Source organism: Mameliella sp. CS4, assembly GCF_019392335.1.
In the GTDB taxonomy this organism is placed as follows: Bacteria; Pseudomonadota; Alphaproteobacteria; order Rhodobacterales; family Rhodobacteraceae; genus Antarctobacter.
The window spans coordinates 166,764-388,159 of the sequence record NZ_JAHXRQ010000002.1; the positions used below are offsets into that span (position 1 = coordinate 166,764).

Below are 221,396 nucleotides of genomic sequence, written 5' to 3' on the forward strand. Positions count from 1 at the left end.
TTGCCCAGGGGCCGCCGATCATCAGGATCAGTGCCAGCAGGTTGCCCTCCGGCGCCGCTGCCACGATGGCCAGTCCCATAAGCGCGACCGAGGCCACTAGGAACCGGCGCAACCATTTCGGCGTGTCGTCCCCGAACAGCCGTGCGGTGGATTTGACCCCGATCAGCGCATCGTCTTCCTTGTCCTGGTGGGCATAGATCGTGTCATAAAACAGCGTCCACGCCATTCCGGCGAGGTAGAGAAGCACCGCCGGCAGTTCCAACCGCCCGCTGTGGGCGGTCCAGGCCAGCAAGGCGCCCCAGTTGAAGGCGATGCCCAGGAAGATCTGTGGCCACCAGGTAAACCGCTTGGCAAAGGGGTAAACCGCGACCGGCGCCAGCGACAGAACCCCAAGTGCGATGGCCGCAGGCGGAAAAGTGATGAGGATCAGAAAGGCCACCAGCGACTGAAGGACCGCCCAGGCCAGCGCCTGTTTCGTCGTCACCTGGCCAGATGGAATCGGGCGCGAGGCCGTGCGCGCCACCGATCCGTCTATCCCGCGGTCGGTGATGTCGTTCCAGGTGCAGCCAGCTCCGCGCATCAGCACCGCCCCGATGCCGCAGCCCGCAAAGATCCACAGGTCGAACCAGTAGGCCTGCCCGTTGTTGACCATCGACAACAACAGCCCCCACCAGCAGGGCAACAGCAAGAGCCAGGTGCCGATGGGACGATCCGCGCGACTCAGCCGCAGGTAGGGGCGCGTCCACTGCGGCGCCCAGGTATCGACCCAGTTGCCGCTGACCGCGTCACGGACCTGTCCTTCGGCCTCTGGTCTCTGATGCGTCCCGGACATATGGTCCCCTCCATGACGGTGACACCGAAAATCCGGCTCTTTGTAGAGCACCCTTTGGCCGAGGAACAACAGGTGACCCTGTCGCGGGAGCAGGCGCATTACCTCTTTGGGGTGATGCGGCTGACCACTGGCGCGCAGGTGGCCCTGTTCAACGGGCAGGACGGCGAATTCCGCGCCGAAGTCGTCGAGGCCGGCAAGCGCGGCGGCATGCTGGTCTGTCTTGACCAGACCGCGCCGCAGTCGATGCCGCCCGACCTCTGGCTGATGTTCGCGCCGATCAAGAAGGCGCGCACCGATTTTATCGTCGAGAAATCGGTCGAGATGGGCGCGCGCCGGATCTTGCCCGTCCAGACCAAGTTCACGAATTCCGAACGCATCCGTCAGGACCGGCTGCAGGCGCATGCCACCGAGGCGGCTGAACAATGCGGCGCCACCTTCGTCCCCGAGGTCACGGATCTGCACCGGCTGGACCGGCTTCTGGCGGACTGGCCGGAGGGGCGTCAGCTGATGTTCTGCGATGAGGCGCAGGCCGGGGCACATAGGCGCCTGCCTGACACCGATGCCCCCTGGGCGATTCTCATCGGCCCCGAGGGCGGGTTTTCCGATGCCGAACGCGCCCGGCTGCAGGCGCTGCCCTTTGCGCATGCGGTGGCGCTGGGCCCGCGCATCCTGCGTGCGGACACCGCCGCCGTGGCGGCGCTGACCCTCTGGCAGACCACGCTGGGAGACTGGCAATGATCCGCAAGGCCACGCCCGCCGACATTGGCCCGATGGCGGCCTTTCTCGACGCCCACGTCGAAACCTCGATGTTCCTGCTCGGCAACCTCGAGGCGCATGGCACCGAGGACGCGACCCATCCGCACGGCACCGCCTTTTTCCTGCGCGAAACCGGCGACGGCATCACGGGGGTCTTTGGTTGTACCAACGGCGGCTTCCTGATGTGCCAGCTGCCCGGCCTCGGCGCGACAGAGGCGCAGACATACGCCCATCTTCTGAAGGGCTATACGCTGCAGGGCATGACCGGCGATGCGGATCAGGTGCAGGTGATCCTGGACGCGCTGCCCGTTCCCGAGGAGGCCTGGCGGCTGAACCGGGTCGAACCGCTTTACCGGATGGACATCGGCGGACTGGCTTCGGACAGGACCGTCCGGCCACCGGCCGAGGCGGATGTGCCGCGGCTGACCGAGTGGTTCGCGCAGTACATGACGGAAACCGGGACGGCCCCGCCGGGCGAGCTGCAAGAGGCCGCTCTGCGCCGGGCCGAGATGGCCGTGGGCGCGCCGCGTATCCGAATCCTGAAGCGTGACGGCAATCCCGTGGCGATGGCTGCGATCAACGCAAAGGCCGGACAGGCGGTGCAGGTCGGGGGTGTCTTCGTGCCCACGGCCCTCCGGGGTCAGGGGCTGGGCGGGCAGGTGGTACAGGCGCTCTTGGCCGAAATGGCGGGGCAGGGCGCCACGACCGCCATTCTATTTGCCGCGTCGCCGCGGGCGGCAAAGACCTATGAACGCATCGGCTTTGCCCGTGTCGGCGGCTATCGCATCGCCATGCTGGACAAGGCCATCCTGCTGGGAGACCCCCGGTGATCCGCCGCGAAGCCGCCCAGACCCTGCGCCAGTGGCAGGAGGCGCTGATCGGGCTCGCCACAATGGCGCTGGGGGCCTATTGGGGGTTCTTCACCGGCGGCGGGCTGCTGCACTGGATCGGTTACCTGGTGATCCTCCTTGGCGTGGCCCTGACAGTCACCGGCGTGCAGCGCGCGCGCTTTCGCCGGGGCGGCGGCGGCCCCGGCGTGGTGCAGGTGGTCGAACGTCGTGTCAGCTATTTCGGACCGCTGTCGGGCGGGATCGTCGATCTGGACGCGCTTGAGGCGCTCAGCCTCGATCCGACCTCGGACCCGCCGGTCTGGCTGCTGATGGCGCCGGGCCAGCCGCGCCTTGAAATTCCCCTGACCGCCAAGGGCGCCGACCAGCTTTTTGATGCCTTCGCTACCCTTCCCGGCATTCGCACGGAACACATGCTGCGGCAAATGCAAGAGCGCGCGGCGCATCAAGTTGTCATCTGGCGCGCGCCTTCTGTGCGCGACGCCGCCAGAAGGCTGCATTGACACTCTGGCCGATTGGCGACAACAGATTAGGTTCACAAGCGCGAGCAGACCGGGAGCCCCCACATGTCCATTCCCCAATCCGGCGGCGGGCCGATCACCTCTCATGACCAATTGGCAGAGTACCTGGCCTCGGGCTGCAAGCCGAAGGATCAATGGCGCATCGGCACCGAGCATGAGAAATTCGGCTATTGCAAGGACACTTTGAACCCCTTGCCCTACGACGGCGACCGCTCGATCCGCGCGGTGCTGGAGGGGCTGCGTGACCGCCACGGCTGGGACCCGGTCAGCGAGGGCGGGCATATCATCGGCCTGAGCAAGGACGGCGCCAACGTGTCGCTGGAGCCGGGTGGGGCGCTGGAGCTGTCGGGCGCGCCGCTGGAAACCATCCACCAGACCTGCGACGAGGTGAACGAACACCTGGCGCAAGTGAAGGACATCGCCGACGAGATCGGCGTGGGCTTCATCGGGCTGGGCGCGGCGCCGATCTGGACGCATGAGGAAATGCCGCTCATGCCCAAGGGCCGCTACAAGCTGATGGATGCCTACATGGACAAGGTGGGCACCACCGGCAAACAGATGATGCGCCGGACCTGCACCGTTCAGGTGAATCTCGATTTCGAGACCGAGGCGGACATGGTGCAGAAGATGCGCGTGGCGCTGGCATTGTCCCCCGTGGCCACGGCGCTCTTTGCCAATTCGCCCTTCTTCGAGGGCAAGCCGGTGGGTGTGAAATCCAAGCGGATGCAGATCTGGGAGACGCTGGACGACTCGCGCACCGGCATGCTGCCCTTCGTCTTCGAGGACGGTTTCGGGTTCGAAGCATGGGTGGACTACGCGCTGGATGTGCCGATGTACTTTGTCTATCGCGACGGGGTCTACGTCGATGCGCTGGGTATGTCCTTCCGCGATTTCCTGGACGGCAAGCTGCCCGCCCTGCCGGGCGAGGTGCCGACGCTGTCTGACTGGGCTGACCACCTGACCACCGCTTTCCCCGACGCGCGGATGAAGAAATACATCGAGATGCGCGGCGCCGATGGCGGGCCGTGGCGGCGTCTGTGTGCGCTGCCCGCCTTCTGGGTCGGGCTGATGTACGACCAGACCGCGCTGGATGCCGCATGGGACCTGGCCAAGGGCTGGGACGCGGAAACGCGCGAGGCGCTGCGGCTGGCGGCAACGCGCGACGGATTGCAGGCCCAGGTCGGCAATATCCGGATGCACGATCTGGCGCATGAGGTGCTGAACATCGCCGAGGCGGGGCTCGTGGCGCGGGCGCGCCCCGGGGCCGGCGGCCTTGTCCCGAACGAGACTCATTTCCTGAACGCGCTCAAGGACAGTGTCGAGAGCGGCAAGGTGCCCTCAGACGAGCTGCTGGAGCATTACCACGGCGATTGGAACGGGGATCTGTCGAAGATCTACGGCGCGTATTCCTACTGAATCCTGCCGTCTGCGCGGCGACGGTGTCGCGAGCGCAACATGACTTGGCCGGGCGCTCTGCCCGGCCATTTCGCGTTGGGGAGCGCGCTTACTCTGCCGGGACCTCGGCCAGTTTCAGGACGTTGCGGCGGTAGTCGTCGCTGAGCTCTGCCTTGCGCTTTTCGACAACGGCGGGGGGCGGCGGCGCGTCGCTGTTCAGCAGGATGCCGTAGCTGTCCCACGCGGTGCTTTTCTTCGGCGCGCGCGCGGCTGGCCTTGGATTACACGACCTGCGCATCCGCGTTGCCCAGTTCCGGCGCGTCCGGTTCGCGCAGGGGGCGCATTGGCTCGCCAGGGGGCGGACCCCACTTGTTGCCGTCGTCCGACGGCTGGACCAACAGGTAAAGCATGATGAAGGAACCGACCAGCGGGACCAGCGCCATCAGCAGCCACACCCCGGATTTTCCGGTGTCGTGCAGGCGGCGGACCTGCGCAGACAACTGTCCGGCGATCCACGCCATCAGAACACCCAGAACGATGAACCCCGCGACGGGAATACCGCCGGTCGCTTCTGTCGGGGCGATCTGGGAAAGCGGTACAACGGCGAAAAAGAGCGCGACGGGCACCAGCAACTGGCCCCACCAGAATTCCGACCGGCTGGACCGTCCGCCAAAGTCGAACAGGCGGGTGAAAAAGCGCGCAAAGGCGATATGAGGCAAAACCATGCGATCTCTCCGTAGATGACACGTAATGGTTGCGTGTCATCCGGGGCGAGAATACGGCGCCGTTAAGAAATCTAAACGGCTTTTGGAGACATCAGTAACCGATCGCGCAACCGTCCTTGCGCGGGTCCGACGCCCCTTCGAGCACGCCGTTCTGATGGATGCGGATCGCCTGTGCGCCGCCAATCGGGGCGTTGGGTACCTCGATCTCGTGCCCCATCTCTGCCAGCTTGGCAAAGACCGCCTCGTCATGGCCACGCTCCAGCCGCAGCTTGCTGCCGTCCGCAAAGCTGCGTGGCGCGTCCAGGGCCGCCTGTGGATCCATGCCGAAATCGATCATGTTGGTCAGTACGCGCGCATGGCCGTTGGGCTGGTACTGACCGCCCATGACGCCAAAGGGCATGGCCACACGGCCCTCTTCGACCAGCATCCCGGGGATGATCGTGTGCATCGGCCGTTTGCCACCGGCCATTTCGTTCGGGTGCCCCTCGGCCAGGGTAAAGCCCGCGCCACGGTTCTGGAACAGGATGCCGAATTTGTCGGACGCGATCCCCGAGCCGAAGCTGTTGAAGATCGAGTAGATCAGCGAGACGGCCATGCGGTCGCGGTCGACGACGGTGATATAGATCGTCTCGCGGTGGACCTCTTCGGACAGGGTCGCGGCTGAGACCATCGCGCGCTTCGGGTCGATCAGCGCCGCCAGCCGGGCCGCTGTCTCGGGGCTTTTCAGGTGGTCCAGCCGGGTCATGTGATCGGCATCGGCCAGGAAACGGTTGCGCGCGTCATAGGCCAGCTTGGCGGCCTCCGCCTCGATGTGGATGCGTTCGGCGCCGAAGGGATCCATCGCGGCCAGATCGAAATGCGACAGGATGTTGAGCAGCAGGTGCGCGGTCACACCCTGGCCGTTGGGCGGATGCTCCAGCAGCTCGCGGCCCTTGTACGTCCCCGAGATCGGGTCGCCGATGGTGCAGGCGGCGGCCGCGAAATCCTCTAGGCTGTGGACCCCACCGGCGGCGTTCAGCGCGGCGCACATGTCCTCGGCGACCTCGCCGCTGTAGAACCCGTCGCGCCCTTCGACCGCGATTCGCCGCAGGACCTCGGCATTGCCGGGCAGGCGAAAGACCCCGCCGGTCACGGGCAGCGCGCCGCCATCCAGGTAGTGCTGGCGCGCTGCGCCCTGCAGCCGGTCCTGCGCCTCTTCCCAGTCGAAGGCGACGCGCGGCGCCACTGGCACGCCGTCGTCCATTGCCCGGATCGCAGGCGCCAGGCTGTCCGCCAGGCCCAGCCGCCCCCAACGGTCGGACATGGTGCAGAAGGCATCGACCGCGCCGGGGATCGTGACCGCATGTGCGCTGGCGACCGGCACTGCCTGGTGCCCTTCGGCGCGCAGGGCGGCGGCACTTGCCGCCTCGGGTGCGCGGCCCGATCCGTTGATCGCGACGACCTCGTCCCCGCCTGCCGGCGAGACCAGCGCGAAACAGTCGCCGCCCAGCCCGGTCATCGCCGGTTCCGCCACGCCCAGCAGGGTCGCACCGGCGATCGCCGCGTCCATCGCGTTGCCGCCCCGTTGCAGGATGTCGACCGCTGCCTGCGCGGCCAGCGGGTGCGAGGTCGCGCACAGCCCGTTCAGGGCCAGCACGGGGGATCGTCCGGGTCTATGGAAATCGCGCATCTGCCTCACTGCTCCCTTGTTGCCGGGCAGAGCATACGGCGGCGTCTTGCGGCGTCAATCAGGAGGAGGGAACCTCGGCGCCACGCACTGGGTGGGGGCTGAAAACGCGTGACGCCGAGGGAAGCCATATGCAGCTACAAGGTCAACCTGCGCGTCAATGCGGGCGGAAGTATGGTCCGGTCCGGGTAATGTCGTGGCACCGTGCAGGCACTGGCATCAACCCGCTTTCCGCGCGCGGATTGATCGCGGCGGGCGGCGGCGAATGTGTGATTTTCGGGGGAGAAAGTCCTCGACGCCGCGCACTGGGTGGGGGCTGAAAACGCGCGGCGCCGAGCGAAGCCATATGCAGCTTACAAAAACCAGGATGGCGGCGAATCCGGGCCGCATTTGGGCGGCAGCGGGGCAATACGGCGGCGTTTGGCCGCAGATCCTGTCAGCCCAGCGGGATGGAAAGGGTCAGCCGGTTACGGTCCCCGTCATGGTGATAATCCAGGTTCTCGGCGAGCGAGCGGATCAGGAACCAGCCAAATCCGCCTTCCGGCAGATCCTGTTCCGAAACATCCAGATTGACCGGCGCCCCAAAGGGAAGCGTGCCGCAGGGCATGGGCCGGCCGAAATCGGTGAACTCCACCGCCAGCCTGTCGGCCGCGAAAACCAATCGCAGCAGGATGTCGCCGCCGGCGCGGTCCTCATAGGCGTGTTCGACGATGTTGTTGAGGACTTCGGCGACCACCAGTTCCCAGTTGTTGTCCGGCGGCGGTGCCATCTCTTGGTCCTGCAATAGCGCGTGGATGTCGGTCAGGGTCGCGCGCACATCCTCTGCGGTGCTGTCCATTCGGCAGCAAACCTGGAATGCGCCGTCCTCGAGCCGCTCGGCCTGCATGGTCTGTCGCTCCGGCCCGGGATCAAGCGCTGGCAGCGGCTTCGGCAGAGGGATGGATGGCAAAAATCGAATCCATGCGCGTCATGCGGAATACCTTGTCCACAGCGGGTCGCAGCCCGGCCAGTTCCAGTTTGCCCCCGCGGGGCATCAATTTCATCGCCGCGACGATCGCGCCCAGGCCACTGGAATCGATGAAATCCACCTGGCTCAGGTCAAGCACGTAGCGGGGTTTCTCGTTTCCCAGGATCTCGCGCATGCGGTCCTTGAACTGAATCGCCACAGCGGCATCGATTCGGGCTGCGTCGACCGTGATGATGTCCACGCCGTCGCGGTGATCTGTGGTAAGTCTCATGCCGTTCCCCAAGTCATGGATCGGGAGAACCCTAGACGGCAATCCTTACCTTTCTGTATGCACATCCGGGTAAAGGGAGGCATTCGCATGGAAACTGTCGTGATCACCGGGGCGTCGCGGACGCCGATGGGGGGCTTTCAGGGGGTTTTTGCCGAACAGGCGGCCAGCACGCTGGGCGGCGCGGCGATCCGCGCGGCGCTGTCGCAGGCAGGCGGCACGGCGGTCGACGAGGTGCTGATGGGCTGCGTGCTGCCGGCAGGGCAGGGGCAGGCCCCCGCACGTCAGGCGGGATTCGCGGCGGGCTTGGGCGAAGAGGTGCCGGCCACCACGTTGAACAAGATGTGCGGCTCGGGCATGAAAGCGGCCATGATGGCCTGGGACCGGCTGGCGCTGGGACAGGCCGCGACCATCGTCGCGGGCGGCATGGAGTCGATGACCCAGGCGCCTTACATTCTGCCCAAGATGCGGAGTGGCGCCCGCATCGGTCACGGTCAGGTAATCGACCACATGTTCCTCGACGGGCTGGAGGATGCCTATGACAAGGGCCGCCTCATGGGCACCTTTGCCGAGGATTGCGCCGAGGCCTTCCAGTTCACCCGCGAGGCGCAGGACCAGTATGCGCTGGCCTCTTTGTCCAACGCGCTGGACGCGGAACGGACTGGCGCCTTCGACGATGAGATCACCCCGGTCACCCTGCACATGCGACACGGTGAGGAAATCATCACCCGTGACGAACAGCCCGGCAAGGCGCGGCCAGAAAAGATCCCGATGCTGAAACCGGCTTTCCGAAAGGACGGGACGGTGACGGCGGCCAATTCCTCTTCGATCTCGGACGGGGCAGCGGCGCTGGTGCTTTCGACGCTGGATGCCGCCGTCGCAGCCGGGGCCACACCCCGCGCCAAGGTCCTTGGCCATGCCTCGCACGCGCAGGCCCCGTCCCTGTTCCCCACCGCGCCGGTTCCGGCGGCACGCAAACTGCTGGAGCGTATCGGATGGAAGATCGGCGATGTTGACCTCTGGGAAGTCAACGAGGCCTTTGCCGTTGTGCCGATGGCCTTCATGCATGAAATGGGCCTGCCGCGCGACGTGGTGAACGTGAACGGCGGCGCCTGTGCGCTGGGCCACCCGATCGGCGCCTCGGGTGCGCGGATCATCGTGACATTGCTGAACGCGCTGGAAAAGCGCGGGGCGAAACGCGGGGTTGCGGCGATCTGCATCGGCGGCGGAGAGGGCACGGCCATCGCCATCGAGCGGATCTGATCCGGAGAGGGCGCAAAGACCCCCGCTTGCGAAATACCCGCCGGGATCATCGTCTCGCTCGCCGAGGGCGAGACGATGAAGGCCCTCCCTGTGGCGATCTTGCGCGACGCATCGCGTGGTTCGTGAAAAAATGCTTTGAGATTTCACGCGACTCTGGCACCGTGAAATCCAAGCCTGTTTTTTCACGGACCTCACGATGTCGCATCCCTCCCCGCTTCCCAAGACTCTTGGCGCCGATCTGCGCGCGCTCAGGCGCACACGCGGGTTGACGCTGCAGCAGCTGGCCGACCGGCTTGGCCGCTCTGTCGGCTGGCTGAGCCAGGTGGAACGTGATCTTTCCGACCCGTCGATCACCGACCTGCGGCACCTGGCCGAGGCGCTTGAGGTTTCGGTTTCGATGCTGGCGAGGCACGAGGCCGCTGCCGGGCCCGAGACGGGCCGGATCGTCCGGCAGGGCAGCCGTCGGCCCATCGGGTCGCGCACGTCCGGGTTGGTCGAGGAACTGCTCTCTCCCGACCTGACAGACGACTTCGAGATGGTGCATTCCACGTTCCAGCCGCATTCCGAGATCGGTGAGACGGTGACGCGGCCCACCCAGGAACTGGGGTACCTGGTGTCCGGAAAGCTGGTGATGACCATCGGGGACGCGCGTTTCACAATCCATCCCGGCGACAGCTTTCGCATCCGTGGCGAGCCGTTCCGCTGGGAAAACCCCTTTGACGAGGCTGCGGTGGCGATCTGGGTGATCGCGCCGCCGGTTTACTGATGCCTTGTGCCCGTGGCGATGCCGGATGCCTCCGGCGGGAGTATTTTTTGAGAGAAGAAGCAGCAGGTCCCGCGCCTGCCCGAAACCGGAGTTGACATCATGACCAGGGGCCAATGCCTTTGTGGCGCCATCACTTTTGAAACCGACGCCGCGCCGCAGGGGGTCAGCGTCTGCCATTGCGGGCAGTGCCGGCGCCAGTCGGGACATCTCTGGGCCTCTGCCTATGTCCCGCGTGCGACGCTGCGGATCACCGGGGCGGTGCGCTGGTACGACAGTTCGGCCGATGCACGGCGCGGGTTCTGCCCCAACTGCGGCAGCTTCCTGTTCTGGCACGCCCATGACGAGGACACGATGAGCTTTGCCCTGGGCGCGCTGGATACACCGACCGGGGTGCGCCTGGAAAAGCATATCTTCACCGCCGACAAGGGCGATTACTACCAGATCGCGGACGGCGTTCCGCAGAAATGAGCGAGGGGATCATGTCCGAGTTTCCGACACAGGCCCGCGTGGTCATCATCGGCGGCGGCGCGGTCGGCGCCTCTTGCGCCTATCACATTGCCAAGGCCGGGTGGGACTGCGTCCTGCTGGAAAAGAACGAGCTGACCGCCGGGTCGACCTGGCACGCGGCGGGCAACTGTCCCTCGTTCAGCACCTCCTGGGCGGTGATGAACATGCAGCGCTACTCGCTGGACCTGTACCGCCGCCTTGCGGAGGAGGTCGATTACCCGATGAACTACCATGTCACGGGGTCGATCCGCCTTGGCCATTCGCGCGAGCGCATGATGGAATTCGAACGCGCCCGCGCGATGGGACAATACCAGGGGATGGCGCTGGAGATGCTGGCGGTTTCGGATCTCAAGCACCGCTACCCGTTTCTTGAGACGCATGACCTGGCCGGCGCGCTCTACGATCCCGATGATGGTGACATCGACCCAGCGCAGCTGACCCAGGCCCTGGCCAAGGGCGCGCGTCTCGCCGGGGCGCGGATCGAACGGTTCTGCCCCGCCACCGGTGTCAGCCGCGATAACGGCGACTGGATCGTGCACACCCACAAGGGCGACATCCGCTGCGAGAAGGTGGTGAATGCCGCCGGGTACTATGCGCAGCGCGTCGGCGAATGGTTCAAGCCTTTCGGTGGCCGTACCGTGCCGATGGCGGTCATGAGCCACCAATTCTTTCTGACCGAGGAGATCCCGGCGCTCAAGGAGTGGTCGCAGGACAACGGCAAGCTGCCCCTGCTGCGCGATGTCGACAGCAGCTATTACCTGCGGCAAGAGAAATTCGGGCTGAACCTGGGCCCTTACGAACGCAACTGCAAGGCGCACTGGATCACGCCCGACGACCCCATGCCCGAAGATTTCTCGTTCCAGCTCTATCCCGATGATCTGGAGCGGCTGGAGTGGCACATCGAGGACGCGATGGCCCGCGTGCCGCTGTTGGGCGAGGGTGGCGTGGGGCGCAATATCAACGGTCCCATCCCCTATGCGCCGGACGGTCTGCCCTTGCTGGGCCCGATGCCCGGCGTGCCCGATGCCTATGAGGCCTGCGTCTTTACCTTTGGCATCACCCAGGCGGGCGGCGCGGGCAAGGTGCTGGCCGAGTGGGTCACCGAAGGCCAGACCGAATGGGACATGTGGGCCACCGACCCGCGCCGGTTTACCGACTATACCGACCCGCAGTACTGCGTGGACAAGGCGATGGAGGTCTACGGCCACGAATACGCCATGCATTTCCCGCATCATTCCTGGCCCGCCGCGCGGGATCGCAAGACCTCGCCGGTGCATGACCGGGTCAAGGCGCTGGGCGGGGTCATGGGGGTCTCCAACGGTTGGGAGCGGGCCAACTGGTTTGCCCAGCCGGGCGATGACACCTCCGAGGCCGCGACACAGACCTGGGATCGCGCCGGGCCGTGGGAGGCCCGCGTGCGCGAGGAATGCGAAGCGGTGCGCGACGGCGTGGGCGTTCTGGATCTGCCCGGCTTTTCGCGGTTCGATGTGCAGGGGCCGGGGGCGGCGGGCTGGTTGCTGTCGCGGATTGCCGGAACTCTGCCGGCGCCGGGCCGGATGAACCTGGCCTATTTCCCGGATGCGCGGGGCCGTATCCTGACCGAGATGAGCGTCATGGCGCATGGCCCCGATCACTTCATGCTGATCACCGCCGCTGCCGCGCAATGGCATGATCGCGATCTCTTGCTGGCGGACAAGCCTGCGGGGATCACCGTGAGTGACCGCACGCGCGATTTTTCCACCCTGATCGTCACCGGCCCCAAGGCCCGCGACCTGTTCGGGGCACTCGGGACCGAGGCGGACCTGACGCTGCCTTGGCTGTCGGTCCAGCAGGCGGTTGTCGGTGACATTGCCTGCGGGCTGGCGCGGGTGTCCTTCGCCGGGGAGTTGGGCTGGGAAATCCACGCGGCCACGGCCGAGATCCCGGCCCTCTATGAGGCGGTGCTGGGGGCCGGGGCCAGACCGTTCGGCATGTTCGCCCTCGACAGTTTGCGCATCGAAAAGGGCTATCGTGCCTGGAAAGGCGATCTTTCCACCGACTATTCCCTTTTTGAGGCCGGGCTGGACCGCTTCGTCAGGCTCGACAAGCCGCAGGATTTTCCCGGCAAGGACGCGCTGACCGCCGAAGCGGTGGCGGGCCCAAAGAAACGCTTTGTCACGCTGGTGGTCGAAACCGGTGAGGCGGACGCCCCCTATATGTCGACCCTCTGGCAGGGCGATGAAATTGTCGGAGAGACCACCTCTGGCGCCTGGGGATACCGCGTCGGCGCCTCCATCGCGCTGGGCATGGTGCGGGCAGACCTGGCCGTGCCGGGCACCGAACTGGCGATCGATATCTTTGGCCAAAGGCGCCGTGCCACGGTTCAGCCGGACGGGCCGCTTTGGGATCCACAAAACGAGAGGTTGAAAGCATGAGCCGAATAACCCTGCTGGACGGTGGCATGGGGCAGGAACTGGTCCGCCGCAGCGGCGCCCCGGTCAGCCCGCTCTGGGCCACGCAGGTCATGTTGGATCGTCCCGGTCTGGTCGCGGAGGTGCACCGCGACTATGCCCAAGCCGGGGCCAGTGTGGCCACGACGAACACCTACGCCATCCATCGCGACAGGCTGCGGGGCGGGGCGTCCAATCACTATGCCGCCGACGGCACCGAACTGCCGGATCTCGAAGCGAGGTTCGTGGATCTGCATCGTGCCGCCCTGGAAGAGGTGGCCGCGGTCCGCGACAGCGGTCGCGTTGCAGGCTCCATCGGGCCGCTGGGCGCAAGCTATCGCGCCGACCTGCATCCGGACGAGACGGAGGCCGTCCCGCTCTACGCCGAGGTGGCAAAGCTGTTGGCGCCCTCCGTCGACCTGCTGCTGTTCGAGACCATCCCCTCGCTCGCCGCGGCCCGCGCCTGCCTTGCGGCGGGCCGACAGACCGATCGCCCGGTCTGGCTGGCCTTTACCGTCGATGACGAGGACGGCAGCCGCCTGCGCTCGGGAGAGGCCCTGTCCGGAGCGGCAGACATCGCGGCTGAGGCCGACGCGGTGCTTGCGAATTGCTCTGCGCCAGAGGCGATGCCGGCGGCGCTCGACGCCATGTCCCTCTCCGGTACGCCCTTCGGCGCCTATGCCAATGCCTTCACCACATTGACCAAGGACTACGTTGCGGGCGGCACCACGGCCGCCGCCCTCTCGGCCCGCCGCGACATGGGGCCAGAGGCCTACGCGGACCACGTCATGGGCTGGGTCGACCAGGGCGCCACCATCGTCGGGGGCTGTTGCGAAACGAACCCCGCCCATATCGCGGAAATTGCGCGCCGCCTGCGCGCCGCAGGGCATGAGATCGTCTGATGTTTCTTCTTGGCAAAAATACCCCAAATCGCGCCCGAAGGGCGCGCCGGTCGGACGCGCAAGCGTCCGAAACTCTGATGAGGTCCTGACATGCCCCTTCCCACCAAGGCCCGCGCCGTCATCATCGGCGGCGGTGTCATCGGCTGTTCGCTCGCTTATCACCTGACCAAACTGGGCTGGACCGACGTGGTCCTTCTGGAACGCAAGCAGCTGACCTCCGGCACCACATGGCACGCCGCCGGCCTCATCGCCCAGCTGCGCGCCAGTGCCAACATGACCCGGTTGGCGAAATACAGCCAGGAACTCTACGGCAGGCTCGAAGAGGAAACCGGCATCGCCACAGGCTTCCGTCGGGTTGGGTCCATCACCGCCGCCCTGACCACGGAACGGCACGAGGAATTGCGCCGCTCCGCCGCGATGGCCCGCGCCTTCGGGGTCGAGATCGACGAGGTCGATACGGCTGAGATCGCCGGCAAGTATCCTCATCTCAATACCGATGACGTGCTGGGCGGGGTCTATCTGCCCAAGGACGGGCAGGGCGATCCGGGCAATATCGCTCTGGCGCTTGCCAAGGGCGCCCGCCAGCGCGGCGCCTTGATCGCCGAGCGTACCAAGGCCACCGGCGTGACCGCCGACCGGGACCGCATCACGCAGGTTCACTGGCAGGCAGAGGATGGCACTTCGGGCAGTATCGAGGCGGATCATGTGGTCAACTGCGCCGGCATGTGGGGGCGCGAGGTGGGCGCGATGCTGGGCACCGATGTGCCCCTGCAGGCCTGCGAGCATTTCTATATCGTTTCCGAACCCATCGCGGGCCTGACCCAGCTTCCCGTCCTGCGCGTTCCCGACGAATGCGCCTATTACAAGGAGGACGCGGGCAAGCTGATGTTGGGCGCCTTTGAACCCGGCGCCAAACCCTGGGCGCTGCAGGGCATCCCGGGGGATTTCGAATTCGACCAGTTGCCCGAGGATTTCGACCATTTCGAACCGATCCTTGAAAAGGCGGTCAACCGGATGCCCATTCTGGGCAGCGCAGGCATCCATACCTTCTTCAACGGCCCTGAATCCTTTACCCCCGACAATGCCTATTACATGGGGCTCTGTCCCGGGCGCGCGAATGTCTGGGTCGCTGCGGGCTTCAATTCCATCGGAATCCAGTCGGCGGGCGGCGCGGGCATGGCGCTGGCGCAGTGGATGCATGACGGTGAAAAGCCGTTTGACCTCGGCGATGTGGATATCGCCCGCGCGCAGGGGTTCCAGACCAACCGCAGCTACCTTGCCGCCCGCGTGTCGGAAACGCTGGGTCTGCTCTACGCCGATCACTTTCCCTATCGGCAAAAGGAAACCGCGCGCGGTCTTCGCCGCTCGCCGTTCCATGACCGGCTGGCGGAACGTGGCGCCGTCTTTGGCGAGCTGGCAGGCTGGGAGCGGGCCAACTGGTACGCGCGGCCCGGACAGGAGCACAGCTATACCTACAGCTGGCGACGCCAGAACTGGTTCGACAATGCCGCCGCCGAACACCGCGCCATCCGCGAGAATGTCGCGATGTACGACATGTCCTCTTTCGGCAAGCTGCGGGTCGAAGGGCGCGACGCAGAGGGCTTTCTCAATTTTGTCTGCGGCGCCGATATGACCGTACCCGTGGGTAAGGTCGTTTATTCACAGTTCCTTAACGGTCGCGGCGGGATCGAGGCGGATGTCACCGTCACCCGTCTGTCCGAAACCGCTTACCTGGTTGTTACCCCTGCTGCCACGCGCCGGGCCGACGAGACATGGCTGCGCCGCCATGTCGGAGAGCGAAACGTGGTGATAACCGACGTGACCTCGGCAGAGGGCGTGCTGGCCGTCATGGGGCCGAAGGCCCGGGATGTGATGCAGGCCGTCTCGCCCGATGATTTCTCGAACGCGGCCAACCCTTTCGGCACCGCCCAACGGATCGAGATCGGCATGGGCGAGGCGCGGGTTCACCGTGTCTCTTACGTCGGCGAACTGGGGTGGGAGGTCTATGTCCGCGCCGATATGGCCACCCATGTGTTCGACACGCTCTGGCAGGCGGGGCAGGATTTCGGGCTGCAACTTGCGGGGATGCACGTCATGGACACATGCCGCGCCGAAAAGGGGTTTCGCCACTTCGGCCATGACATCACCTGCGAGGATCACGTCCTGGAGGCCGGTCTGGGATTTGCGGTCAAGACCGCCAAGCCCGAGTTCATCGGTCGCGACGCGGTAATGGCAAAGCGCGATGCCGGGCTGGACAAGCGACTGGTCCAGTTTCTGCTGAACGATCCCGAACCGCTGCTTTACCATAATGAGCCTGTCCTTCGGGACGGTCAGATCGTCGGCCACCTGAGCTCTGGCGCCTATGGCCACACGCTGGGCGGGGCGGTGGGGCTGGGCTATGTCCCTTGCAAGGGCGAAACAACCGATCAGCTCTTGTCCTCGACCTATGAAATCGACGTCGCCGGCACGCGGGTGCCTGCGCGGGCCTCGCTCAAACCGCTCTACGATCCGAAATCCGAACGGGTCCGCGCCTGACGGATTGATCGTGGTCAAACCGCCACTGTTCTCCCTGTGTTAGTTTGGTGACGGCGCATAGGCAGAGGAGGTCCGGGCAAATGGCCATCGTCTATCAATCCACCGACACCAGCACCGCGGTTTTCGTGGCGAACGGCGATCAGCTGGTCGTCGAAGACGGCGTCCGCATCTCGGCGTCGGGAACGGCAGTGGTCCTGTCGACGGGGGCCGTCGAAGGCCGCATCTTCAACTACGGCCATATCACCGGCCCGTCGCCCATCAACCTCGGTACGGAACAATCCCGGATCGTCAATCACGGCACGATCACCGCGACCGACGGGAGCGCCTTCTACGTGACGGCGCCCGGGTCGACCAGCAGCGCCCAGACCATCGTCAATTACGGCGCGATCGACACGACATGGGACCTGATCGATTTCGGCCCCACCTCCGGCACCTTCGGCCTGGCCTTCATCAATTACGGCACGTTCAAGGCCTGGGGCTACACCAGTTGGTCCTACATCGATCTCAACGCGTCCTACACCAACCACGGCCAGATGAACGTTCACATCCTGCAAGGGAACTACGTCCTGAACACTGGCCTGCTCGAGGCGAATTACGTCTACGTGGGCCGGTACGACAGCGACACGTACGGCGGGACGCTCGTCAATCACGGCATCATGACGAACCTCGGACCTGCCGGCGTGCAAATCGACGGCTACCCAAGCCCCGACCGGGCGGTGAACTCCGGCGAGATCTTCGGCTCGGTCGATCTCGGCGGCGGCGCCGACCGCTACGAAGGCCTGGCCGGCGGTTTCGTGACCGAAGGCATCCGCGGCGGCGACGGCAACGATACGCTGGCCGGCGGCAGCAACGGCGACCTTCTGGAGGGCGAGGCGGACCAGGACTTGCTGGTGGGCCGCGACGGCGAGGATACCTTGCTGGGCGGCCCCGGCTTCGACACGCTCTTTGGGGGTGAAGGCAATGACCTGCTCGACGGCGGCACCAACAACGACACGCTGAACGCTCATGGCGGGAACGACACGGTCAGGGGCGACTACGGTGCCGACATCCTTGTGGGCATGGACGGGGCCGACCTGCTCGACGGCGGGCTAGGCAACGACACCATCGACGGCGGTCCTGGAAATGACACGCTCGAAGGTGGCGACGACGACGACGTGCTGCGCGGTCGCCTGGGCGAGGATGACCTCGCCGGCGGGCTGGGGCGCGATTTCCTGACCGGTGGGCCGGGGGCGGACAATTTCGTCTTTCGTACGCCCGCGCAAGCCGGGATCGGCGCCGCCCGCGACCAGATCCTCGACTTCGTGCCTGGCGAGGACATCATAAACGTGGTCTCGATGAGCGCGGGCGTCTTTTCCTTCATCGGCACCGCGCCCTTTTCCGGCATCAACCAGATCCGGGTGATCGAAACCACGACCGGCTCCAGCATCGTCCAGTTCAACACCGATACCGACCTCGACCCCGAGGCAGAGATCCGCGTGGCCAACGTGACCGGGCTGGGGGCGGAGGATTTCGCGCTCTGACGGTCAGGTCTTGAGCCGCGGCGCATCCTCTGCCAGAGGGGGCCCATGTCCAGCTACGATCCTCCACAAGGCGAGATCCCGGTCCTTTACGAGGACGCCGACCTGCTGGTCGTCGACAAGCCCGCTGGGCTGTTGTCGGTCCCCGGCAAGGGTGAGGACCTGCAGGATTGCCTGCTGAGCCGCTTGGAAAGGGCTTTTCCCACTGTTCGGCTGGTGCATCGGCTGGACCGGGATACATCGGGCGTTATGATCTTTGCCCTGACCCCCCATGCGCAGCGTCACCTGGGCAACCAGTTTGAAACCCGCAAGACGAAAAAGACCTATCTGGCCCGCCTGCATGGTCACCTGGAGCCCGCAACCGGCGAGGTCGATCTGCCGCTGATCGTCGACTGGCCCAACCGGCCCCGGCAAATGGTCTGCCATGAGACGGGCAAACCCGCGCTGACCGGCTGGAAGGTGCTGAAGAGCGGGGAGGGTGAGACCCGCGTGCGCCTGTTTCCGCACACCGGGCGCAGCCATCAGTTGCGTGTGCATACGCTGGCGCTGGGCCATCCGATCCTGGGCGATACGCTCTATGCACCGGAGACGGCAGACCAATACCCGCGCATGATGCTGCACGCCGAGGAACTGCGCGTGAACCATCCCGAAAGCGGCAAGGGCATGAAATTCCGCGCGCCCGCGCCGTTCTGAAGGGGTGGGGTGAGCCCGAATTGCCCGAAGCCGCGTATCGCACGAACGTCAATTTTTCACGTTGGACAGGCGGACGATGAGCGCAACGTCTTGAGCAGCCAGTCTCGACTGGCGTGAGCCGTCGCGATAGGATGCACGGAAATCCCGTTGACTGCAGACCTTGGTCGGTTGGTGGTCAAATCTCGTTCGTTGAGACGCCGATGTTCAATTTGCATAGAAAATTGCTCGTCTGCCTTCTGCCTTGGCTTGCCGGTCCGGTCATGGCCGAACGCGAGGTCCATGTCGTGTCGGTCGGCGATGGATACCAGACCGACGACTACTATGCCTTGCCCGAGGCCCGGCTATTGGTAGACCGCCCGGGCCAGGAAATCGGCCTTGTGTTGCTGGACGACGGCGAATTGCACTGGAAGATTGAAGCAACGGCCGGAACCATTATCGGCGAAATCATCAGGAGTGGCCCTGGCCCAATAGACAGCAAGGTCACTCTCTACGGGATTCCGATGGCTGGCGTCCAGGTTTCTGGGTTGCCCCTGGTGTTTCACCCATTGGGACGTGAGTTCCGAGCGCTGGTCGACAGCTTGTCGGACAGTATGGATACACAGCGCCTCAGCAGCTTCCAGGGGATACACAAGGCAACCGAGGTGCCGGTGAGGGTGGATCACGTCGACATCAGCACCGCCGGTCTCGCGCGCGAATACCTTTCGCAGCGCGTGGGGGAAACCGACGATCTGCCGCTGAAGATCCGCGACTGGGTCGAGAACAGGGGGGGCAACACAGACTTCACCTTGGCTTTCGATGAGACCGGGATCTCCCTTTCCGGCCCGACTGACACGCGACGGTTTCCGGTGACACCCGATGTCCCGGATGTCCTCTTACCGGCAGCGGCGGTGTACGACCCGGGCACGCAGATGATCTATTGCGTCACTTATGGCGACGAAGGCTACCTATACTCTGTCGATGTGCGGACCAGCGCATGGGCGGTCGTGACCAGCTTGGACGAGTATGACGCTGCGGGGTTGCTCTATGATCCGCATAGCCGCTTGCTGATAACCACCGGCGCATTTTCCCGACCGGGCGAGATCAAGGTTTTCGGATTGGACGGACGTCGGTCTTCGATCTTCATCCTGACCACGGCCTTTCCCGGATTGACCGACCTGTTCGACTACGGCAACGAACACGGGCTTCCGCTGATCCCCCAGGTTTTCAGCAAGGGATGGCTCATTCTCGAGGCTGTCGCGCGCCGCGACAACACCAATCCGGTCGCCGGGGCATATCGTATCTATGCCGTCCAGGTTGAGACCGGCGAAGTGCGTCTTCTGGACTATGGCAATGACTGAGGCTGAAAGCTTCGTTTGCGACCAGCAATGAAAGTCGGCGAGTGTTTCAGAGTCCTCTCACTCAATGGAGGTCTGTGACTCCGGAGCGGTCACCGGGACAAGATCGTCGAAGGGCCGCTCAGTCCCGCAGTGCTGACCTGCGCGCCGCAGGCTATGACATGGCATTTCCGGCGCATTCCTGAAACGGTTGACCGAAACGAAAAACGGGCCTCGGAAGAGGCCCGTATCTGAATGGAATGCGTTTTGCCGCTGTCACCCGCATGAAGGTATCGCGTCGTCGACCAATCGACATGCGCGCAGTCCTTCAGGCGACAGCGGGCGTCACTCGGCCGCCCAGCCGGACACGGCCTTGACCTCGACGAAGTCATGGATGCCCCAGCTGCCGCCCTCGCGGCCATTGCCGGACATCTTCATGCCGCCGAAGGGCGCGCCCGCGCCCCGGCTTTCGCCGTTCATCTCGACCATGCCCGACCGCAGCGCGCGGGCCATCCGCGCCCGCCGCGCGCCGTCCTGGCTCTGGACGTAGTTGGTCAGCCCGTAGGGCGTGTCGTTGGCGATCTGCACCGCCTCTTCCTCATCCTCGAACTTGAGGATCGACAGCACCGGGCCAAAGATTTCCTCCTGCGCGATGGTCATGTCGTTGGTCACGTCGGCAAAGACCGTGGGGCGGACGTAAAAGCCCTTGTTGAACCCCTCGGGACGGCCCGGGCCGCCCGCGACCACGCGCGCGCCTTCGGCGATGCCTTTCTCGATCAGGCCCTGGATCTTGTCCCATTGGCTGGCGTTCACCACCGGCCCGATGTGGCGTCCTTCCTCGGACGCGGGGCCGACGGTGATCTTGGAGGCAACAGCCGCCGCCTCTTCGACCACACGGTCATAGACCGAGGCCTCGACCAGCATCCGGCTGGGCGCGTTGCAGCTTTGCCCGGTGTTGTTCATCATGTGCAGCACGCCGCGCTTGACCGCCTTTTCGTCCGCATCGGCAAAGATCAGGTTCGCCCCTTTGCCGCCCAGTTCCAGGTGCACGCGCTTCAGCGTCTCGGCGGCGGCGATCGAGATCAGCCGCCCCGCGCGGGTCGAGCCGGTAAAGCTGACCATGTCCACGTCCGGGTGGCTGGAGAGTTGCGCGCCCACCCCCGCACCATCGCCGTTGACCAGGTTGAACACGCCCGGCGGCAGGTCGGCGGCCTGCATGATCTCGGCAAAGACCATCGCGTCCAGCGGGCTTTCCTCGGAGGGTTTCAGAACCATCGTGTTGCCCGCCACCAGGGCCGCGCCCACCTTGAGCGTGATCTGGTTCATCGGCCAGTTCCACGGCGTGATCAGCGCGCAGACGCCCACCGCCTCGTGGATGATGCGGTCATTCGGGGCGTGATCGCCCAGGGGGCGTTCCCAGGGAAAGTCCCTGGCCGCCTGGATGAAGGTCTTGAGGTGCCGGATGCCGGCGCCGACCTGCAGCGTCTTGGCCATGTCGATGGGGGCACCCATTTCCATGCTGATCGCGGTGCCCAGATCCTCGGCCCGTGCCTTGTAGGCTGCATAAACCCGCTCCAGCGCCGCGATCCGGTCCTCGACGGGGGTGGCCATCCAGCCGGGCAGGGCGGCCTTGGCGGCCGCGACGGCGGCATTGGTGTCCGCCTCACCGCCCAGGGAAATCACCGCGCAGGCCTCTTCGGTCGATGGGTCGATCACTTCGTGAGCGGTGCCCGCCAGAGGCTCGACCCAGGCGCCATTGATGTAGAACTGACGTTTCTCGATCATCTCATTACTCCTGCGTAGAAACACCGGCGCCCGCCGTTCCGGAAGGGTCCGAAGCGGCCGGGCGCCGGTTTTGCGGCACCTTGTCACCCCCTCTGCAGAGGCGCAAGACAGGGCTTTACATCCGCTATTTAGAATGTATCTAAACAGGCATAATCAATCCCGAGCATTTCGGACAGGAAAGGACTTCTGATCATGGCCCTGCGTATCAACGACGAACTCCCCAACCTCACCGTGACTACCGACCTGGGCGAGGTCACCCTGCACGACTGGATCGGCGACAGCTGGGCGATCCTCTTCTCGCACCCCAAGGATTTCACCCCCGTCTGCACCACCGAATTCGGCGCCGTGGCACAGCTGGCCGCCGAATGGGAAAAGCGCGGCACCAAGGTGATGGGCATTTCCGTCGACGGTGTCGAAGAGCACAAGCAGTGGAAAGGCGACATCGAGAAGACCGCCGGCGCGCCCGCGTCCTTCCCGATCATCGCCGACGAGGACATGGCCGTCTCCAAGGCGCTGGACATGCTGCCCGCTGAGGCCTACCTGCCCGACGGTCGTACCGCGGCGGACAGCGCTTCGGTGCGCTCGGTCTTCATCGTCGCGCCGAACAAGAAGGTGCAGCTGATGATGACCTATCCGATGTCGGTGGGCCGCAACTTTGCCGAAGTGCTGCGCGCGCTGGACGCCCTTCAGGCGACCTATGAAACCCCGATCGCAACCCCGGCCAACTGGACCGTGGGCCAGGACGTGATCGTGGCGCTGTCGCTGAACGACGAGCAGGCCAAGGAAAAGTTCGGCGAAGTCAACGCCGTGCTGCCCTATCTGCGCACCACCAAGATGCCGGTGTAATCCGGACCTGGAACCGGAAGACTGGCGGGCGTCCCATGCGGGACGCCCGTTTTCGTTGGGTGCAGGCGCTTGCACGCCGGGCCGCCTCGGCCTAATCGGGATGGAACAGGAGGCCTGACCATGCGGGACCCGTTCATTCTTGGCGACCAGAGCGTCGCGCCCGGCACGCGGCAGACGGTGGAGCTGCCGGTGTCCGTTTTGTCCGACCATACGCCGGTGACGCTGTCGGCACATGTCATTCACGGCAAACGGCCCGGCCCGGTCATGTTCGTGTCCGCCGCTATCCACGGCGATGAGGTCATCGGGGTCGAGGTGGTGCGGCGCCTTTTGAGGGCGGCGCCGGTTGCGCGGCTTTCCGGGACGCTGGTGGCGGTGCCGATCGTCAACACCTTCGGGTTTATCAACCGGTCCAGGTATCTGCCTGACCGGCGCGACCTGAACCGCAGCTTTCCGGGCTCTCCCCAGGGATCGCTGGCGGCCCGTCTTGCCCATCTCTTCCTGACCGAGATCGTGACGCGCTGCGATGTGGGGATCGACCTGCATTCGGCTGCCGTGGGCCGGACCAACCTGCCGCAAATTCGCCTGACCGCAGGCAACGCCCGGCTGCGGGCGCTGGGGGCGGCCTTTGCCGCGCCGGTGACGATGATGTCGAAGACCCGCGAAGGATCGCTGCGGCTGGTGGCGGAAAACGCGGGCGTCGACCTGCTGCTGTACGAAGCGGGCGAGGGGCTGCGGTTCGACGAACACGCGGCGCGCGCCGGGGTGGCGGGCATCCTGCGAGTGATGGAACGACTGGGCATGATCTCGGGGCGGGGCGTGCCGCGCGCAAGGGGCAACTCGGTGATCTGCGAGCGGTCGTCCTGGGTGCGCGCCTCGTCCGGGGGGCTGCTGCGCACGCTGAAACGGCGGGGCGACTACGTCGAGGCAGGCCAGGTGCTGGGCGTCGTGTCCGACCCGTTCGGAGAGCGCGAGGCCGAGGTGATCGCGGATGTGACCGGCATCCTTGTCGGTCGGTCCGACCTGCCGGTGGTGAACGAGGGTGATGCGCTCTTCCACATCGCCGAACCGCTGGAACCCGAAAAGGCCGAAGCCGCGGCGGAACGGTTCGACGCCGATCTCGAAGCGCCGCCCTTGTTCGATGAGGACGAGATCATCTGATTGATCTCAAACGACTTATTCCAAAAATCCCGGCCTGACGAAACCCGGTTGCGCAGGCCGCCCGGGCTTGGCAGTCTCGCCGGGCCTGAAACCCGGAGACGCTCATGCCCTTTACGCTTGCCACCTGGAACATCAACTCGGTCCGGCTGCGGGCGGGGCTGGTCGAGAAGCTCTTGACCGAGGAGGCGCCGGACGTGCTGTGCCTGCAGGAATGCAAGTCGCCGGTGGAGAAGATCCCGTACGAGACCTTTGCCGCGCTGGGCTATACCCACATGGTTGCCCGGGGTGAGAAGGGCTATAACGGGGTGGCGATCCTGTCGAAACGGCCGATCGAGGACGCGGGCGATCAGGATTTCGCCAACCTGGGACACGCGCGGCATGTCGCGGCGCGCATGGACAACGGTCTGATAATTCACAACTTCTACGTTCCCGCCGGCGGCGATGTGCCGGACCGCGAAAAGAACGTGAAGTTCGGGCAAAAGCTGGATTACGTCGCCGAAATGCGCGACTGGTTCGCTGCCGAGACCCCGCAAAAGGCGATCCTGGTGGGCGATCTGAACATCGCCCCGCTGGAGGATGACGTCTGGGATCACAAGAAGATGCTCAAGGTCATCTCGCACACGCCGGTCGAGGTCGAGGCGCTGGGTGACGCACAGGATGCCGGGGGCTGGGTGGACGTGACCCGCAAGGATTTGCCGGTGGGCAAGCTTTACAGCTGGTGGTCCTACCGGGCCAAGGACTGGGATGCCGCCGACAAGGGTCGGCGGCTGGACCACGTCTGGGCGACGTCTGACATTGCCAGTGCGGCGCATGGCAGCCGTATCCTGCGCGACGCGCGCGGCTGGGAAAAACCCTCGGACCACGCGCCTGTCTTTGCGAGTTTCGACCTCTGAGCCCTGCCAGATGCCACCATGTTTTGCGCCTGAGATCCTGTGACGATCAGATCTCAGGAGCCTGCGGCAAGGCAGGGATCTGTAGCGGGGCCGGCCCTGTGTGACAGGCACCCAAGGCCGATATCAATCGGCGTCGGCGATCCAGTCCCCGTTGGCGTCAATGTCCATACCCGGACAGTAGGTATAGGGCGCATCACGCAGACCCATCTTGTCCATCAAGGCGGCGCTGCCGTCGAGAAAGTTCTGAGGCGTGGCTGCGAACCAAAAACTGCGGATGCAGCTATTGGTATTGCAGGACCCACCGTAGGTCACAAAGTCTTCGCCCGTGACGATGTCGCATTTGCAGATCGCCCTGAGCGGATTCTTGGGATCGACCGTGCAGGGCTGGTCAAGGCAGTCGGTCCACGGGCTGTCGCCCGAACAGGAAATCACCGGATGTGGTGGGGCCTGCGCAAAGCTGTATTCCGAAAGCATCATTTTCACACCATTGGCATGGGTGCGCGGCGCACGGTCGCCACACAAGGATGTTCCGTAATTATCGCCCTCGATCACTTCGCAGTCGCAGATCGCCGCGCCGGAGGGATCGGTCGGGTCGGGCACGCAGGGCGCCGATGTGCACAGCGCGTATTGCGAGGTGCACACCACCGGCGTGTCTGTGGCATAGGGCGACTCGGCCCGGCACGTGACCGCGAAAACGATGAGAAAAGCCGAGAAGGCAGCGCGTGACGCGAATTGGGTATTGTCAGTCCCTTTGAAAATTGAGATCGGCATAAACGTGTTTATTGCGGCAGTATGCATCTTTTGGTTGTGTCGAGGCAATGGTTTCCTGCCCGTGACGGCCAAGCCGCCCCTTGCATGCCACCCTCTGCTGCGCCATCTACGGTCCATCACATATTCAACCGCGTGAGGGCGACATGCTGGAACTGGGCGGCGGCCAACCGGCTGCGGACAACCTGATCAAAGACATCTCCGAAGCGGAGTTCATGGCGGAAGTCGTGGACGGTTCTGCCGAGGTTCCCGTCATCGTCGACTTCTGGGCGCCTTGGTGCGGCCCGTGCAAGACGCTTGGCCCGATGCTCGAAGATGCGGTCAAGGCGGCCAAGGGCGCCGTCAAGATGGTCAAGGTCAACGTGGACGAGGCCCAGCAGATTGCCGGGCAATTGCGCATCCAGTCGATCCCGACGGTCTATGCCTTTTTCAAGGGCCAGCCGGTCGACGGGTTCCAGGGCGCGGTGCCGCAATCCGAGCTGCAGGCCTTTGTCGAACGCGTCGTTCAGGCGGCGGGCGGCGATGCTTCTGGCGGGCTGGACGATGCCGTGGCCGCGGCCGAAGAGATGCTGGACCAAGGCGCGGCGGTGGATGCCGCCCAGACATTTGCCGCGATCCTGGAAGAGGACCCGGCCCATGCCGGTGCCTACGCGGGTCTGGTGCGGGCTCATATCGCGATGGACGACCTGGAGCAGGCCGAGGCGATCCTGAACGGCGCCCCGGTGGAGATTTCCAAGGCGCCGGAACTGGAAGCGGCCCATGCGGCGCTGGAACTGGCGAAACAGGCGGCGGACGCGGGTCCCGTGGCGGACCTGACCGCCAAGGTCGAGGCCGACCCCGAGGACAAGCAGGCGCGGTTCGACCTGGCGCAGGCGATGTATGCCAATGGCGATGCCGAAGGTGCAGTGGACCAGCTGCTTGAGATTTTCCGCCGCGACCGCGAGTGGAACGACGGCGCCGCCAAGGCGCAGCTATTCACTATCTTCGAGGCGCTGAAGCCCAATGATCCCGTGGCCCTGAACGGACGGCGGAAATTGAGCTCGATGATATTTGCCTGACCGGCGGCGCAGTCTACCTTGTCGGGCATGACACGGCTCAAAGATCTGCCGGGCAAGATCCCGGTTTTCCCCCTGCCGGGGGCGCTTCTGTTACCACGGGCGCGCCTCCCGCTTCATATCTTCGAGCCGCGGTACCTCGCGATGCTGGATGATTGTCTGAAAACAGAGACGCGGCTGATCGGGATGATCCAGCCGCACCAGGTGCCGGGCCGCGAGGAACGGGGCCTGCACCGGATCGGCTGCGCGGGTCGGGTGACGCAGTTTTCGGAAACCGAGGACGGGCGCTACATGATCACGCTGACCGGCATTTCTCGTTTTCGCATCACGCGCGAGGTCGAGGGGTTCACGCCCTACCGCTGCTGCGAGGTCAACTGGGACGGGTTCGAGCGCGACCAGCAAGGCGCCGAGACGGACGATTGTTTCGAACGGGTGCGGTTTCTGGACCTGCTTGACCGTTATTTCGCGGCCAGGGACCTGTCGGCGGACTGGGACACGCTGCAGCAGGCGGATGATGAATTGCTGGTGAATTCGCTGTCGATGCTGCTGGACTTCAACCCCGAGGACAAGCAGGCGCTGCTGGAGGCGCCCTCGCTGAGCACACGGCGCGAGACGCTGGTGACACTGATCGAATATTCGCTGCGCGGCGGCGAGGAGGACCTGATTCAATGAGCGTTGAATTCGACCGGCGGATGCTGGAGGCGTTGATCTGCCCGGTGACACAGACGGGCCTGCGCTACGACGTGGACCGGCAGGAACTGATCAGCACGGCGGCCGGGCTGGCCTATCCGATCCGTGACGGTATCCCGGTCATGCTTCAGGACGAGGCGCGGCGGCTGGACTGAGCCGGATCAGTCCTGATCCGCGGGTTTGAGAACGCTTGAGCTGTCCAGGATGCGGCGCATCGGGATCGCGTGTTGGACGCCGGTCCTGAATCCGCCGAAATGCATGCCGATCACCCGGTTTTCCTGCGTATCGACAAGCGGCGAGCCTTGGTTTCCGGGCAGGTTATCGCAGGAGTGCCGCAGATTCCCGTCCAGCAGGGCAGGGGTGGCAGACCAGCAGTCTTCGCGGGCGACATGCTGGGGAAAGCCGAAAGGGTGCCCCAAAAGCCAGAGAGGCTCGAAATCAAGGGGGGCACGCCGGGCGAGAGCGAGGGTGCCATAGAGGTCGCCCGGTTTGCCCGACGAGATCCGAAGAACCGCGTAGTGCAGGGTCTCGTCGATTTCGACCGGGGTTGTATCGGCATCGAAGACCTCTGCACTCTCGGGATCGGACTTATCCAGATAGCCCAGGGTGAACCGAATGGCTTGGACATCCGGGCCGTCACTGGTCGCGCGCACCTTGCCCTGGGCGCAGAGCGCGGTGGTCAGCAGCAGGTCCGCGCTGACCAGAAAACCGGTGCACGACATGACGCCGGTGCCGGTGGCGACATCCAGCCGGCCGACCGGACGCCCGGCCCGTGCGATTGCCGAGGTCTTGCCGAAACGGGTGACCGCCGTGAGTTTGGGTTCTCCGTAAGGGTTGTAGCCCTCGTTCTGTTCGCTCTGCAGCCAGAGCGGGAGCGGCAGGACGATGTCCCCGAAACTGTCGCGCGGAAAAACGTTGTCGGACTCGGACATGGCCGGGCCGGCCAGAAGGCAGCCTGCCGCAAGGGCTGTGAGCAAGGAGCGGATCATCGGGCTTGGGGACTGTTTTCGCATTGACTGACCCTCCTATAGCGGCGGGTTACAGGGCGCAAGGCAGGGGTGATACCGGGCGGGCGTCAGGGCAGCAAGCTCCGCATCGCCTCGCGCGTACGCGGGCCGATGCGCCCGTCTGTCGCCCCCTGGTAGACGCCCGCGCGGGCCAGCGCCTCTTGCAGGGCGCGGGCCGTGTCGCGCGGCCACTCGGCGGTGTCGCGGGTTGCGGGCCAGTCATTGCCGGCGCGCAGGGCTTCGACATAGAGCCGCGCCGCCTCTGCCGGGTCTGCTGAGACACCGCGTCCCTGTTCCGTTATCCAGGCGAGGCCGGCGAGCGAGAGCGCATTGCCCTGCGCCGCCGCCTTGCGATACCACTCGGCCGCCTTGGTGTCGGACGCCGGGACGCCGGTGCCGTTGAGGTAGAGCGTGCCGAGGGCTTGCTGGGCCTCTGCGTGGTCCTGTTCGGCGGCGGCGGCGTACCAGCGGGCGGCTGTTGTCATGGACTTGTCAACGCCGCGACCGTTCTCGTACAGGAGCGCGAGGTTGAATTGCGCCGCGGCATTGCCCTGATCGGCGGCCTTGGCGAACCAGAAGGCGGCGGTTTTGTCCGACTGCTCGACGATGGTCCCGGCCAGGTAGAGATCGCCCATCTGGTCCTGTGCGCCGTGATAGCCGGCCTCTGCCCCCTCGCGGTAGAGCGTCAGGGCGCGCTCGGGATCGGCGGGGACGCCCTGGCCGTGTTGATAGATCACGCCCAGTCCGGTCTTGGCGATGGGGTGGCCCCGGGCTGCGGATTTCTCGAACATGTCGCGGGCCTTGGCCGCGTCCCTTTCGGTGCCCAGTCCCCAGAGATAGGCGACACCCAAGCCCGCCTGGCCGATGGCATCGCCGGCCCGGGCAGAGGTATTGTAGGCGGCAAAGGCCTCGTCATAGCGTTCCGCCGCGCTCAGCGCTTCGCCCAGGAAGGCGGTCATGCGGGGATGGTCGGGAAAGCTGTCCAGCGCCCGCTTGCAGGCGGCGATGGCAGCCTCGGCGTCCATTGCTTCGAAGACCGTGCCATCGCTGCGCATCAGCCCCGCGGCGCGGTCGGGGTGGAAACGGTCCCCGGCGAGGCGGTCACAGTCCTGCACGTCGGCGCTTGCGGCCATGCGTTCGGCCAGAGTGGGCGGCGGTGGCGGGGCCGGTTGCAAGGCTGCCAGCAGCCGCGAGGCGGTGCGCGCGGCAGAGGTGGCGGGGGCCTCTGCCACCAGCGTTTCCAGCGCGATGCGGCGGTCGCCGTCGTTGTCGATCAGCAGCGCGTCTGACAGGCGAGTGAGGGCGCGGCCCTCGGCGTCATCCGGTCCCTCGCCGCCGGTGGCGGGCTTTAGCAGGTTCGAGGCGGCAAGGATCGCCGCCATCGGAATGGCGTAGTTGACGCTGTTGTTGGCCGATCCGGCGTGGTGCAGCCCGACCACCTGCCGCGTGCCCGCGTCGATCACCGGAGAGCCGGAGTTCCCCGGCATCGTGTCGCAGGTGTGCAGCAGCTTGCTGTCGGACAGCGCGGGCGCATTGGCGCGGCATTTCTCACGGCTGATTCGCTGGGCCTCGCCCATCGGGTGGCCGATGATCCAGTAGGGATCGTTGTCATGTGGCGTCACGGCGGCCAGTTCCAGCGTGCCGAAGTCGCGTCCCGGCGTGTCGCCCAGAATACGCAGCAGGGTGTAGTCCAGCGGTTTCGACGTCTCGACCGGAACCGGGTCCACGAGGAAGGTACTGGTGCCCTCCGTCACGCCTTCCTGCGTGTAGCCCATGACGAACCGCACGCCGACGATGGATTTCGCCTCTGTCCGGCTGTCGTCCAGGATGCCGGGCACGCAATGGTGGTTGGTCATCAGGATGTCGTCATCGACCAGGAAGGCGGTGCAGGGAAAGACACCCTTGTCCGTCGCCACGTCCAGCCGCCCGACCGAGCGTCCGATGCGGGCAAAGACCGACTGGCTGGAATAGGCCGAGATGAATTCGTTGTTGTAGGCGCCGTAGGCGGCCTCGGGGATGACGTCGCTGCCGAACTGCTTGCGCGAGAGGACGGTCTTGCCGAAGCTGTCGAGGTCGAAGCCAAGCAGGCGGTCCTGCTGCGCGGCCAGAGGCGTGGCAAGCAGGAGAGCAGCGGCAAGGGGCAGGCGGCGAAACATGGGTTTCTCCCATCGGGTGGGTCAGGCCTGCAGTATAGCACGTTGACGCCACGTCGGGAGCGGGGTTTTCCAGACCTCAGGATTGGGCGTCCGCGCTCAGACTTTCAGCGCGAGGGCCAGGGTGGCCGGATCCAGGTTGCCGCCGGAAATCGTGCAGATCACCGCATCGCCCTCCAGCTCGTCACCGTGAAAGAGCGCCGCCGCGAGGGCGACCGCGCCGCCGGGTTCGGCGACCAGTTTCAGGTGTCGCAGCGCCAGCGACATGGCGCGCAGCACCTCCTGTTCCGTCACCACCACGCCGGGGCCGCAGAGCCGGGCGTTGATCGGAAAGGTGAGCTCGCCGGGCATGGGCGTCAGGATCGCATCACACAACCCGCCGGCCTCCTGGGTGTTTTTCTCTCGCGTGCCTGCGCGCAAGGACCGTGCGGTGTCGTCGTAGCCTTCCGGTTCGGCGGGGCGCACGCGCAGGCCGGGCGCGCGGGCCTCAAGCGCCAGGGCGATCCCGGCGGTCAGCCCCCCGCCGCCGCAACAGACCAGCACATCGGCCCGTGTCACACCCTCTTCGGCGGCCTGCTCGGCGATCTCCAGCCCGCAGGTGCCCTGACCGGCGATGACCTGGGGTTCGTCGTAGGGTTTGACCAGCGTCAGCCCGCGTTCGGCGGCAATCGCGGCGCCGATCTCTTCGCGGCTTTCGCGGGCGCGGTCATAGAGCACGACCTCGGCGCCATAGCTACGGGTGCCTTCGATCTTGGCGGCGGGCGCGTCCGAGGGCATCAGGATCACCGCCGGAACGCCAAGCTTTTGCGCGGCCAGGGCCACGCCCTGCGCGTGGTTGCCCGAGGAATAGGCGATCACGCCCTTTGCGCGCTGGTCCTCCGGCAGGGCGGTCAGGGCCGACCAGGCGCCACGGAACTTGAAGCTGCCTGTGTGCTGCAGGCACTCGGGCTTGACCAGGACGCGGCGCCCGGCGATGGCGTCCAGCGCCGCCGAAGACAGCAGGGGCGTGCGGCGGGTGATGCCGTGCGCCCGGGTGGCGGCGGCCTCGATCATCTGGATGTTCATAGGGTGCTCCGTGACTGTGGCGGCAGGGGGCCGCAGGCACGTGGGAATGTCAATCGCTCTTGAACCCCGGAGGCGCGCGGGGCAGCTTGCGGCCATGATCGAAAGGCACGCGGAAAAGGATGGAGAGCGCAGCACGGCCTGGTATTCGCCTTGCGAGCGTTATCGTTACGGTTTGCGCCGGGTCTGGGACCCGGGCGCGGGAGAGGTGCTGTTCGTGATGCTCAACCCCTCGACCGCAAGCGAGTTGGCAAACGACCCGACCATCGAGCGCTGCCAGCGGCGGACGCGGGCGCTGGGCTATGGGGCGATGCGGATCGCCAACCTGTTTGCCTTTCGCGCCACCCGGCCACAGGACCTGCGCCGCGCCGGGGACCCGGAGGGGCCGGAAAATGCCGCGCTGTTGCGGGACTGGTCGGGGGCGGCGGACCTGACGCTGGCCGCCTGGGGTGTCCACGGTGCCTTGCAGGGGGCCGGGCCACGGGCGGCGCCGATGTTGCGAGGCGATGTGCGCCACCTGGGCCTGACAAAGGCGGGCCACCCGCGCCATCCGCTCTATGTGTCGTATGCGGTCCACCCCGAACCCTGGCCGATGGAGAAGCGCTATGCCGCCTGAAACAGAGACCGATGCCCTGCGGCAGGAAGTGGCGCGGCTGGCCGACGAGGTCACGCGCCTGAACGAGCATCGTTTCGTCCGAATCCACAACAACCTGGCCCGGCTGATGGCCTTTCAGTTCCTTCGCGGCATGATGCTGGGCCTGGGGACGGCGCTGGGCGCGACGGCGCTGGTCTCTGCCGTGGTCCTGCTGCTGAGCCAGATCGAATTCATCCCGATCCTGGGCGATTTGGCAACTGCGCTGATCGAGGAAATCAAGATCGACGAGGCCGAGTAAGCCTTGCTTTACCCCGTGGTGCCATAGTCGCGGCCTGAACCGGATCGGTGCGGCATGCTGCGCGTCGGCGCCGGCCAAGCGGACAACGGGGCTGCAACGATGTTTCTACTGGCCGGTCTCATGGGACTGATGGCGCTAGGGTCGGTGGCGATTGTCAGCATCGGCGACGATGGGGACGATGCGGTTGCCGACGGCGATGAGGGCGCCGATGGTCTGCCGCCGTCGCCCCTGTCCCCGGCCTCGTTGGAGGTGTTCCAGTTCTTTCCGCAACCGGTTGAGGCTGGCGGCAGCGTGTCGAACGATGCCGCGCTTGAGGAAGGGCGGTCACTGTTCGCGCGCATGGGGTTGATCCACCTGCCCGGGCCGGACCCTTTCGAGGAAGGTGTGCCGGGGGAAACCGGGGCAGGGGCGTTGCGGCTGGATGTCTTCCGGGTCGATGAGCCGGACGCCCCGGCGGAGCTTGCCGGGGCAGAGCCGCTGGATTATGACGCAGAGGAAGATCAGCTGGTGATCGTCTATGACGACAGCGCCGGCGGACCGGAGCCCGAGCTGGAGATCTCCGCCCGCAAGGATGATCCGGACACCACGGACATTCGCCTGGGCGGGGCGGTGCTGGCCAGTCTGCCCACCGCCGAGGCGCCGCCCTTGTCCTCGATCGTGCTGGTGGGAGAAAGCGATGCCGCCGCGCTGGACCTGACGGGCTGAGCGCGTCGGACCGGGCCGGGCTTGCCAAGCTGACAGGAATCGCGTACCTGCGCGCATCCGCTTAGGCGGACCTCTCCACGGGCTTTGCTGGACGACATCCCGGCTTGTGCCATAACCCTTTGATCCGAAAGGAGACCCCGATGTCGATTACTGCGGAAGAAAAAACCCGCCTGATGAAGGAATACGCCACCAAGGAAGGCGACACTGGTTCGCCCGAAGTGCAGGTGGCCATCCTGACCTCGCGTATTTCGACCCTGACCGAACACTTCAAGACCCACAAGAAGGACAACCACTCGCGTCGTGGCCTTCTGATGATGGTCGCCCAGCGCCGCAAGCTGCTGGACTACCTCAAGGGCAAGGATGAGGCACGTTACCGTGACCTGATCAAGCGACTGGGCATCCGCCGCTAAGGCACCGCACCAGCGCTGGACGGATTGACCGCGTTTCCCCGGGGAAACGCGGTTTTTCTTTGCGAGGTCGGGATTGGGTCTGGCTGAGACTGTTATGTTATACTATTACATATTCCTGTTTCTTTCCGAATAGGGAGTTTGACCATGCCCGACACCGATCCCCGCCTTCCCGTCACCGTGCTTTCCGGATTCCTGGGGGCGGGAAAGACAACTCTGCTCAACCGGGTGCTGAACAACCGCGAGGGGCGGCGCGTCGCCGTGATCGTGAACGACATGTCCGAGGTGAACATCGACGCCGACCTTGTGCGCGCGGGCGGCGCCAACCTCAGCCAGACCGACGAGACGCTGGTGGAAATGTCCAACGGTTGCATCTGCTGCACCCTGCGCGAGGACCTGCTGGTCGAGGTGCGACGGCTGGCCGAGGAGGGGCGCTTTGACACGCTGCTGATCGAATCGACCGGCATCGCCGAGCCGCTGCCGGTGGCGGCCAGCTTTGCCTTCCGCGACGACGCCGGGCAAAGCCTGTCGGACGTGGCGCGGCTGGACACGATGGTGACGGTGGTGGATGCCTGCAACCTGCTGGAGGATTTTTCCAGCCATGATTTCCTGGCGGACCGGGGCGAAAGCCTGGGCGAGGAGGATGAGCGCACCCTGGTCGACCTGCTGACCGACCAGATCGAGTTTGCCGATGTCGTCGTGCTGAACAAGGTCAGCGATGCGGGCGGGGTCAAGGTGGACGCGGCGCAAAAGATCATCCGCAGCCTGAACGCCGATGCGCGCATCATCTGCACCGATCAGGGCGAGGTGGCGACCGCCGAGATCCTGGAAACCGGGCTGTTCGATTTCGACAAGGCGCATGAACACGCCGCCTGGGCGAAAGAGCTGTACGGCTTTGCCGATCACGTTCCCGAGACCGAGGAATACGGCATTGCCAGCTATGTTTTCCGGGCGCGCGAGCCTTTTGACCCCGGGCGTATTCACGCGCTGCTGAACGGGAGCCTGCCGGGCGTGATCCGCGCCAAGGGGCATTTCTGGCTGTCGACGCGCCCCGACTGGGTGGCCGAGTTCTCGCTTGCCGGTGCCATGTCCAGCGTGACGCCGCTGGGCAAATGGTGGGCCACCGTCCCCAAGGAGAACTGGCCCAAGGATGCCCGCGCGCAGGAGTATTTCCTGGCGCACTGGGCCGAGCCCTTTGGCGACCGGCGGCAGGAACTGGTCTTTATCGGTGCGGACATAGACTGGGCCGACCTGAAGGCGCGGCTGGAGGCCTGCCTGGTGCCCGAGGTGACGGGCGCCGACGCCCCGGACCCTTTCCCCCGCTGGCGCGACGCGCGCGAGATGGCCTGATGCCAGGCCGCCGCAATCGCAACCGCGGCGCCGTGGCGATCCGGCCACGCCGCCGCAAGGGCGACGCCATGCGCGCCTTTGACGGCCTGCCGGCCCCGCTGCGGCGCTGGATGGCCGGGGCGGTCCTGCCCTGGTCGCCGGGGTCCTGTCTGGCGATCTGGAAACGGGCCTCGGACCCGCAAGATGCCGTCGCGCGGCTGAACCGGGCAGAGCGCGCGACGCTGGAAAAGGCGGGACAGTGACTCCGACCAGGACTCAGACCAGATCGGGCTCACGCCCGACCCGGTTGGCCAGTTTGCCGATGGTCAGCCCCTGCACGATGATCGAGAAGACCACGATGACGTAGGTGACGGTCAGGATCAGCGGCTTCCACTCGCTATCGGGCAGCGACAGGGCGAGGGCGACAGAGATGCCGCCCTTGAGCCCGCCCCAGGTCATGATCGGCATGACGCCGGGGGCGAAGGTCCGAAAGGGCCGCAGCATCAGGATCGGGACAACCACCGCGCAGAGGCGCCCGAACAGCGCCAGCGCGATGGCGATCACGCCCGTCACCAGCATGTTGGACTCCAGCTGCACGGCAAAGATCTCGACCCCGATCAGCATGAAGAGGACGGCGTTCAGGATCTCGTCCACCAGCACCCAGAATTTCTCGACATATTCGCGGGTTTCCTCGGACATACCGTGTTTGGCGCCGATGTCGCCGATCAGCAGGCCCGCGCAGACCGCCGCGATGGGCGCCGAGACATGAAGCGCGATGGCCAGTTCATAGCCGCCAAAGGCCAGCGCAAGGGTCATCAGCACCTCGAGCGCGTAATCGTCGATGTGGCGCATGATCCGAAAAGTCAGCCAGCCCAGCACAAGACCCAGCACCGCACCGCCAAGCGCCTCTTGCGCAAAGAGCTTGACCGCGTCCCATGCGGGACTTGCCTGGGTGGCATCGCCGTGACCTTGCGACAGCGCCGGAAAGGCCAGGCCGACCAGCACCAGGAAGACCACATAGCCCACGCCGTCGTTGAACAGGCTTTCGCCCGCGACTTGCGTTTCCAGTGACTTGCGCAGCTTGGCCTCTTTCAGAACACCCATGACCGCGACCGGATCTGTGGGCGAGATCAGCGCGCCAAAGACCAGCGCGATCAGCAGCGGCGCGCCAGTCAGCCAGTGAAAGCCAAACCCGATCACGGCGGTCGAGAGCGCAACGCCGATGGTGGCCATCAACAGGACCGTGGGCCAGACCGAGCGCAGGTCCGAAAGCTTGACGTGCAGGGCGCCGGCAAAGAGCAGGAGGCCCAGCATCCCCTCCAGCAGCGCGTCGGAGAAGTCGATGCCGGTGACGATGGCGCGCAGATCCTCGGCAATGGTCAGCGAAGGCACCAGGGTGTCCAGCCCGAGCGCGGCCATCGAGGTCAGCAGGGCGACGACCAGGATGCCGATGGCCGAGGGCAGGCGCAGCACGAAGTAGTTGATCGTACCGAAAACGGCGGCAAGGACGATGAGAAGAGAGGCAATTTGAAGGATGTTCATGGACTTGCTTCGATTGAAATGGTCGAAACGGCCTTAGCATGCCGCGGTGATCCGGCAAACGGCCATGATGGAAACAGGCGTGCCCGGACCAGGGACCTGCCCGGCCGGGAAAAACTGCTTGCGGGGCCGGGCGGCATGGTACGCAACGGCTTCACAAAAGGCGCGCGCTGCTGTATGGCGCCAATCATCTGAGACGTGACGCCCGGACCCCGGCGCATGGGATGATGAAGGGGTCGGCGGCAATGGGGCCGCCATTTGGATCGGAGGACCGGCAGGGGCCGGAGCGCCTCCAAGAGGATACATGATGTTCAAAGAAGTGAAAAAGTCGATGCAGTGGGGCGAGGAAACGCTCTCACTGGAAACCGGCAAGGTCGCCCGTCAGGCCGACGGCAGCGTCATCGCCACCCTGGGCGAGACCAGCGTCATGGCCAACGTGACCTTTGCGAAGCAGGCGAAAGAAGGACAGGACTTCTTTCCGCTGACCGTCCATTACCAGGAAAAATACTATGCCGCCGGCAAGGTGCCCGGTGGCTTCTTCAAGCGCGAGGCCCGTCCGACCGAGAAGGAAACGCTGACCGCGCGCCTGATCGACCGCCCGATCCGCCCGCTGTTCGTCCCCGGCTTCAAGAACGAAGTTCTGGTGATGTGCACCGTTCTGTCGCACGACCTGGTCAATGACCCGGACATCGTTGCGATGATCGCCGCCTCGGCCGCGCTGACCATTTCCGGCGCGCCCTTCATGGGCCCGATCGCCGGTGCGCGCGTCGGTTTCGAGGATGGCGAATACGTCCTGAACCCGACCGTCGAGGACATGGACCAGCTGCGCAACAATCCCGAGCAGCGCCTGGACCTGATCGTCGCGGGCACCAAGGACGCGGTCATGATGGTCGAGTCCGAGGCCTACGAGCTGACCGAGGACGAGATGCTGGGCGCGGTTCTGTTCGCACATGAGCAGATCCAGCCTGTCATCGACCTGATCATCGGCCTCGCCGAAGAGGCCGCCAAGGAGCCCTTCGACTTCCAGCCGCCGGATTACTCGGCGCTGTTCGACGTGGTCAAGGCTGCGGGCGAGGACAAGATGCGCGCCGCCTACGCGATCACCGACAAGCAGGAGCGCACCGCCGCTGTCGCTGCCGTCAAGGAAGAGATCAAGGCCGGCCTCACCGAGGAACAGCTGGAAGATCCGAACCTCGGCTCGGCGATCAAGAAGCTGGAATCGATGGTGCTGCGCGGTGACGTGGTCAAGAATGGCCGCCGCATCGACGGTCGTGCGCTGGATCAGGTGCGCCCCATCGTGTCCGAAACCGGCCTTCTGCCGCGGACCCACGGCTCGGCCCTGTTCACCCGTGGAGAAACCCAGGCGCTGGTCGTGACCACGCTGGGCACCGGCGACGATGAACAGATCATCGACGCGCTGCACGGCAACTATCGGTCCAACTTCCTGCTGCACTACAACTTCCCGCCCTATTCGGTCGGCGAAGCGGGCCGCGTCGGCCCTCCGGGACGGCGTGAGATCGGCCACGGCAAGCTGGCCTGGCGTGCGTTGCAGGCGGTCCTGCCGGCGGCGACCGACTTCCCCTACACGATCCGCCTCGTCTCCGAGATCACGGAATCGAACGGCTCGTCCTCGATGGCCTCGGTCTGTGGTGGCTCGCTGTCGATGATGGACGCGGGTGTGCCGCTGAAATCCGCCGTTGCCGGTGTGGCCATGGGCCTCGTGCTGGAAGAGGACGGCTCTTACGGCATCCTGACCGACATCCTGGGCGACGAGGATCACCTCGGCGACATGGATTTCAAGGTTGCGGGCACCGAAAACGGCATCACCTCTCTGCAGATGGACATCAAGGTCGCGGGCATCACCCCCGAGATCATGAAGACCGCCCTGGCCCAGGCCAAGGAAGGCCGGATGCACATCCTGGGTGAGATGTCCAAGGCGCTGTCGTCGGCCGGTGAGTTCAGCGTTCACGCGCCGCGCATCGAGACCATGCAGATCCCGACCGACAAGATCCGTGAAGTGATCGGCTCGGGCGGCAAGGTGATCCGCGAGATTGTCGAAGTGTCGGGCGCCAAGGTCGACATCAACGACGAAGGCATCATCAAGATCGCCTCGCCGGACGGCGAGTCCATCCAGAAGGCCTATGACATGATCTATTCGATCGTGGCAGAGCCGGAAGAGGGCAAGGTCTACAAGGGCAAGGTCGTGAAGATCGTCGATTTCGGCGCCTTCGTGAACTTCTTTGGCAAGCGCGACGGCCTGGTGCACGTCAGCCAGATCGAGAACCGTCGCCTGAACCATCCTTCGGACGTGCTGAAGGAAGGCCAGGAAGTCTACGTCAAGCTGCTGGGCTTCGACGACCGCGGCAAGGTGCGCCTGGCGATGAAGATGGTCGACCAGGAGACCGGCGAAGAGATCACCAAGCAAAAGGAAGAAGCGGAGGAGTGATCCCCGCTGTCCGCCGGCGGCAAGCGCCGTCGGCAGTTTCCCGGACGGGCGGCCTTTGGGCCGCCCGTTTGCACTTTGATAGGTTACGACGACAGGACCCCATGCATCATATCGGCCGGGCCATACAGCATCCCCCGACAGAGCTTCCCGTCTTGGAATGGTGGGCGCGCGATTACGACCATGTCTTTGCGGTCTATAATCCATTTTTTACCGTGCCCGGGCATCATCCCGACACGACCAATTACGGGCCCGCGCGCATCAACGTGGCCTCCGCCGAAGAGCTGAGCGCCCTGGCAGAGGCCCCGCCCATGCCCGAAAACCCGGCGCCGGAGGAGTTTCCCGACCTCATCAAGCAAAGCGGCAGCCCGCTGCGCTGGGAAGCGGTGCGGCAGGCGATCGGGGCCGGGGACCGGGCGCTGTTCGACCGGACCGTCTGGCTCTGGGCGCTGAACATCGAGCGCGACGATACCGACGACGAGATGCGCGCGGCGCTGACCCGCTATTGTACGGCGCATGGCATCTATCCGCCCGAGGAAGACTGCCTGCCCGCGATCATGGAACCGATGCTGGGTGACTACCTGGAGGCGCTTGGGATCGACGAGGTCATGCTGTGGGACGAATACCGCGAAAACGCCCTGCCGGCCCCACGCGAGGCGCTGGAGCGGGACGAGGTCGCGGTCTGGTTGGACGGGGCGACCGGCAATTCGGTGCGCGCGGTCAGTGCGCCGGGGTTCCTGATCAGCTGGGCCTTCGACGACGTGCATGGCGTGCTGGCCCTGACCGACGACCTGTACCGACGCTGCGCGCCGAACCGTTTCCTGGAATGCCGGGCCTACGGTGTCGGAGGTTACGTGGATGTCTTCAATCCGACGGAATTCCTGGACCGGCTGCCACGCACCGGGACCCATTGAGGCCCCCGTGCTGGTTCTGGAAAATATCATCACCGACAGAGGGTCTCGCTACGCGGTGTCCGGCGGGCCGTGCCGCAGTGCCGATGAGGCGGCGGCGTTCCTCAAAGAGCTGAAGCGGCGCAAGAAATTCGCCAAGGCCACGCATAACACCTGGGCCTGCCTGACAGAGGACGGCCCTCTGAAAAACGACGACGGCGAAAGCGGGGCAGGCATGGTCATCCTGCGAATGCTGGAGCGCGAGGACCTGCGCGACACCATCGTCGTGGTGACGCGGTGGTACGGTGGCAAGCACCTGGGCGGCGACCGCTTTCGCCATGTGCAGGAAGCGGTGCGCCAGTTCATTGAGGCGCAGGGCTGCTGAGCGCGCCCCGCGAAACGGGGTCAGACGACTTCGGTCTCGACCTGGATGTTTCCCTTGGTCGCGTGCGAATAGGGGCAGATGAAGTGACCGCGCTCGGCGATCTTCTCGGCCACGTCACGTTCGACGCCGGGCATCGAGACGGCCAGTTTCACCTTGATGCCGAACCCGCCTTCATCGCGCGGCCCGATGCCGACATGGGCCGTGACCTTGGCGTCTTCCGGCACGGTGCCCAGCTTTTCGTTCTGGGCGGCAAAGCGCATGGCGCCGAGGTAGCAGGCGGCGTACCCGGAGGCGAAGAGCTCTTCGGGATTGTGGCCTTTGCCCGAACCACCCAGTTCCGTCGGGCTGGTCATGGTGAAGGTTAGCTTGCCGTCGCTCAACCCTGCGGTCCCGTTGCGACCGCCGCCGGTGGCCCAGGCCTCGGTCCAGTACTTTGTATCGACACTCATGATGTTCTCCTTTCGCGCAGGAATTAATCGTGTGCGAAACATCTGTGCCGCCGGCGGATTTGTCAATGCTTGCGATTTATTCCTGCACGATCTATTCCTGTGTCATGTCAAATTCGCTCTCCCCTTCGGAAATGCTCTGCTTTGCGCTGTATTCGGCGGGGCACGCCATGCAGCAGGCGTACAAGCCGCTGCTTGACCCGCTTGGTTTGACCTATCCGCAATATCTGGTGCTGACGGCACTGTGGTCGGCGGATGACCGGTCGCTGGGATCCCTGGCGGTGCAGATGCAACTGGCGTCCAACACGCTGACGCCGCTGGTCAAACGGCTGGAGGCCAAGGGCCTCGTGACCCGCCGCCGCGACCCGGGGGACGAACGCCAGGTACGCATCCGGCTGACCGAAGAGGGGCGCGCCCTGCAGGTCCAAAGTGCGGATATCGCGCGCTGTTTCCTGGAACGGTCGGGGCTGACCATGAGCGATGCGGCACGGTTGCGCGACGAGGTGATGACCCTGCGTGACAACCTGCGCGACGAGGCGGAACTGGACCCGGTGCGCAACGATCCCGCCGCCTAGGGCGCGCGGGACGCAATTTCCGGGCCTGACGGCAACGCCGGGTTCACCCCGCCGCAGAGCGTCCCGGGATCCCTTTGACGGGCCTGAACAAAAAAAGGCCGGGCAAAGTGCCCGGCCAGGTCCAACAGGGAGGTGCATGCGATAACCCGCACATGCAACGGGAACTCTTAGGCAGTTATTAAAACATGACCGAGTCATGAAACTATGATCTGGGTCAAATCCGCCCGAAACAAAACTTAGCCGTGTATCTTTGTTCCGTGCAATGCGACCTAAGTGTGTGCCGCTCAGCTTACAAGGCGGTAGCCGCCAGATTCTGTCACCAGCAAGCGCGCGTTCGACGGATCGGGTTCGATCTTTTGCCGCAGGCGATAGATATGGGTTTCCAGCGTATGGGTCGTCACCCCCGCATTGTAACCCCAGACCTCGTGCAGCAGCGTGTCGCGTGGCACCACGCCCTCTGTCGAGCGGTAGAGGAACTTGAGGATGTTGGTCTCTTTCTCGGTCAGGCGGATCTTTTTTTCGTCTTCCGTGACCAGCATCTTCATCGAGGGTTTGAAGGTATAGGGGCCAACGGTGAACACCGCGTCTTCGGACTGTTCGTGCTGGCGCAGCTGGGCGCGGATGCGTGCCAGCAGGACCGGGAACTTGAACGGTTTGGTCACATAGTCGTTGGCGCCCGCGTCGAGGCCGAGGATCGTGTCGGCGTCGCTGTCGTGGCCGGTCAGCATGATGATCGGGGATTTCACGCCCTGTTTGCGCATCAGGCGACAGAGTTCCCGCCCGTCGGTATCGGGCAGGCCGACGTCCAGAATGACCAGGTCATAGATCTGTTCCTTGACCCGGGCCATCGCGCTGGCGCCTGCGTCCGCCTCGAAAACTTCGAAGTCCTCGGTCATGACCAGTTGCTCGGCCAGGGCCTCGCGCAGGTCCTCTTCATCGTCGACCAGCAGGATGTTTCGCAGTTGCGCCATAGTGCGGCCCTCCGTGTTGCCTTTTACCGCAGATGTGGACAGAGTGCGCCTCCGGCAAGCTTTGCTGCAAGACATTCACGTCCTCGTGTGCTGAGGGCGGAAATGTTACAGGATGCCGGGGAGTTGGCCAGCCGGAGGGTGAAGAGTTGGGACTGGGGCCGGACCTGAATGAAACATTGGCGCGGGCCCGGGCGGACCTGCGCATGGGGGTTCCCGTGGGGCTGCGCGCAGAGGGCGCGCATGTGCTTGTCGCCGCCGCAGAGACCCTATCGGAGGCGCGGCTTTGCGCCATGCGCGCGCTGGGACCGCTGGACCTGGCCCTGACCGACCGGCGGGCGGCCACGTTGAAGGCGCGGGCCTATGATGGTGACGTGGCGCGGGTGATCGTGCCCGAGGATGCACGCCTGTCCTGGGTGCAGGACCTTGCCGATCCCGCCGACGACCTGGCCAACCCGATGAAGGGCCCGTTGCAGACCCGGCGCGAAGGCGCGGTCATGCTGCACCGGCTGGGACTGCAGCTGTGCAAGGGGGCTCGTCTGTTGCCGGCGGCCCTTGTCGTGCCGGTGGACCCGGGGACCGCCGCGGCGCGGGGCCTGCTGGAGATCGATGGCGCAGAGGCGGCCCCTCTGCTGGAGGCGCTGCCGGAACTGGAGCATGTGGTTTCGGCCCGCGTGCCCCTGCGCGCGGCCGAGAACGCGCGGCTGCACATCTATCGCCCCGCTGACGGGTCCGAAGAGCATTACGCGATCGAGATCGGCCGTCCCGACCGCGCGCAGCCGGTGCTGGCGCGTCTGCATTCGGCCTGTTTCACCGGCGACCTGCTGGGGTCGCTGAAATGCGACTGTGGTCCGCAGTTGAACGCGGCCCTGATGCAGATGGGGCAGGAAGGCGCGGGCGTCCTTCTGTACCTGCAACAGGAAGGGCGCGGGATCGGGCTGGCCAACAAGATGCGCGCCTATGCCTTGCAGGACCAGGGGTTCGACACGGTCGAGGCCAACCACCGGCTGGGGTTCGAGGATGATGAGCGCGATTTCCGGCTGGGCGCGCAGATCCTTGAAAAGATGGGGTTCTCTGCGGTCCGGTTGATGACCAACAACCCGGCCAAGATGCGGATGATGGAAAGCTGCGGCATCGGGGTGGCCGAGCGCGTGCCTCTGAAGGTGGGCGAGACGGCGCACAATACGCATTACCTTGCGGTGAAGGCGGCGAAGTCAGGACACCTGCTGTAACCGGCTGGCTTTCCGGGCGGCGGGCCTTGTGCCCGCCCGTGGCATGCTTAGCTTCGGTGCAAAGGAGAGATCCGCATGCATTATTCCCTGCTAGACCTGTCACCCGTGCCCGAGGGGTTCACCGCCGCCGACGCGCTGAGCAACACCGGTGACCTTGCCCAAAATGCCGAAACCTGGGGCTATCACCGCTACTGGATGGCGGAACATCACAATATGCCCGGCATTGCCTCGGCGGCGACGGCGGTTCTGATCGGATATGTCGCCGGGCTGACCAGCCGGATGCGCGTCGGGGCAGGGGGCATCATGCTGCCCAACCACGCGCCTCTGGCCGTGGCCGAGGCCTTTGGCACGCTGGCGACGCTCTACCCAGACCGGATCGACCTTGGCCTTGGTCGCGCGCCGGGGGGCGACGGCATGGTGATGCGGGCACTGGGGGTGCATCCAGAACGGGCCGAGCAGTTCCACGCCGAGGTGGGCGAACTGCGCGAGCTCTTGGGACCGCCGCAGGAGGGCCGCCCGGTGCGCGCGCTGCCGGGCGAGGGGACCGAGGTTCCGCTGTGGGTCCTGGGCTCTTCGTTGCATGGCGCACAGGTGGCGGCGCTCTTGGGGCTGCCCTATGCCTTTGCCTCGCATTTCGCGCCGCAGATGCTGGAACAGGCGCTGGAGGTTTACCGGCGCCATTTCCGGCCCTCGGCCTCGCTGGACCGGCCATATGCGATGGTGGCGATCAACGTCTTTGCCGCCGATACAGGCGCCGAGGCGCGCAGGCTGCGCACGACAATGCAGCAGGCCTTTTACCGGTTGCGGACCGGGAAGCCGGGCAAGCTGCCGGCCCCGGTCGATGACCTCTCCTCGGTGGTGCCGGCGGGCGCGATGCCGGCGCTGGACGAGGCACTGCGGATCAGCGCGGTGGGCGACGCGGCGCAGGTTGAATCGCAACTGCGCGGCTTCATTGACAAGTTTGCGCCGGACGAGGTGATCCTGACCGGGCAGATCCACGATCATGCGGCGCGTCTGCGGTCCTTCGAGATCGCGGCGCAGGCGATGCAGCGCCTGCGCCGCGCCGAAGCGGCCTGACCCGTGCCGCAGCCCTGGACATACCGCCACGCAAGCCAAGAGTACCGCGCCTTTCTGGACGACGTGAAGGCGCGGATGGATCTCGAGTCCGACAACATGGCCTACACGGCGCTGGACGGGGTCTTTCATGTCTTTCGGCGGCGGGTGACGGCGGAACAGGGGCTGCGCTTTGCCAGCGTGCTGCCCAGCGTGCCCAGGGCAATCTTTGTCGCCGGCTGGCAGCCCGAGGTGCCGCCCGCCTCCTGGGCGCCACGCGACGCCCTGACGCGAGAGGCGCAGGCACTGCGCCCGGATCACAACCTGACCCCGGACAATTGCATCGAGGCGGTGGCCTGGGCCTTGCGCCGTGCCATCCGGGGGCCGGACTGGGACAGGGCGCTGGCCGCTCTGCCCCCTGAGGCGCGTGATTTCTGGCGTGTCGAGGTCGACGACCCGCGCGACCTGGAACCCGGGATACGATGAGCGCCCGCGACATGATCCTGACGCCGCGGGGCCTGCGCTTCGCGGGGCGGCTCTGGCCCTGTTCGGTGGGGCGGGGCGGCGTGACAACGGACAAGCGCGAGGGGGACGGCGCCACCCCGGCGGGGGTGCACCGCATCACCGGCATGCTCTATCGTCCCGACCGGATCGCGCGCCCGGCCGAGTGGGCGGTGCCGATCGGGCCGGGCGATCTGTGGTCGGACGATCCCGCGCACGAGGATTACAATCTCATGGTGCGTGCGCCCTACGGGTGGAGCCATGAGCGCCTGCGTCGGGCCGATCGGCTTTACGATCTCGTTTTGCTGACCGACTGGAACTGGCCCCGGGCCGAGCGGGGCAGGGGGTCTGCCATCTTTCTGCACCGTTGGCGCCGACCGGGGTTTCCGACCGAAGGCTGCATCGCGTTCCGGCCTGACCACCTGCGGCAGATCGCGGGCCGGATCATGCCCGGGACACGGGTGATCGTGCCCGCACCCCTGGCGCGGACTCTGCCCAAACGGACAGGCTGACCCGGCGTCCGGGGCTGCCTTGCCGAGCGGGTGTGGCCAAAGTCGCTGTCAAGGGCGCAGGCATATTGCCCGAATCGGTTCAAATGGCCTGCCATTCGCCCGGCCAGGCGCCGTTTTTGTAGCCGGAAGAGCCGTATTTGCCTGCCGGATACGCAGATTTCAGCGATTTGCTTGCATGTCCAAACGTCACGCGCTTTAGTCTGAGCACAATACAGCGGAGAAACATCCGCGAAATAACAGACAGGGAGTCTGACGTGGCTGATGGAGCTAGTGGCGACGCATTTGTCGCCTTTGAGCGCGTGCAAAAGAGCTATGATGGCGAAACACTCGTCGTCAAAGACCTGAACCTCAGCATGCCGAAAGGCGAGTTTCTGACGATGCTCGGACCGTCGGGGTCGGGCAAGACCACTTGCCTGATGATGCTGGCCGGGTTCGAAACCGCCACGCACGGTGAAATCATGCTGGACGGCGTCAGCATCAACAACATCCCGCCGCACAAGCGCGGCATCGGCATGGTGTTCCAGAACTACGCTCTGTTCCCGCATATGACCGTGGCGGAGAACCTCAGCTTTCCGCTGGAAGTGCGCAAGATCGGCAAGGCCGACCGGGAAAAGAAGGTCAAGCACGCGCTGGACATGGTGCAGATGGGGGCCTTTGGCGGCCGTCGCCCGGCACAGCTTTCGGGTGGTCAGCAGCAGCGGATCGCGCTGGCCCGCGCACTGGTCTTCGAGCCCGAGCTGGTCCTGATGGACGAACCGCTGGGCGCGCTGGACAAGCAGCTGCGCGAACACATGCAGTTCGAGATCACCAACCTGGCGCACCAGCTGGGCATCACCGTGGTCTATGTGACCCACGACCAGACCGAGGCGCTGACCATGTCGGACCGCGTCGCCGTCTTCAACGACGGGCGAATCCAACAGTTGGCGCCACCGGACGAGCTGTACGAAAAACCGCAGAACAGCTTCGTGGCCCAGTTCATCGGTGAGAACAACACGCTGGAAGGCGTGGTGCAGGAAATCAAGGGTGATACCTGCGTGGTGAAGCTCGACAGCGGCGAGGTGCTGGACGCCACGCCGGTCAACGTGTCCGAGGTCGGAGAGCGCACGCGCGTCTCGATCCGGCCCGAGCGGGTGGAATTCAACAAGGAGCGTCTCAAGGAAGGCGTCCATACTTTGAAAGCCGAAGTAGTGGAATTCATCTACATGGGCGATATCTTTCGTACGAGGCTCCGTGTCGCGGGCAATGACGACTTCGTCATCAAGACCCGTAACGCACCTGACCAGGTGCGGCTGGAGCCCGGCAGCCAGATCGAGATCGGCTGGCTGCCCGAAGATTGCCGGGCGCTGGACGCCGGGTAATCCGAATGCCGTCGCCTGCGCCGTCTGCACGTGCGTGGGGACGAGACCTTGGGGCGAGGTTCGTACCCGTAACATCGCCTCAACCAAGATAACGGGTGAACTAGGGAGTTATTTGATGAAACTCACAAAGACACTGCTGGCGTCCACGGCCTTGACCGTGGCAGCGGCGGGCGTTTCGGCTCAGGAAATGTCCAAAGACATGACCATCGTGAGCTGGGGCGGTGCCTACCAGAACTCGCAGCTGAAGGCCTATGTCGAGCCCTATCTGGAAATGCACCCGGATGTGTCGGTCGCTTGGGACGAAAGCTCTGCCGAGGCAGTGGCCAAGCTGCGCGCGATGAACGAAGCAGGCAACATCACCTGGGACCTCGTGGACGTGACCGCCGCATCGGCGATCCGCCTCTGCGACGAAGGCCTGGCGATGGAAATCGACTTTGACGACACCCTGGCCGAGGCCCCCGATGGCACCGGTGCAGAGGACGACTTCGGCGACCTGATCGTTTCCGACTGCTTCATCCCGCAGATCGTCTATTCGACCACGTTCGGCTATCGTTCCGACATGGTGCCGGAAGGCGTCGAACCGCCGTCCGATGTCTGCGCCGTTTTCGACCTGGAAACCTATCCGGGCAAGCGCGCGCTGGAAAAGCGCCCGCTGAACAACATGGAATGGGCGCTGTACTGTGACGGCGTGGCCAAGGACGAGATCTACGACGTTCTGGAAACCGACGAAGGCCAGGATCGCGCGCTTGCGAAACTGGACACCATCAAGGACCAGGTTGTCTGGTGGTCGGCCGGCGCCGACACGCCGCAGCTGCTGGCCGATGGCGAGGTCTTCATGGGCTCGACCTACAACGGCCGTCTCTTCTCGGTCATCGAGGAGCAGGACCAGCCGGTCGCGATGCTCTGGGACATGCAGGTGTTCGACCTGGACGGCTGGATCGTGCCCGAGGGCCTGTCCGACGAGGCTCTGGCGCGTGTGAAGGACTTCCTCTATTTCGCGACCGACACCCAGCGTCTGGCCGATCAGGCCAAGTACATCTCCTACGGTCCGGCCCGCGAAAGCTCGGCCCCGATGGTGTCGCAGCACGCAGAACTGGGCATCGACATGGCGCCGCACATGCCGACCGATCCGGCGAACGCGGGCAACACCCTGCTCTACAACTACGAGTTCTGGGCTGACTACCGCGACGACATCGACGCGAAATTCCAGTCCTGGCTCGCCCAGAACTGATCTCGCGCCGTGGCGGGGATGGTCCCCGCCCCGTGAGACCAAGATCGTTCGTGGCGGGCGCTACCGCCCGCCACGGACCAAAATAAACGACGGGGACACCACATGCCGAAGGGCTATATCATCGGCCACATCACGGTGACCGATCCCGAACCGTACAAAGAGTACGTTGCCCGGGATACGCCGATCCTGCTGAGCCACGGTGCCAGACCCCTGGTACGCGGCGGGCAGGCCGAAGTTGTCGAGGGAACGGCCAACGAGAGGCACGTCGTCTTCGAGTTCGACAGCTACGATACAGCACTGAAGGCCTATCACGACCCCGACTATCAGGACGTTGCCAAGATCCGCAGGGCCAATGCGACCAGCGCGATCATGGTTGCCGAAGGCAATGACGAGGATCTGCCCGAACCGGCTGGCGACGCGCCGCTGGGCTACCTGATCGCCCATGTGACGGTCAAGGATCCCGAGGCCTACAAGCCTTATGTCGACGGCAACACCCCGATCATGCGCGGCTACGGTGCGCGGTACATCGTGCGCGGCGGAAGGGCCGAAGTGCTCGAGGGCGAACTGGGCGCGCGCCACGTGGTGATCGCCTATCCCAGTTACGACGCGGCCAAGGCCGCTTATCACGATCCGGCCTATCAGGATCTCGTGAAAATCAGACAAGCCCATTCCGAGGGCACACTCATTCTAGTGGAGGGCGCGGCATGAGCACGCTGAAGGGATCCGGACCGCAGACGTCCGACGCACCGACGCCAGAGGATGCCTTTCACGAGGCAGCCGCACTGGACGCCCGGGAAGGCGAACCGCCGCACGGTTCCGGCAATGACGGGCCGGTTCTGGCCGCCGACGGCACCCCTCTGAAACGCAGCCTGGCACGGGCGCTGCGGGCGCAGAAGATGCGCGCCCTGGCGCTGATCGCGCCGCTGCTGATCTTTGTCCTGCTGACATTCATCGCGCCCATCGCGGACATGCTGTTCCGCTCCGTGGAAAACCAGATCGTGCGCGACACGCTGCCCCGCACCGTCGAGGCGCTGGCCGACTGGGATGACACCAGCGGCGAACTGCCCGACAACGCCGTCTTTGACGCAGCATACACCGATATTTTCCTGGCTGCGGAATACAAGATCCACACACGGCTTGGCTCGCGCCTGAACTACGAGCTGACCGGCGTTTCCTCGCTTTTCCGCAAGTCGGGCCGCGGCCTGGACGACATCGGCGAGGTCTACCTGGACCAACTCGAGGACCTTGACGAAAACTGGGACGAGGCACTGCCCTGGGCGGAACTGATGGGCACCGCCGACAGTGTGGCTGCCTACAAGGCTTGGGTCGAGGCCGAGGACAAGGCGAGGGAAAACGACGAGGATTTCAACGATCCCATTCCCGCATTCGAGATGCGCGACGGCATCGCCGATGTCCTGCCCCGGACGGCGGAAATGTATAGCCGATTTGCAGAGTTCGTGCGCGTCGAAGACGAGGACAGCCCCTTCGAGGAGGAACCCTGGACCATTGTCTTGACACGTCTTTACGAAGACCTGCGCGATGGCGACGTTTCCTCCTATGACGGCCCCCGCGCCGAAATGCTCAAGGCGGCGGATGAGCTGGTCGACAGTCCGGATTTCCAGACCGCCGACCTGAAATCCACGTTCGAAGAGATCGACGAGGATTGGATGGATCTGGCTGTTTGGCGGACCATCAAGACCTATAGCCCTGCCTATACCAGCGGGTATTTCCTGAACGCCGTGGACATGCAGAAGACGCCGGATGGCCCGGCTCTGCGGGACGAGGACGAACGCATCTACGGCTTGCTGTTCAAGCGCACGATGTTCATGAGCCTCGTCATCACCTTCAGCTGTATCGCGCTGGCCTACCCGGTGGCCTACCTGCTGTCGACGCTGCCGATGCGCACCGCCAACCTGCTGATGATCCTTGTGCTTCTGCCCTTCTGGACTTCGCTTCTGGTGCGCACCTCGGCCTGGAAGGTCATGCTGCAGCAACAGGGGGTCATCAACGACGTGCTGGTCTGGCTGGGACTGGTGGATGATGCGGCGCGCCTTGTGATGATCAACAACCAGCTGGGCACGATCATCGCCATGACCCACATCCTGCTGCCCTTCATGATCCTGCCGATGTATTCGGTCATGTCCACGATCCCGCCCACCTACGTCCGTGCGGCGAAATCGCTGGGCGCGACGAACTGGACAGCCTTCTGGCGGGTCTATTTCCCGCAGTCCGTGCCGGGGATCGGCGCAGGCAGCATCCTGGTCTTCATCCTGTCGATCGGTTACTACATCACGCCCGAGATCGTTGGCGGCACCACCGGTACCTTCATCTCGAACCGGATCGCCTATCACATCTCGTCGTCGCTCAACTGGGGCCTCGCGGCTGCGCTGGGGACCATCCTGCTGGCGGTCGTGCTGATCCTCTACTGGGCCTACGACCGGATCGTCGGCATCGACAACGTGAAGCTCGGGGGCTGATGATGGCCACGCTGCAAGGCGCACCCGGCGACCCGATGTGGGAAGCGCTCTGGGCCAGGGGCCGCTACGAACACGCCCTCCTGTGGATGGTGGGCGGCCTGGCCGCGGGGTTCATCCTGTCGCTCGTGATGCACGACAAGGATGCCCTGCTGCTGGGGGCCAAGGCCACGGCCTTGGGACTTGGCCTTCTGGCGCTTGCCATGCCGCTGTTGTCCTTCACCGGCTGGGCGCGTGAGCGGATGGTCCCGGGGACGGTCCTGGCCACGCTCTGCATGGCTGTCGGATCTTACGTGACGACGCAAAAGGTCTGGGTCACGCTGGTGTCGACCGGCCTGGCCCTGGCCGGGACGCTGCGGGGCTACCGCATCTACCACAACACCGAATTCCGACCGCACATGATGCAGGCGGCAATCGAAAAGGCGCGTGCCGAGGCCGCGCCGAAGACGCAGGAGAGCTGAGCAATGGCCGTCGAGACACAAGCCGTCAAACAGCCGATCCAGTTTTCCGCTCCGGTCGTCGGAGCGGCAGGGGGATTTGCGGGGATCTTCGTCGGAGCCGCCAATGGATCGGTTCTGATGGGGCTGCTGCTGGGGTTCGTGATTTTGGCCGCGCTGGCCTTTGTCGCGCTGGCAGTGCTGGATCCGAAACTGGAAAAGACCTTCAAGCTGGTGCTGGTCGCCGTGATGGCGGTGGCGGGCTACCTGCTGGGGGGCCTGCCGGGCCTGGTGGTCGGCGCGATCTTTGGCTGGTTCTTCGGCTGGTTCATCTACTGGATCGGCATGGGCCGTCACCGCGTCCCGCTGCCGCCCTACCTGACCTCCGGCCAGGTGCTGTGGGAATACAGCTTTCGGGTGATCGCCGGTGCGATCTTCGTCTTCCTGATCACGCCTATCCTGGTGGTCATGCCGCTGTCGTTCAACGCCGAGGATTTCTTTACCTTCACGCCGGAAATGCTGCGGTTCGACCCAGAGGGCTACAGCCTCAAGCACTACCGTGACTTCTTTACCTCGTCGGAATGGCAGCAAGCGTTGCGCAACTCGCTGATCATCGCGCCGCTGGCGACCTTCCTGTCGGTCAGCTTTGGGACGCTGGCGGCCATCGGCCTCAGCTCGGAGCACGTCCCGTTCCGCCGCGCCATCATGGCGATCCTGATTTCACCGATGATCGTGCCGCTGATCATCTCGGCCGCCGGCATGTACTTCTTCTACTCGCGGATCGGTCTGCAGGGGACGCTGATGGGCGTTGTCCTGGCGCACGCGGCGCTTGGCATTCCCTTCGTCATCATCACCGTGACGGCGACGCTGGTGGGCTTTGACCGCTCGCTGACGCGGGCGGCGGCCAACATGGGCGCGGATCCGGTCACGACCTTCTTCCGCGTGCAGATGCCGTTGATCCTGCCGGGCGTGATTTCGGGCGGGCTGTTTGCCTTCATCACCTCCTTTGACGAGGTCGTGGTGGTGATCTTCGTCGGCTCTGCGCAGCAGCAGACCTTGCCGTGGCAGATGTTCACGGGCCTCCGGGAACAGATCAGCCCGACGATCCTGGCAGTCGCGACAATCCTCGTGGCGATCTCGATCATGCTGCTGACCACGGTCGAACTGCTGCGCCGCCGGTCGGAGAAGATGCGCGGCATGAGCCCGGGTTAAGGATCAAATCCAATCGAAATCAGACGCGCGGCACCCCGGTGCCGCGCGTTTGCGTTCAGGATTCGAAAAGGGTTTGCGCTTTAGGGTCGCCCCGAAGCAGGAGGCGCGCCCATGTCCGAACTCGATCCCGCATTCCCGTCCGGGGTGTCCAAGTCCGAAGCCACGTTCCAGGTGAATGAGGCCTTCTATTCCCGCACTGACAAGCGGGCGATGATCAAGGCGGGCAACGAGGTGTTTCAGCGGGTCGCAGGACACGAATGGCCGGAGCTGCTTGGCGCCCCTCACAAGCTGATCCGGCATCCGGACATGCCGAAGGGCGTGTTTCACATGCTCTGGGAACGGTTGAAGGCGGGCCAACCCACCGGCGCCTATGTCAAGAACCGGCGCATTTGCGGGCGGTTCTACTGGGTCTACGCGCTCGTGGCGCCGACCGAGGATGGCTATATCTCGACCCGGATCAAACCCGTCTCGCCGCTGCGGGCCGAGGTCGAGGCGCTGTATGCCGCAATGCTGAAGCACGAGCAGGACGGTATGAGTCCGGCGGACAGCGCAGGGACCCTGCAGCAGTGGATCCGCGACCAGGGCTTTGCCACCTATGACAATTTCCAGAGCCATGCGCTTGCCACGGAATTCGAGGCCCGCTCACGCCAGATGGGGCGGTCGCTTGATCCGATGCTGCAGCGTTTCGTCGACATGTCCCGCGCCATTGCCGAGGTCTGGGACGAGGCTGACAAGATGACCGAGGCCTTCAAGGCGATCCGGACCGTGCCCATGAACATGCGGATCATCGCCTCTCGGCTGGAGAATGTCGGCGGGCCGATCAGCGCGATTTCCGTCAACTACAGCCAGATGCTCGAAGAGATGTCGACCTGGGTCAAGGCCTTCGTCGAGGGGGACGATTGCGTCTTTGCCCATATCCGCAGCGCCATCTACATGGGCCAGTTCCTCTGTTTCGCATCGGCGGTCGAACGCGAGATGATCGCCGGGTTCGGGACCAGTCAGGATGCCTACCCGGACACGATCGACATCGACCGCGAAATTACAGAGCTGACGGAACATGAACAGCGGTTCATGCAGCAGACAATCGACAGGCTGTCGTCGGTGGAACGCGAGGCGCGGCGCTTTGCTCATAGTGTTCTGGACATGAAACGTTATGTCACCGGGCTCAGTTCGACCCGGATGATGTGCAAGATCGAAAGCGCAAGCCTGTCCGAATCCGGCAGCTCTTTGGCCGGGATCGTCGAACAGCTGGACAGTTGCCAACAGGAAATCGAGGACCGCCTGGCCAGGGTGATGGAACTCAACGCCATCATTCAGAACAACACCGCGCTGCTGCGGTCGATGATCTAGAGCTGACGCGCCGGGACAGTTGTCTTTGTCCCGTCTTCAATGGCACCGCGCCGGCGTACATTCCGACGCATCCTTGCTTCAGGATTGACACATGACGGAACACACCCCCCGCTTTACCGCAGAGAGCGGCTTTGCCGCCACCGAGGCATCGTTTCACCTGACGGAACTGTTCTATTCCCGGACCGATGGCCGGGGTATCATCAAGGCGGGGAACTGCGTCTTCCAACGCGTCGCCGCCTACCCCTGGGAGGAGATGCTTGGGGCGCCGCACAAGCTGATCCGCCACCCGGACATGCCCAAGGGGGTCTTTCACCTGCTCTGGGACCGGATCAAGGCGGGCAAGCCAACCGGCGCCTACGTCAAGAACCGCAGCAAGAGCGGCAAGTACTACTGGGTCTTCGCGCTCGTCTGTCCGGCGGAGGGCGGGTATATCTCGACGCGGCTGAAGCCGAGTTCCGATCTCTTTGGTACGGTGTCCGCCCTGTATTCCGATCTGCTGCGCCGGGAAAAGGAAGAGGGGCTGGCCCCGAGGGACAGCGCCGAAGCGCTGCTTGCCGCCATCAGGGCGCAGGGGTTTTCCAACTATAATACCTTCCAGAGCCAGGCCCTGGCGATCGAGTTCGAGGCGCGCGCCACTGCGACAGGACAGGCCATCGAGCCGTTGCAGCGCCGGTTCCTGGAAATGTCGCGGGCGATTGCGCAGGTCGGCGTGGAAACCGCCGACCTGACAGAGTCGTTCAAGGTGATCCGCACGGTGCCGATGAACATGCGCATCATCGCCTCACGTCTGGAAAATGCCGGTGCCGCGATCAGCGCGATCTCGGTCAACTACAGCCAGATGCTCGAAGAGATGTCGACCTGGGTAAAGACCTTTGTCGATGGTGATGCCTGTGTCTTTGCCCGGATGCGAGATGCGATCCTGTGTGGCCAGTTCCTTGGCTTTGCCTCCGCGCTGGAACACGAAATGATGGAGTGCTTCGAAACCGACGCGGCGCTTTATCCCGACAGCATGGATGCCAGGTCCGAGATGGCGGAGCTTGCAGCCCACCGCCAGAAGTTTCTCGATGAAACGGTGGCGTCTCTGGTGCGGGTGGAGGCCGAGGCCAAGCGCTTTGCCCGCAGCGTTCTGGACATGAAGCGCTATGTCACCGGTCTCAGTTCGACCCGAATGATGTGCAAGATCGAAAGCGCAAGTCTCAAGCAGTCACGCAAGGAGCTGGAGGGGATCGTCGAGCAACTGGATGCCTGCCAGAAGGGCATCGAGCAACGTCTTGCCCGTATGACCGAACTGAATGCGGTGATCCAGAACAATACGGCCATGCTGCGCGCGATGTTGTAACACCGCGCCTCGGGCCCCGTCCCTGATCGTCAGGCCCGCTTGTCCAGGACCGCGGCGCCAAGCGTGTCCAGAACCTTTGCCTCGATATCCTCGGCGTTCAATCTGGCGACCGCGTACATGTCGCGCGGGCTGGCCTGGTCGATAAAGATGTCGGGCAGGACCATCGAACGGTACTTGAGCCCGGTGTCAAAGACACCTTCCTCTGCCAGCAGCTGCGCAACATGGCTGCCAAAGCCGCCAATGGCGCCTTCCTCGATGGTGATCAGTGCGTCATGGTCCCGCGCCAGGCCCAGGATCAAGTCCCTGTCCAGCGGCTTGGCAAAGCGCGCATCCGCCACGGTGGGAGAAACTCCGCGCGCCTCCAGTGCTTCGCAGGCCTCCAGCACCTCTTTCAGCCGGGTGCCAAAGGACAGGATCGCCACGCCCTTGCCTTTGCGGATCATCCGGCCCTTGCCGATTTCCAGCACCTCGCCGCGCTCCGGCATCTCGACGCCCATGCCTTCACCGCGCGGATAGCGGAAGGCGATGGGACCGCTGTCATGCGCCGCGGCCGTGGCGACCATGTGTTTCAGTTCGGCCTCGTCCGCCGCCGCCATGACGACAAAGCCCGGCAGGTTAGCCAGGTAGGCCACGTCATAGCTGCCCGCATGTGTTGCCCCGTCGGCCCCGACCAAGCCCGCACGATCGATGGCAAAGCGCACCGGCAGCCGCTGGATCGCGACGTCGTGCACCACCTGGTCATACCCCCGCTGCAGGAAGGTCGAATAGATCGCGCAGAAGGGCCGCATGCCCCCCGCCGCCAGTCCGGCGGAGAAAGTCACGCCATGCTGTTCCGCGATGCCCACGTCAAAGCAGCGCGAGGGATAGCGTTCGGCGAAAAGATCCAGCCCGGTGCCATCGGGCATCGCCGCCGTCACCGCACAGATGCGCGGGTCCTCGGCGGCTTGCTGCAACAGCGCTTCGGCAAAAACCTTGGTGTAGGAGGGCGCGTTTGACGGCGCCTTTTTCTGCTTGCCCGTGACCACGTCGAACTTGGCCCGGGCGTGGCCCTTGTCGGGGGCATGTTCGGCGTGGGAATAGCCCTTGCCCTTCTTGGTCAGCACATGCAGCAGGATCGGCCCGGTCGCCCGCTGGCGCACGGTGCGCAGCACCGGCAGCAGCTGGTGCAGGTCGTGCCCGTCCAGCGGCCCAAGGTAAGAAAACCCCAACTCCTCAAACAGGGTGCCGCCCACGGTCATGCCCTTGAGCATCTCCTTGGCGCGCTTGGCCCCCTCGCGGAAGGGTTCCGGAAGCATCGACACCGCGCCCTTGGCGGCGGCCTTGAGGTCCTGGAACGGGGCCTCGGCATAGAGGCGGCTGAGATAGGATGACAGTGCGCCGGTCGGCGGCGCGATGCTCATCTCGTTGTCGTTCAGGATCACGATCAGCCGCTTGCCCAGATGCCCGGCGTTGTTCATCGCCTCGAAGGCCATGCCGGCGCTCATGGCGCCATCGCCGATCACCGCGATCGCGTCGCCGTGGCCAGTGTCGCAGACGCCGCCCAGATCGCGCGCCACGGCAAAGCCGAGTGCCGCGGAAATCGAGGTCGAGCTATGGGCCGCGCCGAAGGGATCGTAGGGCGACTCGGACCGCTTGGTGAAGCCCGACAGCCCATCCTTCTGGCGCAGAGTGGACATCCGCTCGCGCCGCCCGGTCAGGATCTTGTGCGGGTAACACTGGTGACTGACGTCCCAGATGATCTTGTCCCGGGGCGTGTCGAATATCGCGTGCAACGCCACCGTCAGTTCGATCACGCCCAGGCCCGCGCCCAGGTGGCCGCCGGTCTCAGAGACGGCCGCGATCGTCTCGGCCCGCAGTTCTTCGGCCAGCTGTTCCAGCTCGGCATCGGAGAAATGCTTGAGATCGGCCGGGCCTTGGACGCGGTCGAGCAATGGGGTCTGGGGCCGGTCGCTCATGGCGCCCTCCGTCTGGTCAGGTCCGGCGCGAGATAACGAAGCGCGCGGCGTCCTGCAAGTTTCCAGCTTCGCTGCCATACACAGATAGGCAGTCGCAGGCCTCTGTCACAAGGGATTCGGCGCGGCGTTTCGCCCCGTCCATCCCCAGAAGGCTGACAAAAGTGGCCTTGCCGCGACCCGCGTCCTTGCCGACGGCCTTGCCCATCTGGGCGGCGTCGCCCTCGACGTCCAGGATGTCGTCGGCGATCTGGAAGGCCAGTCCAAGCGCCCGGGCATAGCTGGTCAGGGGCGCGATGTCGGCCCGCGCCATTCGCGCGCCGGCCTCTGCCGACCAGCCGAACAGTGCGCCGGTCTTGCCCGCCTGCAGCGCGGTGATCTGGTCCAGGTCCAGAGGCGTGTCCGCCTGTTCCGCCGCCATGTCCAGCGCCTGGCCCAGCACCATGCCGCGTGCCCCCGCCGCACGGGCCAGGCTGAGCGAGAGGTCGGCGCGCACCACGGCGTCCGGATGGCAGTCCTCACGGGCCACCAGTTCGAACCCAAGGCTCTGCAGCGCATCCCCCGCCAGCACGGCGGTCGCCTCGTCCCACTTGCGATGAACCGTCGGCATCCCGCGCCGCAGGTCGTCGTCATCCATGCAGGGCAGGTCGTCATGCACCAGGCTGTAGGCATGGATCGCCTCGATGGCGCAGGCGGGCCAGATCGACCGCGCGGGCGCGATGCCATGAATGCGCGCGCCTTCCAGCACCAGGTAGCCGCGCAGGCGCTTGCCGCCCGAGGCCGCATAGCTCATTGCCCGGATCACCGGCAGGTCGCCCGACTCCGACAGGACGTGCCGCAGATGATCCTCGATTGTCCGGGCCGCCTCTGCCAGCCCGTCCGGAAACCCCATCAGAGCCCCTCGACCGGCTTCGTCCCCACAGGGTTGCCGTCGCCGTCCAGCGTGATGGCCGCCACCTTTTCCTCGGCGTCCTTCAGCTTGTCCTCGCAGCGTTTCTTCAATTGCGCGCCGCGCTCGTACAGCGAAATGGACTCTTCCAGCGCCACGTCGCCGCGTTCCAGCAGGCCCACGACCTTTTCCAGCTCGGCCATTGCCTGTTCGAAACTCATTTCCTCGACCGGGGTCTCGCTCATCTGCCCGCCTCCATCAGTATCTCCACATGCGCCTTGCCGCTGTCGCTGAGCGCGCCAAGGTCATAGCCCCCTTCGAGGCAGGACACCACGCGTCCGCCACATTCATCCGCCGCCAGCGCGCACAATTCGCGCGTGATCCAGCGGAAATCCTCGACCGTCCATTCCAACTGCGCCAGCGGATCGTCCCGATGCGCGTCGAATCCGGCAGAGATGATCAACAGCTCGGGCCGGAAGGCGCGCAGCCGCGACAATGCAGGGGCCCAGGCCGCGCGCATCTCGGCGCCACCCGACCCCGGCGGCAGCGGCAGGTTCTGCACGTTGTCATGGGCGCCGCGTTCCTCCGCGCTGCCCGTCCCGGGCCAGAGCGGCATCTGGTGCGAGCCGATGAACAGCGTGCGCGCCTCGTCCCACAGCAGGTCCTGAGTGCCGTTGCCATGGTGCACGTCGAAATCCACGACGGCAACCCGGCTCAACCCATGCGCCTCCAGCGCGTGTTTGGCCGCAATCGCCACGTTGCCGAAGAAGCAAAACCCCATCGGGGTCTCGCGCTCGGCGTGGTGGCCCGGCGGTCGCATGGCGCAAAAGGCATTGTCCACCTCGCCGCCCAGCACCGCGTCCACCGCCGCAACAGCGGCCCCGGCCGCCCGCGAAGCAGCGCGGAAGGACCCCGGCGACATCCAGGTGTCGGCGTCCAGCTGGTTGCGCCCGCTGTCCGGCACGCCGCCGCGAATCCGGTCGATGTAACGCTGCGGGTGGCACAGCCGCAGCTGCGCCTCCTCCACTTCGGGCGCGGCGCGGCGATCCAGGTCCAGCCCGGCCAGAGCGTGCAGCAGGTGTTCGATCCGCGCCACCCGTTCCGGGTGCCCCTCGGGCGTCACGTGATCCAGCGCATCCGCATGGGTGAAAAGTGCCGTCGCCATCGCGCGCCCCCTGTTTCTTCTCTCTAAAAATACTCAGAAACGCGCCCAGAGGGCGCGACTCCGCCCGACCAAACCGCGAAACGCCCGGGGCCGCAACCCGTCAGTCGGGCGCCAGCATGTATCCCGCGCCGCGCACCGTCTGCAGGTAGCGCGGCTGTTTCGGATCGGCCTCCAGCTTGCGCCGCAGCCGCGTGATCTGCACGTCGACCGCGCGTTCCTGCGCCTGGCCCTTGTCGCGGCCCAGTTCCTCGACCAGTTTCGCGCGGCTCAGCGCCTCGCCCGGACGGGCCGAAAAGATCCGCATCAGCTGGCTTTCGGTCGCGGTCAGGCGCACCATCTCCTCGCCCTGCCACATCTCGCCGCGCTCGATGTCATAGCGGAAATCGCCCAGCGTCAGCAGCTTGGGCGCGCTGTCCTCGGCGCTAGGTTCGGGCATCCGCCGCAGGATCGCATTGATCCGCAGGAGCAGTTCCTTGGGCTCGAAGGGCTTGGCGAGGTAGTCGTCGGCCCCGGCCTCCAGCCCCTTGATGCGATCCTCGGTTTCCGACCGGGCGGTCAGCAGCAGGATCGGCGTCTGCGAGGTTTCGCGGATACTCTGTGTCAGGCTGACGCCGTCTTCGCCGGGCATCATCACATCCAGGATGATCATGTCGAAATCCAGTCCCGACAGCAGCCGCCGGGCGTGCGCCGCATCGCGGGCCGCCGTCACCAGAAACCCGTTGCGCACCAGGAACTTCTGCAACAGCCCCCGGATGCGTTCGTCGTCGTCCACGATGAGCAGATGCGCGTCGTTCTCGGTCATCCCCGGCCTCCCCTCAGCTTGTGATACTGCCGCCGCATCTCGGGGTCCATCATTGCCTCCAGCACGCGGCGAAAGCCCGCGACGGCCTCGGGGCCGGCATCGCGAAAGGCGGCGCGCATCCGGGTCCGCTGGGCGTCCGACAGCTCGCGTTCCAGCGCCTCGCCGGCTTCGGTCAGGTACAGGTGACGTTCCCGTTTGTCGGTACGACCGACCTGGCTTTCGACAAGGCCATCCTCGATCAGGGTGCGCAAGACACGGTTCAGCGATTGTTTCGTCACGCCCAGGATGGTCAAGAGGTTGTTCACCGTCGTGCCGGGCGCGGTATGGATGAAATGCAGCGCCCGGTGATGCGCGCGGCCATAGCTGAGCCCGTCCAGAATCCGGTCGGGATCGGCGGTAAAGCCCCTGTAGGCAAAGAACATCGCCTCCGCACCCTGTCGCAACTGCTCGTCGGTAAGGAAAAGCAGGGTCTCACCCTGCGGGCTGCGCCCCTCTGACATGATTTCTGCCCCTCCTGGTTTTTGGGCATTTTAAGTCAGCCTTGTTGACATTCCAAGAGTCAACTGGTAGCGAGTCGCAGATTTAGCGCAACTTTATGTCCACTCCGGACGCTTTTCGCGCAACAATCGAAAATTTTGGCCCGCTGCACATGAGGAGAGAGAAGATGGCAGATGGAGCATATGACGATCGCGACGGCAAGATCTGGCTGGATGGTCAGATGGTGGACTGGCGGGCGGCAAATGTGCACGTACTGACCCACGGGCTGCACTATGCCAGCTCTGTCTTCGAGGGCGAGCGCTGCTACAACGGCAAGATCTTCCTGTCCCGCAAGCATTCGGAGCGGTTGCATTTCTCGGCCCGCGAGCTGGACTTTGAAATCCCCTACACCGTCGATGAGATCGAGGCGGCCAAGGTGGCCGTCCTGGCGGCCAACGGGCTGACCGACGCCTACGTCCGGGCGGTGGCCTGGCGTGGCGCGGGGCCGGACATGGGGGTCGCGTCGGCGCGCAACCCGGTTCGCCTGGCCATCGCAGCCTGGTCCTGGGGCAACTACTATGGCGACGCCAAGATGAAGGGTGCCAAGCTCGACATCTCCAAGTGGAAGCGGCCTTCGCCCGAGACGATCCCGGTGCATGCCAAGGCCGCCGGTCTTTACATGATCTGCACCACGTCGAAACACGCGGCCGAGGCCAAGGGCTGTTCCGACGCGCTGTTCATGGATTACCGCGGCTACGTGGCCGAGGCGACCGGCGCCAACATCTTCTTCGTCAAGGACGGAGAGGTGCACACGCCCAAGCCCGACTGCTTCCTCAACGGTCTGACCCGTCAAACCGTCATCAGCATGTTGCAGGATCGCCAGATCAAGGTGCATGAACGCCACATCATGCCCGAAGAGATGGAAGGCTTTGAGCAGTGCTGGCTGACCGGCACCGCCGCCGAGGTCACGCCCGTGGGCCAGATCGGCGATTTCAACTTCGAGGTGGGCGCCATGACGCGCGAGATCTCGGAAAGCTATGAGAAGCTGGTGCGCAGCTGAGCTGCGCCAGGCAGTTCGGACATGAATTTGCGGCGCCCCGAAGGGGGCGCCGTTTTCATATCAGGCCCGACCAGATCGAGGCGAGGATCAGTACCAGCACGCCCGCCTGCACATAGCCGGCCAGCAGGTAGATCCCGTCGCGGGTCATCACCCCGAACATCATCATCGATACGGCCCCGGCAAAGAAAGAGGTCACGAAGGGCAAGAGTTCCAGGATCGGCCAGGAGATCGCGATCAGGGTCACGGCGGCAAAGGTAAAGGGCCGCAGGGCGCGCGAACTCAGCAGCCGCAGCCGCCCGCTGCTGTGCCGGTCCATCCAGCCCGCAGGCCGGCTGAGCCAGTTGATCGCGCGGTTCATCTTTCGCGCGCTGATGCTGCGGCGGCGGAGGAACTTCGGCAGCCAGAGATGACGCCGCCCCAACAGCGCCTGTACCGAAACCAGGATGGTGATCAGCGCCCCCAAGGTGGGCGTCCCGGGAATGCCCGAAATGGGCGAGACAAGCACGATAGCCACCACGAGGATAACCGCCACAAAGGACTGGTCGCCGACGCGGCTGAGGACCGTCTCGACAGAGATCCGCTCGGCGCCGTCTTCGGGGCGCATCGCCTCAAGCAGGTCGCCCAAGCTTTGCGGATTGCGCACCGTTTCGGGGTCCGGCGCCTCTTGGGCGTCCTTCATCCTCCGGACGCCTGTTCGGCGGCAAGAATGGCCGCCAGCGCGCTCCGGTAATCGGGATAGCGCAGGGTCACGCCCAGTTCCTCCTTGATGCGTGCGTTACAGACGCGCTTGCTTTCGCCGTAGAAACTGCGTGCCATCGGGCTGAGGTCCGCTTCTTCAAAGGGGACTTCGGGCGGGATCGGCATCCCCAGCATCTCGGCGGCGCAGGCGATCACATCCTGCGGGGGGGCCGGGGCATTGTCGCACAGGTTGTAGGCCGCGCCGGGATTGGGCCGCGCGATGGAGGTCCGCAGGACCTGCGCGATGTCCTCGACATGGATGCGCGAAAAGACCTGGTTCGGCTTGATGATGCGGCGCGCGGTGCCCTTGCGCAGCTTGGCAAAGGGGCCGCGACCGGGGCCATAGATTCCGGCAAGACGGAAGATATGCAGCGGCAGGCCGGGCACGGCGGCCCAGGCGGTCTCTGCCTCGACCCGCAATTGCCCGCGCCGCGTGGCCGGGTCGAGCGGCGTGTCCTCTGTCACCCATCCGCCCCGATGGTCGCCGTAGACCCCGGTTGTCGACAGGTAGCCGGCCCATTCGATGTCAGGCGCGCGCGCCGCGATGGCGGGGCCCGCCAGCCGCAGCGCCGGGTCGCCCTCGGCGTCGGGGGCGGCGGACATCAACAGGTGCGTCGCGCGGTCCAGCGCCTCTGACACGCTGTCCTCCTGCCAGAGGATCGGTGTCACGCCCGTGGCGCGCATGGCCTCCAGCTTGGCCGGATCGCGAGTCGTGCCGATCACCTCCCAGCCTTCGGACAGGAGAAGCGGCGCCAGCGCCCGCGCGGAATATCCGTGGCCAAGAGAGAGCAGGGTCTTTGTCATGCGCCCTAGGTGGCGCCGCGCGCGTCAAGATGCAAGTCTTGACGCGATGTCGCGGACGGTGGGGCGGTTGGCGCAGGGCTGCCGATCTGCTGTACCATGGCGGGCTTTTGCCGACGCCGCGCCAGCGGACTCGCGCAGGGCCTGACAGCGCGCTAGGACAGCGCGCACCTTTCGGAGATACTCGCATGCTGGCCCGTCGTCTGTTTCTCTTGTCGGCTCTTGCCGCAGTCGCCGCCTGTTCCACCGGGCGGCGCGAACCCGCCGAGGCCGGTCCCGCACAGGGCGCCATCCCCCTGCATCCGAACGAAACGCCGCAGTTGCGCGCCAAGATCAACCGCTGGGCCGATCACTACGAGCTGCCCCGGGGGCTGGTGCATCGGCTGGCCATCCGTGAAAGCACCCACAATCCCGCCGCGCGGGCCGGACCCTATTGGGGCCTCTTGCAGATCCTGCCCCAGACCGCCCGCTCGATGGGGTTCCAGGGCAAGAACAGCGATCTTCTGGATGCGGACACCAACCTGAAATACGGCCTGAAGTACCTCAAGGGCGCTTATATCGTGGCGGATGGGGACTGGGACAACTCGATCAAGTGGTACGCGCGGGGCTATTACTACGAGGCCAAGCGCAAGGGCCTGCTGTATGAAACCGGGTTGCGGACGCGCTGAACCGCCCGGCACTGGACAGCGTGGGGGTGGCGCGACTAGGCTCTGACCCCATGCAGGACGATCCCGATCTGGAAGCGGCCTACGCGCTGCAAACCCCCGACGACAACCGCAGGCTCTACGCCGAGTGGGCTACGACCTATGACGACGAATTCGCCGTGGACATGGATTACATGCTGCCGCTGCACGTGGCAGAGGCCTTTGCCTCTGTGGGCGGGCAGGGGCCTGTGATCGACCTGGGCGCCGGAACCGGCCTCTTGGGCGCGGCGCTGAAAACCTGCGGTATCGGCCCGGTGGACGCCACCGACCTCTCGCAAGAGATGCTGGATGTCGCCGGGGCAAAGGGGCTCTATGCGCGGCTGTTCGCCGGCAACCTGCTGGAGCGTCTGCCGGTGGATGACGGGGCCTATGCAGGTGCGGCCAGTTCGGGCACCTTTACCCACGGCCACGTCGGGCCCGACGCGCTGGAAGAGGTGCTGCGCGTCGTGCGCCCGGGCGGTGTCGTGGCGCTGTCGATCAACGCCGAACACTGGGAGGCCAAGGGCTATGACGCCCGCCTTGCGGAACTGGGTCCGCGGATTGCCGATCTCGCGGTGCGCGAGGTCCGCATCTACGGGCCGGAAGCCTCCGGCCCGCATGCGCGGGATCTCAGCCGGGTGGTGACCTTCACCCGGGCCTGAACAGCCGGATCTGACAATCAGGTCGCGTAGTCCGAGCCTTCCTCGTCGAGGATCGCCTTGAGTTCGTCCAGGTGGCGATGGTCGCCACCGGGGTATTCCTCGATCTCGCGGGCGGTCTTTTCGGCCACCTCGTCCGACAGGATGTCCAGCGTCTGCCCGGTCTGCAGCGCGGTGATGTAGATCTGCGCCGCGCGTTCAAAGAGGTACATCCGGTTAAAGGTCTCGGCCACCGTGTCACCGATCACCATGATGCCGTGGTTGCCCATCACCAGCGTCTTGACCTTGGGGTCGGCCATCAGTTCGGCGCACCGTTTTCCCTCTTCCTCGAAGGCCAGCCCGCCGTATTGGTCATCCACCGCCTGCCGGTTGAAGAACATCGCCGCATTCTGGTCCAGCGGCGGCAGGCGCTTGTCCTTGAGGCAGGCCAGCACCGTGGCGTGGATGGAGTGGACGTGCATCGCGCAGCGTGCGTGCCGGCAGGCGCGGTGCAACCCGCCGTGCAGGCCCCATGCGGTCGGGTCCGGTGCACCGGGACGGTTCAGCGTTTCGGGATCATTGGCATCCACCACCAGCATGTCCGAGGCCTTGATGCGCGAGAAATGCTTGCGGTCCGGGTTCATCAGGAACTTTGTGCCGTCCTCGTTGATGGACAGGCTGAAGTGATTGGCCACGGCCTCGTGCATGTTCAGACGGACGGTCCAGCGGAAGGCGGCGGCCAGATCCACGCGCTCCTGCCAATGGTCGATATTGGCGATGTTCTGCGGTGCGTTCATGAGGGTCCCCTGGTTAACGTTACCGCGCGATCCTATCAGCGCCCGCAGCTTGCGCGCAACGTGTCGTAGGCCCGCTGCGCGTCCCGGGTTTCCCAGCGGCCTTTCAGGACATCCATATCGCCCGCATCCGCGAGGTGGACCTCGAAGCCGACCTCGGTGCTTTCAAGGATGGTTTCGACCAGGCGTTCGGGGGAATCGCGATAGGTCCAGGCCCATTCCCCGCGCGAGCGGAACAGCACCTTGCGCGAGCCCAGGAACAGCGCGTGATCGGCCGTGTCGTCGAAAACCGAGCCATCGGCGAAATCGATGAACATCAACACGCTTTCCTGCAGGTCGATGGTCAGCATAAGGCGGTCGCTGCCGGGCAGGCGCGTGTTGGTGGCCATCCAGCAATATCCCCGGTCCTCGAAAAGCGACCAGTTCGCGATCCGGTCATGGCGCGTTATCTCGTCCTGCGCCAGGGCGGGCAGGGCAACAAGGATCACGCCCATCAGCACAATGAGAATACGGCGAAACATCTTGCGATACCCCCTTTGGGACAATGCGCGGGTGTGGATTGATCCTAACGGCGGGACCTGCCCGCGCAAAGCCTCAGAGCGGACGCGACGGCACCCAGGCGTAGCCGTCTGGGCAGACGAGGTAGGTCTCGCGCAGGCCGTGGGGTTTGTCCGTGGGCGGCTGCAGGATCAGCATTCCATTGGCCTCTGCGCGGGCGGCGGCCTGGTCGGGGTCGCTGTCGTACAGGCGCAGTTCCGCCCCGGCCCCCCGCGGCCCCGCCTCCGGCAAGAAGGACAGGTAGGGATTGGCGGAATAGGTGCCGTCCGCGTGCAGCTGGAACACCGTCGCGCCATAACGAATAATGGCGAAATCGGCGGTGACGCGATGCGCTGTCATGCCAAAGACGGCCTTCAGCATGGCGCAATGGTGCGGCACGTCGCGCACCAGCAGGTTCATTCCCAGCCCGCGCAGGGATGCGCCGAAAACCTCGGGCGAAACGGTCTCGTAATCCATGTCAGCACCTCTGACCTTTTCGCCAACTTGAACCCCGTGCGCTTACCTGTCAACCTCCGGCCAAAATCAGGGGGTGGTGATGCAGGACACGGCAGAAAATCTAGAGATCGTCACGCCCGATGTACCGGGACAGGAAAGCTACGAAGACGCGGACCAGGCGGTCGAGCGGTTGTGCGAATTGTACGATGCGGCGGCGGTTTTCCTGCGGGACGGGTTCCTGAAAGCAATGGCTGAGGGCCACCCGGGCGTGCGCCTGCGCGCCTACTATCCCGAGATCCGGCTGACCACGACGCGGTTCGACAAGATCGACAGCCGGCTCAGCTTTGGTCACGTGACGCAGCCGGGCACCTATGCCACCACGGTCACGCGCCCGCACCTCTTCCGCAACTACCTGTCGCAGCAGATCGGCCTGTTGTTGGGCAACCACGGGGTCAAGATCCGCATCGGGCTGTCGGCCACGCCCATGCCGGTGCATTTCGCGGTGGCCAATTTCCCCGATGTGAATGTCCCGCAGGAAGGCGCGGCCAATTTCGCGCTGCGCGACGTCTTTGACGTGCCCGATCTGACCACCACCAATGATGACATCGTCAACGGCCAGGCCCAGCCCGCCGCAGATGGCACGCTGCCTTTGGCGCCTTTCACCGCGCAGCGGGTGGACTACTCGCTGGCGCGTCTGGCGCATTACACCGCGACCGCCCCCGAGCATTTTCAGAACCACGTCCTGTTCACCAACTACCAGTTCTACGTCGATGAATTCGAGGCCTACGCCCGGGCCATGCTGGCCGATCCCGACAGCGGCTATACCAGTTTCGTGAGCACCGGGAACGTCGAGATCACCGACCCTGAAGCGCCGCTGCTGTCGCCAGAACGCATGCCGCAGATGCCCACTTATCACCTGAAACGGGGCAAGCAGGCGGGGATCACGCTGGTCAACATCGGGGTGGGGCCGTCGAACGCCAAGACCGCGACCGACCACATCGCGGTGCTGCGCCCGCATGCCTGGCTGATGGTGGGGCACTGTGCGGGTCTGCGCAACTCGCAATCGCTGGGCGACTACGTGCTGGCCCATGCCTACCTGCGCGAAGACAAGGTGCTGGACGATGACCTGCCGGTCTGGGTGCCGATCCCGGCCCTGGCCGAAATCCAGATCGCACTGGAAGACGCGGTCGAGGTCGAGACCGAGCTGAGCGGTTTCGACCTCAAGCGCGTGATGCGTACGGGGACGGTTGCCTCTCTGGACAACCGCAACTGGGAGTTGCGCGAGCATGCAGGTCCGGTGAAACGGCTCAGCCAGTCGCGGGCTATCGCGCTGGACATGGAAAGCGCCACGATCGCGGCCAACGGCTTCCGGTTCCGGGTGCCCTATGGCACCTTGCTCTGCGTGTCTGACCGGCCCCTGCACGGCGAGCTGAAACTGCCCGGCATGGCCTCGGATTTCTATAGAACACAGGTCAGCCGGCACCTGCGGATCGGGATTCGGGCAATGGAAGCCTTGCGCGACATGCCGCTGGAACGTATCCACAGTCGGAAACTGCGCAGTTTCGAAGAAACTGCTTTCTTGTGACGTAGCGGAAACGGGCACAAAATGCATAATATAAGGGCTCAAAGCGCCCCTAATAGTTGTGTTTTACCCCCATATCCGGTTTTATGTCGGATCAGAGGCCCAAAATTAGAGACGGGCGGTGAAGGAGACCATGAAATGGCGAAACCGATGACCAAGACCCAGCTGGTGGCAGCACTGGCGGAAAAGATGGACGCGGACAAGAAGACGGCCGGTGCGGCGCTGGACGCGATCAGCGAAATCATCACGGCCGAAGTGGCCGGCGGCGGTGCCGTGACCCTGCCCGGCGTGGGCAAGGTCTATTGCCGTGAGCGCCCCGAGCGCATGGTGCGCAACCCCGCGACGGGCGAGCAGTTCAAGAAAGAAGCCGACAAGCAGGTCAAAGTGACCATTGCCAAGGCTCTCAAGGACAGCGTGAACGCCTGATCCAGGTGTGCCCCTTCGGCGCGCCGTCCGGGCCTCGGTCCCGGTAGAAATCTTCAAAGGGTCGCCTTGGCGGCCCTTTGTCTTTTTGGACTGCCTGTGAGGTGGTGAGCCTGCGATCTGTCGGCCTATCGGATTATCGGTCTGGCCCGTGTCAGGGTGTGGTCGGCGTATCGGCTTGTGGCGCCCAGTCGTATTTTTGACCGCCCGACTCCTCCATCGGGATATCCAGCATGGTGGCGCGTTCGTAGACGACCTGTGTCGGCACGTTCAGCGTGTCGGCGACCAGGTTTGCCCGCCCCTCGTACCACAGGCTGCAGAATTCCTCGCGCGGCATAAGCAGCATCCGGGCAAAGCGCATCGCCTCTTTCTGGGCGGAGCGGTCGGCGGGGCGATGCAGGGCCTGTATTCCGCAGCAAGGATGTGCCTCGCGCGTGGTGGGGACATGTATGAGCCAATGGCCGACGCCCATCGCCGCGATGAACCTGTCCTGGCGCGGCTTGCTTTTCTTGGGCAGCCAGATGCAGGCCTTGCGGTCAAGGGGGACGTCCAGCAGGATCTCATGCGGGGGGCTGGAGTATTCGAGGTCGACGTTCAGTGCCCGGCACAATGGGTCCAGCGGCCCGCCGTCGCGCAGGGTCAGACCGGGCGTCTGGGACATCATGTCGTTTATGAGATCCTCGATCTCGGCATCGGTGACGCCGGTCGCCATCGGCTCGACATAGGGATAGGACGGGTATCTGGACGGCATGTCAGCCTCCGCTATGGCAAAACGCCGGGGTTTTCGGCCAGGTTGCGGAGTTCTGTCACGCTAAGGGTTTCCAAATCCTCAAGACGGGCGCAGACCTATAAGATTGCTTCTTCTTTCCGGGGGTCAGCCCTTGGCGCAGGCGCTCAGTGACTGCAGCTGGCGCCCTTCGGCATCGAAATTTGCAGGGGCCAACCACGTCTCGAAGGCAGCGCGCCGCGCGGGCCATTCGCTGTCGATCACCGAATACCAAGCGGTGTCGCGGTTTCGGCCCTTGTAGACCAGCGCCTGGCGAAAGATGCTCTCGAAGGCAAAGCCCAATCGCAAGGCGGCGCGCCGCGATGGCGCGTTCAGAGCGTCACATTTCCATTCGTAGCGGCGATAGCCCAGGTCTTCAAAGACATGGCGCATCAGCAGGTATTGCACCTCTGTCGCCGCGCGTGTGCCCTGCAAGCTGGGCGAGAAATGGATAAAGCCCACCTCGATGGAGGCCGCCTGCGGGTTGATCCGCATCAGTGACAGGAACCCGACGGGCCGCTCAGCGACCTGTACCGTGTAAAACAGGGGATCGCGGCTGGCGGCCTTGGCGGCGGTCCAGGTGCGGGCCGCGTCGCGGTCGCCAAAGGGGGATTCCTCGCCCAGGTAGGTCCAGCCCGCGGGATCGGTGAAGACGTCGAAGAAGCTGTCGGCGTGATCCTCCGACAATGGCACAAGCGTCGCAACATTCCCCCGCAGCGGCGACTGCGGGGGCAGGGGGCGGGGCAGGGGCAGGTCGACGGGCAGCCCGATGGGTTGCCCGTATCTGTTCAGGCGATGGACCATTCAACCAAAGACGCGGCCAAGCGCCCCGTCCACCGCCGAGACGATCTGGTCGATATCGTCCTTGGTGGCGATCAGCGCGGGCGAGAAACACAGCGTGTTGTTGCGCCCCGGGACAGACCGGTTGGTGGCGCCGATGATGACGCCCTGGCCCATGCAGTCGCCCACAACCGCCTGCACCTGCGGCTCTGGCACCGGCTCTTTGGTCTGACGGTCGGTGACCAGCTCGGCGCCCAGGAACAGCCCCTTGCCGCGCACGTCGCCGATCACCGCATGGCGGTCGGCGAGGGCGTTCAGCTGGTCGGTCATGTAGTCGCCCATCGCCGTGGTGTTTTCCAGCAGGCCTTCGTCCTCGATGATCGCCATGTTCTCGATCGCCGCGGCAGGTCCGGCGGTGCAGCCGCCAAAGGTGGAAATGTCGCGGAAATAGTTCATCGGATCGTCGGCATTGTCCTTGAACATGTCAAAGACACGTTCCGAGGTGACGCAGCAGGCAATGGCCGCATAGCCAGAGGCCACGCCCTTGGCCATCGTCACGAAATCCGGTTCGATCCCGTAGTGCTGATAGCCGAACCAGGTGCCGGTGCGACCGACGCCGCAGACCACCTCGTCGATGTGCAGAAGAATGTCGTACTTGCGGCAGATCTCCTGCACTTTCTGCCAATAGCCCTCGGGCGCGGGGATCACGCCGCCGCCCGCCGTCACGGGTTCAAGGCACAGCCCGCCGATGGTGTCCGGCCCTTCGGCCAGGATCACCTGTTCGATCTGGTCCGCCGCCCATTCGCCGTAGTTCTCGGCGGGGGCGCCATCCTGTTCGTGCTTGCGGTATTCCAGGCAGTGCGGCACGCGCACGAATCCGGGCGTAAACGGGCCGTATTGCGCGTTGCGCTCGTCCTGGCCGCCCGCGCTGAGGCAGGCGATGGTGGTGCCGTGATAGTCGCGGTCCCGGTACAGGATCTTGTGCTTCTTGCCGCCATAGCGCTTGTGCGCGATCTGGCGGATCATCTTAAAGGCCTTCTCGTTCGCCTCGGAGCCGGAGTTCGTATAGTAGACGCGGGTCAGTCCCGGCATCTTTTCGATCAGCTTCTCGGCGAAGAGCGCGCCGGGCACCGATCCGGCGGCCCCGGCAAAGTAGTTGACCCGCATCAGCTGGTCATAGACGGCCTTGGCGATGCGTTCGCGCCCGTAGCCGACGTTGACCGTCCAGACACCGCCTGAGACCGCGTCGAGGTGCTCCTTGCCCGCCTGGTTCCAGACGCGCATGCCCTTGCCCTCGACGATGATGTTCGGGTCCTTGCTGTCAAAACCCTTGTGCTGAACGAGGTGGTGCCAGACATGCGCCTTGTCGGCCTCGACAACATGGCTGAGGTCGTTCTGGGAATAGGTTCCGTCCATTCTCTTGCCCTCCTTGGGTCATCTTGCCGGTCTTGCGCGGAATGCTAGCACATGAGCCAGATTAATGGGCAGCCGTTAGGGCCAGATGCGGCGTGCATATAGGGCCAGTTGTGGCGCAAAACGAATGTCCCGAGACCGCGTTTACAGGGTTTTGTACGACTTTCCAGTGGGTTGAATTGATTTGCTTTTCCGAAATGAGTGGGCTGTTGGCACCAAATCGGGCAGGCATTGGGGAAAAACCGTTGATCCGTTGCCCATTTTCCGGTCCGAATTGACCAGAGCGCCCGGCACGAGGCGCTGCCGAGCGCACGATTGCGTGCGTGAAGACGCCCCGCCCAAGCGGCGGCGAGACAACACGGGAGAAGCGAAATGACATTGAAGACCACCCTCAAGGGCGCTGCGGCGGCGCTGGCCGTCATGGCAGGCACCACGGCCGTTTCCGCCGAGGAAATCACCGTGGGCTATTTCCTGGAGTGGCCGATGCCGTTCCAGTACGCCAAGGCCGAGGGCATGTACGATGAAGCGATGGGCGTGACCGTCAACTGGGTCAGCTTTGACACCGGCACCGCGATGTCCGCGGCAATGGCTTCGGGCGACGTGCAGATGAGCGTCAGCCAGGGCGTGCCGCCCTTCGTGGTCGCCGTCTCCGCCGGGCAGGACCTGCAGATCCTCGACGTGGCGGTCAGCTATTCGGACAACGACAACTGCGTCGTCCTCGAGGCGCTTGAGATCGACAAGGACTCGGCCATCGAGCTGGAAGGCAAGAAGGTCGCCGTGCCGCTGGGCACCGCCGCGCACTACGGCTTTCTCAAGCAGATGGACCATTTCGGCGTCGATATCTCGACCATGGAAGTGGTCGACATGGCGCCGCCGGACGGCGCCGCCGCGCTGGCGCAGGGGGCGGTCGACATGGCCTGCGGCTGGGGCGGCAGCCTGCGCCGCATGAAGGAGCACGGCAACGTCCTGCTGACCGGCGCCGAAAAGGAAGACCTGGGCATCCTGGTCTTTGACGTCACGTCCGGCCCGGCGGGCTGGGTCGCCGAGAACTCGGACCTCGTGGCCGATTTCCTGAAGGTGACGGCAGAGGCCAACGCCATGTGGGCGGACCCGGCGAACCACGCCAAGATGCTGCCGATCATCGCCAAGGATGCCGGCATGGACGTGGACGCGACAGAGGCGACCATCTCGACCTTTGTCTTTCCGCCGGTGGATGAGCAGCTGACGGCCAAGTGGCTGGGTGGCGGCGCGCAGGACTTCATGAAAGGCGTGGCGGATGTCTTTGTCGAGGCAGGCTCCATCGACGCGGCGCTGGACAGCTATGATGCCAACGTCAACACCGGCCCGCTGAACACGGCCGCGGGCGGCATGTAAGATCCGGCTTCGGGGGGCGGCATCGGTCGCCCCCCGGGCACGCGCTCACCCCAGAGATTTTGCACGGCGGGCACGCCCTGGCGGTCCCGCAGCCGGATCCAACCGGAAGGCCCCACCATGAGCGGACTCTCCATCGACAACCTGTCCATGCGCTTTGACCTGCCCAATGGCACCTCGGTCCAGGCGCTCAAGGACGTTTCCCTGAAACTGGCCGAAGGCGAACTGATGAGCGTGCTGGGCCCGTCGGGCTGCGGCAAGACCACGCTTTTGAACATCGTGGCGGGATTCCTGGCCCCGACAGAGGGGCAGATCACGCTGAACGGCCACCTGGTCAAGGGGCCGGACGCGGAACGCGGCATGGTGTTCCAGCAAGGCGCGCTGTTTGAATGGATGGACGTGCGCGACAACGTCAGTTTCGGTCCGCGCATGGCGGGCAAACGGGAACGGGACTGGGGACAGCATGTGGATCACCTGCTGGACGTGGTCGGCCTGCGCGACTTCAAGGAAAAGGCGGTCTACGAACTGTCAGGGGGGATGCAGCAGCGGGTCGCCCTGGCGCGTTGCCTTGCCAATGACCCGGACGTGATCCTGATGGACGAACCGCTGGGCGCGCTGGACGCGCTGACGCGGGAAAAGATGCAGGGCCTGGTGCTGAAGCTCTGGAAAGAGACGGGCAAGACCATCATCCTCATCACCCACTCGGTCGAAGAGGCGCTGCTGCTGGGCGAACGCCTGCTGGTCATGGCGCCGCGCCCGGGCCGCATCCACCGCGAATACCGGCTGCCCTTTGCCGACATGGGCGTGAACGCCGACCTGCGAGAGGTCAAAAAGCACCCTGATTTCGGCGAAAAACGCGAAGAGATCCTGGGCATGATCTGGGACATGGAGGAGGAAATCATGGGACGGGCGGAGGAAAGCGCATGATCCGGGCGGAGCAGCTACAATGATCGTATTCGCCATCTATATCGCGATCTTCGTCGTCTCCTTCGTGGTGGTGAAATTCGTCGTCCACAAGACGGTGACGGATTATACCTCGCTCAAGACGGTGACCTTTGGCGACGAAAGCGCCGTGACCCCGAACCGCATCGCCAGCGTCATATCCGTGTTGTCGATCTTCCTGCTCTGGGGGGCCTTTACCGGCTCATCCTATGTGCCGGGCTTCCTGCACGCGCCGGGGCCCTTCATCGGCGACGCGGCCTTCACCTATACCGCCGAGGCCGAGGGGCAGGCGCCCGACGACGCCACCGTGACGGTGCGCGTCTTCGAGGTGGGTACGGACGTGGACGACCCCGAGGTCGCGCCGGGCGAGGGCTGGGCCAAGAACGATGTCGATACCGTGGGCGCCTGGCGGTCGGGCCTGATCCGGGTGGACCGCAACGACGAATTCGGCCGCGACGAGGGCCACACGGTTGTCGCCGTCAACGGCGAAGCCATCGCCCCCGGCCAGTCTGTCCAGACAGAGTTTGGCCGGGTGGGCATGTCGCCCAAGGGCACGCTGAATTTCGAACCCGCGAAGGGTTGGCAGATGGAGCCGATCTGGCTGCCGCCCCCCGAGGCCGTGCTGGCCCGCCTGGGCGAGATCGCCAGCGAGGGCTATCGCGACTCGACGCTCTGGGAGCATCTTGGGTACTCGTTGTTCCGCGTGATCGTCGGGTTTTTCTTTGGCGCGCTGGTGGGCATCCCGCTGGGCTACGCAATGGGCCTATCCAACTGGTTCCGCGGCTGGTTCGACCCGATCGTGGAATTCATGCGCCCGGTGCCGCCGCTGGCACTGATCCCGCTGGTCATCATCTGGGCGGGCATCGGCGAGGTGGGCAAGATCATCCTGCTATTCCTCGCCGCCCTATGGATCATGGCCATCGCGGCGCGCGCGGGTGTGTCCGGCGTGGCGATTGCCAAGGTGCATGCGGCCTATTCGCTGGGCGCGTCGAAGTTCCAGATCATGCGGCATGTCATCGTGCCGAATTCCCTGCCCGAGATATTTACCGGCGCGCGGGTGGCGATGGGGGTCTGCTGGGGCACCGTCGTGGCTGCCGAGCTTGTGGCGGCGGAAAAGGGCGCGGGCATGATGATCATGGTGGCGTCCAAGTTCCAGCTCACCGACATCGTCATCATGGGGATTATCCTGATCGGCGTGATCGGCTTCGGCATCGATATCCTGATGCGTATGGCCGAAAAGGCGCTGGTGCCCTGGAAAGGGCGGGTCTGAGCTTTGGGCGCGGCGGCGTCCGGCGCTTGTCGGGGCCTTTGGCCCCAACGTCGCCCCGCCCGCCGTCCCGCTATCGGCGCCCAAGGCGCCGCAGGACCCACCAATGAGCAGGCGCTTCGGGACTGATGTCAGTCGCCCGCGGGGGGATCGGCGGGATCAGCCGCCTCGGAACTCATCTGGTCAAGCTGCTGCATCAGGGCCGTGACCCGGGCATCCAGCCATGTCCGGCCCTTGTTGACCGTTTCGACATAGCTTTGCAGGTAAGGGGCGATCTGAGGGAACTGGGCCGAGAGGCGCGGTGTGGCAACGTAGAGACCCACGCCAAGCGCGGCCACCATCACCACCAGCATGAAACCACGGGCAAAGGGACTGCCGGTCTGGCGGGACGTGGTCTTTGACGGGCGGCCGGTGTCGCGGTCGACCACGCGGGGTTCCGAAGCAGAGCGCAGGGTCTGGTTGATCTCTTCGACATCCGGCAGCATGTCGCGCCGCGAGGCGGCAGCCGCCGCCGCTGCGGCGGCGTGTAGTTCGGCATCGCCCTTTTCCGGCTCAGGCTCCGGTTGGGACTGGGGATCGGGGCGCTTGGGCGCTTCTGAGATGTCCTCGCCCTTGAGCCGTGCCATGCGTTCGCGGCTTTCACGGGCGCGGCGGGACTTTTCGGATTCCGCGGGCGGTTCCAACCCGAGATCGGGTTGGGTTTCCAGCCCGGAGGCAGCGCGTTGGCGCGCTTCGAACTCGCGTTCCTCGCGGAACAGCTCGGCCATTTCCGGGTCGATGCTGCTGCGCGGTGCGGTATCCGCCGGGATCGGTGCACTGTGGGTGTCTTCGTCAGGGGCGAGGTCAGGGTCGTCCTCAGACAGGGGCGCCGGTTCGGAGGCCAGTTCGGGGGCCGGTTCCGGCGCGGGCTTGGGCGCACGTTCGGGGCGGGCGGCGGGCGGTTGTGTCACGCGCTTCTGGAACCAGGTGTGCCCGCAGTTCGAACACTGCACGTCGCGGCCTGCCTCGGGGATCACCTCGAGGGGCACGTCGTATTGAGCGCCGCAATTTGGGCAAACCAGCCGCATTCCGCCTTATCCCCGTCTTTTCCGTCCCTTGGGGCATTGCCGCCCCCCGTGAACCTTAAGCTGCCCGTATCGGCGGGAAAAGTCCAATTCTGCGCGGCTTGCGTTGCAACGGCCCGGTGGCTCGGGCAAAACTGCCCGCGAAACAGATAAGGCAGAGGCAGAACCGCCCGTGATCGAGCTGGACAACGTGGCCTATTCCTACAGCGGCGCGGCGATCCTCTCCGGGGTCAGCCTTGAGCTTGCTCCGGGGTCGTTCCATTTTCTGACCGGGCCTTCGGGCTCGGGCAAGACAACCTTCCTGAAACTCTGCTACGGCGCGCTGCGTCCGACCGAAGGGCAGGTGTCCATCTTTGGCGAGGATCTGGCGGCGATGGACCGCGACGCGGTGGCGATGGCCCGGCGTCGCATCGGTGTCGTGCACCAGGATTGCCAGTTTCTCGATCACCTGCCGCTGGCCGAGAACGTGGCCCTGCCGCTGACCGTCTCGGGGCAGGCCTCTCCGGAACAGGCCGACAACCTGCGCGAGTTGATGACATGGGTTGGCCTGACCGAGAAATACGAGGCGCTGCCGCCGGAACTTTCGGGGGGCGAACGTCAGCGCGCGGCGCTGGCCCGGGCGCTGATCCTCAGCCCCGACGTGATCCTGGCGGATGAACCCACCGGCAACGTCGACTGGGAGATGTCGCAGCGTCTGCTGCGCCTGTTGGTGGAACTCAACCGGATGGGCAAGACCGTGATGATCGCCACCCATGACCTGATGCTGATCCGCGCGGCCAAGAGCCTTGTGAACGCGCGCAACCTGCGCATCGCGGGCGGCACCTTGCAGGCGGCGGGGGCGGACCTATGAACACGCTGGACCGGATCAAGACCCTGGCCGCCCGGGACGCGGGCGCCGACCGGGTGGTGCCGCCGGCGGGCTTTACGGTGCGCCTGACGCTGTTCACCGCTGCCGCGATGGCTTTTCTGACCGTCTTTGCCCTGGCCCTTTCAATGGCGGCCGGGCGGCTGGCGACGAGCTGGGGCGAGGAACTGGCCCGCGCGTCAACCATCCGCATCTCGGCGCCCGAGGTGCAACTGGCGGCGCAGACCGCCGCTGTCCTGCGGGTGCTGGAACAGACGCCCGGCGTCGCCTCGGCGCGGGCGCTCTCGCCCGAGGAACAGAGGGCGCTGCTGGAACCCTGGTTCGGCCCCGACCTGCCGGTCGAAAGCCTGCCCATGCCGCAACTGGTCGAACTGCAGGAAACCGGCGACGGCTATGATGCCGACGGGCTGCGCCTGCGACTGCAGGCAGAGGCGCCGGGTGCCGTTCTGGACGAACACAGCCGCTGGCGGCGTCCGCTGGTGACGGCGGCGGGGCGGCTGCGCCTGCTGGGCTGGGCGGCGATCGTGCTGATCGGCGCGGCCACCGGGGCGATGGTGACGCTGGCGGCCAATGCCGCGCTGGCGGCCAATGCGCAGGTGATTGCCGTGCTGCGGCTGGTCGGGGCGACGGATGGCTATATCGCGGGCGCCTTTGTGCGCCGCTTTACCCTGCGCACGCTGGCCGGGGCAGCCGCGGGCACCCTGATCGGCCTGCTGGCCTTGCTGATCGTGCCTGCGGGTGGAGATACGGGGGGCATCCTGACCGGGCTGCGCTTTGCCGGTCTGCAATGGCTTTGGCCGCTGCTGGTGCCGCCGCTGGCCGCCGTGGTCGCCTTTTTCGCAACCGAACTGGCCGCGCGCCGTGTCCTGGGAGGGCTGGCCTGATGCGCTGGGTGATGTCGTTTCTCTTCGTGATCCAGATGTACGCCATGATGGCGATCATGGGGATCGTCTTTCTGCCCTGGGCGCTGGTGTCGCGCCACGGGGCGCGCACCGCCTGCCGCACCTATTGCCGCTGGGTCCGTCTGACCGCGCGGCTGATGGTGGGGCTGCGCACAGAGGTGCGCGGTGAGGTCCCGCAGGGCGAGGTGCTGATCGCCTCCAAGCACCAGAGCTTTCTGGACATCATCCTGATCTTCGGCGCGGTCCCGGCGGGCAAGTTCATCATGAAGCGCGAGCTGATGTGGGCGCCGGTGATCGGGCAATACGCGCTGCGCATCGGCTGTGTTCCCGTCGAGCGCGGCAAGCGCGGGCAGGCCATCGCGCGCATGGTCAAGGACGTGGCGCGCGGGGCTGCCGTTCCCGGCCAGCTGATCATCTACCCGCAGGGCACCCGCATTGCGCCGGGGGTCAAGGCGCCCTTCAAGGTCGGCACCGCGATCCTCTACGAACAGACGGGCCAGCCCTGCGTGCCGGCGGCCACGAATGTCGGCCTGTTCTGGCCGCGCACGGGGATTTACCGCAAGCCGGGGCTGGCGGTGGTGGAATTCCTGCCGGTGATCCAGCCGGGGCTTGAGAAATACGCCTTTCTCCAAAAGCTGGAGACCGAGGTGGAAACCGCCTCGAATGCGCTCATGAAGGAGGCAGGTTTCGATGCCGAAAATCACAACACTTGAAGAGTTGCACGCCCACTACGAGGCGCCTGTTCCGTCTTCTCTGAAGAAGGTCGCGCAGCGCCTGACCCCGCTTTACCGCCGCTGGATCGAAGGTGCGCGCTTTGCCGTCCTGTCGACGGCAGGGCCGGAGGGCGTGCATGGTTCGCCGCGCGGCGATGACGGGCCGGTGGTGCGCGTGGCGGACGAGACCACCCTGATGATGCCGGACTGGTGGGGGAACAACCGGCTCGATTGCCTGCGCGACATCGTACAGGACGGACGCGCGGCGCTGCTGTTCCTGATCCCCGGAACCAATACCACCGTGCGCGTCAATGGCCGCGCTTTCCTGACAGATGACGAAGACCTGCGGCGCAGCTTTGCCAAGGGGGACCGCCTGCCCGCCACCGTGATCGTGTTGGAGGTGGCAGAGGTCTATACCCAATGTGCCAAGGCGCTGATGCGGTCGCGGCTCTGGACCTCGGGCGACCTATCGCAGGGGCTGCCCTCCACCGGAGAGATCCTGGCCGACATGTCGGATGGGGAACACGGCGGCAAGGACTATGATCGGAACTACCCGGAGTATGCCAAACCGCGGCTGTGGTAATTGACTTGTCCTAGCCCGGCGTCTTTGGCGCCAAGACGGTTAGGAAGCTGAAAGACCCTTCGCCCCTGTCCGGAGCGGCGAACAGAAAGACCCCCCGGCGGTCCGGCGAAAAGGAGGCTCCTGCGGCCCAGCCCCGCGAAATTGTATCGTCTCCCATAGATGCGCGCGGGTCGAAGTCCAATTCGGGAAAGCGCGTTTGGACAAGGTCTTCGACGATAAGCGCCAGAGCCTCTGCTTCCTCCCGGTCGAGCGCGTTCGGGTCGAATGTCTCGACGGAGCAGCTCTTGCCCTCAACCCTCAGGAAACTGGCCGAGGTTGCATCCACCCAGAGGGTGCGTGCCGGAAGGGCCGTGACCTGAACCAATCCAAGAGACGCGGCGGAGTCCGATGCCGGGGTTTCGGTCCGGTTCAGGCAGATTTCTTCGAACAGGGTGGCGATTCTTTGGTCCCTGGATGGAGGCGCCCAAATCAAACCGCCGATACCGTACCCCAAAAGACCGCCACCGATCAGGATCAATCCCAAAATGCGCTTGTTCACGGGACCCTCGAAACCAGACAACGACGGAAAAAAGGCGCGAGCAGTACCATTGCCGCGCCTTCAATTTGTTTCTCTCGATAAAACGCCAAAAGACGCCAGGCGACAAGGCGTCCCTTAGCGGCGGGGCGCGTCGTTGCTGTTTGCCAGGGCCTTCTCCGCATCGGCCAGCATGGACCGGGCCCGGTCTAGGGCGGAACTGGCCGTGTCCATGATGGCCTGACCCGCTTCCAGGTTGCCCTCTGCCTGTTTCGAAACCGCCAGCGACATGGCGGTCTCACTCAGCACCTGCATCCGGCGCAGATGCGCCACGGCGTCCTGCAAGGCAAGGCTGCGTGCAAGGGCGCGGGCCTCTTCCTCGGCGCTCTTGGCCAGGGCCGTAGCCTCGGCCGGGGCCATCTGGCGCAGCTTGGAGACGGTATCGGCAATCTGGCTGTTGACCTCGGTCCCGCCAAGCTCTGCGGTGTCGGACTTAGTCGGCATTTGCGCCCCCCGTTTCCGAAGTCTGGCCCATGCGTTTCAGGGCTGCGGCCAGCGCTGCGTCGGCCAGGATCTGGGTCGCCTCCTGTTGCGCGGCGGCGGCCTGTGCACTGCTGGCAAGGGCGGCCACAAAGCCCTGGGCCAACAGGGCCTGTGCCACCGATCCGGCGGCCCCCAGCGTCATCAGCGCGGTCTGGCTGACCGTATCGGTGACCTGGCTGTTTGCCATGTTCGGCATGTTTATCCCCCCTTACGGTGCCAGTCCGGCAGCGGCCCGGACGACGACGGCCTGCCGCAGCAGGCTCATGTTGGTCGAGCTGCTCTGGAGCGCGGCCACCCGCAGGCCTCCCGCATGGGACGAGGCCTGAAGGCTGGTAGCGACGGCCTGGGCCGCCGCCTGGCCCAGGACGGACAGGTTGCTCTGGCTGACCGCATCGGTGATCTGGGGATTCCCGGTTTCAGGCATGGTCAGGACCCTCCCGAGGCGGGCTTGGCCTTGGGCGGTGCCGCCGCGTCCACGGCCTCCTGCAGGCTGTGGTTCCCGGCCTTGAGGCTGTAGATCTGCATGACGCCCTGGTTCGCCGCCGCCTGCGCAAGGATCTGAGCCTGCTGCTGGGCGTTCACGGCGTTCTCGAACAGGATGCCGGTGCTGTGGGCCAGTGTCTGGTACAGCGTTGCCATTGCCATGGCGGGCGCTTCGCTCACGACCTTGACGTTGGATTGGGTCACCGCATCGGTGACTTGCGGATTGACGGTTTCGGCCATGATGGCATTCCTTTCCAATCTTTTTCGGGGTTCAGAATCTTCGCGATGGCCTCTGCCGTTTCCTGCAAATGGGCCTGCTGCCGCGCCTGTTGGGCCTCGACCGCCTCGAACATCATCCGAGAGATGTTTTCAGCGGTACGCAAACCGGCCAGGGCCACGGCCTCGGCAGAGTCGAGATCATTTTCGGACATATACTTTCCCTCGCGTTCTTGAACGTTAAGGGAGAGTCTATTCTTCGGAAAGTACTATTTCGGTTGTATTGGCCGGTCAGCGGCCCCTGCCCACAGAAAAACCCGCGACCATATGGACGCGGGCCTGATGATTGGACGCCCCCCGCGGGGGGCGATCCGTATCGCTGTCTCGATCACATGTGGATCGGGCCGTCGCCGCAGGCCAGTGCCGCTTCGCGCACCGCCTCCGAGAAGGTCGGGTGCGCGTGGCATGTCAGGGCCACGTCCTCGGCAGAGGCGCCGAATTCCATCGCCACGCAGATCTCGTGGATCAGGTCGCCGGCACCCGGCCCGATGATGTGACAGCCCAACACGCGGTCGGTTTCCTTGTCCGCCAGCAGCTTGACGAAACCGTCCCCCTGGAACACCGCCTTGGCGCGGGCATTGCCCATGAAAGAGAACTTGCCGACCTTGTAGGCGCGGCCCTCGTCCTTCAGCTCCTGCTCGGTCTTGCCAACGCTGGCGACCTCGGGCGCGGTGTAGATCACGCCGGGGATCACGCCATAATTGACGTGACCGTGCTTGCCCGCGATCACCTCGGCGCAGGCCATGCCTTCGTCCTCGGCCTTGTGGGCCAGCATCGGGCCGTCGATCACGTCGCCGATGGCATAGACGCCGGGCACATTGGTGCGCCACTGGGTGTCGGTCTTGATCTGGCCGCGCTCGCTGATCTCGACGCCCAGCTTGTCCAGCCCCAGCCCGTCGACGAAGGGCCGGCGCCCGGTGGCGCAGAGCACGATGTCCGCGTCCACGGTTTCCTCGCTGTCGTCCTTGCGCAGCTTGTAGGTCACCTTGGCCTTGGTCTTGGTCGCCTCGACCTTTTGGACCGCCGCGCCCATGACAAAGCTGATCCCCTGCTTTTCAAGGATCTTCTTGAACTGGCGCTGCACCTCTGTGTCCATACCGGGCGTGATGGCGTCGAGGAACTCGATCACCTGCACCTCGGTCCCCAGCCGGGCATAGACCGATCCCATCTCCAGCCCGATCACCCCGGCGCCGATGACGATCATCTTTTTCGGCACCTTGCCCAGCTCCAACGCGCCGGTGGAGGTCACGACGACCTTTTCATCCACGGTCACATCCGCGCCGGGCACTGGTGACGCCTCGGAGCCCGACGCGACGATGATGTTCTTGGCCTCGTGGACCTCGTCACCGACCTTGACCTTGCCCGCCTCGGGGATCGCCCCCCAGCCCTTGAGCCAGTCGATCTTGTTCTTCTTGAACAGGAATTCGATGCCTTTGGTGTTCTGGCCGATGACGTCGTCCTTGTAGGCCAGCATCTGTTTCCAGTCGACGGATGGCGATTTGCCCTTGAGGCCCATCTTGGCGAAATTATGCTCTGCCTCGTGCAGCTGGTGGCTGGCGTGCAGCAGGGCCTTGGACGGGATGCAGCCCACGTTCAGGCAGGTGCCGCCCAGGGTCTCGCGCCCTTCGACGCAGGCGGTTTTCAGCCCCAGCTGTGCGCAGCGGATCGCGGCCACGTAGCCGCCAGGGCCCGCGCCGATCACGATGACGTCGTATTGTGCCATTTCGTTTTCCTTTCACTGTCGTTGGTCAGGGGAGGCGATGGCGCATGACGCCCCGGCTGCCGGCGGCAGGCTCCCCAGGATGACTTTTTTCCCAAAGAAGGGCTGGGCCTGTGCTTTGTCCATAGCGGATATGTCCGATCTGGAAGTGTCACAGCAACGCCAGCAGCAACATCAGGACGGTGGCGCCGAAGCCCGCGAACCAGATCAGCGACCGCCAGGGCGCCCAGCCGAAGTAGTAGGCCGGCACGTAGAGGATACGCGCCAGCAGGTAGAGGCCCGAAAGCGCCGCCGTGATCCCGTTGCCCTGGTCCGACCATGTGGTGACGAAGACCGCGATGGCGAAAAGGATCAGTCCCTCGAAATGGTTGTCGAGCGCGCGTTTCAGCCGGGCGGTTTTCACCGACAACTGGTCCTCCAGCGACCCGCCCAGCCTGTCGCGGTCGCGCGGGCTCATGGTCTTGCCCATGCCCAGTTCGATGTTGGCGGGCACGGCCATCAGCACGTATTGCACCACCTGCAACAGCGCGGCGAGGGTGAGGGCTGTGAGCTCGGGGGTCATCGCGGACCCCAGTCCCGGGCTTGCCCCGGGACCTCCGATTGGCGGGCCGTTTCGGGCATCCCTAGGTCTTTCCGCGTGCCCCGATTGTTGATGTCGAGGCGCCCCTCGTGAAAGCCAAGCGCATGGTGATGCGCCAGCCATTCCAGCACGAAGATGCCTTCGTTACGCATGCAGGCGGCGAGGGCGAAAGCTGATGTTTGGGTCAAGACAGGTACCGCGATTGTTCAATCATTCCGTCAGACTAATCTTCGACTTCTTCGATGGATGTGATGCGCTTTTCCACAATCGCTTCTAGGATGCCATCTGGACCGGAAGTTTGTAGCAAGTCACGCATCTTAGGGTATTGTTCCAAGAGTTGAGCCGCTTCGCTTATCAATCGAAGCTTCTCGGTTTGGAGTCTGACTCGTTTTTCCTCAACTTCGATTTCGGATATGTTTCTTCGCTCAGACCTTTCGAGCAGGAATTGAACGAAGAGCCTGACTTGTTCAACGATCTTGCCCAAACCGGTGAAGTCGGTAGCGCCCGGCGACTGAAACACAATCGCACTCACAGATAGAGTTGGGTCACCAATGTTCACCACCAAAGGTTGGTCGTCGTTTACAAGAATGACACTGCCATCATCGTCTACCAAGTAGTCCGTTGAGAACCAGTTCGCCAAGGATTGCATTCCCGCAAAGAACTCGGAGAACTGGTCCGCAGTCCACGTTCCGTTTATCGAAACGCGAATTTTCATCACAGATCCATCAGCAACCGGCGCGGGTCTTCCAGCGCTTCCTTGACTCGGACAAGGAAGGTCACAGCACCCTTGCCGTCGACGATGCGGTGATCGTAGCTCAGCGCTAGGTACATCATCGGGCGGATCTTGATTTCGCCGTTGATGACCATCGGGCGGTCCTGGATCTTGTGCATCCCCAGAATACCCGATTGCGGCGGGTTCAGGATCGGCGAGGACATCAGCGAACCGTAGACGCCACCGTTCGAGATGGTGAAGGTGCCGCCCTGCATTTCCGACATCGACAGCTTGCCGTCACGGGCGCGTTTGCCCTTTTCGCCGATCGCCTTTTCGATCTCGGCAAAGCTCATCCGGTCAGCGTCGCGGATGACCGGCACGACCAGGCCCTGAGGCGTGCCCGCCGCGATGCCCATATGCACGAAGTTCTTGTAGACGATCTCGTTGCCGTCGATCTCTGCGTTGACCTCGGGCACTTCTTTCAGCGCGTGGCAGCAGGCCTTGGTGAAGAAGGACATGAAGCCAAGCTTGACGCCGTGCTTCTTCTCGAAGAGTTCCTTGTATTCCTTCCGCAGGGCCATCGTCTCCGTCATGTCCACCTCGTTGTAGGTGGTCAGGATCGCGGCGCTGTTCTGCGCGTCCTTGAGGCGGCGGGCGATGGTCTGGCGCAGCCGGGTCATCTTGACCCGTTCCTCGCGGCCAGCGTCCTCGGCCGGAACCGGCGCGCGTGGCGCGGAGGCGGGGGCCGATGCGGCGGGCACGGCCGAGGCCGCGGCCACGGCGGCTGCAACGTCGGATTTGGTGGCGCGGCCGTCACGGCCGGTGCCCTGTACCTGCTCGCGCTTGATGCCGGCCTCTGCGATGGCCTTCTCGGCGGCGGGACCGTCCTTGATGTCCTTGCCCGGACCGGCGTCGCCGGCGGGCGGGGTCTGGTACTGCTTGCCCTGCGCGGCCTCGTCCGGCGCCGGGGCAACGGCCACGGCAGCGCCGCCAGAGGAGAGGACCGCCAGCTTGGCATCCGCCTGCACGGTGGTGCCTTCCTCGGCGACGATCTCTGTCAGCGTGCCTGCGGCAGGGGCGGGCACCTCGACCGAGACCTTGTCGGTTTCCAGTTCACACAGCATCTCGTCCTGCGCCACCGTGTCGCCGACCTTCTTGAACCAGGTCGAGACGGTTGCCTCGGACACGCTTTCGCCCAGCGTCGGCACCATGACGTCGACGCTCTCGCCGCCGCCGGAGCTTTCCTTGGCCTCGGCTGCCGGTTCGGGCTTGGCTGTCGGCGCGCTTTCGGCACCGCCGGCCCCTTCCGAAATGTTGGCCAAGAGGGCATCGACCCCTACGGTTTCACCTTCGGCGGCGACGATGTCGCTCAGCGTCCCGGCGACGGGCGAGGGCACCTCGACCGTGACCTTGTCGGTTTCAAGCTCGCAGAGCATTTCGTCCACCGCCACGGCGTCGCCGGGCTTCTTGAACCAGGTTGCGACCGTTGCTTCGGTCACCGATTCCCCAAGCGTGGGAACACGCACTTCGGTCATGGTCTTATTTTCCTTCCACTGTCAGCGCTTCGTCAACAAGCGCCTCTTGCTGTGCTTTGTGCTGGCTGGCCAGGCCCGTGGCGGGGCTGGCCGATGTGGCGCGGCCCACGTAGCGCGGGCGCGGATGCGTGGCGCCGATCCGGCCCAGCACCCATTCGATATTGGGTTCGATGAAGTTCCAGGCGCCCTGGTTCTTGGGCTCTTCCTGGCACCAGAGCATCTCGGCCCCCTTGAAGCGTTCCAGTTCCTTGACCAGCGAAATCGCCGGGAAAGGGTAGAACTGTTCGATCCGCAGCAGATAAACATCGTCGATGCCGCGCGCATCGCGTTCCTCAAGCAGGTCGTAGTAGACCTTGCCCGAGCACATCACCACGCGCTTGATCTTGTCGTCGGCTTGCAGCTTGGTGTCACTCTCGCCCGATTCCGCGTTGTCCCAGAGAACCCGGTGGAACGAGGAGTTCGTGGTGAACATATCGGCGCTCGACACGCAGAGCTTGTGCCGCAGCAGCGATTTCGGCGTCATCAGGATCAACGGCTTGCGGAAGGTCCGGTGCAGCTGTCGGCGCAGGATGTGGAAGTAGTTAGCGGGCGTCGAACAGTTCGCCACGATCCAGTTGTCCTGTCCGCATTGCTGCAGGAACCGTTCCAGGCGCGCCGAGGAGTGCTCCGGCCCCTGGCCCTCGAAGCCATGCGGCAACAGGCAGACAAGGCCCGACATCCGCAGCCATTTCGATTCACCGGAACTTACGAACTGGTCGAACATGATCTGCGCGCCGTTGGCAAAGTCGCCGAACTGCGCCTCCCAGAGGGTCAGCGCGTTGGGCTCGGCCAGCGAATAGCCGTATTCAAAGCCCAGCACTGCGTATTCCGACAGGGCGCTGTCGATCACCTCGAACCGGGCCTGTCCCTCGCGGATGTTGTTGAGCGGGTAGTACCGTTCCTCGGTCTCCTGGTTCACGATGCCCGAATGGCGCTGCGAGAAGGTCCCGCGCGTACTGTCCTGCCCGGCAAGGCGCACCGGGTAGCCTTCGAGCTGCAACGAGCCGAAGGCCAGCGCCTCGGCGGTGGCCCAGTCAAAGCCCTCGCCGGTCTCGAACATCTTGGCGCGGCTTTCCAGTAGGCGGCCCACCGTGCGGTGCACGGGGAAACCGTCGGGCAGTTGGGTCAGCGCCTTTCCGATGTCGGCCAGAGATTCCTTGGAAATCGAGGTCTTGCCGCGCTGGTACTTGCCCTCTTTCTGCTTGTCGAGGTGGCTCCACCGGCCATCCAGCCAGTCCGCCTTGTTCGGACGATAGACCTTGCCGGCCTCGAATTCCTCGTTCAGCAGCGCCTGGAAGGCGGCCTTCATGTCCTCGATCTCGCCCTCGGGGATCAGGCCGTCCTTGACCAGCCGTTCGGTATAAAGCGTCAGCGTGGTCTTCTGCTTCTTGATCTTGTTGTACATGATCGGGTTGGTGAACATGGGCTCGTCGCCCTCGTTGTGACCGAACCGGCGATAGCAGAAGATGTCGATGACCACGTCCTTGCCGAACTTCTGGCGGAACTCGGTCGCGACCTTGGCGGCGTGAACCACGGCCTCGGGGTCGTCGCCGTTGACGTGGAAAATCGGGGCCTCGACCACCAACGCGTTGTCCGTGGGATAGGGCGAGGACCGCGAAAAGTGCGGCGCCGTGGTGAAGCCGATCTGGTTGTTCACGACGATGTGGATGGTGCCGCCGGTGCGGTGGCCGCGCAGGCCCGACAGGGCGAAACATTCCGCCACGACGCCCTGGCCGGCAAAGGCCGCATCGCCATGCAGCAGGATCGGCATGACCTGGATCCGGTCACTGTCCTTGTACTGGTCCTGCTTGGCGCGGACCTTGCCCAGGACAACCGGGTTCACCGCTTCGAGGTGGCTGGGGTTGGCGGTCAGCGACAGGTGCACCGGATGGCCGTCGAAGGTGCGGTCCGATGAGGCGCCGAGGTGGTATTTCACGTCGCCCGACCCGTCCACGTCCTCGGGCTTGAAGCTGCCGCCCTGGAACTCGTTGAAGATTGCCTTGTAGGGCTTGTTCATCACGTTCGCCAGCACCGACAGGCGCCCGCGGTGCGGCATCCCGATGACGATTTCCTTGACGCCCAGGTTGCCGCCGCGCTTGATGATCTGCTCCATCGCGGGGATCAGGCTTTCGCCGCCGTCGAGGCCGAACCGCTTGGTGCCCATGTATTTGACGTGCAGGAACTTCTCGAAGCCCTCGGCCTCGACCATCTTGTTCAGGATCGCCTTTCGCCCTTCACGGGTGAACTTGACCTCCTTGCCAAAGCCCTCGATCCGCTCTTTCAGCCAGCTCGCCTGCTCGGGGTCCGAGATGTGCATGTACTGCAGGGCGAAGGTGCCGCAATAGGTGCGCTTGATGATCGATAGGATCTCGCGCAGGGACGCGATCTGAAGGCCCAGCACGTTGTCGATGAAGATCGGGCGATCCATGTCGGCTTCGGTAAAGCCATAGGATTTCGGGTCCAGCTCGGGGTGGTTCGAGGTGTCGCGCAGGCCCAGCGGGTCAAGATCGGCGGCCAGGTGGCCCCGGATCCGGTAGGCCCGGATGATCATCAGGGCGCGGATGCTGTCCAGCACGGCGCGCTGCACCTGGTCGTCCGTGACCTTGAGGCCCTTTTCCTCGGCCTTGTCCTTGATCTTCTTGCCGGCGCCCTTGGCCTCGGCCGGAACGGCGGGCATGGGCCATTCGCCGGTCAGCGCCCCGGTCAGGTCATCCTCGGGCGCGGGCGGCCAGTCGGTCCGGGCCCAGCTGGGGCCGCTGGCCTCCTTGCGCACATCCGCCTCTGCATCGCCCAATGCGCGAAAGAACTCGGCCCAGGCATCGTCGACCGCGTTCGGATCGGCGGCGTAGCGGGCATACATCTGTTCGAGGTACTCCGCGTTGTGCCCCTGCATGAAGCTGGAGGCATGGAAGAGGTCGTTGGGGCTTTGGTCGGTCATTTTTTAGGCCTTTCCCTATGGGCGGAATGGGCTGTTACTCGGAGGAATCGCGAAATTCTGTGAAGTGGATGTGGTAGGCTTGGGCCGGAAGTTCCAGCCCGGTGTCCGGGGCAAAGATACTGATCAGCCCGCGCAGGTCAGCCGTCTTCAAGCCGTCAGTCGGATTGCGTCGGGCGAGCGGTGCGGGACGCTTGCCAAAGAAGCTTGAGAACAACCCGATGTCGGTCTGCTTGGATTTCGGATGTTCGGAGAATTTCAGCAAGCCGGTCTTGCCGCCGTAGTCTTTTGGCACAACGATCAGGCAGGAGCGCACCACCATGTCGATCTTGCCTTTCAGGAAAGGACCGGAACTGTAATCAACCTCGATCATCGCTCCGCTCGGATGACCAAGACGCACAACATCGCGTGTGTACCCGGGTATCGGGTCCCATTGTCCTGAAAACTCTCCGGCCTCCAGCACCTTCGCGTAGTCCGTATTCTTCCAATTCGAGCCATTCACGGCGAAGGCCGCCTGCGATGCGAGTTCCAACTGCCGGGAAGGCGCATCTAGCGGTAGAAATCCGGCTTTGTTTAGCGCACGCATCTGCGCCGCGTGCGGCTTGCCGATGTCCGAGCAGATGTCGAAGGCCTGAACGATTTGCGCATGTCCGACAGCAGGTAAGATCACGGAGGCCGCCATGATCACCAGTCGGGCAAGAACGTTGCGCATTGCATGGTCTCCTTGTGGCAGAAGCGGCCTGCATGATGCGGGCCGCTTGCCGTGTCTTTTTCAAGGCGCGGGTTCAGCCGATCGCCTTCAGCACGGCCTCGCCCAGGGTCGCGGGGCTGTCGGCCACCACGATGCCTGCGGCATTCATCGCCTCGATCTTGTCGTCGGCGCCGCCCTTGCCGCCAGCGACAATCGCGCCCGCGTGGCCCATGCGGCGGCCCGGAGGTGCCGTGCGGCCGGCGATGAATCCGGCGGTGGGTTTCCAGCGGCCTTTCTTCTTTTCGTCGGCCAGGAACTGTGCCGCTTCTTCCTCGGCCGAGCCGCCGATCTCGCCGATCATGATGATCGCCTCGGTCTCGTCATCCGCAAGGAACCATTCCAGCACGTCGATATGCTCGGTGCCCTTGATCGGGTCGCCGCCGATGCCGACGCAGGTCGACTGGCCCAGGCCCACGTCGGTGGTCTGCTTGACCGCCTCGTAGGTCAGCGTGCCCGAGCGCGACACGACGCCCACCTTGCCGCGCTTGTGGATGTGACCCGGCATGATGCCGATCTTGCAGGCGTCCGGCGTGATGACACCGGGGCAGTTCGGACCGATCAGGACGGACTGCGAGGTCTCCAGCGCGCGCTTGACCTTCATCATGTCCAGCACCGGGATACCCTCGGTGATGCAGACGATCAGTTCCATCTCTGCGTCGATGGCTTCGAGGATCGAATCCGCGGCGAAGGGCGGCGGCACGTAGATCACCGAGGCATTGGCCTCGGTCACGTGCTTGGCCTCGTGGACCGAGTTGAAGACCGGCAGGTCCAGGTGGGTCTGGCCGCCTTTGCCCGGGGTCACGCCGCCGACCATCTTGGTGCCGTAGGCGATCGCCTGCTCGGTGTGGAAGGTGCCTTGCGAGCCGGTGAGGCCCTGGCAGATCACTTTGGTGTTTTCATCGATGAGGACGGCCATGTGCTTTCCTGTCTTTGGGTGATGATCAAGCAGCGCGGCTGCGCGGCGTCGGGTTGAGCCTGCAAGCAGGCGATGAAAGGGGCCGCTGGTCAGAAGGTCTCAATGTGATCGACCTCCTGTCTCGCGGCGGCTTCGGTGCGTTTCGCCACCGTCATTTCGTCCCACCAGTCCAGCAGGACCTCGATGGCGACACGGGCGACGGCATCGGCTTCGTCGTCCGCCTCCTGCGCCTGGGGCGCGGGCAGCGGGCGCTCGGGGAAAAGTGTCTCGCGCTCGGGGAAATAGGTTTCCAGGATCGCCTTTTCGTGCGGCGCATTGCGGCGGCGGATCTCCTGCGCCTGGTCCGGCGTCAGGCGCAGTTTCTCGCGGCCCGCGGCGGCCCCGTCCACCGCCTGCACCAGGCGGGCGCGAAAGCCGGCGGGCAGGCGGTCTTCCAGTTCCGGCAGCAACTGGTTCATCCGGACAAGGAAGGGCACGGCCTCGGGCCAGTAGGCCTCGTTGCTGCGTTCCGAGATCGACAGCTCTGACGGATCCACCCCGAAGAGGCCGAAGAAATCCTGCATCAGGTCGCCACCGGTCAGGGTGCTGCGGTCGAACAGGCGCACATGCAGGCGGTCGCGCCCGATATGGGCGGCCCAGCGGTCCAACACCGTGCGGGTGTCGTACAGCGCGGGGTTCGTCATGAACGCGTCCATCGTGTGCGACACGCCTCCGCGCAGGGTCTGGGAATAACGGCTGAGGATGCGGTCTTCCTGGCGGCGGATGTAGACAAGGTAGGTCACCTCGTCGAACCGCGGTTCGATCAGCTCGCGCAGGATGCGGAACTGCTCGTCCGTGCGCACGCTCAGCGACAGGTCCTCGCAGGACAACAGCACCGTGCCGGGGCCTTGCAGGTTGGCAACCTCGTTGATCGCGTTATGCAGCCGGGCCGGGAAGCCCTGGACGAAGGACGCGCGCTTTTCCGGCGTGTCCAGCGGCAGGCGGCGGGCGATATACTGCGGCAGGTCTTCGCCCGAGGCGAGTTGCACATAGGCCGACAGCGAAATCTGCGCGTAGCGCTCGCCGTAGAGGTTGGGAAAGAACAGCCCGCGCGTCTTGAGCAGGGCCCAGTTGGCATGCAGCACAGACTGGATCGCCGTCGTGCCCGTCTTGGACAGGCCGATATGCACGACACAGCGCCGCGACCCGTCGGAACGGGGGGCGAAGGGGCTATGTGCGGCGGTCTCGGTCATCTTGCTGGCGGGCTCTTTTCTGTGTCGTGTCGGTGTATCGGGTCTAGTCTGCGACCCAGTTTCGGAACTCGGCGCGGCGGTCGGCAAAGAAACGGCCTTCGATCCACTGCATCGCCTCGGCATTGCGCGCGGCTATGGCGTTGCGGGTCTCGGCGGGCAGGCTGGGGCGTTTCGGGCTTCGGGCCAGCGGCATCAGCCCGCGCAGCCCGTCCCGGAAAGAGGTGTTGAGCCGCTTGGCTCGCGTCTCGACGGCGCCGGTCGGCAAGCCCAGGACGGTCGAGAAATCCTCGACCAGGCCGCTGTCGCGCAGCCAATGTTCGTGGAACAGCCGGACGTCCAGTGCTTCAGGGGCGACGGTCTGTTGCCACATGCCCAGCAGCCGGGCGAAGGGTGTCTGGCCGACGCGCTGCGCGAATTCCGACAGGGACTCCTGCTTGCCGGTACGGCGCTGGTGATGGCCGTAAAGGCTTACCAGCCAGGGTTCGGGGCGGCGGATATAGGCGACGTAGCGGACGCGCCCGAAAAGCGAGGTCAGCCAGTCCGTCAGGGCCTGTGTCGCATCGGGCGTCATGTTGCGTCCAACCAGAGATTCGCTTGATCCGACCCAGGTGTCGAAACCGCCCTTGGCCACCCTTGCCTCGAAGTCGCGGCGAAAGTCCTCTGCCACGCGGTCCTGGCTGGTGCGATCGGTGATGCCCAGAACGGCGTTCATCGGACGCGCGGGCACATCCTCGCCTGCCAGCGTGCAGGCCAGGACCTGCAACTGCGGATTGGTGCAGACAACGTCGGCGCGTGGGTCCATCCGGCGATACCAGATGCCATGATCGGCCAATGCATCCGCCTGATCGCCCAGCCATTGCTGCAGGGCGGTCGAGCCGCATTTGTTGAAGCCGATATGAAGGATGGCGTCGGGGCGGGACATGGGGTCGGATCTACGAATTGGGACCGGGGGACATCCCCCATGTCCGGGTTGCGCTGTTGACGTTCCAGAGGACGGCCATTGCGGCGGTCTCCTTGCTCAGGTCCGGCAGGGCGTCCTGCCGTGTGTTCGGGTGCTGCGGGCCGGTGATCCCCGCCCGCAGCCAGTGTCAAGCGGCCCGCTGCCGGGCCTTGTTCGCGTAGTCGAGCACCTCGTTGCCAAAGTCCTCAAGCGAGGTGTCCACCATGTTCTTGGTATAGCCGATCCCGGCGTCCGGCCTGGCCGTCACCATCCTTGTGAAAAAGCGCACCCCGGCCGCCTTGTAGGCGTCCGGCGAGACCTTCAGCAGGACAGCATCCCAGCGCCCGTTGTTGGACTTGCCGATGCTGACGTCCTGCAGGGCGGACCACGGAATCTCGTTGCGAAACATCCGGGCATCCCGAAATCCGGTCGGCGTCAGGTGCAGGCCCTTCGGCCCGGCCAGGAACAGGCGCAGCCCCATCAGGAACGGAACCGCGCCGGCAAACATAAAGATCAGCCCCACGATCTGCAGGGCCTCCCGGTCGCTTCTGCCGCGCAGGCTCAGGATGTTCAGGGCCAGGCCCAGACCGACAGCCACGACAACAAGCCCGAACAGCAGTACATGGATGCCGATCCCGGAGGTCTTGAGAACTTTGGTTTCCATGATCGGAGGATCAGCCCTTGACCGCTTTCACGATCTTCTCGGCGCCGTCCTTGAGGTCGTCCGCGGCGATCACGTCGAGGCCGGAGTTCGAGATGATCTCCTTGCCCTTCGAGACGTTGGTGCCTTCCAGGCGCACGACCAGCGGAACCTGCAGGCCCACTTCCTTCACCGCGGCGATCACGCCCTCGGCGATGACGTCGCAACGCATGATGCCGCCGAAGATGTTGACCAGGATGCCCTTCACGTTCGGGTCGGAGGTGATGATCTTGAACGCCTCGGTCACTTTCTCCTTGGTCGCGCCGCCACCGACGTCGAGGAAGTTGGCAGGCTCCGCGCCATACAGCTTGATGATGTCCATCGTGGCCATCGCCAGGCCCGCGCCGTTGACCATGCAGCCGATCTCGCCGTCCAGCGCGATGTAGTTCAGGTCGTACTTGGAGGCCTCCAGTTCCTTGGAGTCTTCCTCGGTGGTGTCGCGCAGCTCGGCGATGTCGGGGTGGCGGTAGACCGCGTTGCCGTCAAAGCCCATCTTGGCGTCGAGGCATTTCAGATCACCCGAGTCGGTCACGATCAGCGGGTTGATCTCCAGCATCTCCATGTCCTTCTCGATGAACAGCTTGTAGAGCGTGCCCATCAGCGCCACGCACTGCTTCACCTGCTTGCCGGTCAGGCCCAGGTTGAAGGCGATGCGGCGACCGTGGAACGCCTGATAGCCGGTGGCCGGGTCGACGGAGAACGACAGGATCTTTTCCGGGGTGCTTTCGGCCACTTCCTCGATGTCCATACCGCCCTCGGTCGAGGCGACAAATGACACGCGGCTGGTCTGCCGGTCGACGAGCAGGGCCAGGTACATCTCTGTTTCGATGCCCGAGCCGTCTTCGATGTAGATGCGGTTGACCTGCTTGCCGGCGTCGCCGGTCTGCTTGGTCACCAGGGTGCGGCCAAGCATCCGCTTGGTCTCCATTTCCGCCTCTTCCACGGATTTGGCCAGGCGTACGCCGCCCTTCTCGCCGGCGTCAGCTTCCTTGAAGGAGCCCTTGCCGCGGCCACCCGCGTGGATCTGTGCCTTGACGACCCAGAGCGGACCGTCCAGCGCGCCTGCGGCGGTCTTGGCTTCTTCGGCTTTCAGGACAACGCGGCCATCCGAGACAGGCGCCCCGTAGCTGCGGAGGAGGGCCTTGGCCTGGTATTCGTGGATATTCATGGGTCGTCTGTCCCCGTGTTGCTGCGGATTTTCCCTACCTAGGCAGTCTCGGGGGGCGGTTAGAACCGATAATTTGCCGCATCAGCGAGATTGGGCCGGTTTTCCGACATTTGTGATCACAGCCCGGAAAGGTGTGATCACATATTCGCAAACCCTTATCGGACAGGTGATTCGCAGCGAGCGCTATCAGTTCAGCCAGACCACGAACAACAGAGCGTCGCCTCCGAACATGCGCTGAAAATCGCTCCAGTTGGTTGCATCCACGACCGGCCCGCTTTCCAGGTAGTCCGAAAGACCAAGCCCCTGCACCCAGGTCACCAGGTCCACCGGCGCCGGGTTCTCCAACAGTTTCGCGACATTCACGCCCCCGGCGCCGTCCAGCCGCCAGTGCCCGACCAGTTGCTTGCCGGTCAGCACATCCTTGGCATCGTCAAGCACCGCCAGCCAGCGCTGTGAGGTGTCCTGGGGCATTTCGATGCCCAGCGCCGAGATCTGCCCCTTGCCAGGTATCCACTCGCGATCATTGTCGGTCTCCAGCGCCACCATGTCCCAGAACCGCCGGTTCGCGTCGATCATGGCCAACAGGTTGTCGCGCATCGCATGCACATGCGGTACATCCGGCGTTCGATTCACCGCCCCGTAGAGCACCGCGATGGTGTCCACCGCCTCCTCCTCGCCTTGGAACAGCCAGACGTTTTCGCGGAATTCGCTGCCGCGGATCTCTGCCATGAGTGCGACGCTGGCGTTTACCTCCTCGATCACCTCGGTCGGGTCGAAGGCCAGGATCAAGTGGCCAAACCCTTCGAGCAAATGCGTATAGGCCTCAAGCCAGGCGGCATCCGCGCCATCGAAACGCACGGTCAATTGGTTCAGCGCGCCATCGGGCGCACCGCGCCCCAGGGCCGCGCCCGCGGCGGCCATCAGGCTTTCGCCCGTGTCCTGCCGGCCGTTTTCGTTGATGTCGAACCAGACCCGCGTCAGATCCACGGTCACGCCAAACTCGCCCCGCGCGGTGGACAAGGTGCTGCGCGCCTCCTGCATGTCCGTCACGACGCCTTTGAACAGGTCCGAAACAAGCGCGGAATAAAACGGTGCGCTGTCGGGGTTGTAAGGCAAGGGCAGCCGGAGAACCGGAAAGGGCAGGTCGCCGAAATCTGCATTGTGGCGATAGCGCATCTGCAGGGTCTTCTCGACCCCGCGCAGGAACTGCGCGCCGCCCAGGGCAAAATCGCGCGCCGGGCCGGGCGGGTCTGCCTGCAAAGCGGTGATGGTGTCGGCCAGACCCAGAGAAGATAACAGCGGGGTCAGGTCCAGGTCGCGCTCCGCCTCTTGGGCAGAGGCGGCGGAGGCCAGGCAAAGCAAGGCGAAAATTGATTGACGGATCATGAAAAAAGAATGCGCGCCCGAAGGCGCGCAATCAAGAACTTCCGCTGTGACGCGGGTTTCAGGCCAGCGAACTGTCGATGCCCTTGCAGGCCTCGACGAGGCCCTGAACCGCTTTCACGGAGGTGTCGAACATTTCCTGCTCTTCCTTGTTGAGCTTGATGTTCACGATCCGCTCGATCCCGCCGGCACCGATCACGGTGGGCACGCCAACATACATGCCCTTCAGGCCGAATTCGCCGTCGCAATAGGCCGCGCAGGGCAGCAGGCGCTTCTGGTCTTTCAGGTAGGCTTCGGCCATTTCGATGGCCGAGGTGGCCGGCGCGTAGAAAGCCGAGCCGGTCTTCAGAAGGCCGACGATCTCGGCGCCGCCGTCACGGGTGCGCTGCACGATGGCGTCGAGCTTGTCCTTGGTGGTCCAGCCCATCTCGATCAGGTCGGGCAGCGGGATGCCGGCAACGGTCGAATACCGGACCGAGGGCACCATCGTGTCGCCGTGGCCGCCCAGGACGAAGGCGGTGACGTCTTTCATCGAGACGTTGAATTCCAGGCTCAGGAAGTGGCGGAAGCGGGCCGAGTCCAGCACGCCGGCCATGCCGCAGACCTTGTTCGCGGGCAGGCCCGAGAATTGCTGCAGGGCCCAGACCATCGCGTCCAGCGGGTTGGTGATGCAGATGACGAATGCGTTCGGGGCGTGTTCGCCGATGCCTTCGCCCACGGACTTCATGACCTTGAGGTTGATGCCCAGCAGGTCGTCACGGCTCATGCCCGGCTTGCGCGGCACGCCGGCGGTCACGATGCAGACGTCCGCGCCCGCGATGTCGGCGTAATCCTGCGTGCCTTTCAGCGAGGCGTCGAAGCCTTCCGAGGGGCCGGACTCGGCGATGTCGAGCGCCTTGCCCTCGGGCGTGCCCTCGGCGATGTCGAACAGGACGACGTCGCCCAGTTCCTTCATTGCTGCGAGGTGGGCAAGCGTGCCACCGATCTGTCCCGCGCCGATCAGGGCAATCTTGGGTCTGGCCATGAATTCATCTCCGCCTTGCGTGAATTTGGCGCTTTGCGTACGCGCAGACGCGGCGCTTCGCAAGGGTGCTGCGCTGCGGCGCTTGGTCCGAAGTCCTTGAAGATAGCGCTAAAGCGACGTTAAAGACCTGTCACGAGGGAGAATTTCGCGGAGCCAGGCATGGACCTCTTCACGCTACCCGTCTTCGCGGTGACGATCCCGGCGGTCATCTTCGCGGGCATTTCAAAGGGCGGTTTCGGTTCTGGCGTGGCCTTTGCCAGCGCCTCGATTCTGGCCATCGCGCTGGACCCGGGCATCGCCCTGGGGCTGATGCTGCCGCTCTTGATGCTGATCGACGTGGCCAGCCTGCCTGCCTATTGGCGCAAGTGGGACTGGGCTGCTGCGCGGGTCCTGCTGATCGGCTCTATCCCCGGTACGATCCTTGGCGCGCTCTTCTATGCCTGGACCGATCCCGATGCGATCCGCCTGCTGATCGGGCTGGTGGCGTTGCTTTTCGTGGCCTGGCAGGTGGCGCAGGCCACCGGGTTGGTCCGCCTGGGCGAAACGAAATTCGGATCCGGGGTAGGGCTGACAATGGGGGTCTTGCTGGGCTTCACAAGTTTCGTCAGCCACGCGGGCGGGCCGGCGGCCTCGGTTTACCTGCTGGGGCAAAAACTGGGCAAGACCGCCTTCCAGTCGACGACCGTTCTGATCTTCTGGGCGGTGAACCTGTCGAAATCCGGCATCTATGCCGGCATGGGCATCTTCACATGGGAAACGCTGAAGCTGGACCTCGTCCTGATCCCCTTTGCCCTGCTCGGCACATGGCTGGGGGTCAAGGCGCATCACAGGGTGCCCGAACGGGTGTTTTTCGGAATTGCCTATGTCGCGCTGACCCTGACCGGTACGAAACTGGTCTTCGACGCGCTGACCTGACCGGTCATGGAACCGGTATGCCCTGCGGGCCCCCGGTTCCCTGTTGCGTCACGCATCGTCCCCCTCGGGCGGCAGCGCCTCGGCAAGTTCCTCAAAGGACTGTCCACTGGCGACCAGGCAGGTGATGCCGTTGGCCATCGTCACCGTGATCGTCCACGAGCCGGATTCGATCGAGGCAAAGACCTCCATCACCGCGTTGTTGGCACCCAGCCCCATGCTCTGGCGGGTTTCGCCGTATTTCGTGGCCAAGCGGTCGATCACCTGGTCGCGCGGGGCGCAGTGGCGCAGGTCCTGCGCCTCGACGTAAGAGGCCGCGCCCAGCACAAGACCCGCCGAGAGCATCGCGCGCTTGATGTATTTCTCAGTCATAGTGTCACCTTTCGGCTGCGCGCCGGGCGGATGATGACGCGGCTTTGCCGCGCGCCCGGCACAGGGTAGGTCCCCTCGATCCCGGCGTGCCGTCCCTGTGGCCCGGAGCGCCTTGCCGCTTCGACGGCATGGGAACATCGTCTCCCCGGACCCGCTATAATCTGGTTAACACAGCGTGCGTTGCGTCGATTCCGACCCGGCATTGGCGCCATTGTGCACCAAGATATACTGAAATGCTGCGATGCGGCGACTTTGGTCTTGAACTAATCTGAGAAAAATGCGCTAAACCGCGCAACAATATTTCAAGAGGAGACTCAGATGGACCTGCGCGCACGCCCCTACCGTTCCGTCCTGTACATCCCCGGCTCCAAGGAGCGGGCGTTGGAAAAGGCCCGTGCCATGCCCATCGACGCCATTATCTTTGATCTGGAAGATGCCGTCGCCCCGTCCGAGAAACCCGCGGCACGCGCGATCCTGGCCGAGGCCCTGACCCGCTCCTATGGCAACCGCACGCGGATTGTGCGCATCAACGGGTTCGACACCGAATGGGGCAAGGCCGACGCCAAGGCTGCCGCCGCGATGGACTGTGACGCCATCCTTCTGCCCAAGGTCGAATCCACCGCCCAGCTGGACGCGCTGGCCGAGCTGACGGACAAGCCGCTCTGGGCGATGATGGAAACGCCTGCCGGCATGCTGGCCGCGAACGAGATTGCCGCGCATCCCCGCCTGCAGGGCATGGTGATGGGCACAAACGACCTCGCCAAGGAGCTGAACTCGCGCTTTCGCGCCGACCGCCTGCCGATGCTCTCCGGCCTTGGCCTTTGTGTGCTGGCCGCCAAGGCGCACGGCAAGGTGATCGTCGATGGCGTCTACAACGCCTTCAAGGACGACGCCGGGCTGCAGGCCGAATGCGCCCAGGGGCGTGACATGGGCATGGACGGCAAGACGCTGATCCACCCGGCCCAGGTCGATATCGCCAACGCCGCCTTCGCCCCCGGGACAGAGGAAATCGACCTGGCCCGCCGCCAGATCGACGCCTACGAGGAGGCCGAGAAGGCGGGGCAGGGGGTTGCCGTGGTCGACGGCAAGATCGTCGAGAACCTGCACGTCGAAACCGCCCGCAAGACCCTCGCCAAGGCCGAGGCCATTGCGGCCCTGGCCGATTAACAGCAGGGTCCCGGCGAACAGCTAGGGAGACCAGCCATGCTACTTTTGATTCTCGGTGTCGCGCTCTGGTGGGCGGCGCATCTCTTCAAGCGGATTGCCCCCGGTGTCCGCGAGCCGATGGGCGACAAGGGCAAGGGCCTGGTTGCCCTTGCGCTGCTTGTCAGCGTTGTCCTGATGATCTTCGGCTACCGGATGGCCGATGGCGCCTTTTTCTGGGGCCGTCACCCGGCGACCGTGGGCATCAATAACCTGCTGATCCTGGTGGCCATCTACATGATGAGCCCGGCGCCCAAAAAGGGCCGCCTCTTGGCGGGGATGCGCCACCCGATGCTGACGGGCTTCTTTCTCTGGGCCGTTGCGCACATCCTGGTGAACGGCGACGTGCCCAGCCTTGTCCTGTTCGGCGGTCTCGCGGTCTGGGCCATTGTCGAGATGATCGTCATCAACCGCGCCGTGCCGAACTGGACGCCGCCCACGCCGGGGCCGATCAAGAAAGACATCATCTTCTTCGTCGCTTCGATCGTCCTCCTTGTGGTGATCGGCTACATCCACAAGTGGCTTGGCTACAACCCCTTCGGATAAGCTCATGAAACTCTATCGCTTTCTCTCCGAGGATGACACCTCGGCCTTTTGCCACAAGGTCACCGCAGCCCTGAACAAGGGCTGGGAACTTCACGGTGCGCCGACCTATGCCTTTGACGCCGCCAACGGCGTCATGCGCTGCGGTCAGGCGGTCGTGAAGGAGGTCGACGGCACCTACACCCCTGACACCAAGCTGGGAGATCACTGAGCCATGGCCAAGACCAATCCGGGCCGCTTCTTCGAAGACTATACCGTGGGCGAGGTCATCGACCACGCCGTGCCGCGCACCGTGTCCGGGGGCGAGCGGGCGCTCTACCACGCGCTCTACCCGATGCGCCACGCGCTCTATTCCTCGGATGAATTTGCGCGGTCCTGCGGTCTGGCGGCGGCGCCGATCGACGACCTTGCCGCCTTTCACATCGTTTTCGGCAAGACGGTCCCGGATGTTTCCCTGAACGCCGTGGCGAACCTCGGCTATGCCGAGGGCCGCTGGCTGAAGCCGGTCTGGCCCGGCGATACCATTCGTTCGCAGTCAGAGGTGATCGGCCTCAAGCAGAACTCGAACGGGCGCACCGGCGTGGTCTATGTCCGCTCGCGCGGGCTGAACCAGTACGGCGAGACGGTCATGGAATATGCCCGCTGGGTCATGCTGCGCAAACGCAACCTCGACGCACCCGCGCCTGAAACGGTGATCCCCGACCTCAAGAAAAGCCTTGCGCCAGAGGATCTTGTGATCCCCGAGGGGCTGGATTTCGCCAATTACGATTTCACGCTTGCGGGCGAAAAGCACCGTCTGTCGGACTACGAGATCGGCGAGACCATCGACCATGTCGACGGTGTCACCATCGAAGAAGCCGAGCACATGATGGCCACGCGCCTCTGGCAGAACACGTCCAAGGTGCATTTCGACGTCACCGCACGGCCCGATCAGCGCCTGATCTACGGCGGGCATGTCATCTCGATGGCGCGGGCGCTCTCCTTCAACGGGCTGGCCAATGCGCAGGTCATCGCCGGTCTGAATGGTGGCGCCCATGCCAACCCCTGCCTTGCGGGCAACACCGTCAAGGCATGGTCCGAGGTGCTGGACAAGGCGGAAACCTCTGCTCCCGGCGTCGGCGCGATCCGCCTTCGACTGGTGGCAACCAAGGGCGGCGCGCCGTTCGAACTGAAAGGCCCGGACGGCAAGTATTTGCCCGACGTTCTGCTCGACCTCGACTATTGGGCGCTGATGCCTGTCTGAGTCGGCCCCCCCCCGGCCACGCCGATGACCGGGGGGGCCATATGGACCAAAGGCCAATGGCAGGAAATGTGACACCTGGAATAAAGCTTTGGAGATTGCGGCCCCGCGCCGCCCGATCCGGAGAGTCTTGATCATGCCGTCATTCAAACTGCCCGAAGCCTCGCGCGATTTGCTTGAGATCCCGCAGCAGGACATTCCGGCGGTCGTGTATGGTCTGATCGGGAGCCGCAGCTTTTCGGCGCTTGTCCGCACCATTCATGGCGAACTTGCATCGCAAGACCCCGGCCTGCGGCGGCAGGCGCGTCAGGCCCTCGACCGCCTGGGGTTCCCCGAGTAACCCGTGTTCTTCTCTGCCGTCTTGGCAGGGCGACCGGCCGAGGGTTCACCCTGACGTGTCTTGCGTGCCGATGCGGCCGGGTCTCTCATGGCGGGCATGCGTCTTTCGATGATCCTTGCCGTGCTGTTGCTGCCCTGCCGCCTTCTGGCCTGCAAGGTGGCATTGGTCCTGGCCGTGGATGTCTCCGGCTCGGACGACGCCAAGGATACCGGACACAGATGCAGGGCCTGGCTCATGCGCTCCGCGACGGTGCCGCTATGAAAACGTCATCTCCGGGCCGGGGACTTTCGTCACCGGTGCCGCCAGCTATGCCGACTATCCCGACCGAATCCGTCAAAAACTCTTGCGGGGACTGACCAAACAGACCGCGGGAGATGAAGCGTTACGTTAGCGCAAATATGTGATCACACCCCGCGATTGCGTGATCACAAATCGTGCAAATCCACCCGATTGCGCCAAAAAACCGCAGAAATCGCGCGCAGGGCCTCGTGACACGGGCCTTGAAAGCAGTAAACAGAGAGCGACGGAACCGAAAGGACATCATTCATGGCCGACGTGAACCGGGGCAATCGCCCGCTCTCACCGCACCTGCAGGTCTACCGCCCCCAGCTGACTTCGATAAGTTCGATCCTCACGCGCATCACCGGCAATGCCCTGTTGCTTGGCGCGCTGCTGGTGGTCTGGTGGTTCCTGGCCGCCGCCACTTCCGAAGCCTACTTTGCCACCGCCAACGCGGTCCTGACCTCCTGGTTCGGCGACCTCGTCATGCTCGGCTCTGTCTGGGCCATCTGGTATCACACGCTGGCCGGCGTGCGGCACCTGATCTGGGACGAGGCCAAGATGCTTGAACTGGACCGGGCGGAAATGCTGGGCTGGGCCGTCATCATCGGCTCTGTCGTCCTGACCCTTTTCACCATCATCGTCGTCTGAGGAGGCCCGCAAAATGGCATTTCTGACCGACCGCAAACGCGCCGTTGGCTGGGGCGCGGCCAAGTCCGGCACAGCGCATCACTGGGCGATGAAGAAAAGCTCTGTCGCGCTGCTGATCCTGGTGCCGCTCTTCGTCTTCACCTTCGGTGGCGCCCTGGGCGGCACCTACGAAGAGGTGACCGCCTATTTCGCGCGTCCTTTCCCGGCGATCATCGCGGCGCTGACCATCCTGGTGGGCTTTCACCACTTCAACATGGGTGTGCAGGTGCTGATCGAGGACTATGTTCATGGCGCGATGGAAAAGATCCTGATCCTCGTCATGACCTGCCTCAGCTACGGCGCCGCCGCCGTTGGCGTCTTCGCCATCGCGCGCCTCGCGCTCTGAGGCGCCCGCAGACCCCTATCGCCAGAGACGGCGCTCTTGCAGGATCGCCGTCCCCCGCACAGATGAACAGGTAAACACCAATGGCAGCATACGAATACGAGACGCATGATTATGACGTCGTGGTTGTCGGGGCTGGCGGCGCGGGTCTCCGCGCCACGCTCGGCATGGCCGAACAGGGCCTGCGCACCGCCTGCGTGACCAAGGTTTTCCCGACCCGCTCACACACCGTCGCAGCCCAGGGCGGCATCGCCGCCTCGCTGTCGAACATGGGGCCCGACAATTGGCAGTGGCACATGTACGACACCGTCAAGGGCTCGGACTGGCTGGGCGACACCGACGCGATGGAATACCTCGCCCGCGAGGCGCCCAAGGCGGTTTACGAGCTGGAACATTACGGCGTTCCGTTCAGCCGCACCGAAGAGGGCAAGATCTACCAGCGTCCCTTTGGCGGCCACACCACCGAATTCGGTGAAGGCCCGCCCGTGCAGCGCACCTGCGCCGCCGCGGACCGCACCGGCCACGCCATCCTGCACACGCTTTACGGCCAGTCGCTCAAGAACAACGCCGAGTTCTATATCGAGTATTTCGCCATCGACCTGCTGATGGAAAACGGCGAGTGCAAGGGCGTGCTCTGCTGGAAGCTCGACGACGGCACCTTCCACGTCTTCAACGCCAAGATGGTCGTTCTGGCCACGGGCGGTTATGGCCGTGCCTATTTCTCGGCCACTTCGGCCCACACCTGCACCGGCGACGGCGGCGGCATGGTGGCCCGTGCGGGCCTGCCGCTTCAGGACATGGAATTCGTCCAGTTCCACCCGACCGGCATCTATGGTTCCGGCTGCCTCATCACCGAGGGCGCCCGGGGTGAGGGCGGCTACCTGACGAACTCCGAGGGCGAGCGTTTCATGGAACGCTACGCGCCGACCTACAAGGACCTCGCACCGCGCGACTATGTCAGTCGCTCGATGACCATGGAAATCCGCGAAGGCCGGGGCGTGGGCGCCGAGGGCGACCACATTCACTTGAACCTGTCGCACCTGCCCGCCGAAGCGCTGGCAGAGCGCCTGCCGGGCATCTCGGAGTCGGCCAAGATTTTTGCCGGTGTCGATGTCACCAAGGAGCCGATCCCGGTCCTGCCGACCGTGCATTACAACATGGGCGGTATCCCGACCAACTACTGGGGCGAGGTGCTGAACCCGTCCGAGGATGATCCCACCGCCACCGTCCCGGGCCTCATGGCCGTGGGCGAAGCGGGCTGTGCCTCGGTCCACGGGGCCAACCGTCTCGGCTCGAACTCGCTGATCGACCTCGTGGTTTTTGGCCGCGCCGCCGCGATCCGCGCCGGCAAGGTCGTGGATCCCGAAACCGCCGTGCCCTCTGCGCCGGTGTCCGAGATCGACAAGGCCTTCGACCGGTTCGACGGCATCCGCAACGCCAGCGGCACGGTGCCCACCGCCGACCTGCGGCTTGAGATGCAAAAGACCATGCAGCGCGACGCTGCCGTCTTCCGCACCGCCAAGACGATGGCCGAAGGTGTCGAGGCGATGACCGGTATTGCCGCCAAGATGGACGACATCAAGGTGACCGACCGCAGCCTGGTCTGGAACTCTGACCTGATGGAAACGCTGGAACTGACCAACCTGATGCCCAACGCGCTGGCGACCATTTTCGGCGCCGAGGCGCGCAAGGAAAGCCGGGGCGCCCACGCGCACGAGGACTTCTCCGAACGCGACGACGACAACTGGCGCGTGCACACCGTCGCGCGGGTCGAGGGCAACAGTGTCGACCTCAGCTATCGCCCGGTCATCGTCGATCCGCTGTCGACCGAAGAGGAAGGCGGCATCAGCCTGAAAAAGATCGCGCCCAAGGCGCGGACGTTCTGATGCGGGGGTGGCTGCCAATTCTCCCTGTCATCGCGGGCGTCGCCCTGGGATCGGCTGCTGCGGCCAACCAGGCAGAGGCCTACAGACTCTGCAAGCCAGAGGCGCAACGCATCGCGGCGCAGGGCGGGCACTACGGGTACAACACGCGCTATGACATGGCGCTGGATGCCTGCATGACCGCCTACCGGCCCAGCCATCAACAGGCCGGGCTGCCGGGCATCGGCACGCTGGCGCCCGTTGCGCCGGTGGGCTGTTACCCCGGCGCGCCGACGATCTACCGGGGCACACTCTATTGCCTCGACTGAGCGGGCATACCGCCGCCCTGGCCGTGGCCGGGCTGCTGGCCGCCTGCTCGCCGCAGGCCCAGGACGAGATTGCGCGCAGTGCCGCGCGCTCGGCCCTGACACCGGTGGTTGCCGACACGTTCCCCGGCGTGCCGCTGGAACCCACGCTGGACTGCCTCATCGACAACGCCAACGCGCAGCAAATCCGCGCGCTGGCCGCGGACGCGGTGATCGGCCCGACCGAAAGCACCGTCCAGATCGCACAGGACATCGCGTCCAAACCCGAAACCCTCCGCTGCCTGGCCCTGAACGGCCTGCCAGCCCTGCTTCGCTAAGGAGAGAGAGATGGTCCAATTCACGCTCCCCAAGAACTCGCAGATCAAGACCGGCAAGACCTGGCCCAAGCCGGAGGGCGCCAAGAACGTCCGCAAGTTCCAGATCTACCGCTGGAACCCCGATGACGGGAAGAACCCGCAGGTCGATACCTATTTCCTCGACATGGATACCTGCGGCCCGATGATCCTGGACGCGCTTATCAAGATCAAGAACGAGATCGACCCCACGCTGACCTTCCGCCGGTCCTGCCGTGAGGGGATCTGTGGCTCCTGCGCGATGAACATCGACGGGATCAACACGCTGGCCTGCATCTACGGGCTGGACGAGGTCGAGGGCGACGTAAAGATCTACCCGCTGCCGCATATGCCGGTGGTCAAGGACCTGATTCCCGACCTGACGCATTTCTACGCCCAGCACGCCAGCATCATGCCCTGGCTGGAAACCAAGACGAACCGCCCGGCAAAAGAGTGGAAACAGTCGATCGAGGACCGCAAGAAACTCGACGGGCTCTATGAATGCGTGATGTGCGCTTCCTGCTCGACGGCCTGCCCGTCCTATTGGTGGAACGGCGACCGCTACCTTGGACCGGCAGCCCTGCTGCACGCCTACCGCTGGATCATCGACAGCCGCGACGAGGCGACGGGCGAGCGCCTGGATCAGCTTGAGGACCCCTTCAAGCTCTACCGCTGCCACACCATCATGAACTGCGCCAAGACCTGCCCCAAGGGGTTGAACCCGGCGCTGGCGATTGCCGAGATCAAGAAGATGATGGTCGACCGCGCGGTCTGATGACCATCCTGCCGCCGAAATTCGACAGCCCCGAGGAACTGGCAGAGTTTCTCGGGGCTTTTTCGTCCCGTCTCCACTACCTGAACCGTGTCGCGCTGGGCGAAAGCAAATATGCTTGGTGGTACGCAGAACTCCTGCGCGCCGCCGCCCGCCTTGCACCGCTCTTGCGGGACGAGGCCATCCGTGCGGACTTTGGCGACGGCTGGACAAAAGGCTCGGAGCAAGACCCAAAGGCCCGTCTGCTGGACCTGCTCGCCCGGGAAATCCGGGACAGGTGACGTGGCTTCCCTTGCAGGGAATGCATCCCAACCTTGCGACCTTGGGTGAGGTCAAGGTGATCCAACGGGATTATCTAGGCGTCAGGGAGGGGATTTGTCGAACCCGAAAGGCAACCCCATGCAAGAGCAGCAGAAAAACAACGCCCAACGCGCCCTCGAAGCCCTCGACCAGGCTTGGGCCTACTTCACGCCCGAACAGCGCGTCGAGAGCAAGGCCCCGGTCTACGAGGACCTGCCCCTGGCCGCGTGACCCCGTGTGAGAGGGGATCGACCCATCACCCCGGTTGACCAAACGCCCGACCGCCAGGCCGGGCGTTTCGCGTTTCGGGGGCCTCTGTCATTGCGGACAAAAGAAAAACGCCCGGCCAGATGACCGGGCGTCCTGCGATTTGCCGTAGGGCGGGGGGACCCGCCCCCGCCTCAGATCACCACCACGTCCAGCGGCGGGAAGCCGTTAAAGCCGATCGACGCATAGGTCGAGGTGTAGGCACCGCAGCAGCGGATCACGATCCGGTCACCCGCGGCCAGGCCAACGGGCAGCTGCACGGGTTGCTTTTCATACAGCACGTCGGCGCTGTCGCAGCTTGGGCCCGCCAGGATGCACGACCCGGTCGGCTCGAAATCCTTGTCGGTCACGAACTGATAGCGGATCGCCTCGTCCATCGTCTCGGCCAGGCCCGAGAACTTGCCGATGTCCAGGTAGACCCAGCGGTGCAGGTCGTTCTCGGTCTTGCGCGAGACCAGCAGCACCTCGGCGGCAATCGCGCCGCATTCCGCCACCAGCCCACGGCCCGGCTCTGCCATGATCCGCTCGACATTGCCGAAACGCTCGCGCACCAGGCTCATGACTTCGCCGGCATAGGCTTCGGGGCCCTGCACCGACTGGCCGTAGTAGGCCGGGAAACCGCCGCCGATGTTCAGCAGGTCCAGCTCGAAACCGGCCTCCTGCGCGGCGTTCCAGACCTTGGCAACCTCGTCCAGGACCGGCGCCCACATGGCGGCGCGACGGGTCTGCGACCCGACGTGGAAGGAGACACCGACCGGACGCAGGCCCAGCATGCGGGCACGGCCCATCAGCTCCAGCGCCATTTCCGGTGCGCAGCCGAACTTCCGCGACAACGGCCAGTCGGCCTCTGTCGCCATGACGAGTAGGCGGATGTAGACCTGCGCGCCGGGGGCATTGCGCGCGATCTTGACCAGCTCTTCCTCGGCATCCGCGGCGAACAGATCGACGCCAGCCTCAAAGGCCCAGGCGATATCCGACGGGCGCTTCACGGTGTTGCCAAAGCTGATCTCATGCGGCTGCGCACCGGCGGCAAGGCACATCTCGATCTCGGGGCGGCTGGCGGCGTCGAAACGCGACCCGGCGGCGACGAGCGTCGACAGGATTTCCGGCGCCGGGTTTGCCTTGACGGCGTAATGGATGCGCGCGCGGCCCAGGCCCTGGGCCAGGGCGGCGTACTGACGGGCGACCACGTCGGTGTCCAGCACCAGCGTCGGACGGTCGAAACGATGTGTAAGGATGTGGCGCTCGGCACGGGACAGGGTATCGCGGGCAGAAAGCCCGGCGGCAAAAGCGTTCATGGTCATCTCCATTCAGACCCGGCCATTCCGGTTTCCCGGCGCAGACCGCTCAGTTCCAAGGGAGACGTTACCGTCGCTACTTAACCGCGTGGGTGCTTTTGCCCACCTCGACAGAGGCGCGTGCGTTGGCGTCTATGGCCGCGCATATGGGCCAGAGCATTGAGTCGATCAAGGAAAAAATTCGTCCTGGACTCGTTTTTTTCGGGCAGGCGGCACAGCGGGCCGTGCGGCGCCTGTTCCGGTCCTTCGGGTGTTGCCTCGGCGCCGGTGCACAGCAGGGCAGGGGGCAGGGTTTTCGCCCGCCTGTCATGGCGTTAAACCGGGGCATGTTCGTCGTCATCGGCCTCATCGTCGCCTTCATCCTGATCGCGGTCTTTTCCAACCGTGCCACGCGCTATTGCCGCTGGCGCGAACGCCGCGGCGACGGGGACAGCACCTGGACCTGCATCCATTGCGGCGCCACGGTTCGGGGCGCGCGCGGCCAACCCCCGTCAGACTGCTACAGGGATCGCCCCCCGCCCTTGGGGTGAGCGCCCTTGCCAATCCGGCCACCCGGGTCTTCACTCCACCCCGAAAGGAGCCACACGATGACAATGCCCCCCGCCGACGCCGAAGCCCGCCGCGCCATCCCCCCGGTGATCTGCTATCCCACAGAGACCTTGCCGAAGCCCGACCTGGCGCTCTACCGGGCGGCGCTGTCCGGGGCAGAGGTCACGGCAACCACCCTGGCCCCGCCCCGCGACGCTTGCAGCTTTACCGTCCCCGCAGGGCATTTCTTTCGCATCACCTCGGTCGACGGTCCGCAGGTGGGGGATCTGAACCTCTGGAACGCCCATGACCTGTCCGAGCGTTTCTACTCTGGCAAGACCCGCGCCCTGCACGGAACCCATGTCACCACCGGCGACCGGCTGTGGTCCAGCTTTCCCACGCTGCGCCCGCTTGCCACCGTGGTCGAGGACACTCTTGACTGGTACGGCATCGACGCCTTCGGCGGCTCCGTCCACGACGTGATCGGCACGCGCTGCGATCCCTATACGGGCAACCTGCTGTCGGGCAGCCAGTACCACCATTGCTGCCACTCGAACCTCATCCGTGCCCTGTCTGCCGCCTGCGACCTGCCACTGGCCGAGGCAGAGCGCCACGTCCACGATGTGCTCAATGTCTTCATGTGCACGGGGTTCACCCGCGACACCGGGCAATATTTCATGAAGGCAAGCCCGGTCCGTCCCGGCGACCACCTTACCTTCCTTGCAGAGATCGACCTGCTGGGCGCGCTCAGTGCCTGTCCGGGCGGGGATTGCTCATCAGAGCACAGCTCCGACACGGCCGCCTGCTTTCCGCTGCAGGTCGAGGTGCTGGCCCCGGTGACAGGGGCTCTCGACGGCTGGCAGAGGCCGCCGCCCAACGGCTATGACCGCACACACGGCGTGACGTGACCGCGCCGGCTTTTCTTTGGGCTAAAAATACTCCGGGGAGCGCGAGGGGCTGGCCCCTCGCATCCTTCAGTATGGCCCCTTGGCGCGATTGGACCGCTCTTGCCGACAAGCGGCACCGGGGGCAAGTGCGTAGGGCGGGGTTTACCCCGCCACGCAGTCACGCAAAACCGGCTTCCAGCGCGATTTCCACCATCTCGCCGAAAGAGCTTTCGCGCTCGTCCGAGGACAGGGCGGCACCCGTCGGCAGGTGGTCGGACACCGTCAGGACAGCCAGTGCTCGCGCGCCGAACCTTGCGGCCACCGTGTAAAGCTCCGCCGCCTCCATCTCGACCGCCAGGACGCCGTGGCGCACCATCTGGTCGTTCAGGTCCGGGCGTTCATCGTAAAACACGTCCGAGGAATAGATACCGCCGACATGAGTCGTGACCCCATGTTCACGCGCCGCCGCAACGGCGCGTTCCAGCAATCCGAAATCCGCGCAGGGCGCGTAATTCAATTCCCGGAAAAACCCGCTGGACGGAGTCGAAAGCGTCGTGGCGGTCATGGCGATCACAATATCCCGCAGCCCGACATGATCCTGCATACCGCCGCATGATCCGATGCGGATCAGCGTTTTCGCGCCGTAGTCGCGGAGCAGTTCATTGGCATAGATCGACAGGCTGGGCATTCCCATCCCCGACCCCTGTATCGACACCCGATGTCCTTTCCAGGTTCCGGTGAATCCCGACATGCCGCGCACATCGTTGATACAGGTCACATTATCCAGGAACTTTTCCGCCGCCCATTTCGCGCGGCGCGGGTCTCCGGGCATCAGCACCGTTTCCGCGATTTCACCGGGCGCGGCTCCGATATGGATCGTCATCTCAGAGCGCGAGATCGTCGAGCGACTTGCCTTCCTCGAGTGCTGCAATCACCCAGTTGGGCTTGCGGCCGCGGCCCGTCCAGGTTTGCGAGGGATCGGCCGGGTTTGCATATTTCGGCGCGCCCTTGCTGCCTTTCGGGCCAGCGTCCAGAACCTCGTCCAGCGAGAATCCGAATTCCTTGGCAGCCTTTTCCGCTGCGCGCTTTGCTTCTGCCCGGCGACGCGCATCGACCGATTTCAGAGCCTTTTGAGCATCGGAAATCAATTGTTGGAGTTCGTCGTGCGAAAGCTTTTCCAGATCGATATCCATGTCTTTTCTCCGTTTTCTTGATCGGCGGGTTCTCCCCCCGATCTTGTCGGTGTTCAACGTCTATTTTGTGTCACGAAATAGTGCAGCAAGAATCTGCCGCAACGTCACACTATTCCGAAATGACAAAGACTCGCTTTTTCACCATTCCGAATGTTGCAAAACTGGTCTGACGCGAAATAGCGCCAGTGTAAAGAAAAAGGCCCGGCGTGTCGCGCCGGGCCTTTTGGAATGCGTCATCTCGCAATTCAGGAATGTCTACTCCGCGGCCACAGAGGCCGGATCGACCAGGGTCACGATATCGCGCATGATCGTGTTCAGCTCGAAATCCTTGGGCGTATAGACCTGTGCCACGCCCATGCCTTTCAGGCGCCGGGCATCCTCGTCCGGGATGATGCCACCAACGATCACGGGCACATGGCCCAATCCCTCGGCTCGCATCCGGTTCATCAGGTCCTCGACCAGCGGGATATGGCTGCCCGACAAGATCGACAGGCCAACCACATGCGCCCCCTCCTTGGCGGCCTCGACGATTTGATCCGGGGTCAGGCGGATGCCCTCATAGTCGATCTCCATGCCGCAGTCGCGGGCGCGAAAGGCGATCTGCTCGGCGCCATTGGAATGGCCGTCCAGCCCCGGTTTGCCCACGAGGAAGCGCAGCCGCTTGCCCAGCTTGTCGCTGACCGCGTCCACCGCCTCGCGCAAGTCGTCCAGCCCCTCGGTCTTGTTGGAAACAGAGCGCGACACGCCCGTGGGGCCGCGGTATTCGCCGAAGACGCTGCGCATCTGCGCCGCCCATTCGCCGGTGGTGACGCCCGCCTTTGCGCAGGTGATCGAGGCCGGCATGACATTCTCGCCCGCCGCCGCCGCTGCGCGCAGGTCGGCAAGGGCTGTCTTGACCGCCGTCTCGTCGCGTTCGGCCCGCCAGGCGTTCAGGCGGTCGATCTGATCCTGTTCCACCGCCGGGTCGACCGTCATGATGCCGCCGTCCTCGTCCATCAGCGGGCTGGGTTCGCCGTGCTGGAACTTGTTGACGCCCACCACGGTGGTCTCGCCGCGCTCGATCCGGTTCAGCCGCTCGGCGTTGCTGTCGACCAGACGGCCCTTCATGTATTCGATGGCCTCGACGGCGCCGCCCATGCCGTCGATCAGGGACAGTTCGTGCCGCGCGCCCTCTTTCAGGGCCTCGACCTTGGCATCCACCGCCGGGTTGCCGTCAAAGAGGTCGTCGAATTCCAGCAGGTCGGTTTCATAGGCCATGATCTGCTGCATTCGCATCGACCATTGCTGATCCCAGGGGCGGGGCAGGCCAAGTGCCTCGTTCCACGCGGGCAGCTGCACGGCGCGGGCGCGGGCCTTTTTCGACAAGGTGACGGCCAGCATCTCGATCAGGATACGGTAGACGTTGTTTTCCGGCTGCTGTTCGGTCAGGCCAAGGCTGTTGACCTGCACGCCATAGCGGAAACGGCGATACTTGGGATCCTCGACGCCGTAGCGGGTGGCGCAGATTTCGTCCCAGAGGTCGACAAAGGCGCGCATCTTGCACATCTCGGTCACGAACCGGATGCCCGCATTGACGAAAAAGCTGATCCGCCCGACCAGCCGGGGGAAATCTTCTGCCGGAACGCGGGTCTTCAGCTCGTCCAGAACGGCTGTGGCCGTGGCCAGCGCAAAGGCCAGTTCCTGTTCCGGTGTCGCGCCCGCCTCTTGCAGGTGGTAGGAACAGACGTTCATCGGGTTCCACTTGGGCACATTGGTGTAGCAATACTCGGCCACGTCCCCGATCAGCTTGAGCGAGGGTTTCGGGGGACAGATATAGGTGCCGCGGCTCAGGTATTCCTTGATGAGGTCGTTCTGTACCGTGCCCTGCAGCTTGGCGACATCGGCCCCCTGTTCCTCGGCCACCGCGATATAGAGCGACAGCAGCCAGGGCGCCGTGGCATTGATGGTCATCGAGGTGTTCATCTGCTCCAGCGGGATCTCGTCAAAGAGTGACCGCATGTCGCCCAGATGGCAGACCGGCACGCCGACCTTGCCCACCTCGCCCTTTGCCAGGATATGATCGCTGTCATAGCCCGTCTGCGTGGGCAGGTCGAAAGCCACGGAAAGCCCGGTCTGCCCCTTGGCAAGATTGTTGCGGTAAAGCGCGTTCGAGGCCTTGGCCGTGGAGTGGCCCGCATAGGTGCGGATCAGCCAGGGCTTGTCGCGGGGCGGCATCTGGGTCTCGGTCATCGGGGCCTCCGTGGCGTGAATCATTGTTCGCAATCTTGTTGCGTCCGGATTGGGATACGCGAAAGATTATGTCGCTGTCAATTCGCCGCATCGCAGCGCGAGCAGATGCAGCATAGGCGAGGTGCCAAGGCGCGGCAAAGCGCGTTGCGCGGGCCGGGCCTGCCTAGCCGCAGGTCAAAAGGGGCGGGCTGACGGGTTTTGTACAAAATGCTGGAAACGGCGTACGTTTTGTACAAAACGTACAAAACTTCGGCCGGGCTTGTCGCTGGCCTCACAGCCTGCAAAAGTCCTGCAGAATGACCGCGCCCGTGACCCTTCCGCTCTGGCTGTTCGCCCTGATCTTCGCCTTTGCCGCGGTGAGTTTCGCGACGCATTTCCTGTTTCCCTCCGTGCGTTGGTTCCTGCGCAGGCGCCTGGAAAAGGCCGTGGCCCGGCTGAATGAAAGGCTGGAACGGCCGATCGAACCTTTCCGCCTGTTGCGCCGCTATGACCTGATCCAGCGCCTGCTTTATCACCCCGAGGTGATGCAGGCGATTGTCGAGTACGCCGCCAAGAACGGCGTGCGCGAAGATGTGGCCTTTGAAAAGGCCCGCCGCTATGCCCGTGAAATCGTGCCGTCTTTCTCGGCTTTCGCCTATTTCGGGCTGGGCCTGCGCGGGGCGCGCTGGCTGTCGAACACGCTGTACCGCGTGCGCCTCGGCCACCACGAGGCCAGCGCGCTCAGCGCCATCGACCCCGAGGCGACGGTGATTTTCGTCATGAATCACCGGTCGAACATGGACTATGTGCTGGTCACGCACCTGGCGGCCAACCGGTCGGCCCTGTCCTATGCGGTGGGCGAGTGGGCGCAGGTCTGGCCATTGTCACAGCTGATCCGCGCGATGGGGGCCTATTTCATCCGGCGCAAATCGCGCGACGCGCTCTATCGCAAGGTCTTGCGGCGCTATGTGCAGATGGCCACAAGCGGTGGGGTCACGCAGGCCATTTTCCCCGAAGGCGGGTTGAGCCTGGACGGCGCCCTGGCAGAGCCGAAGGTCGGGTTGCTCACCTATATTCTCGACGATCTGGACCTGTCCGCGCGTGATGTCGTCTTTGTTCCGGTGGGTCTGAACTATGACCGCGTGCTCGAGGACAAGGTCCTGACGAAGGCCGGGCAAAGCGGCACGCGGCGCTTCGATGCCTCTGTCAGCCGGGTGATCCGGGGTCTTTTCCGCCAAGTATGGCTGAGGGTGACGGGGCGGTTCCATCGTTTCGGCTATGCGGCGGTCAGCTTTGGCGCTCCCCTGTCGCTGAAGGCCAACGCCTCCCTGGTCGGGGATGCGCCGGGGCTGGCCCAGGAACTGATGTCCCGGATCGCCGGTATTGTCCCGGTGCTGCCGGTGCCGCTTGTCGCCTACCTTCTTATGCGCGGCCCGCAAAGCCGCGCCGACCTTGAAACCGCCTGTTCTGCCGCGCTCGACAAGCTCCCGGATGCGCATGTCCACCTGCCCCGCAAAAGCAGAGACTATGCCGTCGAGGTGGGCCTGCGCGCCCTTGTCGAACGTGGCATCGTGCAGGAGGTGGATGGCAGCTTTGCCGTCGTGCCCGACCAGGCCGTGCTGGCCAGCTACTACGCGCGTTCCATCGAACACCTGTTCTGATCCGGCCCCGCGCCGCGATCCCGTGCCGCGCAGGCCCTGGCCTGCGGGCTCTGCAGGCGTGCAATGCTGCGCGCGCACCAGAATTTCTGCACCTGCGGGGTCATAAAATTACAAAATCGGACGGAATGATGTTGCAATGTTGCGCGACGGCGAATATTCCAAGGGTCAGCCCCGCGATTCTGCGCCGCAGAACCGGTCCGAACATCAACACTGGCTCAACAGGAGGCCGTCATGGCTCTGGACACGCAAACAGGCATCGCCCAGTACGATGCACCGGAAAAGGACCTCTACGAAGTCGGCGAAATGCCCCCGATGGGCTACGTCCCCAAGAAGATGTACGCTTGGGCGATCCGCCGCGACCGTCATGGCGATCCGGAGCAGAGCTTTCAGCAGGAAGTGGTCGACGTCTGGGACATCGACAGCCACGAAGTGCTGGTTCTCGTCATGGCCGCCGGCGTCAACTACAACGGCGTCTGGGCCGGCAAGGGCGTTCCGATCTCTCCCTTCGACGTTCACGGCCAGGAGTTCCACGTTGCGGGCTCCGACGCCGCGGGCATCGTCTGGAAAGTCGGCGACAAGGTGAAAAACTGGAAGGTCGGCGACGAGGTTGTCATCCACTGTAACCAGGACGACGGCGACGACGAGGAATGCAACGGCGGCGACCCGATGTTTTCGCCCTCGCAGCGGATCTGGGGCTACGAGACCGGCGACGGCTCTTTCGCGCAGTTCACCAAGGTGCAGGCCCAGCAGCTGATGCCGCGACCCAAGCACCTGACCTGGGAAGAAAGCGCCTGCTACACGCTGACCCTGGCAACCGCCTACCGGATGCTTTTCGGCCACCACCCGCATGAGCTCAAGCCCGGCCAGAATGTCCTGGTCTGGGGCGCCTCGGGCGGCCTTGGGTCCTACGCGATCCAGCTGGCGAACACTGCGGGCGCGAATGCAATCGGCGTGATCTCGGACGAGAGCAAGCGCCAGTTCGTGATGGATCAGGGCGCCAAAGGGGTCATCAACCGCAAGGACTTCAACTGCTGGGGCCAGATGCCCACGGTCAACACGCCGGAATACAATGCCTGGCTGAAAGAAGCGCGCAAGTTCGGCAAGGCGATCTGGGAGATCACCGGCAAGGGCGTGAGCGTCGACATGGTCTTTGAACACCCCGGCGAGGCGACCTTCCCGGTCTCCACCCTGGTGGTCAAGAAGGGCGGTATCGTGGTGATCTGTGCCGGCACCTCCGGTTACAACTGCACCTTCGACGTGCGTTACATGTGGATGCACCAGAAGCGCCTGCAGGGATCCCACTTTGCCAACCTCAAGCAGGCTGCCTCGGCCAACCGGCTGATGATCGAGCGCCGTCTTGACCCCTGCATGTCCGAGGTGTTCCCCTGGAACGAGATCCCGGCCGCGCACACCAAGATGATGAACAACGAGCACAAGCCCGGCAACATGTCGGTTCTGGTGCAGGCGCCCAAGACCGGGCTGCGCACGCTTGAGGATTGCCTGGACGCGCGCAAGTAAGATTCTCTTCGGCCTGACAGGCCTTCCGACGCCCGCGAATCGCCCCCCGGCATCGCGGGCGTTTTACGTTTCCGACTGGTCCTCAACGCTTTCAGTCACTTGGCGCGAGGCCCCCTCGCTATTTCTGGGGAGTTAGATTCCGTGAATTTTGCGCCCCGTCGGCGCATGCTAGAGTTGTCTTAATGAAGCGTTAACCATCTATGCACGAGGCTGATCATGGGACATGACTGGATTTTGGACGTTCTCACCGACCTGAAAACATTCGCTCGGGCCAACGGCATGCCGTCGCTGGCCGCACAACTGGATGACGCCGCATTCGTGGCGCAGGCGGAGATCGCGTCCCAGGCCGAGGGTAATGGCATTGGGCTTTTTGTCGGGAAACGCACCGCGACTGGACGGGCTGATCGAGCGGCTCGAATCCGCTGAGGGACTCGAGGATCTGCAGATCCTCATCGAGGAACTGCGGGACAGATACGGGGTCGATCACATTGTCTATCATTGGGTCAACAGCAATGGCGAACAATATGGGTGCGGGACATATGACCTGGAATGGGTCAACCGTTACCTCGAAAAGGGCTATCTGCGTGTCGATCCGGTGGTGGCGGGGTGCTATCAAAGGTTCCATCCCGTCGACTGGAAGCGACTGGACTGGTCCAGCAAGGCGGCGCGCGCCCTCATGCAGGATGCCATCGCCTATGGCATTGGCAACCAGGGCTATTCGATTCCGCTGCGCGGGCCGAACGGCCAGTTCGCCCTGTTTTCTCTCTCGCACAATTGCAGCGACGAAGAATGGGAGGATTTCACTGTAACCAGCCGGCGCGACCTGATCCTGGTGGCGCATTACTTCAACCAGAAGGCACTGGAATTCGAACCGGGACGCACGCCTGACCCGGCACAGCCCTTGTCCCCGCGCGAGATCGAAGCCATGACCCTCCTCGCCGTGGGCTATAGTCGGGCGCAAGCCGCTGATACCCTTTCGATTTCCGAACATACCCTTCGGGTCTACGTCGAAAGCGCCCGCCACAAACTGGGCGCGTTGAACACCACCCATGCGGTCGCCCGGGCCCTCAGTCGGGGGGTGATCGTGGTCTAAGGACGCGCTTTGGTAAAGCGTGCGTTGTAGCAGCGCGCGCTCAGGTTGAATCCCGTTAACCATTCCAGCGGCAGTCTTTCCCCATCGAATTCACATTCCGAGGGGAAACGACATGATCCGCTACATCTACGGCACCGACCTGCACAAGTTCCCGAAGCTGGCCGAAACCATGTTCCGCGACCGCGCGGACCAGTTCAAGACGCGCCTGGGCTGGGAAGTCACCGTCGATGAGGAAACCGGCTTCGAGCGTGACGAATACGACGACGAGAACCCGCTCTACGTCATCTGGGAAAACGCCGACGGCACGCACGGCGGTTCCATGCGCCTGCTGCCCACGACAGGCCGCACGATGGTGAACGATCACTTCGTCCACCTGACCGACGGCGTGCGCATCCAGTCGCCGTTGATCTGGGAATGCACCCGGTTCTGCCTGGCCCGCGGCGCGACACCCGGTGTCGCGGCGGCCCTGATGCTGGCCGGCGGCGAGGTCATGCAGGAATTTGGCGTCGAACACTATGTCGGTGTCTTCGATGCCCGCATGGTGCGGATCTACCGCCGTATCGGGTCCTCCCCCGACGTGCTGGGCAGCCAGGGGAAGGGCCGCGAACAAATCAGCGTCGGCCTGTGGGAGTTCACCCCCGAAGGCCAGGCACAGGTGTCGAAGAGCGCGGGCATCACGCCGGAGATGTCCAAGCGCTGGTTCGCGCTGTCCTTTGGCCAGATCGTCCAGCCCAAGGAACTCGTGGCCGCCTGAGAGGCACCGGTCATCGCCGCGTCCGTCCGGCGCGCGTGGGCTACGGCCCGCGCGCGTTTTTTCTTGTCTGCAGAGCAGGGGCGGGTGGCACCTGCGGTGACGGGAATTTTCCACGGGAAGATCTGGCAAAGGGTTCTGGTGGCCGCGCTTGGCGCGGGATAGGGTGTGCCGCATGACAGTTCCCGCCCTTGTATTCTCCGACGACCAGGCCGCCGCCTATGACAGCGTGACCGAGCTTTTGCGCGGCGCGGGGGTCGACCTGGACGAAGGCCTGTGCCTGCCCGCGCAGGAAGGCCGCTCGCGCGTCATGGCCCTGATGGGCAAGGCGGGCAGCGGCAAGACATTGCTTCTGGCCGAGTTGGTCAAGGCGCTGGACGCGGTGGGTGTCGAGACCGTATCGGGCGACTACGAAAGCCGCCGCGCGCGCGAAAAGCGGACCCTGGCGGTGCTTGCGCCGACCAACAAGGCGGCCAGCGTGTTGCGGATGCGCGGCGTGCCCGCGACCACCATTCACCGCATCATCTATACCCCGGTCTATGACCCTGAATACGAGCGCGTTGCAGAATGGCTGATGGGCAACGAGGACGAGCGCCCCGAGATCGAGGGCCTGGCCGATATCGCGCTGGACCGGGCACTGGCGGTCTATGAACAGCACAAGTCGATTCCGGCGGCACTTGCGGCGGCGGGATTGCGCGGCAGCGATTTCATCACCGGCTGGAAGCGGCGGGAAGAGCCGCTGGACATCGGATTTGTCGACGAATCCTCGATGCTGGACGAACGGCAGTTCGACGACCTTTGCGAGATCTTTCCCAATCTCGTCCTTTTTGGCGACCCCGCGCAGCTGGCTCCGGTGAACCAGTCTGGCAAGATGGTCTTTGACGGGATGAAGGACAGCCAGAAACGCGAGCTGCACCGCATCCATCGCCAAGAAGCAGACAACCCGATCCTGGACCTCGCTCATGCGCTGGCGGACCCGGCGCTGGGCTTCGAGGATTTCGAGCGCATGGTCGAAGAGGCCGCGCGCAAAGATGATCGGGTGGTCTACGCCAACCGGGTCGAGGTGGACCTGATGGCGCGTTCGCCGGTGCTGGTCTGGCGCAATGCCACGCGAATCCGGTTGATCAATGCCTTTCGTCGCGTGCACGAGGCGCCCGAGGACAGTCTTCTGCCGGGGGAACCGCTGATCTGTGACGGGATTGAGCTGCCCCTCAAGCATCGGCGCAAGCGGCTGGACCTTGAGGCGCGAGGGCTGATCAAGGGCGCGCAGGTGATCTATCTTGGCCCGGGCAAGAAGCCCGGGTTTTCACGGCTGCACGTCGTGGGGGCGATAGAGCCGCAGGTCTCGGCGGCCTCGATCGTGAAGATCGAGAAACCCGAGGAGGAAGAACCCTTCATTCCCTTCGCGGCACGGATGGGGGCCACCTTCCTGCATGGGGCGGCGGTGACGATCCACAAGGCGCAGGGGTCGCAGTGGGAGGAGGTGCAGGTCTTTGCGCCCGACCTTTACGCGGCGGCCAGGGCCGGGCGGAACGAGGCCGGGCAACCGCTGTGGAAACGGCTGGCTTATGTGGCGATCACCCGGGCGCAATCGCGGCTTTACTGGGTTGTTCGCAACAGGTTGTCACGGCCGTCGGGCGCGTTGCGGATCGATGACCTGAGTGCGCCGGCGGCGCCGTTGGAACTGACGGCGGAAGACCCGGCGCTCTGAGGTTGTGGAAATGTTCGGCGTCGCCGGGACGGGACTGTTTGCGGCTTTGCCGCAAAGGCGCCCGCCCGCCGACCCTTTGAAACAGGCTGCGCCTGTTTTTCGCTTCGGGAGTCACCAGCGAACAGGCCTCGCCTGATCCCCTGACCCCTCCCTCGCTTTTTGCGCGCCTGAGCCAGCGCACGGGGCGACGCAAGGGCAAGCCGCGCTTTGCGCGGGCCTGCGGCCCCTTGCATCGCCCCGCGCCCCGGCTCTGATCGGCCTCAAGCGACGGAGGGCTCCGGGGAACAGGCTGAGGGCCGGTCCGCGCGTCAGGCCAGTTGCACGATCTGTTTGCCGGTATTGCCGCCTGTCAGCATCGAGATGAAGGCGGCGGGCGCGTTTTCCAGCCCCTGTGCCACGTCCTCGAGAAAGCTGATCTCTCCGGCGGCGACCCTGGGGGTCATTTCTGCCAAGAACGCCGGGTAGCCGTCCCAGTGATCGAAGATGATGAACCCGTTGACCGAGAGGCGCTTGACCAGGATGGACCGCCAGACCTTTGGCAGCCGATCTTCTGTCCCGTCGGTGCCGCCGTACCAGGCGATGGTGCCGCAGATCGGGATACGGCCATGCGTGTTCATCAGGGGCATGACGGCCTCCAGGACCTTGCCGCCGGTGTTTTCCCAGTAGATGTCGATTCCATCCGGGGCCTCGGCGGCGATGGCCTCGCTGAGGGCGCTGGCGCCGACGCAGGCGCGGTGATCGATGGCGGCGTCGAAGCCGAAGCGTTCCGTCGCCAGCTGGCATTTCTCTGACCCGCCCGCGATGGCGACGGTACGCAGGCCTGCGGCCTTGGCCAGCTGGCCGACCAGTGAGCCGACCGGCCCGGTTGCGGCGGCGACGGCCAGGGTTTCGCCAGACTTGGGACGACCGAATTCCCGCAGGCCCGTCCAGGCGGTGAAGCCCGGCATTCCCAGAACGCCCAGTGCCGTGGTGGGCGGCAGGCGGTCGTCGAGCTTGCGCAGCCCCTGCGCGGGAAGGACCGCGTGGCTGGCCCAGCCGGTCATGCCCGTGACGAGATCGCCTTCGGCAAATGCATCGGCCCGCGAGGCCAGGACACGGCCAACGCCCTGACCCACCATCGTCCCGCCGAGGTCGACCGAGGCGGCATAGCTGCCCGCGTCGTCCATCCGTCCCCGCATGTAGGGATCAAGCGACAGGTGCGTGACCTCGACAAGGACCTCACCGGTGTCAGGTGTCGGCACCGGCGCCTCTTTCAGCGCAAAATCTTCGGGCACCGGGAGGCCGGAGGGGCGGCGGGCGAGGGCGATGCGGCGCATCTGGCTGGACATGGGCACTCCTTGCGTCACTTTCAGGAAAAACGGTTGCGCGGCGGCAATGGTCGCGCGCAGTCTAACCGGACGCAGGCAGACGGCAAGGGAGGGCCAGATGCAAGGCATGATGATGCATATGCCGCTGAGGATCATCGAGATTCTCGACTACGCAGCACAGGCGCACCCCGGAGGTGAGATCGTCTCTGTGCGCACGGAAGGTGATATTCACCGCGAAACCTATGCCGAAGCCTATGCCCGCGCCGGGCAGCTGGCACATGGGCTGGCCGGGCTTGGCGTGGGGCAGGGCGACCGCGTGGCGACACTGGCCTGGAACGGCTACCGCCACTTCGAGCTATATTATGCGATCAGTGGAATGGGGGCGGTCTGTCACACGATCAATCCGCGCCTCTCTGCCGAGCAGATGCTTTACATCATCTCACATGCCTCGGACCGGGTGCTTTGCGTCGATCTGACATTTGTGCCCATCGTCGAGGCGCTGGCCGAGCATTTGCCCGAAGGGCTGAGGTTGGTGGCGATGACGGACCGGGCACATATGCCCGACAGCAAGCTGGACTGGCTGTGTTACGAGGATGTGTTGCAGGGGCAGCCCGAGACCTATGACTGGCCGGTCATGCCAGAGGACAGCGCGGCGGGGCTTTGCTATACCTCGGGCACCACGGGGAATCCCAAGGGCGCGCTTTATTCGCACCGGTCCACGGTGCTGCATGCGCTTTACCTGGCGGTGACGGTGCCTCGGTCGTTGCACGAGGGCGCGCGTATCCTGCCGGTGGTGCCGATGTTCCATGTCAATTCCTGGGGCCTGCCCTATGCGGCGCCGCTGGTCGGGGCCTCGCTGATCATGCCGGGGGCCAAGCTGGACGGTGCCTCTGTCTTTGAGTTGATGGAAGAGGAAAAGGTGACGGCCTCCTGGGGTGTGCCCACCGTCTGGCTGGGTCTACGGGCAGAGGTCGAGAAGCGGGATGCGGTGCCCTCGGCGCTGGACCAGTTGGTGATCGGCGGGTCTGCGGCGCCGCGCGCGATGATCGAGTTCTTCGAGAAACGCGGGGTGGATGTCTGCCACGCCTGGGGCATGACCGAGATGAGCCCGGTGGGCACACATGGGCAATTGTCCAAACCGATGCATGACTTGCCCTTTGAGCAACGGATGGCGTTGAAGGCAAAACAGGGGCGGCGGGTCTTCGGTGTCGAGCTGCGGATCGACGGCGAGGACGGCAAGCCTTTGCCTCATGACGGCAAGTCCTCGGGTGAGTTGCATGTGCGGGGGAACACGATCATTTCCGGCTATTTTGGGGATGAGGCCGCGACGGAAGACGCTTTTGATGCCAACGGCTGGTTCGGCACGGGTGATGTGGCGGTGATCGACGAGCGCGGTTTCCTGGCAATCCAGGATCGGTCCAAGGATCTGATCAAGTCGGGCGGCGAGTGGATCAGCTCCTTGGACCTGGAGAACATTGCGATGGGGCATCCGAAGGTCGCCAGCTGCGCGGTGATCGCGGTGTCGCATCCCAAGTGGGAAGAACGCCCCTTGCTGGTGGTGGTCCCGCGCGAGGCTGGCGATCCGCCGGCCTTGGCCGAAATTCATGACATGATGCTGGAGCACCTGGCGAAATGGCAATTGCCGGACGCGATGGAATGCGTCGAAGACCTGCCGCTGACAGCGACGGGCAAAGTGTCGAAACTGACCCTGCGCAAGCGGTTTGCGGACTACGTGCTGCCCGATGCTGGCTGACGATCTGAGGGACATGGCGCCGCGCGCGAGCGGCTGGGTGACGCTGGACGCGGCACGGGTCAAGCTGTTCGCCGATGCCACGGAGGACTGGCAGTTCATCCACCTGGACGAGGAACGCTCCGCGGCGGAAACGCCCTTTGGCGGGTGTGTCGCGCATGGGTTTCTGACGCTGTCGATGCTGTCCAAGATGTCCTACGAGGTCTTGGAGAGGCTCGAGGGCGTCAGGTCCAGCGTGAACTATGGCTTTGACCGCATCCGGTTCGTTTCGCCGGTGCGGGTGGGGCGCCGGATTCGGGGGCGGTTTATCGTCGCGAGTGTCGACGAGCGCCAGGGCTGTCTGGACGTGCATTGGGACGTGGAAGTCGAGATCGAGGGGGCCGAACGGCCGGCCCTGGCCGCCAACTGGATCACGCGTCTGTACCTGGACGGGTAGCGCCGCCCGCGCGCCGATCGCCGCGGCGCCCACCCACCCGCCCCGTCCGCGCCGATCCACGCGCGGGCGGCGCGGGGCTGTCGAGAGGAGAAGACATGGACCTGGGGATGACGGAGCGGGTGCGCCCGCTGGTGATGCAGGTGCGGCGCATGATCGAGGAAGAGATCGCGCCGCTGGACGCGGAGTTTCACACGCTGGTTGGCACGCATCCCTCGGGCAATCGCTTTGCCCTGGTGCCGCGACAACTGGAGATCCTGGATGGGTTGAAGTCCGAGGCGAAGGCGCGCGGCTTGTGGAATTTCTGGCTGACCGGGTCCGGGCGGGGCTATGGGCTGACGACGGTGGAATATGCCTACCTGGCCGAGGAGATGGGAAAGGTCGGGCTGGCGGCGGAGGTTTTTAACTGCAGCGCACCGGACACCGGCAACATGGAGGTGCTGGAGCGTTACGGCGCGGACTGGATGAAGGACCGCTGGCTGGTGCCGCTGCTGGAAGGGGAGATCCGCTCCGCCTATGTGATGACGGAACCGGAGGTCGCCTCTTCGGATGCGGCGCAGCTGGTCTTCGAGGCGCGGCGGGACGGCGACGATTATGTGCTGAACGGCGAAAAATGGTGGATCAGCGGGGCAGGCGATCCGCGGTGCGGGCTGTATATCCTGATGGCCTGCACCGATCCCGGGGCGGCACGGCACGCCCGGCATACGATGTTTGTCATGGATCCGGAGATGCCCGGGATCGAGGTGCTGCGGCCGATGACCGTTTTTGGCCAGGATGATGCCCCTCATGGGCACATGCATCTGCGGTTCACCGATGTCCGCCTGCCAGCCCGGAATGTCGTGCTGGGTGAGGGCCGCGGGTTCGAGGTGGCGCAGGGGCGGCTGGGTCCGGGACGCATCCATCATTGCATGCGGGCCATCGGCCAGGCGGAAAAGGCCTTGGAAATGATGTGCCGCCGTGGCCTGTCGCGTGAGGCCTTCGGCAAGTCGCTCGCCGAGCTGGGCGCCAATCACGACATCATCGCCAATGCGCGGATGGAGATCGAGATGGCGCGTTTGCTGTGCCTCAAGGCCGCCTGGATGATGGATACGCAGGGGGTGCGCGCGGCGCAGCCCTGGATTTCCAAGATCAAGGTGGTCGCCCCGCTGATGGCCGCCAAGGTGGTGGATGAGGCAATGCAGATGCACGGGGCGGGCGGGATAAGCCAGGATCATGACCTGGCCTCGATGTGGACACATATCCGCACGCTGCGTTTTGCCGACGGGCCGGATGCCGTTCACCGGCGACAGGTGGCGCGGGCGGAATTGCGCAAATATGCCAACGAGACGCTCTGACGGGATCTGTTGCAGGTGAGTATTTGAAGAGAGAAGAAACAGGAGGCGGGATGCAGGCGGCTGAGCTGGCGCGCGTGGCGGACTGGATGGAGACCCATGTGCCGGGATTTCACGGGCCAGTGCGGGCCGAGAAGTTCGACCAGGGCCAGTCGAATCCCACCTTCGCATTGGGGAGTCCTTCTGGCCGCTACGTGTTGCGGCGCAAGCCGTCGGGCCAACTGCTGAAATCCGCCCATGCGGTGGATCGCGAGTTTCGTGTCCAGTCTGCGCTGGCCGGGACGGATGTGCCGGTGCCGAAGATGCTGGCGCTCTGCGAGGACGACGAGGTGCTGGGCACCATGTTTTATGTCATGGAGCATGTTGCGGGCCGCACCCTTGTGGAACCCGATCTGCCCGAGGAAACCCCGGCGGGACGGGCGGCGATCATGGACGAGATGAACCGTGTTCTGGCCGCGATCCATTCCCTGGACCCGGTGCGCCTGGGCCTGTCGGACTATGGAGCACCGGGAAACTACTATGAACGGCAGCTGGCGCGTTGGACGAGGCAGTACCGCGCCTCTGAAACCGAACGGCAGCCCGACATGGAGGCATTGATTGCCTGGCTGGAAAGGGCCTTGCCCGAGGATGATGGGCAGCGGAGCCTCGTGCATGGTGATTTCCGCCTCGATAACCTGCTGTTCGCATCCGAAGGGACGGCGTGCCGGGCGGTGCTGGACTGGGAACTGTCCACGCTGGGCCATCCCCATGCGGACCTTGCGGGGGTGTTGATGCAGTGGCAGCTGCCGCCGGGGCCGGTTGCGCGCGGACTGGCCGGGGTGGACCGTGCCGCGCTGGGCCTGCCATCGGACGAGGACTTTGTCGCCGCCTATTGCGCACGACGGGGCATCGACGGGATCGAGGGGTTGGGTTTTTGTGTCGCCTTTGCCTTTTTCCGCATGGCGGCGATCCTGCAGGGGGTCAGGAAACGTGCCCTTGACGGCACTGCCGCGAACCCGGAAAAGGGTTTGAAACTGGGCGCTTATGTGCCGAAATTTGCATCATTGGGGCTGGAGGCCCGGCACGGATATGGATGAGGCTTTCCGAGAGGCACCCTATGCCTACTCCCGCCACATCGGGATGCAGATGAGCGAATGGCGTGAAGGCTATGCCGCCTTCGACCTGCCGCTGGAAGATTTCCTGATGAACCGCCACGGCAATCCGCACGGGGGTGTCCATGCCTCCTTGCTGGATACGGTCATGGGGTACGCGGGCTGCTGGACCGGCGATCCCGAGCGCAGGCAGCTTTGCCTGACGCTGAGCCTGAACGTGCAGTATCTGTCGCGCCCCAAGGGCGTGTTGCTGAAAGGTGAAGGTTGGAAGACCGGGGGCGGGCGGTCGTCTTTCTTTGCTGAAGCGCAGATTGCCGATGAAACCGGTGAGTTGATTGCCAAGGGCACGGGCGTGTTCAAGTACCGCTCATGACGGTGCGGCGGGGTGAACCACGCCCTACGCCAGGTCCGCCACCAGCGCGGGTAGATTGGCGTGATGCGCGAAACGGGCAGCGTGCGGCAGGTCCCCGACCGGGGTCTTGCGATAGCCCTCGGTGAACAGCAGGAAAGGGATGCCCGCGTTCTGGGCGGTTTCCACGTCCGTTTCGCTGTCGCCCACGTATAACGCGCGAGAGGCGCCCTCCAGCGCGGCGTGCAGCATGGCCGGGTCGGGCTTGCGCGTGGGCAGGCTGTCGCCGCCGATGACGATCTCGAAGAAGGGCGCCAGCCCGGTGTCGCGCAAGGCAGAGAGCGTGGCCTCATACGGTTTGTTGGTACAGAGCGTCAGCCGGTGGCCCGCCGCCTGCAGAGTGGTTAGCGCCTCCTGCGCACCGGGATAGACAGAGGCCGGGTCGCTGGGCGTGTTGACATAGTGATGCATCGTGCGGCGCGTCAGTTCGGCATGATGGTCCTGCGGGGCGCCGATGTGATCCAGCACCCGTTCCAGCAGGATCGGCAAGCCGCGCCCGACAAAGCCCTGGGTCGTGTCACGGTCGATCCCGGGCAAGTCCATTTCCGCCAGTGCCGAGGCAACGCTGCGGTGGATATGCGGCACGCTGTCGATCAGCGTGCCGTCCAGGTCGAAGGCGATGGTCAGGCTCATGCCGCGAGCGTGGTGGCCGCGGTTCGGATCGCGCGAATGTTCTCGCCGTAGGGGGCAGGGTTTTCGACCGAACCGCCGCGGAAGACGGCAGAGCCCGCAACCAGGACGTCGGCGCCCGCATCAACCACAAGCGGAGCGGTGGTCGGATCGACGCCGCCGTCGATCTCGATATGTACCGGGCGGTCGCCGATCATCTGGCGCAGGGTGCGGACCTTGCTGGTCATGTCGATGAACTTCTGACCGCCGAACCCGGGGTTCACGGTCATGACGCAGACCAGGTCGGTCAGGTCCAGCAGGTGTTCGATGGCCTGCGCCGGGGTGCCCGGGTTCAGCGCCACGCCCGCCTTCATGCCGGCGGCGCGGATCGCCTGCAGCGTCCGATGGGTATGCGCCCCGGCCTCGACATGGGCGGTCAGGATGTCGGCGCCCGCTTCGGCATAGGCCTCGATATAGGGATCGACGGGGGCGATCATCAGGTGCACGTCCATGACCGTTTTGACATGCTTGCGGAAGGCTTTGACCGCGGGCGGGCCAAAGGTGAGGTTCGGCACGAAATGGCCGTCCATCACGTCGACATGAATCCAGTCTGCCCCCTGGTCCTCGACGGCGCGGATCTCGCGCCCGAAGTCGGCGAAATCGGCGGACAGGATGGAGGGGGCGATCTTGACGGTGCGGTCGAAGGGCATGGGATTTCCTGAGAGCAAGGCGGTTGGACAGGGATTTGGCCGCTGAATCGCCCGGGGTCAAGCCCGCGACGGGCTCAGTACCCGGCGGCGCGGTCAACCAGGTGCAACAAGGGCTCTCCTGCCTCGCCTCTGCGGATGTTTTCGGCGATCACGCGGGCCGCCGTCCCGGGGCGGGTGGTCGAGGCGATATGCGGGGTGACGGTGACGCGGGGGTGGGCCCAGAACGGATGATCATCGGGCAGCGGTTCGACGCGGAAGACGTCAAGCGTGGCATGGGCAATCTGGCCCGACTCCAGCGCCTCGATCAGCGCGGCATCGTCGATGAGTGGCCCGCGCCCCGGGTTGATGAGGAAGGCGCCGCGCGCGGGCAGGGCCAGCGTCTCGGCGTCGATCAGGTTGTGGGTGGCGGGCGTGTCCGGCAAGAGCAGGATAACGATCTGCGCATCGCTCAGCGCCCGACGCAATCCCTCGTCCCCCGCATGGCAGGTGACACCGGGAAGCTCCTTTTGGGTGCGGCTCCACCCTGTTACCGGGAAACCAAGCGCGGTCAGCGCCTTGGCGCAGGCTTGCCCCAGCGCGCCCATCCCCAGGATCGTGACGGGACGGTCCGCCGACAGGGGCGGCGGTGTCGCGTCCCAGTCGCGGTTCGGGTTCACGATATGCGCGTCCATGCCAAGGTGGTGGCGCAGCGTATGGCCCGTTACCCATTCCACCATGCCCTGGGTGAGACCTTCGTCATCGACCATGCGGGTCAGCGGCACGGTCAGGGTCTCGTTCCCGGTGATGTCCTCGACCCCGGCCCAGAGGTTCAGCACGGCCTTGAGCCGGGTGAAGGGCGTGAAATCCTGTACGTCCGAATTGGGCGCGTAGACGATGTAGTCGACCTCCTCCGGCGGCAAGTCGGTGCCCAGCCTGTAGTCCAGCCCCGTAGCGTCAAGCCCGGCGCGCAGAGGCGCCTCGTAGTCTTCCCATTTCTCGGAGCGGGCGGCGAAGAGGATATTGGTCATGGTCGAAGCTCCGGTCTGCTTTTCGCCCCTTAGACCACGGGCACCGGCAGAGGGAAAGCCGGTGCCTCCGTGTCCGGGCCAGGGCTGGTCCGGCTCATCTCGGGCGGTGAATATGCGCGCTCTGCACGAGGCCAAAGGCCAACATCAGCACCAGCATGGCCGAGCCGCCGTAGCTGACCATCGGCAGTGGTACGCCCACGACCGGCGCCAGCCCCATGACCATCGACATGTTCACGGCGAAGAACAGGAAGAAGGTCAGCCCCACCCCAAGGATCAGAAGCGAGGAGAACCGGTCGCGGTTCTGCAAGGCCGCCACGACGCAGAACAGCAGGATCAGGACGTAGAGTGCCAGCAAGGACACGCCGCCGACAAAGCCGAATTCCTCGGCCAACGTGTTGAAGATGAAGTCGGTGTGCTTTTCAGGCAGGAAGTTCAGCCGTGATTGCGTGCCCTGCATGAAACCGCGCCCCGTCCAGCCGCCCGAACCCATCGCGATCTTGGCCTGGGTGATGTGATAGCCCGCGCCCAGCGGATCCGAGGAGGGGTCAAGGAAGGTGTCGATGCGGCGGAACTGGTAATCGGCCAGCAGTTGCCAATCGGTCCCGCGGCTCTGGAGCACGGCCCAGATGCCGCCGATGCCGGCGCTGATCACGGTGGCGAAGTAAAGCCAGTGCACACCGGCCAGAAACATCATCAGCCCGCCTGCCGTCATCAACAGGATCGCCGTGCCAAGGTCCGGCTGGGTCAGCACAAGGCCGGTGGGCACCAGGATGATGAGTATGGGGACCAGTACCCAGAGCGGACGCGAGGTTCGCGACAGCGGCAGCCAGTCATAGTAGGCGGCCAGCAGCATGACCATCGCGATCTTCATCACCTCGGAGGGCTGCAATCGCATGAAACCCAGGTCGATCCAGCGCTGGGCACCCATGCCGACGGCGCCGAACAACTCGACCATGACCAGTAGGCCCAGCGAGCCGAAATAGGCGACCAGCGCCATGTTGCGCCAGAACCAGATCGGCACCATCGCCACAATGAACATCAGCGCCAGGCCAAGGCCAAAGCGTTTCATCTGGGGTTCCGCCCAGGGGCTGAACGACCCGCCCGCAACCGAGTAGAGCATCAGGAACCCGATGCCCGACACGGCGGTCAGCAACACGATCAGCGGCCAGTTCAGGTGCAGGATCTTGCGCCAGCCGCTGGGGACCGTCTTGACGTTGTATTCAAGATACGTCACGCGCTGTCGCTCCCCTGCGCGCGCCGCTCGGCGCGCTCGCGCGCCAGCCGTTCCTGTTGGGCCTTGATGCGGCGACGGTCCGCAGAGGGATAGGCCTCAAGCGGGGGGTCGCCCTTGTAGAGCGCCTGCAGCGTCACGTCGCGGGCGATCGGCGCCGCCGCCGTGCTGCCGCCGCCGCCGTGTTCGACCACCACCGCGACGGCGATCTGCGGCGCTTCGGCCGGGGCGAAATCCACGAACAGAGCGTGGTCACGCCGTTCCCAGGGCAGGTCGTCGTTCGAAGTGACGCCGCGCGCGCGCTCGGCCGCGGTGATGTTGCGGACCTGGCTGGTGCCCGTTTTTCCGGCCATGCGCATTTCGGCCGCGGCGATGCGGGACCGATAGGCGGTGCCGTGGCGGTGGTTCGACACGGCGAACATGCCGCGGCGGATCTGGCGCAGGTGGTTGGGGTTGATCCCCAGGTCCGCGCCTTCCAAATGCACCGTCTCGACGCCGTCAATGCTTTTGACCAGACGCGGTGTCACCGCCTTGCCGGTGGCGATCCGCGCCGTCATCACCGCCAGTTGCAGCGGCGAGGACAGCACGAAGCCCTGACCGATGGAGGCGTTGACCGAATCCCCGATCACCCATTCCGCGCCGCGGTTGCGCCGTTTCCAGTCCTTGTCCGGGATCAGGCCGCTGGTGACGGCGGACATCGGGATGTCGTGCGACTCGCCCATGCCCAGACGCCGCGCCATGTCGGCGATGCGTTCGATGCCCACCTTCAGCGCCATCTCGTAGAAATAGACGTCGCAGCTTTCGCGCAGGCTCTGTTCCAGGGTCATGTGACCGTGGCCGACGCGTTTCCAGCAGTGGAACTTGCGGCCGCCGACTTCCAGGTAGCCGGGGCACCAGACCGTGTCTTCGGGCGTCATCAGGCCCGCGTCCAACGCCGCCAGGGCCGTGACCATCTTGAAGGTCGAGCCGGGCGGATAGGCGTCCTGTACCGTCTTCGAGGCCAGGGGCCGGTGATCGTTGTCGCGCAGCTCGCCGTAGTCCGCCACGGAAATGCCGCGCACGAACTTGTTGGGATCGTAGGACGGCGCCGAGGCGATGGCCAGCAGGTCGCCCCGGTTGACGTCCATCACCACGACAGAGGCGCTTTCCTGTCCCAGGCGCGCCTGGACGTATTCCTGAAGCGCCGTATCGACGGTCAGTTGCAGGTCGGCGCCAGCCTCGCCCTCGCGCCGGTCCAGCTCGCGCATGACGCGGCCCACGGCATTGACCTCGACGCGTTTGGCACCGGCGTTTCCGCGCAGCTGTTCCTCGTATTTGGCCTCGACCCCGACCTTGCCGATCTGGAACCGGGGGATGCGCAGGACGGGGGGCGGATCCTCATAGCGCTTGAGGTCGCGTTCCGAGACCGGTCCGACATATCCCGCCACATGGGCATAGAGCTCGCGGCTGGGATAAGTGCGGCTGAGGCCCACCTCGGGGGTGACACCGGGCAGGGCAGGGGCATTGACCGCGACCCGGCTGATGTCCTCCCAGCGGACGCGGTCGGCGATGGTGACGGGAAAGAAGGGCGCGGTGCGCTCCATCTCGGCCAGGGCGCGGTTCAGGTCGTCCTCGTCCAGTTCCACCAGCTGGCCCAGGCGCCGGATCACCGTGGTCACGTCGCCCGCGTCCTCGCGCGTCAGGGTGATGCGGTAGGTCTGTTCGTTCTCGGCGATCACCCGGCCCTCGCGGTCGAAAATGCGACCGCGCGCTGGGGGAATCAGGCGGATGTTGATGCGGTTTTCTTCGGCCAGGAGGCGGAATTCATCCGCCTGGTCGACCTGCATGTGGCGCATCCGCAGGGCCAGGACGCCGGCAAAACCCAGTTGCAGCCCGCCCAGGATCAGCCCGCGACGCGTGATGCGGCGGGCGCTGTCGGCGGTTTCGCGTGGGCTTCGTCTCATAGCGGGCGTCCCGTGTGATCGTATTCGCCGGGCGTGCTGCGCCGCACGCCAAGGGCAAGGTAGCTGACCGCCGCCACCAGGGGGTAGACCGCGACCGTCATACCATATTGCATCACCCATAGAGAAAGCATTCCCGGCGTCACGATCAAGAGTGCGAGAGTGACGCGGTAGATCAGGGTAATGACCAGAAGGCTGGTCGCGGCGGTCAACCATTCGGCGGCAAATGTGTTCTCGCGCACGTGGCGGCCCCGCACCTTGAGCCATTCCGAGGTCAGGAGCACCAGCAGCGCCCAAAGACCGGGCGGGCGGTGAAAGAGGAAATCCGCCAGCAACATGACCCCGGCAATGGACAGCATCGGCACGTAGTCGGGCCGTCGCAGCGCCCAGGCAAAGGTCAGCGCGGTCAGGACATCCGGCCCCGCGATGCGCGAGGGCATGATCTGCAGCGGCAGCAGGTGGACGAAAAAGATCGCCAGCGCCAGCGCCACATAGGTGGCCCGCATCGTCCAGAGCCGCGCCGGGCTGTTCTCAGCCATCGCCGGGGGTTCCAGGCGCGGCAGGGGCCGGCGGCGCGCCCGCGTCGGGCAGCGCCTCGGGCAGGATCAGCGAGGACGGTGCCTCGACCCGGCGCGCACCGTGATCGCGCAAGACACGCAGGAATTCCAGCTGCTCGTAGTCGGCGGCCAATCGCACGCGCAGCCGCCCGCCCGGGTCTTGCGCCACCTGGCCGATCAGCAGTCCGGGGGGGAAGACCTCGCCGTCGCCGGTGGTCACGATCCGGTCGCCGGGGCGGACAAGATCCGGGTTTTCCAGAAAGTCGATGGGCGGGGCAGAGGTGTTGTCACCCGCGATGATCGCGCGCTGGCCAGAGGGCTGGATTTCCGCCGGGATGCGCGAGGTCGAATCGGTCAGCAGGATCACGCGGCTGGTATTGGCACCGACGCCGGACACCCGGCCCACGAGGCCGATGCCATCCATCGTCGCCCAACCGTCCACGATGCCATCGCGACCGCCCACGTTGATCAGCACCGACTGCCGGAACGGCGACCCGGAGTCCGCCAGCACCACAGCGGTGATATAGGTCAGCCTCGGGTCCAGCCGCACGTTGTTGAGATCGCGCAGGCGGGCGTTTTCCTGTTCCAGCTGCAATGCCGCCTCTTTCCAGGCGGTCATCTTGCGCAGCTCGCGGCGCAGCTCCTCGTTCTGCTCGTAGAGTTGCTGGTAGCTCTGGAAATCGCGTACCAGCCGGACGGTGGCCGTCACCGGCGCCATGGCCCAGTCCATGCGCGGCACCACGCTGTCCACCACTTGCGCGCGGAACCGTTCCACGCGCGGGCTGTCGATCCGCCACAGCAGGAAGATCCCGAAGAGCACCAGCGCAAGGACGACAAGCAACAGCCGCTTGAGCGGGCCGGTGAAGTCGTCGGATGCATTGCGGTCGCTGGCCAAGTGTCTCTCACGTCAGGTTTGGCGGATGATACAGCGACCCGGCGTTCCGGTACAGCGGGCGCTGGCCAACCGGCGTTGCACCCGCCCCGCGCGCCGTCAGCTGTCGTAGTCTATGGCGTGGCGCAGCTGCTTTTCGTATTCCAGCGCCTTTCCGGTGCCCAGGGCCACGCAGTTGAGCGACTCGTCGGCGATGGACACGGCCAGTCCCGTCTGCTCGCGCAGCGCAAGATCCAGATCGCCCAGCAGTGCGCCGCCGCCGGTCAGCATCACGCCACGGTCGACGATGTCGGCGGCGAGGTCCGGCGGCGTCGCCTCCAGCGCGGTCATCACCGCCTCGCAGATGGCTTGCACCGGTTCCGACAGGGCCTCGGCCACCTGGGCCTGGCTGATTTCGGTTTCCTTGGGCACGCCGTTCAAAAGGTCGCGGCCCCGGATCTGCATCGAACTGCCGCGCCCGTCATCGGGCATCCGTGCCGTGCCGATGCTGGTCTTGATCCGCTCGGCGGTGGATTCGCCCACCAGCAGGTTTTGCTGGCGGCGCAGGTAGTTGATGATGGCCTCGTCCATGCGGTCACCACCGACACGCACCGACCGGGCGTAAACGATGTCGCCCAGCGACAGGACGGCGACCTCGGTGGTGCCGCCGCCGATGTCCACGACCATGTTGCCGGTGGGATCGGTGATCGGCATGCCGGCACCGATGGCCGCCGCGATGGGTTCGGCGATCAGCCCGGCCTTGCGCGCGCCCGCCGACAGAACCGACTGGCGGATGGCGCGTTTTTCGACCGGCGTGGCGCCATGCGGGACGCAGACGATGATCTTGGGTTTCGAGAAGGTCGAGCGGCGGTGAACCTTGCGGATGAACTCCTTGATCATCGCCTCGGCGGTGTCGAAGTCCGCGATCACGCCTTCACGCATCGGGCGGATCGCCTCGATGCTGCCCGGGGTCCGGCCCAGCATCAGCTTGGCGTCCTCCCCGACGGCGAGCACTTTTTTCTGACCGTCCTTGATGTGATAGGCGACGACGGACGGCTCGGACAGGACGACGCCCTTGCCCTTGACGTAGACCAGGGTGTTCGCCGTCCCCAGGTCGATGGCCATGTCCGAAGAAAACAGGCCCAGGATGCCATCCATGCCAAACATATTGCTCTTGCCCCATTGCCTCATTGGCCCGCGACTCTGCCAGTCCGGGCCAGCGCCGTTATAGGGCTGAGCCACTGGATGCGGAAGGGGGGCAGGGGGGCAAATCAGCGGGGAATCGCCGTATGCCGCCTTGTCAGGCGGGCGCGATCAGTCCAACGGGCGGTTTAGCCGAACCTGAGCCGCTTCTGTCGCGGGCGGGACAGGGGGACTGTCCCGGATTTTCTCCGAGTCAGGCCCGACAGGGCGCCCCGCCCGCGCCGCAAGCGCGCGCAGATCGCCAAGATCGACGGTATCCAGAAAGCGCGAGATCATCGCGTCCGGCGCGCGCGTGGTCAGGCGCAGCTCGATGGCGCCGATTCGGGCGGCAAAGCCGCGCAGCCGGTGCGGGCGCCGCCCATCGTCCGCGATCTGGACCGGCCCCAGCACCTCGAACCAGGTCAGGTCTTGCGCGCTGCTGTGCTCGATCAGCGTGTCTATGCGGGCGAAATGCGAGTCGATGGCGCGGATATGCGCCTGCCAGACCGGGTACGGGATGCTGTGGTCCGGGTCCTCGACCGACAGGAGGATCAGGCCGTTGTCGGTGCGATAGGCGCGCGTGGTGTCCTCGCGGTAGCGGTCAAAGGCGGAGACCTCACGGCGGGTCATCTCGTTGACGGAGGGCAGGCCGAACGTGGCGCGGCCCAACTCCCGGTTGCGGGCCGTCGCCTGAGCCGGGCTGAAGAGATGGGCGTCCTGTCCGGTTGCGCGGGGGGCCACCGTCCAGCCCGGAGGGGCCGGCGGCAAGGCCGCGTCGACAAGCGACGACCGGCGCAGCACCTGGCCCATGATACCGCCTCGGTCGCCGAAACGCTCGATCAGCGTGGTCATGTACTGCGCCCTGCCAAAGTCAGACCCGGCGCGCGACCACTGAACGGCATAGTCGGCACCAACGGGGCCAAGACCGGCCAGCCCGGCAAAGACCAGTATGCCGAAGGTCCTGACGCGTGGCATTTCCAACTCCATTGCAACCGACACGGGATCACCTGACCGCCAATCGGGGCACGAGTTTGACGTGGCCGGGTCGAAAGAGGGAAAATCGATAGGACGAAAAGGTTTGACAGGTTCCAAAGCATGGGCGGAAACTGTGTTTACCAAGCGTCAACGCGAAAGGCTTTTCAATGAAGCGACTGATTTCCATGATCCTTGCCTGCCTGGTGGCCAGCCCGGCGGTTGCTGATTCCTGCTGGGATCACAATGGGTCCATCATGCGTCTGACCGCGCAGGGCAACAACCGCTGGTTCTGGTACGAAACCACGCCACACAGCTGGCAATACCCGGCGGGCGTGACGCCTGGCGTCCTGCTGTTCAACGGCTGGAAGAACGGGGAATGGTACAGCGGCACGGCGCGGCGGTTTTCCAAGTATTGCCCCGGCACGCCGCTGGAATACCATGTCGAGGGGCCGGTCCTGCAGAACCCGCTGCGCGTTCAGGTCACGGGACAGTACCAGGTGCAGCAGAACTGCCAGCCAACCGGCCAGTGGCGGACGGATACCTTGGTCTTTACCTACCGTTACCAGTGCTGACCTGACCCCTGGGGACGCCTCCGGCGGGGTTATTTTAACCAAGAAGAAGCCGCAGCGCCATGTTGCGGCTTTCTCGTGTGCCGCGCGATCTTCTTACGCGTCGTTTTCCCCGCATGACGTGTCGGGCGCGCGCGGCGCCGGGATACGCGGCGCGGTATTGAGGGGAAAATGAACCCGGAGAGTCGCGTCATGAAAACCCAAGTCAAAGCCCTGGTCGTCGGCGGTGGCGCCGTCGGCACATCGATTGCCTATCACCTGGCCAAGGCAGGCTGGGACGATGTCATGCTCATCGAGCGGGACGAGCTGACCTCCGGCTCGACCTGGCACGCAGCGGGCCTGCTGCCGCTGTTCAACATGTCCTTTGCCACCACGCATATCCACAAATACTCGGTGGATTTCTACAAGTCGCTCGAGGCGGAAACCGGCCTCAACGCGGGCTTTGCGGTCGTGGGCAACCTGCGCATGGCGCAGACCGACGCGCGCATGGACGAATACAAGCTCTATGCCACCACCGCCGAGACCTGCGGCGTGCCCTACGTCTGGCTGACCCCGGACGAGATCAAGGAACGCTGGCCGCTGATCAACACCGAGGATCTGAAGGGCGCGCTCTATCACCACACCGACGGTTACATCAATCCGGCCGACGTGACCCAGGCAATGGCCAAGGGCGCCCGTCAGCGCGGCGTCGAGATCGTGCGCAAGCTGCAGGCCGACAGCTACAACTGGACCGGCACCCATTGGGAAGTGACCTGCACCAAGATGGTGGAAAAAGGCGGCAACCTGGTTGAGAGCGACGAGACCGTCACCATCACCGCCGAGCATGTCGTGACCGCCTCTGGCAACCACGCACAGCGCACCGCGAAACAACTGGGCATCAAGATCCCGGCGATCCCGGTCGAACACCAGTTTATCGTCACCGACGTGGACCCCGCGCTGCAAGCCTGGCGCAAGGACGGCAATCCCGAGCATCCGGTGATCCGGGACGCCGACGCCCAGTCCTATGTCCGCGAAGAGCGCGGCGGCTGGATCCTCGGCGTCTACGAGAAGAACGCGCCGGCCTGCTTTGAATACGGTGTGCCGGACAGCTTTCGGGCCGATCTCTTCCCGCTCGACCTCGAGCGGATCGAGGACCAGTACATGGCGATGATCCACCGGATGCCCTCTTGCGAGGAATCCGGCCTCAAGGACGATTTCAACGGTCCGATCTGTTACACCCCTGACGGCAACCCGCTGGTCGGCCCGGCGCCGGGTCTGCGCAACATGTGGCTGGCCGAAGGTTTTTCCTTTGGCATCACCGCCGCAGGCGGCACCGGCTATTACCTTGCCCAGATGATGGTGGACGGCGAGGCCGAGATCGACATGGCCTCGCTTGACCCGAAACGCTATGGCTCGGACTGGATGACGACCGAGTTCGCGGCGCGCAAAAACGAAGAGTGCTACGACCACGTCTACATCCTGCACCACCCGGACGAGGAACGCCCCGCCTGCCGTCCGCTGCGCACCGCGCCCGCCTATGACCGGCAAAAGGCCAAAGGCGCGCAGTTCGGGTTCGTGAACGGCTGGGAGCGTCCCAACTACTACGGCCCGCTGGATGCACCGGAAAACTTCGACCACGACGCGCGCAGCTTCCGCCGCGGCGGCTGGTGGCAATATGCCGTGGACGAGGCCAAGGCCGTGCGCGAAGGCGTCGGTCTGATCGATGCGACCGCCTTTACCAAGCATATCGTCGAAGGCCCCGGCGCGACGCAGTTCCTGGACTGGTTCACCTGCAACAAACTGCCCAAGGTCGGCCGCATCAACCTGACCTACGCGCTGACCAGCCACGGCACCACCCGCACCGAATACACCATCGTGCGCCTGGGGGAGGACAAGTACTACTTGGTCTCCGCCGGGGCCTGGACGTCCTATGACAGCGACTACCTGCGCAAGGCGATCGAGGACAAGCGCGAGGAGTTCGGATGGATCTCCTGCCATGACGTGACCACCCAGTGGGGCGTCTTTGCCATCGCCGGTCCGAAATCGCGCGACGTGCTGAAAGAGATCGTCAAGGACGCCGACCCGGCAACCGTGCTGGGCAACAAGCGGTTCCCCTGGCTGACCATGCGCAACATCGAACTGGGCATGGTGCCGGTCATGGCGATCCGCGTGGCCTATACCGGCGAACTGGGCTGGGAACTGCACCACCCGATCGAGATGCAGAACAACCTATGGGACCAACTGACCACTGCCGGCGAAAAGCACGGCATGAAGCTGGTCGGCGCCCGCGCCCAGAACTGGCTGCGGCAGGAGAAATCCTACCGCGCCTTCGGCAACGAACTGGGCCGCGACGCGACCCCGCTGGAGGCCGACCTGCCGCGCTTTGTCGACCTCTCCAAGGAGTTTCACGGCAAGGCCAAGCTGGAGGAAACCGGGGTGCGGTCGAAATGCGTCACCCTGTTGATCGACGGGCCGGCGGATGCCGATCCCTGGGGCCGCGAGGCGCTTTACGCCGAGGATGGCACCCGCGTCGGGCGCCTGACCTCGGGCGGTTATTCGGTCGCCTTCGGCAAGTCCATCGGCATGGGCTACGTCAAGCCCGACCTGGCGGTCGAAGGCACCCGGCTGAAGGTCAAGATGCTGGACCAGATCTGGGATGCGACGATCACCCAGGACAGCCCCTATGACCCGAAAAACGAGGTTATCCGCAAGGACGGCTGATCCTTGGGCTAGATCACGACGGGGGCTCTGACGGGGTCCCCGTCTGTTTTCCGGTCATCGGGGCCGGCGCACTACAGCAACCAGCGAAACGCGCGGCGCAGTTCTGCTGTGCCGTCGCGATCGTACCAGTGGCCATGCGCGATGATAACCTTGTCCGGGGCCCAGTCCAGCAGGCGCTGCAGAGAGGCGCGCGCCGCGCGCCGCCGCCCGAGATAGGTCAGCCGCAGATCAAGCGGCAACTGTCCGTTTGGATGCGTCACACCAGCGATCCGCATCAGGAACCGGGTCCAGGCAGACTGGATGCGCCCGGGTTCGAAATTCTCGATCAGGTCGGCAAGGATCAGCGTTCGGCTGGCGCGGTGCAGGAACACCACCTCCTCCAGCAGGCGCGAGCCGCGAAAGATGGTCTGGTTCAGCGTCTCGGCCCAGGCAGCGGGCGGAGTCTCGTCCAGGTCATCGGTGAAACGCACTTCGATCCCCTGTGACTTTGCCCGTTCCCGCACCTTGGGAGAGGCCCAGACCCGCGCATTGGGAAACCGGACCGACCAACCCGGAATATAGGCATAGTGGATCGCATTGGGGGAGACGATGTGCCCGACCTCCCCCAGGGCAGCGACCGCATCCATCAGGGCGGCATCGGCGGCGATCGGCGACCAGAGCCAGAGCGTGCCGTCGGCCAGCCGACAGATGACCATGCGTGTCGTGAAGGGCAGCGTCGACGGACCGTAGGACATGTGGATCACCTCGCCATCGACGATCCAGAGGTCCGGGGCGACGGGTTTGAGGGTGTTCAGCGGGGCATAGGGGAGCAGAGGGTCTGACATGGCGGCGCCTTGCGTTGCGGGCTTTGAGGGCTATGGTGACCCGAAATTGCATGGATGCAGGGAGTGCGCACAATGGGACTGAACGTCTATCTCTCGGGGGAAATTCACACCGACTGGCGTGATCAGATCATCGACGGCGCGCAGGGGCTGGACATCACCTTTAACGCGCCGGTGACGGACCATGCCGCCAGCGACGATTGCGGGGTCGAGATCCTGGGCGCCGAGGACAACAAGTACTGGCACGACCACAAGGGTGCGATGGTCAATGCCATCCGCACCCGCAAGGGGATTGCCGATGCGGATGTGGTCGTGGTGCGCTTTGGCGACAAGTACAAGCAGTGGAACGCGGCTTTCGACGCGGGCTATGCCAGCGCGCTGGGCAAGTCGCTGATCATCCTGCAGCCGCCCGAGCACGATCACGCCCTGAAAGAGGTCGACGCCGCTGCCTTGGCGGTGGCGCGCACGCCGGCCCAGGTGGTCGAAGTGCTGCGCTACACGCTGACCGGCGCGCTGCCCGTCTGAACGGCGGGGCCGGGGATTCCCGGCCCGGCGCTTTCACCCCTCGCGCGGTGGAATGTTCATGCCGCGCTGCACGGCGGGGCGGTTCATGAAACGCTCCAGGTAGGCCACGGCCCTGGGATGGTCGGCCCAGCCGACCACGTCGCGCGCGCCGTAGAAATCGAGGATATTCAGCCAAGGCGCGATCGCGATGTCGGCGATGGAATACTCGCCGGCGATCCATTCCTTGTCCGCCAGTTGGCCTTCGATCACGGTCAACAGGCGCTTGGCCTCGTTTATATAGCGCTCACGCGGGCGCGGGTCCTCGATCTCGGAGCCCCCGAACTTGTGGAAGAAACCGAGCTGGCCGAACATCGGGCCGACGCCTCCCATCTGGAACATCAGCCATTGGGTGATCTGGTGCTTTTCACCCGCGGAACGGCCAAGCAGCTTGCCGCTCTTCTCTCCCAGATACAGCAGGATCGCGCCGGATTCGAACAGTGCCAGCGGCGCGCCGTCCGGCCCGTCAGGGTCGATGATCGCAGGGATCTTGTTGTTGGGGTTGAGGCTCAGGAAGGCCTCGCTCTTGACGTCCGCATCCGAGAGCGTGACCCGGTGTGCCTCGTAGGGCAGGCCGGTTTCCTCCAGCATGATCGAGGCCTTGACCCCGTTTGGCGTGGGAAGGGAATAAAGCTGGAGGCGCTCGGGATGCTGCGCGGGCCAGCGAGAACTGACGGGGTGGGTGACAAGATCGAACATTTGCTTGGCCTTTTTCCGGTTTGGGGGAAAGCTAGGGATGTTTTTCCCGGTTTCACAGGGGCCGGGCTGTGCAATGGCGCAGAACGCATGTGAACAGGCGGTTACGCCGGAACAGGGACGATGGGAATGTTTCAGGAATTCAGGAATTTCGTCGCCAAGGGCAATGTCATGGACATGGCCGTGGGTATCATCGTGGGCGCGGCCTTTACCGCCATTGTGACCTCGCTGGTCGGCGACATCATCAACCCCGTCATCGCGCTCTTTACCGGCGGCATCGACTTCTCCGGCTGGTTCTACGCGATGGACGGCAATGACTATGCCTCGCTCGATGCCGCGACAGAGGCGGGCGCGCCGGTCTTTGCCATCGGCAAGTTCGTCATGGCCATCATCAACTTCCTGATCATCGCCTTCGTGGTCTTCCTGCTGGTCAAGATGGTCAATCGCATCAAGGAGGCCGCCGAAAAGGAGGAAGAGCCCGTCGCCGTAGCACCCAAGGGCCCGACCGAACTGGAGGTCCTGCTGGAGATCCGCGACGCGTTGAAGCGGGACTGACCGACGTCTCCGGGTTGCGCGGCCTGAGGGGCTTGGCTATCAGGCCGTTGCGACGCGCCTGCCAGGAGATCTCATGCCAAGAGCCGTGAAAATCGCCGCGGGCAGCATCGCGGTCGGAGGCGCCGTGCTGGCGATCAAGCTGCTGGCCTGGTGGCTGACCGGCTCTGTCGCGCTGCTGTCCGACGCGCTGGAAAGCATCGTCAACGTGGCCACGGCCATTGCCGCCTTCGTCGCGGTGCGGATCGCGGTGCAGCCGGCGGACGCGGACCATCCCTTTGGCCATCACAAGGCCGAGTATTTCAGCGCCGTCATGGAAGGCGTGATGATCGTCGTGGCGGCGATCCTCATCCTGAACGAGGCCTGGGGCGCCTGGAACGCCCCGCGCGACATCGACGCGCCCTTTACAGGCCTGTTGCTGATCGGCCTGGCCAGCGTCGTGAACGGGATCTGGGCCATTGTGCTGATGCGCGAGGGGCGCAGCCTGCGGTCACCTGCGCTCGAGGCGGACGGGCGGCACCTGATGACCGATGTCGTTTCCTCTGCCGGGGTCGCCATCGGCGTGGTGGCGGCCGTTCTGACCGGGGCGCTCTGGCTGGACGCGCTCTTGGCGGCCCTGGTGGCGATCAATATCCTGTGGTCGGGCTGGCAGGTGTTGCGCGGCTCTGTCGGCGGGCTGATGGATGAAAGCGTGCCAGAGGACGATCTGGAGACCATGCGCGAGCTGATCTCGGCCAATGCCGACGGCGCGGTCGAGGCGCATGACCTGCGCGCCCGCCATGCGGGGCAGGCGACCTTTGTCGAGTTTCACCTGGTTGTGCCGGGGGAAATGTCGGTCGAAGCGGCGCATGACATCTGCGACCGGATCGAGGCGGCCATGATGGCCGCCTTCGACGGGTGCCGCGTCACGATCCACGTCGAGCCCGAGCACAAGGCCAAGCACAGCGGGATCGTGGTTCTCTAGACTCGCCTGAGTCTCAGCCCTTGATGACCAGTTGCGGAGAGGTGACGTCGATCCCCTGCGCCTGGCCGACCGCGAAATAGGTCAGCTTGCCCGCGTGCACGTTCAGCCCGTTCATCAGATGGGGGTCGTCGGCGCAGGCCTGTTTCCACCCCTTGTCCGCAAGGGCCAGCATGAACGGCATCGTGGCATTGCCAAGTGCGATGGTCGAGGTGCGGGCCACGGCGCCGGGCATGTTGGCGACGCAATAGTGCATGATGCCGTCGATCTCGTAGACCGGATCGGCATGGGTGGTCGCCTTCGATGTCTCGAAACATCCGCCCTGGTCGATCGCCACGTCCACCAGTGCCGCGCCCGGTTTCATCGAGGCGAAATCGGCGCGTTTCACCAGCTTGGGCGCCTCGGCGCCGGGGATCAGCACCGCGCCGATCACCATGTCCGCCTGTTCCAGATGCTCGGCCAGGAGGCCCGCGCTGGAATAGCCGGTGCCGAATGTGCCACCGAAGACGTCGTCGAGATAGCGCAACCGGGGCAGTGAGCGGTCCAGAACCGTCACATCCGCGCCCATCCCGGCGGCGATGCGCGCGGCGTGGGTGCCGACGACGCCGCCACCGATCACCAGCACGCGCGCCGGGCCGACGCCGGGCACGCCGCCCATCAGCACACCGCGCCCGCCGTTGGCCTTTTGCAGGGTCCAGGCGCCCACCTGCGGCGCCAGGCGCCCGGCGACCTCTGACATGGGGGCCAGCAGGGGCAGCCCGCCACGGTCGTCGGTGACCGTCTCATAGGCGATGGCGGTACAGCCCGAGGCCAGCAGGTCCTGCGTTTGGGCCGGATCGGGGGCCAGGTGGAGATAGGTGAACAGCAACTGTCCCTCGCGCAGCATGGCGCGTTCGACGGCCTGCGGTTCCTTGACCTTCACGATCATCTCGGCCTCGGCAAAGATCTCGGCTGCGGTCTCTGCCAGTCTTGCGCCTGCGGCCGTGTAATCCTCGTCGGTGAATCCCGCGCCGGTGCCGGCGCCTTTCTGCACGATGACCTCGTGACCATGTCCCACCGCCTCGCGGGCGGCATTCGGGGTCAGGCCGACGCGGAATTCCTGGGGCTTGATCTCGGTGGGGCAACCGATCTTCATGTGTTCTCCTCCTCGGATGTGCACGGCAGTATGCCAGCGAAGCCTTGCAAAGGGGTCGCAAGTTCGCGCATCCTGACAGGAGATGGCGCACGAATTTTCGATGAATGACCGTTTGGGGTGGAGGATCTTGCGTATATGACGCTGGACGAGACAGACAGGCGCATTCTGCGCGTTTTGCAGCGCAGGGGGCGCATTTCGAACGCCGATCTCTCCGAAGAGGTGCACCTGTCGGCCTCGGCCTGTCACCGCAGGGTCCAGCGCCTGGAAACCGAAGGCTATGTGCGCGACTACGTGGCGCTGCTGGACGCGCGGCGCATGGGCTTTCCCTCGACCGTTTTTGTGGAGATCACCCTGACGGCCCAGGCGGACGAGGTGCTGGAAGCCTTTGAAAAAGCGGTGTCACGGGTGCCGGCGATCCTGGAATGTCACCTGATGGCGGGCACGGCGGATTACATCCTCAAGGTCGTGGCCGAGGACACAGAGGATTTCGCCCGTATCCACCGCCAATACCTGAGCCGCCTGCCGGGCGTGGCGCAGATGCAAAGCTCTTTCGCCCTTCGCACGGTGTTCCGGACGACGGCCCTGCCGGTGTGAAAGCCCGCGCGATCAGTCCTGCTTGGGGTGGTCGTCGTATTGGCCCGAGAGGATGCGTTGCGCGTCTCCCTCGGGGTCGTCGTACTGGTTCGACCGCAGGGTAAAGACGAAAAAGGCCAGCCCCGCGCCCCCCAGCACCAGCGAGATCGGAATCAGGTAGGTCAGGATATTCATGACAAGCTTCCTATCTCAGTCGCAGCGCGTTCAGCGACACGGTAATCGAGCTGGCCGACATGGCCAATGCGGCAATCAGCGGCGAGCAGAGACCCGCCACCGCCAGCGGCACGGCGATCACGTTGTACCAAGTCGCCACGGTAAAGTTCTCGCGGATGCGACGGGTGGCCTTGCGGGCGGTTTGGACCGCCTCGGGGATCGGTGCCAGCGAGCCGCCCAGCAGGACGATGTCCGAGGCCACGCGCGCGGCGTCCAGCGCCGAGGCCGGAGAGATCGAGGCATGGGCGGCGGTCAGCGCCGCGGTGTCGTTCAGCCCGTCGCCCACCATCAGCACATGCGCGCCGTCGCGGCTCATCATCTCGATGCGGGTGGATTTGTCCTGCGGCAGGGCCTCGGCCATCCACTGCGTGATGCCCAGCCGTTTGGCCAGCGACTCGACCGCCGGAGTGGTGTCGCCGGAAATCAGGATGACCTTGAGACCGGCCGCTTTCAGGGCGGTGACGGCCTCTTCGGCGCCCTCGCGCAGGCGGTCGGTGAAGAGAAAGGCCTGGGCCGGTCCGTCCCCCACCCGCAGCCAGGCGGCGGTGCGGTCGGTCTGGCCGCCGCCGACCCAGGTCGCGCGGCCCAGCCGCACGTCCTGACCGCGCCAGATGCCCGTTGTCCCGTGTCCCGGGATCTCGGTTACGTCGGTCAGGGTTTCGGGCTTGATCCCGGCCTCGCGCGCGGCGGCGGCCAGGGATTGCGACAGCGGGTGGCTGGAGCCCTGTGCCAGGGCCAGAGCGATTTCCAGGTCGCGGCGGGTGAAATCGCCGAGGTTGGTCAGTTCCGGCGTCCCGGAGGTCAGCGTGCCCGTCTTGTCAAAGACGACCGTGTCGACCTGAGCGAGCCGTTCCAGCGCCGTGGAATCCTTGATCAGCAGCCCGCGCTTGAACAAGCGGCCAGAGGCCGCCGTGGTGACGGCAGGCACGGCAAGCCCGAGAGCGCAGGGACAGGTGATGATCAGAACAGCGGCGGCGATGTTCAGGGCCACGCGCAAATCGCCCGCGTAGATCAGCCAGCCGACGAAGGCGAGGGCAGAAAGGATATGCACGCCGGGGGCATAGAGTTTCGCGGCCCGGTCGGCCAGCGAGGTATAGCGCGAGCGGCCTGACTCGGCGACGGCGACCAGGTCCGCCATGCGGTGCAAAGAGGTGTCACGCCCAACGGCGCTGGCGCGGATCGTCAGCGGGCCGGTCAGGTTGACCTCGCCCGCGCTGACACTGCGGCCCGGTTCCGCGAAGACGGGCAGGGTCTCACCCGTCAGCAGCGACCGGTCCAGTTCAGAAGTGCCGGAGACGATTTCGCCATCCACGGGCATCCGACCACCGGGGCGCACGCTGACAAGATCGCCAACCGCCAGTTCGCCCACCGGGACCTGCGTTTCGCCCTCGTCGGTGACGCGCCAGGCGCGGGGCACCTCCAGCGCGGCCAGTTCCTCGGCCGCAGACCGGGCCACCGACCGCGTGCGGTGATCAAGATAACGGCCGGTCAGCAGGAAAAAGGTCAACGCGATGGCGGCATCGAAATAGGCGTGTTCCCCGGAGAGGCTGGTTTCCCAAAGCGAGGTGCCCACCGCCAGCAGGATTGCCAGCGAGATCGGCACATCCATGTTCAGGCTGCGGGCCGACAGCGCCGTCCAGGCGTTGCGAAAGAAGGGCATGGCGGAAAAACCGACCGCCGGCAGGACAATCGCCGCCGAAATCCAGTGGAACAGGTCGCGCGTTGGCCCCTCTGCCCCGGACCAGACCGCGATCGACAGAAGCATGACGTTCATGGCCGCGAAGCCGGCGACCGCGAGCCGCATCAGCAGGTCGCGCCCGGCCTTGTCGGTGGCCGTTGCCGAAAGCGCCGTGTTGTCAAGCTCATGCGCCTCATAGCCCGCACCCTGGACCACCGGGATCACATCGGCGGCGGTCAGCTCTGGCTCGGCCTCGATGCTGACCCGTTTCAGGGTCAGGTTGACACGGGCCGAACGGACCTCGGGCACCTTGTCCAGCGCCCGTTCGACGGCAGACATGCAGGCCGCGCAGTGGATCGTCGGCAGGGACAGGACGATATGTGCCTCGCGCGGCGTCTCTTGTTCAGCAAGCGCCTGTGCCGCCGGGGCGGCGGCGCAGGCCGGGCAGGCCGAAGCGGGTGGGCGCAGGGTGGCGGTCATCTCAGTTGGTCACCGTCATTTCCAGCCGCTGTTCGAACGGGGTGCCGTCGAGCGCGGTGGCCGTCAACCAGACGTCCCAGTTTCCGGGGCGCAGGTCTTCGTAGGCGACATAGGCATGGCCGTTGAAGGCGAACTCGGGCACGCGGTCCTCGCTGACGTTGGTCGGACGACCGACCGTGGCCGACAGTTTTCCGGCCTGTACCGGACGCCCGTCCTCGTCGGTGATCGAGAGGATCAGCATGTCTTCTTCCAACCGAGCCTCGACGGTCCAGCCCAGAGCCTCCTGCGCGGCGCGGCGCTTGTCGAAGGTCTGGCTGGCGACGTAGGAGTTTGCCACCTCGAGCCCGGGGAAGGTGCTGACGGCATTGACCGCCAGGGCGATGTTCACCCCGATGATCACGCCGAAGGCGCCGCCGAAGATGCCCAGCACATGCCAGCCCGTCAGCTTGAAGTCTTTCCTGGCCATCAGTTCGCCGCTCCATTGAAGATCGTGTCGCTATAGGCCCGGTCGCCGTTGGTCAGATCCTCGACCCAGAACCGGAACTCGGTGCGCTCTGCCTCTGCCGGACCGGAATCGGGCGGCGCGATGACATAGACCTTTTGCAGGTAGGTCTCGTTGGCGGGCACGTCCACGGTTTCATAGGGGGTGCCTTCCAGTTGCACGCGCAGGAACTCGTTGCCCTTGACGGTGATCCGGAAGGGCCGGTCCTCGCCGTGCTTGTTCAGCAGCCGGACGTCATAGGTGTTGCGGATCGACCCGTCCGAGAGGGTCACGAAGGTCGGGTTGCGCACCGGGGCCACCGTCATCTCGATCTCGGGGCGGATGAAGAGGGCAAAGACCAGGCCGATGCCGACCAGCGACCACAGGGCCGTGTACATCATCGTGCGGAGGCGGAAGACGTGCTGCCAGACCGGGCGCGGCGTGTTGCCTTCACGCTCGCGCGGTTCGTCCGACAGGGCAAGGTAGTCGATCAACCCGCGCGGCTTGCCGATCTTGGCCATCATGTCGTCGCAGGCGTCGATACACAGCGCACAGGTGATGCATTCCAGCTGTTGCCCATCGCGGATGTCGATCCCCATCGGGCAGACGTTGACGCAGGCCATGCAGTCGATGCAATCGCCCAGGTTCTCGGCGCCTTCGGCCTTGCGGTGCTTGCCGCGCGGTTCCCCCCGCCATTCGCGATAGCCCACGGTCAGCGTGTCTTCGTCCATCATGGCGGCCTGGATACGCGGCCAGGGGCAGGCATAGATGCAGATCTGTTCGCGTGCGAAGCCACCAAAGAAGAAGGTGGTCGCCGTCAGGATCAGCATGGTTGTGTAGGCCGCCGGATGGGCCTGCCCGGTCACGAGATCGGTCAGCAGCGTCGGCGCATCGGCAAAGTAGAAGATCCAGGCGCCGCCGGTGGCCAGGCCGATCAGGAACCAGACCGCCCATTTCGTCAGGCGCAGCCGCATCTTGCGAAAGTCCATCTTTTCCTGCCGGTGCAGCCGCAGACGGGCGTTGCGGTCGCCTTCGATCCAGCGTTCCACGAGGATATAGAGATCGGTCCAGACGGTCTGCGGGCAGGCATAGCCGCACCAGACCCGGCCCAGTGCCGAGGTGAACAGGAACAGCCCCAGCCCGGCCATGATCAGCAGGCCCGCGACAAAGTAGAACTCGTGCGGCCAGATCTCGATCCAGAAGAAGAAGAAGCGGCGGTTGGCAAGGTCGATCAGCACGGCCTGGTCGGGCAATTGCGGGCCGCGGTCCCAACGCAGCCAGGGCGTGATATAGTAGATGCCCAGCGTGATGATCATGATCACCCACTTGAGGTTGCGGAACTTGCCGCTCACCCGTCTGGGGAAGATCGGTTCGCGCGCTGCGTAGAGGGACGGGGGGGGGCTGTCGGACACGGGGAATCGCTCCGTTGGACTCGGGTTCGAGAGCGGTTTACCCAGTGCAGTGGGACAGGAGCTTTGACCTGCATCAATTTTTGAATTTGTGACTCAGCTTTTGCCGGCCTCGCGGCGCAGCCAGGTCAGAAAGGCCTTGAGCGGGGGACGCGGCACGCCGGGGCGCGTGACGATGTGATACCCCTTTTTCCGCTTGTCCTCGAAGAGCTTGCGCAGGCGCCCGGCACGGACGTCGTTTTCCACGAAAACCCCTGCAACGATGGCGATACCCTGTCCGGCGCGGGCGGCCTCCAGCATGTGGTTGCCGGGCAGGGCGGTGAAACCGCGCCCGGCGTCGCGGTCGACACCATGCAGTGCGAACCATTCTGTCGCTTCGTTGGTGCCCAGCTCCTGCAGCCAGTGATAGTCTCTCAGGTCGGCGGGTGACGTGATGTCGCGGCTGCCGACAAGATCGGGCGCGGCGACCACCACGATGGACGAGCTGATCAGCAGATCGGACTCCAGCCCGGGCCAGTTGCCGTCGCCATAGCGCAACGCCATGTCGATGCCGCCCGGTTCCAGTGGTTGCACCAGCGCCGAAGGGTCGATCATCAGGTTGATATCGGGGTGCTTTTCCCGAAACCCGTTCAGCCGGGGCATCAGCCATGCGGCGGCAAAGGTCGGCGTGACCGAGATTTGTAGGGGCCGCGAGGCATCGGCGCCGGTCAGCGCCTCGACAGTCTGGGTGATCGACCCGAAGGCCTCGATCAGGTTGCGGCCTAGGGTCTCTCCTTCGTGGGTCAGGGCCAGCTTGCGCCCGGACCGGTCCAGTAGAGCGACGCCCAGATGGCTTTCCAGCGCGCGCATCTGCTGGCTGATGGCAGCGTGGCTAACATTCAGTACCCCCCCGGCCGCGTTGACAGATCGCGTTTCCGTGTAGGCCGCGAAGGCGCGCAGGGCTGCAAGCGGGGGCAGGGAAGACCAGTTCATATGTAAGCCAGGATTACACTGTGGATTTATTCCTGAGTCGCATGGAAGCGCCGGAAACGTCAAGTTGAGGACAGAACAGGACATGCAAAGGAGACCGAAATGTTCGGAATTTTCGCCAAGAGCTTTCTCACCGCCACCCGCAACGAGCCGCGGGCACCGCATCGCAGCGCGCAGGATATGCCCAAGCTGGGCTGGCTCGACGAGGACCTGCCGTTCCGCAACCACGCCGGACGCCGGAGCGGGCGCGATGATTGACCCGATCGTCTATCGACCCGACCTCTGGCGTATGGTCAACCTGCCGACCGGATGCGCCGCGCCGCGCCCGGATCGCGGAAACCCCGCAGGGACCTTGCCGATGGATCGTCGGTGAGGGGAAAGAGAAGGGCGCTGGTGTCCCAGGAAACGCGCGAACAGGACAGGACACCAGCGCCATGCCCGACCTTTTCAGGCCGGGAAGTCTGCATCGGGATGTTGTTCCCGACGACCTTGGCCCGATAATAGCAGGCCGTCGCGTGGCAGCCTTGACTTGCATCAAACCGCCGGATTTCCGTGCGGTTTTTTTTGATGTTCAGACGCGGTTTTGCCCCCTTGGGCGTCAGGGCGGAAACCTAGGCCCGTGCATGAAAAATCCCCCCGCCTTTCGGCGAGGGGATCGCTTTGTGCCGCCTTGTGCGGGCTGTCACTCTTCCGAGGCTTCGCCCCCGCCCAGGCCGTGAACATAGACCGACACGGCGCGGATCTCTGCCTCGGTCAGGTCGGCGCCGCCCATCGGGGGCATCACGCCGAACCGCGCGTTGTAGACCGTCTCGTAAAGGGTGTCGTAATCGCCACCGTAGAGCCAGATCCGGTCGGTCAGGTTCGGCGCACCCTGGAGTCGGTCGCCGGTACCGTCTTCCATGTGGCAGCCCGAGCAGTTGATGTCGTAGACCTCGGCGCCGGCTTCGGCGGCGGCGGGGTCTTTCGGCTCCTGCCCGGAAAGCTGCATCACGTAGTTGACGACCTGCACGACTTCTTCCTCGACCAGCAGTTCGTCCCGGCCAAAGGCGGGCATCTGCGACCAGCGGGCCATGTCGTTCACTTCGTTGCGGATGCCGTAGCTGACGGTTTCGTGGATGGCCTCGATGGAGCCGCCCCAGAGCCAGTCGTCGTCGAGCAGGTTGGGATAGCCCTTGGCCCCCGCCGCGCCAGAGCCGTGGCACTGCGCACACCAGGTGCGGAAGATCGCGCCGCCGGCGTTGTTGGCGTATTGCAGCAACTCCTGGTCATCCGCGATGGCCGTCAGCTCGACCGAGGCGAGCTTATCGTTGATTGGGCCCAGCTCCGCCTCGTGGTCGGTAATGGCCTTTTCCACGTTGGCGCGGGTCGAGAAGCCCAGGAGGCCCGGGGTTGCCCCCGAAATGCCCGGCCAAGCGGGGTAGGCGATAGTATAGCCGATGGCCCAGACGATGCAGGCATAGAAGGTCCACAGCCACCACTTGGGAAGCGGCTTGTTGTATTCCTGGATGCCGTCCCACTCGTGGCCCGTCGTCTCGTAGTCGAGATCGTCGTTCTTCTTATTGTTGCTCATTTTCCCGGCCTCCTCAGTTTGCGGCGGGTGTGTCGTCGCCCGAAGCGGGCGCGGGGCGGTTCTCGTGACGGAACGGGATGTTGGCCGTGTCCGAGTGGACCTTTCCCGATCCGGGCCGGAAGGCCCAGATCACGATCCCCACGAAGAAGGCGAACATCGCCAGAAGTGCCCAGCTGTCGGCGAGTTGGCGAAGGAAGGAATAGGTTTCCATGTCGTTCCCTCCTCAGCGGCTTGCGTCGGGCGTGAAGGTCGAGAAATCGACCAGCGTGCCCAGCATCTGGAGATAGGCGATCAGCGCGTCTGCCTCGGAGACGCCCGGGGCGCCGTCAAAGTTCCGCACGTTCACGTTCTCGCCATAGCGTTCCAGCAGACCGTCGAAGTCGCTGTCCGGATCGGCCTGCGCCAGGAAGTCGGCCTGTGCAGCTTCGATCATCTCGTCGCTGTAGGGCACGCCCACCAGGCGGTTGGTGCTCATCAGGTCGCCGATATAGGTGCCTTCGATCAGCTTGGCTTCGAGGAAACCGTACTTGGGCATGACCGATTCCGGCACAACCGACTGCGGGTTGCGCAGGTGGTCGACGTGCCACTCGTCCGAGTAGCGGCCACCGACGCGCGCCAGGTCGGGCCCGGTGCGTTTCGATCCCCACTGGAACGGGTGGTCGTACTTGCTCTCGGCGGCCAGGCTGTAGTGGCCATAGCGTTCGACCTCGTCCCGCATCGGGCGGATCATCTGGCTGTGGCAGACGTAGCAGCCCTCGCGCAGATAGACCTCGCGGCCCGCCAGTTCCAGCGGCGTGTAGGGGCGCATGCCTTCGACATCCTCGATGGTGTTCTCGAGGTAGAAGAGCGGCACGATCTGCACCAGGCCCCCGATCGTCACCACCAGGAAGGCAAAGATGGCCAGCAGGGTGACGTTCTTTTCAAGGACGGCGTGTTTCTGAAGAATGCTCATGTCCGGTCCTCCTTATTCGGCCGGAGTGGCATGGGCCGTGGCGGCGCTGGCTTCGACAGCCGGCGACCGTTTCACGGTCATCCACAGGTTGTAGCACATGATCAGGGCACCGGCGACGTAGAGCAGACCGCCTGTTGCACGCACCACATACATCGGGAACTTGGCACCCACGGTGTCGGCAAAGCTGTTCACCAGGAAGCCGTTGGCGTCGACTTCACGCCACATCAGGCCTTCCATGATGCCGGTCACCCACATCGAGGCGGCGTAGAGCACGATGCCGATGGTGGCGAGCCAGAAGTGCCAGGACACCATGCTGAGCGAATAGAGCCGCTCGCGGTTCCACAGCTTGGGCACCAAGAAGTAGAGCGCACCAAAGGTGATCATGCCGTTCCAGCCAAGCGCGCCGGAGTGGACGTGACCGATGGTCCAGTCGGTGTAGTGCGACAGCGAGTTCACCGCGCGGATCGACATCATCGGGCCTTCGAAGGTGGACATGCCGTAGAAGCCGACAGAGATCACCATCATGCGGATCACCGGGTCTGTGCGCAGCTTGTCCCAGGCACCCGACAGCGTCATCAGGCCGTTGATCATGCCACCCCAGGACGGCATCCACAGCACGACCGAGAACACCATGCCAAGGGTCGAGGCCCAGTCAGGCAGCGCGGTGTAGTGCAGGTGGTGCGGACCGGCCCAGATGTAGATGAAGATCAGCGCCCAGAAGTGGATGATCGACAGCTTGTAGCTGAACACCGGACGTTCGGCCTGTTTCGGAACGAAGTAATACATCATCCCCAGGAAGCCGGCGGTCAGGAAGAAGCCCACGGCGTTGTGGCCGTACCACCACTGCGTCATCGCGTCTTGCACGCCAGAGAAGACCTGCACCGACTTCGAGCCCCAGATCGAGACCGGGATGGCCAGGTTGTTGAAGACGTGGAGCATCGCGACGGTCAGGATGAAGGACAGGTAGAACCAGTTGGCAACGTAGATGTGCGGCTCTTTCCGGCGGACGATGGTGCCGACGAAAACCGCCAGGTAGGCCAGCCAGACAATTGTCAGCAGCCAGTCGACGTACCATTCAGGCTCGGCGTATTCCTTGGCGTGGGTCGAGCCCAGCACATAGCCCGTCGCGGCCAGCACGATCACCAGCTGGTAGCCCCAGAACACGAACCAGGCCAGGTTGCCGCCCCAGAGGCGCGCGGCGCTGGTGCGCTGCACGACGTAGAAAGACGTCGCAATCAGCGCGTTGCCGCCAAAGGCGAAGATCACGGCGCTGGTGTGCAGCGGGCGCAGGCGACCGAAGTTCATGTAGCCCTGGGCCCAGTCGAAGTTCAGCGCGGGAAAGGCCAGCTGGGTGGCGATGAAGGTCCCGACGAGGAAACCGACCACGCCCCAGAAGGCGGTCGCGATGACGCCAAAGCGGACGACATCATCCATGTATTCGTTTTGCGGAGCCGGTGCCGCCGGCTCGTCGGTGTGGCGCAGAACCCACAGAAACATCCCGGCGGAGACCGCCAGGACAATGATCGCATGGATCAGGTAAGCCACATCTCGTGCATAGTTGATTGCGATCATTGAGAATATCGCAATCAATCCCAGCACGATGAGCTTGAGATAGTTCAACATTTTTCGTCCCTTCGTCTGACCCGCGCGATTCGTTGTCCGCAGGGGCGGTTTTAGACTGGGGACGTGTTAGCTATGTTCGCCGAAATGCATCCTTGATCTGCATCAATGGATGGCCACGTGAACATTGACGCGGGTCAAGGTGCGACGAAAGGCGCGGGGCTAGCCTCGGGCCATGCAGCGACGGAGACGCAAATGTCCTTCAAATCCATACTGACCGTGGTCACCGACCACGATCTTCTGACCTCGACCCTTTCGCATGCCGCCATGGTGGCCAAGGCCCATGATGCGCATCTTGGTGCCTTGTGTTTCGGCGTGGATCGCACCCAGACCGGCTATTACTATGCCGGGGCCAACGCGATGGTCCTGCAGGAAACCCTGGAGCGGGCCACGGCAGAGGCCGAAGCTCTGGCAACGGCCGCGCGCGGCGAGCTGGAGAAGGTCGATTCGCTGTGGAGCGTCGATCACGGCGTGGCACAGCTTGCCGACATCGGTCGCCATGTCGCCTCACGGGCCCGGTTCACCGACCTCGTGGTGCTGCCGCAACCCTATGGCGAGGGTAAGGGCGTGGAACTGGAACCCATCCTGGAAGGCGCGCTGTTCGAGGGACAGGTGCCGGTGATGGTCGTGCCAGACGATGTCGAACCAGCGGCCAAGCCCAAGCGCATCGTGCTTGGCTGGAACGAAAGCAACGAGGCCCTGCGCGCGGTACGCAGTGCCATGCCCCTGCTGCAGCAGGCCGAAACGGTGCATGTTGTGGTGATCGACCCGCCGAAACACGGCCCCAACCGGTCGGACCCGGGCGGGATGGTGTCGGAGTACCTTGCCCGCCACGGCGTCAAGGCCGAGATCGACGTGCTGGCGAAGACGATGCCGCGTGTGTCCGATGTCATGCTGCGGCACGTGTCGGACATCAGTGCCGACATGGTCGTGATGGGCGCCTACGGCCATTCGCGCTTCCGCGAGGCGATCTTGGGCGGGGCCACCCGCAACATGCTGGAACAGGCGGGCGTGTCGGTCTTCATGGCCCACTGACGCGGTCGCCGTGACAGGAGCGGGGCCGTTCGTGTCTGGAACACGGGCGGCCCTTTTCGTGCCGCGCGGGTGTCAGGCGGCGGGCGGGAGAATCCGTCCGGCTCCGATCCGCACGGACGACCCCTGCACATGGATCGTGTCCAGCGCTCCGTCGGTGGTCTGGATGCGCAGCCCGATCCGGCTCGGGCGACCCATGTCGATCCCCTGTTCCAGCACCAGCCGCGATTCACCCGGCCCAAGCGCACCCGAGGCCAGAAGCTGGGCCGCGAAGATGGCCGAGGCCGAACCCGTGGCCGGGTCCTCGGGGATGCCTTCCCCGGGGGCGAACATGCGTGCGGAAAAATCCGCGTCCTGTCCCGGCGTGTACAGGTAGTGCGAGCCGAGACCGGAGGCGCTGCACAGCGTCTCCCAGGCAGCGCCATTGGGGCGCGCGGCTTTCAGGGCAGCACGGTCGCGCACCGGGATATAGCCAAAGGCGGGTCCCCCCTGCCACAGGGCCGGGCGGTGGCCATCGAAGCCGATCTGGTCGGCCGAAAGGCCAAGCGCGGCGGCGATATCCTCGGGGCCTGGCATTTCGCCGGTGTTGGCGGCGTGCGGCAGTACCGGCGCGCGGAACTCTGCGCCCAAACGCCCCGCGCGGCGCCAGACCTGCACCGGAACCAGTCCGGCCACCTCTTCCAGCGTGATGCGGGTCTCGAAATCGCCCTCGGGCGCGTCTTTCAGCGCCAGATGGATGGCACAGCCGATAGTGGGATGCCCCGCAAAGGGGATTTCCGCAGTGGGAAAGAAGATCCGGACGCTGGCGGTATGCGCCGGGTCGGCGGGCGCGCGGACAAAGATCGTCTCGGACAGGTTGAACTCCCGCGCGATGGTCTGCATCGCGGCGTCGCTCAGCCCGTCCGCATCCTCAACGATGGCCAGCGGATTGCCGGCATAGGCGGTTTCGGTGAAGACGTCGCAGGTGAAAAAGGGCAGTCCCTCAGACAAGCAGGCCACCGTCCGCGTCGTCCCCGGCCTCGTCCATCAGGCGGGACATGTCCGGAACGGTGACGTGGCGCTTGCCCTCCAGTTGGATCACACCGTCCTTTTTCAGGGCCGAGATCTGGCGGCTCACGGTCTCCAGCGTCAGGCCCAGATAGTCGGCCATCGCCTCGCGGGTCAGGGGCAGGTTAAAGACGATCGGGCCGGCAGCGGCACCACGCTTGTTCAGGGTCGCATCGCGGCGGGCGATGATCGACAGGAGCGAGGCAATCTTCTCGCGCGCGGTCTTGCGGCCCAGGACCAGCATCCATTCGCGCGCGGCATCCAGCTCGTCCAGGGTCATTTCCAGCAGGCGCTGCGCGATATGCGGCGTGCGTTTCATCAGGTCTTCGAAGGGCGCGCGGCGGAAGCAGCACATCACCACATCGGTTGTCGCCACCACGTCATAGGCCGCGGTGTTGCGTCCGGGGCGGCCCACGAAATCGCTTGGCAGCAAAAGGCCCACCATCTGCGTCCGGCCGTCTTCCATCGCCTGGCTCAGGGTCGCGATTCCGGACACGACGGAGCCCACGAAATCCATGCGGTCGCCGGCCCAGATGATCGACTGGCCGGCCTCGAACTTGCGGTAATACTTGATCTGCTCCAGCCGCTCTAGCTCGTCGCTTTCGCAGCGTGCGCAGACCGCTCGGTGGCGGATCGGGCAGTCGCTGCAGTCGGGTGCGACACTCAAGCTTCGTTCATTCAGCATATCGCCTGCCTTTTGTTGATCTGCGTCAAAGCCCGGCGCTTTTCCGTGCCCTAACCGTACGCGTATGGCGAACCGAACTCAACTCGCGCGGCTTGGACTCTTTGACGCCAGAGTGCCGCGATACACGTCCTATCCGACCTCACCGCACTTCGATGGCGACGTGGGGCCGGCGCGATTCGACGAGTGGATTCGCTCTGTACCTGTAGATGGTAACATATCCCTTTATTTGCATGTACCTTTTTGCCGCAGGTTGTGCTGGTTCTGCGCCTGTCGAACGCAGGGAACGGCAACCCTGGGCCCGGTCGAAAGCTATGTAACCGTCCTGGAGCAGGAGCTGGAGCTCTTGCGCGGTGCCTTGCCGCAGGGCGTACGCCTGTCGCGGCTGCACTGGGGCGGAGGCACGCCAACCTTGCTGACCCCCGACCTGATGAAACGGCTGATCGCGGCGACCCGGCGGGTCGCCGATTTTGCGGAAGGCTACGAGTTTTCCGTCGAGATCGATCCGAACGAGATCGACGCCGCCCGGTTGGATGCCCTGGCCGAGGGAGGCATGAACCGCACCTCGATCGGCGTGCAGGATTTCGACCCGCAGATCCAGGGCGCGATCGGTCGCGAACAGAGCTATGACATGACACGCGCGGCGGTCGAACTGATCCGTGCGCGCGGCGTCGAAAGCCTGAATGCCGACATCCTGTTCGGGCTGCCGCACCAGACCCGCGCCCGCATTACCGAGACCGTGCAAAAGCTGCTCAGTTTCGCACCGGATCGCGTGGCGCTCTACGGCTATGCGCATGTTCCCTGGATGGCCAAGCGGCAGCAGATGCTGCCGTCGGACGCGCTGCCCACGCCGCAAGAGCGGCTGGAGCTTTTCGACACCGCGCGGCGGCTGTTCGTCTGGGACGGATACGCCGAGATCGGCATAGACCATTTCGCCACCCGCGACGACGGGCTGGCCGTGGCGCAGCGCAACGGCACCCTGCGGCGGAATTTCCAGGGCTACACGGACGATACCTCGGATGTGCTGATCGGGCTGGGCGCATCGTCGATCTCGAAGTTTCCGCAGGGGTTTGCGCAGAACGCGCCCGGGACGTCCAAGTACATTGCCGCCGTCCGCGACGGCCAGTTCGCCACCGCGCGCGGCCATACCTTCAAAGGGGACGACAGGCTGCGCGCCCGGCTGATTGAGGCGTTGATGTGCGATTTCCGCATCGACGCCGCAGAGATCCTGCGCGATTTTGCCATCTCGCGTGAGGCGCTTTTCACCATGTTCCGCGAGGCGAACACCCGGTTCGAGAACATCCTGGTCATCAGCGACAACGGGCTGTTCATCCCGCAAGAGGCACGGCCGCTGACCCGCATCATCGCGCGTGCCTTTGACGCCTACGACCTGTCCAAGGCAGGCCATTCCAGCGCGATCTGATCCGGTCAGGCGGCGTCGAAGGCCGCCGCCAGCAACTCGCGGGTATATTCTGTCTGTGGCGCGTCAAAGATCGCATTGGCGGGGCCGTATTCCACCACGTCGCCCTGTTTCATCACGATGACCTTGTGGCTCATCGCGCGCACCACCTTCAGGTCGTGGCTGATGAACAGATAGGCAAGGTCGTACTTGCGCTGAAGGTCGCGGAGCAGGTTCACGATCTGCACCTGTACCGTCATGTCCAGCGCCGAGGTCGGCTCGTCCAGCACCAGCAGCCGGGGGCGCAGCACCATCGCGCGGGCAATCGCGATGCGCTGGCGCTGACCGCCGGAAAACTCGTGCGGGTAGCGGTGCATGGTCATCGGGTCCAGGCCCACCTCGGTCATGACCTCGGCCACCAGTTCGCGGTGCGGGCGGCCATCCGGCGCGCCGTGCACCTCCAGCCCCTCGGCGATGATCTGTTCGCAGGTCATGCGCGGGCTGAGCGAGCCGTAAGGGTCCTGAAAGACGATCTGCATTTCCGAGCGCAGCTTGCGCAGCCGCTTGGTGGACCAGGCGTTCACGTCCTGGCCGCGATAGGTGATCCCGCCCTCGGACTTGATCAGCCGCATGATCGCCAGCGCCAAGGTTGTCTTGCCCGAGCCGCTTTCGCCCACGATGCCCACGGTTTCGCCGGCGCGCACTGCGATGGTGGCGTCGTTGACAGCCTTGACGTAGCCGACTGTTCTTTTCATGAGACCACGGTAGATCGGGAACCAGATCTTGAGGTTGTCGGTCCGGGCGATTTCCTCGGCATCCTCGTCCACCGGGTCCGGCGTGCCGGTGCTTTCGGCGGACAGCAGCATCTGCGTATAGGGATGTTTCGGCGCCGCGAATATCTCTTCGGTCCGGCCCTGTTCCACGATTTCGCCGTTCTGCATCACGCAGACCCGATCGGCGATGCGCCGCACGATCCCCAGGTCATGGGTGATGAACAGCAGGCTCATGTCCTCCTCGGTCTTGAGGTTTCCCAAGAGATCGAGGATCTGTGCCTGGATCGTCACGTCAAGCGCGGTGGTCGGCTCGTCCGCGATCAAGAGTTCCGGCCCGTTGGCCAGCGCCATCGCGATCATGACCCGCTGCCGCTGTCCACCCGACAGCTGGTGCGGGTAAGAGCCCAACCGCGTTTCGGGGTCGCGGATGCCGACTTTGTTCAACAGCTCGATGATCCGTTCCCGTGCCTTGGCGCCGGTCAGCCCCTGGTGCAGTTCCAGGCTTTCGCGGATCTGCTTTTCAAGCGTGTGCAGGGGGTTGAGCGATGTCATCGGCTCCTGAAAGATAAAGCTGATGTCATTGCCGCGCACGTTGCGCAGGCGCTTGTCCTGCGCGCCGATCATCTCGGCCCCGTTATACAGTACCGAGCCTTCGACACGGGCGGAGTCGCCCAAGAGGGACACAGTCGACAGCGCGGTGACAGACTTGCCAGAGCCGGATTCCCCCACCAGCGCCACGGTTTCCCCCTTCTGGATGTCAAAGGACACGCCCTTGACCGCGGGAACGGTGACGCCGTCCTGCCGGAAGCTGACCTTGAGGTTTTGGACCTGAAGCAATGCGCTCATGAGAAGGTTTTCCTGGGGTCGAATGCGTCGCGGACACCTTCGAAGATGAAGACCAGCAGCGACAGCATGATCGCGAAGACCGAGAAGGCGGTGAAGGCCAGCCAGGGCGCCTGCAGGTTCTGTTTCGCCTGCAGGGTCATTTCACCCAAGGACGGCGCCGAAGAGGGCAGGCCAAAGCCGAGGAAGTCGAGCCCCGCAAGGGTCGAGATCGTGCCGGTGACGATGAAGGGCATGAAGGTCAGCGTGGCCACCATCGCGTTGGGCAGCATGTGCCGGAACATGATGGTCCAGTTCGAGACCCCCAGAGCCTTGGCCGCGCGGACGTATTCCAGGTTGCGCGCGCGCAGGAATTCGGCCCGCACCACGCCCACCAGCGCCGTCCAGCCAAAGAGGATGGTGAGAAAGACCAGCAGCCAGAAACTTCGCCCGAGGATCGCGAAGAGGATGATGATGATATAGAGCGACGGCGTCGCCCCCCAGATCTCGATCACCCTCTGGAAAATCAGGTCCAGCCAGCCGCCGAAATAGCCCTGCAGCGCGCCCGCCACGATGCCGATGACAGAGGCGCAGGCGGTGACGATCAGGGTGAACAGAATCGACAGGCGGAAACCGTAAATCACCCGCGCCAGCAGGTCGCGCTTGCCCTTGTCCGTGCCCAGCCAGTTCTGTTCGTTAGGCGGCAGGGGGGCGGCCCCGCGCCGGTCCACCGGCGTGTCGTAACTGTAGGGGATCAGCGGCCAGAGGATCATGCCCTTGTGGAAACCGTCATCGGTCAGAACGCCGGCCTCTGCGTCCTCGATCATCCCTGCCGGGTCGTCGAAACAGGCGTCCAGCCCGCCGGTGATGATCAGGCAACGTACCTCGGGGTCGCGATAGGCGGCCTCTGTCCGGAAATCGCCGCCGAACTGGGTTTCGGGGTAGAAGTTGAAGATGGGCGTAAAGGTCTCACCGCGATAGCGCACCATGATCGGCTTGTCGTTGGCGATGAACTCGGCAAAGAGCGACAGGCCGAAGAGGATGACGAAGATCCACAAGGACCAAAGCGCGCGGCGGTTGCGCTTGAAGTTGTTCCAGCGCCGCCTGTTCAGGGGCGACAGGGAAAACAGGCCCTTTTTCGGCTCCGGCGGGACGGAGACGGTGGGCTTGGTGTCGGGCGTGCTGTCGGGCTGCGGATTTGCGACCATGCCTCAGCCCTCCCGCTTTTCGAAGTCGATGCGCGGATCGACGACGACATACATCAGGTCCGAGATCAGCCCGACGAAAAGCCCGATCATCGAGGTGATGAAGAGCGTGCCGAAGATCACCGGGTAGTCGCGCGCCACCGCTGCCTCGAAGCCGAGCCGCCCCAGACCGTCGAGCGAAAAAATCGTCTCGATGATGATGGAGCCGCCGAAGAAGACGCCGATGAAGACACCGGGCAGACCGGCGATGACGATCAGCATGGCGTTGCGGAAGATATGGCCATACAGAACGCGGTCCTCGGACAGGCCCTTGGCGCGGGCGGTCATGACATAGTGTTTCTTGATCTCGTCCAGAAAGCTGTTCTTTGTCAGCAGGGTCAGCGTCGCAAAGGCCGAGATCGTCGAGGCAGTGATCGGCAGGGCGATGTGCCAGAAGTAGTCGACCACTTTCATGAAGATGTTGAGGTCTTCCCAGTTGTCCGACACCAGCCCCCGGATCGGGAAGATCTGCCAGTACGACCCACCGGCAAAGAGCACCAGCAGCAGGATGGCAAAGAGAAAGCCGGGAATGGCATAGGCGACGATGATGATGCTCGACGTCCAGGTGTCAAAGCTGGTCCCGTCCCGGACGGCCTTGCGGATGCCCAGCGGGATCGAGATCAGGTAGGCCAGCAGCGTGGACCACAGCCCCAGCGAGATCGAGACCGGCATCTTTTCCAGCACCAGGTCGATCACGCCGATCGAGCGGAAATAGCTCTCGCCAAAGTCGAACCGCATGTAGTTCCACATCATGTTCAGAAAGCGTTCCAGCGGCGGCTTGTCGAACCCGAATTGCCGTTCCAGGTCGGCGATGTATTCCGGCGGCAGGCCACGGGCACCGGCATAGGTCTCGTCGCCCGGGGTCATGCTGCCGGCATCGGGCGCGTCCGCGCCGCCCGCAAAGCCGCCGAATACGTCACCCTGGCCCTCGATCTGGGCGATGATCTGCTCGATCGGGCCGCCGGGCACGAATTGGACCAGCACGAAGTTGATGATCATGATCCCCAGCAGGGTGGGGATGATCAGCAATATGCGTCGGAGGATGTAGGCTCCCATGTCAGTCCAGCTGACCTTCCGCCTTGAGCGCCGCTTCCTTCTCGGGGTTGACCCACCAGAAGCTCAGGTAGCCCAGGCCGTAGGGCGGGATTTCTTCGGGATGTTCGTACATGTCGTAGTAGGCCACCCAGTAGTCGGCGATATACCCGGTCGGGATCACGAAGAACTCGTAGCGCAATGCGCGGTCGAGCGCCATCAGCGCCGCGTCGGTGTCCGCCTGGGTCTCGGCATCGAAACTGGCCGCGATGATCGCGTCGACCAGCGGGCTGGCAAGGCCTGCGGGGTTGAACAGGCTGAATTCGGCCTCGCGCGATCCATACATCTGCGTCAGGCCGCCCCCCGTGGACAGGAAGGCGCCGTAGCGCGAGGAATAGAGCATGTCGTAGTCGCGTTCGCGCCGCCGCAGCGTGTATTGCGAGGGGTCGATCCGCTCAAACTTGGCATCGACGCCGATCTGCACGAGGTTGCGGACAAAGGATTCATGCATGGCCTCGACCGAGGGTTCGATATTGGTCGGGATCAGCATGTTGACCTTCAGCGTCTCGCCGGCCTCGTTGCGGCGGATGCCGTCGTCGCCCACTTCCCAGCCGGCCGCTGACAAGAGCCGCGAGGCCGCGCGCAGGTTGCCGCGGTCGGGAAGGCGGGCCGGGTCGGAAGAGTGCATCACCCGCACCGGCTCTTCCAGCATGTCCGCGGGGACGATGTCACCCAGAGTCTTGAGGAAGTCCAGCTCGGCGCCCTTGGGCACGTCCTTGGCCTCGACCGGGGTGCCTTCGACAAAGGAGCTGCGCGGGGAATAGAGACCGTAGAGCAACGACTCGTTCGACCACTCAAAATTATAGGCCAGGGCGATCGCCTCGCGCACGCGCTTGTCCTGCAACTGCGGCTTGGCCAGGTTGAAGACGAACCCGGTGGGGTTCGGCGGGCTGCCGTCGGGGATTTCCTCCAGCTTGACGACGCCCTCATCGACCTTGGGGAAGTTATAGGCCGTGGCCCATTGCTTGGGGTCGCCTTCCACCTTGAAGGTATAGGTCCCGGCCTTGAAGGCCTCGAAAGAGGCGGTCTGGTCGGCGAAATACTCGACCCGGATGCTGTCATAGTTGTAGCGGCCCGCGTTGTAGGGCAGGTCCTTGCCCCAGTAGTCGGGATCGCGCGTGTAAACGATGTTGCGGTTCACCTCGTAGGTGTCCAGCCGATAGGGGCCGGACCCCAGGGCCACCTCCAGCCGGGGTTCGTCCAGCCGGCGGTTCTCCGGGTCGGCCTCGAACCAGGCCTTGGAAAAGACCGGGGTCGACCCAACCGTTTCGATCCGCGACCGCTTGGTCAGGTCCGGGTCGAAGGTGAATTTCACCGTGTAGGTGTCCAGCGCCTCGGCGCTGGTGACCATCCGGCCCACTGCCTGAGCGTAAGACGGCAGGCCCTGTGTGATAAACAGCTTGTGCGAATAGACGACGTCCTCGGCGGTGACGGGGGTGCCGTCCCAGAACTTGGCGTCCTCGCGCATGTGAAAGATCACCCAGTCGCGGCTTTCGGGGTATTCGATGCTCTCGCAGAGGATGCAGTAATACTGGCCCACGGAATCCTCGACCGACTCGATCAGCTGGTCGTACATCACCGTTGTCAGCGTGCCGGGGCGGCCCTTGCGCGAATAGGGGTTCAGGCTGTCGAAGGTGCCGGTGGCACCGATCACCAGTTCGCCGCCCTTGGGGGCCTCCGGGTTGACGAAATCGAAATGCGTGTAGTCGGCGGGGTAGTCGAGATTGCCGAAGTAGGAATAACCATGTGAGGTGACGGTCTTTTCGTCGCCGTCCTGGGCCAGAGCGGCCACACCCAGCAGCGCCACCCCGATGGCAAGGGCCCCGGTGGCGACAAAACGCAGGTCCGGCAAGGCGCGTGCCCGGGATGCGCTGCGGCGAGGTGGTCGTTTGGCCTGGATCGTCATGGTTATCTCCCTGTCAACCGGCGGTTCGGCCCGGTACTTGAGCGGTCTTGTTTGTTAATTCTAAGCTAAGTTTTCCGCGCGACCACATTCAAGACGAGATTACGGAAACGTCAACGCCTCAAGGGCGGTTCGGGGCCGGGTCGGCGGGGGCTTGCGCGGGAAATGCGCATGAAAAAAGGCCGCCCGGTCGGGGCGGCCCTTTGGAAAGTCGCAAAGCGGTCAGATCAGCCTTCGGTCGTCTGAAGGTAGGCGATCAGGTTGACGCGGTCCTCTGGCTTGGGCAGGCCGGCAAAGCCCATCGCCGTGCCCGGTGCAAAGCTGCGGGGGTTTTCGAGGAAGTGGAACAGGTTTTCCGGGGTCCAGACGTCCGCGGCCTCTTCCAGTGCGCCGGAGTAGCCAAAGCCCTCAACGGCATCCACCTGGCGGCCGACAACACCATTGAGGTGCGGGCCGACGGCATCGTTGCCGTCCAGTTTGTGGCAGGCGCGGCACTTGCCCCAGACGCGCTCACCCTTGCCGGCGTCGGCAGAGGCCATCAGCGTGGCGAAATCAACCTCTTCCTCTTCGACGGGTTCGCCCTCTTCCACCTGGATCGCAAAGCCTGCGGCATGTTCCTCGCCGCCGTGACCGCCGCCGGTGTGATACAGGCTCTCCGCAGCCCATTTGCCCAGGAGAAAGATCAGCAGGGCGCCACAGACGCCGCCGACGATCTTGGTAAAGGTCATGGTATCGAACATGGGAAGCCCTGTCTGCTTGTGTCGCTGTCGGGCGCGTATCTATTGCTTTCCATCCCCTTGGGCAAGCGGTAGAAGGCGCGACCAATCGCCCGCGTGCGGCGGGATTTGTGACGAGGGCTTGAGATGACACAGCGGATCGCCTTCCAGGGAGAGCTGGGCGCCTATTCCCATCAGGCCTGCACCGAGGCCCGCCCGGGCGCCGAAGTGCTGCCCTGCAAGACCTTTGAAGACGTGATTGCCGCAGTAAAGAGCGGCGCGGCGGATCTGGCCATGCTGCCGGTCGAAAACACCATCTATGGCCGTGTTGCGGATATTCACCGCCTTTTGCCGGAAAGCGGGCTCCGGATTGTCGGTGAGGCCTTCGTGCGGGTGCATATCAACCTGCTGGGCGTGCGCGGCACAAAGCTGGAGGATGTGCGGGAGGCGCATTCGCATATTGTTCTTCTGCCGCAATGTGCGGGGTTCCTGAAGGAACATGGCATTCGTGGCCGCGTCAATGCGGACAATGCCCGCGCCGCGCGCGAGATCTCGGAACGCGGCGATCCGGCGGTGGCGGCCCTGGCCAGCGAACTGGCCGCGGATATCTACGGGCTGGACGTGCTGGCAAAGCATATCGAGGACACCGATTCCAACACCACACGCTTTTTGTTGATGCAGGTGCAGGGGGACACGACGCGCCGGGGCAGCCACGGTATGATGACTACTTTCGTCTTTCAGGTACGCAACATCCCCGCTGCGCTTTACAAGGCGATGGGCGGGTTTGCCACGAACGGTGTCAACATGACCAAGCTGGAAAGCTACATGGTCAATGGGTCCTTTACCGCGACACAGTTCTATGCCGACATCGAGGGCCATCCCGAGGACCCCGGCGTCAAGCGCGCGCTCGACGAGCTGGACTACTTCACCGACATGCTGGAAATCCTGGGCGTTTATCCGCGCGACCCGCGCCGCGACTGACCCGGCCCCGCCCCTGTGTCCGCAGGGCGGCAAGCCGGGACTGAGCTGCCGCTCGGGCCAGGAATTCACCCGTCAAATCAGCAGTCCGCCCGCCCCCTCGTGGCGCAGCAGCCAGACCTTGGTCTCGACCCCGGTGCCGCCGGAAAACCCGCCCAGCCCGTCGCGGCCCAAAACCCGGTGACAGGGAATGATCAGCGGAATCGGGTTGCCGCCGCAGCCGCGCCCCACGGCCTGTGGCGGCGCGCCAAGGGTGCGGGCGATGTCGCCATAGGTCAGGGTCTCTCCATAGGGGATGGAGGCGATCTGCGCGCAAACCTGTTGCTGGAACAGGCTCGCCTCGACCCGCAGGGGCAGGTCGAAGGCGGTCAGGCGCCCGGCGAAATAGGCGGCCACCTGGTCCGCCGCGCGTCGCAGCAAGGGCGTATCGTCGCTTGCGCCGCTCTGGCGCCAGGTGGCGCGGGTTATGGCGCCCTCGGTTTCGGTGATCTCGAAGGGGCCGGTGGGGGTGTCGACGCAGGTTCGCGGCATCAGCCAGCCCAGGCCCGGATCGCGGCGGGCCGCTGGCGCTGTGCCAAGGGGGCCAGGCCGGTCTGCGCCTGCTGCCGGGGGCTGTTGTTGGGCGACGTCATGGGGAAAGGCTAGGGGCCAGCGACGCGGCGCACAAGTTTCATGTCGCAAACGGCGCGGACCGGGCACAGGGTGGCGTCGCAGGCTGTCCGCAAACAGGGAGAAACGGATGCAAACGGGATTCATCGGACTGGGCGCGGTGGGCGCCAAGCTGGCAGGCAACCTGCTGCGCAATGACGTCGGACTGACGGTCTTCGACCTCGACGAGACGCGCCTGGCCGGGATGGTCGCAGAGGGCGCCGAGGCGGCGGGATCGGCGGCAGAGGTCATGGCCCGCTGCGACGTGGTCATCACCTCCCTGCCCAGTCCTGCCGCCTCTGAGGCGGTGCTGGCCGAGATGCTGCCCGAAATGGGGCCGGGCAAGACCTGGGTCGAGATGTCGACCACCGACCCGGAGGTGATCGTGGCCCAGGCGGCGCGGGTGGCCGAAACGGGCGCGGTTGCCATCGAGGCACCGGTGTCCGGCGGGTGCCACAGGGCGGCAACCGGCAATATCTCGGTCTTCTGCGGCGCCCCGCGCGACAGTTTCGAGGCGGTGCTGCCGCTTTTGACGATCCTCGGGCGGCAGGTGCTGCACACCGGCGAGGTTGGCACCGCTTCCAAACTGAAGGTCATGACCAACTACCTGGCCACCGCCAACCTGCTGTCGCTCTGCGAGGCGCTGACGACGATGCAGGCGGCGGGGCTGGACATGGCGACGACCTTTGAGGCGATCCGCATTTCCTCGGGCACGTCCTTTGTCCACGAGACCGAAAGCCAGCTGATCCTCTCCGGCAGCCGTGACGTGGATTTCACGCTGGACCTGGTGATGAAGGATGTCGGCTTGTTCCAGGCGCTGGCAGAGGCTTATGGCGTACCGCTGGAACTGTCGCCGCAGGTGATCGCGATGATCCGCGACGGCCAGCAGCAGATGGGCGAAAGGGCGCAGTCCGACCGGATGATCGAGCGGCTGGAGGTCGCGGCGGGCATCTCGGTGCGGGCGCCGGGGTTCCCCGAGACGCTGGTGGACGAAGAGCCGCCCGCCCGTGGTGCCGAAGTGGTGGTGCGGCGCTAGCGTCTTGGGTGCGACGGGTATTCGGATCAAGAAGAAGCCGGGCGCGCGGCCTAGAGATGGCCAAGGTCGCGCAGCACCTCTTCGAGGTCGGCCTGCCAGTCGGGGCGACCGAGATTGAAGCCCTGCGTGAGCGCGGTGTTGTCGAGCCGCGAGTTCAGCGGGCGCGCCGCCGGGGTTGGATAGGCGCTGCTGGGAATGTCGACCACCTCGGGCGCCAGTCCCGCGCGGGCAAAGATGGCGCGCGCGAAATCGGCCCAGCTGACATCCGGGCCGCCGGACAGGTGATAGGTGCCGGCCTTCTCCGGATGCTGGCACAGCGCCTCGGCCACGGTCAGGCAGGCCCGGGCGATGGCGGCGGCAGAGGTGGGGCCGCCCAGCTGGTCGGCGACGATGGTCAGCCGGTCGCGTTCCGCGCCCAGCCGCAGCATCGTCTTGACGAAATTGTTGCCATGCGCGGAACACACCCAGGAGGTCCGCAGGATGGCATGGGGGCCACCCGCCGCGCGGATACCGGTTTCGCCCGCCAGTTTCGACCGGCCATAGGCGTTGATCGGATTGGTGGGATCGTCCGGGGACCAGGGCAGGGTGCCGGATCCGTCAAAGACGTAGTCGGTCGAGATATGGACCAGCGGCGCGCCGATCTCGGCACAGGCCCGGGCCATTGCCGCGGGGGCCGCGCCGTTGATCGTGGTGGCAAGCGGCTCTTCGTCCTCGGCCCGGTCCACGGCCGTGTAGGCGGCAGCGTTGATGACGACCCGGGGGCGGCGGCTGCGGATCGCTTCTGCGCAGGCCTCGGGGCTTGCCAGATCGGCTTGATCGCGGCCCAGCGCGGTGACATCGCCCAGGCGTTGCAGCTCTGTTGCGACCTGTCCGGTCTTGCCGAAGACCAGGATCATGCGCCCACGCCCAGCCGTTCGCCCACACCTTGCCGGGCCTGAAGGGCGCGCCACCAGGCTTCGTTCGCAAGATACCAGTCGACGGTCCGTTCCAGCCCTTCATCCACCGTCACCGAGGGGCGCCAGCCGAGTTCCTCGCGGATGCGCGTCGGGTCGATGGCATAGCGGGCGTCATGGCCGGGCCGGTCGGTCACGAAGGTGATGAGATCGGCGTAGGACCCGCTGTCGCGCGGGCGCTTCCGGTCGAGGATTGCGCAGAGGGTCTGCACCAGCTCGAGATTCGTGCGCTCGTTCTCGCCGCCGATGTTGTAGCTGCGTCCCACCTTGCCCTTTTGCACCACGAGGAGCAGCGCCTGAGCGTGGTCCTCGACGTAGAGCCAGTCGCGCACGTTCGAGCCGTCCCCGTAGATCGGCAGCGGCTTGCCCGCGAGCGCGTTCAGGATCACCACCGGGATCAGCTTTTCCGGGAAATGGAACGGCCCGTAGTTGTTGGAGCAATTCGTCAGGACGACGGGCAGGTCGTAGGTCTCGTGCCAGGCGCGCACAAGGTGGTCGGACCCGGCCTTCGACGCCGAGTAGGGAGAGCGCGGATCATAGGGCGTGTCCTCGGTGAACTGCCCCTCCGAGCCCAGAGAGCCAAAGACCTCGTCCGTCGAGATATGGTGAAAGCGGAATCCCTCGGGCCGGCCTTCTCGGGTCCAGTAGGCGCGGGCGGCCTCCAGCAGGTGAAAGGTGCCCATGACATTGGTGTCGATGAAGGTGCCCGGCCCGTCGATCGACCGGTCGACATGGCTTTCGGCGGCCAGGTGCATCACCGCGTCCGGGCGATGCTGCGCGAATATCCGGTCCAGCGCGGCGCGGTCACGGATGTCGGCATGTTCGAAGGCGTAGCCGGGGTGGTCGGCGACCGAGGCCAGGTTGTCGAGGCAGGCGGCATAGGTCAGCGCGTCGAGGTTGACCACCTGGTGCCCGGCGCCGATGGCCTGCCGCACCACCGCCGACCCGATAAAGCCAGCGCCGCCCGTAACCAGCAGTTTCATGCCGCGCCCTCCCAGGCGAAGGGGCTGGCGATCTCTGTCAGCAGGGGGGCTGCGGCGTCTTTATCGCTGAGGATCGGCGGCCCTTCCAGCCCCCAGTCGATGCCGATGGCGGCATCGTCGAACCGCACCGCGCCTTCGCAGTCGGGGGCATAGTAGTCCGAGCACTTGTAGATCACCTCGGTGTCGGGCTCTCGCGTGACGAATCCGTGCAGGAAACCGCGCGGCACCAGCAGTTGCTTGCCGTTGTCCGCGCTCAGCTCGACCCCGATCCAGTTGCCAAAGGTCGGTGAGCCGACCCTGATGTCCACGGCCACGTCGAACAGACGCCCACGCCCGCAGCGCACCAACTTGTCCTGGGCATGAGGCGGCGTCTGGTAGTGCAGGCCGCGCACGGTGCCGACCTCGGCCGACAGCGAATGGTTGTCCTGCACAAAATCCATGTCGATGCCCTGTTCGGCCATGCGCTTGCGGTTCCAGCTTTCGCTGAAAAAGCCGCGCGCATCGCCAAACCGGCGCGGCGTCAGGATGAGCACACCAGGCAAGGCGGTGGCTTGAACGTCGAGCATATGGCCCCCATCGGTCCAGAGTTCGGCGCCTGTTTACCCAAAGCAGACGGCAACAGTAAGGCGCAAGCGGGGCGTCTGGACACTGATTGTTTCCCCTTTCGCCAAACTCTTGACAGAGTAGTGCGGCACTAGAGGCGGATTGCAGGGATTTCAGGGGGTCGCATGACCAGGCGCAAGGGCATCATTCTGGCGGGCGGATCGGGCACGCGGCTGTACCCGATCACGATGGGCATCTCGAAACAGCTGGTGCCGATCTACGACAAGCCGATGATCTTCTACCCGCTGTCGGTGCTGATGCTGACCGGCATCCGCGAGATCTGTGTCATCACCACGCCGCAGGACCAGGAACAGTTCCGGCGCACGCTGGGCGATGGCAGCCAGTGGGGGCTGTCGCTGGATTACGTCGTTCAGCCTTCGCCAGACGGGCTGGCCCAGGCCTATTTGCTGGCCGAAAGCTTTCTGAACGGGGCGCCGTCGGCGATGGTCCTGGGGGACAACATCTTTTTCGGTCACGGGTTGCCGGAACAGCTGCGCACAGCCGACGCGCAGGAGGTGGGTGGCACGGTCTTCGGCTACCGCGTCGCGGATCCCGAACGCTATGGCGTGGTGGATTTCGGCCCCGATGGCACCGTGCGCGCGATCATCGAGAAACCGACCAAGGCGCCGTCGCCCTATGCGGTCACGGGGCTCTATTTCCTGGACGGCAGCGCACCGGACCGAGCGCGCGAAGTCAGCCCCTCGGCGCGTGGAGAGCTGGAGATCACGTCACTGCTGGAAATGTACCTGCACGAGGGGGTGCTGAACGTGCAGCAGATGGGGCGCGGCTATGCCTGGCTGGACACAGGCACGCATGGCTCGCTCCTGGACGCGGGCAATTTCGTCCGCACGCTGTCGGAACGGCAGGGGCAACAGGTTGGCTGCCCCGAAGAGATCGCCTATCAACAGGGGTGGATCGACGCGGACGCCCTGATGGAGCGCGCCCGCATGTTCGGAAAATCCGGCTACGGCGCCTACCTGGCGCGACTGGTAGAGACATGAGCGATGTGACGACAGAGCGGCGCGGGCGCGTGCTGCTGGTGACTTTGGACCGGCCCAAGGCCAATGCGATCGACGCGGCCACCAGCATCGCGCTGGGCGAGGCGTTTCAGACGTTACAAGAGGATGACACCCTGTCCGTCGGTATCGTCACCGGCGGAGGCACGCGGTTCTTTTCCGCCGGCTGGGATCTGAAGGCCGCGGCAGAGGGCGAGGCGGCGGATGCCTGGCAGGGCGTTGGCGGCTTTGCCGGGCTGACGGAATACTGGGACCTGACAAAACCGGTGATCGCCGCCGTCAACGGGCTGGCGCTGGGCGGCGGTTTCGAACTGGCGCTGGCGGCGGACATGGTCGTCGCCGCCGATCACGCCGAATTCGCCTTGCCCGAGGCCACCATCGGCGTCGTGCCGGACAGCGGCGGGGTGATCCGCCTGCCGCGCCGCCTGCCGCGCGCGGTGGCGATGGAAATGCTCATGACGGGGCGCCGCGCCGGGAGCGAGGAACTGCAGCGCTGGGGCGTCGTCAACAGTGTCGTACCCGCCGAACACCTGCTGGACGCGGCACTGGAGCTGGCAAACCGCGTCGCGGCCTGCGCGCCGCTTTCCCTGCAGGCCATCAAGGAAATCGACCGCGCCACCGACGGGCTGGGCGACCGGGAGGCTTTCAAAAGGATGCGCGCCGGAGACCTGAGCGCCTACGGGCGCGTCTACGACAGCGACGACGCGGTCGAGGGCATCGCCTCGGTCTCGGAAAAGCGCGACCCGGTCTGGAAGGGCCGCTGATGCTGGTCACGGAAACCTTCCTGCACGACTGGACCGGAGAGATCGCGGCCCCCCTGACCCTTGTCCGCAACAGGGTCAAACCCGACTGGGTGGACGAATACCACCACCTGAACATGGCCCATTACCTGACCATCTGCGACCAGGCGAACTGGGCTTTCTGGAACTGGATCAACGCGCCCGTGCAGACCATCGAGGCGCGCGCGGGCCATGAATACGCCATCGTCGAAAACCACGTCACCTATACCGGTGAACTGCCCGAGGGCGCCGCGTTTTCCATCGAGACGCAGCTCTTGGACGTGGATGCCAAGCGGTTTGTCCTGTTCCACCGGGTGCTGGACGCCGAGGGTAATCCCAGCGCCACGAACGAGGCCAAGATGCTGGGGTTCAACCTGGGCACCCGCCGCGCCGAGGCCTGGCAGCCGGAGGTCGCCGACAGGCTGGCACAGGTGCTGGCGGCGCACCAGGCGCTGGGCACCCCGCCCGAGGCGGGACAGGGGATCGCGCTGAAGCCCCGCTGAGGCTTTACAATCGCGCAGCCACGCACGAGTTTCGCCCCTGCACGTCCAGGTCAGCAGGAGGAGACGACAGGTGAGCGACAAGGACCAATTCCCGAATGGCTGGGCGCCGACGACACGCTATCCCGACCCTGCGGTGCAATCGCTCGACCCCGCCTTTGACAAGTACCGCCTGCCGCTTGCGGGGGTCGAACGGCTGGCCACGGGCCTGCGCTGGGCCGAAGGCCCGGTCTGGTTCGGTGACGCCCGCCACCTGCTATGGAGCGACATCCCCAACAACCGGATCATGCGCTGGACCGAGGAAACCGGCGCGGTCAGCGAGTACCGCGCGCCCTCGAACTTCGCCAACGGGCACACGCGCGACCGGCAGGGGCGGCTGGTCTCCTGCGAACACGGGGGGCGGCGTATCACCCGGACCGAACAGGACGGCAGAGTCACGGTGCTGATGGACAGCTACCAGGGCAAGCGCCTGAACTCACCCAATGATATCATCGTCAAATCCGATGGCACCATCTGGTTCTCGGACCCTGTGTTCGGGATTCTGGGCAACTACGAAGGCTACAGGTCCGAACCGGAGTTGAACCAGAATGTCTATTGCCTGAACCCCGACACAGGCGAGGCCATCGTGGTGGCCGATGACATCCTCGGACCCAACGGCCTGTGTTTTTCGCCGGACGAAAGCATCCTCTACATCGTCGAATCCCGTGGCGTTCCGACCCGCAAGATCCTTGGCTATGACGTCGGCCCGGACGGGTGCAGCCTGTCGAACAAGCGTGTGGTAATAGACGCCGGCCCGGGCACGCCGGACGGGATGCGCTGCGACGTGGAGGGCAACCTGTGGTGCGGCTGGGGCATGGGCGACCCGGAACTTGACGGCGTCATGGTCTTTGCCCCGGACGGGCGGCCCATCGGGCGCATCGCCCTGCCGGAACGCTGCGCCAATGTCTGTTTCGGCGGTCGCGCGAACAGCCGCCTGTTCATGGCCGCCTCGCAATCGGTCTACGCGCTCTATGTCAACGTGGCGGGTGTCAAGGGCGGCTAGTCTGCGCCCCGGCGCCGGTGTTTCTTTGGGCCAAAAATACCTCCGGGGGTTTGGGGGCAGAGCCCCCAACGACCCAAAAAGTGAAAAGCCGCGTTGCCGCGGCTTTTCTCAAGTCTTCAACACTGGGAACAAAGCTCAGTCCAGCGCCGCGTCCGTGATGACATGGGTCCAGGCGCCTTCCGGCTCCTTGGTGATCACCGGGTCCGATCCGCCGGCCAGCAGCGTGTCCACGGTCCGCTGGTAATCCGCCGGGTCCAGCGCGCCGTTCGAGCCCGCGGTCAGCTTGGCGACCTCGCCCATCATGCGGATCTGGTGGCCCTCGGTCTGGGCGCCGGTCTCGTCATAATCCAGCACGATCATCGCGGCGTCCTCGGGGTTCTCCTCGGCCCATTTCCAGCCTTTCATCGAGGCGGCCACGAAACGGGCCATCTTGTCGACGTACTCGGGATCTTCGAGGTTCTCCTCAAGCACGTAGAGCCCGTCCTCCAGCATCGCGACACCCTGGTCCTCGTACTTGAAGGTGATCAGCTCGGACGGGTCGACGCCCGCGTCGATGACCTGCCAGTATTCGTTGTAGGTCATGGTGCTGATGCAATCCGCCTGCCGTTGCAGCAGCGGGTCGACGTTGAAGCCCTGTTTCAGCACCTCGACAGAGCCTTCGGCCTTGCCGTCGGTGGCGATGTCCAGCTGGCTCATCCAGGCGAGGAAGGGGAATTCGTTGCCAAAGAACCAGACCCCCAGCGTGCGGTTGTCCAGGTCGGCAGGCTCCGAGATCCCGGCATCCTTCCAGCAGGTCAGCATCATGCCCGAGGATTTGAACGGCTGCGCGATGTTGACCAGCGGCAGGCCGTTTTCGCGGGCCGAGAGTGCCGCCGGCATCCATTCCACGATCACGTCGGCGCCGCCGCCCGCGATCACCTGCGTTGGCGCGATGTCCGGCCCGCCGGGCAGGATCGTCACGTCCAGGTCGGCCTCGTCGTAATAGCCGTTTTCCAGCGCCACGTAGTAGCCCGCGAACTGTGCCTGCGTGACCCATTTCAGCTGCAGCGTGACCTCGTCCGCCGCCAGCGCGGGGCTGGCAAGCCCCAGGGCCGCAACGGCGGCGATCCATGTCTGTTTCATCTTCAGTACCTCCTTGGTGCTTATTGTATTTTGGCCGGTTTTCCGGTCCGGTTATCGGCCGCCCCGGTGCGAGGCGTGCCAGAATGTCATGCGGCGTTCGGCCAGGGCGACGAGGCCATAAAACGCCGTCCCCGAGAGCGCCGAAACGAGGATGGCCGACCAGACCATGCCAAGGTCAAGCTGGCCGATGCTGGTCGAGATGCGAAAGCCAAGCCCCAGCGTCGGGCTGCCGAAGAACTCGGCAACGATGGCCCCGATCAGCGCCAGCGTCGAGCAGATCTTGAGCCCGTTGAAGACAAAGGGCAGGGCGGCCGGCAGGCGCAGAGTCCAGAGCGTCTGGCCCCAGGTCGCCGCATAGGTGCGCATCAGGTCGCGCTGCATCGCGGTGGTTTCCGACAGGCCAGCGACCGTGTTCACCAGCATGGGGAAATAGACCATCAACACGACGACGGCGGCCTTGGACTGCCAGCCAAAGCCGAACCACATCACAAGGATCGGCGCGGTGCCGACGATGGGCAGGGCGGCCATGAAGTTGCCCAGCGGCAGCAACCCGCGCCGCAGGTAATCGGACCGGTCCACCAGCAGAGCCGTCAGGAAGGCCGCGCCGCAGCCGAAGATATACCCCGACAGCGCGCCCTTGAGGATCGTCTGCACAAAATCGCCCCAGAGCGTACTAAGGTTCTCGGCAAAGCTGGCCGCGATCAACGAGGGCGGCGGCAGGATCACGGTCGAGACCTGCATTCCGCGCACGATCAGCTCCCACATGCCCAGGATGGTCAGGCCAAAGATCAGCGGCACCGCAAGGCGCACCGCGCCCGTGTCCCGCGCCGGCCCGTTCGCCAGCATCACGTTCAGGCCAAAGCCCAGGACCCAGAGCAGAACTGCGAAAATCACCAGAGTCATGGCATCATCCCCATCCGGCGCAGCGTGCGCCTTTCCAGGGCCGCGATGGCATAGACCAGCAGCGCCGCCAGTGTCGCGGCCACCAAGAGCGCGGCCCAGATCTGTGCGGTCTGGCCATAGTAGCTGCCCGCCAGCATCCGCGCGCCAAGGCCGCCTTTCTGCACCGGCAGTTCGCCCACGATGGCGCCCACAAGGCTGGCCGCGATGGCGATCTTGAGCGAGGCGAACAGGTAGGGGATCGAGGAGGGCAGGCGCAGTTTCGTCAGCACCGAGGCGGTGGACGCGCTATAGGTGCGCATCAGGTCCATCTGCATGGCGTCCGGGCTGCGCAGCCCCTTCACCATGCCCACGACCACCGGAAAGAACGACAGATAGGCAGAGATCACCGCCTTGGGGATCAACCCCTGCACCCCGATGGAATAGAGCACCACGATGATCATCGGTGCCAGCGCCACGATGGGAATGGTCTGGCTTACGATGGCCCAGGGCATCACGCTCATGTCCATGACGCGGGAATGCACGATCCCCACCGCGAGGCCCGCGCCCAGCAGGGCGCCGATCAGGAACCCCAGGAAGGTGGCGTTCAGCGTTACCAGCGCGTGATAGACAAGGCTGCGGTTCGACAGCGTGCCCGACCGCACGATCCCGCGCCGCCCGTTCAGTTCCTCGTCGATGGTCGAATCGTAGAGCTCCACCAGCACCTGGTGCGGCGCGGGCAGCTTCGGGCGGTCCGAACTCCAGCTGTTGCCAAGCGCATGGGTGTTGCGAAAGACCAGCGCCCAGTTGCCCATGTCGCGCCGGTCCACGGCGGAGGGCGGGGAGACCTCGACGCCGGCACGCTCTGCCGCCGTCAGCACTTCCTTGACGTTCATCGGGACGACAGCAACGTACCAGATCGCCATCAGCGCCAGCACCATCCCCAGCACCGGCGGCAGACGCAGCCAGCGGGGCCAGCCTCCTGCACTGGCCCGGGTCCCCGGATCGCTCGCCTCAGCCATGTGTCGCCTCCTGGCCCGGGGCTTGGAGGTCCCGGATCAGGGCCGGGACGGGGGCGCGCAGCGTGACAGTCATTCTTCATACCCCGCGCGCAGTCCTTCGCGCACGCGGTGCGCGATCTCGATGAATTCCGGCGTGTCGCGGATGTCCAGCGGGCGCTCCTTGGGCAGCGGGCTTTCGATCACGTCGGTGATTCGGCCCGGACGCGGGCTCATCACCACGATATGCGTCGACAGGTAGACCGCCTCGGGGATCGAATGGGTGACAAAACCGATGGTCTTTTCCGTCTTGTCCCAGAGCTTCAGCAACTCCTCGTTCAGGCGGTCGCGCACGATCTCGTCCAGCGCGCCAAAGGGTTCGTCCATCAGAAGGATGTCGGCATCGAATGCCAGCGCTCTTGCAATGGACGCACGTTGTTGCATCCCTCCGGACAGTTGCCAGGGGAATTTCTTTTCAAAACCTGATAACTCCACAAGCTCCAGCACCCGTGCCACGCGCTCGGCCTGTTCGGCTCGGGAATAGCCCATGATCTCCAGCGGCAGCGCGATGTTGCGCCCGATGGTCCGCCAGGGGTACAGACCGGCGGCCTGAAAGACATAGCCATAGGCCCGCGCCCGGCGTGCCTCGTCGGGCGTCATGCCGTTCACCGTCAGGCTGCCGCCGGTGGGATGTTCCAGCGCCGCGATACAGCGCAGAAAGGTTGTCTTGCCACAGCCCGAGGGGCCGATGAAGCTCACGAAACTGCCCTTGGCAATGTCGAGGCTGACGTCCTTCAGCGCATGCACCGGCCCGTCATTCGTCTGGAACGTCAGGTCGAGGTGGTCGGCCCGGATGACGGGTGCGGCGGTGGCGGTTTCCGCCTCCGGCCAGTTCGTTATTTCTTCATCGCTCAACACGCGTGATCCTTGTTTGGCGCAGCGGCAGCGCCGCTGTAGGCTGATCATTCAGGATGTTCGATATCGGGGGTGTACCATGACCGACTGCAAAAAACTGCGCCCGGGGGGCACGTATGACGGCAAGCAAGGCTTTTCCTACTTCGAAGGCATCGCGAAAGAGACGGTCGGGGCGCAGGGGATCTGCATGCACCTGCTGACCGTCCCGCCGGGCGGGCGGGCAAAGGCGCATAAAAATGCGACCCATGAAACCGCCATCTATGTCATTTCCGGCCGGGCCCGGATGTACTGGGGTGAGCGGCTGGAGCATTGCATGGAGACGGGGCCGGGCGACATGATCTACATCCCGGCGGACGTGCCCCATCTGCCCCTGAACGACGGCGACGAACCGGCGGTGGCGGTGATCGCCCGCACCGACCCGCACGAACAGGAATCCGTGGTCCTGCTGCCCGAGCTGGAGGCGCTTGTTCCGGCCTGACGCGGGCACGCTCATTCCGGGATCTCCCAAAGCGCGGGGTCCGCGAATTCCACGCTGTTGCCCGCCGGATCCCGCACATAGACGGATCGCGGCCCGTGCGGCCAGTTGAAATCGCTTTCGATGGCGATGCCACTGTCGGTCAACCGCGTCACCATCGCGTCGAGGTCCGCCCCCGGTACCGAGAAACAGAGATGCCCCGGCCCGCGCGCCCCATGCGGCGGCACCGGCAGGGCGCCGTCCCTGGGCGGTTCCTCTGTGGCCTCGGCGATAAAGGCCAGCACAACCGAGGTCCCGCAGCGAAAGAAGACATGCCGCCCCTCGACGCGGATGATCTTTTCCAGCCCCAGGATGCCGCCATAGAAGCCCTCGGCGGCGTCGAGGTCATCGACGTAGATGGCGGCCTCCAGGACGCCGGTGAGGGTGGGGGCAGTCATGCCAGCGCTCTCCTGGCCGAAAGGATCTCGTCGCACAACAGATCCACGTCCGTCTCTGTCGTCGCATAGTTGATGATCGAGATGCGGATGATCTGCCGGCCGCGCCATGCACCATGGCTGGGATAGACCTTGCCGCGGTCGTGGACCCGGGCCAGCACGGCGGCTGTCAGCGCATCGCTGCCGCAGGACAGCGAGATCTGGTTGGCAGACACCTCGTTCAGAACCTCGATCCCGGGGTCTTGCGACAGGCGATCCGCCGCGTGCTTTGCGAGCCGGCAATGCCTTGCCACAAGCTCTTGCACACCGGCGCGACCCAGGTGTTTGAGGATGACATATGACGGGACACCCCGGGCCCGGCGGCTCAGTTCAAGGGTCGAGTCCGAAGGTTCCCATGTGTTGGACGGGTCCGGCAGATAGGCCCCGCGCGCCGTCATCGCGGCCACCAGCGGGCCCCGGTCGCGGGTGATGCACAAACCGGCGTCATAAGGTGCGCTCAGCCATTTGTGCAGGTCCACCGCCCAGCTGTCCGCCTCTTCGACCCCGGCGAGCCGGTTGCGCAGGTCTGGCACCGCGCGCAGCCACAGACCGAACGCGCCATCCACATGGGTCCAGCCGCCGCGCTCCCGAACCATCGGTATGATTTCGGCAAACGGGTCAAAGGCGCCGGTGTTGATCTGCCCCGCTTGCAGGATGACCAGAGGCGGGGCCGCGCACCCCTTCAGCGCGGCTTCGAAGGCCTCGGGCCGGATACGGCCCTGATCGTCGGTCTCGACCCGGATGGCCCGTGCCGCCCCGAACCCGGCATAGCGCAGCCCGGCGAGCGGGGCGGAATGGCAGTCGGCGCCGATAAGAACCGGGACCTCGGGGGCGCCGAACATCCCCCGTTCCTCGACGTCCCAGCCCTCGCTGTCCAGCAAGGCATGTCTTGCGGCCATGATCGCCTGGGTATTGGCAACCGTCGCCCCGGTAACCACGCCAACCCCGCTGTCGCGCGGCAGGTCCAGCAGGTCCAGGCACCATCGGCACATCACCTGTTCGATTTCGGCGACGGCGGGGGATTCCCAGGACGAGGCCGAATTCTGCCCCCAAGCCGAAACAAGCATGTCGGCGGCAACCCCGGCGGGCATGGACCCGCCGCAGACATAGCCGAAAAACCGCGGCGAGGCATGGGAATGCAGGCCCGGCGTCGCCGTTTCGACCACCTCCCGGATCACGGCGTCCGCCAGAGCGCCCGTGTCCGGAACACCCTCGCCGAACCGGCCCACCATCGCCTCGGGCCGCACCTCGGGGACGGCCGGGGCCGTGCCCAGGCCGTCACGATAGGCCGCGGCCAGGGTGGCCGCCGTTGCGATGGCCCGCTGTTCATCGGCATTGAGGCTCATGCCCGCATTCCCCGTCTGCGCTCCGGCGACGCGCTCACACCCCGCTCGCCGGGATTCCCGTGCGTTTTACCGGGCGCGGCGCGGTCAGTTCCTTCCACTTCGACAGCGCCTTGTTCGTCGGCGTGCCCGGTGTGCGCTTGACGAATTGCCCGTGGCCCTCGCGCGAGCGCAGCTCGCCGTCATGCACCGCCACATGGCCGCGTGTCAGGGTGAACCGTGGCAGGCCCTTGACCTCTTTGCCTTCGAAGACGTTGTAATCAATGGCCGACACCTGGCTTGCGGCAGTGATGGTCTTTTCCTTTTCCGGGTCCCAGACCACGATATCCGCGTCCGACCCCACCCGGATCGCGCCCTTGCGCGGGTAGCAGTTCAGGATCTTGGCGATATTGGTCGAGGTCATGGCGACGAATTCCTCGGGCGTCAGCCGCCCGGTGCCCACCCCATGCGTCCAGAGCATCGGCAGCCGGTCCTCAAGGCCGCCGGTGCCGTTGGGGATCTTGGTGAAATCGCCGACGCCATAGCGTTTCTGATCGGTGGTAAAGGCGCAATGGTCCGTCGCCACGACCGAGAGAGACCCGGACATCAGGCCGTTCCAAAGGCTCTCCTGGTGCTTCTGGTTGCGGAAAGGGGGCGACATGACGCGGCGCGCCGCATGGTCCCAATCCTGGTTGAAATACTCGCTTTCGTCCAGAGTCAGGTGCTGGATCAGCGGCTCGCCCCAGACGCGCTTGCCCTGCTGGCGCGCGCGCCGGATCGCCTCATGCGCCTCTTCGCAGCTGACATGGACGATATACAAAGGCACGCCCGCCATGTCCGCGATCATGATGGCACGGTTGGCGGCCTCGCCCTCGACCTGCGGCGGACGCGAATAGGCATGCGCCTCGGGCCCGGTATTGCCCTCCGACAGCAGCTTTTGCGACAGGTCCGCCACCACGTCGCCGTTCTCGGCGTGGACAAGGGCGATCCCGCCCAGCTCGCCGACGCGCTGGAAACTGGCGAACATCTCGTCGTCCTGCACCATCAGCGCGCCCTTGTAGGCCATGAAGTGCTTGAAGGTGGTGATGCCGCGATCCTCGACGACCGTCTTCATCTCGTCAAAGATCTGTTCCCCCCACCAGGTCACCGCCATGTGGTAGGAATAGTCGCAATGCGCGCGGCCCGACTTGTTGTCCCACATCTGCAGCGCGTCCAGCAGGCCCTGGCCATCGGGCGAGGGCAGGGCGAAATCCACCACCATCGTCGTGCCGCCCGCCAGCGCGGCGCGGGTGCCACTGTCGAAATCATCGGTGGAATAGGTGCCCATGAAGGGCATTTCCAGGTGCGTATGCGGATCGATCCCGCCCGGCATGACGTAACAGCCGGTGGCGTCCAGCTCCTCGTCGCCTTTCAGGTTCTCGCCGATCTCGGTGATGATGCCGTTCTCGACCAGCACATCCCCCTTGTAGCTGAGATCCGCCGTGACGATGGTGCCGTTCTTGATGACTGTGGTCATTGGTGTGTCTCCCTGCGTGACGCAGTCCCGGACCTGATCCGGGACCTCAGAGAAACGAGGTGTCCATGATCAAGTCGGACCAGTTCGGATTGATTTCCTTGATGAGAGCGTCTTTCCACGCCCGTCGCCATCGTTTCAGCTTGCGCTCGCGCGCGATGGCCTCCGGCAGCGTTTCGTGGGCCTCGTAGTAGACGAGCTTCCTGATGCGATACTTCGCCGTATGCACGGACCCGAGGCCGGACCGGTGTTCGGCCATGCGTTTCCGCAGGTCGCCGGTCACGCCGATATAGATGGCAGTGTTCGACTGGCAGGCCGCGATATAGGTATAGAACGCCATTCCAGGACATTCGCGCGACTTGGTTAACGATTTCCCAACGCAGTCCCGGGCCTGACCCGGGACCTCTCCCCTCGGCCGACAGGAGGTCCCGGGTCAGGCCCGGGACTGCGTATGCGCGGGGTGGCACCGTCACTCCACGATCTCCGCCGTCTCCACCACCGCGTGGAACAGCACATCCGCCCCGGCCTTGGCCCAGTCCTTGGAAATCTCCTCGGCCTCGTTGTGGCTCAGGCCATCGACGCAGGGGCACATCACCATCGCCGTCGGCGCCACCTGGTTGATCCAGCAGGCGTCATGCCCGGCGCCCGAGATGATGTTCATATGGCTGTAGCCCAGCCGGTCCGCCGCGTTGCGCACCGCCGCGACACAGGTCTCGTCGAAATCAACCGGGTCAAAGCCGCCGACCTTCTCGAATTCCACCTCCAGCCCCATGTGGGTACAGATCTCTTCCGCCGACACCTTGAGCCGCGCCTCCATGTCCCGGATCACCGCCAGTTCGGGCGATCGGAAATCGACTGTGAAGACCGCCTTGCCCGGGATCACGTTGCGCGAGTTGGGGTAGATGTCGATATGGCCCGCCGCGCCTACCGCGTGGGGCGCGTGGCTCAGCGCGATTTCCTCGACCTTTTCCAGGATGCGCGCCATCGCCAGCCCTGCGTTCTTGCGCATCGGCATCGGGGTCGATCCGGTATGCGCATCCTTGCCGGTCACCGTCACCTGCGTCCACGACAGCCCCTGGCCATGCGTGACAACCCCCACGTCGATGCCCTCGGCCTCCAGGATCGGCCCCTGTTCGATGTGCAGTTCAAAGAAGGCATGCATCTCGCGCCCGCCGACCTCTTCGTCGCCCTTCCAGCCGATCCGCACCAGCTCGTCGCCGAACGACTTGCCCTCGGCATCCTCGCGCGCATAGGCCCAATCCTGCGCGTGCACCCCGGCAAAGACGCCCGAGGACAGCATGGCCGGCGCAAAGCGCGTGCCTTCCTCGTTGGTCCAGTTGGTCACGACGATCGGGTGTTTGGTCTTGATGTCGAGGTCGTTCAGTGTCCGCAGGATTTCCAGCCCGCCCAGGACGCCCAACACCCCGTCGTATTTGCCGCCGGTCGGCTGCGTGTCGAGGTGGCTGCCGACATAGACCGGCAGCGCATCCGGGTCCGTGCCCTCGCGCCGGGCGAACATGTTGCCCATCGTGTCCAGCCCCATGGTGCAGCCGGCCTCTTCGCACCAGCGCTGGAACAGGGCGCGTCCCTCGCCATCGGCGTCGGTCAGGGTCTGGCGGTTGTTGCCCCCGGCGACGCCGGGGCCGATCTTGGCCATCTCCATCAGGCTGTCCCACAGCCGGTCGGCATTGATGGTCATGTTTGCAGCAGGTGCGGCCATGTCGTATCTCCCCGTGAAATTCCCCGTCTCTCGCGGGCGTTCCGATTTGACCAACCGGTCAAATCAACGCTACCAGAGGTCAGGAGTCAGTCAAGCGTCCTGCCGCCAAATCCGGCAGATGCTGTTAAATAGGGCAGGGGGCGCGTGGCCATGATCGGAAAATCGGCATCGGGACAAGGCGCAAAAGCCGCGCCGCAGACCCGCATCCAGCGGGCCAAGCGCGAGGCCATTCTCGAAGCCGGGCTGACGGTCTTTTCCGAAGCGGGGTTTCGCGGCGCCACCCTGGATCGAATCGCCAGCGAGGCGGGCCTGTCGAAACCCAACCTGCTCTACTACTACCCTTCCAAGGAGGCGATCTACGAGGCGCTCCTGCGCGGGCTCCTGGAAACCTGGCTGGACCCTTTGCAGGCCATCGACCCAAAGGGAGAGCCGGTCGAGGAACTGCTTGGCTACGTCCGGCGCAAGTTGCAGATGTCGCGGGACTTTCCCCGTCAAAGCCGGCTGTTCGCCAATGAGATCGTTCAGGGCGCGCCGCGTATCATCCCGGTGCTCGAGGGCGAGCTGCGAGGGATGGTCGACAGGCTGTCGACCGTGATCGAGGGCTGGATCGCAGAGGGGCGGCTGGCGCCGGTCGACCCGCGCCACCTGATGTTCTCCGTCTGGTCGCTGACCCAGCACTACGCGGATTTCGACGTGCAGGTGCGCGCCGTTCTGAACAACGACGATCCCTATCCCGGGGCTGAGACGCATCTGGAATTGCTGTTCCGTCGCCTGCTGACGCCCTGACCCTACGCCCTAGGGCAGGGATAGCGGATCGCGGGCAAGGGTCGTCTGATCCCGGACAAGCGCGTCCAGCCGCCGGGACCACTCCTCGCACAATCCTTCCAGGGTCCCGCGCGCGACGGGGTCCAGCACCTCGTCCAGCCGGGCCCTGTTGGCCCGCGCCTCCTTCGCAACCGCCTCGACCCGGTCCAGCAAGGCTGCGTGATCTTCGAGATGCGCCTGCACCTCGGCGGGCAGCACTTCCGGCAGAGTGACGTTCGACGTGCCTGTCCGATCTGGGCCGATCTCGTAGTGTTCCCTGTCGAAGGCACCCGGCCGCTGGCCAACCACCTTGGCAAAGTCGCTGTCCGCTATGGCTTGCGCCTCGACCAACCGTTGAACCCCGGCTGCCGGATCCAGACCTCGCCATGCGTCGGTGTTGAGAGGCAAAAAAGCCTCGATCCGACCCAATGCCTGCTCGACGGTTGCCACCAGCTGTTCGATCACCTCGCGGTCGTCCTCATGGGCCTGCGCCTCTGCCCGGGCCGCCGTTGCGGCCCTGTCCTTCAGCGCCCAGTTCCCCGCGGCGCGCGGGGGCGCGTCCACCCTGGTCAGGGCCAGCCTGATCTGAAGCCACCGAAAATCGGCCAGCCAGCGCAGCACTCCGCCATCGTGCAGTAGGCGCATCGCAAAGCACCGATCCACCGGCGCGCCAAGCCCCTCGGTCTCCTGCAAGGCGCGCTTGCGCAGTGCCGACGCCCGCGCGGCGATCCCGGAGACCTCGTCGGCGAGGGGCAGGCGGTCAAGGCTGGCCGTCAGCTTGACCAAGGGGAAGACACCCAGCGTCGGCGCCGCGAAATAGTCGTCCGCCGGGGAAAAACTGTCCCACCCTTCCTCCTCCAGCAGGGCCATCAACGCCCCGGGAAGAACCCGGCCCCCGCTGACCCGGCCCGGGTCAAGCAGTCGCGCACGGATCAGCGTCCGTGCCGTCAGGGTCGAACAGATCGACCGTCCTTCGTCTAGACCGCTGCCGCCCAGGATCTCGGTCAGGGCATAGGCCTCGTCCAGCCAATAGGCGGCGGCATCCGACACAGCATCGGTCAGGTCGCCTTGTCCGGCCAAGGGGTGCCGCATTACCCGGATCCCGTAGCCCGCGCGCCCTGCCTTCCAGTCGTGCAGCATCTTGATATGCGCCCTCTGCCCGACCTTCGTTTCCAGAACTTCACAGGGGCTGCCCAGCACGGCGCAGTGTGACCATGCCTCGTTCCCGGCCCGCAACGCGCGCTGAAAGGCAACGATATGCGGGTTCCGGGACGGCTGGCTGACAAAGAGAACATCTCCGTCAAGCGGCACGCTCCGCCTGACCAGATCATTGGATGGCCTGGAAAGATCACTGGTTTTCATGGAATAATGGCCTCGGACAACAATATCTTTGACCGGTAACATAGGTTCGGCAGGTCCGGGGTGAAACGGCAGGCCGGGTTGGGTTTCCCTTACCCTATCCGTCGCGGTCCCGCCGGTGCGCCCAGTCGAAATACCGGTCCTCCAGCACCCGTTCGCAGATCTTGAAGACCAGCCAGCAAGCCAGGGCGAGGCTGCCCCAAAGGATCAATTCACCGACCTGCCAAAGCGCGCCATGCTGGATTGCGGTCCATCCGAATCTCCGCAGGAAGGCAAGGCTCGCCATGGCCTGCGAAAACAGGTTCACGGTCACAAACGCAAAGGTGGCGGCGGTGCCGCCAGCCAAAAGGAAGACCGACGGCGTCGGCCAGCGGGTCAGGTTGAACAGGCGCATCATCTTCCTCCCGCTGGCAGGATGCCAAGCGCGCCGCAGGTGGGCAAGCGTCGGTCGGGGGGGGCGTCGAAAGGATAAAGGCGCGTCCGGGGAAGGGCGCGCCTCTGCTGTCCTCGGCAAGTGGTGCAAAGCGCCGCGTTATTCCGCCGCCTTGGCCATCGGGTTGTTGGGATGGGTCGTCCAGTTGGCGTAATCGTCCGACACGGTCTTGCCGGTGCGCGGGTCGGTGCTGCCCGCCTCCATCCGTTCCATCGTGATGCATTCCTCGACCGGGCAGACGTCAATGCACAGGTTGCAGGCCACGCATTCCGCGTCGTTGACCTCGAAGACCCGGCCTTCCTTCATCCAGATCGCCTGGTGGCTGGTGTCCTCGCAGGCGGCATAGCAGCGGCCGCACTTGATGCAGGCGTCCTGGTCGATCTTTGCCTTGGTGACGTAGTTCAGGTTCAGGTACTGCCAGTCGGTGACATTGGGCACGGCCTTGCCGATGAATTCCGACGTCGAGCGATAGCCCTTCTCGTCCATCCACTGGCTGAGCCCGCGCTTCATCTCTTCGACGATCCTGAAGCCATAGGTCATGGCTGCTGTGCAGACCTGCACGTTGCCACAGCCCAGCACCATGAATTCCGCCGCGTCGCGCCAGGTGGTCACGCCGCCGATGCCGCTGATCGGCAGCCCCTGGGTGTCCTGGCTGCGCGCGATCTCGGACACCATCGACAGGGCAATCGGCTTTACTGCCGGGCCGCAATAGCCGCCGTGGCTGCCCTTGCCGTCGATGGTCGGTTCGGGCGCGAAATTGTCGAGATCGACCGAGGTGATGGAGTTGATCGTGTTAATCAGGCTCACCGCGTCCGCGCCGCCGTTCTTGGCCGCGGCGGCGGGCTTGCGGATGTCGGTGATGTTGGGGGTCAGCTTCACGATCACCGGCTTGTCGTAGTATTGCTTGCACCAGCGGGTGACCATCTCGATGTATTCCGGCACCTGGCCGACGGCGCTGCCCATGCCGCGTTCGGACATCCCGTGCGGACAGCCAAAGTTCAGCTCGATCCCGTCACAGCCCGTCTCTGCCACGCGCGGCAGGATCGCTTTCCACGACGCCTCGTCGCAGGGCACCATGATCGAGGCGATCAGCGCGCGGTCCGGGTAATCCGCCTTGACCCGCGCCATTTCCTCGAGATTGGTTTCCAATGGCCGGTCGGTTATGAGTTCGATGTTGTTGATGCCCAGCACACGCCGGTCGGCGCCGTGGACCACGCCATAGCGCGGCCCGTTCACGTTCACGACGGGCGGGCCTTCCTCGCCTAGGGTTTTCCAGACCACGCCGCCCCAGCCGGCCTCAAAGGCGCGGCGGACGTTGTATTCCTTGTCGGTCGGCGGCGCCGAGGCCAGCCAGAAAGGGTTGGGCGAGGTGATGCCCAGGAAGTCGGTTGTCAGATCAGCCATGTCTCATCTTCCGTTTGGGGTGAGGCGTAGGGCGGGGTTTACCCCGCCGCCGCCATCAGCGTCGCGTGAATGTCCTCTGCGGCGTCGCGGCCCTCGGCCACGGCGACCACGGTCAGGTCCTCGCCGGGCGTGCAGTCGCCCCCGGCCCAGACCCCCGCGACAGAGGTGCGGCCCGTGTCCGTCACCCTGAGTTTGCGGCCCTCCAGGTCCAGCCCGTCGACGGGCGCAAGCGTCTGGCCAATGGCGCGGAACACCTGGTCGGCGGGCAGGCGGGTCGTCTCGCCCGTGCCCTGCAGTTTGCCGTCCACCAGCGCCGTGTATTCCAGCTCGATCTCGCGCACCGCGCCGTTGCCATGCATGGCCACCGGCATCACGTTGAACATCAATCGCACGCCCTTCGAGGCCGCCAGGTCCTGTTCAAAGCCGCTGGCTGGCATCTCCTCGCGCGCGCGGCGATAGGCCAGCGTCACACTCTCGGCGCCCAGAAGTTTCGACTGCACGGCGGCATCCACCGCGGTCATGCCGCCGCCGATCACCACCACGTTGCGGCCCACTGGCAGGGCGGCGAGGTCCGCGCTTTGCCGCAGGTCCGAGATGAAGTGCACCGCGTCCTCGACCCCGGATTTTTCACCCCCCTCGAGCTCCAGCAGGTTCACCCCGGCCAGGCCGACACCCAGGAAAACGGCGTCGAAATTCTCGCGCAGGCCGTCCAGGGAAACCTCGACCCCCAGTGCGCTGCCGTATTCGATGCTGATCCCGCCGATGCCCATCAGCCAGTCAACCTCGCGCGCGGCATAGCCGTCCACGGTCTTGTAGGCGGCGATGCCGAATTCGTTCAGCCCGCCGGGCTTGGGGCGTGCCTCGTAGATCGTCACGGCATGACCCTTCATCGCCAGTCGGTGCGCGCAGGACAGGCCCGCGGGTCCGGCGCCGACCACGGCCACGCGCTTGCCGGTTTCCGGCGCGCGGGCAAAGGGATGGCCCTGCCGCGACATCAGCGCATCGGTGGAATAGCGTTGCAGGCGCCCGATCTCGACCGGCTTGCCCTCGGCCGTTTCGCGCACGCAGGCCTCTTCGCAGAGCGTTTCGGTCGGGCAGACGCGGGCGCACATGCCGCCCAGGATGTTCTGTTCAAAGATCGTCTTCGCCGCCGCCTCGGGCTGGCCGGTGGCGATCTGCCGGATGAACAGCGGGATGTCGATTTCGGTGGGGCAGGCGGTCACGCAGGGCGCGTCGTGGCAGAAATAGCAGCGATCCGCCGCCACCGCCGCCTCATGCGCGTCATAAGGCGTGTGAAGATCCTCGAAATTCCGAGCCAATTGATCCTGGCTGAGGCGCCCGGACTGGATGCCGGGGGTCTGCGGGCTGGTCATGGCCTCTCCCTGTTTTTGTCATGTTCTGAGACTCAGCCTGCCACAGGTCGGAATTTTATCAAACGGTAAAATTCTGCCCCGGCCAGAAACCTGCGGTTTTCCCGCCCTTTGCCCAGCCGCGCAGCAAAAAGGGGGCCGTAAGGCCCCCTGTCGTCCGCAAAGCTCCCCTGTGATCAGGCGCCGGGCACCAGCACCAGCTGCACGCGGCGGTTCTCTGCCGCGTCGGGACGGCGGGTGTCCTTGAGATAGTCAAAGCCGACGCCCACCGCCTCGATCTGCCCGGTGCCCAGGCGCATGGTGTTCTGGACATAGCGGGCCACGGCATCGGCACGGCGCTGCGACAGCGATTTGTTGTATGCGGCGCTGCCCACCGCATCCGTATGCCCGATAAAGATCAGCTTGCTGCCCTTCAGGCCCGGATCGCTCAGCGCATTGGTCAGGGTCGAGAGTTTTGCCATTGCCTGCGGGGTCAGCGCGTCCGAGTCGTAGGCAAAGAGCACCTCCAGGTCGATGGTGGGCAGAGGCTCGGGCGTCTTCGTGCGATCCTCGATCGCGATTGTCCCCCCGGCCCGCGCGGGTGTCGCCGAGGCCGGCGGCTTGGGCTTGCGCTCGACCACGCCCAGGTTCACCACGTCGTCCAGCGTGAACTTCGCGCCACCGCCGAACTCGGCGCTGTCGCAGGCGGACGGGTCGACCAGGCAATCGCGCATCTCGGCGGCGGCAGCATCGGGCTTGGGCGGATCCCCCAGCGAAAAGCTGTCCAGCGTCACCGTGGACTGGGCAAGAACCGCACCGGGCAGGACCAGCGCGGCGGCGAAAAGAGGAAGGAACGTCTTGGTCATTGCAATATCCAGCGTTGGTCAGAAGGAAAGCGAGAAGGTCGGAACGATGACCAGCTGCCCCCGGCGGTTCGCGGCAGCGGCGGGCACCTTGAGGTCGTCAAAGCCAGGTTCCACCGTCCGGATGCCCGCCAAGGCCCGCGCGGGCCAGGCGCAGGCGGCAAGGCTCAGGCTGTGAAATGAACGGTGCATCGTGGCCCCCGGGAAATACGGGGACAAGATAACCGAAATCCCCATCTTTTTCCACTTACCGCATTTTTTCCAAGCGCGCAGGTAGGGATTTGCTATGCTCCTATCGGATTTGTCTGACCAGAGGATTGCCATGCCCCGCGTTTCCCGCCCGTTTGCTGCTGTCTCTGCGGTGGCGCTTTGTGTCTTGCCCGTCCTCGCCTCGGCCCAGGACGAAATCCAGAAAGAGCTGGCCATCGAGGGCTACAACAACGAGGCGATCTACACCTATTCCAAAAGCGCGGACTTCCGCAGGTTGGGCCGGGGTGTCGGCAAGCTGCAGATCCGGACCGACGCGGGCGAAAACCCCTGCACCGCCTTCCTGGTGGATGCCACACATATCCTGACCAACTACCATTGCATCCCCGGCGTGCTGGAAGATCCGCGCATCGGCGCCACCGAAATCACCTCTGTCACCTGGATCGCCGGTTTCGTCGAGCCGGGACGGGACGAGGAAACCGCGCGGTTCACCGTCAATCCGGTCCCGGTCGAAAGCTCGGCAGAGCTGGATTATTCCGTGCTTGAGGTGACCGGCGTGCCGACCGATCGCTTTCCGCCGCTGCCCCTGTCCAATGCCGCGCCGGTGGAGGGGATGCCCTTCTGGATCATCGGCCACCCGATGGGCAAGTCGCAGCATATCAGCCGCGAGGGCTGCCGCGCCGCGCGCCCGCCGCTGGAAAAGGCGCCCGAAACCCAGTCCGGGCAGCGGGTGCGCCATACCTGCGATACGCTGGGGGGCAATTCCGGCTCTCCGATCATCGACAGTTCCGCGCGCCAGGTGATCGCGCTGCACAATTCCGGCAGCCGCAGGACGGGGGTCAACTACGGCGTGCCGATGTCCGAAATCCTTGCCGCCTCCAAGGTGCTGAATAAAGCCGCTCGGGCCGAGCCAAAGGCCCTGCCGATGCTCATGTCGGCCTTTCCCGCAAGCCTCGGCCTGGGCGGGGAACTGTCGCTGGTCGCCGACATGCCGTCCGACTGCACGCCCGCCTTTGTCGACATCTCGCCCAGCCTGCAACTGACGCCGATCCCGCTGGATATCTTCGAGAAGGTCGATCTCGGCCCCGGCCAGACCCGCTATCAGGTCACGCCCACCAGCCGCTATGCCGTCGTGGTGCAGGAAAAGGACGAAAAGGGCGAACACCGGATCGGCTACCTCTGCAGCAGCAGCGGCGTCAGCGATGCGGCACAGCTGAAATCGGCCCTGCGTCTGGTTGTGGCGGACCTGAACAAGGGTCAGCTTTCGGGCAAGGTCGCGGTCGATGGTGGCACTGTCAGCTATGCCTTCAAAAGCTACGTGATCGAGTGATGCGCATGGTCCGACGGCTCCCCGCCGTGACGCTGCGCTGATCGAGGAGGCTGCGCCGCCGAACCGCTGGCCAGTTTGATCGGCCTCGATGACGAGGTCTCCTCGCTCGCCTTGGTGCTGGAAAGAGGGCGTCCCGGTCGAGCAGCCGAGCCCCTGCGGGATGGGATCTGATGATCCGCCCGTTGGGGTCCGAATAGGCTTGAAAGATGCCGGTTAACGAAACCTGACCGCTTTGTACGAAATGCTGGAATCGCTGTACGTTTTGTACAAAACGTACAGACCTCGCCCTTGTTCAGACGCCGAGGTAACGGTGCGCCATCTCCGGGTCCAGCCCGTCCAGAGACCCGTTCCAGACCGTGCGGCCCCGGTTCAGAATTACCGCCCGGTCGGACACGGCCGTCAGTTCCTTCAGGCTCTTGTCGATGATCAGGATGGCCATGCCCGTCTCGCGTTTCAGCCGCCCCACCGCGTCCCAGATCTCCTGCCGGATCAGCGGCGCCAGCCCCTCTGTCGCCTCGTCCAGGATCAGCAGGCGCGGGTTTGTCATCAGCGCCCGCCCGATCGCCAGCATCTGCTGTTCGCCCCCGGACAGCGACCGCGCCACTTGGTTTTTTCGCTCGCTCAGGCGCGGGAACAACGCGCCGACCTTGTCCATGTCCCAGGGGCCGGAGCGGGCGGCGGCGGTCAGGTTCTCCTGCACCGTCAGGTCCGCGAAACAGCGCCGACCTTCGGGCACCAGTCCGATCCCCAGGCGTGCAGCGCGATGCGCGGGCAGGCGGCGCAAGTCCTTGCCGTCAAAGGAAATACGCCCTTCGGCCAGCAGCAGGCGACAGATGCATTTCACCGTCGTCGTCTTGCCCATGCCGTTGCGCCCCATCAGCGCCACGACCTCGCCCGAGGCGACCTCGAGATCGACGCCAAAGAGCGCCTGGCTGGCGCCATAAGTGGCTTTCAGCCCCTCGACCTGCAAGAGCGCGCTCATGTCTCATCCCCCAGGTAGGCTTCGCGCACCGCCGGGTCGCGCCGGATTTCCTCGACCGTGCCGCTGGCGATCACCCGGCCATAGACCAGCACGCTGATCCGGTCGGCCAGCGCAAAGACCGCGTCCATGTCATGTTCCACAAGCAGGATCGGCGCCTGTGACCGCAGTTCGTCGAGAAAGCCGGTCAGCCGGGCCGAGCCTTCGGTGCCCAGCCCCGCCATCGGTTCGTCCATGACAAAGGCACGCGGCTCCAGCGTCAGCGCCACCGCGACTTCCAGTTGCCGCCGCTGCCCGTGGGACAGCTCTGCGGTGCGCATCGCCCGTTGGTCGAGAAGCCCGACCCGCTCCAGCGCCGCCTCGGCGCGGTCCCGGATCGCGGTGTCGCGCAGCACCGGGCGGACCATGCCAAAGGGCCGCCCGAAGGCGCCAAGAGCCCCCAGAGCGGCGTTCTGCAGGACGGTGTCCTCCATCGCCAACTGACTGATCTGAAAGGTTCTTGCCAGCCCGGCGCGGGCGCGGGCCTGCACCGGCAGGCCGGTGACGTCCTTGCCGCCCAGCAGCACCTGCCCGGCATCCGGGGTCAGCGCGCCGCTGATCTGCCCGATCAGCGTCGATTTTCCGGCCCCGTTCGGACCGATGATGGCGTGGATCTCTCCCGCGCGCAGCGAGATCGAGACGTCATCCGTCGCCTGCAAGGCGCCGAAGGCCTTGCGCAGGCCCTTCGTTTCCAGAACCGCCTTAGCCATGCGCCCGCGCCTTTCCGGCGATCAACCCGATGACGCCGCCGCGACCGAACAGCACGATGACCAGCAGCAGCAGGCCAAACCAGATGTGCCAATAGTCGGACCAGCCGCCGATGTAATGCTCCAGCACCACGAAAAGACAGGCGCCGACCACCGGGCCAAAGAGCCGCGCGGTGCCGCCGATGATGATGAAGACGATGAATTCGCCCGACAGCTGCCAGCTGAACATGGTGGGCGAGACAAAGCGGTTGAGGTCCGCGAAAAGCGCCCCGGCCAGCCCGGTGATGGCGCCCGAGATCGTGAAGGCGACAAGGCGCAGGCGGAACGGGTCCAGGCCCACGGCACGCACCCGCTCGGGCACCTGCCGCGCGGCGTTCAGCGCGAGGCCGAAACGAGAGCGCGCCAAGGCTCCGTTGAACCCCAGCGCCAGCACCAGCGCCGCCAGGCAGAGGCCGTAGAACTGGATCGGGACCAGCGTGTTCAGGCCCGGGAAATCGTTGCGGACGTAAATCGACATGCCGTCCTCGCCGCCGTAGGCCGACCAGGAGATCGCGAAATAGTAGAACATCTGCCCGAAGGCGAGCGTGATCATGATGAAATAGACGCCGCTGGTGCGCAACGACAGAAGGCCGATGACCAGGGCTGCCAGCGCCGAGGCGATCACCGCCACCAGCCAGATCATCGGCATGGACTTGGTGCCCTCGATCAGGAATGGCGCCTCCATCAGGGGCATGTAGTTCTGCGCATGAAAGGCCAGGATGCCCATCGCGTAACCGCCGATGCCGAAAAACACCGCGTGGCCGAGGCTGACCAGCCCGCCGATCCCCAGCGCGATGTTCAACCCCACCGCCGCCAGCGACAGGATCACGGCGCGGGTGGCCAGCGTGATGGTAAAGGGCTCTTCGGCCAGATGCGCGTAAAGGGGCAGGGCGATCAGCCCAGCGAGGACGGCCAGATTGAACAGGGTTTCGCGGGTCATGACACTTTCCTCGCCTCGGCGCGGGATGGCCTGCGCCGGAGCGGGGGCCAGCCCCCGCACCCCCGGATTATTTCAGGCCCAAAGAAACACGGGGGTCGACAAGGGCGGAAAGGCCGGGACGTCATGCGCGTGCTCCGAACAGGCCTGTCGGACGCCAGAGCAGCACACCGGCCATCAGGATGTAGATTGCCATAGACGAGAGCGAGGCCCCGGTCTGCGTGGCCGCTGCGGGCGCCATGAAAAGCTTGAAGACTTCCGGCAGAAAGACCGACCCCAGCGTCTCTGTCAGACCCACCAGAAGCGCCCCCACGAGCGCGCCCTTGATCGACCCGATACCGCCGATGACGATGGTCACGAAGGCGAGGATCAGCACCGGCTCTCCCATACCCACCTGCACCGACTGGATCGCGCCGACCAATGCGCCGGCCAGCCCGGCCAGGGCGGCGCCAAGGGCAAAGATGAAGGTATACAGCCGGTCAATATCGACACCCAGCGCGGCAATCATCTCTCGGTCGTTTTCGCCGGCGCGGATCTGGATCCCGATCCGCGTGCGCGCGATCAACCAAAAGAGACCTGCCGCCACGGCGAGACCGGCGAGGATCAGCGTCAGGCGGTACAGCGGATACTCGATGCCGCCGGGCAGGGTCACGGGGCCAGAGAGCGCGGCGGGCACGTCGAGGTAGAGCGGGAAAGACCCGAAGACCCAGCGTGTGCCCTCGGAAAAGACCAGGATCAGCGCAAAGGTGGCCAGCACCTGGTCCAGGTGGTCGCGATCATAAAGCCGTCGGATGACCACAAGTTCGATCAGCGCGCCCGCCGCCGCCGCGCCTGCCAGCGCCGCCACCAGCCCCAAGGCGAAAGATCCGGTCGCTGCCGCGACCGCCGCGGCACAGAAGGCGCCCACCATGTAAAGAGAGCCATGCGCCAGGTTGATCAGCCCCATGACACCGAAGATCAGCGTCAGGCCGGCGGCCATCAGGAACAGCATGATGCCGGATTGCAGACCGTTCAGGATCTGCTCGGCAATGAGGATAAGCGACATCGGGAGGGGTGGCCTTTCGCGTCGGACCCGGGCAGGGCATTCCGAAGAAAGCCCCGCCCCGGAAAAGGGGGGGCGGCCGTGCGCCGCCCCGCGCGTCCTTACATCTTGCAGTCGGCGCCGTAGGCGTCGGTGTGGTCGGTTGCGGCGGTGCCGATGATCCTGTTGGTCACGACGTCACCTTCCTTGACCACTTCGCGCATGTAGATGGTCTGAATCGGGTGATGGTTGGCGCCGAATTTGAACGCCCCCCGGACCGACTGGATGTCCGCCGCTTCCAGCGCCGCGCGGAAGGCATCCGCATCCGAAACATCCGCTTTCTCGGCGGCCGAGACCAGCAGCAGCCCGGTGTCGAACCCCTGTGCCGCGTAGAGCGAGGGCAACCGATCGTATTTGGCGACAAAGGACTCGACGAATTCCGCGTTGCCCGGAACGTCCAGGTCCTTGGACCAGTGAGCGGTGTTCTTCACCCCCAGCGCGGCTTCGCCGATGGCCCCCAGGATGCCCTGGTCAAAGGAAAAGGCCGGACCCATCACCGGTTTCTCTGCACCTGAACCTGCGTATTGCTTCATGAAGGAGATGCCCATGCCACCGGGCAGGAAGTAATAGACCATATCCGCATCCGAAGCCTTCACCTGGGCGATCTCGGCGGCATAGTCGGTCTGGCCCAGCTTGGTATAGACCTCTTCGCTGACCTCGCCCTTGAAGAAGCGCTTGAAGCCCGCGATCATGTCCTTGCCCGCCGGGTAGTTCGGCGCCATCAGGAAGACCTTGCCGATGCCGTTCTCCGACGCCCAGGCGCCGGCCGCCTCGTTGAAGGCGTCATTCTGCCAGGCCACGTTGAAATAGTTCTTGTTGCAGCCCCGACCGGCCAGCTGCGACGGCCCGGCGTTGGGCGAGAGGTAGAACTTGCCCTGTGCGGTCACCGAGGGCACCACCGCCATCGCCAGGTTCGACCAGATGATGCCGGTCAGCACGTCCACCTTTTCCGACTGGACCAGCTTGTCGGCCAGCTGCACGGCAACGTCCGGTTTGCGCTGGTCGTCCTCGATCACCACCTCGATGTCGGTGCGTCCCGATTGTTCGATTGCCAGCATGAACCCGTCGCGCACGTCGATGCCAAGGCCTGCGCCCCCACCGGAAAGCGTTGTGATCATGCCGACCTTGACCTCGGCCGAAGCCATGCCTGCCAGGGCCGCGCAGAGCGCGCCACCCAGAGCCAGAGTCCTGAATTTCATGTCATCCTCCCTGATGCCAGTAGTCTAGAACGCGCGGAACGTCAGTGTCGTCAGCGTGCGTTCGATCCCGTCGATGTCCAGCAGGTTGTCGTTGATGAATTTGCCCGTATCCTCTTCCTTCGGAATGTAGATCTTGAGGAGCAGGTCATACTCGCCGCTGGTCGAGTAAAGTTCGGAATGGATTTCGCGCAGGGCGATGTCGGCGGCCACGCGATACGCGGTGCCGGGGCGGCATCGGATCTGGACGAATACGCAGTTCATGGAACCCTCCCTTCCGGTCGTGCCCCGACTAGACCCGATATCGCGCCATGATTCCAGCCCTTTGACAGGCTCTTGCGCGGAACTCTTTGCGCGGCGACAGTGTCAGGGATATCTGCAGGGGAGAAAGCCAGTGACCGAACAACTTGCAGGGGGTGCGGTGTTCCCGGACCTGCGCGGCGCGTCGGTCTTCATCACCGGCGGCGGTGCGGGGATCGGGGCCGCGCTGACCGAGGCGTTCCTTGAACAGGGCGCCCGGGTGGCCTTTTGCCAGCGCTCGGATGTTACGGTCTTCTGTGACCGGATGGAAACACGGCATGGCAACCGCCCGCTTTTCCTGCAGTGCGATGTCACGGACGAACCTGCGCTACGCGCCGCGATGGCAGAGGCGGCCAGCCGACACGGCCCGATCACCGTGCTGGTCAACAATGCCGCCAACGACACCCGACACGACACGCTGGAAATCAGTTCGGACGAGTGGGATGACCTGATCGCGGTGAACCTGAAAAGCTATTTCCTGACCACCCAGATTGCCGTGCCCGGGATGATGGAGGCGGGCGGCGGGACCATCGTCAATTTCAGCTCGATCAGCTACATGCTGGGCATGGCAGAGATGACGGCCTATACCACCGCCAACGGCGGGATCACCGCCATGACACGGGGCCATGCGCGGGAATTCGGTCGCGACGGCATCCGCGTCAACGCTGTGGCGCCGGGATGGGTTCTGACGGACCGCCAGATGCGGCTCTGGGCTTCGCCCGAGGCGTTGGACGATTTCCTGACCAAGCAGTGCCTTGGCCGTCACCTGGACCCGGCGGACCTGGCCGGGCCCGTGCTGTTCCTGGCCTCCCGGGCCAGTGCCATGATTACCGGACAATGCCTTGCCGTGGATGGCGGGGTTGTCACCACCGCCGCCTGAAGGACCACAGATGACCCAGCCCAAGACACTTTCCGCAACCCGCTGCACCCTTGGCGAAGGGGCGCTTTGGCACCCGGATCGGGGCAGCTTCCTGTGGTTCGATATCCTGGGTCACCGGTTGTACGAGCACGACGGCCAAGAGGAACGTCACTGGCAGTTCGACCGCGCGGTTTCGGCAGCGGGCCTCGTGGAGGCCAACCGCCTGCTGATCGCCTCTGAACGGGACCTGTTCCTTTTCGACCTCGACAGCGCATCCGAGAGCCGTCTGTGCGATCTTGAGGCTGATAACCCGGTGACACGGTCGAACGATGGCCGCGCCGACCCGCAGGGCGGGTTCTGGATCGGGACGATGGGGTATGCCGGCGAAAAGGGGGCCGGGGCGATCTATCGGTGGCACAAGGGGGAGTTGCGCAGGCTATATGCCGAGGTCAGCATCCCCAACGCGATCTGTTTTGCCCCGGATGGCGGGCACGCCTATTTCACAGATACGCCGACCGGGGTGATCCGCCGCGTCGCGCTGGATGCCGAAGGGTGGCCGGAGGGCGAGCCGGAGGATTGGCTGGACCTGCGCCCCGAAGGGCTGAACCCCGATGGCGCGGTGACGGACGCGGACGGCAACCTCTGGAATGCGCAATGGGAGGCGAGCCGGGTGGCCTGCTATGCGCCGGACGGGCGTTTCCTGCGCGCCGTCGCCCTGCCCACGCCGCAGACCACCTGCCCGGCCTTCGGCGGGGCGGACCTCAGCCGGCTGATGGTCACCTCCGCCGCCGAGGGCCGCCCGGCCGAGGATCGCGCCGCCGGAAATACCTTTGTCTTTGAAACCGACGCCCGAGGCCGGGCGGAACCTCGCGTTCTTGTCTGACCCAGTCCCGGGCCTGCCCCGGGACCTCCGGTGCCGACCGTCTACAGGGAAATGCCCATGTCCAGCTCCATCCATCGCGACCAGCTTCGCCCCGGTGAAACCCTTGCCGAGTTTCCTCCAGCAACCGATGCGGGCCTGCGGTTCATCGGCCGGATCGAGACACCCTTTCAGGTCCGTGCCGATTGCCCCCGCCAGGGCGACCCGGAGGAAGGCCCCGACTGCACCGTGACGCTCGACCCGGTCTATGCCCCCGCGCTCGACGGGATCGAGCAGTTCGAGTTCATCGAGTTGCTCTATTGGCTGCACGAGGCGCGGCGCGACCTGGTGACACAAAGCCCCAAGGCGGACGGAAAGACACGCGGCACCTTTTCCCTGCGCAGTCCGTTGCGGCCCAATCCCATCGGAACCAGCATCGTCCGGCTGATAGGGCGCGACGGGGCCCGGCTGACCGTGCGGGGACTGGATTGCCTCACCGGGACGCCGCTGCTTGACGTAAAGCCCTACCGGTGTTCCTTTGCGGTCCAGGCGCGGGCAAAGCCGGGTGTCTCAACCTGAGAAAATCCCCGCGAAACGCTCGCGCAGGGCCGCTTTCTGAACCTTGCCCATGGTGTTGCGGGGCAGGGCGTCGATAAGTTCGATGTGCCGGGGGTGCTTGAACCGCGCCAGTTTCGCGGTGACCTCGGTGCCGATGGCGTCCAGGTCCGGCGCTGCCCCCGCCTCGGGCACGATGACCGCCACAGGCGTCTCGCCGAAATCCGGATGCGGCACGCCGACCACGGCGCTTTCCAGCACACCGGGCTGATCGTCCAGCAGTTCCTCGATCTCCTTGGGGTAGATGTTGAACCCGCCCGAAATGATCAGGTCCTTGCCGCGCCCGACGATGGTGACATAGCCGTCCTCGCTCATCTGGGCGAGGTCGCCGGTGATGAAAAACCCGTTGTCCCGCAGCTCCGCGGCGGTCTTGTCCGGCATTTGCCAATAGCCCTGAAAGACGTTCGGGCCCCGCACCTCCAGCATCCCGATCTCGCCCCGGGGCAGTTCGGTGCCGCCCTCGTCGCAGACCTTTGCCTCGACATCCGGCAGGGGCAGGCCCACGGTGCCCGCGCGGCGGTCGCCGTCATAGGGGTTCGAGGTGCTCATGTTGGTTTCGGTCATCCCGTAGCGTTCCAGGATGCGGTGCCCGGTGCGGGCCTCGAACTGGCGGTGAGTCTCGGCCAAAAGGGGTGCGGAGCCGGAAATGAACAGCCGCATGTCGCCCGCGACATCGACGCCAAAGCGCGGGTTGTCCAGCAGGCGGGTATAGAAGGTCGGCACACCCATGAGGCTGGTCGCCTTCGGCATCCAGTCGATCAGCGCGTCCGCGTCGAATTTCGGAAAGAACACCATGGCACCGCCTGCCGCCAGCATCACGTTGGTCGCCACGAAGAGCCCGTGGGTGTGAAAGATCGGCAAGGCGTGCAACAGCACGTCGTCTTTGGAAAATCGCCAGAGGTCGACCAGTGTCAGCGCGTTGGACAGCAGGTTGTCCTGGCTCAGCATGGCGCCCTTGGAGCGGCCCGTGGTGCCCGAGGTGTAGAGGAAGGCCGCGATGTCATCGCCTGCGCGCGGTTCGACGGGGGCCTCTTGGGGGGCGGCATCCGCCCGTTCGGCCAGCGTACCGGCCCCGTCCGGCCCCAAAGTCTCGCAATGGGCGCCGCAGCGCGCCGCGACCTCGCCCAGAATGCGGGCGTTCGCCGGGTCGCAGACCAGCACCCGCGCGCCGGAATTCTCGACGAAATAGGCCACCTCGTCGCCCGTATAGCCGGTGTTCAGCGGTAGAAAGACCACCCCGGCCTGGATGCAGCCGAAAACCAGCGCCAGCGCGTCGGCGCATTTTTCAACCTGCAGGGCCAGCCGGTCGCCGGGTTCAAGGCCAAGCTCGCGCAGCGCCCCGGCGAACTGGGCCACGCGCGCGGTAAACCCGGCATAGCTGATCCGGGTGCCGTCCGGCAGATGCAGAAAGACCGAGCTGTTTGCGGTCTGATGACCGAGAAGCGTGTCGTAAAGCGGGTTGGACATGGGGCTCTCCTGCTGCGCTGGCCCTTTGTGTTTAAACGCAGCTTGCGCAGGGGGTAAAGCGTGCTCAGTGCAACTGCTCTACCGGGCGCAACAGCGCCGAGAGCGCGTCCCGCGTCGTCTGCCAGCATTCGGCCAGATCGGCCTGCCGCGCGTCCAGGTCCATGGTGTCGCCGGCCTTGGCCTCCTGTTCGATCTCCTGCAACAGCACCACCAGCCGCCCCGCGCCCATCATCGCGGCGGAACCGGCCATCCGGTGGGCCTCTGCGGCCAGCGTTGCCCGCCCGTCAGTCCCGCCGTGGGCAAGATCGGGCATAGCATGCGCAAAATCGGTCATTTCGAACAGGAACCTTTCGTGCAGATGGCGCAGACGCGCCGGGGCCAGCTCCTGGCGCATTTCGTCCAGATGTGCCTCGTCGATCACGGCGGTCCGGTCGCCGGGCGCGGGCGCGTTGATCGGGGCCGGGCGGTCAGGGGCGTTTCCGGTCAGGACTTCGGTCAGGACCTTGCGGATCGCGTCCAGCGTCAGCGGCTTGATCAGGACCGCCTGCATCCCCGCCGCGTGAAAGGCCTCGAGCTCTTGTGGCAGGGCATGGGCGGTGGTCGCCACGACCGGCGTTGTGGCATTTATCCCTCCGCGGCGGCGCAAGGCCCGCGATACGTTGATCCCGTCCATGCCGGGCATCGAGATATCCATCATCACAACGTCGAAACACCGGGTCGCCAGGATGGCCAAGGCCGCCTCGCCGCTGTTCGCGGTCTCGACCCGGTGGCCGTCGCGTTCCAGAAGGTCGCGCCCCACCAGCCGGTTGATCTCGTTGTCCTCGACCAGCAGGATATCGCAGGCCGGGGGGCGTTCGCTGCGCTCCGGGCTTGGCGCTTCGGGCATGGGTTTTTCTTCCGGCGGCGCCAGCGGCACCCGCAGCCAGAAGACGCTGCCGTCACCCGGTTCGCTTTCCACGCCCAGTTCGCCGCCAAGGACCGTGGCCAGCCGCAGCGAGATTCCCAGTCCCAGCCCCGTGCCAGAGGTGCTGCGTCCATAGGTGCTGTCGATGGTGACGAAATCCTCGAAGATCCGGTCGATGTCCTCTTCGGCAATGCCGATCCCGGTGTCCGTCACGCGCAGTTCGACGGACTCCAGCCCGGCGGCGCAATCGGCCTCCAGCGTGATGCGGCCGTTCCAGGTGAACTTGATCGCGTTGCCGACCAGGTTCAGCAGGATCTGGCGCAGCCGTTCGGGATCGCCGTAAACCCGGTGCAGCTCGGGATTGGGCGGCACCAGGATCAGCCGGTTGCCACGGGCGCTGGCGTGCTGGCGCTGGTTGTCGATGATGTCCTCCAGCAGGGACACCAGGTCAAAGCCGGTCTTGCGCAGCGTCATCTTGCCCGCATCCAGCCGCGAGATGTCCAGCACGTCGTTCACATGGCGCAGCAGGATACGACCCGATTCCCGCACGATGCGCAGGTAACGCTGGTGGCGTGCGTCCAGCGCCTTGTCATCGACCAGCTCCAGCGTGCCCAGCATCCCGTTCAGGGGGGTGCGCATCTCGTGGCTCATGACGGCCAGCAGTTCGGCTTTCTGCTTTTCGCCGGCGATGGCGCGGTCGCGGGCGCGCTTCAATTCGGCCTCGTTGCGGACCCGGTCCGAGATGTCGCGCAGGAAGGCGACGTAGATCTCGCCAGCGGGGCTTTGAGCCCGGGCAAGCGAGAGATCGACGGGAAAGACCGTGCCGTCGCTGCGGCGCGCGTCCAGACGCACGATCCCCTTGCCGATCACCCGCGCGTCGCCGTCGTGCCGGAACCGGTCCATCCCGCGCCTGTGCGCGGCACGGTAGTGATCCGGCACGATCAGGTCTGCCATGTCCGCCCCAAGCGCCTGGTTGCGGTCATAGCCGAAGATGCGTTCGGCCGCGCCGTTGTAATCCAGGATGCGCCCGGCCTCGTCCGAGACAACCACCGCGTCCAGCGAGGTCGACAGGATGGTCTCGATCCGCTCGCGCGTTTCGCGGTTGGCCCGGGCCTCGGCGTCGCTCTTGCGGGCCAGGCGGAACAGCATCAAGGCCAGCACCGCCAGGAGGATCACAAGGGTCACGGTCAGAAGGCCGACACGCACCATGCTCCTGCTCAGGCTGTCGCGCTGCGCAAAGCCCTGTTGCGAAAAGAACTCGACCCCGGCCAGGCTGGTGTCGCGCACGGTGGCGCGCACTGATCGCGCGTCTTCGGCCAGAGTGGGCAGGGCGGCCTGCAGGGCCTCGTCCGGGCCGTCGATGAACGGCAGCCAGGTTTTGCGAAACGCCTGGATCTCCTCGATCCGCTCGGGCATCACGCCGATCTGCATCAGGGCTTCGAAGCGGTGACTCTCGGTCAGGGTTTCGACCCGGCTGTAGAAGATGTCGTACCGCAAACGCACTTCGCTCAGCGAGTCGTCGCCCTTATCGGCGCGCAGGGCGGCGATTTCCAACGCCATCAGCTCGACCTCGGCCTGGCCCAGTGTCCACTGCATGTTGTCCGCCGCCGACGAGGCCAGCCGCCGTGTCTGCTGTTGCAGGTCCAGGACCAGCACCGCGATGGAGACCAGGATCATCACAAGGACGATGCCCGTCAGCCAGTTCGGCAGGCTGGACAACCAGGCCCGCTCTTCGCGGCCCCGGGTGCGTTCGGGTCCCTCGGTCACGCGGCGCTGCCACCCGGAAAGCTGGGTGAGGGGCAGCATCGTTGCGCGGCCGGGGCGTGGGTGGTTCGGATCATCCGGATCTCCTGGCTGGCCAACGACCTTTTTCAGAAAAACGGGGCAGAGGGGCAGACGCAAGGGGCCAAAGCCGGTCAACACCGGCCAACTGACCGGAACTGATGTTTGTAATAGATCGCGTTTTCTGTATCTTTCAGGGCTCCTGAGGCGCGCGGGGGGCTAGACTGCCATGTGCGTGTATCCGCCATTGGCGCAGATGGGGCGAGTAAAAAGATGAGAATTCTGGTTGCAGACGACCACGACCTGGTGCGGGACACGATTGCGGCCTACCTGGACGGCGCCGATGTCGAAGAGGTCTGTACGGTGGCCACACTGCAGGATGCGGTTTCGCTGGCCAAGTCCAGCGGCAGTTTCGATCTTGTCCTGTTGGACTACAACATGCCGGGCATGAACGGGCTGGAGGGGCTGGACCGTATGCGCGCCGCGAACGAGGGGCGCCCGGTGGCGATCCTCTCTGGCAGTGCGACGCGCGACGTGGCCACGGCGGCGCTGAAGGCGGGGGCGCAGGGGTTCATTCCCAAGACGCTCAGCGCCCGGTCGCTGCTGACGGCGGCCCGGTTCATGGCCGCCGGAGAGGTCTATACCCCGATCGAGTTCCTGAGGTCCGGCAACAAGGGCGAGGATGACATTCTCACCCGGCGGGAACAGCAGGTTCTGCAAGGCATCTGCGAGGGCAAGTCCAACAAGGAAATCGCCCGCGACCTGGACTTGCAGGAGGTCACGGTCAAGCTGCATGTCAAGACGCTCTCGCGCAAGCTCGAGGCGCGCAACCGAACCCACGCCGCAATGATCGGGCGGGACCGCGGGCTGATCTGAACACGGGGTCCGGGCGGGGCTCGGTCCCATCAGGGTATAGGCGATCGCTGTATCACCTGGGGCCATAGCGGCGGCGTTCGATCGTCACCCGCCCCTGTGCATCCGCCCGAACGATATGAAGGTCGCCGTATTCGATGGGCATGGGATCGGACAGGCCCAGGTCTTCCCAGATCGTGGCGATATTGCCCTTGTTGCCGATCCAGATCAGCGTCTTTCCGGCGCCGCTCTGCACCAGACCGGCGGTCGGCGCTTCCTGTGGCAGGCGGTTCACCGCCAGCCCACGGGCGCCCGCCAGCGGCGCGGCGGTGTCCAGGTTGCGCTTGATGCCGGGGCTGAAGATCAGGTCGATGTCAAAATCCTTGACTGCTTCGACCAAGGCGCGCGCGCGTTCGCGCCCCCGGGCATTCAGGTCTTCGCCGTTGCGATCCGCATGGCGGGTGACGATCAGCGTCGAGTTGGGGGCAAGCGCAAGGTTCTGCCCGGGCATCATGCCACAGGCGGGCACAAGGGCGACGGTGCCCAGCAGGAAGAAACGGCGGTTCATCTGGTTGATCCCTCCACTGTTTTTCGATCAGCCTAACGCCGCGTCACCTTTCAGGCAACGTCCGAAGCGAGGCCATCGGCGGCCATGAAAAAGGCCCGAAGTCCGGCAGGGACTTCGGGCCTTGCTTGCTCCGCGATGCGCGCCGGGATCAGCCCAGGGCCGCGTCACACCGTTTGCAGGTGGCAGGGTGGGCGTGGCGCCCCACGTCCGGCAGGATCTTCCAGCAGCGCTGGCACTTCTCGCCGTCGGCCTTTTCAAAGACCACGCCGACGCCTTCGACCTCGGGCATCCGGTAGGCTTCGTTGGGCATCGGATCGCCGGTCAGGAAGATGTCCGAGGTGATGCAGACATCCTCGAAGGCGACCGATTTCAGGGCCTCCAGCATGTCGGGGTCGCGCACATGGACCACTGGCGCCGCCTCCAGCGAGGCGCCGATCACCTTGTCGGTGCGCTGCACCTCCAGCGCGGCGGTGACAACGCGGCGGGCGCGGCGCACCATCTGCCACTTGGCGGCCAGCGGTTCGTCCAGCCAGTCCTTGGGCGTCTCGGGGATGTCCTGCAGGTGGATCGACGATGTCTCGCCCGGGAAACGCTCCAGCCAGACTTCTTCCATCGTGAACACCAGGATCGGCGCAAGCCAGGTGGTCAGCCGGTGGAACAGCAGGTCCATGACGGTTCGTGCCGCGCGGCGGCGCGCGGTGTCGCCGTCGCAATAGAGCGCGTCCTTGCGGATGTCGAAGTAGAAGGCCGACAGTTCCACGGTGCAGAAGTTGAACAACTGCTGATAGACGCCCTGGAAGTCATAGGCGGCATAGCCTGCGCGCACCACATGATCCAGTTCCGCCAGCCGGTGCAGGATATAGCGTTCCAGCTCGGGCATGTCCTGGGCCTCGACGCGCTGATCCTCGGTGAAATGCGTCACCGCGCCCAGCATGTAGCGCAGGGTATTGCGCAGACGGCGATAACCGTCGGCGGTGCCTTTCAGGATTTCCGGCCCGATGCGCAGGTCGGCGGTGTAATCCGCCTGCGCCACCCAGAGGCGCAGGATATCGGCGCCGTACTGTTTGGTCACATCTTCCGGCGCCACGGTGTTGCCGAGCGACTTGGACATCTTGTTGCCCTTCTCGTCCAGCGTGAAACCGTGGGTCAGCACGCCGCGATAGGGCGCGCGGCCCTTGGTTCCGCAGGCCTGCAACATGGACGAATGGAACCAGCCGCGGTGCTGGTCGGTACCTTCGAGGTAAAGGTCCGCGATCCCGTCCTCGGACCCGTCCGGCCTGTCGCGCAGGACAAAGGCATGGGTCGAACCAGAGTCGAACCAGACGTCGAGGATGTCAAAGACCTGTTCCCATTCGCTGGGGTCGTAGTCATTGCCCAGGAAGCGTTCCTTGGCGCCGGGTTTGTACCAGGCGTCCGCGCCTTCGGTCTCGAAGGCTTCGAGGATGCGGGCGTTGACCGCCTCGTCGCGCAGCAGGAAATCCGCATCCGTCGGCATCGCCGCGCGTTTCACAAAACAGGTCAGCGGCACGCCCCAGGCGCGCTGGCGTGACAGCACCCAGTCAGGGCGCGCCTCGATCATCGAATAGAGCCGGTTGCGCCCCGTCTGCGGCGTCCATGTCACCAGCTGGTCGATGCTTGTCAGGGCGCGTTCGCGGATCGTCTTGCCATAGGTGTCCTGCCCGTCGCCGACCTCGCGGTCGATGGCGGCGAACCACTGCGGCGTGTTGCGATAGATCACCGGCGCCTTGGACCGCCAGCTATGCGGATAGCTGTGCGTCATCCGCCCGCGCGCGATCAGTCCGCCGACCTCGACCAGCTTGTCGATGACGGCAGTGTTGGCCTTGCCTTCCTTGCCCTTGGCGGTGACGACTTCCAGCCCCTTGAACAGCGGCACATGGGGCAGGAATTCGCCCGCCTCGCCGATGTTATGGGTCATCCGGTCCATCCAGCCGCGCTTGACGAAGGCGTCATAGTCCTCCTGGCCGTGGCTGGGCGCCGTATGCACAAACCCGGTCCCGGCCTCGTCGGTGACATGGTCCCCGTCGATCATCGGCACGTCGTAGTCCCAGAACTCCTCGCCGCCCTCGACGCCCCGGAAGGGGTGGGCCAGCACCAGGTTCGCCAGTTCCCCGGTCGAGACGTCGCGCTTGCGCGTCCATTGCCCGTCCGACAGCCGCGCCTTGGTCAGCACTTCCTCGGCCAGCGCATCGGCCAGCAGATATTTGTCACCGACCTTGACCCAGCATTCCTCGGGCGTGCCCGTGACCTCGTAGAGGCCGTAGGAGATCGCCGGGTTGAAGGCCACGGCCTTGTTCGAGGGGATCGTCCAGGGGGTCGTCGTCCAGATCACGACGCGCACACCGGCCAGGTCGCCGGTCGCGTTTGTGGCCGCGAAAGGCACCCAGATCGTGTGGCTCTTGTGATCGTGGTATTCCACCTCGGCCTCGGCCAGGGCGGTCTTTTCCACCGGCGACCACATCACCGGCTTGGAGCCCTGATACAAAGTCCCGTTCATCAGGAATTTCTGGAACTCTTCCGCGATCACCCGTTCGGCGTGGAAATTCATCGTCAGGTAGGGATCGGCCCAGTTTCCGGTCACGCCCAGGCGCTTGAACTCTTCGCGCTGGATGTCGATCCAGCCATCGGCGAACTTGCGGCATTCCTGGCGAAAGTCGACCACGTCGACCTCGTCCTTGTTCTGGCCTTTCTCGCGGTATTTCTGCTCGATCTTCCATTCGATCGGCAGGCCGTGGCAGTCCCAACCGGGGATGTAACGCGCGTCGCGGCCCATCATCTGCTGGCTGCGGACGATGAAATCCTTGAGGACCTTGTTCAGCGCGTGGCCGATGTGCAGGTGGCCGTTGGCGTAGGGCGGGCCGTCGTGCAGGGTAAAGGCCGGGCGGCCCTCTTTTTCCCGCAGGCGGTCATAGACGCCGATCTGTTCCCAGCGCGCCAGCCAGTCGGGTTCGCGCTTGGGCAGGCCGGCGCGCATCGGGAAATCGGTTTTCGGCAGGGACAGCGTGCTTTTGTAGTCGGGCACTGTCGTTTCGGTCGTGTCGGCGCACATTTGTGGCGTCCTTTGAATCACTGGTGTCGGTCAGGATGTTGGGGCGGCGCGACGTCTCATACGCCTTGTCCCGGCGGCTCGTATCCTCAGAGCGCCGGGCATGTAATTCGAATGATGAACACGTGGTACGTCATCTTGCGCGCCTTATAGGCCCGCCGCGCGGGCGCGTAAAGTGGGCAGGGATCGGCGGGAACCTGCGATGCTGCCTTGCAGCATGGGCGGGAAATGGCTTCCGGGTGACAGCTTTGGGTTGTGTCTGCTGGAACCTGCCGAGCCGACTCTGCCATTTCGGCGGGCCTTTTCCGATGCGCGCCGCGCGCGGGATCGGCGGGTGTTCCGGGCGCGTTTCACCGCCATCTGATGACACAGGCGCCGGCCACTCCGGCGCGCCAGGAGGAAAGGAAGGCCAGATGACACATCAGACGACAGACCCGTACCTGCGACAACACGAAGCCCGCTATTCGCCCGAGGAGCGCATCGATGAGCGTCTTTCCAGTTCGCGCCGGTCCGCCGGGTCGGCGCTGGGCATTGCCGTGGGGCTGATCCTTGCCATCGGGATCGTGGCGTTGATCGCTTTCGGTCCCGGGGCGACGACCGATCCGGTCGCCCCGGCCGAGGCGCCTGCCGCGGTGGACCCGGTCACGACCGGTGATCCCACAGCCGCTCCGTCGGCGGTGGACCCGGCCCAGGGCAGCGTCCCGCCCGAAGCGGAGACCGACGGCCCCGTCGCGCCGACGGCACCGGCGGTCCCCGCCGAGTGAACCGCCTCTGACAGCGGCACAGACCGGGGCCGGCCTGACCGGCCCCGGTCTTTTTTGCGTCAAACGCCCCGGAGCGCGGAGGATTCGGGCCGCCTGCGGCAGTGCGCCGCTTGCGCTGTCATGCCTCTCCGGCTTTCCCTGTTCGGCGGGAGGGGCGGCATGTCCAGAAAACTCGACATCGCGATTGCCGGGGCCGGTATGGGCGGACTGGCGGCGGCGACGGCGCTGCGGCAGTCCGGTCACGACGTGACCGTCTTCGACCAGTTCGACGCGCCTGCACCGGTCGGCTCGGGGCTGGTGATGCAGCCCGTGGGCCTGGACGTGCTGGAACAGCTGGGCGCCCTGCCTGCCGCGATGGCGCAGGGCAACCGCATCCACCGGATGTTCGGCCATGAGGCCAACAGCGGCCTGCCGGTTCTGGACGTGGCCTATGACGCGCCGGGCGTGCCCCGCTTTGGCCTGGCCATTCACCGGGCTGCGCTGTTCAACGCGCTTTTCGACACGGCGATGGCCTCGGGCGCCCGTCTGGAACCGGGCCACCGCGTCACCGGCGAAAGGGACGGCAAGCTGTTGTTCGACACGGGAAGCGCTGGTCCCTTCGACCTGATCGTGGATGCCACTGGCGCCGGCTCTCCACTGTCGCCGATGCGGGCCCGCCCGCTGGGTTATGGCGCGCTTTGGGCTACGGTGACCTGGCCGAAAGACACCGACCTGCCGCGCAACGAACTGCGCCAGGCCTATCGGCGCGCCGACCGGATGATGGGGGTCCTGCCGGTCGGTGCGGTTCCGGGGCAGGAAGGGTTTCGCAGCGCGATCTTCTGGTCCTTGCCGTCCGGCGGTCATGCTGCCTGGCTGGACCGAGGGCTGGAGGCCTGGCGGGCCGAGGCCGTGGACCTGTGGCCCGACTTTGCGCCCTTCATCAGCCAGATCACCGATCCCGACCAGATGACGATGGCGCGCTATGCGCATGGCACCCTTCGGCGTCCATTCCGCGAGGGTGTGGTGCATATCGGCGACGCGGCGCACCGCGCAAGTCCACAGCTGGGGCAGGGGGCGAACATGGCGCTGCTGGATGCCTGGGCCCTGGCGCAGGCGCTGAAGCTGGCGCATGATGACCTGCCGCTTGCTGCGCTGACCTATGCCCGGGCACGGCGCTGGCACGTGCGCAGCTACCAGTTGATGAGCCGGCTTTTCACGCCACAGTATCAGGGCGACAGCCGCCTGTTGCCGATCCTGCGTGACCGGGTGCTCTACCCGATGTCCACGCTGAAACCGATTCAGGGTATCCTTACGCGGCTTGTCTGCGGAGATCTTCTGCCGCCGTTTGGCTCGCTTGTGCCGCCCGAGACGTGACGCGCCGTGCCCGCGCGGCGTCTGCCCGGCGGTCGGAGGCCCTGCGCAGCAGGCGCAGGACAATGGCCGCGATGCCGATGCTGATCCAGAACACCTGGATCAGGGCCGAGGCCAGGTTGAATTCATGGCTGAGGCCGATCAGCACCAGCGACGCGGCCGCCGTATTGCCGACAAAATAGGACAGGCAGTCCCCGGTCACGAGCCGAAAGCTGAGCGCCGCATACACGCCGACATAAAGGAAAAAACCGCAAAGCCCGACGGCACGAAAGACGTCCTCGGGTTTTGTGGTGGACAGGAAATCGATCATGGGAAAGGGTCCGGGCAAATGGAAATGGGCAAAGACAACATCGCCATCCTGTGCCGGGCACCCGTTTGACGCGAGTGAGGTATTCCTGACTTCTTTGGGGCCTACCCGAACAAGGACCCCACCCAGTAGGCGATCCCCGCCGCCACGCCGCCAATGGCCAGCGTCTCCAGCCCCGACCGCCACCAGGGGGACAGCGACCAGATGCTTTTCAGGGACCCGATGGCAAAGAAGGTGATCAGTGTCAGCACGCTGGCCACGGTGAACCCATGCGCCAGCCCGATCAGGAAAGGCATAAGGGGCACGGCCCCGGCCACCAGGAAGGCGCCGAAGGTCACCAGCGCGGCCCGCAAAGGATGCGGATCCACCGATCCGATGCCGTATTCGCCTTCCAGCATGGTTTCGACCCAGATCTTGCGGTTCTTCGCGATCTGCTCGACCGCCTCGTCCAGAGTGGTACCCGACAGGCCCTTGTGCCGCAGGATCTCGCGCAGTTCGCGCCGTTCGCCATCGGGGTAGAGGCGGATATGGCGTTCCTCGACCTGGCGCAGGCGTAGCTTGTTGTCGCGGTCGGCCTTGGTGGCCGAGTAGTTTCCGGCCGCCATGGAAAATCCGTCCGCCAGCACGTTGGCCAGCCCCAGCGCCACGATCACGAAGGGCGACAGCCCGGCGCCCGCGACACCCGCGACGATGGCAAAGGTGGTCACACACCCGTCGATGGCGCCATAGACCGCATCGCTCAGGTCGCCGCGTCCGGGCGGATGCGCCAGCCGCTCGGCGATCTCGGTTTCGGAATGGCCATGTTCCGGCAGTTCCATGCGCCCGCTCTCCCTTGTCCCACGTGCCTTGGTTGGCCCCCACGGCGCGTGTGGTCAAGGGCGCGGGCGTCGCACCCTCAGGCCTCGGGCGCGGGTGTGGCGCGGGTCTGCGCCCAGCGGTTGACCCATGCCAGCCCCGCCAGCGACAGGCCCAGCAGCAGAAAGGAAAAGACCCGCACCAATCCCGCCAGGCCCGAGATGTCGATCAGGAAGACCTTGGCCACCGCCAGCGCGATCACGGCAACACCGGCCCGGCGCAGCCCATCCGAACCGCGGGCCAGCGCCTGGTAGAACAGGCCCGCCCCGGCCAGCAGCAGGGCGACGGTATAGCTGTAAAGCTCGCCGTCGGTGATGCCGTTGGCTGTGTGCATCAACGTGCCGCCCTGCCAGGCATGGCGGATCACCAGTCCCAGCCACAAGAGCGCCAGCAAAGCGCCGGGCGCGCCGATCAACAGGCGCAACCAGCGCCACAGGTGGTCCAGCCGCAGCGCGCCGACCATCAGCACCGCCGCTGGCAGCAGGTAGGCCGGGATCAGCGTATTCACCCCGATCAGGCCATGCACGACTTGTTCCTCGAACAAGGGGTTGCCCAGGGTGACCCCCAGCGCGACCCAGGTCAGCGCCACGAGCCCAAAGATCACCGCCAGCCCGGCGCGCAGCCAGCGCAGGGCTCCCCCCGCCTTGAGGCGTTCCAGCTGGGCCAGCGCGGTGCCGATCCAGATCGTCGCATAAAGGCCCAGCCCCCAGTGCGCCTCTTGCGGGACATGGCCCACATAGGCCTCGATGGCATGGTACAGTGTCAGGCTGACCGTCATGCCGCCAACCGACCAGGCGGCGCTTTCCAGAAAGACCTGCGCGCGGGGTCTTGGCCGGGACTGGCCCAGAAACAGTGCGCCCAGCAAGGCAGCCAGCGTGCCGCCATAGGCCGCCAGCATCTCGAACACGGGTGCCTCCAGCGCCCAGTCGAGTCCGGGCTGGATCACCAGCCGGTACCCCAGGGCCAGCACGCCCGCCGCGACAAAGCCGGTCATCTGAGGCAGGTCGAACCGCCGGTCCAGAGCGGTGGCGCTGACCACGACCGCCGCCAGTGCCAGCGTCAGCGCCGCGTCCGTCAGCAGGACGGTCAGCGCGAAGGCGATGCAGGCCAGCGCCGACACCGTGGCCAGGGCGGGCCGCAACCGGTCCGTGGCATCGGCGCGGGCAAACCGCGTGGCCTTGGCCACCATCAGCGCGGCCAAGGCCAGTGCGTGCAACGCCCAGGGCCAGGGGCCGATTGTCATCGTCGGGCGCCAGCCGAACTCCAGCGCCAATCCTGCCAGAGGCGCGATCAGGGCCGCGGCTGCCGCCCAGGCGGCATGGCCACCGGGTTGCAGGCTGCGCCAGGCCGCGGCCAATCCCGGCAACACAGCCGCCAGCAGGATCAGCGTGAAATCCATCATCATGCGCTGTTCCGTCAGCTCCTGTCCGGCGATGAACCGCGCCGTCAGGGCATCCTGAGCAGGCGCGTTCAGATCCGGTGCGCCGATCAGCGCCAGCAGTGTCAGCACCGGCAGCGCCGCCAGCTCTTGCAAGGCGGGCGCCCCGCGTGACCAGAGCGTCAGCGCCACGGCCAGGCCAGAGGCCAGCGACAGCGACAGCCGCCAGGTCAGCGCGGTTTCCGGTGCGGTGTAGCCAAGGATCAGGCAGGCCGCCGTCAACGTGCCAAAGGCCAGGACCAGCGGAAATCCGGGGCGCCCGCGCGCCCCGGTTTCCAGCACCGATTGCACGAGGCCCGGCCCGTCATGGTCGGGCGCCAGCGCGCGCGATGGGATCAGCAGAACCATGACCCCCAGGGCGACACCATAGGCGGCCAGGCCCGCCATCATCGTTTCGCCACCGGATGAGGCCAGCAGCAATCCGGCGCCAAGTGCCAGGCCCACCGACAGCACGCTTACCCAGGCCCAGCGCCGCAAGGTGTCGATGCCCAGGCCCATGCCCGCAAGCAGGCCGAAATAGATCAGGAACCACTCGGGCGAGTCGCTTTGCCCGCCGACGACAAAGGGGGCGCCCATGCCACCGATCAGCCCGATCGCCGCCAGCAAGGGGCCATGTCGCCAGCCAAGGACCAGCCCGAACACCGCGACACCGAACAGCGTCGACAAGGCAAATCCCGGGCTGATGAGGTCGTACAGCAGCCGCGCCGCCAGGATGCCGCCCATCAGCGAGACGAGGCCCGCTCCGGACAGGACCGAGGGCAAGTAGGCGGTGGTGCTGCTTTCGTCGTCGCCGAACCGTCGGCGGATGGTCTCGCCTCCGGCAATCAGGGCGGCGCCGAACACAAGCGCCGCGATCACGCGGGCGGTGGGCGTCAGCAGGCCGGTTTCGATTCCGTATTGCACAAGGAAGATCCCCGCCAGCGACAGCGAGACGGCGGCAATGGCGTAGAACCAGTTTTCCTGCAGCCAGCGGCCCAGCCGGTCAAAGGCCGAGGGCGCGGCAGGGGCCGGTGCGGGAGGGCGCGGGGCCTCGGTCGTGGTCGGCGTGGTCCGGGCGGCGGACGTGCTTGCGGCGGCGGGCTGTTTCGGTGGCGCCTTGGGGGCCTCTCCGGGCGCGGGCGACAGGTTGGCCGGTTCCGGCGGACCGGATCGCGCGGCGTCCCGTGGCAAGCTGGGCGCCACGGGCAAGGGCCTTGGCCGTTCCGTCGGGTCAGGGTGGGTGGTTTGCGCAAGGCTGCGTTCGAGATCCTGCAGGCGGGCCTGCAGGGCGCGCACCTCGCGGCGCGTGCGGACCTGCATGATGACCGAAACGATCACCACAACGGGCAGGGCCAGCAGCCCCAATCCCAGAATAACAAGTAGCGCTTCCATCCGTCGACGGTCTCCGATGGCTTCGGTCGCGCAGTCTAGGACGGGGGGACGGCGCTGCACAGGTCCGGAATGCCGGACCCCGTGCAAGCGGGCCGTGTCAGCCCTTGTCCTGCATCACCAGGCCACTCAGAGAGCTGCGGATGATGGCCCGGACAGAGGGGCGTTTGCCCTTGCCAAAGGGCAGGGGGCGGCAGACTTCCATCGCCGCGACGCCGACGCGGGCGGTCAGGGCGCCGTTCACCATCCCCTCGCCAAAGCGGCGCGACAGCTTGCCCAGCAGGCCGCCGCCAAGAATGGGTTCCAGCATGTCGTCGCCGATGGCGACCGCCCCGGTGGCGACCAGGTGGGACATGACTGCCCGCGTCAGCCGCCAACTGCCCAATGTGCCCGACCGCCCGCCATAGATCTCGGCGATGCGGCGGATCATGCGCAGGTTGGCGGTCAGTGCCGCGGCCACGTCCGCCAGCGCCAGTGGCACCAATGCGGTCACCGTCGCCACTTGCCGCGCCGCCGCCTCGACCTCGCGCCGGGCGGCCGTGTCCAGCGGCGCCAGCAGAGAATCCTCGGCATGGGTCAGCAATCCGGAGGCGTCGAATATTTCGTCCCGCCGGGTCGTCAGCTTTTCCCGGCCCCAACGGGTGTCCTCGCGCCCCTTGTAGAGCGTTACGAGGTCATCGGTCAGCTTGCGGGCCCCGGCCAGGTCCTCATCGGCCAGGGCGGTTTCGGCGGCATGGTGCAGCGCGTCGATCCGTGACAGTCGGGAAAACGCCGCGATCTCCTTGATGATGATCATCAGGCAGACCAGGCCGAAGGCGGCGAACAGGCCGGTAACGGCCCAGCCCAACATGGCGTTGCTGGCGATCAGGTCGGTCACGAAACGCCAGGCCGCGATCGAGACCAGCGTGCCCACCAGTGCCAGCAGCAGCCGCCAGAACCAGCGCGCCAGCGGCGACGGATCGCGCGTGGCCAGCGCCGCCACGGTGGTCATGGCCGCGCCCTCTGGCGAGGGCAGGTGCGGTTCGGGGACGGGCGGCGCCTCGGACGGGCTGGGAGTTGCGCTGCCGTCGTCGTCGAGGTCGATCAGGACGGGACCCTTGGGGGGCTGGCTCATGTCACGGACTCCTGCAGGGCGCCCGCATCGCGGCGCCAAAGGTAGTGGATGTCGGGCAGGCCTTCCTCGTTGTCGCCATTCGTGCGACGGGTCTCGGCAAAGCCGTGGCGCAGGTAGAACCGCTGCGCCCCCTCGTTTTGCTGAAAGGTCCAGAGTTCCAGCCGGTCGGCCTGGGTCTTGGCCTGCTCCAGCAGCGCGCTGCCCAGCCGCCGCCCCTGCGCCCAGCCCGCCACGAACAGCGCGTGGATCTCATACCCTTCACGGGCGAGGAACCCCGCGACCTCCGGTCCCAGTTCCGCCACCGTGACCCAGCCGCGGTCGATCAAAGTGCCCACATGCGCGATGTCCTGCGCCGCAGAATGCAGGCGCGGCTTCCAGGCGCGGGCCTCCACCGCCTCGGTGATCATGGCGCCCAGCCGCCCGGCATCGCCCGGGTCCGCCGCGCGCAGGTTGATCGTGTCCGCGCTCACAGGCGATCCCCGATCAGGAATTGTGCGGCGCGGTCCAACCGGATGTGTGGCGGGCCTTCGCCGGGTTTCAGGGTCAGCGGCGCGGGGGCGAAATTCATCACGGTATAGTCCTGGTCGAGCCATTTCTCGGCCCCGTCGCGGGCGCTGCCCAGCAGGTGCGCCGGGTCCTCCGGCAGTTCGCCCGGATAAAAAGCAGCCTGCTTGCCGGTTTCCATCAGCGTTCCGCGCACGCAGGGCAGGTCGCTGCCCTGATGGGTGATCATCTGTTCGGTGGTGGCGCGCAGGGCGGCAATGGACATGGCCTGCGTTTCCGCCCCGGCAAAGCGCGCACGGTCGCGCGCCTCGCGGGTCAGCGCCTCCATGATGCCGGTCAGGCGGCCGTGTTGCAGGTGGTGCAGGTGATCGGCCTTGGTGGCGGCGAACAGGATCTTTTCCACCCGTTTGCCCATCAGCAACTTGGTCAGGAAGGCATTCGTGCCGGGGCGGAAGGCGGTCAGGATCTCGGCCAGGGTGCGGCGCAGGTCCTCCATCGCGCGCGGCCCGGCATGGATGGCGCCAAGCGCATCCACCAGCACGATCTGCCGGTCGATGCGGCTGAAATGATCGCGGAAGAAGGGTTTGACGACGCGCGATTTGTAGCTGTCGTAGCGCCGTTCAAACTCGCGGTAGAGCGAGCGGCGCGGGGCGCCGTCGACAGGCGGCAGCGGCGCAAATGTCAGCACGGGCGAGCCTTCCAACTCGCCGGGCAGCAGGAAGCGGCCCGGTGAACAGTCCGAGAAGCCGGCGGCGCGGGCGGCGTGCAGACTTTGGGTATATGCCTCCGACAGCGCCCTGGCGCGGGTTTCGTCCAGCTCTGCACTCGCGTCCTCTGACCGAAGCCGCTCCAAGGTCTTCGGTCCATCCGGGCGCAGCTCCAGCCGCGCCAGCATGTCCTGCGACCACTCAGCATAGGACTTGTCCATCAGCGAGAGGTCCAGCAGCCATTCGCCCGGGTAGTCCACGATATCGAGGTGCAGCGTGCGCGGCCCCTGCAATCCGGCAAGCAGCCCGGCGGGCCGGATCTTGAGCGACAGGCGGAGTTCGGAGACGGCCCGCGTGCTCTCGGGCCAGTGCGGCGTGCGGGCGGTCAGGGCACCCAGGTGCGTTTCATAGTCGAAGCGCGGCAGCGTGTCGTCGGGCTGGGGCTGCAGAAAGGCCGACAGAATGCGCTGTTCGCTTTCGGCCACCAGTTGCGACATGCGCGCCCGGTCCATCAGGTTGGCGACCAGCGAGGTGATGAAGACGGTCTTGCCCGCCCGCGACAGCCCGGTGACGCCCAGCCGCAGGGTCGGTTCGAAGAAGGTTTCCGACAGGGTGCCGGTGACATTCTCGACGCTGCGGGTGAGCGTGTCGGCGATGGCGCCAATGACCATGAGTTCCGGGCCTTTCCCTTCGGTTCGGATGCGAACTTAGTCATTGCCGCAGCGCGGGGCCAGAGGCGGGCAGGGGGAATGTGGGCAATGTTGCGCCCCGCGCGCGGCGCGCCTCCCGCCCACCCATCCCCGTCTTGCCACGCGCGGGCATCCCCGGCGGGATTGCCCTTGGCCCGGTGTGCGGCTAGGAGGCGCGTCATGCCCAGGTATGCGCTTTTGGTGGAATATGACGGCCGCCCCTTCGCGGGCTGGCAGCGGCAGGCGGATCAGCCTTCGGTCCAGGGGGCCATCGAGTCGGCCCTGGCCCGGCTGGAACCGCGCGCGCATACCATTGCCGCTGCGGGGCGCACGGATGCGGGTGTGCATGCGCGCGGGCAGGTGGCCCATTGCGACATGGACAAGGACTGGGATCCCTTCCGGCTGTCCGAGGCGGTGAACTTTCACCTCAAGCCGCAGCCGGTGGCGATCCGGGCGGCGGCCTCGGTGTCCGACGACTGGCACGCGCGCTTTTCGGCGGTCGAGCGGCGCTACCTGTTCCGGCTCTTGATGCGGCGTGCGCCCGCGACCCTGGAGGCGGGGCAGGTCTGGCGGGTCAACCACGCGCTGGATGTCGAGGCGATGCGCGCAGGCGCCATTCACCTGCTGGGCCGGCAGGACTTTACCACCTTTCGTTCGGTCATGTGCCAGGCGAAATCGCCGATCAAGACGATGGACGAAATCACCATCAGGCGGGCCGAGGGCCTGGCCGGACCCGAAGTGCACTTCTTCCTGCGGGCCCGCAGTTTCCTGCACAACCAGGTGCGGTCCATCGTGGGCACCCTGGAACGGGTCGGCGCCGGCGCCTGGGCGCCGGAGGACGTGAGGACGGCCCTTGAGGCACGGTCACGCGCCGCCTGCGGGCCGGTTTGTCCACCGGACGGATTGAGCCTGATGGGTGTGGGCTATCCGGACGACCCGTTCGCCTGAGAGCGCCCGCGGCGGGCTCCGCTTCCGGACTCACCAGGAAACAGGCCCGGGTCTGTTTCCCGAACCCGTTCATCGCTGATTTGCTGCCTGAGGCAAATCAGCGGGCCCAGCAAGGGCAAGCCGCCTCTGGCGGGGCTGCGCCCCCTTGCAGGCCCCGCGGCTTTGCCTCTTTTCGGCATCAAGCGATGGACGGCTCCGGGAAACAGACCATTGGGGACAGATGCCAGGCAGCGGGCGCGTTGGGCGGTCTGGGGTGTGTTGGGCGGTCTCAGGTCGTCGCGCGGCGGAACAGAACTGGGAACCAATCTTCGCGCAGGCGCTGGCCCTCTGCCATGTCGTGGCCGGGAAAAGGCGGCGAGGTGGGGCCGGGGCGAGTGACATAGCGGGCGTCATCGCCCACCAGCCGCAGCGAGAAGGCACGGCGCCGCGTCGGGCTGTCATTGCCGCGCGCGCCATGCAGCACGCCGAAGTTGAAGGCCACGGCGTCGCCCGGCTCCAGCGCCCATTCGCGCACCTCCATGCCCTCGGCGTCCGGATCCGGCACCGGCATATAGGCATCGGCGTCGGGATAGAAATTCTCCTCGGACAGCCAGCGCGTCGGCAACACGGGTTTGTCCCAGAGGTGCGATCCGGCGACGCAGCGCAGGGTGGCCTCGGTCACGGGGTCCAGCGGGCTCCAGAAACTGACGGTCTGGAGGCCATCGACAAAGTAATAGGGGCCGTCCTGGTGCCAGGGCGTGGGCTTTGATGTGCCCGGTTCCTTGACCAGGACATGATCGTGGAACAGCTGCGCGCTGTCCGACCGCATCAGGTCGGCGGCGACCTCGGCCACGGGTGAGGTGCGGATCACCTCTTCGAACTCGGGGATGCGCTGCCAGTTGCAGTAATCGTCGAAGAAGCGACCGGCCTCACCGTCCTTGAGGTTTTCCGCCGCGTAGGGGCCCGGCTCTGACATGTTGCGGGCAACCCCGGCGCGCAGGGTATCGACCTGGTCGGCCCAGAGGCCGCGCACCACGACCACGCCATCGCGCTGGTAGTCTTCGATATCGGCCTGGGTCAGCAAGGGATGGGGCATGGGAACTCTCCTGAATTTGGCCGGAGAGAAGCACGGGCCGCCGCAATGGGCAAGCGGCGCCCCGCGGTCATGAGGGGTCAGTTTCCGGCGGGTACGAATTTCCACAGCTGACCCGAGACGTTCTGGCAGTTGTCCATGAAAGCGCCGCCGCCCAGCGTCGAGTCCGGCGCAAAGCGATTGCCCTCCAGGCATTTGCCGTCACCCTGGAACTGTGTCTTGAGACGGACCCAGCCGTCGCCGGCGGTCTCAAAGCGCCAGAGCTGCCCGGACACGTTCTGGCAGGTGTCCATGAAGGCGGCACCGCGCAGAGTCGAGTCAGGCGCGAAACGGTTGCCCTCCAGGCATTTGCCGTCGCCCTGGAACAGCGTCTTGAGCCGGTACCAGCCACCACCGGCGGATTCGATCCGCCAGAGCTGGCCGGAAACATTCTGACAGGTGTCCATGAAGGCGGCACCGCCCAAGGTTGCGTCCGGTGCGAAACGGTTGCCTTCAAAGCACTTGTTCTCGGGCGCCTGGAACATTGTCTGCAGGCGGTAGGTTCCGGGGTAGTCCTGAGCCAGGGCGGGCAGGGCCGCGCAGAGCGCAAGAAGCCCGGCGAAAATCAGTCTCATCGTAAATCCCTTCAAGAAGAAAGCGGTACGGAACTGTGCCGACGTGAAACACTGATCCGGCAACGATGATCCGGCAAGAAAAATGCGCCGGGCGGTCCCGTTTTAGTCGTTGTCTATGTCGCCCGCCCCTGCGCCAGCGCTGCGCGAGCTGTCCGATGCCGGGACATAGGTCCGCGCCGCGAGGATGGACAGGTGATCCACCAGAGGCGCGCTCGCCTCGATGCGCGGGGGCAGGGGGGCGGCCCTGTCCCGGTTCGGGTCGGTTTCCAGGCAAAGCTGGGGCAAACCATCCTCGCTTTGGCCCACCTCGGCCCGCGTGATCGGCACGGCGGCCAGCCGGGCATAGGCCGGGGCAAGGGCCTCGTCCCCCGGTTGCAGGGTGAGGGTGATCTGTGGACCGGCAAGACCCACGGCGCGCTGAATGTCCTCGACCAGCAGAGGAAGGCGCAGGATCGGGCTGTCAGCGGGATCGGCAAGCGCGTCAAGCAGGGCCTGGGCCTCTCCGCCTCCGGCGAGGAACTGGACCGTTGCGGCGCCAAAGACCTGCGCCTGTTGCGGCGGGAACCCGGCGCCGCGCGCGGCCTTCTGGGCCAGGGCGGCGATCTCATTGGCGGAATAGCTCATGCAACGTACCCCGCGAGCCACCAGTCATCGGCCCGCGCGGTTCCAAGGTCCTCTGGCAAAGGGGCGCCCTGGGCCAGGGTAATCCGTGTCCAGCGATCGGATTTCGGATCGAACTTGGTGGCGCCGAAAAAGGCAAGCTTGCTGCGCAGCATGTCGATGGGCAGGCAGCTCTCGGCGATCAGGTTGTCGCGGATCTCGGCATAGGGATGCGAAGAAAGGCAGGCGACCCGGGCGAGGGCGAGTTCGTGTTCGGGACGGGCGGCGCGAAAGGCGCGCAGGTCCGTGACCCCTTCCAGCGCGCGCCAGAGCGCCTGTACGCGCCGCGCGATGTCCAGCGGGCTTTCCCGCTCCGCGCCGGGGTCGTCGAACCGATCGCCCAGCCGGGGTTCCAGCTTTTCCTCAGAGACGTACCAGAACCGGCGCTGCTGGGCGGTCTCGTCGAAATCCATCTGCAGCACCCAGTCGAAATGCATCTCGATCGCGCGGCGCAAGGATTGGGCGTTGTCAAATCCCTGGGCCGGCGGACCCACCGGGTCCGTCATGCCAGCGGCAAGCTCGTCTACGATGTCACCGAAGGGTTCCAGCGCCAGCGCAACGCAAAGTTCCTGCGTATCCACCGAGTACGCCTCGGACCGGCGGATCAGCGCGTCGATGGGCGCGTCGATGGGCAAGTCCTCTACAAAACCTCGCAATGCAGGCCATTCGGCCCGGACCAGGTCGATCCGGGCCTGGTGGTGCGGATCGGGTACTTGCCATTCCTCAAGGTGGGCGGAAACGCGGTCGCACAGGGGGATCAGCCGGGCGTGTTGTTCGGGTGTTAGCGCCGGCAGGTTGCGGACGCGGGCCAGGGCGGTTTCCCGCGCCTGCACCCAGTTGTTCAGCAGAACGGGATGCGACACCAGGAAAGGCGCCATTCCAAGCCCGGTGGAATTGCCGATGCCAAGATGCCGTTTCAGGGCCGGGTCCAAGGTTGCGCCGCCCAGGTGTTCGACAAGGTCGTGGGTAAAGCTGCGGATCATCCAGACGGTCAGCATCTCGGCGGCAAAAGCCCCCTCGATCCCGGGGCGGTCGGCGATCAGCCCCCGGTCGGCGATGCCGAACTTGCCATTGCCGTAGACCGCCGTCGTCCGCATCAGGTAGCCGACGCGGTTGACCAGCTTCGCGTCCGGTTGCTGGCCCGTGCGCAACCGCTCGACCACGTGGGAAAACAGCCGGACGGACTTGTTCGCGCGCGACAACACCAGATCTCGTTCGGTATAGCGGGCGGCCTCCTGCTGGGGGGCGGCGGCGCAGATGCGGGCGATTTCATCATCGTCAGGGACACCGTCGTAAAGGACATAGGCGGTGTCCCAGGCCGTCGCGATCACGCGGTCGGTGCGCATCTCGTCGGGCAGGTGGGTCGAGACGGCGACAAGGCTGTAATCGTGCCCGCCCAATGCAATCGTGTAGACCGCGTGGCCATATCCATCGGCGCCGATGTTCCAGACCGGGCGCCGCAGCCTGGCGCCTTCGGCGGCCAGGCGTCGGGTCAGAACGCGTAGAAAACTCAACCGCGTGGGAAAGCTGGCGCCCATGCGGTGCAGGCGCATCACCTGCGACGGCGGGCGCAGTCCGGTCCGGGGCGAGGGGCTGACGAGATCCTTCATGCGACGACTGTGCCAGCAAGATCGCAAGCTGGGAAGACCTGCCGGACTTGCATCCGGGGCGCGCGCCGTGAAAGGCTGTCGCATCGGCAGGGGGGGAGGCATGTCCGCAGCGGATGTGATCGACACAAGTGTGGTGCACCGGGCGCGGTCCTTGCGGCATGCCCTGCACCGGGCGCCGGAATTGTCCGGGGCCGAACACGCCACCGCCGTTCGCATCGCCGCAGAGATGCGGGCGCTGGGCGCGGCCGAGGTCGTCACCGGTTTGGGTGGCACCGGCGTGGCGGCGGTCTTTGGCAGGGGTGACGGGGGCCTGCTGATCCGGTGTGAACTGGACGCCCTGCCGATCGAGGAAACCGGCACACCCGCCTGGCGCTCGGAGCTGTCGGGGGTCGCGCATCTTTGCGGCCACGACGGGCACATGGCGATCCTGCACGCGGTGGCACAGGGCCTGTCGCGGACCCCGCCCAATGGTCGGGTGATCCTTCTGTTCCAGCCCGCCGAGGAAACCGGCGCGGGCGCGCGGGCGGTGCTGGAGGACCCGCGCTTTGCCGCGCTGGGCGCGCGGATGGCGATTTCGCTGCACAACCTGCCCGGTTTGCCGCTGGGCGCCGTGGCCCTGAGAGAGGGGCCGGTCAACTGTGCCTCGCGCGGATTGCGCGTGCGGTTGAGCGGGCGCACCGCCCATGCCTCGCAGCCCGAGACCGGCCAGTCGCCCGGCGCGGCGCTGGCCGCGCTGATCCCAGGGTTGGCGGGGCTCAGCCGTGAACTGCCGACCGACGACCCGGGGTTCCGGCTGGCCACCGTGACCCATGCCCGGCTGGGCGTGCCCGCCTTTGGCGTGGCCCCCGGCGAGGCCGAGCTTTATGTCACCCTGCGGACTCTTCTGGATGACCGGATGGCTGATCTGGAGGCCGAGGCACGGGGCATGATCGCGGGCGCGGCACGGGGCTTTGGCACTGAAATCTCGGTGCACGAGGCCTTTGGCCATTGTGTGAACGCGCCCGAGGCGGTGGCCCTGCTGGAACATGCGGTCGATGGATTGCCGCGCAAGGATGCCGCCGTGCCCATGCGCGCCTCCGAGGATTTCGGGCTGTTCGGCAGCGTGATGCCCTCAGCCATGTTCTTTCTGGGCGCTGGCGAGGGCGCGCCGGCCCTGCACAACCCCGACTATGACTTTCCCGACGAGTTGATCGGGATCGGCGCGGCGATCTTCCTGCGGGCCATCGCCACCTTTGAAGCCTGACGCCAGATCGGGAATACCTGACTGGCCAGGCGGGCGATTCCGGGGTTTCTGACCGCATGACCGACACGATCTATTTCTATGCCCAGCCCGACCCCTACGCCGAGTTCTCGAACTTCGCGCCCTATGGCGTGGAGAAGGACGGCCTGTGGTGGCGCACGGTCGAGCATTATTTCCAGGCGATGAAGTTCCACGACATCGCCCACCGCGAACGCATCCGCCTGTGTTCGCGTCCGAAACGGGCCAAGTCGCTGGGCATGAGCCGCGAGATCCCGCTGCGCGACGATTGGGAAGAGGTCAAGGACGGCATCATGCTGGACGCGGTGCGGGACAAGTTCACCCTGCACCGGGGGCCGCGCGACCTGCTCTTGTCCACGGGGGATGCGCAGATCGTCGAAAACGCGCCGATGGATGCCTACTGGGGTGCGGGCCGGACGGGCAGGGGCTGAACCGGTTGGGCGAGATCCTGATGCAGGTGCGCGAAGAATTGCGCGGCTAGGGTCAGAACCGGGTGATGACCGTGGCGCCGCGCGCCTGAAAGCTGTCCATGTCCACCAAAGCAGTCACCGCCTCGTCAAGGCTGATCCGGTCTCCGACCAGCTGGTCCGGCGACAGGGCGCCGCTGGCGATCATGTCCAGCATGGCGCCATAACGGTGTGCCTGCATGCCGTGGCTGCCGAGGATTTCCAGCTCCCAGCCGATCACGCGATCCATCGGCAGGGGTGGACGGCTCTGGTCCCCCAGCAGCAGGCCGACCTGCACGTGACGCCCGCGCTTGCGCAGGCCCAGGATCGAGTTGGCGCAGGTGTCCGGGTGGCCCAGCGCATCGATCGACAGATGCGCGCCGCCCTGTGTCAGGTCGCGCACCGCCTCCGGGACGTGGGCGGCGCGCGCGTCCACCACCGCCGTGGCGCCCATGCTGCGCGCCAGGTCCAGCTTGGCCGCGTCTATGTCCACGGCAAGGACACGCGCCCCCATCGCCCGCGCGATCATGATGGCAGACAAGCCCACGCCGCCGCAGCCGTGTACGGCGACCCATTCGCCGCCGGAGACTTGCCCCTGGTCGACCACGGCGCGGAAACTGGTGGCAAAGCGGCAGCCGAGGCTGGCGGCGGTGTCAAAGCCCATGTCGGGCGGCAGCCCGACGAGGTTCAGGTCGGCCTGTGGCAGGGCGACGTATTCGGCATAGCTGCCCCAGTGGGTGAACCCGGGCTGAAACTGGTTGTCGCAGACCTGCTGGTGCCCTGCGTGGCATTCCGGGCAGGTGCCGCAGGAGCAGATGAAGGGGACCGTCACCCGATCGCCTTCGGTCCAACGGGTCACGCCCTCACCAACTGCCGCGACGGTGCCCGCCAGTTCATGCCCGGGCACATGTGGGAGTTCGATATCCGGGTCATGGCCCATCCATCCGTGCCAGTCGCTGCGGCAAAGGCCCGTCGCCTCGACCTTCAGCACGACGCCGCCCGGCGCGGGGGCGGGATCGGGCAGGGTGGTGATCTTCGGCGTGGCGCCGAAGGCCTCGTAGAGCATGGCTTTCATTTGATTTCCTTTTCGGGCGGGTCAGGCCGGGCCAAAGCTCGTTTCATAGAAGCGCAGCCAGTTGCCGCCTAGGATGCCCTCGGTCTCGGCCCGGGAAAAGCCGATCTCGCGCAGCCCGTCGCGGATGTTGTCCCAGTCGCGGTTGTCCTGAAACCAGTCCGGCATGGGCGGGAACCCGGGGGCAGTGGCAGAGCCTTCGCCATAGTCCACGTCCTTGGTCCAGCGGCCAACGCGCATCCATTGGACCAC

The 221,396-nt window shown here is 65.2% G+C and carries 231 protein-coding genes (2 of these 231 cut by a window edge); 108 read left to right on the forward strand and 123 right to left on the reverse strand.

Annotation, left to right across the window (positions count from 1 at the left end):
* On the reverse strand, positions 1–832 hold the 5' portion of the coding sequence (gene ubiA, locus KZZ07_RS04100; RefSeq protein WP_255564151.1) for a 4-hydroxybenzoate octaprenyltransferase. 134 nt of this gene lie to the left of the window's left edge; the window shows 832 of its 966 coding nt (coding positions 1–832); it begins with the start codon at positions 830–832; its stop codon lies beyond the left edge, outside the window.
* Between the two features lie 18 nt (positions 833–850).
* On the opposite strand from ubiA, the gene KZZ07_RS04105 reads away from it, so the two are divergent.
* From KZZ07_RS04105 to KZZ07_RS04120, 4 genes are all read left to right on the forward strand, one after another.
* Positions 851–1,570, forward strand: a complete 720-nt coding sequence (locus KZZ07_RS04105) for a 16S rRNA (uracil(1498)-N(3))-methyltransferase (protein WP_300533142.1) — start codon at positions 851–853, stop codon at positions 1,568–1,570.
* Positions 1,567–2,418, forward strand: coding sequence for a GNAT family N-acetyltransferase (locus KZZ07_RS04110; protein ID WP_219512432.1), 852 nt, complete (start codon positions 1,567–1,569; stop codon positions 2,416–2,418). The genes KZZ07_RS04105 and KZZ07_RS04110 overlap by 4 nt, the downstream gene beginning before the upstream one ends.
* Entirely contained in the window at positions 2,415–2,939 is a 525-nt protein-coding gene (locus tag KZZ07_RS04115) for a hypothetical protein (RefSeq protein WP_219512433.1), read from the forward strand. Before KZZ07_RS04110 ends, KZZ07_RS04115 begins: the two co-directional genes overlap by 4 nt.
* Before the next feature lie 63 nt (positions 2,940–3,002).
* Positions 3,003–4,373, forward strand: coding sequence for a glutamate--cysteine ligase (locus tag KZZ07_RS04120; protein ID WP_219512434.1), 1,371 nt, complete (start codon positions 3,003–3,005; stop codon positions 4,371–4,373).
* A gap of 88 nt (positions 4,374–4,461) precedes the next feature.
* Here the strand turns inward: KZZ07_RS04120 and KZZ07_RS04125 are convergent, their stop codons facing one another.
* The 5 genes from KZZ07_RS04125 to KZZ07_RS04145 form a co-directional block, all read right to left on the reverse strand.
* A complete protein-coding gene (locus KZZ07_RS04125) occupies positions 4,462–4,650 on the reverse strand; it encodes a hypothetical protein (RefSeq protein ID WP_219512435.1) in 189 nt (62 codons plus the stop codon).
* Positions 4,634–5,077 carry a DUF805 domain-containing protein gene (locus KZZ07_RS04130; RefSeq protein WP_219512436.1) on the reverse strand — a complete coding sequence of 148 codons (444 nt, stop codon included), beginning with the start codon at positions 5,075–5,077 and terminating at the stop codon, positions 4,634–4,636. The genes KZZ07_RS04125 and KZZ07_RS04130 overlap by 17 nt, the downstream gene beginning before the upstream one ends.
* A gap of 91 nt (positions 5,078–5,168) precedes the next feature.
* On the reverse strand, positions 5,169–6,746 hold the full coding sequence (locus tag KZZ07_RS04135) for a gamma-glutamyltransferase family protein (RefSeq protein WP_219512437.1): 1,578 nt from the start codon (positions 6,744–6,746) through the stop codon (positions 5,169–5,171).
* A gap of 433 nt (positions 6,747–7,179) precedes the next feature.
* Entirely contained in the window at positions 7,180–7,581 is a 402-nt protein-coding gene (locus KZZ07_RS04140; protein ID WP_219512438.1) for an ATP-binding protein, read from the reverse strand.
* A gap of 70 nt (positions 7,582–7,651) precedes the next feature.
* Entirely contained in the window at positions 7,652–7,981 is a 330-nt protein-coding gene (locus tag KZZ07_RS04145) for an STAS domain-containing protein (protein WP_219512439.1), read from the reverse strand.
* A gap of 87 nt (positions 7,982–8,068) precedes the next feature.
* Between KZZ07_RS04145 and KZZ07_RS04150 the strand changes: the two genes are divergently transcribed.
* From KZZ07_RS04150 to KZZ07_RS04190, 9 genes are all read left to right on the forward strand, one after another.
* Entirely contained in the window at positions 8,069–9,241 is a 1,173-nt protein-coding gene (locus KZZ07_RS04150) for an acetyl-CoA C-acyltransferase (RefSeq protein WP_219512440.1), read from the forward strand.
* Between the two features lie 196 nt (positions 9,242–9,437).
* On the forward strand, positions 9,438–10,007 hold the full coding sequence (locus tag KZZ07_RS04155; RefSeq protein ID WP_219512442.1) for a helix-turn-helix domain-containing protein: 570 nt from the start codon (positions 9,438–9,440) through the stop codon (positions 10,005–10,007).
* A gap of 99 nt (positions 10,008–10,106) precedes the next feature.
* A complete protein-coding gene (locus tag KZZ07_RS04160) occupies positions 10,107–10,475 on the forward strand; it encodes a GFA family protein (protein ID WP_219512443.1) in 369 nt (122 codons plus the stop codon).
* An 11-nt stretch (positions 10,476–10,486) separates the two neighbouring features.
* Positions 10,487–12,928 (forward strand): GcvT family protein, encoded by a 2,442-nt coding sequence (locus KZZ07_RS04165; RefSeq protein ID WP_219512444.1) that lies wholly within the window; start codon positions 10,487–10,489, stop codon positions 12,926–12,928.
* Positions 12,925–13,845 (forward strand): homocysteine S-methyltransferase family protein, encoded by a 921-nt coding sequence (locus tag KZZ07_RS04170; protein WP_219512445.1) that lies wholly within the window; start codon positions 12,925–12,927, stop codon positions 13,843–13,845. Before KZZ07_RS04165 ends, KZZ07_RS04170 begins: the two co-directional genes overlap by 4 nt.
* A 90-nt stretch (positions 13,846–13,935) precedes the next feature.
* Positions 13,936–16,380 (forward strand): GcvT family protein, encoded by a 2,445-nt coding sequence (locus KZZ07_RS04175; protein WP_219512446.1) that lies wholly within the window; start codon positions 13,936–13,938, stop codon positions 16,378–16,380.
* An 80-nt stretch (positions 16,381–16,460) separates the two neighbouring features.
* Positions 16,461–17,900, forward strand: a complete 1,440-nt coding sequence (locus tag KZZ07_RS04180) for a calcium-binding protein (RefSeq protein ID WP_219512447.1) — start codon at positions 16,461–16,463, stop codon at positions 17,898–17,900.
* Positions 17,901–17,945: 45 nt separating this feature from the next.
* Positions 17,946–18,590, forward strand: coding sequence for an RluA family pseudouridine synthase (locus KZZ07_RS04185; protein WP_219512448.1), 645 nt, complete (start codon positions 17,946–17,948; stop codon positions 18,588–18,590).
* Between the two features lie 200 nt (positions 18,591–18,790).
* On the forward strand, positions 18,791–19,927 hold the full coding sequence (locus tag KZZ07_RS04190) for a hypothetical protein (RefSeq protein ID WP_255564153.1): 1,137 nt from the start codon (positions 18,791–18,793) through the stop codon (positions 19,925–19,927).
* Between the two features lie 321 nt (positions 19,928–20,248).
* Here KZZ07_RS04190 and KZZ07_RS04195 read toward each other — a convergent pair whose 3' ends face one another.
* On the reverse strand, positions 20,249–21,688 hold the full coding sequence (locus KZZ07_RS04195) for an aldehyde dehydrogenase family protein (protein WP_219512450.1): 1,440 nt from the start codon (positions 21,686–21,688) through the stop codon (positions 20,249–20,251).
* A gap of 192 nt (positions 21,689–21,880) precedes the next feature.
* Here KZZ07_RS04195 and KZZ07_RS04200 point away from each other — a divergent pair, with 192 nt between their 5' ends.
* The 3 genes from KZZ07_RS04200 (at position 21,881) to KZZ07_RS04210 (ending at position 24,585) form a co-directional block, all read left to right on the forward strand.
* A complete protein-coding gene (locus KZZ07_RS04200) occupies positions 21,881–22,534 on the forward strand; it encodes a peroxiredoxin (protein WP_219512451.1) in 654 nt (217 codons plus the stop codon).
* A 114-nt stretch (positions 22,535–22,648) separates the two neighbouring features.
* Positions 22,649–23,692 carry a succinylglutamate desuccinylase/aspartoacylase family protein gene (locus tag KZZ07_RS04205; RefSeq protein ID WP_370631075.1) on the forward strand — a complete coding sequence of 348 codons (1,044 nt, stop codon included), beginning with the start codon at positions 22,649–22,651 and terminating at the stop codon, positions 23,690–23,692.
* 104 nt (positions 23,693–23,796) lie between these two features.
* On the forward strand, positions 23,797–24,585 hold the full coding sequence (locus tag KZZ07_RS04210) for an exodeoxyribonuclease III (RefSeq protein WP_219512453.1): 789 nt from the start codon (positions 23,797–23,799) through the stop codon (positions 24,583–24,585).
* 123 nt (positions 24,586–24,708) lie between these two features.
* Here KZZ07_RS04210 and KZZ07_RS04215 read toward each other — a convergent pair whose 3' ends face one another.
* On the reverse strand, positions 24,709–25,428 hold the full coding sequence (locus tag KZZ07_RS04215; protein ID WP_219512454.1) for a hypothetical protein: 720 nt from the start codon (positions 25,426–25,428) through the stop codon (positions 24,709–24,711).
* A gap of 71 nt (positions 25,429–25,499) precedes the next feature.
* Between KZZ07_RS04215 and trxA the strand changes: the two genes are divergently transcribed.
* From trxA to KZZ07_RS04230, 3 genes are read left to right on the forward strand one after another with little or no spacing between them, the layout of a single operon-like run.
* Positions 25,500–26,411, forward strand: coding sequence for a thioredoxin (gene trxA / locus KZZ07_RS04220; protein ID WP_219512455.1), 912 nt, complete (start codon positions 25,500–25,502; stop codon positions 26,409–26,411).
* Positions 26,412–26,438: 27 nt separating this feature from the next.
* Positions 26,439–27,080, forward strand: coding sequence for an LON peptidase substrate-binding domain-containing protein (locus tag KZZ07_RS04225; RefSeq protein WP_219512456.1), 642 nt, complete (start codon positions 26,439–26,441; stop codon positions 27,078–27,080).
* Entirely contained in the window at positions 27,077–27,253 is a 177-nt protein-coding gene (locus tag KZZ07_RS04230) for a Trm112 family protein (RefSeq protein ID WP_074621138.1), read from the forward strand. Before KZZ07_RS04225 ends, KZZ07_RS04230 begins: the two co-directional genes overlap by 4 nt.
* Positions 27,254–27,259: 6 nt before the next feature.
* On the opposite strand, the gene KZZ07_RS04235 is transcribed toward KZZ07_RS04230, so the two are convergent.
* The 3 genes from KZZ07_RS04235 to KZZ07_RS04245 form a co-directional block, all read right to left on the reverse strand.
* Positions 27,260–28,111 (reverse strand): trypsin-like serine peptidase, encoded by an 852-nt coding sequence (locus tag KZZ07_RS04235; protein ID WP_219512458.1) that lies wholly within the window; start codon positions 28,109–28,111, stop codon positions 27,260–27,262.
* Between the two features lie 62 nt (positions 28,112–28,173).
* Positions 28,174–30,261, reverse strand: coding sequence for a trypsin-like peptidase domain-containing protein (locus tag KZZ07_RS04240; RefSeq protein ID WP_219512459.1), 2,088 nt, complete (start codon positions 30,259–30,261; stop codon positions 28,174–28,176).
* 96 nt (positions 30,262–30,357) lie between these two features.
* Positions 30,358–31,323: a threonine ammonia-lyase gene (locus tag KZZ07_RS04245; protein WP_219512460.1), complete on the reverse strand. Its 966-nt coding sequence runs from the start codon at positions 31,321–31,323 to the stop codon at positions 30,358–30,360.
* 94 nt (positions 31,324–31,417) lie between these two features.
* Between KZZ07_RS04245 and KZZ07_RS04250 the strand changes: the two genes are divergently transcribed.
* The 6 genes from KZZ07_RS04250 (at position 31,418) to KZZ07_RS04275 (ending at position 34,917) form a co-directional block, all read left to right on the forward strand.
* Positions 31,418–31,936, forward strand: a complete 519-nt coding sequence (locus KZZ07_RS04250; RefSeq protein ID WP_219512461.1) for a DUF1643 domain-containing protein — start codon at positions 31,418–31,420, stop codon at positions 31,934–31,936.
* Complete coding sequence (locus KZZ07_RS04255) at positions 31,926–32,213, forward strand: DUF5665 domain-containing protein (protein WP_219512462.1); 288 nt, start codon at positions 31,926–31,928, stop codon at positions 32,211–32,213. The genes KZZ07_RS04250 and KZZ07_RS04255 overlap by 11 nt, the downstream gene beginning before the upstream one ends.
* A 99-nt stretch (positions 32,214–32,312) precedes the next feature.
* The gene (locus KZZ07_RS04260) at positions 32,313–32,918 is read left to right on the forward strand and encodes a hypothetical protein (RefSeq protein ID WP_219512463.1); all 606 of its coding nucleotides are present in this window, start codon (positions 32,313–32,315) and stop codon (positions 32,916–32,918) included.
* A 140-nt stretch (positions 32,919–33,058) separates the two neighbouring features.
* On the forward strand, positions 33,059–33,328 hold the full coding sequence (gene rpsO / locus KZZ07_RS04265) for a 30S ribosomal protein S15 (RefSeq protein WP_219512464.1): 270 nt from the start codon (positions 33,059–33,061) through the stop codon (positions 33,326–33,328).
* A gap of 144 nt (positions 33,329–33,472) precedes the next feature.
* Positions 33,473–34,675, forward strand: a complete 1,203-nt coding sequence (locus tag KZZ07_RS04270) for a GTP-binding protein (protein ID WP_219512465.1) — start codon at positions 33,473–33,475, stop codon at positions 34,673–34,675.
* Positions 34,675–34,917 carry a DUF6525 family protein gene (locus KZZ07_RS04275; protein WP_219512466.1) on the forward strand — a complete coding sequence of 81 codons (243 nt, stop codon included), beginning with the start codon at positions 34,675–34,677 and terminating at the stop codon, positions 34,915–34,917. Before KZZ07_RS04270 ends, KZZ07_RS04275 begins: the two co-directional genes overlap by 1 nt.
* 13 nt (positions 34,918–34,930) lie before the next feature.
* Here the strand turns inward: KZZ07_RS04275 and KZZ07_RS04280 are convergent, their stop codons facing one another.
* Positions 34,931–36,196, reverse strand: coding sequence for a cation:proton antiporter (locus tag KZZ07_RS04280; RefSeq protein ID WP_219512467.1), 1,266 nt, complete (start codon positions 36,194–36,196; stop codon positions 34,931–34,933).
* 304 nt (positions 36,197–36,500) lie between these two features.
* Between KZZ07_RS04280 and pnp the strand changes: the two genes are divergently transcribed.
* The 3 genes from pnp (at position 36,501) to KZZ07_RS04295 (ending at position 39,911) form a co-directional block, all read left to right on the forward strand.
* Positions 36,501–38,639 (forward strand): polyribonucleotide nucleotidyltransferase, encoded by a 2,139-nt coding sequence (gene pnp / locus KZZ07_RS04285; RefSeq protein ID WP_219512766.1) that lies wholly within the window; start codon positions 36,501–36,503, stop codon positions 38,637–38,639.
* 101 nt (positions 38,640–38,740) lie between these two features.
* Positions 38,741–39,550 (forward strand): DUF2711 family protein, encoded by an 810-nt coding sequence (locus KZZ07_RS04290; RefSeq protein ID WP_219512468.1) that lies wholly within the window; start codon positions 38,741–38,743, stop codon positions 39,548–39,550.
* A 7-nt stretch (positions 39,551–39,557) separates the two neighbouring features.
* Positions 39,558–39,911 (forward strand): YigZ family protein, encoded by a 354-nt coding sequence (locus KZZ07_RS04295; protein ID WP_219512469.1) that lies wholly within the window; start codon positions 39,558–39,560, stop codon positions 39,909–39,911.
* A 20-nt stretch (positions 39,912–39,931) separates the two neighbouring features.
* Here KZZ07_RS04295 and KZZ07_RS04300 read toward each other — a convergent pair whose 3' ends face one another.
* A complete protein-coding gene (locus tag KZZ07_RS04300; protein ID WP_219512470.1) occupies positions 39,932–40,360 on the reverse strand; it encodes an organic hydroperoxide resistance protein in 429 nt (142 codons plus the stop codon).
* 65 nt (positions 40,361–40,425) lie between these two features.
* Here KZZ07_RS04300 and KZZ07_RS04305 point away from each other — a divergent pair, with 65 nt between their 5' ends.
* A complete protein-coding gene (locus KZZ07_RS04305) occupies positions 40,426–40,932 on the forward strand; it encodes a MarR family winged helix-turn-helix transcriptional regulator (RefSeq protein ID WP_255564154.1) in 507 nt (168 codons plus the stop codon).
* Between the two features lie 284 nt (positions 40,933–41,216).
* Here the strand turns inward: KZZ07_RS04305 and KZZ07_RS04310 are convergent, their stop codons facing one another.
* On the reverse strand, positions 41,217–41,903 hold the full coding sequence (locus KZZ07_RS04310; RefSeq protein ID WP_043136238.1) for a response regulator transcription factor: 687 nt from the start codon (positions 41,901–41,903) through the stop codon (positions 41,217–41,219).
* 146 nt (positions 41,904–42,049) lie between these two features.
* Between KZZ07_RS04310 and ribA the strand changes: the two genes are divergently transcribed.
* The 12 genes from ribA to KZZ07_RS04375 all read left to right on the forward strand — a co-directional run bounded on the left by ribA (position 42,050) and on the right by KZZ07_RS04375 (position 54,599).
* Positions 42,050–43,132 carry a GTP cyclohydrolase II gene (gene ribA / locus KZZ07_RS04315; protein WP_255564155.1) on the forward strand — a complete coding sequence of 361 codons (1,083 nt, stop codon included), beginning with the start codon at positions 42,050–42,052 and terminating at the stop codon, positions 43,130–43,132.
* 75 nt (positions 43,133–43,207) lie between these two features.
* Positions 43,208–44,209 carry an LLM class flavin-dependent oxidoreductase gene (locus tag KZZ07_RS04320; protein WP_219512472.1) on the forward strand — a complete coding sequence of 334 codons (1,002 nt, stop codon included), beginning with the start codon at positions 43,208–43,210 and terminating at the stop codon, positions 44,207–44,209.
* Positions 44,210–44,212: 3 nt separating this feature from the next.
* The gene (locus tag KZZ07_RS04325) at positions 44,213–44,671 is read left to right on the forward strand and encodes a DUF2267 domain-containing protein (RefSeq protein ID WP_219512474.1); all 459 of its coding nucleotides are present in this window, start codon (positions 44,213–44,215) and stop codon (positions 44,669–44,671) included.
* Entirely contained in the window at positions 44,668–45,198 is a 531-nt protein-coding gene (locus KZZ07_RS04330; protein ID WP_219512476.1) for a L,D-transpeptidase family protein, read from the forward strand. Before KZZ07_RS04325 ends, KZZ07_RS04330 begins: the two co-directional genes overlap by 4 nt.
* Positions 45,199–45,452: 254 nt before the next feature.
* The gene (locus tag KZZ07_RS04335) at positions 45,453–46,556 is read left to right on the forward strand and encodes an ABC transporter ATP-binding protein (protein ID WP_219512478.1); all 1,104 of its coding nucleotides are present in this window, start codon (positions 45,453–45,455) and stop codon (positions 46,554–46,556) included.
* 115 nt (positions 46,557–46,671) lie between these two features.
* A complete protein-coding gene (locus KZZ07_RS04340; protein ID WP_219512480.1) occupies positions 46,672–47,787 on the forward strand; it encodes an extracellular solute-binding protein in 1,116 nt (371 codons plus the stop codon).
* A 102-nt stretch (positions 47,788–47,889) separates the two neighbouring features.
* Positions 47,890–48,495 (forward strand): DUF1330 domain-containing protein, encoded by a 606-nt coding sequence (locus KZZ07_RS28040; protein WP_367181421.1) that lies wholly within the window; start codon positions 47,890–47,892, stop codon positions 48,493–48,495.
* On the forward strand, positions 48,492–50,264 hold the full coding sequence (locus KZZ07_RS04355; RefSeq protein ID WP_219512481.1) for an ABC transporter permease: 1,773 nt from the start codon (positions 48,492–48,494) through the stop codon (positions 50,262–50,264). The genes KZZ07_RS28040 and KZZ07_RS04355 overlap by 4 nt, the downstream gene beginning before the upstream one ends.
* A 2-nt stretch (positions 50,265–50,266) precedes the next feature.
* A complete protein-coding gene (locus KZZ07_RS04360) occupies positions 50,267–50,722 on the forward strand; it encodes a hypothetical protein (protein WP_219512482.1) in 456 nt (151 codons plus the stop codon).
* A gap of 3 nt (positions 50,723–50,725) precedes the next feature.
* Complete coding sequence (locus KZZ07_RS04365) at positions 50,726–51,910, forward strand: ABC transporter permease (RefSeq protein WP_219512483.1); 1,185 nt, start codon at positions 50,726–50,728, stop codon at positions 51,908–51,910.
* Between the two features lie 111 nt (positions 51,911–52,021).
* Positions 52,022–53,260: a PAS domain-containing protein gene (locus KZZ07_RS04370; RefSeq protein ID WP_219512484.1), complete on the forward strand. Its 1,239-nt coding sequence runs from the start codon at positions 52,022–52,024 to the stop codon at positions 53,258–53,260.
* Between the two features lie 91 nt (positions 53,261–53,351).
* Positions 53,352–54,599, forward strand: a complete 1,248-nt coding sequence (locus KZZ07_RS04375; RefSeq protein WP_219512485.1) for a PAS domain-containing protein — start codon at positions 53,352–53,354, stop codon at positions 54,597–54,599.
* Between the two features lie 29 nt (positions 54,600–54,628).
* Here KZZ07_RS04375 and dxs read toward each other — a convergent pair whose 3' ends face one another.
* The 6 genes from dxs to KZZ07_RS04405 all read right to left on the reverse strand — a co-directional run bounded on the left by dxs (position 54,629) and on the right by KZZ07_RS04405 (position 59,907).
* Positions 54,629–56,554: a 1-deoxy-D-xylulose-5-phosphate synthase gene (gene dxs, locus KZZ07_RS04380; RefSeq protein ID WP_219512486.1), complete on the reverse strand. Its 1,926-nt coding sequence runs from the start codon at positions 56,552–56,554 to the stop codon at positions 54,629–54,631.
* Between the two features lie 16 nt (positions 56,555–56,570).
* Complete coding sequence (locus tag KZZ07_RS04385; protein ID WP_219512488.1) at positions 56,571–57,443, reverse strand: polyprenyl synthetase family protein; 873 nt, start codon at positions 57,441–57,443, stop codon at positions 56,571–56,573.
* A complete protein-coding gene (locus KZZ07_RS04390) occupies positions 57,443–57,685 on the reverse strand; it encodes an exodeoxyribonuclease VII small subunit (protein ID WP_219512490.1) in 243 nt (80 codons plus the stop codon). The genes KZZ07_RS04385 and KZZ07_RS04390 overlap by 1 nt, the downstream gene beginning before the upstream one ends.
* A complete protein-coding gene (locus KZZ07_RS04395) occupies positions 57,682–58,605 on the reverse strand; it encodes a histone deacetylase family protein (RefSeq protein WP_219512491.1) in 924 nt (307 codons plus the stop codon). Before KZZ07_RS04395 ends, KZZ07_RS04390 begins: the two co-directional genes overlap by 4 nt.
* A 100-nt stretch (positions 58,606–58,705) precedes the next feature.
* A complete protein-coding gene (locus tag KZZ07_RS04400) occupies positions 58,706–59,407 on the reverse strand; it encodes a response regulator (RefSeq protein WP_069209215.1) in 702 nt (233 codons plus the stop codon).
* A complete protein-coding gene (locus KZZ07_RS04405) occupies positions 59,404–59,907 on the reverse strand; it encodes a MarR family winged helix-turn-helix transcriptional regulator (protein ID WP_219512492.1) in 504 nt (167 codons plus the stop codon). The genes KZZ07_RS04400 and KZZ07_RS04405 overlap by 4 nt, the downstream gene beginning before the upstream one ends.
* 164 nt (positions 59,908–60,071) lie before the next feature.
* Here KZZ07_RS04405 and KZZ07_RS04410 point away from each other — a divergent pair, with 164 nt between their 5' ends.
* Positions 60,072–60,944, forward strand: a complete 873-nt coding sequence (locus KZZ07_RS04410) for a branched-chain amino acid aminotransferase (RefSeq protein WP_219512493.1) — start codon at positions 60,072–60,074, stop codon at positions 60,942–60,944.
* A gap of 55 nt (positions 60,945–60,999) precedes the next feature.
* Here KZZ07_RS04410 and KZZ07_RS04415 read toward each other — a convergent pair whose 3' ends face one another.
* Both KZZ07_RS04415 and KZZ07_RS04420 read right to left on the reverse strand, forming a co-directional pair.
* Positions 61,000–61,623, reverse strand: a complete 624-nt coding sequence (locus KZZ07_RS04415; protein ID WP_219512494.1) for an exopolysaccharide biosynthesis protein — start codon at positions 61,621–61,623, stop codon at positions 61,000–61,002.
* Positions 61,620–62,486, reverse strand: a complete 867-nt coding sequence (locus tag KZZ07_RS04420) for an SDR family oxidoreductase (protein WP_219512495.1) — start codon at positions 62,484–62,486, stop codon at positions 61,620–61,622. Before KZZ07_RS04420 ends, KZZ07_RS04415 begins: the two co-directional genes overlap by 4 nt.
* A 185-nt stretch (positions 62,487–62,671) precedes the next feature.
* On the opposite strand from KZZ07_RS04420, the gene KZZ07_RS04425 reads away from it, so the two are divergent.
* Positions 62,672–63,151, forward strand: a complete 480-nt coding sequence (locus KZZ07_RS04425) for a transglycosylase SLT domain-containing protein (protein WP_219512496.1) — start codon at positions 62,672–62,674, stop codon at positions 63,149–63,151.
* A 50-nt stretch (positions 63,152–63,201) separates the two neighbouring features.
* On the forward strand, positions 63,202–63,828 hold the full coding sequence (locus tag KZZ07_RS04430) for a class I SAM-dependent DNA methyltransferase (RefSeq protein WP_219512497.1): 627 nt from the start codon (positions 63,202–63,204) through the stop codon (positions 63,826–63,828).
* A gap of 17 nt (positions 63,829–63,845) precedes the next feature.
* Here KZZ07_RS04430 and KZZ07_RS04435 read toward each other — a convergent pair whose 3' ends face one another.
* The 3 genes from KZZ07_RS04435 to KZZ07_RS04445 form a co-directional block, all read right to left on the reverse strand.
* On the reverse strand, positions 63,846–64,601 hold the full coding sequence (locus KZZ07_RS04435) for a class II aldolase and adducin N-terminal domain-containing protein (protein ID WP_219512499.1): 756 nt from the start codon (positions 64,599–64,601) through the stop codon (positions 63,846–63,848).
* Between the two features lie 35 nt (positions 64,602–64,636).
* Positions 64,637–65,119 (reverse strand): hypothetical protein, encoded by a 483-nt coding sequence (locus KZZ07_RS04440; RefSeq protein WP_219512500.1) that lies wholly within the window; start codon positions 65,117–65,119, stop codon positions 64,637–64,639.
* 73 nt (positions 65,120–65,192) lie between these two features.
* A complete protein-coding gene (locus KZZ07_RS04445; protein WP_219512501.1) occupies positions 65,193–65,612 on the reverse strand; it encodes a VOC family protein in 420 nt (139 codons plus the stop codon).
* Positions 65,613–65,691: 79 nt separating this feature from the next.
* Here KZZ07_RS04445 and KZZ07_RS04450 point away from each other — a divergent pair, with 79 nt between their 5' ends.
* Positions 65,692–67,176, forward strand: coding sequence for an AMP nucleosidase (locus KZZ07_RS04450; RefSeq protein WP_219512502.1), 1,485 nt, complete (start codon positions 65,692–65,694; stop codon positions 67,174–67,176).
* Between the two features lie 135 nt (positions 67,177–67,311).
* Positions 67,312–67,599 carry an HU family DNA-binding protein gene (locus KZZ07_RS04455; RefSeq protein ID WP_219512503.1) on the forward strand — a complete coding sequence of 96 codons (288 nt, stop codon included), beginning with the start codon at positions 67,312–67,314 and terminating at the stop codon, positions 67,597–67,599.
* Positions 67,600–67,750: 151 nt separating this feature from the next.
* Here KZZ07_RS04455 and KZZ07_RS04460 read toward each other — a convergent pair whose 3' ends face one another.
* From KZZ07_RS04460 to KZZ07_RS04470, 3 genes are all read right to left on the reverse strand, one after another.
* Positions 67,751–68,347, reverse strand: coding sequence for an ImmA/IrrE family metallo-endopeptidase (locus tag KZZ07_RS04460; protein WP_219512504.1), 597 nt, complete (start codon positions 68,345–68,347; stop codon positions 67,751–67,753).
* Positions 68,348–68,470: 123 nt separating this feature from the next.
* Entirely contained in the window at positions 68,471–69,166 is a 696-nt protein-coding gene (locus KZZ07_RS04465; protein WP_219512505.1) for a GNAT family N-acetyltransferase, read from the reverse strand.
* Positions 69,167–70,558, reverse strand: a complete 1,392-nt coding sequence (locus KZZ07_RS04470; protein ID WP_219512506.1) for an aminotransferase family protein — start codon at positions 70,556–70,558, stop codon at positions 69,167–69,169. It abuts the gene before it with no gap.
* A 369-nt stretch (positions 70,559–70,927) separates the two neighbouring features.
* Between KZZ07_RS04470 and KZZ07_RS04475 the strand changes: the two genes are divergently transcribed.
* The 3 genes from KZZ07_RS04475 (at position 70,928) to KZZ07_RS04485 (ending at position 74,138) form a co-directional block, all read left to right on the forward strand.
* Positions 70,928–71,929 (forward strand): taurine ABC transporter substrate-binding protein, encoded by a 1,002-nt coding sequence (locus KZZ07_RS04475; RefSeq protein WP_219512508.1) that lies wholly within the window; start codon positions 70,928–70,930, stop codon positions 71,927–71,929.
* A 117-nt stretch (positions 71,930–72,046) separates the two neighbouring features.
* Positions 72,047–72,853 (forward strand): ATP-binding cassette domain-containing protein, encoded by an 807-nt coding sequence (locus KZZ07_RS04480; protein ID WP_219512511.1) that lies wholly within the window; start codon positions 72,047–72,049, stop codon positions 72,851–72,853.
* 19 nt (positions 72,854–72,872) lie between these two features.
* Positions 72,873–74,138, forward strand: coding sequence for an ABC transporter permease (locus KZZ07_RS04485; protein WP_219512512.1), 1,266 nt, complete (start codon positions 72,873–72,875; stop codon positions 74,136–74,138).
* Between the two features lie 128 nt (positions 74,139–74,266).
* Here KZZ07_RS04485 and KZZ07_RS04490 read toward each other — a convergent pair whose 3' ends face one another.
* A complete protein-coding gene (locus KZZ07_RS04490; RefSeq protein WP_219512513.1) occupies positions 74,267–75,202 on the reverse strand; it encodes a zinc-ribbon domain-containing protein in 936 nt (311 codons plus the stop codon).
* 169 nt (positions 75,203–75,371) lie between these two features.
* Between KZZ07_RS04490 and KZZ07_RS04495 the strand changes: the two genes are divergently transcribed.
* The 4 genes from KZZ07_RS04495 to KZZ07_RS04510 are packed head-to-tail and all read left to right on the forward strand — an operon-like array spanning position 75,372 to position 78,262.
* Positions 75,372–76,049 (forward strand): cell division ATP-binding protein FtsE, encoded by a 678-nt coding sequence (locus KZZ07_RS04495; RefSeq protein ID WP_219512514.1) that lies wholly within the window; start codon positions 75,372–75,374, stop codon positions 76,047–76,049.
* Positions 76,046–76,948: a cell division protein FtsX gene (locus tag KZZ07_RS04500; RefSeq protein ID WP_219512515.1), complete on the forward strand. Its 903-nt coding sequence runs from the start codon at positions 76,046–76,048 to the stop codon at positions 76,946–76,948. The genes KZZ07_RS04495 and KZZ07_RS04500 overlap by 4 nt, the downstream gene beginning before the upstream one ends.
* A complete protein-coding gene (locus KZZ07_RS04505) occupies positions 76,948–77,679 on the forward strand; it encodes a lysophospholipid acyltransferase family protein (protein WP_255564156.1) in 732 nt (243 codons plus the stop codon). The genes KZZ07_RS04500 and KZZ07_RS04505 overlap by 1 nt, the downstream gene beginning before the upstream one ends.
* A complete protein-coding gene (locus tag KZZ07_RS04510; RefSeq protein ID WP_219512516.1) occupies positions 77,657–78,262 on the forward strand; it encodes a pyridoxamine 5'-phosphate oxidase family protein in 606 nt (201 codons plus the stop codon). Before KZZ07_RS04505 ends, KZZ07_RS04510 begins: the two co-directional genes overlap by 23 nt.
* Before the next feature lie 10 nt (positions 78,263–78,272).
* Here KZZ07_RS04510 and KZZ07_RS04515 read toward each other — a convergent pair whose 3' ends face one another.
* The 19 genes from KZZ07_RS04515 to mdh all read right to left on the reverse strand — a co-directional run bounded on the left by KZZ07_RS04515 (position 78,273) and on the right by mdh (position 95,713).
* Positions 78,273–78,800 (reverse strand): hypothetical protein, encoded by a 528-nt coding sequence (locus KZZ07_RS04515; RefSeq protein WP_219512517.1) that lies wholly within the window; start codon positions 78,798–78,800, stop codon positions 78,273–78,275.
* A gap of 114 nt (positions 78,801–78,914) precedes the next feature.
* Positions 78,915–79,280 carry a hypothetical protein gene (locus KZZ07_RS04520; protein WP_219512519.1) on the reverse strand — a complete coding sequence of 122 codons (366 nt, stop codon included), beginning with the start codon at positions 79,278–79,280 and terminating at the stop codon, positions 78,915–78,917.
* Complete coding sequence (locus KZZ07_RS04525; protein WP_219512520.1) at positions 79,270–79,515, reverse strand: RebB family R body protein; 246 nt, start codon at positions 79,513–79,515, stop codon at positions 79,270–79,272. The genes KZZ07_RS04520 and KZZ07_RS04525 overlap by 11 nt, the downstream gene beginning before the upstream one ends.
* Positions 79,516–79,527: 12 nt before the next feature.
* Positions 79,528–79,743: a RebB family R body protein gene (locus tag KZZ07_RS04530; RefSeq protein WP_219512521.1), complete on the reverse strand. Its 216-nt coding sequence runs from the start codon at positions 79,741–79,743 to the stop codon at positions 79,528–79,530.
* Between the two features lie 2 nt (positions 79,744–79,745).
* Positions 79,746–80,042: a RebB family R body protein gene (locus tag KZZ07_RS04535; protein WP_219512522.1), complete on the reverse strand. Its 297-nt coding sequence runs from the start codon at positions 80,040–80,042 to the stop codon at positions 79,746–79,748.
* On the reverse strand, positions 80,003–80,233 hold the full coding sequence (locus tag KZZ07_RS04540; protein ID WP_219512523.1) for a hypothetical protein: 231 nt from the start codon (positions 80,231–80,233) through the stop codon (positions 80,003–80,005). The genes KZZ07_RS04535 and KZZ07_RS04540 overlap by 40 nt, the downstream gene beginning before the upstream one ends.
* A 173-nt stretch (positions 80,234–80,406) precedes the next feature.
* Positions 80,407–81,801, reverse strand: a complete 1,395-nt coding sequence (gene lpdA / locus KZZ07_RS04545) for a dihydrolipoyl dehydrogenase (RefSeq protein ID WP_219512524.1) — start codon at positions 81,799–81,801, stop codon at positions 80,407–80,409.
* A gap of 148 nt (positions 81,802–81,949) precedes the next feature.
* Complete coding sequence (locus KZZ07_RS04550; RefSeq protein ID WP_219512525.1) at positions 81,950–82,360, reverse strand: MAPEG family protein; 411 nt, start codon at positions 82,358–82,360, stop codon at positions 81,950–81,952.
* 241 nt (positions 82,361–82,601) lie between these two features.
* Entirely contained in the window at positions 82,602–83,093 is a 492-nt protein-coding gene (locus tag KZZ07_RS04555) for a hypothetical protein (RefSeq protein WP_219512527.1), read from the reverse strand.
* Complete coding sequence (odhB, locus tag KZZ07_RS04560) at positions 83,093–84,625, reverse strand: 2-oxoglutarate dehydrogenase complex dihydrolipoyllysine-residue succinyltransferase (RefSeq protein WP_219512529.1); 1,533 nt, start codon at positions 84,623–84,625, stop codon at positions 83,093–83,095. The genes KZZ07_RS04555 and odhB overlap by 1 nt, the downstream gene beginning before the upstream one ends.
* Before the next feature lie 4 nt (positions 84,626–84,629).
* On the reverse strand, positions 84,630–87,602 hold the full coding sequence (locus tag KZZ07_RS04565; RefSeq protein WP_219512531.1) for a 2-oxoglutarate dehydrogenase E1 component: 2,973 nt from the start codon (positions 87,600–87,602) through the stop codon (positions 84,630–84,632).
* 34 nt (positions 87,603–87,636) lie between these two features.
* Positions 87,637–88,311 (reverse strand): hypothetical protein, encoded by a 675-nt coding sequence (locus KZZ07_RS04570; RefSeq protein ID WP_219512534.1) that lies wholly within the window; start codon positions 88,309–88,311, stop codon positions 87,637–87,639.
* A gap of 73 nt (positions 88,312–88,384) precedes the next feature.
* Positions 88,385–89,266 carry a succinate--CoA ligase subunit alpha gene (gene sucD / locus KZZ07_RS04575; RefSeq protein ID WP_219512535.1) on the reverse strand — a complete coding sequence of 294 codons (882 nt, stop codon included), beginning with the start codon at positions 89,264–89,266 and terminating at the stop codon, positions 88,385–88,387.
* An 89-nt stretch (positions 89,267–89,355) separates the two neighbouring features.
* Positions 89,356–90,498 (reverse strand): hypothetical protein, encoded by a 1,143-nt coding sequence (locus tag KZZ07_RS04580; protein ID WP_219512536.1) that lies wholly within the window; start codon positions 90,496–90,498, stop codon positions 89,356–89,358.
* A gap of 43 nt (positions 90,499–90,541) precedes the next feature.
* Entirely contained in the window at positions 90,542–91,420 is an 879-nt protein-coding gene (locus tag KZZ07_RS04585) for a hypothetical protein (protein WP_219512537.1), read from the reverse strand.
* Positions 91,421–91,586: 166 nt separating this feature from the next.
* Complete coding sequence (locus KZZ07_RS04590) at positions 91,587–92,102, reverse strand: hypothetical protein (RefSeq protein WP_219512538.1); 516 nt, start codon at positions 92,100–92,102, stop codon at positions 91,587–91,589.
* 10 nt (positions 92,103–92,112) lie between these two features.
* Entirely contained in the window at positions 92,113–93,306 is a 1,194-nt protein-coding gene (gene sucC, locus KZZ07_RS04595; protein WP_219512539.1) for an ADP-forming succinate--CoA ligase subunit beta, read from the reverse strand.
* A gap of 186 nt (positions 93,307–93,492) precedes the next feature.
* Positions 93,493–94,692, reverse strand: coding sequence for a hypothetical protein (locus KZZ07_RS04600; protein WP_219512541.1), 1,200 nt, complete (start codon positions 94,690–94,692; stop codon positions 93,493–93,495).
* Between the two features lie 58 nt (positions 94,693–94,750).
* A complete protein-coding gene (gene mdh / locus KZZ07_RS04605) occupies positions 94,751–95,713 on the reverse strand; it encodes a malate dehydrogenase (protein WP_219512543.1) in 963 nt (320 codons plus the stop codon).
* 159 nt (positions 95,714–95,872) lie between these two features.
* On the opposite strand from mdh, the gene KZZ07_RS04610 reads away from it, so the two are divergent.
* Positions 95,873–96,628: a sulfite exporter TauE/SafE family protein gene (locus tag KZZ07_RS04610; RefSeq protein WP_219512545.1), complete on the forward strand. Its 756-nt coding sequence runs from the start codon at positions 95,873–95,875 to the stop codon at positions 96,626–96,628.
* A 48-nt stretch (positions 96,629–96,676) separates the two neighbouring features.
* On the opposite strand, the gene KZZ07_RS04615 is transcribed toward KZZ07_RS04610, so the two are convergent.
* Positions 96,677–96,970: a hypothetical protein gene (locus KZZ07_RS04615; protein ID WP_255564168.1), complete on the reverse strand. Its 294-nt coding sequence runs from the start codon at positions 96,968–96,970 to the stop codon at positions 96,677–96,679.
* 345 nt (positions 96,971–97,315) lie between these two features.
* On the opposite strand from KZZ07_RS04615, the gene KZZ07_RS04620 reads away from it, so the two are divergent.
* From KZZ07_RS04620 to KZZ07_RS04690, 14 genes are all read left to right on the forward strand, one after another.
* Complete coding sequence (locus tag KZZ07_RS04620) at positions 97,316–98,164, forward strand: HpcH/HpaI aldolase/citrate lyase family protein (protein ID WP_219512547.1); 849 nt, start codon at positions 97,316–97,318, stop codon at positions 98,162–98,164.
* Between the two features lie 36 nt (positions 98,165–98,200).
* Positions 98,201–98,746 carry an NnrU family protein gene (locus tag KZZ07_RS04625; protein ID WP_219512548.1) on the forward strand — a complete coding sequence of 182 codons (546 nt, stop codon included), beginning with the start codon at positions 98,201–98,203 and terminating at the stop codon, positions 98,744–98,746.
* Positions 98,747–98,750: 4 nt separating this feature from the next.
* The gene (locus tag KZZ07_RS04630) at positions 98,751–98,954 is read left to right on the forward strand and encodes a DUF1737 domain-containing protein (protein WP_043136354.1); all 204 of its coding nucleotides are present in this window, start codon (positions 98,751–98,753) and stop codon (positions 98,952–98,954) included.
* Positions 98,955–98,957: 3 nt separating this feature from the next.
* A complete protein-coding gene (locus KZZ07_RS04635; protein WP_219512549.1) occupies positions 98,958–99,986 on the forward strand; it encodes a MaoC family dehydratase in 1,029 nt (342 codons plus the stop codon).
* Positions 99,987–100,119: 133 nt separating this feature from the next.
* Complete coding sequence (locus tag KZZ07_RS04640) at positions 100,120–100,323, forward strand: hypothetical protein (protein WP_219512550.1); 204 nt, start codon at positions 100,120–100,122, stop codon at positions 100,321–100,323.
* Between the two features lie 87 nt (positions 100,324–100,410).
* A complete protein-coding gene (locus KZZ07_RS04645) occupies positions 100,411–100,584 on the forward strand; it encodes a DUF1194 domain-containing protein (protein ID WP_219512781.1) in 174 nt (57 codons plus the stop codon).
* Positions 100,585–100,869: 285 nt separating this feature from the next.
* Entirely contained in the window at positions 100,870–101,253 is a 384-nt protein-coding gene (gene sdhC / locus KZZ07_RS04655; protein WP_219512552.1) for a succinate dehydrogenase, cytochrome b556 subunit, read from the forward strand.
* Positions 101,254–101,266: 13 nt separating this feature from the next.
* Positions 101,267–101,638, forward strand: coding sequence for a succinate dehydrogenase, hydrophobic membrane anchor protein (gene sdhD / locus KZZ07_RS04660; RefSeq protein WP_219512553.1), 372 nt, complete (start codon positions 101,267–101,269; stop codon positions 101,636–101,638).
* An 80-nt stretch (positions 101,639–101,718) separates the two neighbouring features.
* Complete coding sequence (sdhA, locus tag KZZ07_RS04665; protein WP_219512554.1) at positions 101,719–103,521, forward strand: succinate dehydrogenase flavoprotein subunit; 1,803 nt, start codon at positions 101,719–101,721, stop codon at positions 103,519–103,521.
* Positions 103,521–103,826 (forward strand): hypothetical protein, encoded by a 306-nt coding sequence (locus KZZ07_RS04670; protein ID WP_219512556.1) that lies wholly within the window; start codon positions 103,521–103,523, stop codon positions 103,824–103,826. The genes sdhA and KZZ07_RS04670 overlap by 1 nt, the downstream gene beginning before the upstream one ends.
* Complete coding sequence (locus KZZ07_RS04675) at positions 103,814–104,140, forward strand: hypothetical protein (RefSeq protein WP_255564157.1); 327 nt, start codon at positions 103,814–103,816, stop codon at positions 104,138–104,140. Before KZZ07_RS04670 ends, KZZ07_RS04675 begins: the two co-directional genes overlap by 13 nt.
* A gap of 10 nt (positions 104,141–104,150) precedes the next feature.
* The gene (locus KZZ07_RS04680) at positions 104,151–104,930 is read left to right on the forward strand and encodes a succinate dehydrogenase iron-sulfur subunit (protein ID WP_219512557.1); all 780 of its coding nucleotides are present in this window, start codon (positions 104,151–104,153) and stop codon (positions 104,928–104,930) included.
* Positions 104,930–105,208: a hypothetical protein gene (locus tag KZZ07_RS04685; RefSeq protein WP_219512558.1), complete on the forward strand. Its 279-nt coding sequence runs from the start codon at positions 104,930–104,932 to the stop codon at positions 105,206–105,208. The genes KZZ07_RS04680 and KZZ07_RS04685 overlap by 1 nt, the downstream gene beginning before the upstream one ends.
* Before the next feature lie 94 nt (positions 105,209–105,302).
* Complete coding sequence (locus KZZ07_RS04690; RefSeq protein ID WP_219512559.1) at positions 105,303–105,458, forward strand: hypothetical protein; 156 nt, start codon at positions 105,303–105,305, stop codon at positions 105,456–105,458.
* Positions 105,459–105,628: 170 nt separating this feature from the next.
* Here KZZ07_RS04690 and KZZ07_RS04695 read toward each other — a convergent pair whose 3' ends face one another.
* Entirely contained in the window at positions 105,629–106,792 is a 1,164-nt protein-coding gene (locus KZZ07_RS04695; protein ID WP_219512560.1) for a type III PLP-dependent enzyme, read from the reverse strand.
* Positions 106,793–107,118: 326 nt separating this feature from the next.
* Here KZZ07_RS04695 and KZZ07_RS04700 point away from each other — a divergent pair, with 326 nt between their 5' ends.
* Both KZZ07_RS04700 and KZZ07_RS04705 read left to right on the forward strand, forming a co-directional pair.
* Complete coding sequence (locus tag KZZ07_RS04700; protein WP_219512561.1) at positions 107,119–107,322, forward strand: hypothetical protein; 204 nt, start codon at positions 107,119–107,121, stop codon at positions 107,320–107,322.
* 57 nt (positions 107,323–107,379) lie between these two features.
* Positions 107,380–108,228, forward strand: a complete 849-nt coding sequence (locus KZZ07_RS04705) for an urea carboxylase-associated family protein (RefSeq protein ID WP_219512563.1) — start codon at positions 107,380–107,382, stop codon at positions 108,226–108,228.
* 157 nt (positions 108,229–108,385) lie between these two features.
* Here KZZ07_RS04705 and deoD read toward each other — a convergent pair whose 3' ends face one another.
* The 3 genes from deoD to KZZ07_RS04720 form a co-directional block, all read right to left on the reverse strand.
* Positions 108,386–109,090 (reverse strand): purine-nucleoside phosphorylase, encoded by a 705-nt coding sequence (gene deoD / locus KZZ07_RS04710; protein ID WP_219512565.1) that lies wholly within the window; start codon positions 109,088–109,090, stop codon positions 108,386–108,388.
* A 1-nt stretch (position 109,091) separates the two neighbouring features.
* On the reverse strand, positions 109,092–109,400 hold the full coding sequence (locus tag KZZ07_RS04715; protein WP_219512567.1) for an H-NS histone family protein: 309 nt from the start codon (positions 109,398–109,400) through the stop codon (positions 109,092–109,094).
* A 255-nt stretch (positions 109,401–109,655) separates the two neighbouring features.
* A complete protein-coding gene (locus KZZ07_RS04720; protein ID WP_219512569.1) occupies positions 109,656–111,629 on the reverse strand; it encodes a protein meaA in 1,974 nt (657 codons plus the stop codon).
* A gap of 296 nt (positions 111,630–111,925) precedes the next feature.
* Between KZZ07_RS04720 and KZZ07_RS04725 the strand changes: the two genes are divergently transcribed.
* The 6 genes from KZZ07_RS04725 (at position 111,926) to KZZ07_RS04750 (ending at position 118,342) form a co-directional block, all read left to right on the forward strand.
* The gene (locus KZZ07_RS04725; RefSeq protein ID WP_219512570.1) at positions 111,926–113,269 is read left to right on the forward strand and encodes a 1-acyl-sn-glycerol-3-phosphate acyltransferase; all 1,344 of its coding nucleotides are present in this window, start codon (positions 111,926–111,928) and stop codon (positions 113,267–113,269) included.
* Positions 113,270–113,500: 231 nt separating this feature from the next.
* Positions 113,501–114,787, forward strand: a complete 1,287-nt coding sequence (gene ccrA, locus KZZ07_RS04730; RefSeq protein WP_219512571.1) for a crotonyl-CoA carboxylase/reductase — start codon at positions 113,501–113,503, stop codon at positions 114,785–114,787.
* A gap of 216 nt (positions 114,788–115,003) precedes the next feature.
* On the forward strand, positions 115,004–115,213 hold the full coding sequence (locus KZZ07_RS04735) for a hypothetical protein (RefSeq protein WP_219512572.1): 210 nt from the start codon (positions 115,004–115,006) through the stop codon (positions 115,211–115,213).
* Entirely contained in the window at positions 115,143–115,880 is a 738-nt protein-coding gene (locus tag KZZ07_RS04740; protein WP_219512573.1) for a helix-turn-helix transcriptional regulator, read from the forward strand. Before KZZ07_RS04735 ends, KZZ07_RS04740 begins: the two co-directional genes overlap by 71 nt.
* Before the next feature lie 112 nt (positions 115,881–115,992).
* The gene (locus KZZ07_RS04745; protein WP_219512574.1) at positions 115,993–116,634 is read left to right on the forward strand and encodes an acyl-homoserine-lactone synthase; all 642 of its coding nucleotides are present in this window, start codon (positions 115,993–115,995) and stop codon (positions 116,632–116,634) included.
* A gap of 172 nt (positions 116,635–116,806) precedes the next feature.
* Entirely contained in the window at positions 116,807–118,342 is a 1,536-nt protein-coding gene (locus KZZ07_RS04750; protein ID WP_219512575.1) for an ATP-dependent DNA helicase, read from the forward strand.
* 308 nt (positions 118,343–118,650) lie between these two features.
* On the opposite strand, the gene KZZ07_RS04755 is transcribed toward KZZ07_RS04750, so the two are convergent.
* Positions 118,651–119,670, reverse strand: coding sequence for an NADP-dependent oxidoreductase (locus KZZ07_RS04755; RefSeq protein WP_219512576.1), 1,020 nt, complete (start codon positions 119,668–119,670; stop codon positions 118,651–118,653).
* A 97-nt stretch (positions 119,671–119,767) separates the two neighbouring features.
* On the opposite strand from KZZ07_RS04755, the gene KZZ07_RS04760 reads away from it, so the two are divergent.
* The 5 genes from KZZ07_RS04760 to KZZ07_RS04780 all read left to right on the forward strand — a co-directional run bounded on the left by KZZ07_RS04760 (position 119,768) and on the right by KZZ07_RS04780 (position 124,627).
* Positions 119,768–121,402: a long-chain-fatty-acid--CoA ligase gene (locus KZZ07_RS04760; RefSeq protein ID WP_219512577.1), complete on the forward strand. Its 1,635-nt coding sequence runs from the start codon at positions 119,768–119,770 to the stop codon at positions 121,400–121,402.
* On the forward strand, positions 121,392–121,835 hold the full coding sequence (locus KZZ07_RS04765) for a MaoC family dehydratase (RefSeq protein ID WP_219512579.1): 444 nt from the start codon (positions 121,392–121,394) through the stop codon (positions 121,833–121,835). Before KZZ07_RS04760 ends, KZZ07_RS04765 begins: the two co-directional genes overlap by 11 nt.
* A gap of 95 nt (positions 121,836–121,930) precedes the next feature.
* Complete coding sequence (locus KZZ07_RS04770; protein WP_219512580.1) at positions 121,931–123,166, forward strand: acyl-CoA dehydrogenase family protein; 1,236 nt, start codon at positions 121,931–121,933, stop codon at positions 123,164–123,166.
* Positions 123,167–123,216: 50 nt separating this feature from the next.
* The gene (locus KZZ07_RS04775) at positions 123,217–124,239 is read left to right on the forward strand and encodes a phosphotransferase family protein (protein WP_219512581.1); all 1,023 of its coding nucleotides are present in this window, start codon (positions 123,217–123,219) and stop codon (positions 124,237–124,239) included.
* Complete coding sequence (locus KZZ07_RS04780) at positions 124,232–124,627, forward strand: PaaI family thioesterase (RefSeq protein WP_219512582.1); 396 nt, start codon at positions 124,232–124,234, stop codon at positions 124,625–124,627. Before KZZ07_RS04775 ends, KZZ07_RS04780 begins: the two co-directional genes overlap by 8 nt.
* 24 nt (positions 124,628–124,651) lie before the next feature.
* Here KZZ07_RS04780 and gph read toward each other — a convergent pair whose 3' ends face one another.
* From gph to KZZ07_RS04825, 9 genes are all read right to left on the reverse strand, one after another.
* Positions 124,652–125,296, reverse strand: coding sequence for a phosphoglycolate phosphatase (gene gph, locus KZZ07_RS04785; RefSeq protein ID WP_219512583.1), 645 nt, complete (start codon positions 125,294–125,296; stop codon positions 124,652–124,654).
* Positions 125,293–125,982, reverse strand: coding sequence for a ribulose-phosphate 3-epimerase (rpe, locus tag KZZ07_RS04790; RefSeq protein WP_219512584.1), 690 nt, complete (start codon positions 125,980–125,982; stop codon positions 125,293–125,295). Before rpe ends, gph begins: the two co-directional genes overlap by 4 nt.
* A gap of 74 nt (positions 125,983–126,056) precedes the next feature.
* Entirely contained in the window at positions 126,057–126,989 is a 933-nt protein-coding gene (locus tag KZZ07_RS04795; protein WP_219512585.1) for a 2-hydroxyacid dehydrogenase, read from the reverse strand.
* A 94-nt stretch (positions 126,990–127,083) separates the two neighbouring features.
* The gene (gene rodA / locus KZZ07_RS04800) at positions 127,084–128,223 is read right to left on the reverse strand and encodes a rod shape-determining protein RodA (protein ID WP_219512587.1); all 1,140 of its coding nucleotides are present in this window, start codon (positions 128,221–128,223) and stop codon (positions 127,084–127,086) included.
* Positions 128,220–130,163 carry a penicillin-binding protein 2 gene (mrdA, locus tag KZZ07_RS04805; RefSeq protein ID WP_219512588.1) on the reverse strand — a complete coding sequence of 648 codons (1,944 nt, stop codon included), beginning with the start codon at positions 130,161–130,163 and terminating at the stop codon, positions 128,220–128,222. Before mrdA ends, rodA begins: the two co-directional genes overlap by 4 nt.
* Positions 130,160–130,699, reverse strand: coding sequence for a rod shape-determining protein MreD (locus KZZ07_RS04810; protein ID WP_219512589.1), 540 nt, complete (start codon positions 130,697–130,699; stop codon positions 130,160–130,162). The genes mrdA and KZZ07_RS04810 overlap by 4 nt, the downstream gene beginning before the upstream one ends.
* Entirely contained in the window at positions 130,692–131,612 is a 921-nt protein-coding gene (mreC, locus tag KZZ07_RS04815; protein WP_219512590.1) for a rod shape-determining protein MreC, read from the reverse strand. Before mreC ends, KZZ07_RS04810 begins: the two co-directional genes overlap by 8 nt.
* 96 nt (positions 131,613–131,708) lie before the next feature.
* Positions 131,709–132,746 (reverse strand): rod shape-determining protein, encoded by a 1,038-nt coding sequence (locus KZZ07_RS04820; protein WP_370631066.1) that lies wholly within the window; start codon positions 132,744–132,746, stop codon positions 131,709–131,711.
* Between the two features lie 156 nt (positions 132,747–132,902).
* The gene (locus tag KZZ07_RS04825) at positions 132,903–133,745 is read right to left on the reverse strand and encodes a hypothetical protein (protein ID WP_219512591.1); all 843 of its coding nucleotides are present in this window, start codon (positions 133,743–133,745) and stop codon (positions 132,903–132,905) included.
* Positions 133,746–133,912: 167 nt separating this feature from the next.
* Here KZZ07_RS04825 and KZZ07_RS04830 point away from each other — a divergent pair, with 167 nt between their 5' ends.
* The gene (locus tag KZZ07_RS04830) at positions 133,913–134,317 is read left to right on the forward strand and encodes a hypothetical protein (protein ID WP_219512592.1); all 405 of its coding nucleotides are present in this window, start codon (positions 133,913–133,915) and stop codon (positions 134,315–134,317) included.
* Between the two features lie 189 nt (positions 134,318–134,506).
* Positions 134,507–137,014: a GcvT family protein gene (locus KZZ07_RS04835; RefSeq protein ID WP_219512594.1), complete on the forward strand. Its 2,508-nt coding sequence runs from the start codon at positions 134,507–134,509 to the stop codon at positions 137,012–137,014.
* Positions 137,015–137,085: 71 nt separating this feature from the next.
* On the opposite strand, the gene KZZ07_RS04840 is transcribed toward KZZ07_RS04835, so the two are convergent.
* The gene (locus tag KZZ07_RS04840) at positions 137,086–137,838 is read right to left on the reverse strand and encodes a DUF4336 domain-containing protein (RefSeq protein WP_219512595.1); all 753 of its coding nucleotides are present in this window, start codon (positions 137,836–137,838) and stop codon (positions 137,086–137,088) included.
* A 72-nt stretch (positions 137,839–137,910) separates the two neighbouring features.
* Here KZZ07_RS04840 and KZZ07_RS04845 point away from each other — a divergent pair, with 72 nt between their 5' ends.
* Positions 137,911–138,360, forward strand: coding sequence for a YtoQ family protein (locus tag KZZ07_RS04845; protein WP_219512597.1), 450 nt, complete (start codon positions 137,911–137,913; stop codon positions 138,358–138,360).
* Between the two features lie 33 nt (positions 138,361–138,393).
* Here the strand turns inward: KZZ07_RS04845 and KZZ07_RS04850 are convergent, their stop codons facing one another.
* On the reverse strand, positions 138,394–139,095 hold the full coding sequence (locus KZZ07_RS04850; protein WP_219512598.1) for a glutathione S-transferase family protein: 702 nt from the start codon (positions 139,093–139,095) through the stop codon (positions 138,394–138,396).
* A 126-nt stretch (positions 139,096–139,221) separates the two neighbouring features.
* Between KZZ07_RS04850 and mscL the strand changes: the two genes are divergently transcribed.
* Together mscL and KZZ07_RS04860 are read left to right on the forward strand one after the other, a co-directional pair.
* Positions 139,222–139,647 carry a large conductance mechanosensitive channel protein MscL gene (gene mscL / locus KZZ07_RS04855; protein ID WP_219512601.1) on the forward strand — a complete coding sequence of 142 codons (426 nt, stop codon included), beginning with the start codon at positions 139,222–139,224 and terminating at the stop codon, positions 139,645–139,647.
* Between the two features lie 73 nt (positions 139,648–139,720).
* Positions 139,721–140,608 (forward strand): cation diffusion facilitator family transporter, encoded by an 888-nt coding sequence (locus KZZ07_RS04860; RefSeq protein WP_219512602.1) that lies wholly within the window; start codon positions 139,721–139,723, stop codon positions 140,606–140,608.
* A 13-nt stretch (positions 140,609–140,621) separates the two neighbouring features.
* On the opposite strand, the gene ald is transcribed toward KZZ07_RS04860, so the two are convergent.
* On the reverse strand, positions 140,622–141,740 hold the full coding sequence (gene ald / locus KZZ07_RS04865; protein WP_219512603.1) for an alanine dehydrogenase: 1,119 nt from the start codon (positions 141,738–141,740) through the stop codon (positions 140,622–140,624).
* Positions 141,741–141,875: 135 nt separating this feature from the next.
* Between ald and KZZ07_RS04870 the strand changes: the two genes are divergently transcribed.
* Positions 141,876–142,334, forward strand: a complete 459-nt coding sequence (locus tag KZZ07_RS04870; RefSeq protein WP_219512604.1) for an Lrp/AsnC family transcriptional regulator — start codon at positions 141,876–141,878, stop codon at positions 142,332–142,334.
* Between the two features lie 12 nt (positions 142,335–142,346).
* On the opposite strand, the gene ccoS is transcribed toward KZZ07_RS04870, so the two are convergent.
* From ccoS to KZZ07_RS04895, 5 genes are all read right to left on the reverse strand, one after another.
* A complete protein-coding gene (ccoS, locus tag KZZ07_RS04875; RefSeq protein ID WP_219512605.1) occupies positions 142,347–142,508 on the reverse strand; it encodes a cbb3-type cytochrome oxidase assembly protein CcoS in 162 nt (53 codons plus the stop codon).
* Between the two features lie 10 nt (positions 142,509–142,518).
* Entirely contained in the window at positions 142,519–144,705 is a 2,187-nt protein-coding gene (locus KZZ07_RS04880; protein ID WP_219512607.1) for a heavy metal translocating P-type ATPase, read from the reverse strand.
* A gap of 1 nt (position 144,706) precedes the next feature.
* Positions 144,707–145,171, reverse strand: a complete 465-nt coding sequence (locus KZZ07_RS04885; RefSeq protein WP_219512609.1) for a FixH family protein — start codon at positions 145,169–145,171, stop codon at positions 144,707–144,709.
* Positions 145,171–146,598: a cytochrome c oxidase accessory protein CcoG gene (ccoG, locus tag KZZ07_RS04890; protein ID WP_219512610.1), complete on the reverse strand. Its 1,428-nt coding sequence runs from the start codon at positions 146,596–146,598 to the stop codon at positions 145,171–145,173. Before ccoG ends, KZZ07_RS04885 begins: the two co-directional genes overlap by 1 nt.
* A 93-nt stretch (positions 146,599–146,691) precedes the next feature.
* A complete protein-coding gene (locus tag KZZ07_RS04895; protein WP_219512613.1) occupies positions 146,692–147,567 on the reverse strand; it encodes a LysR family transcriptional regulator in 876 nt (291 codons plus the stop codon).
* A gap of 99 nt (positions 147,568–147,666) precedes the next feature.
* Between KZZ07_RS04895 and KZZ07_RS04900 the strand changes: the two genes are divergently transcribed.
* Positions 147,667–147,822 carry a hypothetical protein gene (locus KZZ07_RS04900; protein ID WP_219512615.1) on the forward strand — a complete coding sequence of 52 codons (156 nt, stop codon included), beginning with the start codon at positions 147,667–147,669 and terminating at the stop codon, positions 147,820–147,822.
* A 424-nt stretch (positions 147,823–148,246) separates the two neighbouring features.
* Here the strand turns inward: KZZ07_RS04900 and ccoP are convergent, their stop codons facing one another.
* From ccoP to ccoN, 4 genes are read right to left on the reverse strand one after another with little or no spacing between them, the layout of a single operon-like run.
* On the reverse strand, positions 148,247–149,134 hold the full coding sequence (gene ccoP / locus KZZ07_RS04905) for a cytochrome-c oxidase, cbb3-type subunit III (protein ID WP_219512616.1): 888 nt from the start codon (positions 149,132–149,134) through the stop codon (positions 148,247–148,249).
* Positions 149,135–149,147: 13 nt separating this feature from the next.
* The gene (locus KZZ07_RS04910; protein WP_043136457.1) at positions 149,148–149,345 is read right to left on the reverse strand and encodes a CcoQ/FixQ family Cbb3-type cytochrome c oxidase assembly chaperone; all 198 of its coding nucleotides are present in this window, start codon (positions 149,343–149,345) and stop codon (positions 149,148–149,150) included.
* A gap of 12 nt (positions 149,346–149,357) precedes the next feature.
* Complete coding sequence (gene ccoO, locus KZZ07_RS04915; protein WP_219512617.1) at positions 149,358–150,086, reverse strand: cytochrome-c oxidase, cbb3-type subunit II; 729 nt, start codon at positions 150,084–150,086, stop codon at positions 149,358–149,360.
* Between the two features lie 12 nt (positions 150,087–150,098).
* Positions 150,099–151,709 carry a cytochrome-c oxidase, cbb3-type subunit I gene (gene ccoN / locus KZZ07_RS04920; RefSeq protein WP_219512618.1) on the reverse strand — a complete coding sequence of 537 codons (1,611 nt, stop codon included), beginning with the start codon at positions 151,707–151,709 and terminating at the stop codon, positions 150,099–150,101.
* Positions 151,710–151,901: 192 nt separating this feature from the next.
* Between ccoN and KZZ07_RS04925 the strand changes: the two genes are divergently transcribed.
* Positions 151,902–152,741 carry a universal stress protein gene (locus tag KZZ07_RS04925; RefSeq protein ID WP_219512619.1) on the forward strand — a complete coding sequence of 280 codons (840 nt, stop codon included), beginning with the start codon at positions 151,902–151,904 and terminating at the stop codon, positions 152,739–152,741.
* A gap of 72 nt (positions 152,742–152,813) precedes the next feature.
* Here KZZ07_RS04925 and KZZ07_RS04930 read toward each other — a convergent pair whose 3' ends face one another.
* Both KZZ07_RS04930 and fnrL read right to left on the reverse strand, forming a co-directional pair.
* Positions 152,814–153,737 carry a PhzF family phenazine biosynthesis protein gene (locus KZZ07_RS04930; protein ID WP_370631067.1) on the reverse strand — a complete coding sequence of 308 codons (924 nt, stop codon included), beginning with the start codon at positions 153,735–153,737 and terminating at the stop codon, positions 152,814–152,816.
* Positions 153,721–154,470, reverse strand: a complete 750-nt coding sequence (fnrL, locus tag KZZ07_RS04935; RefSeq protein WP_219512620.1) for a transcriptional regulator FnrL — start codon at positions 154,468–154,470, stop codon at positions 153,721–153,723. Before fnrL ends, KZZ07_RS04930 begins: the two co-directional genes overlap by 17 nt.
* A 64-nt stretch (positions 154,471–154,534) precedes the next feature.
* On the opposite strand from fnrL, the gene hemN reads away from it, so the two are divergent.
* Positions 154,535–155,890, forward strand: coding sequence for an oxygen-independent coproporphyrinogen III oxidase (gene hemN / locus KZZ07_RS04940; RefSeq protein WP_219512621.1), 1,356 nt, complete (start codon positions 154,535–154,537; stop codon positions 155,888–155,890).
* A 5-nt stretch (positions 155,891–155,895) separates the two neighbouring features.
* Here hemN and KZZ07_RS04945 read toward each other — a convergent pair whose 3' ends face one another.
* From KZZ07_RS04945 to KZZ07_RS04965, 5 genes are all read right to left on the reverse strand, one after another.
* On the reverse strand, positions 155,896–157,485 hold the full coding sequence (locus tag KZZ07_RS04945; RefSeq protein ID WP_219512622.1) for an ABC transporter ATP-binding protein: 1,590 nt from the start codon (positions 157,483–157,485) through the stop codon (positions 155,896–155,898).
* The gene (locus KZZ07_RS04950) at positions 157,482–158,669 is read right to left on the reverse strand and encodes an ABC transporter permease (RefSeq protein WP_219512623.1); all 1,188 of its coding nucleotides are present in this window, start codon (positions 158,667–158,669) and stop codon (positions 157,482–157,484) included. The genes KZZ07_RS04945 and KZZ07_RS04950 overlap by 4 nt, the downstream gene beginning before the upstream one ends.
* Positions 158,670–158,672: 3 nt before the next feature.
* On the reverse strand, positions 158,673–159,761 hold the full coding sequence (locus tag KZZ07_RS04955; RefSeq protein ID WP_219512625.1) for a microcin C ABC transporter permease YejB: 1,089 nt from the start codon (positions 159,759–159,761) through the stop codon (positions 158,673–158,675).
* A 1-nt stretch (position 159,762) separates the two neighbouring features.
* Positions 159,763–161,703 (reverse strand): extracellular solute-binding protein, encoded by a 1,941-nt coding sequence (locus KZZ07_RS04960; protein ID WP_219512626.1) that lies wholly within the window; start codon positions 161,701–161,703, stop codon positions 159,763–159,765.
* Between the two features lie 224 nt (positions 161,704–161,927).
* Positions 161,928–162,440, reverse strand: coding sequence for a c-type cytochrome (locus tag KZZ07_RS04965; protein WP_219512627.1), 513 nt, complete (start codon positions 162,438–162,440; stop codon positions 161,928–161,930).
* A gap of 123 nt (positions 162,441–162,563) precedes the next feature.
* Here KZZ07_RS04965 and KZZ07_RS04970 point away from each other — a divergent pair, with 123 nt between their 5' ends.
* Positions 162,564–163,397, forward strand: coding sequence for a prephenate dehydratase (locus KZZ07_RS04970; RefSeq protein ID WP_219512628.1), 834 nt, complete (start codon positions 162,564–162,566; stop codon positions 163,395–163,397).
* Positions 163,398–163,469: 72 nt separating this feature from the next.
* Here the strand turns inward: KZZ07_RS04970 and KZZ07_RS04975 are convergent, their stop codons facing one another.
* Positions 163,470–163,925 carry a methylated-DNA--[protein]-cysteine S-methyltransferase gene (locus tag KZZ07_RS04975; RefSeq protein ID WP_219512629.1) on the reverse strand — a complete coding sequence of 152 codons (456 nt, stop codon included), beginning with the start codon at positions 163,923–163,925 and terminating at the stop codon, positions 163,470–163,472.
* Between KZZ07_RS04975 and KZZ07_RS04980 the strand changes: the two genes are divergently transcribed.
* Positions 163,861–165,078, forward strand: a complete 1,218-nt coding sequence (locus tag KZZ07_RS04980) for an NAD(P)-dependent oxidoreductase (RefSeq protein ID WP_219512631.1) — start codon at positions 163,861–163,863, stop codon at positions 165,076–165,078. The two genes, KZZ07_RS04975 and KZZ07_RS04980, sit on opposite strands and share 65 nt — an antisense overlap.
* A gap of 50 nt (positions 165,079–165,128) precedes the next feature.
* On the opposite strand, the gene rfbD is transcribed toward KZZ07_RS04980, so the two are convergent.
* Genes rfbD through rfbC form a run of 3 tightly spaced genes read right to left on the reverse strand, consistent with a single transcriptional unit; the run spans position 165,129 to position 167,580 of the window.
* Entirely contained in the window at positions 165,129–165,974 is an 846-nt protein-coding gene (gene rfbD, locus KZZ07_RS04985) for a dTDP-4-dehydrorhamnose reductase (protein ID WP_219512633.1), read from the reverse strand.
* Positions 165,971–167,014: a dTDP-glucose 4,6-dehydratase gene (gene rfbB, locus KZZ07_RS04990; protein ID WP_219512635.1), complete on the reverse strand. Its 1,044-nt coding sequence runs from the start codon at positions 167,012–167,014 to the stop codon at positions 165,971–165,973. Before rfbB ends, rfbD begins: the two co-directional genes overlap by 4 nt.
* On the reverse strand, positions 167,011–167,580 hold the full coding sequence (gene rfbC / locus KZZ07_RS04995) for a dTDP-4-dehydrorhamnose 3,5-epimerase (RefSeq protein ID WP_219512636.1): 570 nt from the start codon (positions 167,578–167,580) through the stop codon (positions 167,011–167,013). Before rfbC ends, rfbB begins: the two co-directional genes overlap by 4 nt.
* Before the next feature lie 162 nt (positions 167,581–167,742).
* Here rfbC and rfbA point away from each other — a divergent pair, with 162 nt between their 5' ends.
* The 4 genes from rfbA to KZZ07_RS05015 all read left to right on the forward strand — a co-directional run bounded on the left by rfbA (position 167,743) and on the right by KZZ07_RS05015 (position 170,954).
* Positions 167,743–168,618, forward strand: a complete 876-nt coding sequence (gene rfbA, locus KZZ07_RS05000; protein ID WP_219512637.1) for a glucose-1-phosphate thymidylyltransferase RfbA — start codon at positions 167,743–167,745, stop codon at positions 168,616–168,618.
* Positions 168,615–169,397: an enoyl-CoA hydratase-related protein gene (locus tag KZZ07_RS05005; protein WP_219512638.1), complete on the forward strand. Its 783-nt coding sequence runs from the start codon at positions 168,615–168,617 to the stop codon at positions 169,395–169,397. Before rfbA ends, KZZ07_RS05005 begins: the two co-directional genes overlap by 4 nt.
* A complete protein-coding gene (locus tag KZZ07_RS05010) occupies positions 169,397–169,915 on the forward strand; it encodes a thioesterase family protein (RefSeq protein WP_219512639.1) in 519 nt (172 codons plus the stop codon). The genes KZZ07_RS05005 and KZZ07_RS05010 overlap by 1 nt, the downstream gene beginning before the upstream one ends.
* Before the next feature lie 70 nt (positions 169,916–169,985).
* A complete protein-coding gene (locus tag KZZ07_RS05015) occupies positions 169,986–170,954 on the forward strand; it encodes an SMP-30/gluconolactonase/LRE family protein (RefSeq protein ID WP_370631068.1) in 969 nt (322 codons plus the stop codon).
* A 135-nt stretch (positions 170,955–171,089) separates the two neighbouring features.
* Here KZZ07_RS05015 and KZZ07_RS05020 read toward each other — a convergent pair whose 3' ends face one another.
* The 4 genes from KZZ07_RS05020 to KZZ07_RS05035 all read right to left on the reverse strand — a co-directional run bounded on the left by KZZ07_RS05020 (position 171,090) and on the right by KZZ07_RS05035 (position 174,868).
* Positions 171,090–172,076 (reverse strand): ABC transporter substrate-binding protein, encoded by a 987-nt coding sequence (locus KZZ07_RS05020; RefSeq protein WP_219512640.1) that lies wholly within the window; start codon positions 172,074–172,076, stop codon positions 171,090–171,092.
* Between the two features lie 51 nt (positions 172,077–172,127).
* Positions 172,128–172,979 (reverse strand): ABC transporter permease, encoded by an 852-nt coding sequence (locus KZZ07_RS05025; protein WP_219512641.1) that lies wholly within the window; start codon positions 172,977–172,979, stop codon positions 172,128–172,130.
* Positions 172,976–173,896: an ABC transporter permease gene (locus KZZ07_RS05030; RefSeq protein ID WP_255564172.1), complete on the reverse strand. Its 921-nt coding sequence runs from the start codon at positions 173,894–173,896 to the stop codon at positions 172,976–172,978. The genes KZZ07_RS05025 and KZZ07_RS05030 overlap by 4 nt, the downstream gene beginning before the upstream one ends.
* 150 nt (positions 173,897–174,046) lie before the next feature.
* Positions 174,047–174,868: an ABC transporter ATP-binding protein gene (locus KZZ07_RS05035; RefSeq protein WP_370631069.1), complete on the reverse strand. Its 822-nt coding sequence runs from the start codon at positions 174,866–174,868 to the stop codon at positions 174,047–174,049.
* Positions 174,869–174,947: 79 nt separating this feature from the next.
* On the opposite strand from KZZ07_RS05035, the gene KZZ07_RS05040 reads away from it, so the two are divergent.
* Positions 174,948–175,346, forward strand: coding sequence for a cupin domain-containing protein (locus KZZ07_RS05040; RefSeq protein WP_219512643.1), 399 nt, complete (start codon positions 174,948–174,950; stop codon positions 175,344–175,346).
* A gap of 11 nt (positions 175,347–175,357) precedes the next feature.
* Here KZZ07_RS05040 and KZZ07_RS05045 read toward each other — a convergent pair whose 3' ends face one another.
* The 5 genes from KZZ07_RS05045 to KZZ07_RS05065 form a co-directional block, all read right to left on the reverse strand.
* Positions 175,358–175,780, reverse strand: a complete 423-nt coding sequence (locus KZZ07_RS05045) for a VOC family protein (RefSeq protein ID WP_219512644.1) — start codon at positions 175,778–175,780, stop codon at positions 175,358–175,360.
* Positions 175,777–177,162 (reverse strand): pyridoxal phosphate-dependent decarboxylase family protein, encoded by a 1,386-nt coding sequence (locus tag KZZ07_RS05050; protein WP_219512646.1) that lies wholly within the window; start codon positions 177,160–177,162, stop codon positions 175,777–175,779. Before KZZ07_RS05050 ends, KZZ07_RS05045 begins: the two co-directional genes overlap by 4 nt.
* A gap of 34 nt (positions 177,163–177,196) precedes the next feature.
* A complete protein-coding gene (hydA, locus tag KZZ07_RS05055; RefSeq protein WP_219512648.1) occupies positions 177,197–178,654 on the reverse strand; it encodes a dihydropyrimidinase in 1,458 nt (485 codons plus the stop codon).
* Between the two features lie 46 nt (positions 178,655–178,700).
* Positions 178,701–178,991 (reverse strand): GIY-YIG nuclease family protein, encoded by a 291-nt coding sequence (locus tag KZZ07_RS05060; protein ID WP_219512649.1) that lies wholly within the window; start codon positions 178,989–178,991, stop codon positions 178,701–178,703.
* A 129-nt stretch (positions 178,992–179,120) separates the two neighbouring features.
* On the reverse strand, positions 179,121–180,371 hold the full coding sequence (locus KZZ07_RS05065) for a Zn-dependent hydrolase (protein ID WP_219512650.1): 1,251 nt from the start codon (positions 180,369–180,371) through the stop codon (positions 179,121–179,123).
* 150 nt (positions 180,372–180,521) lie between these two features.
* On the opposite strand from KZZ07_RS05065, the gene KZZ07_RS05070 reads away from it, so the two are divergent.
* Positions 180,522–181,157: a TetR family transcriptional regulator C-terminal domain-containing protein gene (locus tag KZZ07_RS05070; RefSeq protein ID WP_219512651.1), complete on the forward strand. Its 636-nt coding sequence runs from the start codon at positions 180,522–180,524 to the stop codon at positions 181,155–181,157.
* Between the two features lie 9 nt (positions 181,158–181,166).
* On the opposite strand, the gene KZZ07_RS05075 is transcribed toward KZZ07_RS05070, so the two are convergent.
* From KZZ07_RS05075 to KZZ07_RS05100, 6 genes are all read right to left on the reverse strand, one after another.
* Complete coding sequence (locus KZZ07_RS05075) at positions 181,167–182,486, reverse strand: hypothetical protein (RefSeq protein WP_219512652.1); 1,320 nt, start codon at positions 182,484–182,486, stop codon at positions 181,167–181,169.
* A gap of 145 nt (positions 182,487–182,631) precedes the next feature.
* Complete coding sequence (locus KZZ07_RS05080) at positions 182,632–182,928, reverse strand: hypothetical protein (protein ID WP_219512653.1); 297 nt, start codon at positions 182,926–182,928, stop codon at positions 182,632–182,634.
* Positions 182,929–183,066: 138 nt separating this feature from the next.
* Positions 183,067–184,371, reverse strand: a complete 1,305-nt coding sequence (gene preA, locus KZZ07_RS05085; RefSeq protein WP_219512654.1) for an NAD-dependent dihydropyrimidine dehydrogenase subunit PreA — start codon at positions 184,369–184,371, stop codon at positions 183,067–183,069.
* Positions 184,372–184,409: 38 nt separating this feature from the next.
* On the reverse strand, positions 184,410–185,744 hold the full coding sequence (locus KZZ07_RS05090) for an NAD(P)-dependent oxidoreductase (RefSeq protein ID WP_219512655.1): 1,335 nt from the start codon (positions 185,742–185,744) through the stop codon (positions 184,410–184,412).
* A gap of 173 nt (positions 185,745–185,917) precedes the next feature.
* Positions 185,918–186,586, reverse strand: a complete 669-nt coding sequence (locus KZZ07_RS05095; protein WP_219512656.1) for an OmpA family protein — start codon at positions 186,584–186,586, stop codon at positions 185,918–185,920.
* 18 nt (positions 186,587–186,604) lie between these two features.
* Entirely contained in the window at positions 186,605–186,775 is a 171-nt protein-coding gene (locus KZZ07_RS05100) for a hypothetical protein (RefSeq protein ID WP_219512657.1), read from the reverse strand.
* 130 nt (positions 186,776–186,905) lie between these two features.
* On the opposite strand from KZZ07_RS05100, the gene KZZ07_RS05105 reads away from it, so the two are divergent.
* The gene (locus tag KZZ07_RS05105; protein WP_219512659.1) at positions 186,906–188,120 is read left to right on the forward strand and encodes a trypsin-like serine peptidase; all 1,215 of its coding nucleotides are present in this window, start codon (positions 186,906–186,908) and stop codon (positions 188,118–188,120) included.
* Between the two features lie 292 nt (positions 188,121–188,412).
* On the opposite strand, the gene KZZ07_RS05110 is transcribed toward KZZ07_RS05105, so the two are convergent.
* The 6 genes from KZZ07_RS05110 to KZZ07_RS05135 form a co-directional block, all read right to left on the reverse strand.
* Entirely contained in the window at positions 188,413–189,102 is a 690-nt protein-coding gene (locus KZZ07_RS05110) for an ABC transporter ATP-binding protein (protein ID WP_219512661.1), read from the reverse strand.
* Positions 189,099–189,848: an ABC transporter ATP-binding protein gene (locus KZZ07_RS05115; RefSeq protein WP_219512662.1), complete on the reverse strand. Its 750-nt coding sequence runs from the start codon at positions 189,846–189,848 to the stop codon at positions 189,099–189,101. Before KZZ07_RS05115 ends, KZZ07_RS05110 begins: the two co-directional genes overlap by 4 nt.
* On the reverse strand, positions 189,841–190,824 hold the full coding sequence (locus tag KZZ07_RS05120; protein WP_219512664.1) for a branched-chain amino acid ABC transporter permease: 984 nt from the start codon (positions 190,822–190,824) through the stop codon (positions 189,841–189,843). The genes KZZ07_RS05115 and KZZ07_RS05120 overlap by 8 nt, the downstream gene beginning before the upstream one ends.
* A 121-nt stretch (positions 190,825–190,945) precedes the next feature.
* Positions 190,946–191,866, reverse strand: a complete 921-nt coding sequence (locus KZZ07_RS05125) for a branched-chain amino acid ABC transporter permease (protein WP_219512666.1) — start codon at positions 191,864–191,866, stop codon at positions 190,946–190,948.
* Positions 191,867–191,964: 98 nt separating this feature from the next.
* Positions 191,965–193,101, reverse strand: coding sequence for an ABC transporter substrate-binding protein (locus KZZ07_RS05130; protein ID WP_219512668.1), 1,137 nt, complete (start codon positions 193,099–193,101; stop codon positions 191,965–191,967).
* A gap of 24 nt (positions 193,102–193,125) precedes the next feature.
* The gene (locus KZZ07_RS05135; RefSeq protein ID WP_219512670.1) at positions 193,126–193,362 is read right to left on the reverse strand and encodes an Lrp/AsnC ligand binding domain-containing protein; all 237 of its coding nucleotides are present in this window, start codon (positions 193,360–193,362) and stop codon (positions 193,126–193,128) included.
* A 130-nt stretch (positions 193,363–193,492) separates the two neighbouring features.
* On the opposite strand from KZZ07_RS05135, the gene KZZ07_RS05140 reads away from it, so the two are divergent.
* From KZZ07_RS05140 to tsaA, 3 genes are read left to right on the forward strand one after another with little or no spacing between them, the layout of a single operon-like run.
* On the forward strand, positions 193,493–194,278 hold the full coding sequence (locus KZZ07_RS05140; RefSeq protein WP_370631070.1) for an SDR family NAD(P)-dependent oxidoreductase: 786 nt from the start codon (positions 193,493–193,495) through the stop codon (positions 194,276–194,278).
* Between the two features lie 10 nt (positions 194,279–194,288).
* Complete coding sequence (locus tag KZZ07_RS05145) at positions 194,289–195,140, forward strand: SMP-30/gluconolactonase/LRE family protein (protein ID WP_219512672.1); 852 nt, start codon at positions 194,289–194,291, stop codon at positions 195,138–195,140.
* A 57-nt stretch (positions 195,141–195,197) separates the two neighbouring features.
* Positions 195,198–195,695, forward strand: a complete 498-nt coding sequence (gene tsaA / locus KZZ07_RS05150) for a tRNA (N6-threonylcarbamoyladenosine(37)-N6)-methyltransferase TrmO (protein ID WP_219512673.1) — start codon at positions 195,198–195,200, stop codon at positions 195,693–195,695.
* On the opposite strand, the gene KZZ07_RS05155 is transcribed toward tsaA, so the two are convergent.
* Both KZZ07_RS05155 and KZZ07_RS05160 read right to left on the reverse strand, forming a co-directional pair.
* A complete protein-coding gene (locus KZZ07_RS05155) occupies positions 195,687–197,198 on the reverse strand; it encodes a malonate--CoA ligase (protein ID WP_219512674.1) in 1,512 nt (503 codons plus the stop codon). The genes tsaA and KZZ07_RS05155 overlap by 9 nt on opposite strands.
* Positions 197,199–197,262: 64 nt before the next feature.
* The gene (locus tag KZZ07_RS05160) at positions 197,263–199,908 is read right to left on the reverse strand and encodes an ATP-binding protein (protein WP_219512675.1); all 2,646 of its coding nucleotides are present in this window, start codon (positions 199,906–199,908) and stop codon (positions 197,263–197,265) included.
* Positions 199,909–200,157: 249 nt separating this feature from the next.
* On the opposite strand from KZZ07_RS05160, the gene KZZ07_RS05165 reads away from it, so the two are divergent.
* On the forward strand, positions 200,158–200,760 hold the full coding sequence (locus KZZ07_RS05165) for a response regulator (protein WP_219512676.1): 603 nt from the start codon (positions 200,158–200,160) through the stop codon (positions 200,758–200,760).
* A 52-nt stretch (positions 200,761–200,812) separates the two neighbouring features.
* On the opposite strand, the gene KZZ07_RS05170 is transcribed toward KZZ07_RS05165, so the two are convergent.
* On the reverse strand, positions 200,813–201,304 hold the full coding sequence (locus KZZ07_RS05170; RefSeq protein ID WP_219512678.1) for a histidine phosphatase family protein: 492 nt from the start codon (positions 201,302–201,304) through the stop codon (positions 200,813–200,815).
* 148 nt (positions 201,305–201,452) lie between these two features.
* A complete protein-coding gene (ileS, locus tag KZZ07_RS05175; protein WP_219512680.1) occupies positions 201,453–204,371 on the reverse strand; it encodes an isoleucine--tRNA ligase in 2,919 nt (972 codons plus the stop codon).
* A 410-nt stretch (positions 204,372–204,781) separates the two neighbouring features.
* Between ileS and KZZ07_RS05180 the strand changes: the two genes are divergently transcribed.
* Together KZZ07_RS05180 and KZZ07_RS05185 are read left to right on the forward strand one after the other, a co-directional pair.
* Entirely contained in the window at positions 204,782–205,132 is a 351-nt protein-coding gene (locus KZZ07_RS05180) for a hypothetical protein (RefSeq protein ID WP_219512682.1), read from the forward strand.
* 159 nt (positions 205,133–205,291) lie between these two features.
* Positions 205,292–206,485, forward strand: coding sequence for an FAD-dependent oxidoreductase (locus tag KZZ07_RS05185; protein ID WP_219512683.1), 1,194 nt, complete (start codon positions 205,292–205,294; stop codon positions 206,483–206,485).
* On the opposite strand, the gene KZZ07_RS05190 is transcribed toward KZZ07_RS05185, so the two are convergent.
* The 6 genes from KZZ07_RS05190 to KZZ07_RS05215 all read right to left on the reverse strand — a co-directional run bounded on the left by KZZ07_RS05190 (position 206,421) and on the right by KZZ07_RS05215 (position 213,446).
* The gene (locus KZZ07_RS05190) at positions 206,421–206,792 is read right to left on the reverse strand and encodes a CBU_0592 family membrane protein (protein WP_219512684.1); all 372 of its coding nucleotides are present in this window, start codon (positions 206,790–206,792) and stop codon (positions 206,421–206,423) included. The genes KZZ07_RS05185 and KZZ07_RS05190 overlap by 65 nt on opposite strands.
* Before the next feature lie 101 nt (positions 206,793–206,893).
* The gene (locus KZZ07_RS05195; RefSeq protein WP_219512776.1) at positions 206,894–207,601 is read right to left on the reverse strand and encodes a VIT1/CCC1 transporter family protein; all 708 of its coding nucleotides are present in this window, start codon (positions 207,599–207,601) and stop codon (positions 206,894–206,896) included.
* 83 nt (positions 207,602–207,684) lie between these two features.
* Entirely contained in the window at positions 207,685–210,453 is a 2,769-nt protein-coding gene (locus tag KZZ07_RS05200; protein WP_219512685.1) for a DUF2339 domain-containing protein, read from the reverse strand.
* A gap of 97 nt (positions 210,454–210,550) precedes the next feature.
* Positions 210,551–211,564 (reverse strand): YcjF family protein, encoded by a 1,014-nt coding sequence (locus KZZ07_RS05205; protein WP_219512686.1) that lies wholly within the window; start codon positions 211,562–211,564, stop codon positions 210,551–210,553.
* Positions 211,561–212,034 carry a GNAT family N-acetyltransferase gene (locus KZZ07_RS05210; protein ID WP_370631071.1) on the reverse strand — a complete coding sequence of 158 codons (474 nt, stop codon included), beginning with the start codon at positions 212,032–212,034 and terminating at the stop codon, positions 211,561–211,563. Before KZZ07_RS05210 ends, KZZ07_RS05205 begins: the two co-directional genes overlap by 4 nt.
* On the reverse strand, positions 212,031–213,446 hold the full coding sequence (locus KZZ07_RS05215) for a YcjX family GTP-binding protein (RefSeq protein WP_219512687.1): 1,416 nt from the start codon (positions 213,444–213,446) through the stop codon (positions 212,031–212,033). Before KZZ07_RS05215 ends, KZZ07_RS05210 begins: the two co-directional genes overlap by 4 nt.
* 198 nt (positions 213,447–213,644) lie before the next feature.
* Here KZZ07_RS05215 and truA point away from each other — a divergent pair, with 198 nt between their 5' ends.
* Entirely contained in the window at positions 213,645–214,412 is a 768-nt protein-coding gene (gene truA, locus KZZ07_RS05220) for a tRNA pseudouridine(38-40) synthase TruA (RefSeq protein WP_219512688.1), read from the forward strand.
* 268 nt (positions 214,413–214,680) lie between these two features.
* Here truA and KZZ07_RS05225 read toward each other — a convergent pair whose 3' ends face one another.
* The 4 genes from KZZ07_RS05225 to KZZ07_RS05240 form a co-directional block, all read right to left on the reverse strand.
* Entirely contained in the window at positions 214,681–215,487 is an 807-nt protein-coding gene (locus KZZ07_RS05225) for a phytanoyl-CoA dioxygenase family protein (RefSeq protein WP_219512690.1), read from the reverse strand.
* Positions 215,488–215,564: 77 nt separating this feature from the next.
* A complete protein-coding gene (locus KZZ07_RS05230) occupies positions 215,565–216,098 on the reverse strand; it encodes an RICIN domain-containing protein (RefSeq protein WP_219512691.1) in 534 nt (177 codons plus the stop codon).
* 102 nt (positions 216,099–216,200) lie between these two features.
* Positions 216,201–216,722, reverse strand: coding sequence for a hypothetical protein (locus tag KZZ07_RS05235; RefSeq protein ID WP_219512692.1), 522 nt, complete (start codon positions 216,720–216,722; stop codon positions 216,201–216,203).
* Positions 216,719–218,368: a hypothetical protein gene (locus tag KZZ07_RS05240; RefSeq protein WP_219512693.1), complete on the reverse strand. Its 1,650-nt coding sequence runs from the start codon at positions 218,366–218,368 to the stop codon at positions 216,719–216,721. Before KZZ07_RS05240 ends, KZZ07_RS05235 begins: the two co-directional genes overlap by 4 nt.
* Positions 218,369–218,468: 100 nt before the next feature.
* Here KZZ07_RS05240 and KZZ07_RS05245 point away from each other — a divergent pair, with 100 nt between their 5' ends.
* Complete coding sequence (locus KZZ07_RS05245; RefSeq protein ID WP_219512694.1) at positions 218,469–219,611, forward strand: amidohydrolase; 1,143 nt, start codon at positions 218,469–218,471, stop codon at positions 219,609–219,611.
* Between the two features lie 56 nt (positions 219,612–219,667).
* Positions 219,668–220,057: a riboflavin biosynthesis intermediates N-glycosidase gene (ybiA, locus tag KZZ07_RS05250; RefSeq protein WP_255564159.1), complete on the forward strand. Its 390-nt coding sequence runs from the start codon at positions 219,668–219,670 to the stop codon at positions 220,055–220,057.
* 52 nt (positions 220,058–220,109) lie between these two features.
* Here the strand turns inward: ybiA and KZZ07_RS05255 are convergent, their stop codons facing one another.
* Positions 220,110–221,147 (reverse strand): zinc-dependent alcohol dehydrogenase family protein, encoded by a 1,038-nt coding sequence (locus KZZ07_RS05255; RefSeq protein ID WP_219512695.1) that lies wholly within the window; start codon positions 221,145–221,147, stop codon positions 220,110–220,112.
* A gap of 21 nt (positions 221,148–221,168) precedes the next feature.
* Positions 221,169–221,396: the 3' portion of a membrane dipeptidase gene (locus KZZ07_RS05260; protein WP_219512696.1), read on the reverse strand. 753 nt of this gene lie beyond the right edge of the window; the window shows 228 of its 981 coding nt (coding positions 754–981); the start codon falls outside the window, past its right edge; it ends in the stop codon at positions 221,169–221,171.

Bases quoted from the DNA above. Each gene is read 5' to 3' on its own strand.
- KZZ07_RS04780 (WP_219512582.1), top strand. From the start codon at position 124,232: ATGGATGAGGCTTTCCGAGAGGCACCCTATGCCTACTCCCGCCACATC.
- KZZ07_RS04155 (WP_219512442.1), top strand. From the start codon at position 9,438: ATGTCGCATCCCTCCCCGCTTCCCAAGACTCTTGGCGCCGATCTGCGC.
- rfbD (WP_219512633.1), bottom strand. From the start codon at position 165,974: ATGATCCTGGTCTTCGGCAAGACCGGACAGGTCGCAACAGAGCTGCAA.
- KZZ07_RS04975 (WP_219512629.1), bottom strand. From the start codon at position 163,925: ATGCCGCGAACCTGCGTCGACACCCCCACCGGCCCCTTCGAGATCACC.
- KZZ07_RS04820 (WP_370631066.1), bottom strand. From the start codon at position 132,746: ATGGATGGCATCCTGGGCCTGTTTTCTTCGGACATGGCCATCGACCTG.
- KZZ07_RS04500 (WP_219512515.1), top strand. From the start codon at position 76,046: ATGAACACGCTGGACCGGATCAAGACCCTGGCCGCCCGGGACGCGGGC.
- KZZ07_RS04725 (WP_219512570.1), top strand. From the start codon at position 111,926: ATGACCGCGCCCGTGACCCTTCCGCTCTGGCTGTTCGCCCTGATCTTC.
- KZZ07_RS05180 (WP_219512682.1), top strand. From the start codon at position 204,782: ATGACACATCAGACGACAGACCCGTACCTGCGACAACACGAAGCCCGC.
- KZZ07_RS04240 (WP_219512459.1), bottom strand. From the start codon at position 30,261: ATGTTTCGCCGCCTGCCCCTTGCCGCTGCTCTCCTGCTTGCCACGCCT.
- KZZ07_RS04845 (WP_219512597.1), top strand. From the start codon at position 137,911: ATGGGACTGAACGTCTATCTCTCGGGGGAAATTCACACCGACTGGCGT.
- KZZ07_RS04375 (WP_219512485.1), top strand. From the start codon at position 53,352: ATGACGGAACACACCCCCCGCTTTACCGCAGAGAGCGGCTTTGCCGCC.
- KZZ07_RS04745 (WP_219512574.1), top strand. From the start codon at position 115,993: ATGATCCGCTACATCTACGGCACCGACCTGCACAAGTTCCCGAAGCTG.
- KZZ07_RS04160 (WP_219512443.1), top strand. From the start codon at position 10,107: ATGACCAGGGGCCAATGCCTTTGTGGCGCCATCACTTTTGAAACCGAC.
- ccrA (WP_219512571.1), top strand. From the start codon at position 113,501: ATGGCTCTGGACACGCAAACAGGCATCGCCCAGTACGATGCACCGGAA.
- KZZ07_RS04680 (WP_219512557.1), top strand. From the start codon at position 104,151: ATGGTCCAATTCACGCTCCCCAAGAACTCGCAGATCAAGACCGGCAAG.
- KZZ07_RS05155 (WP_219512674.1), bottom strand. From the start codon at position 197,198: ATGTCCAACCCGCTTTACGACACGCTTCTCGGTCATCAGACCGCAAAC.
- KZZ07_RS04620 (WP_219512547.1), top strand. From the start codon at position 97,316: ATGGACCTGCGCGCACGCCCCTACCGTTCCGTCCTGTACATCCCCGGC.
- KZZ07_RS04275 (WP_219512466.1), top strand. From the start codon at position 34,675: ATGCCAGGCCGCCGCAATCGCAACCGCGGCGCCGTGGCGATCCGGCCA.
- KZZ07_RS04430 (WP_219512497.1), top strand. From the start codon at position 63,202: ATGCAGGACGATCCCGATCTGGAAGCGGCCTACGCGCTGCAAACCCCC.
- ald (WP_219512603.1), bottom strand. From the start codon at position 141,740: ATGAAGATCGGTTGCCCCACCGAGATCAAGCCCCAGGAATTCCGCGTC.
- preA (WP_219512654.1), bottom strand. From the start codon at position 184,371: ATGGCTGATCTGACAACCGACTTCCTGGGCATCACCTCGCCCAACCCT.
- KZZ07_RS05205 (WP_219512686.1), bottom strand. From the start codon at position 211,564: ATGAGCCAGCCCCCCAAGGGTCCCGTCCTGATCGACCTCGACGACGAC.
- KZZ07_RS04885 (WP_219512609.1), bottom strand. From the start codon at position 145,171: ATGGCCAGGAAAGACTTCAAGCTGACGGGCTGGCATGTGCTGGGCATC.
- KZZ07_RS04170 (WP_219512445.1), top strand. From the start codon at position 12,925: ATGAGCCGAATAACCCTGCTGGACGGTGGCATGGGGCAGGAACTGGTC.
- KZZ07_RS04795 (WP_219512585.1), bottom strand. From the start codon at position 126,989: ATGACCAATATCCTCTTCGCCGCCCGCTCCGAGAAATGGGAAGACTAC.
- KZZ07_RS05020 (WP_219512640.1), bottom strand. From the start codon at position 172,076: ATGAAACAGACATGGATCGCCGCCGTTGCGGCCCTGGGGCTTGCCAGC.
- mscL (WP_219512601.1), top strand. From the start codon at position 139,222: ATGTTTCAGGAATTCAGGAATTTCGTCGCCAAGGGCAATGTCATGGAC.
- KZZ07_RS04540 (WP_219512523.1), bottom strand. From the start codon at position 80,233: ATGTCCGAAAATGATCTCGACTCTGCCGAGGCCGTGGCCCTGGCCGGT.
- KZZ07_RS04580 (WP_219512536.1), bottom strand. From the start codon at position 90,498: ATGACCGAGACCGCCGCACATAGCCCCTTCGCCCCCCGTTCCGACGGG.
- KZZ07_RS04190 (WP_255564153.1), top strand. From the start codon at position 18,791: ATGTTCAATTTGCATAGAAAATTGCTCGTCTGCCTTCTGCCTTGGCTT.
- ccoO (WP_219512617.1), bottom strand. From the start codon at position 150,086: ATGAGCATTCTTCAGAAACACGCCGTCCTTGAAAAGAACGTCACCCTG.
- sdhD (WP_219512553.1), top strand. From the start codon at position 101,267: ATGGCATTTCTGACCGACCGCAAACGCGCCGTTGGCTGGGGCGCGGCC.
- sdhC (WP_219512552.1), top strand. From the start codon at position 100,870: ATGGCCGACGTGAACCGGGGCAATCGCCCGCTCTCACCGCACCTGCAG.
- ccoN (WP_219512618.1), bottom strand. From the start codon at position 151,709: ATGTTGAACTATCTCAAGCTCATCGTGCTGGGATTGATTGCGATATTC.
- KZZ07_RS04850 (WP_219512598.1), bottom strand. From the start codon at position 139,095: ATGTTCGATCTTGTCACCCACCCCGTCAGTTCTCGCTGGCCCGCGCAG.
- KZZ07_RS04280 (WP_219512467.1), bottom strand. From the start codon at position 36,196: ATGAACATCCTTCAAATTGCCTCTCTTCTCATCGTCCTTGCCGCCGTT.
- KZZ07_RS04530 (WP_219512521.1), bottom strand. From the start codon at position 79,743: ATGCCTGAAACCGGGAATCCCCAGATCACCGATGCGGTCAGCCAGAGC.
- KZZ07_RS04420 (WP_219512495.1), bottom strand. From the start codon at position 62,486: ATGACAAAGACCCTGCTCTCTCTTGGCCACGGATATTCCGCGCGGGCG.
- ccoP (WP_219512616.1), bottom strand. From the start codon at position 149,134: ATGAGCAACAATAAGAAGAACGACGATCTCGACTACGAGACGACGGGC.
- KZZ07_RS04715 (WP_219512567.1), bottom strand. From the start codon at position 109,400: ATGGATATCGATCTGGAAAAGCTTTCGCACGACGAACTCCAACAATTG.
- KZZ07_RS04455 (WP_219512503.1), top strand. From the start codon at position 67,312: ATGGCGAAACCGATGACCAAGACCCAGCTGGTGGCAGCACTGGCGGAA.
- KZZ07_RS04370 (WP_219512484.1), top strand. From the start codon at position 52,022: ATGTCCGAACTCGATCCCGCATTCCCGTCCGGGGTGTCCAAGTCCGAA.
- rpe (WP_219512584.1), bottom strand. From the start codon at position 125,982: ATGCCCTTCGACCGCACCGTCAAGATCGCCCCCTCCATCCTGTCCGCC.
- KZZ07_RS04330 (WP_219512476.1), top strand. From the start codon at position 44,668: ATGAGCGCCCGCGACATGATCCTGACGCCGCGGGGCCTGCGCTTCGCG.
- pnp (WP_219512766.1), top strand. From the start codon at position 36,501: ATGTTCAAAGAAGTGAAAAAGTCGATGCAGTGGGGCGAGGAAACGCTC.
- KZZ07_RS04480 (WP_219512511.1), top strand. From the start codon at position 72,047: ATGAGCGGACTCTCCATCGACAACCTGTCCATGCGCTTTGACCTGCCC.
- rpsO (WP_219512464.1), top strand. From the start codon at position 33,059: ATGTCGATTACTGCGGAAGAAAAAACCCGCCTGATGAAGGAATACGCC.
- KZZ07_RS05095 (WP_219512656.1), bottom strand. From the start codon at position 186,586: ATGACCAAGACGTTCCTTCCTCTTTTCGCCGCCGCGCTGGTCCTGCCC.
- hydA (WP_219512648.1), bottom strand. From the start codon at position 178,654: ATGACCACAGTCATCAAGAACGGCACCATCGTCACGGCGGATCTCAGC.
- gph (WP_219512583.1), bottom strand. From the start codon at position 125,296: ATGAGCCTGACCATCGCCTTCGACCTGGACGGCACGCTGATCGACAGC.
- KZZ07_RS04625 (WP_219512548.1), top strand. From the start codon at position 98,201: ATGCTACTTTTGATTCTCGGTGTCGCGCTCTGGTGGGCGGCGCATCTC.
- KZZ07_RS04685 (WP_219512558.1), top strand. From the start codon at position 104,930: ATGACCATCCTGCCGCCGAAATTCGACAGCCCCGAGGAACTGGCAGAG.
- KZZ07_RS04245 (WP_219512460.1), bottom strand. From the start codon at position 31,323: ATGAACATCCAGATGATCGAGGCCGCCGCCACCCGGGCGCACGGCATC.
- KZZ07_RS05070 (WP_219512651.1), top strand. From the start codon at position 180,522: ATGATCGGAAAATCGGCATCGGGACAAGGCGCAAAAGCCGCGCCGCAG.
- KZZ07_RS04395 (WP_219512491.1), bottom strand. From the start codon at position 58,605: ATGGCGACGGCACTTTTCACCCATGCGGATGCGCTGGATCACGTGACG.
- KZZ07_RS04980 (WP_219512631.1), top strand. From the start codon at position 163,861: ATGGCGCCCTCGGTTTCGGTGATCTCGAAGGGGCCGGTGGGGGTGTCG.
- KZZ07_RS04470 (WP_219512506.1), bottom strand. From the start codon at position 70,558: ATGGACGGAACCTATTCCCAGAACGACCTCAGCCATGTTGTCGAGGCC.
- KZZ07_RS05135 (WP_219512670.1), bottom strand. From the start codon at position 193,362: ATGAACTGCGTATTCGTCCAGATCCGATGCCGCCCCGGCACCGCGTAT.
- KZZ07_RS04125 (WP_219512435.1), bottom strand. From the start codon at position 4,650: ATGCGCAGGTCGTGTAATCCAAGGCCAGCCGCGCGCGCGCCGAAGAAA.
- KZZ07_RS04565 (WP_219512531.1), bottom strand. From the start codon at position 87,602: ATGACCGACCAAAGCCCCAACGACCTCTTCCATGCCTCCAGCTTCATG.
- tsaA (WP_219512673.1), top strand. From the start codon at position 195,198: ATGTCCAGCTCCATCCATCGCGACCAGCTTCGCCCCGGTGAAACCCTT.
- KZZ07_RS04670 (WP_219512556.1), top strand. From the start codon at position 103,521: ATGCGGGGGTGGCTGCCAATTCTCCCTGTCATCGCGGGCGTCGCCCTG.
- KZZ07_RS04475 (WP_219512508.1), top strand. From the start codon at position 70,928: ATGACATTGAAGACCACCCTCAAGGGCGCTGCGGCGGCGCTGGCCGTC.
- mdh (WP_219512543.1), bottom strand. From the start codon at position 95,713: ATGGCCAGACCCAAGATTGCCCTGATCGGCGCGGGACAGATCGGTGGC.
- KZZ07_RS05060 (WP_219512649.1), bottom strand. From the start codon at position 178,991: ATGGCGTTCTATACCTATATCGCGGCCTGCCAGTCGAACACTGCCATC.
- KZZ07_RS04870 (WP_219512604.1), top strand. From the start codon at position 141,876: ATGACGCTGGACGAGACAGACAGGCGCATTCTGCGCGTTTTGCAGCGC.
- KZZ07_RS04210 (WP_219512453.1), top strand. From the start codon at position 23,797: ATGCCCTTTACGCTTGCCACCTGGAACATCAACTCGGTCCGGCTGCGG.
- KZZ07_RS04520 (WP_219512519.1), bottom strand. From the start codon at position 79,280: ATGCCGACTAAGTCCGACACCGCAGAGCTTGGCGGGACCGAGGTCAAC.
- odhB (WP_219512529.1), bottom strand. From the start codon at position 84,625: ATGACCGAAGTGCGTGTTCCCACGCTTGGGGAATCGGTGACCGAAGCA.
- ccoS (WP_219512605.1), bottom strand. From the start codon at position 142,508: ATGAATATCCTGACCTACCTGATTCCGATCTCGCTGGTGCTGGGGGGC.
- sdhA (WP_219512554.1), top strand. From the start codon at position 101,719: ATGGCAGCATACGAATACGAGACGCATGATTATGACGTCGTGGTTGTC.
- KZZ07_RS04700 (WP_219512561.1), top strand. From the start codon at position 107,119: ATGTTCGTCGTCATCGGCCTCATCGTCGCCTTCATCCTGATCGCGGTC.
- ileS (WP_219512680.1), bottom strand. From the start codon at position 204,371: ATGTGCGCCGACACGACCGAAACGACAGTGCCCGACTACAAAAGCACG.
- KZZ07_RS04440 (WP_219512500.1), bottom strand. From the start codon at position 65,119: ATGTTTCGCCGTATTCTCATTGTGCTGATGGGCGTGATCCTTGTTGCC.
- KZZ07_RS28040 (WP_367181421.1), top strand. From the start codon at position 47,890: ATGCCGAAGGGCTATATCATCGGCCACATCACGGTGACCGATCCCGAA.
- KZZ07_RS04950 (WP_219512623.1), bottom strand. From the start codon at position 158,669: ATGGTCGCAAATCCGCAGCCCGACAGCACGCCCGACACCAAGCCCACC.
- KZZ07_RS05215 (WP_219512687.1), bottom strand. From the start codon at position 213,446: ATGGTCATTGGCGCCATCGCCGACACGCTCACCCGCAGCGTCGAGAAT.
- KZZ07_RS04135 (WP_219512437.1), bottom strand. From the start codon at position 6,746: ATGCGCGATTTCCATAGACCCGGACGATCCCCCGTGCTGGCCCTGAAC.
- KZZ07_RS04490 (WP_219512513.1), bottom strand. From the start codon at position 75,202: ATGCGGCTGGTTTGCCCAAATTGCGGCGCTCAATACGACGTGCCCCTC.
- KZZ07_RS05115 (WP_219512662.1), bottom strand. From the start codon at position 189,848: ATGGCTAAGGCGGTTCTGGAAACGAAGGGCCTGCGCAAGGCCTTCGGC.
- KZZ07_RS04825 (WP_219512591.1), bottom strand. From the start codon at position 133,745: ATGCCACGCGTCAGGACCTTCGGCATACTGGTCTTTGCCGGGCTGGCC.
- KZZ07_RS04970 (WP_219512628.1), top strand. From the start codon at position 162,564: ATGACACAGCGGATCGCCTTCCAGGGAGAGCTGGGCGCCTATTCCCAT.
- KZZ07_RS04910 (WP_043136457.1), bottom strand. From the start codon at position 149,345: ATGGAAACCTATTCCTTCCTTCGCCAACTCGCCGACAGCTGGGCACTT.
- KZZ07_RS04435 (WP_219512499.1), bottom strand. From the start codon at position 64,601: ATGAACGCACCGCAGAACATCGCCAATATCGACCATTGGCAGGAGCGC.
- KZZ07_RS04600 (WP_219512541.1), bottom strand. From the start codon at position 94,692: ATGATCCGTCAATCAATTTTCGCCTTGCTTTGCCTGGCCTCCGCCGCC.
- KZZ07_RS05005 (WP_219512638.1), top strand. From the start codon at position 168,615: ATGAGCGATGTGACGACAGAGCGGCGCGGGCGCGTGCTGCTGGTGACT.
- KZZ07_RS04150 (WP_219512440.1), top strand. From the start codon at position 8,069: ATGGAAACTGTCGTGATCACCGGGGCGTCGCGGACGCCGATGGGGGGC.
- KZZ07_RS04145 (WP_219512439.1), bottom strand. From the start codon at position 7,981: ATGAGACTTACCACAGATCACCGCGACGGCGTGGACATCATCACGGTC.
- KZZ07_RS04225 (WP_219512456.1), top strand. From the start codon at position 26,439: ATGACACGGCTCAAAGATCTGCCGGGCAAGATCCCGGTTTTCCCCCTG.
- KZZ07_RS04835 (WP_219512594.1), top strand. From the start codon at position 134,507: ATGAAAACCCAAGTCAAAGCCCTGGTCGTCGGCGGTGGCGCCGTCGGC.
- KZZ07_RS05255 (WP_219512695.1), bottom strand. From the start codon at position 221,147: ATGAAAGCCATGCTCTACGAGGCCTTCGGCGCCACGCCGAAGATCACC.
- KZZ07_RS04810 (WP_219512589.1), bottom strand. From the start codon at position 130,699: ATGGCTGAGAACAGCCCGGCGCGGCTCTGGACGATGCGGGCCACCTAT.
- KZZ07_RS04130 (WP_219512436.1), bottom strand. From the start codon at position 5,077: ATGGTTTTGCCTCATATCGCCTTTGCGCGCTTTTTCACCCGCCTGTTC.
- KZZ07_RS05240 (WP_219512693.1), bottom strand. From the start codon at position 218,368: ATGAAGGATCTCGTCAGCCCCTCGCCCCGGACCGGACTGCGCCCGCCG.
- KZZ07_RS04945 (WP_219512622.1), bottom strand. From the start codon at position 157,485: ATGAGCGCATTGCTTCAGGTCCAAAACCTCAAGGTCAGCTTCCGGCAG.
- KZZ07_RS04405 (WP_219512492.1), bottom strand. From the start codon at position 59,907: ATGTCAGAGGGGCGCAGCCCGCAGGGTGAGACCCTGCTTTTCCTTACC.
- KZZ07_RS04840 (WP_219512595.1), bottom strand. From the start codon at position 137,838: ATGTCAGACCCTCTGCTCCCCTATGCCCCGCTGAACACCCTCAAACCC.
- KZZ07_RS04310 (WP_043136238.1), bottom strand. From the start codon at position 41,903: ATGGCGCAACTGCGAAACATCCTGCTGGTCGACGATGAAGAGGACCTG.
- KZZ07_RS04895 (WP_219512613.1), bottom strand. From the start codon at position 147,567: ATGAACTGGTCTTCCCTGCCCCCGCTTGCAGCCCTGCGCGCCTTCGCG.
- KZZ07_RS04630 (WP_043136354.1), top strand. From the start codon at position 98,751: ATGAAACTCTATCGCTTTCTCTCCGAGGATGACACCTCGGCCTTTTGC.
- KZZ07_RS04305 (WP_255564154.1), top strand. From the start codon at position 40,426: ATGCTTGCGATTTATTCCTGCACGATCTATTCCTGTGTCATGTCAAAT.
- KZZ07_RS04720 (WP_219512569.1), bottom strand. From the start codon at position 111,629: ATGACCGAGACCCAGATGCCGCCCCGCGACAAGCCCTGGCTGATCCGC.
- KZZ07_RS05225 (WP_219512690.1), bottom strand. From the start codon at position 215,487: ATGCCCCATCCCTTGCTGACCCAGGCCGATATCGAAGACTACCAGCGC.
- KZZ07_RS05025 (WP_219512641.1), bottom strand. From the start codon at position 172,979: ATGACTCTGGTGATTTTCGCAGTTCTGCTCTGGGTCCTGGGCTTTGGC.
- fnrL (WP_219512620.1), bottom strand. From the start codon at position 154,470: ATGCTGAATGAACGAAGCTTGAGTGTCGCACCCGACTGCAGCGACTGC.
- KZZ07_RS04340 (WP_219512480.1), top strand. From the start codon at position 46,672: ATGAAACTCACAAAGACACTGCTGGCGTCCACGGCCTTGACCGTGGCA.
- KZZ07_RS04705 (WP_219512563.1), top strand. From the start codon at position 107,380: ATGACAATGCCCCCCGCCGACGCCGAAGCCCGCCGCGCCATCCCCCCG.
- KZZ07_RS04585 (WP_219512537.1), bottom strand. From the start codon at position 91,420: ATGTCCCGCCCCGACGCCATCCTTCATATCGGCTTCAACAAATGCGGC.
- KZZ07_RS04460 (WP_219512504.1), bottom strand. From the start codon at position 68,347: ATGCCGTCCAGATACCCGTCCTATCCCTATGTCGAGCCGATGGCGACC.
- KZZ07_RS04270 (WP_219512465.1), top strand. From the start codon at position 33,473: ATGCCCGACACCGATCCCCGCCTTCCCGTCACCGTGCTTTCCGGATTC.
- KZZ07_RS04390 (WP_219512490.1), bottom strand. From the start codon at position 57,685: ATGAGCGAGACCCCGGTCGAGGAAATGAGTTTCGAACAGGCAATGGCC.
- KZZ07_RS04900 (WP_219512615.1), top strand. From the start codon at position 147,667: ATGTTCGGAATTTTCGCCAAGAGCTTTCTCACCGCCACCCGCAACGAG.
- KZZ07_RS05105 (WP_219512659.1), top strand. From the start codon at position 186,906: ATGCCCCGCGTTTCCCGCCCGTTTGCTGCTGTCTCTGCGGTGGCGCTT.
- KZZ07_RS04230 (WP_074621138.1), top strand. From the start codon at position 27,077: ATGAGCGTTGAATTCGACCGGCGGATGCTGGAGGCGTTGATCTGCCCG.
- KZZ07_RS04765 (WP_219512579.1), top strand. From the start codon at position 121,392: ATGCTGGCTGACGATCTGAGGGACATGGCGCCGCGCGCGAGCGGCTGG.
- KZZ07_RS04120 (WP_219512434.1), top strand. From the start codon at position 3,003: ATGTCCATTCCCCAATCCGGCGGCGGGCCGATCACCTCTCATGACCAA.
- KZZ07_RS04385 (WP_219512488.1), bottom strand. From the start codon at position 57,443: ATGGGGTTTCCGGACGGGCTGGCAGAGGCGGCCCGGACAATCGAGGAT.
- KZZ07_RS04180 (WP_219512447.1), top strand. From the start codon at position 16,461: ATGGCCATCGTCTATCAATCCACCGACACCAGCACCGCGGTTTTCGTG.
- KZZ07_RS05190 (WP_219512684.1), bottom strand. From the start codon at position 206,792: ATGATCGATTTCCTGTCCACCACAAAACCCGAGGACGTCTTTCGTGCC.
- KZZ07_RS04610 (WP_219512545.1), top strand. From the start codon at position 95,873: ATGGACCTCTTCACGCTACCCGTCTTCGCGGTGACGATCCCGGCGGTC.
- KZZ07_RS04590 (WP_219512538.1), bottom strand. From the start codon at position 92,102: ATGGAAACCAAAGTTCTCAAGACCTCCGGGATCGGCATCCATGTACTG.
- KZZ07_RS04555 (WP_219512527.1), bottom strand. From the start codon at position 83,093: ATGAAAATTCGCGTTTCGATAAACGGAACGTGGACTGCGGACCAGTTC.
- KZZ07_RS04770 (WP_219512580.1), top strand. From the start codon at position 121,931: ATGGACCTGGGGATGACGGAGCGGGTGCGCCCGCTGGTGATGCAGGTG.
- KZZ07_RS05160 (WP_219512675.1), bottom strand. From the start codon at position 199,908: ATGCTGCCCCTCACCCAGCTTTCCGGGTGGCAGCGCCGCGTGACCGAG.
- KZZ07_RS05170 (WP_219512678.1), bottom strand. From the start codon at position 201,304: ATGAACCGCCGTTTCTTCCTGCTGGGCACCGTCGCCCTTGTGCCCGCC.
- KZZ07_RS04525 (WP_219512520.1), bottom strand. From the start codon at position 79,515: ATGCCGAACATGGCAAACAGCCAGGTCACCGATACGGTCAGCCAGACC.
- KZZ07_RS04955 (WP_219512625.1), bottom strand. From the start codon at position 159,761: ATGGGAGCCTACATCCTCCGACGCATATTGCTGATCATCCCCACCCTG.
- KZZ07_RS05230 (WP_219512691.1), bottom strand. From the start codon at position 216,098: ATGAGACTGATTTTCGCCGGGCTTCTTGCGCTCTGCGCGGCCCTGCCC.
- KZZ07_RS05120 (WP_219512664.1), bottom strand. From the start codon at position 190,824: ATGACCCGCGAAACCCTGTTCAATCTGGCCGTCCTCGCTGGGCTGATC.
- KZZ07_RS04645 (WP_219512781.1), top strand. From the start codon at position 100,411: ATGGCGGGCATGCGTCTTTCGATGATCCTTGCCGTGCTGTTGCTGCCC.
- KZZ07_RS04355 (WP_219512481.1), top strand. From the start codon at position 48,492: ATGAGCACGCTGAAGGGATCCGGACCGCAGACGTCCGACGCACCGACG.
- KZZ07_RS04760 (WP_219512577.1), top strand. From the start codon at position 119,768: ATGCAAGGCATGATGATGCATATGCCGCTGAGGATCATCGAGATTCTC.
- KZZ07_RS05045 (WP_219512644.1), bottom strand. From the start codon at position 175,780: ATGACTGCCCCCACCCTCACCGGCGTCCTGGAGGCCGCCATCTACGTC.
- mrdA (WP_219512588.1), bottom strand. From the start codon at position 130,163: ATGAGACGAAGCCCACGCGAAACCGCCGACAGCGCCCGCCGCATCACG.
- KZZ07_RS04615 (WP_255564168.1), bottom strand. From the start codon at position 96,970: ATGCTCTCGGCGGGTCTTGTGCTGGGCGCGGCCTCTTACGTCGAGGCG.
- KZZ07_RS04550 (WP_219512525.1), bottom strand. From the start codon at position 82,360: ATGACCCCCGAGCTCACAGCCCTCACCCTCGCCGCGCTGTTGCAGGTG.
- KZZ07_RS04640 (WP_219512550.1), top strand. From the start codon at position 100,120: ATGCCGTCATTCAAACTGCCCGAAGCCTCGCGCGATTTGCTTGAGATC.
- KZZ07_RS05040 (WP_219512643.1), top strand. From the start codon at position 174,948: ATGACCGACTGCAAAAAACTGCGCCCGGGGGGCACGTATGACGGCAAG.
- KZZ07_RS05125 (WP_219512666.1), bottom strand. From the start codon at position 191,866: ATGTCGCTTATCCTCATTGCCGAGCAGATCCTGAACGGTCTGCAATCC.
- KZZ07_RS05165 (WP_219512676.1), top strand. From the start codon at position 200,158: ATGAGAATTCTGGTTGCAGACGACCACGACCTGGTGCGGGACACGATT.
- ybiA (WP_255564159.1), top strand. From the start codon at position 219,668: ATGACCGACACGATCTATTTCTATGCCCAGCCCGACCCCTACGCCGAG.
- KZZ07_RS04880 (WP_219512607.1), bottom strand. From the start codon at position 144,705: ATGACCGCCACCCTGCGCCCACCCGCTTCGGCCTGCCCGGCCTGCGCC.
- KZZ07_RS04140 (WP_219512438.1), bottom strand. From the start codon at position 7,581: ATGGACAGCACCGCAGAGGATGTGCGCGCGACCCTGACCGACATCCAC.
- KZZ07_RS05050 (WP_219512646.1), bottom strand. From the start codon at position 177,162: ATGAGCCTCAATGCCGATGAACAGCGGGCCATCGCAACGGCGGCCACC.
- KZZ07_RS05090 (WP_219512655.1), bottom strand. From the start codon at position 185,744: ATGACCAGCCCGCAGACCCCCGGCATCCAGTCCGGGCGCCTCAGCCAG.
- hemN (WP_219512621.1), top strand. From the start codon at position 154,535: ATGGCGAACCGAACTCAACTCGCGCGGCTTGGACTCTTTGACGCCAGA.
- sucC (WP_219512539.1), bottom strand. From the start codon at position 93,306: ATGAATATCCACGAATACCAGGCCAAGGCCCTCCTCCGCAGCTACGGG.
- KZZ07_RS04960 (WP_219512626.1), bottom strand. From the start codon at position 161,703: ATGACGATCCAGGCCAAACGACCACCTCGCCGCAGCGCATCCCGGGCA.
- truA (WP_219512688.1), top strand. From the start codon at position 213,645: ATGCCCAGGTATGCGCTTTTGGTGGAATATGACGGCCGCCCCTTCGCG.
- KZZ07_RS05235 (WP_219512692.1), bottom strand. From the start codon at position 216,722: ATGAGCTATTCCGCCAATGAGATCGCCGCCCTGGCCCAGAAGGCCGCG.
- KZZ07_RS04465 (WP_219512505.1), bottom strand. From the start codon at position 69,166: ATGGTCCATCGCCTGAACAGATACGGGCAACCCATCGGGCTGCCCGTC.
- KZZ07_RS04400 (WP_069209215.1), bottom strand. From the start codon at position 59,407: ATGACCGAGAACGACGCGCATCTGCTCATCGTGGACGACGACGAACGC.
- KZZ07_RS04320 (WP_219512472.1), top strand. From the start codon at position 43,208: ATGCATTATTCCCTGCTAGACCTGTCACCCGTGCCCGAGGGGTTCACC.
- KZZ07_RS05200 (WP_219512685.1), bottom strand. From the start codon at position 210,453: ATGGAAGCGCTACTTGTTATTCTGGGATTGGGGCTGCTGGCCCTGCCC.
- KZZ07_RS05080 (WP_219512653.1), bottom strand. From the start codon at position 182,928: ATGCGCCTGTTCAACCTGACCCGCTGGCCGACGCCGTCGGTCTTCCTT.
- KZZ07_RS04775 (WP_219512581.1), top strand. From the start codon at position 123,217: ATGCAGGCGGCTGAGCTGGCGCGCGTGGCGGACTGGATGGAGACCCAT.
- KZZ07_RS04110 (WP_219512432.1), top strand. From the start codon at position 1,567: ATGATCCGCAAGGCCACGCCCGCCGACATTGGCCCGATGGCGGCCTTT.
- KZZ07_RS04360 (WP_219512482.1), top strand. From the start codon at position 50,267: ATGGCCACGCTGCAAGGCGCACCCGGCGACCCGATGTGGGAAGCGCTC.
- KZZ07_RS04695 (WP_219512560.1), bottom strand. From the start codon at position 106,792: ATGAACGCTTTTGCCGCCGGGCTTTCTGCCCGCGATACCCTGTCCCGT.
- trxA (WP_219512455.1), top strand. From the start codon at position 25,500: ATGCTGGAACTGGGCGGCGGCCAACCGGCTGCGGACAACCTGATCAAA.
- deoD (WP_219512565.1), bottom strand. From the start codon at position 109,090: ATGACGATCCATATCGGAGCCGCGCCCGGTGAAATCGCGGAAACGGTG.
- KZZ07_RS05145 (WP_219512672.1), top strand. From the start codon at position 194,289: ATGACCCAGCCCAAGACACTTTCCGCAACCCGCTGCACCCTTGGCGAA.
- KZZ07_RS05110 (WP_219512661.1), bottom strand. From the start codon at position 189,102: ATGAGCGCGCTCTTGCAGGTCGAGGGGCTGAAAGCCACTTATGGCGCC.
- KZZ07_RS04450 (WP_219512502.1), top strand. From the start codon at position 65,692: ATGCAGGACACGGCAGAAAATCTAGAGATCGTCACGCCCGATGTACCG.
- KZZ07_RS04570 (WP_219512534.1), bottom strand. From the start codon at position 88,311: ATGCGCAACGTTCTTGCCCGACTGGTGATCATGGCGGCCTCCGTGATC.
- rfbC (WP_219512636.1), bottom strand. From the start codon at position 167,580: ATGCTCGACGTTCAAGCCACCGCCTTGCCTGGTGTGCTCATCCTGACG.
- KZZ07_RS05100 (WP_219512657.1), bottom strand. From the start codon at position 186,775: ATGCACCGTTCATTTCACAGCCTGAGCCTTGCCGCCTGCGCCTGGCCC.
- KZZ07_RS04535 (WP_219512522.1), bottom strand. From the start codon at position 80,042: ATGGCCGAAACCGTCAATCCGCAAGTCACCGATGCGGTGACCCAATCC.
- KZZ07_RS04255 (WP_219512462.1), top strand. From the start codon at position 31,926: ATGCCGCCTGAAACAGAGACCGATGCCCTGCGGCAGGAAGTGGCGCGG.
- KZZ07_RS04185 (WP_219512448.1), top strand. From the start codon at position 17,946: ATGTCCAGCTACGATCCTCCACAAGGCGAGATCCCGGTCCTTTACGAG.
- KZZ07_RS05130 (WP_219512668.1), bottom strand. From the start codon at position 193,101: ATGAAATTCAGGACTCTGGCTCTGGGTGGCGCGCTCTGCGCGGCCCTG.
- rfbB (WP_219512635.1), bottom strand. From the start codon at position 167,014: ATGAAACTGCTGGTTACGGGCGGCGCTGGCTTTATCGGGTCGGCGGTG.
- KZZ07_RS04830 (WP_219512592.1), top strand. From the start codon at position 133,913: ATGAAGCGACTGATTTCCATGATCCTTGCCTGCCTGGTGGCCAGCCCG.
- KZZ07_RS05245 (WP_219512694.1), top strand. From the start codon at position 218,469: ATGTCCGCAGCGGATGTGATCGACACAAGTGTGGTGCACCGGGCGCGG.
- KZZ07_RS04445 (WP_219512501.1), bottom strand. From the start codon at position 65,612: ATGGATTACGAGACCGTTTCGCCCGAGGTTTTCGGCGCATCCCTGCGC.
- KZZ07_RS04175 (WP_219512446.1), top strand. From the start codon at position 13,936: ATGCCCCTTCCCACCAAGGCCCGCGCCGTCATCATCGGCGGCGGTGTC.
- KZZ07_RS04290 (WP_219512468.1), top strand. From the start codon at position 38,741: ATGCATCATATCGGCCGGGCCATACAGCATCCCCCGACAGAGCTTCCC.
- KZZ07_RS04510 (WP_219512516.1), top strand. From the start codon at position 77,657: ATGCCGAAAATCACAACACTTGAAGAGTTGCACGCCCACTACGAGGCG.
- KZZ07_RS04425 (WP_219512496.1), top strand. From the start codon at position 62,672: ATGCTGGCCCGTCGTCTGTTTCTCTTGTCGGCTCTTGCCGCAGTCGCC.
- KZZ07_RS04250 (WP_219512461.1), top strand. From the start codon at position 31,418: ATGATCGAAAGGCACGCGGAAAAGGATGGAGAGCGCAGCACGGCCTGG.
- KZZ07_RS05065 (WP_219512650.1), bottom strand. From the start codon at position 180,371: ATGGCCGCACCTGCTGCAAACATGACCATCAATGCCGACCGGCTGTGG.
- KZZ07_RS04755 (WP_219512576.1), bottom strand. From the start codon at position 119,670: ATGTCCAGCCAGATGCGCCGCATCGCCCTCGCCCGCCGCCCCTCCGGC.
- KZZ07_RS04925 (WP_219512619.1), top strand. From the start codon at position 151,902: ATGTCCTTCAAATCCATACTGACCGTGGTCACCGACCACGATCTTCTG.
- KZZ07_RS05185 (WP_219512683.1), top strand. From the start codon at position 205,292: ATGTCCAGAAAACTCGACATCGCGATTGCCGGGGCCGGTATGGGCGGA.
- KZZ07_RS04235 (WP_219512458.1), bottom strand. From the start codon at position 28,111: ATGCGAAAACAGTCCCCAAGCCCGATGATCCGCTCCTTGCTCACAGCC.
- lpdA (WP_219512524.1), bottom strand. From the start codon at position 81,801: ATGGCACAATACGACGTCATCGTGATCGGCGCGGGCCCTGGCGGCTAC.
- KZZ07_RS04365 (WP_219512483.1), top strand. From the start codon at position 50,726: ATGGCCGTCGAGACACAAGCCGTCAAACAGCCGATCCAGTTTTCCGCT.
- KZZ07_RS04485 (WP_219512512.1), top strand. From the start codon at position 72,873: ATGATCGTATTCGCCATCTATATCGCGATCTTCGTCGTCTCCTTCGTG.
- KZZ07_RS04415 (WP_219512494.1), bottom strand. From the start codon at position 61,623: ATGAAGGACGCCCAAGAGGCGCCGGACCCCGAAACGGTGCGCAATCCG.
- KZZ07_RS04860 (WP_219512602.1), top strand. From the start codon at position 139,721: ATGCCAAGAGCCGTGAAAATCGCCGCGGGCAGCATCGCGGTCGGAGGC.
- KZZ07_RS04735 (WP_219512572.1), top strand. From the start codon at position 115,004: ATGGGACATGACTGGATTTTGGACGTTCTCACCGACCTGAAAACATTC.
- dxs (WP_219512486.1), bottom strand. From the start codon at position 56,554: ATGAGCGACCGGCCCCAGACCCCATTGCTCGACCGCGTCCAAGGCCCG.
- KZZ07_RS05010 (WP_219512639.1), top strand. From the start codon at position 169,397: ATGCTGGTCACGGAAACCTTCCTGCACGACTGGACCGGAGAGATCGCG.
- KZZ07_RS04200 (WP_219512451.1), top strand. From the start codon at position 21,881: ATGGCCCTGCGTATCAACGACGAACTCCCCAACCTCACCGTGACTACC.
- KZZ07_RS04750 (WP_219512575.1), top strand. From the start codon at position 116,807: ATGACAGTTCCCGCCCTTGTATTCTCCGACGACCAGGCCGCCGCCTAT.
- KZZ07_RS04195 (WP_219512450.1), bottom strand. From the start codon at position 21,688: ATGATCGAGAAACGTCAGTTCTACATCAATGGCGCCTGGGTCGAGCCT.
- KZZ07_RS04260 (WP_219512463.1), top strand. From the start codon at position 32,313: ATGTTTCTACTGGCCGGTCTCATGGGACTGATGGCGCTAGGGTCGGTG.
- KZZ07_RS05030 (WP_255564172.1), bottom strand. From the start codon at position 173,896: ATGGTGCTGGCGCTGATGGCGATCTGGTACGTTGCTGTCGTCCCGATG.
- KZZ07_RS04410 (WP_219512493.1), top strand. From the start codon at position 60,072: ATGGCAGATGGAGCATATGACGATCGCGACGGCAAGATCTGGCTGGAT.
- KZZ07_RS04300 (WP_219512470.1), bottom strand. From the start codon at position 40,360: ATGAGTGTCGATACAAAGTACTGGACCGAGGCCTGGGCCACCGGCGGC.
- KZZ07_RS04165 (WP_219512444.1), top strand. From the start codon at position 10,487: ATGTCCGAGTTTCCGACACAGGCCCGCGTGGTCATCATCGGCGGCGGC.
- KZZ07_RS04740 (WP_219512573.1), top strand. From the start codon at position 115,143: ATGGCATTGGGCTTTTTGTCGGGAAACGCACCGCGACTGGACGGGCTG.
- KZZ07_RS04505 (WP_255564156.1), top strand. From the start codon at position 76,948: ATGCGCTGGGTGATGTCGTTTCTCTTCGTGATCCAGATGTACGCCATG.
- KZZ07_RS04965 (WP_219512627.1), bottom strand. From the start codon at position 162,440: ATGTTCGATACCATGACCTTTACCAAGATCGTCGGCGGCGTCTGTGGC.
- rfbA (WP_219512637.1), top strand. From the start codon at position 167,743: ATGACCAGGCGCAAGGGCATCATTCTGGCGGGCGGATCGGGCACGCGG.
- KZZ07_RS04635 (WP_219512549.1), top strand. From the start codon at position 98,958: ATGGCCAAGACCAATCCGGGCCGCTTCTTCGAAGACTATACCGTGGGC.
- sucD (WP_219512535.1), bottom strand. From the start codon at position 89,266: ATGGCCGTCCTCATCGATGAAAACACCAAAGTGATCTGCCAGGGCCTC.